General features: G+C 29.6%; 222 protein-coding genes, 2 tRNA genes and 6 pseudogenes (1 of these 230 running past the window's edge). 140 read left to right on the top strand and 90 right to left on the bottom strand.

The window, feature by feature from the left end; all coding sequences use genetic code 11:
- The first annotated feature begins 93 nt into the window (after positions 1–93).
- On the top strand, positions 94–564 hold the full coding sequence (locus IPK18_06820; GenBank protein QQR99210.1) for a hypothetical protein: 471 nt from the start codon (positions 94–96) through the stop codon (positions 562–564).
- A 33-nt stretch (positions 565–597) separates the two neighbouring features.
- Positions 598–2,895, top strand: a complete 2,298-nt coding sequence (locus IPK18_06825; protein QQR99211.1) for a hypothetical protein — start codon at positions 598–600, stop codon at positions 2,893–2,895.
- Between the two features lie 9 nt (positions 2,896–2,904).
- Here the strand turns inward: IPK18_06825 and cdd are convergent, their stop codons facing one another.
- Genes cdd through IPK18_06855 form a run of 6 tightly spaced genes read right to left on the bottom strand, consistent with a single transcriptional unit; the run spans position 2,905 to position 8,205 of the window.
- Positions 2,905–3,387, bottom strand: coding sequence for a cytidine deaminase (gene cdd, locus IPK18_06830; GenBank protein QQR99212.1), 483 nt, complete (start codon positions 3,385–3,387; stop codon positions 2,905–2,907).
- 1 nt (position 3,388) lies between these two features.
- Entirely contained in the window at positions 3,389–3,955 is a 567-nt protein-coding gene (locus IPK18_06835) for an NUDIX hydrolase (protein ID QQR99213.1), read from the bottom strand.
- Positions 3,956–3,998: 43 nt separating this feature from the next.
- The gene (locus IPK18_06840; GenBank protein ID QQR99214.1) at positions 3,999–5,141 is read right to left on the bottom strand and encodes an acyloxyacyl hydrolase; all 1,143 of its coding nucleotides are present in this window, start codon (positions 5,139–5,141) and stop codon (positions 3,999–4,001) included.
- An 11-nt stretch (positions 5,142–5,152) separates the two neighbouring features.
- Positions 5,153–6,391: a SpoIIE family protein phosphatase gene (locus tag IPK18_06845; GenBank protein QQR99215.1), complete on the bottom strand. Its 1,239-nt coding sequence runs from the start codon at positions 6,389–6,391 to the stop codon at positions 5,153–5,155.
- A gap of 37 nt (positions 6,392–6,428) precedes the next feature.
- Positions 6,429–7,589, bottom strand: coding sequence for a hypothetical protein (locus IPK18_06850; GenBank protein QQR99216.1), 1,161 nt, complete (start codon positions 7,587–7,589; stop codon positions 6,429–6,431).
- On the bottom strand, positions 7,546–8,205 hold the full coding sequence (locus IPK18_06855) for a response regulator transcription factor (protein QQR99217.1): 660 nt from the start codon (positions 8,203–8,205) through the stop codon (positions 7,546–7,548). The genes IPK18_06850 and IPK18_06855 overlap by 44 nt, the downstream gene beginning before the upstream one ends.
- 196 nt (positions 8,206–8,401) lie before the next feature.
- Here IPK18_06855 and IPK18_06860 point away from each other — a divergent pair, with 196 nt between their 5' ends.
- Genes IPK18_06860 through rnc form a run of 3 tightly spaced genes read left to right on the top strand, consistent with a single transcriptional unit; the run spans position 8,402 to position 10,658 of the window.
- Entirely contained in the window at positions 8,402–8,635 is a 234-nt protein-coding gene (locus tag IPK18_06860; protein QQR99218.1) for an acyl carrier protein, read from the top strand.
- Between the two features lie 51 nt (positions 8,636–8,686).
- On the top strand, positions 8,687–9,937 hold the full coding sequence (gene fabF, locus IPK18_06865) for a beta-ketoacyl-ACP synthase II (protein ID QQR99219.1): 1,251 nt from the start codon (positions 8,687–8,689) through the stop codon (positions 9,935–9,937).
- Positions 9,930–10,658: a ribonuclease III gene (gene rnc / locus IPK18_06870; GenBank protein QQR99220.1), complete on the top strand. Its 729-nt coding sequence runs from the start codon at positions 9,930–9,932 to the stop codon at positions 10,656–10,658. Before fabF ends, rnc begins: the two co-directional genes overlap by 8 nt.
- Here rnc and IPK18_06875 read toward each other — a convergent pair.
- Both IPK18_06875 and IPK18_06880 read right to left on the bottom strand, forming a co-directional pair.
- On the bottom strand, positions 10,655–11,701 hold the full coding sequence (locus tag IPK18_06875; GenBank protein QQR99221.1) for a sensor histidine kinase: 1,047 nt from the start codon (positions 11,699–11,701) through the stop codon (positions 10,655–10,657). The genes rnc and IPK18_06875 overlap by 4 nt on opposite strands.
- Positions 11,698–12,390, bottom strand: a complete 693-nt coding sequence (locus IPK18_06880) for a response regulator transcription factor (protein QQR99222.1) — start codon at positions 12,388–12,390, stop codon at positions 11,698–11,700. The genes IPK18_06875 and IPK18_06880 overlap by 4 nt, the downstream gene beginning before the upstream one ends.
- 131 nt (positions 12,391–12,521) lie before the next feature.
- On the opposite strand from IPK18_06880, the gene rfbA reads away from it, so the two are divergent.
- The 7 genes and pseudogenes from rfbA to IPK18_06915 all read left to right on the top strand — a co-directional run bounded on the left by rfbA (position 12,522) and on the right by IPK18_06915 (position 19,524).
- Positions 12,522–13,382: a glucose-1-phosphate thymidylyltransferase RfbA gene (gene rfbA / locus IPK18_06885; protein ID QQR99223.1), complete on the top strand. Its 861-nt coding sequence runs from the start codon at positions 12,522–12,524 to the stop codon at positions 13,380–13,382.
- Positions 13,383–13,393: 11 nt separating this feature from the next.
- Positions 13,394–14,414: pseudogene (gene galE / locus IPK18_06890) on the top strand (UDP-glucose 4-epimerase GalE).
- A 1-nt stretch (position 14,415) separates the two neighbouring features.
- Entirely contained in the window at positions 14,416–15,606 is a 1,191-nt protein-coding gene (locus IPK18_06895; protein QQR99224.1) for an aminotransferase class I/II-fold pyridoxal phosphate-dependent enzyme, read from the top strand.
- A 150-nt stretch (positions 15,607–15,756) separates the two neighbouring features.
- Positions 15,757–17,087, top strand: a pseudogene (locus IPK18_06900) (porin).
- 70 nt (positions 17,088–17,157) lie between these two features.
- On the top strand, positions 17,158–17,802 hold the full coding sequence (locus tag IPK18_06905; GenBank protein ID QQR99225.1) for a DUF47 domain-containing protein: 645 nt from the start codon (positions 17,158–17,160) through the stop codon (positions 17,800–17,802).
- Positions 17,803–17,852: 50 nt separating this feature from the next.
- A complete protein-coding gene (locus IPK18_06910; GenBank protein QQR99226.1) occupies positions 17,853–18,659 on the top strand; it encodes a SoxR reducing system RseC family protein in 807 nt (268 codons plus the stop codon).
- A 127-nt stretch (positions 18,660–18,786) separates the two neighbouring features.
- On the top strand, positions 18,787–19,524 hold the full coding sequence (locus tag IPK18_06915; GenBank protein QQR99307.1) for an inorganic phosphate transporter: 738 nt from the start codon (positions 18,787–18,789) through the stop codon (positions 19,522–19,524).
- A gap of 13 nt (positions 19,525–19,537) precedes the next feature.
- Here the strand turns inward: IPK18_06915 and IPK18_06920 are convergent, their stop codons facing one another.
- From IPK18_06920 to IPK18_06955, 8 genes are all read right to left on the bottom strand, one after another.
- Positions 19,538–20,062: a hypothetical protein gene (locus IPK18_06920; GenBank protein QQR99227.1), complete on the bottom strand. Its 525-nt coding sequence runs from the start codon at positions 20,060–20,062 to the stop codon at positions 19,538–19,540.
- Between the two features lie 313 nt (positions 20,063–20,375).
- Positions 20,376–20,570: a hypothetical protein gene (locus tag IPK18_06925; protein QQR99228.1), complete on the bottom strand. Its 195-nt coding sequence runs from the start codon at positions 20,568–20,570 to the stop codon at positions 20,376–20,378.
- A gap of 30 nt (positions 20,571–20,600) precedes the next feature.
- Entirely contained in the window at positions 20,601–20,777 is a 177-nt protein-coding gene (locus IPK18_06930; GenBank protein ID QQR99229.1) for a hypothetical protein, read from the bottom strand.
- Positions 20,778–20,821: 44 nt separating this feature from the next.
- Positions 20,822–21,844, bottom strand: a complete 1,023-nt coding sequence (locus tag IPK18_06935) for a cellulase family glycosylhydrolase (protein ID QQR99230.1) — start codon at positions 21,842–21,844, stop codon at positions 20,822–20,824.
- A 20-nt stretch (positions 21,845–21,864) separates the two neighbouring features.
- Positions 21,865–22,737, bottom strand: a complete 873-nt coding sequence (locus tag IPK18_06940; GenBank protein QQR99231.1) for a hypothetical protein — start codon at positions 22,735–22,737, stop codon at positions 21,865–21,867.
- A 20-nt stretch (positions 22,738–22,757) separates the two neighbouring features.
- A complete protein-coding gene (locus IPK18_06945) occupies positions 22,758–23,213 on the bottom strand; it encodes a hypothetical protein (GenBank protein QQR99232.1) in 456 nt (151 codons plus the stop codon).
- 33 nt (positions 23,214–23,246) lie between these two features.
- Complete coding sequence (locus tag IPK18_06950; GenBank protein ID QQR99233.1) at positions 23,247–23,822, bottom strand: hypothetical protein; 576 nt, start codon at positions 23,820–23,822, stop codon at positions 23,247–23,249.
- 12 nt (positions 23,823–23,834) lie between these two features.
- A complete protein-coding gene (locus tag IPK18_06955; protein QQR99234.1) occupies positions 23,835–24,359 on the bottom strand; it encodes a hypothetical protein in 525 nt (174 codons plus the stop codon).
- A 207-nt stretch (positions 24,360–24,566) separates the two neighbouring features.
- On the opposite strand from IPK18_06955, the gene IPK18_06960 reads away from it, so the two are divergent.
- Together IPK18_06960 and nadC are read left to right on the top strand one after the other, a co-directional pair.
- On the top strand, positions 24,567–26,015 hold the full coding sequence (locus IPK18_06960) for a hypothetical protein (GenBank protein ID QQR99235.1): 1,449 nt from the start codon (positions 24,567–24,569) through the stop codon (positions 26,013–26,015).
- Between the two features lie 16 nt (positions 26,016–26,031).
- A complete protein-coding gene (gene nadC, locus IPK18_06965; GenBank protein ID QQR99236.1) occupies positions 26,032–26,883 on the top strand; it encodes a carboxylating nicotinate-nucleotide diphosphorylase in 852 nt (283 codons plus the stop codon).
- A 72-nt stretch (positions 26,884–26,955) separates the two neighbouring features.
- On the opposite strand, the gene IPK18_06970 is transcribed toward nadC, so the two are convergent.
- Positions 26,956–27,468 carry a peptidylprolyl isomerase gene (locus tag IPK18_06970; GenBank protein ID QQR99237.1) on the bottom strand — a complete coding sequence of 171 codons (513 nt, stop codon included), beginning with the start codon at positions 27,466–27,468 and terminating at the stop codon, positions 26,956–26,958.
- Positions 27,469–27,555: 87 nt separating this feature from the next.
- On the opposite strand from IPK18_06970, the gene tsaE reads away from it, so the two are divergent.
- Genes tsaE through IPK18_06985 form a run of 3 tightly spaced genes read left to right on the top strand, consistent with a single transcriptional unit; the run spans position 27,556 to position 30,164 of the window.
- A complete protein-coding gene (gene tsaE, locus IPK18_06975) occupies positions 27,556–27,972 on the top strand; it encodes a tRNA (adenosine(37)-N6)-threonylcarbamoyltransferase complex ATPase subunit type 1 TsaE (GenBank protein ID QQR99238.1) in 417 nt (138 codons plus the stop codon).
- 7 nt (positions 27,973–27,979) lie between these two features.
- On the top strand, positions 27,980–29,191 hold the full coding sequence (locus IPK18_06980) for an alanine dehydrogenase (protein ID QQR99239.1): 1,212 nt from the start codon (positions 27,980–27,982) through the stop codon (positions 29,189–29,191).
- A gap of 4 nt (positions 29,192–29,195) precedes the next feature.
- Complete coding sequence (locus IPK18_06985; protein ID QQR99240.1) at positions 29,196–30,164, top strand: phytanoyl-CoA dioxygenase family protein; 969 nt, start codon at positions 29,196–29,198, stop codon at positions 30,162–30,164.
- 10 nt (positions 30,165–30,174) lie between these two features.
- Here the strand turns inward: IPK18_06985 and IPK18_06990 are convergent, their stop codons facing one another.
- From IPK18_06990 to IPK18_07000, 3 genes are read right to left on the bottom strand one after another with little or no spacing between them, the layout of a single operon-like run.
- Positions 30,175–30,714, bottom strand: a complete 540-nt coding sequence (locus IPK18_06990; protein QQR99241.1) for a sterol desaturase family protein — start codon at positions 30,712–30,714, stop codon at positions 30,175–30,177.
- A gap of 36 nt (positions 30,715–30,750) precedes the next feature.
- Positions 30,751–31,920 (bottom strand): DUF4407 domain-containing protein, encoded by a 1,170-nt coding sequence (locus tag IPK18_06995; GenBank protein QQR99242.1) that lies wholly within the window; start codon positions 31,918–31,920, stop codon positions 30,751–30,753.
- Positions 31,907–32,626 carry a hypothetical protein gene (locus tag IPK18_07000; protein QQR99243.1) on the bottom strand — a complete coding sequence of 240 codons (720 nt, stop codon included), beginning with the start codon at positions 32,624–32,626 and terminating at the stop codon, positions 31,907–31,909. Before IPK18_07000 ends, IPK18_06995 begins: the two co-directional genes overlap by 14 nt.
- 172 nt (positions 32,627–32,798) lie before the next feature.
- Between IPK18_07000 and miaB the strand changes: the two genes are divergently transcribed.
- Genes miaB through IPK18_07025 form a run of 5 tightly spaced genes read left to right on the top strand, consistent with a single transcriptional unit; the run spans position 32,799 to position 36,165 of the window.
- Positions 32,799–34,244, top strand: a complete 1,446-nt coding sequence (miaB, locus tag IPK18_07005) for a tRNA (N6-isopentenyl adenosine(37)-C2)-methylthiotransferase MiaB (GenBank protein QQR99244.1) — start codon at positions 32,799–32,801, stop codon at positions 34,242–34,244.
- Between the two features lie 56 nt (positions 34,245–34,300).
- The gene (locus IPK18_07010; GenBank protein QQR99245.1) at positions 34,301–34,552 is read left to right on the top strand and encodes a nucleotidyltransferase domain-containing protein; all 252 of its coding nucleotides are present in this window, start codon (positions 34,301–34,303) and stop codon (positions 34,550–34,552) included.
- Entirely contained in the window at positions 34,549–34,881 is a 333-nt protein-coding gene (locus tag IPK18_07015; protein ID QQR99246.1) for a DUF86 domain-containing protein, read from the top strand. The genes IPK18_07010 and IPK18_07015 overlap by 4 nt, the downstream gene beginning before the upstream one ends.
- A gap of 9 nt (positions 34,882–34,890) precedes the next feature.
- A complete protein-coding gene (locus IPK18_07020; protein ID QQR99308.1) occupies positions 34,891–35,589 on the top strand; it encodes an SAM-dependent methyltransferase in 699 nt (232 codons plus the stop codon).
- Positions 35,590–35,595: 6 nt separating this feature from the next.
- The gene (locus IPK18_07025) at positions 35,596–36,165 is read left to right on the top strand and encodes a DUF3109 family protein (protein ID QQR99247.1); all 570 of its coding nucleotides are present in this window, start codon (positions 35,596–35,598) and stop codon (positions 36,163–36,165) included.
- A 1-nt stretch (position 36,166) separates the two neighbouring features.
- On the opposite strand, the gene IPK18_07030 is transcribed toward IPK18_07025, so the two are convergent.
- The 6 genes from IPK18_07030 to IPK18_07055 all read right to left on the bottom strand — a co-directional run bounded on the left by IPK18_07030 (position 36,167) and on the right by IPK18_07055 (position 40,969).
- Positions 36,167–36,544 carry a VOC family protein gene (locus tag IPK18_07030; GenBank protein ID QQR99248.1) on the bottom strand — a complete coding sequence of 126 codons (378 nt, stop codon included), beginning with the start codon at positions 36,542–36,544 and terminating at the stop codon, positions 36,167–36,169.
- Positions 36,545–36,573: 29 nt separating this feature from the next.
- Positions 36,574–37,506 carry a DUF3365 domain-containing protein gene (locus tag IPK18_07035; protein ID QQR99249.1) on the bottom strand — a complete coding sequence of 311 codons (933 nt, stop codon included), beginning with the start codon at positions 37,504–37,506 and terminating at the stop codon, positions 36,574–36,576.
- The gene (locus tag IPK18_07040; GenBank protein ID QQR99250.1) at positions 37,503–38,189 is read right to left on the bottom strand and encodes a dienelactone hydrolase family protein; all 687 of its coding nucleotides are present in this window, start codon (positions 38,187–38,189) and stop codon (positions 37,503–37,505) included. Before IPK18_07040 ends, IPK18_07035 begins: the two co-directional genes overlap by 4 nt.
- A 304-nt stretch (positions 38,190–38,493) precedes the next feature.
- Positions 38,494–38,955: a hypothetical protein gene (locus IPK18_07045; GenBank protein QQR99251.1), complete on the bottom strand. Its 462-nt coding sequence runs from the start codon at positions 38,953–38,955 to the stop codon at positions 38,494–38,496.
- 46 nt (positions 38,956–39,001) lie between these two features.
- Positions 39,002–39,877 (bottom strand): alpha/beta hydrolase, encoded by an 876-nt coding sequence (locus IPK18_07050; protein QQR99252.1) that lies wholly within the window; start codon positions 39,875–39,877, stop codon positions 39,002–39,004.
- Positions 39,878–39,943: 66 nt separating this feature from the next.
- Entirely contained in the window at positions 39,944–40,969 is a 1,026-nt protein-coding gene (locus IPK18_07055; protein ID QQR99253.1) for a glutamine synthetase beta-grasp domain-containing protein, read from the bottom strand.
- Between the two features lie 306 nt (positions 40,970–41,275).
- Here IPK18_07055 and IPK18_07060 point away from each other — a divergent pair, with 306 nt between their 5' ends.
- Positions 41,276–41,539, top strand: coding sequence for a hypothetical protein (locus IPK18_07060; GenBank protein QQR99254.1), 264 nt, complete (start codon positions 41,276–41,278; stop codon positions 41,537–41,539).
- Positions 41,540–41,584: 45 nt separating this feature from the next.
- Here the strand turns inward: IPK18_07060 and mfd are convergent, their stop codons facing one another.
- From mfd to IPK18_07085, 5 genes are all read right to left on the bottom strand, one after another.
- Positions 41,585–44,971 carry a transcription-repair coupling factor gene (gene mfd, locus IPK18_07065; GenBank protein ID QQR99255.1) on the bottom strand — a complete coding sequence of 1,129 codons (3,387 nt, stop codon included), beginning with the start codon at positions 44,969–44,971 and terminating at the stop codon, positions 41,585–41,587.
- Between the two features lie 733 nt (positions 44,972–45,704).
- Positions 45,705–46,052 (bottom strand): hypothetical protein, encoded by a 348-nt coding sequence (locus IPK18_07070; protein QQR99256.1) that lies wholly within the window; start codon positions 46,050–46,052, stop codon positions 45,705–45,707.
- Positions 46,053–46,982, bottom strand: coding sequence for an IS1595 family transposase (locus IPK18_07075; protein ID QQR99257.1), 930 nt, complete (start codon positions 46,980–46,982; stop codon positions 46,053–46,055).
- 598 nt (positions 46,983–47,580) lie between these two features.
- Positions 47,581–47,979, bottom strand: coding sequence for a DUF2628 domain-containing protein (locus tag IPK18_07080; protein QQR99309.1), 399 nt, complete (start codon positions 47,977–47,979; stop codon positions 47,581–47,583).
- Positions 47,980–47,988: 9 nt separating this feature from the next.
- Entirely contained in the window at positions 47,989–48,408 is a 420-nt protein-coding gene (locus tag IPK18_07085) for a hypothetical protein (protein QQR99258.1), read from the bottom strand.
- A gap of 96 nt (positions 48,409–48,504) precedes the next feature.
- Between IPK18_07085 and IPK18_07090 the strand changes: the two genes are divergently transcribed.
- Positions 48,505–48,840 (top strand): helix-turn-helix transcriptional regulator, encoded by a 336-nt coding sequence (locus tag IPK18_07090; GenBank protein QQR99259.1) that lies wholly within the window; start codon positions 48,505–48,507, stop codon positions 48,838–48,840.
- Positions 48,841–49,017: 177 nt separating this feature from the next.
- Here the strand turns inward: IPK18_07090 and IPK18_07095 are convergent, their stop codons facing one another.
- Positions 49,018–49,182, bottom strand: coding sequence for a hypothetical protein (locus IPK18_07095; GenBank protein QQR99260.1), 165 nt, complete (start codon positions 49,180–49,182; stop codon positions 49,018–49,020).
- A gap of 105 nt (positions 49,183–49,287) precedes the next feature.
- Between IPK18_07095 and IPK18_07100 the strand changes: the two genes are divergently transcribed.
- Entirely contained in the window at positions 49,288–49,950 is a 663-nt protein-coding gene (locus IPK18_07100; GenBank protein QQR99261.1) for a zinc metallopeptidase, read from the top strand.
- Positions 49,951–50,118: 168 nt separating this feature from the next.
- Here the strand turns inward: IPK18_07100 and IPK18_07105 are convergent.
- From IPK18_07105 to IPK18_07115, 3 genes are all read right to left on the bottom strand, one after another.
- Positions 50,119–50,191 (bottom strand) — tRNA-Lys (locus IPK18_07105).
- 86 nt (positions 50,192–50,277) lie between these two features.
- A complete protein-coding gene (locus IPK18_07110; protein QQR99262.1) occupies positions 50,278–50,667 on the bottom strand; it encodes a DUF4920 domain-containing protein in 390 nt (129 codons plus the stop codon).
- A gap of 6 nt (positions 50,668–50,673) precedes the next feature.
- Complete coding sequence (locus IPK18_07115; GenBank protein ID QQR99263.1) at positions 50,674–51,297, bottom strand: hypothetical protein; 624 nt, start codon at positions 51,295–51,297, stop codon at positions 50,674–50,676.
- A 70-nt stretch (positions 51,298–51,367) separates the two neighbouring features.
- Between IPK18_07115 and IPK18_07120 the strand changes: the two genes are divergently transcribed.
- Both IPK18_07120 and IPK18_07125 read left to right on the top strand, forming a co-directional pair.
- Positions 51,368–52,183, top strand: a complete 816-nt coding sequence (locus IPK18_07120; GenBank protein QQR99264.1) for a 2,3,4,5-tetrahydropyridine-2,6-dicarboxylate N-succinyltransferase — start codon at positions 51,368–51,370, stop codon at positions 52,181–52,183.
- Between the two features lie 125 nt (positions 52,184–52,308).
- Complete coding sequence (locus tag IPK18_07125; GenBank protein QQR96694.1) at positions 52,309–53,415, top strand: glycosyltransferase family 4 protein; 1,107 nt, start codon at positions 52,309–52,311, stop codon at positions 53,413–53,415.
- Positions 53,416–53,453: 38 nt separating this feature from the next.
- Here the strand turns inward: IPK18_07125 and cobA are convergent, their stop codons facing one another.
- Together cobA and IPK18_07135 are read right to left on the bottom strand one after the other, a co-directional pair.
- Positions 53,454–54,158, bottom strand: coding sequence for a uroporphyrinogen-III C-methyltransferase (gene cobA / locus IPK18_07130; protein ID QQR96695.1), 705 nt, complete (start codon positions 54,156–54,158; stop codon positions 53,454–53,456).
- A gap of 21 nt (positions 54,159–54,179) precedes the next feature.
- A complete protein-coding gene (locus IPK18_07135) occupies positions 54,180–57,641 on the bottom strand; it encodes a PKD domain-containing protein (GenBank protein ID QQR96696.1) in 3,462 nt (1,153 codons plus the stop codon).
- 84 nt (positions 57,642–57,725) lie between these two features.
- On the opposite strand from IPK18_07135, the gene IPK18_07140 reads away from it, so the two are divergent.
- The 32 genes and pseudogenes from IPK18_07140 (at position 57,726) to IPK18_07295 (ending at position 87,453) form a co-directional block, all read left to right on the top strand.
- Positions 57,726–58,586 carry an ABC transporter permease gene (locus IPK18_07140; protein QQR96697.1) on the top strand — a complete coding sequence of 287 codons (861 nt, stop codon included), beginning with the start codon at positions 57,726–57,728 and terminating at the stop codon, positions 58,584–58,586.
- 20 nt (positions 58,587–58,606) lie between these two features.
- On the top strand, positions 58,607–59,737 hold the full coding sequence (locus IPK18_07145) for an ABC transporter ATP-binding protein (GenBank protein QQR96698.1): 1,131 nt from the start codon (positions 58,607–58,609) through the stop codon (positions 59,735–59,737).
- Positions 59,738–59,867: 130 nt separating this feature from the next.
- Complete coding sequence (locus tag IPK18_07150) at positions 59,868–60,389, top strand: acyltransferase (GenBank protein ID QQR96699.1); 522 nt, start codon at positions 59,868–59,870, stop codon at positions 60,387–60,389.
- Between the two features lie 5 nt (positions 60,390–60,394).
- Positions 60,395–60,991, top strand: a complete 597-nt coding sequence (locus tag IPK18_07155; GenBank protein ID QQR96700.1) for a class I SAM-dependent methyltransferase — start codon at positions 60,395–60,397, stop codon at positions 60,989–60,991.
- Positions 60,979–61,989 carry a glycosyltransferase gene (locus tag IPK18_07160; protein ID QQR96701.1) on the top strand — a complete coding sequence of 337 codons (1,011 nt, stop codon included), beginning with the start codon at positions 60,979–60,981 and terminating at the stop codon, positions 61,987–61,989. The genes IPK18_07155 and IPK18_07160 overlap by 13 nt, the downstream gene beginning before the upstream one ends.
- A gap of 9 nt (positions 61,990–61,998) precedes the next feature.
- Positions 61,999–62,958, top strand: coding sequence for a GDP-mannose 4,6-dehydratase (locus IPK18_07165; protein QQR99310.1), 960 nt, complete (start codon positions 61,999–62,001; stop codon positions 62,956–62,958).
- Positions 62,936–63,364, top strand: a complete 429-nt coding sequence (locus tag IPK18_07170; protein ID QQR96702.1) for a hypothetical protein — start codon at positions 62,936–62,938, stop codon at positions 63,362–63,364. Before IPK18_07165 ends, IPK18_07170 begins: the two co-directional genes overlap by 23 nt.
- Entirely contained in the window at positions 63,365–64,120 is a 756-nt protein-coding gene (locus IPK18_07175) for a class I SAM-dependent methyltransferase (GenBank protein ID QQR96703.1), read from the top strand. It abuts the gene before it with no gap.
- On the top strand, positions 64,117–65,214 hold the full coding sequence (locus IPK18_07180; GenBank protein ID QQR96704.1) for a DegT/DnrJ/EryC1/StrS family aminotransferase: 1,098 nt from the start codon (positions 64,117–64,119) through the stop codon (positions 65,212–65,214). The genes IPK18_07175 and IPK18_07180 overlap by 4 nt, the downstream gene beginning before the upstream one ends.
- A 1-nt stretch (position 65,215) precedes the next feature.
- Complete coding sequence (locus tag IPK18_07185; protein ID QQR96705.1) at positions 65,216–66,442, top strand: glycosyltransferase family 4 protein; 1,227 nt, start codon at positions 65,216–65,218, stop codon at positions 66,440–66,442.
- Positions 66,443–66,451: 9 nt separating this feature from the next.
- A complete protein-coding gene (locus IPK18_07190) occupies positions 66,452–67,420 on the top strand; it encodes a hypothetical protein (GenBank protein QQR96706.1) in 969 nt (322 codons plus the stop codon).
- A gap of 7 nt (positions 67,421–67,427) precedes the next feature.
- Positions 67,428–68,126 (top strand): methyltransferase domain-containing protein, encoded by a 699-nt coding sequence (locus IPK18_07195; GenBank protein ID QQR96707.1) that lies wholly within the window; start codon positions 67,428–67,430, stop codon positions 68,124–68,126.
- A 2-nt stretch (positions 68,127–68,128) separates the two neighbouring features.
- Positions 68,129–69,061, top strand: coding sequence for a glycosyltransferase family 2 protein (locus IPK18_07200; protein ID QQR96708.1), 933 nt, complete (start codon positions 68,129–68,131; stop codon positions 69,059–69,061).
- A gap of 88 nt (positions 69,062–69,149) precedes the next feature.
- Positions 69,150–69,839 (top strand): hypothetical protein, encoded by a 690-nt coding sequence (locus IPK18_07205; protein QQR96709.1) that lies wholly within the window; start codon positions 69,150–69,152, stop codon positions 69,837–69,839.
- The gene (locus tag IPK18_07210; GenBank protein ID QQR96710.1) at positions 69,832–70,419 is read left to right on the top strand and encodes a class I SAM-dependent methyltransferase; all 588 of its coding nucleotides are present in this window, start codon (positions 69,832–69,834) and stop codon (positions 70,417–70,419) included. The genes IPK18_07205 and IPK18_07210 overlap by 8 nt, the downstream gene beginning before the upstream one ends.
- Positions 70,420–70,423: 4 nt before the next feature.
- On the top strand, positions 70,424–71,329 hold the full coding sequence (locus IPK18_07215; protein ID QQR96711.1) for a hypothetical protein: 906 nt from the start codon (positions 70,424–70,426) through the stop codon (positions 71,327–71,329).
- Positions 71,330–72,139, top strand: a complete 810-nt coding sequence (locus IPK18_07220; protein QQR96712.1) for a glycosyltransferase family 2 protein — start codon at positions 71,330–71,332, stop codon at positions 72,137–72,139.
- A complete protein-coding gene (locus tag IPK18_07225) occupies positions 72,124–73,038 on the top strand; it encodes a glycosyltransferase family 2 protein (protein QQR96713.1) in 915 nt (304 codons plus the stop codon). The genes IPK18_07220 and IPK18_07225 overlap by 16 nt, the downstream gene beginning before the upstream one ends.
- Positions 73,039–73,160: 122 nt before the next feature.
- Positions 73,161–74,315 (top strand): dTDP-4-amino-4,6-dideoxygalactose transaminase, encoded by a 1,155-nt coding sequence (gene rffA, locus IPK18_07230; protein ID QQR96714.1) that lies wholly within the window; start codon positions 73,161–73,163, stop codon positions 74,313–74,315.
- 67 nt (positions 74,316–74,382) lie between these two features.
- Positions 74,383–76,227 carry a hypothetical protein gene (locus IPK18_07235; protein QQR96715.1) on the top strand — a complete coding sequence of 615 codons (1,845 nt, stop codon included), beginning with the start codon at positions 74,383–74,385 and terminating at the stop codon, positions 76,225–76,227.
- 106 nt (positions 76,228–76,333) lie between these two features.
- Entirely contained in the window at positions 76,334–77,164 is an 831-nt protein-coding gene (locus tag IPK18_07240; GenBank protein QQR96716.1) for an NAD(P)-dependent oxidoreductase, read from the top strand.
- The gene (locus IPK18_07245) at positions 77,152–78,123 is read left to right on the top strand and encodes an ATP-grasp domain-containing protein (protein ID QQR96717.1); all 972 of its coding nucleotides are present in this window, start codon (positions 77,152–77,154) and stop codon (positions 78,121–78,123) included. Before IPK18_07240 ends, IPK18_07245 begins: the two co-directional genes overlap by 13 nt.
- A 1-nt stretch (position 78,124) precedes the next feature.
- Complete coding sequence (locus tag IPK18_07250; protein QQR96718.1) at positions 78,125–78,760, top strand: HAD family hydrolase; 636 nt, start codon at positions 78,125–78,127, stop codon at positions 78,758–78,760.
- A complete protein-coding gene (locus tag IPK18_07255) occupies positions 78,757–79,686 on the top strand; it encodes a glycosyltransferase family 2 protein (GenBank protein QQR96719.1) in 930 nt (309 codons plus the stop codon). The genes IPK18_07250 and IPK18_07255 overlap by 4 nt, the downstream gene beginning before the upstream one ends.
- A complete protein-coding gene (locus IPK18_07260; GenBank protein ID QQR96720.1) occupies positions 79,683–80,312 on the top strand; it encodes an acetyltransferase in 630 nt (209 codons plus the stop codon). The genes IPK18_07255 and IPK18_07260 overlap by 4 nt, the downstream gene beginning before the upstream one ends.
- Positions 80,309–81,400 carry an acyltransferase gene (locus IPK18_07265; GenBank protein ID QQR96721.1) on the top strand — a complete coding sequence of 364 codons (1,092 nt, stop codon included), beginning with the start codon at positions 80,309–80,311 and terminating at the stop codon, positions 81,398–81,400. The genes IPK18_07260 and IPK18_07265 overlap by 4 nt, the downstream gene beginning before the upstream one ends.
- Positions 81,397–82,509, top strand: coding sequence for a glycosyltransferase family 4 protein (locus IPK18_07270; GenBank protein QQR96722.1), 1,113 nt, complete (start codon positions 81,397–81,399; stop codon positions 82,507–82,509). The genes IPK18_07265 and IPK18_07270 overlap by 4 nt, the downstream gene beginning before the upstream one ends.
- Positions 82,510–82,527: 18 nt before the next feature.
- On the top strand, positions 82,528–82,764 hold the full coding sequence (locus IPK18_07275; GenBank protein QQR96723.1) for a glycosyltransferase family 2 protein: 237 nt from the start codon (positions 82,528–82,530) through the stop codon (positions 82,762–82,764).
- Positions 82,704–83,423 (top strand): annotated as a pseudogene (locus IPK18_07280) (glycosyltransferase). Before IPK18_07275 ends, IPK18_07280 begins: the two are co-directional and overlap by 61 nt.
- Positions 83,417–84,344, top strand: a pseudogene (locus tag IPK18_07285) (NAD-dependent epimerase/dehydratase family protein). Before IPK18_07280 ends, IPK18_07285 begins: the two co-directional pseudogenes overlap by 7 nt.
- Before the next feature lie 26 nt (positions 84,345–84,370).
- Positions 84,371–86,230 (top strand): asparagine synthase (glutamine-hydrolyzing), encoded by a 1,860-nt coding sequence (gene asnB, locus IPK18_07290; protein ID QQR96724.1) that lies wholly within the window; start codon positions 84,371–84,373, stop codon positions 86,228–86,230.
- Positions 86,227–87,453, top strand: coding sequence for a glycosyltransferase (locus IPK18_07295; GenBank protein ID QQR96725.1), 1,227 nt, complete (start codon positions 86,227–86,229; stop codon positions 87,451–87,453). Before asnB ends, IPK18_07295 begins: the two co-directional genes overlap by 4 nt.
- Positions 87,454–87,489: 36 nt before the next feature.
- Here the strand turns inward: IPK18_07295 and IPK18_07300 are convergent, their stop codons facing one another.
- Positions 87,490–88,887, bottom strand: a complete 1,398-nt coding sequence (locus IPK18_07300; GenBank protein ID QQR96726.1) for a hypothetical protein — start codon at positions 88,885–88,887, stop codon at positions 87,490–87,492.
- A gap of 204 nt (positions 88,888–89,091) precedes the next feature.
- Here IPK18_07300 and IPK18_07305 point away from each other — a divergent pair, with 204 nt between their 5' ends.
- The 14 genes from IPK18_07305 (at position 89,092) to IPK18_07370 (ending at position 101,086) form a co-directional block, all read left to right on the top strand.
- Entirely contained in the window at positions 89,092–89,706 is a 615-nt protein-coding gene (locus tag IPK18_07305) for a hypothetical protein (GenBank protein ID QQR96727.1), read from the top strand.
- Positions 89,707–89,713: 7 nt separating this feature from the next.
- Complete coding sequence (locus tag IPK18_07310; protein QQR96728.1) at positions 89,714–90,301, top strand: hypothetical protein; 588 nt, start codon at positions 89,714–89,716, stop codon at positions 90,299–90,301.
- A 24-nt stretch (positions 90,302–90,325) separates the two neighbouring features.
- On the top strand, positions 90,326–90,799 hold the full coding sequence (locus IPK18_07315; protein QQR96729.1) for a hypothetical protein: 474 nt from the start codon (positions 90,326–90,328) through the stop codon (positions 90,797–90,799).
- Entirely contained in the window at positions 90,796–91,233 is a 438-nt protein-coding gene (locus IPK18_07320; GenBank protein QQR96730.1) for a hypothetical protein, read from the top strand. Before IPK18_07315 ends, IPK18_07320 begins: the two co-directional genes overlap by 4 nt.
- Positions 91,234–91,246: 13 nt before the next feature.
- Positions 91,247–91,831 (top strand): hypothetical protein, encoded by a 585-nt coding sequence (locus IPK18_07325; protein QQR96731.1) that lies wholly within the window; start codon positions 91,247–91,249, stop codon positions 91,829–91,831.
- A gap of 30 nt (positions 91,832–91,861) precedes the next feature.
- Positions 91,862–92,377, top strand: a complete 516-nt coding sequence (locus IPK18_07330) for a hypothetical protein (GenBank protein QQR96732.1) — start codon at positions 91,862–91,864, stop codon at positions 92,375–92,377.
- 34 nt (positions 92,378–92,411) lie between these two features.
- Positions 92,412–92,999 (top strand): hypothetical protein, encoded by a 588-nt coding sequence (locus IPK18_07335; protein QQR96733.1) that lies wholly within the window; start codon positions 92,412–92,414, stop codon positions 92,997–92,999.
- Between the two features lie 26 nt (positions 93,000–93,025).
- Positions 93,026–93,433, top strand: a complete 408-nt coding sequence (locus IPK18_07340) for a lipocalin family protein (protein ID QQR96734.1) — start codon at positions 93,026–93,028, stop codon at positions 93,431–93,433.
- Positions 93,434–93,454: 21 nt separating this feature from the next.
- Entirely contained in the window at positions 93,455–94,471 is a 1,017-nt protein-coding gene (locus IPK18_07345; protein QQR96735.1) for a cellulase family glycosylhydrolase, read from the top strand.
- 49 nt (positions 94,472–94,520) lie between these two features.
- Positions 94,521–95,543 (top strand): cellulase family glycosylhydrolase, encoded by a 1,023-nt coding sequence (locus IPK18_07350; GenBank protein ID QQR96736.1) that lies wholly within the window; start codon positions 94,521–94,523, stop codon positions 95,541–95,543.
- 35 nt (positions 95,544–95,578) lie between these two features.
- Positions 95,579–96,670, top strand: a complete 1,092-nt coding sequence (locus IPK18_07355; protein ID QQR96737.1) for a chromosome condensation regulator — start codon at positions 95,579–95,581, stop codon at positions 96,668–96,670.
- A gap of 63 nt (positions 96,671–96,733) precedes the next feature.
- Positions 96,734–97,834: a hypothetical protein gene (locus IPK18_07360; GenBank protein ID QQR96738.1), complete on the top strand. Its 1,101-nt coding sequence runs from the start codon at positions 96,734–96,736 to the stop codon at positions 97,832–97,834.
- A gap of 63 nt (positions 97,835–97,897) precedes the next feature.
- Complete coding sequence (locus tag IPK18_07365) at positions 97,898–98,992, top strand: chromosome condensation regulator (GenBank protein ID QQR96739.1); 1,095 nt, start codon at positions 97,898–97,900, stop codon at positions 98,990–98,992.
- 297 nt (positions 98,993–99,289) lie between these two features.
- A complete protein-coding gene (locus IPK18_07370; protein QQR96740.1) occupies positions 99,290–101,086 on the top strand; it encodes an acyl-CoA dehydrogenase family protein in 1,797 nt (598 codons plus the stop codon).
- 103 nt (positions 101,087–101,189) lie between these two features.
- Here IPK18_07370 and IPK18_07375 read toward each other — a convergent pair whose 3' ends face one another.
- The 5 genes from IPK18_07375 to IPK18_07395 all read right to left on the bottom strand — a co-directional run bounded on the left by IPK18_07375 (position 101,190) and on the right by IPK18_07395 (position 107,231).
- A complete protein-coding gene (locus IPK18_07375) occupies positions 101,190–102,383 on the bottom strand; it encodes a glycosyltransferase (GenBank protein ID QQR96741.1) in 1,194 nt (397 codons plus the stop codon).
- Positions 102,383–104,209 (bottom strand): hypothetical protein, encoded by a 1,827-nt coding sequence (locus IPK18_07380; protein QQR96742.1) that lies wholly within the window; start codon positions 104,207–104,209, stop codon positions 102,383–102,385. The genes IPK18_07375 and IPK18_07380 overlap by 1 nt, the downstream gene beginning before the upstream one ends.
- A gap of 83 nt (positions 104,210–104,292) precedes the next feature.
- Positions 104,293–105,327: a tetraacyldisaccharide 4'-kinase gene (lpxK, locus tag IPK18_07385; GenBank protein ID QQR96743.1), complete on the bottom strand. Its 1,035-nt coding sequence runs from the start codon at positions 105,325–105,327 to the stop codon at positions 104,293–104,295.
- 38 nt (positions 105,328–105,365) lie between these two features.
- Positions 105,366–106,133: a hypothetical protein gene (locus IPK18_07390; protein QQR96744.1), complete on the bottom strand. Its 768-nt coding sequence runs from the start codon at positions 106,131–106,133 to the stop codon at positions 105,366–105,368.
- A 3-nt stretch (positions 106,134–106,136) separates the two neighbouring features.
- Positions 106,137–107,231 (bottom strand): Nif3-like dinuclear metal center hexameric protein, encoded by a 1,095-nt coding sequence (locus tag IPK18_07395; GenBank protein ID QQR96745.1) that lies wholly within the window; start codon positions 107,229–107,231, stop codon positions 106,137–106,139.
- Between the two features lie 98 nt (positions 107,232–107,329).
- Here IPK18_07395 and IPK18_07400 point away from each other — a divergent pair.
- The 4 genes and pseudogenes from IPK18_07400 to IPK18_07415 all read left to right on the top strand — a co-directional run bounded on the left by IPK18_07400 (position 107,330) and on the right by IPK18_07415 (position 110,425).
- Positions 107,330–108,150 (top strand): annotated as a pseudogene (locus tag IPK18_07400) (SDR family NAD(P)-dependent oxidoreductase).
- A gap of 86 nt (positions 108,151–108,236) precedes the next feature.
- Complete coding sequence (locus IPK18_07405; GenBank protein QQR96746.1) at positions 108,237–109,295, top strand: hypothetical protein; 1,059 nt, start codon at positions 108,237–108,239, stop codon at positions 109,293–109,295.
- A 1-nt stretch (position 109,296) separates the two neighbouring features.
- Positions 109,297–110,247 (top strand): glycosyltransferase, encoded by a 951-nt coding sequence (locus IPK18_07410; GenBank protein ID QQR96747.1) that lies wholly within the window; start codon positions 109,297–109,299, stop codon positions 110,245–110,247.
- Positions 110,222–110,425 (top strand): hypothetical protein, encoded by a 204-nt coding sequence (locus tag IPK18_07415; GenBank protein QQR96748.1) that lies wholly within the window; start codon positions 110,222–110,224, stop codon positions 110,423–110,425. The genes IPK18_07410 and IPK18_07415 overlap by 26 nt, the downstream gene beginning before the upstream one ends.
- Here the strand turns inward: IPK18_07415 and IPK18_07420 are convergent.
- The 6 genes from IPK18_07420 to IPK18_07445 all read right to left on the bottom strand — a co-directional run bounded on the left by IPK18_07420 (position 110,422) and on the right by IPK18_07445 (position 115,198).
- The gene (locus IPK18_07420; protein QQR96749.1) at positions 110,422–112,446 is read right to left on the bottom strand and encodes an NADPH-dependent 2,4-dienoyl-CoA reductase; all 2,025 of its coding nucleotides are present in this window, start codon (positions 112,444–112,446) and stop codon (positions 110,422–110,424) included. The genes IPK18_07415 and IPK18_07420 overlap by 4 nt on opposite strands.
- A 157-nt stretch (positions 112,447–112,603) precedes the next feature.
- Positions 112,604–113,326, bottom strand: coding sequence for an iron-sulfur cluster repair di-iron protein (gene ric / locus IPK18_07425; GenBank protein QQR96750.1), 723 nt, complete (start codon positions 113,324–113,326; stop codon positions 112,604–112,606).
- Complete coding sequence (locus IPK18_07430; protein ID QQR96751.1) at positions 113,323–113,775, bottom strand: hypothetical protein; 453 nt, start codon at positions 113,773–113,775, stop codon at positions 113,323–113,325. Before IPK18_07430 ends, ric begins: the two co-directional genes overlap by 4 nt.
- Entirely contained in the window at positions 113,772–114,176 is a 405-nt protein-coding gene (locus IPK18_07435; GenBank protein ID QQR96752.1) for a group III truncated hemoglobin, read from the bottom strand. Before IPK18_07435 ends, IPK18_07430 begins: the two co-directional genes overlap by 4 nt.
- 22 nt (positions 114,177–114,198) lie before the next feature.
- Positions 114,199–114,633, bottom strand: a complete 435-nt coding sequence (locus tag IPK18_07440) for an Rrf2 family transcriptional regulator (protein QQR96753.1) — start codon at positions 114,631–114,633, stop codon at positions 114,199–114,201.
- 100 nt (positions 114,634–114,733) lie between these two features.
- Positions 114,734–115,198, bottom strand: a complete 465-nt coding sequence (locus IPK18_07445) for an SRPBCC family protein (GenBank protein ID QQR96754.1) — start codon at positions 115,196–115,198, stop codon at positions 114,734–114,736.
- Between the two features lie 113 nt (positions 115,199–115,311).
- Here IPK18_07445 and IPK18_07450 point away from each other — a divergent pair, with 113 nt between their 5' ends.
- The 5 genes from IPK18_07450 (at position 115,312) to IPK18_07470 (ending at position 120,978) form a co-directional block, all read left to right on the top strand.
- Positions 115,312–116,121 carry an SDR family NAD(P)-dependent oxidoreductase gene (locus IPK18_07450; protein ID QQR96755.1) on the top strand — a complete coding sequence of 270 codons (810 nt, stop codon included), beginning with the start codon at positions 115,312–115,314 and terminating at the stop codon, positions 116,119–116,121.
- The gene (locus tag IPK18_07455) at positions 116,122–116,889 is read left to right on the top strand and encodes a triose-phosphate isomerase (protein ID QQR96756.1); all 768 of its coding nucleotides are present in this window, start codon (positions 116,122–116,124) and stop codon (positions 116,887–116,889) included.
- Positions 116,890–116,965: 76 nt separating this feature from the next.
- On the top strand, positions 116,966–119,248 hold the full coding sequence (locus tag IPK18_07460) for a DUF4175 family protein (GenBank protein QQR96757.1): 2,283 nt from the start codon (positions 116,966–116,968) through the stop codon (positions 119,246–119,248).
- Entirely contained in the window at positions 119,245–120,264 is a 1,020-nt protein-coding gene (locus IPK18_07465) for a hypothetical protein (protein ID QQR96758.1), read from the top strand. The genes IPK18_07460 and IPK18_07465 overlap by 4 nt, the downstream gene beginning before the upstream one ends.
- Positions 120,265–120,273: 9 nt before the next feature.
- Positions 120,274–120,978: a hypothetical protein gene (locus IPK18_07470; GenBank protein ID QQR96759.1), complete on the top strand. Its 705-nt coding sequence runs from the start codon at positions 120,274–120,276 to the stop codon at positions 120,976–120,978.
- 1 nt (position 120,979) lies between these two features.
- Here the strand turns inward: IPK18_07470 and hisA are convergent, their stop codons facing one another.
- Positions 120,980–121,699 carry a 1-(5-phosphoribosyl)-5-[(5-phosphoribosylamino)methylideneamino]imidazole-4-carboxamide isomerase gene (hisA, locus tag IPK18_07475; GenBank protein QQR96760.1) on the bottom strand — a complete coding sequence of 240 codons (720 nt, stop codon included), beginning with the start codon at positions 121,697–121,699 and terminating at the stop codon, positions 120,980–120,982.
- A gap of 86 nt (positions 121,700–121,785) precedes the next feature.
- Between hisA and IPK18_07480 the strand changes: the two genes are divergently transcribed.
- The 4 genes from IPK18_07480 to IPK18_07495 are packed head-to-tail and all read left to right on the top strand — an operon-like array spanning position 121,786 to position 124,248.
- The gene (locus IPK18_07480; GenBank protein QQR96761.1) at positions 121,786–122,205 is read left to right on the top strand and encodes a hypothetical protein; all 420 of its coding nucleotides are present in this window, start codon (positions 121,786–121,788) and stop codon (positions 122,203–122,205) included.
- Positions 122,206–122,208: 3 nt separating this feature from the next.
- Positions 122,209–122,688: a CPBP family intramembrane metalloprotease gene (locus IPK18_07485; GenBank protein ID QQR96762.1), complete on the top strand. Its 480-nt coding sequence runs from the start codon at positions 122,209–122,211 to the stop codon at positions 122,686–122,688.
- 13 nt (positions 122,689–122,701) lie between these two features.
- Positions 122,702–123,550: a phosphatidate cytidylyltransferase gene (locus tag IPK18_07490; protein QQR96763.1), complete on the top strand. Its 849-nt coding sequence runs from the start codon at positions 122,702–122,704 to the stop codon at positions 123,548–123,550.
- 35 nt (positions 123,551–123,585) lie between these two features.
- On the top strand, positions 123,586–124,248 hold the full coding sequence (locus tag IPK18_07495; GenBank protein QQR96764.1) for a phosphatidylserine decarboxylase family protein: 663 nt from the start codon (positions 123,586–123,588) through the stop codon (positions 124,246–124,248).
- A gap of 17 nt (positions 124,249–124,265) precedes the next feature.
- Here the strand turns inward: IPK18_07495 and IPK18_07500 are convergent, their stop codons facing one another.
- The 4 genes from IPK18_07500 to scpB all read right to left on the bottom strand — a co-directional run bounded on the left by IPK18_07500 (position 124,266) and on the right by scpB (position 127,506).
- Positions 124,266–125,390 (bottom strand): Fic family protein, encoded by a 1,125-nt coding sequence (locus IPK18_07500; protein QQR96765.1) that lies wholly within the window; start codon positions 125,388–125,390, stop codon positions 124,266–124,268.
- Positions 125,391–125,521: 131 nt separating this feature from the next.
- The gene (gene hpt / locus IPK18_07505) at positions 125,522–126,052 is read right to left on the bottom strand and encodes a hypoxanthine phosphoribosyltransferase (GenBank protein QQR96766.1); all 531 of its coding nucleotides are present in this window, start codon (positions 126,050–126,052) and stop codon (positions 125,522–125,524) included.
- A gap of 25 nt (positions 126,053–126,077) precedes the next feature.
- Positions 126,078–126,986 (bottom strand): rRNA pseudouridine synthase, encoded by a 909-nt coding sequence (locus IPK18_07510; GenBank protein ID QQR96767.1) that lies wholly within the window; start codon positions 126,984–126,986, stop codon positions 126,078–126,080.
- Complete coding sequence (scpB, locus tag IPK18_07515) at positions 126,922–127,506, bottom strand: SMC-Scp complex subunit ScpB (GenBank protein ID QQR96768.1); 585 nt, start codon at positions 127,504–127,506, stop codon at positions 126,922–126,924. Before scpB ends, IPK18_07510 begins: the two co-directional genes overlap by 65 nt.
- A 60-nt stretch (positions 127,507–127,566) precedes the next feature.
- Here scpB and IPK18_07520 point away from each other — a divergent pair, with 60 nt between their 5' ends.
- Entirely contained in the window at positions 127,567–128,100 is a 534-nt protein-coding gene (locus tag IPK18_07520; protein ID QQR96769.1) for a DinB family protein, read from the top strand.
- On the opposite strand, the gene IPK18_07525 is transcribed toward IPK18_07520, so the two are convergent.
- Positions 128,087–128,752, bottom strand: coding sequence for an MBL fold metallo-hydrolase (locus IPK18_07525; protein ID QQR96770.1), 666 nt, complete (start codon positions 128,750–128,752; stop codon positions 128,087–128,089). The two genes, IPK18_07520 and IPK18_07525, sit on opposite strands and share 14 nt — an antisense overlap.
- Positions 128,753–128,786: 34 nt before the next feature.
- Here IPK18_07525 and IPK18_07530 point away from each other — a divergent pair, with 34 nt between their 5' ends.
- Both IPK18_07530 and IPK18_07535 read left to right on the top strand, forming a co-directional pair.
- Entirely contained in the window at positions 128,787–132,128 is a 3,342-nt protein-coding gene (locus IPK18_07530) for a hypothetical protein (protein QQR96771.1), read from the top strand.
- A 20-nt stretch (positions 132,129–132,148) separates the two neighbouring features.
- On the top strand, positions 132,149–133,012 hold the full coding sequence (locus tag IPK18_07535; GenBank protein QQR96772.1) for a YicC family protein: 864 nt from the start codon (positions 132,149–132,151) through the stop codon (positions 133,010–133,012).
- Positions 133,013–133,014: 2 nt separating this feature from the next.
- On the opposite strand, the gene IPK18_07540 is transcribed toward IPK18_07535, so the two are convergent.
- The 4 genes from IPK18_07540 to IPK18_07555 all read right to left on the bottom strand — a co-directional run bounded on the left by IPK18_07540 (position 133,015) and on the right by IPK18_07555 (position 137,636).
- Positions 133,015–135,111 carry a VWA domain-containing protein gene (locus tag IPK18_07540; GenBank protein ID QQR96773.1) on the bottom strand — a complete coding sequence of 699 codons (2,097 nt, stop codon included), beginning with the start codon at positions 135,109–135,111 and terminating at the stop codon, positions 133,015–133,017.
- A gap of 113 nt (positions 135,112–135,224) precedes the next feature.
- Complete coding sequence (sucD, locus tag IPK18_07545; GenBank protein ID QQR96774.1) at positions 135,225–136,094, bottom strand: succinate--CoA ligase subunit alpha; 870 nt, start codon at positions 136,092–136,094, stop codon at positions 135,225–135,227.
- On the bottom strand, positions 136,091–136,870 hold the full coding sequence (locus IPK18_07550) for an ATP-binding cassette domain-containing protein (GenBank protein QQR96775.1): 780 nt from the start codon (positions 136,868–136,870) through the stop codon (positions 136,091–136,093). The genes sucD and IPK18_07550 overlap by 4 nt, the downstream gene beginning before the upstream one ends.
- Positions 136,871–136,874: 4 nt before the next feature.
- A complete protein-coding gene (locus tag IPK18_07555) occupies positions 136,875–137,636 on the bottom strand; it encodes an ABC transporter permease (GenBank protein ID QQR96776.1) in 762 nt (253 codons plus the stop codon).
- A 151-nt stretch (positions 137,637–137,787) separates the two neighbouring features.
- Between IPK18_07555 and IPK18_07560 the strand changes: the two genes are divergently transcribed.
- Complete coding sequence (locus tag IPK18_07560; protein QQR96777.1) at positions 137,788–138,402, top strand: SDR family oxidoreductase; 615 nt, start codon at positions 137,788–137,790, stop codon at positions 138,400–138,402.
- 59 nt (positions 138,403–138,461) lie between these two features.
- Here IPK18_07560 and IPK18_07565 read toward each other — a convergent pair whose 3' ends face one another.
- The 4 genes from IPK18_07565 to IPK18_07580 form a co-directional block, all read right to left on the bottom strand.
- Entirely contained in the window at positions 138,462–139,145 is a 684-nt protein-coding gene (locus IPK18_07565; GenBank protein QQR96778.1) for a PorT family protein, read from the bottom strand.
- 97 nt (positions 139,146–139,242) lie between these two features.
- Positions 139,243–143,925: an alpha-2-macroglobulin gene (locus tag IPK18_07570; protein ID QQR96779.1), complete on the bottom strand. Its 4,683-nt coding sequence runs from the start codon at positions 143,923–143,925 to the stop codon at positions 139,243–139,245.
- Between the two features lie 125 nt (positions 143,926–144,050).
- The gene (locus IPK18_07575) at positions 144,051–145,346 is read right to left on the bottom strand and encodes a hypothetical protein (GenBank protein QQR96780.1); all 1,296 of its coding nucleotides are present in this window, start codon (positions 145,344–145,346) and stop codon (positions 144,051–144,053) included.
- 5 nt (positions 145,347–145,351) lie between these two features.
- On the bottom strand, positions 145,352–146,326 hold the full coding sequence (locus IPK18_07580; protein QQR96781.1) for a DUF3089 domain-containing protein: 975 nt from the start codon (positions 146,324–146,326) through the stop codon (positions 145,352–145,354).
- 158 nt (positions 146,327–146,484) lie between these two features.
- On the opposite strand from IPK18_07580, the gene IPK18_07585 reads away from it, so the two are divergent.
- Positions 146,485–147,288 carry a mechanosensitive ion channel gene (locus IPK18_07585; protein QQR96782.1) on the top strand — a complete coding sequence of 268 codons (804 nt, stop codon included), beginning with the start codon at positions 146,485–146,487 and terminating at the stop codon, positions 147,286–147,288.
- Between the two features lie 10 nt (positions 147,289–147,298).
- Here the strand turns inward: IPK18_07585 and IPK18_07590 are convergent, their stop codons facing one another.
- The 4 genes from IPK18_07590 to IPK18_07605 all read right to left on the bottom strand — a co-directional run bounded on the left by IPK18_07590 (position 147,299) and on the right by IPK18_07605 (position 150,685).
- Entirely contained in the window at positions 147,299–147,901 is a 603-nt protein-coding gene (locus IPK18_07590; GenBank protein QQR96783.1) for a lipoprotein signal peptidase, read from the bottom strand.
- 15 nt (positions 147,902–147,916) lie between these two features.
- Positions 147,917–149,452 carry an Rne/Rng family ribonuclease gene (locus IPK18_07595; protein QQR96784.1) on the bottom strand — a complete coding sequence of 512 codons (1,536 nt, stop codon included), beginning with the start codon at positions 149,450–149,452 and terminating at the stop codon, positions 147,917–147,919.
- Between the two features lie 121 nt (positions 149,453–149,573).
- Positions 149,574–150,386 carry a tetratricopeptide repeat protein gene (locus tag IPK18_07600; protein ID QQR96785.1) on the bottom strand — a complete coding sequence of 271 codons (813 nt, stop codon included), beginning with the start codon at positions 150,384–150,386 and terminating at the stop codon, positions 149,574–149,576.
- 5 nt (positions 150,387–150,391) lie between these two features.
- Positions 150,392–150,685: an integration host factor subunit beta gene (locus tag IPK18_07605; protein ID QQR96786.1), complete on the bottom strand. Its 294-nt coding sequence runs from the start codon at positions 150,683–150,685 to the stop codon at positions 150,392–150,394.
- Between the two features lie 90 nt (positions 150,686–150,775).
- Here IPK18_07605 and mutY point away from each other — a divergent pair, with 90 nt between their 5' ends.
- Genes mutY through gldE form a run of 3 tightly spaced genes read left to right on the top strand, consistent with a single transcriptional unit; the run spans position 150,776 to position 153,636 of the window.
- The gene (gene mutY / locus IPK18_07610) at positions 150,776–151,798 is read left to right on the top strand and encodes an A/G-specific adenine glycosylase (GenBank protein QQR96787.1); all 1,023 of its coding nucleotides are present in this window, start codon (positions 150,776–150,778) and stop codon (positions 151,796–151,798) included.
- A gap of 49 nt (positions 151,799–151,847) precedes the next feature.
- On the top strand, positions 151,848–152,273 hold the full coding sequence (ssb, locus tag IPK18_07615; protein ID QQR96788.1) for a single-stranded DNA-binding protein: 426 nt from the start codon (positions 151,848–151,850) through the stop codon (positions 152,271–152,273).
- Positions 152,274–152,292: 19 nt separating this feature from the next.
- Positions 152,293–153,636, top strand: coding sequence for a gliding motility-associated protein GldE (gene gldE, locus IPK18_07620; protein ID QQR96789.1), 1,344 nt, complete (start codon positions 152,293–152,295; stop codon positions 153,634–153,636).
- Here gldE and IPK18_07625 read toward each other — a convergent pair.
- Complete coding sequence (locus IPK18_07625; protein ID QQR96790.1) at positions 153,633–154,895, bottom strand: T9SS type A sorting domain-containing protein; 1,263 nt, start codon at positions 154,893–154,895, stop codon at positions 153,633–153,635. The two genes, gldE and IPK18_07625, sit on opposite strands and share 4 nt — an antisense overlap.
- Before the next feature lie 197 nt (positions 154,896–155,092).
- Here IPK18_07625 and IPK18_07630 point away from each other — a divergent pair, with 197 nt between their 5' ends.
- The 11 genes from IPK18_07630 (at position 155,093) to IPK18_07680 (ending at position 170,874) form a co-directional block, all read left to right on the top strand.
- Complete coding sequence (locus IPK18_07630) at positions 155,093–156,580, top strand: glutamate synthase subunit beta (GenBank protein ID QQR96791.1); 1,488 nt, start codon at positions 155,093–155,095, stop codon at positions 156,578–156,580.
- A 1,301-nt stretch (positions 156,581–157,881) separates the two neighbouring features.
- Complete coding sequence (locus tag IPK18_07635) at positions 157,882–158,238, top strand: hypothetical protein (protein QQR96792.1); 357 nt, start codon at positions 157,882–157,884, stop codon at positions 158,236–158,238.
- Positions 158,239–158,502: 264 nt separating this feature from the next.
- Complete coding sequence (locus IPK18_07640; protein ID QQR96793.1) at positions 158,503–158,961, top strand: hypothetical protein; 459 nt, start codon at positions 158,503–158,505, stop codon at positions 158,959–158,961.
- 480 nt (positions 158,962–159,441) lie between these two features.
- Positions 159,442–160,395 (top strand): Fic family protein, encoded by a 954-nt coding sequence (locus IPK18_07645; GenBank protein ID QQR96794.1) that lies wholly within the window; start codon positions 159,442–159,444, stop codon positions 160,393–160,395.
- A 193-nt stretch (positions 160,396–160,588) separates the two neighbouring features.
- A complete protein-coding gene (locus IPK18_07650; protein ID QQR96795.1) occupies positions 160,589–163,981 on the top strand; it encodes a methylmalonyl-CoA mutase family protein in 3,393 nt (1,130 codons plus the stop codon).
- A gap of 57 nt (positions 163,982–164,038) precedes the next feature.
- The gene (locus IPK18_07655; protein QQR96796.1) at positions 164,039–164,452 is read left to right on the top strand and encodes an SRPBCC family protein; all 414 of its coding nucleotides are present in this window, start codon (positions 164,039–164,041) and stop codon (positions 164,450–164,452) included.
- Positions 164,453–164,826: 374 nt separating this feature from the next.
- Positions 164,827–166,266 (top strand): circularly permuted type 2 ATP-grasp protein, encoded by a 1,440-nt coding sequence (locus IPK18_07660; GenBank protein QQR96797.1) that lies wholly within the window; start codon positions 164,827–164,829, stop codon positions 166,264–166,266.
- 21 nt (positions 166,267–166,287) lie between these two features.
- Positions 166,288–167,226, top strand: a complete 939-nt coding sequence (locus IPK18_07665; protein QQR96798.1) for an alpha-E domain-containing protein — start codon at positions 166,288–166,290, stop codon at positions 167,224–167,226.
- A 14-nt stretch (positions 167,227–167,240) separates the two neighbouring features.
- Positions 167,241–167,588 (top strand): hypothetical protein, encoded by a 348-nt coding sequence (locus IPK18_07670; protein QQR96799.1) that lies wholly within the window; start codon positions 167,241–167,243, stop codon positions 167,586–167,588.
- The gene (locus tag IPK18_07675; GenBank protein QQR99311.1) at positions 167,566–168,186 is read left to right on the top strand and encodes a transglutaminase family protein; all 621 of its coding nucleotides are present in this window, start codon (positions 167,566–167,568) and stop codon (positions 168,184–168,186) included. The genes IPK18_07670 and IPK18_07675 overlap by 23 nt, the downstream gene beginning before the upstream one ends.
- 156 nt (positions 168,187–168,342) lie before the next feature.
- Positions 168,343–170,874, top strand: coding sequence for a phosphoenolpyruvate carboxylase (locus IPK18_07680; protein ID QQR96800.1), 2,532 nt, complete (start codon positions 168,343–168,345; stop codon positions 170,872–170,874).
- 1,069 nt (positions 170,875–171,943) lie between these two features.
- On the opposite strand, the gene IPK18_07685 is transcribed toward IPK18_07680, so the two are convergent.
- Positions 171,944–172,016, bottom strand: a tRNA-Arg gene (locus tag IPK18_07685).
- A gap of 69 nt (positions 172,017–172,085) precedes the next feature.
- Here IPK18_07685 and ung point away from each other — a divergent pair.
- The 4 genes from ung (at position 172,086) to IPK18_07705 (ending at position 176,479) form a co-directional block, all read left to right on the top strand.
- Complete coding sequence (gene ung / locus IPK18_07690; GenBank protein QQR96801.1) at positions 172,086–172,793, top strand: uracil-DNA glycosylase; 708 nt, start codon at positions 172,086–172,088, stop codon at positions 172,791–172,793.
- Between the two features lie 73 nt (positions 172,794–172,866).
- On the top strand, positions 172,867–173,259 hold the full coding sequence (locus IPK18_07695; GenBank protein ID QQR96802.1) for a DUF423 domain-containing protein: 393 nt from the start codon (positions 172,867–172,869) through the stop codon (positions 173,257–173,259).
- 45 nt (positions 173,260–173,304) lie between these two features.
- On the top strand, positions 173,305–175,755 hold the full coding sequence (locus IPK18_07700; GenBank protein QQR96803.1) for a TonB-dependent receptor: 2,451 nt from the start codon (positions 173,305–173,307) through the stop codon (positions 175,753–175,755).
- A 259-nt stretch (positions 175,756–176,014) separates the two neighbouring features.
- Complete coding sequence (locus tag IPK18_07705) at positions 176,015–176,479, top strand: hypothetical protein (GenBank protein QQR96804.1); 465 nt, start codon at positions 176,015–176,017, stop codon at positions 176,477–176,479.
- A gap of 55 nt (positions 176,480–176,534) precedes the next feature.
- Here the strand turns inward: IPK18_07705 and IPK18_07710 are convergent, their stop codons facing one another.
- From IPK18_07710 to IPK18_07720, 3 genes are read right to left on the bottom strand one after another with little or no spacing between them, the layout of a single operon-like run.
- The gene (locus tag IPK18_07710) at positions 176,535–176,828 is read right to left on the bottom strand and encodes an antibiotic biosynthesis monooxygenase (protein QQR96805.1); all 294 of its coding nucleotides are present in this window, start codon (positions 176,826–176,828) and stop codon (positions 176,535–176,537) included.
- 28 nt (positions 176,829–176,856) lie between these two features.
- The gene (locus IPK18_07715) at positions 176,857–177,390 is read right to left on the bottom strand and encodes an SAM-dependent chlorinase/fluorinase (protein QQR99312.1); all 534 of its coding nucleotides are present in this window, start codon (positions 177,388–177,390) and stop codon (positions 176,857–176,859) included.
- Positions 177,330–177,626 (bottom strand): SAM-dependent chlorinase/fluorinase, encoded by a 297-nt coding sequence (locus tag IPK18_07720; GenBank protein ID QQR96806.1) that lies wholly within the window; start codon positions 177,624–177,626, stop codon positions 177,330–177,332. The genes IPK18_07715 and IPK18_07720 overlap by 61 nt, the downstream gene beginning before the upstream one ends.
- A gap of 41 nt (positions 177,627–177,667) precedes the next feature.
- On the opposite strand from IPK18_07720, the gene IPK18_07725 reads away from it, so the two are divergent.
- Positions 177,668–178,651 carry a PhoH family protein gene (locus IPK18_07725; protein QQR96807.1) on the top strand — a complete coding sequence of 328 codons (984 nt, stop codon included), beginning with the start codon at positions 177,668–177,670 and terminating at the stop codon, positions 178,649–178,651.
- Between the two features lie 64 nt (positions 178,652–178,715).
- On the opposite strand, the gene IPK18_07730 is transcribed toward IPK18_07725, so the two are convergent.
- Both IPK18_07730 and IPK18_07735 read right to left on the bottom strand, forming a co-directional pair.
- The gene (locus IPK18_07730) at positions 178,716–179,504 is read right to left on the bottom strand and encodes a class I SAM-dependent methyltransferase (GenBank protein QQR96808.1); all 789 of its coding nucleotides are present in this window, start codon (positions 179,502–179,504) and stop codon (positions 178,716–178,718) included.
- Between the two features lie 139 nt (positions 179,505–179,643).
- Positions 179,644–180,093, bottom strand: coding sequence for a hypothetical protein (locus IPK18_07735; GenBank protein QQR96809.1), 450 nt, complete (start codon positions 180,091–180,093; stop codon positions 179,644–179,646).
- A gap of 642 nt (positions 180,094–180,735) precedes the next feature.
- On the opposite strand from IPK18_07735, the gene IPK18_07740 reads away from it, so the two are divergent.
- A complete protein-coding gene (locus IPK18_07740) occupies positions 180,736–181,446 on the top strand; it encodes a hypothetical protein (protein QQR96810.1) in 711 nt (236 codons plus the stop codon).
- A 200-nt stretch (positions 181,447–181,646) separates the two neighbouring features.
- On the opposite strand, the gene IPK18_07745 is transcribed toward IPK18_07740, so the two are convergent.
- The 7 genes and pseudogenes from IPK18_07745 to IPK18_07775 all read right to left on the bottom strand — a co-directional run bounded on the left by IPK18_07745 (position 181,647) and on the right by IPK18_07775 (position 188,891).
- Positions 181,647–182,567: an alpha/beta hydrolase gene (locus IPK18_07745; GenBank protein ID QQR96811.1), complete on the bottom strand. Its 921-nt coding sequence runs from the start codon at positions 182,565–182,567 to the stop codon at positions 181,647–181,649.
- 68 nt (positions 182,568–182,635) lie between these two features.
- A pseudogene (gene scpA, locus IPK18_07750) lies at positions 182,636–184,686 on the bottom strand (methylmalonyl-CoA mutase).
- A 69-nt stretch (positions 184,687–184,755) separates the two neighbouring features.
- Positions 184,756–186,147, bottom strand: coding sequence for an alkaline phosphatase D family protein (locus IPK18_07755; protein ID QQR96812.1), 1,392 nt, complete (start codon positions 186,145–186,147; stop codon positions 184,756–184,758).
- A 71-nt stretch (positions 186,148–186,218) separates the two neighbouring features.
- A complete protein-coding gene (locus tag IPK18_07760; protein ID QQR96813.1) occupies positions 186,219–186,578 on the bottom strand; it encodes a hypothetical protein in 360 nt (119 codons plus the stop codon).
- Between the two features lie 37 nt (positions 186,579–186,615).
- Complete coding sequence (locus tag IPK18_07765) at positions 186,616–187,347, bottom strand: sulfite exporter TauE/SafE family protein (GenBank protein QQR96814.1); 732 nt, start codon at positions 187,345–187,347, stop codon at positions 186,616–186,618.
- Positions 187,348–187,419: 72 nt separating this feature from the next.
- A complete protein-coding gene (locus IPK18_07770; GenBank protein ID QQR96815.1) occupies positions 187,420–187,644 on the bottom strand; it encodes a ferredoxin in 225 nt (74 codons plus the stop codon).
- Positions 187,641–188,891, bottom strand: a complete 1,251-nt coding sequence (locus IPK18_07775) for a U32 family peptidase (protein QQR99313.1) — start codon at positions 188,889–188,891, stop codon at positions 187,641–187,643. Before IPK18_07775 ends, IPK18_07770 begins: the two co-directional genes overlap by 4 nt.
- 199 nt (positions 188,892–189,090) lie before the next feature.
- Here IPK18_07775 and IPK18_07780 point away from each other — a divergent pair, with 199 nt between their 5' ends.
- Positions 189,091–189,516: a DUF5606 domain-containing protein gene (locus IPK18_07780; protein ID QQR96816.1), complete on the top strand. Its 426-nt coding sequence runs from the start codon at positions 189,091–189,093 to the stop codon at positions 189,514–189,516.
- A 15-nt stretch (positions 189,517–189,531) separates the two neighbouring features.
- Positions 189,532–191,244 carry a M3 family oligoendopeptidase gene (locus IPK18_07785; GenBank protein ID QQR96817.1) on the top strand — a complete coding sequence of 571 codons (1,713 nt, stop codon included), beginning with the start codon at positions 189,532–189,534 and terminating at the stop codon, positions 191,242–191,244.
- A 35-nt stretch (positions 191,245–191,279) separates the two neighbouring features.
- On the opposite strand, the gene IPK18_07790 is transcribed toward IPK18_07785, so the two are convergent.
- Complete coding sequence (locus tag IPK18_07790; GenBank protein QQR96818.1) at positions 191,280–192,275, bottom strand: aspartate-semialdehyde dehydrogenase; 996 nt, start codon at positions 192,273–192,275, stop codon at positions 191,280–191,282.
- A 148-nt stretch (positions 192,276–192,423) separates the two neighbouring features.
- Between IPK18_07790 and IPK18_07795 the strand changes: the two genes are divergently transcribed.
- The 6 genes from IPK18_07795 (at position 192,424) to IPK18_07820 (ending at position 200,628) form a co-directional block, all read left to right on the top strand.
- Positions 192,424–193,269, top strand: coding sequence for a hypothetical protein (locus IPK18_07795; protein ID QQR96819.1), 846 nt, complete (start codon positions 192,424–192,426; stop codon positions 193,267–193,269).
- Positions 193,270–193,307: 38 nt separating this feature from the next.
- Complete coding sequence (locus IPK18_07800) at positions 193,308–194,183, top strand: lamin tail domain-containing protein (protein ID QQR96820.1); 876 nt, start codon at positions 193,308–193,310, stop codon at positions 194,181–194,183.
- A gap of 112 nt (positions 194,184–194,295) precedes the next feature.
- Positions 194,296–196,020, top strand: coding sequence for a L,D-transpeptidase family protein (locus IPK18_07805; protein ID QQR96821.1), 1,725 nt, complete (start codon positions 194,296–194,298; stop codon positions 196,018–196,020).
- 247 nt (positions 196,021–196,267) lie between these two features.
- Entirely contained in the window at positions 196,268–197,431 is a 1,164-nt protein-coding gene (locus IPK18_07810; GenBank protein ID QQR96822.1) for an ABC transporter permease, read from the top strand.
- Entirely contained in the window at positions 197,424–199,022 is a 1,599-nt protein-coding gene (locus IPK18_07815; protein ID QQR96823.1) for a hypothetical protein, read from the top strand. The genes IPK18_07810 and IPK18_07815 overlap by 8 nt, the downstream gene beginning before the upstream one ends.
- Positions 199,012–200,628, top strand: a complete 1,617-nt coding sequence (locus IPK18_07820) for a hypothetical protein (protein ID QQR96824.1) — start codon at positions 199,012–199,014, stop codon at positions 200,626–200,628. Before IPK18_07815 ends, IPK18_07820 begins: the two co-directional genes overlap by 11 nt.
- On the opposite strand, the gene IPK18_07825 is transcribed toward IPK18_07820, so the two are convergent.
- Together IPK18_07825 and IPK18_07830 are read right to left on the bottom strand one after the other, a co-directional pair.
- Entirely contained in the window at positions 200,625–201,374 is a 750-nt protein-coding gene (locus IPK18_07825) for an SIMPL domain-containing protein (GenBank protein ID QQR96825.1), read from the bottom strand. The genes IPK18_07820 and IPK18_07825 overlap by 4 nt on opposite strands.
- A gap of 26 nt (positions 201,375–201,400) precedes the next feature.
- Complete coding sequence (locus IPK18_07830) at positions 201,401–201,568, bottom strand: hypothetical protein (GenBank protein QQR96826.1); 168 nt, start codon at positions 201,566–201,568, stop codon at positions 201,401–201,403.
- 44 nt (positions 201,569–201,612) lie between these two features.
- On the opposite strand from IPK18_07830, the gene rlmN reads away from it, so the two are divergent.
- The 5 genes from rlmN (at position 201,613) to IPK18_07855 (ending at position 204,923) form a co-directional block, all read left to right on the top strand.
- A complete protein-coding gene (gene rlmN, locus IPK18_07835) occupies positions 201,613–202,659 on the top strand; it encodes a 23S rRNA (adenine(2503)-C(2))-methyltransferase RlmN (GenBank protein QQR96827.1) in 1,047 nt (348 codons plus the stop codon).
- 180 nt (positions 202,660–202,839) lie between these two features.
- On the top strand, positions 202,840–203,442 hold the full coding sequence (locus IPK18_07840; protein ID QQR96828.1) for a hypothetical protein: 603 nt from the start codon (positions 202,840–202,842) through the stop codon (positions 203,440–203,442).
- 6 nt (positions 203,443–203,448) lie between these two features.
- On the top strand, positions 203,449–203,952 hold the full coding sequence (locus IPK18_07845) for a hypothetical protein (GenBank protein ID QQR96829.1): 504 nt from the start codon (positions 203,449–203,451) through the stop codon (positions 203,950–203,952).
- A gap of 11 nt (positions 203,953–203,963) precedes the next feature.
- Complete coding sequence (locus tag IPK18_07850) at positions 203,964–204,431, top strand: hypothetical protein (protein QQR96830.1); 468 nt, start codon at positions 203,964–203,966, stop codon at positions 204,429–204,431.
- Between the two features lie 30 nt (positions 204,432–204,461).
- Complete coding sequence (locus IPK18_07855) at positions 204,462–204,923, top strand: hypothetical protein (GenBank protein QQR96831.1); 462 nt, start codon at positions 204,462–204,464, stop codon at positions 204,921–204,923.
- 49 nt (positions 204,924–204,972) lie between these two features.
- On the opposite strand, the gene recA is transcribed toward IPK18_07855, so the two are convergent.
- The gene (recA, locus tag IPK18_07860; protein QQR96832.1) at positions 204,973–205,980 is read right to left on the bottom strand and encodes a recombinase RecA; all 1,008 of its coding nucleotides are present in this window, start codon (positions 205,978–205,980) and stop codon (positions 204,973–204,975) included.
- Between the two features lie 199 nt (positions 205,981–206,179).
- On the opposite strand from recA, the gene IPK18_07865 reads away from it, so the two are divergent.
- From IPK18_07865 to IPK18_07885, 5 genes are all read left to right on the top strand, one after another.
- Positions 206,180–207,601: an undecaprenyl-phosphate glucose phosphotransferase gene (locus IPK18_07865; protein QQR96833.1), complete on the top strand. Its 1,422-nt coding sequence runs from the start codon at positions 206,180–206,182 to the stop codon at positions 207,599–207,601.
- Entirely contained in the window at positions 207,591–207,839 is a 249-nt protein-coding gene (locus tag IPK18_07870; GenBank protein QQR96834.1) for a hypothetical protein, read from the top strand. The genes IPK18_07865 and IPK18_07870 overlap by 11 nt, the downstream gene beginning before the upstream one ends.
- Before the next feature lie 4 nt (positions 207,840–207,843).
- Positions 207,844–209,310: a hypothetical protein gene (locus tag IPK18_07875; GenBank protein ID QQR96835.1), complete on the top strand. Its 1,467-nt coding sequence runs from the start codon at positions 207,844–207,846 to the stop codon at positions 209,308–209,310.
- Positions 209,311–209,384: 74 nt separating this feature from the next.
- Positions 209,385–210,152 (top strand): outer membrane beta-barrel protein, encoded by a 768-nt coding sequence (locus IPK18_07880; GenBank protein ID QQR96836.1) that lies wholly within the window; start codon positions 209,385–209,387, stop codon positions 210,150–210,152.
- Positions 210,153–210,279: 127 nt separating this feature from the next.
- Positions 210,280–211,773 (top strand): 2-isopropylmalate synthase, encoded by a 1,494-nt coding sequence (locus IPK18_07885; GenBank protein QQR96837.1) that lies wholly within the window; start codon positions 210,280–210,282, stop codon positions 211,771–211,773.
- Here IPK18_07885 and IPK18_07890 read toward each other — a convergent pair whose 3' ends face one another.
- The 4 genes from IPK18_07890 to IPK18_07905 form a co-directional block, all read right to left on the bottom strand.
- Complete coding sequence (locus tag IPK18_07890; GenBank protein ID QQR96838.1) at positions 211,774–213,279, bottom strand: hypothetical protein; 1,506 nt, start codon at positions 213,277–213,279, stop codon at positions 211,774–211,776.
- Complete coding sequence (locus tag IPK18_07895; protein ID QQR96839.1) at positions 213,260–214,594, bottom strand: hypothetical protein; 1,335 nt, start codon at positions 214,592–214,594, stop codon at positions 213,260–213,262. The genes IPK18_07890 and IPK18_07895 overlap by 20 nt, the downstream gene beginning before the upstream one ends.
- Entirely contained in the window at positions 214,595–216,205 is a 1,611-nt protein-coding gene (locus tag IPK18_07900; protein QQR96840.1) for a hypothetical protein, read from the bottom strand.
- 173 nt (positions 216,206–216,378) lie between these two features.
- The gene (locus tag IPK18_07905) at positions 216,379–217,815 is read right to left on the bottom strand and encodes a hypothetical protein (GenBank protein QQR96841.1); all 1,437 of its coding nucleotides are present in this window, start codon (positions 217,813–217,815) and stop codon (positions 216,379–216,381) included.
- Positions 217,816–217,876: 61 nt separating this feature from the next.
- On the opposite strand from IPK18_07905, the gene IPK18_07910 reads away from it, so the two are divergent.
- Both IPK18_07910 and IPK18_07915 read left to right on the top strand, forming a co-directional pair.
- The gene (locus IPK18_07910; GenBank protein ID QQR96842.1) at positions 217,877–218,533 is read left to right on the top strand and encodes a peptidase M10; all 657 of its coding nucleotides are present in this window, start codon (positions 217,877–217,879) and stop codon (positions 218,531–218,533) included.
- 8 nt (positions 218,534–218,541) lie between these two features.
- Complete coding sequence (locus tag IPK18_07915; protein ID QQR96843.1) at positions 218,542–219,921, top strand: glycosyltransferase family 39 protein; 1,380 nt, start codon at positions 218,542–218,544, stop codon at positions 219,919–219,921.
- Here IPK18_07915 and IPK18_07920 read toward each other — a convergent pair.
- A complete protein-coding gene (locus IPK18_07920; protein QQR96844.1) occupies positions 219,893–220,828 on the bottom strand; it encodes a phosphoribosylaminoimidazolesuccinocarboxamide synthase in 936 nt (311 codons plus the stop codon). The two genes, IPK18_07915 and IPK18_07920, sit on opposite strands and share 29 nt — an antisense overlap.
- A gap of 451 nt (positions 220,829–221,279) precedes the next feature.
- On the opposite strand from IPK18_07920, the gene mraZ reads away from it, so the two are divergent.
- The 9 genes in view from mraZ to murG are tightly spaced (at most 33 nt apart) and all read left to right on the top strand, a layout consistent with a single transcriptional unit that may run on beyond the window.
- On the top strand, positions 221,280–221,738 hold the full coding sequence (mraZ, locus tag IPK18_07925; GenBank protein QQR96845.1) for a division/cell wall cluster transcriptional repressor MraZ: 459 nt from the start codon (positions 221,280–221,282) through the stop codon (positions 221,736–221,738).
- 11 nt (positions 221,739–221,749) lie between these two features.
- The gene (gene rsmH / locus IPK18_07930; GenBank protein ID QQR96846.1) at positions 221,750–222,646 is read left to right on the top strand and encodes a 16S rRNA (cytosine(1402)-N(4))-methyltransferase RsmH; all 897 of its coding nucleotides are present in this window, start codon (positions 221,750–221,752) and stop codon (positions 222,644–222,646) included.
- Entirely contained in the window at positions 222,643–223,026 is a 384-nt protein-coding gene (locus IPK18_07935; protein QQR96847.1) for a hypothetical protein, read from the top strand. The genes rsmH and IPK18_07935 overlap by 4 nt, the downstream gene beginning before the upstream one ends.
- Positions 223,023–225,128 (top strand): transpeptidase family protein, encoded by a 2,106-nt coding sequence (locus tag IPK18_07940; GenBank protein ID QQR96848.1) that lies wholly within the window; start codon positions 223,023–223,025, stop codon positions 225,126–225,128. Before IPK18_07935 ends, IPK18_07940 begins: the two co-directional genes overlap by 4 nt.
- Positions 225,125–226,582, top strand: coding sequence for a UDP-N-acetylmuramoyl-L-alanyl-D-glutamate--2,6-diaminopimelate ligase (locus IPK18_07945; GenBank protein QQR96849.1), 1,458 nt, complete (start codon positions 225,125–225,127; stop codon positions 226,580–226,582). Before IPK18_07940 ends, IPK18_07945 begins: the two co-directional genes overlap by 4 nt.
- Before the next feature lie 6 nt (positions 226,583–226,588).
- Positions 226,589–227,887, top strand: coding sequence for a phospho-N-acetylmuramoyl-pentapeptide-transferase (locus IPK18_07950; protein ID QQR96850.1), 1,299 nt, complete (start codon positions 226,589–226,591; stop codon positions 227,885–227,887).
- A 16-nt stretch (positions 227,888–227,903) separates the two neighbouring features.
- Positions 227,904–229,241, top strand: a complete 1,338-nt coding sequence (murD, locus tag IPK18_07955; protein ID QQR96851.1) for a UDP-N-acetylmuramoyl-L-alanine--D-glutamate ligase — start codon at positions 227,904–227,906, stop codon at positions 229,239–229,241.
- 33 nt (positions 229,242–229,274) lie between these two features.
- Complete coding sequence (locus tag IPK18_07960; protein ID QQR96852.1) at positions 229,275–230,483, top strand: FtsW/RodA/SpoVE family cell cycle protein; 1,209 nt, start codon at positions 229,275–229,277, stop codon at positions 230,481–230,483.
- 24 nt (positions 230,484–230,507) lie between these two features.
- Positions 230,508–230,686 carry the 5' portion of an undecaprenyldiphospho-muramoylpentapeptide beta-N-acetylglucosaminyltransferase gene (murG, locus tag IPK18_07965; protein ID QQR96853.1) on the top strand. The gene runs 928 nt beyond the window's last position, so the window shows 179 of its 1,107 coding nt (coding positions 1–179); its start codon is at positions 230,508–230,510; the stop codon falls past the right edge of the window.

Genomic DNA, 230,686 nt, shown 5'->3' on the forward strand with positions numbered 1-230,686 from the left:
AATATAAAAAGATGAATTGTAAAAAAATAAATAGTTAATTACTTGCATTATTAAAAAATATTATATAATTTTGAAATGCTAAAACTAAAGATTATGAAAAAAACAATTGATCTAACGCAAGTTAGTACACAAAGAATCATTGAAGGCACTATTAGAAATCTTACTCTAAACAAAATTGTAAAAATTAAAAAAGATTGTAACCTTAATATTAAGCTACCAAAAATAGAACTTACAGATGAACAGCTTGTTAAGATTAGAGTAGAATATACACAAGACAATAAATCTATATCTATAAAGCGAAATGAGAAAATACTATTAGATGATTTAAATAATAAAAATACATTTGAGGTAATATATAATAAAGCAGACATCGAAAACAATAATTTGTCTTTTGATATTAAAATTAATGGTGCTACAATTAATATTAATAATATTAATTTTAAGATATTAAATCAAAAAGACAATCAAAATATAACAGTAGCTGATAATATTGTTGCGTGTTGTTGCGGGTTTTCTCATGAGTTGCCACTTTGTAATTGTGCTAATCTAACAGCGACAGCATAATAACCATATTATTCATTGAAAAATAAAAACTTTATGAAAAAAAATATAACGGCTATTTTTCTGTTTATGTGTTTCCTCATAAACATAGCACAAGATGTAAAAACGATTAAAACATATACATATTCTAAGAAAGATGTTGGTTATATCTTAGAATATATTGATAGCAAAGAAGATGATATTATAGAATTCAAATTGAGAATTTCTGATAATTATAGTGAATTTAGAGATCTAATTTATAAATCTAAAGTAGAAAAAAGAGATGTCCCAAACAATATTCCAGATACAATCAGAACAGAGACCACAGGAGATACTTTGGATATAAGAGATACAATATACACAATTAAAACCTCAAATAAATTATATAAAAAAGATACAATAGAAAAAGTGGATACTCTTACTCTGATTGATACAATAGTTACAAAAGATACAACGTCTAAAGTTGAAATTAAAGACAATACATTTACTATAAACACAGAAATTGTAATAGATACAGTTGTTTCAGTTGTTGATTCAATAATTAAGAAGGAACAAATAGTAGAAAAATATGATTTTAAGCTATACAATTCAAAAGATATTAATGCATTTATTTCAGAGATGAATAACGGTGCAAAGAAGCTACATGTAGATAATAATGATAGTTTCGATCCAAAAATGTTAAATGAATTGTTTTTTAATGTGCATATTCAGCTTAGTAAATCTAGTCAAGACTCACAACCAACAGCAGGGATATTAAATATTGAAGAAAACGGTGTGAAAGTCGAATATATGCCATCAATGAATAAGATAGAAAATGTATACTTACATGATATTGGAAGCTGCTTAAAAAACATAGGTCTTGCGCTAAATAAAAAAGATAAAATTGACACATGCTATGAATCGCACACAAAGAATATAGATGGTTTCTACATTGATACAATTTCAATTTCTTGCCTTAATAATAGTGCAAAAAAACTAAGGAGTATTAGCGATAATTACACAAATGGGAAATATAGCCTAGATAAGATAATTGAGGAAACGGATAAGATATTAAAGAATAAGAAAAGTTCCGAAATAAAAAGCCATGAAATAGACAACTTGGCAGATATTTGCAATAATACATTGCAAAAGATAGGAGGCAATAAAGTACAACTAAAAATATCTGATCAAAGTCAATCGCAATTGGTATTTGAGGAAGGGACACTAGCTAATGCTAAAATTATTCTAAAAAATGATAGCTCTAATAATTTAAGACCATATAAAAAAGGAGACGAAATAATATTCTTTAGCAATATACCTATCGGTTTTACTTCTAAGAGAAACTATCTAGATCTAAAAAGGTACTATCTATATGATGCAAAGTATGGTATGTATAGAATTAGACTTTCAGATGTAATAAGTAATTATTTCCCAGAACTTAGTTTATATACTAGAGACCATAGTCCTGCTGATACATCAGTTTCTTTTAATGCAAAAACAGAAAACCTTAACCTTAGACTAATGAAAGCTAAGAATAAAAATTTCTTTGACATTCAACTATATTCAGACTTTAATGGTATTAATAAAGATAAACCTAATGGCTTAATACAAACGGAAATAAGCTATAGAATAAATATTAATTCATTCTTTAAACAAATTGGACAAAAAAAATCAAGTGCAGTAAATATTGTTGATAAAAATAACAAACATTCATGGTCTGGCTTTTCATATATTACTAGTATAACACCATATGCGGCTGTGACCAAAATAGAAGAAAATGGTAGAAACCTAGTATTAGCACCAACTAATGATTCAACTAACAATAAAATTGCAGGGGCACCTCAAAAGCTTAAACTATTAGAATACAATACATTTAAAGTAGGATTTTCAAGCAATTTATTTAAATTTCATTTCCCAAAACTAAATTGGCAGATGTGGAATGTTGGGTTTGAGTTTGGTAGAGTAAAATTCTCAGATACTGCAAAAATAGTACTTGATACAACAACTAATGAAAATGAATATATAATGGATGAGTTTAGAGCTTCAACAATTATGGCAACACCATTCTCAACAGAATTAAATTTCCTTCCAGAAGAAAGATTTAGATTTGATATAAAATACAGCCTAGGCTTAATGTTTTTGCTAAGTGATAAAGTGAATTTTGTAAATAACTTTACTGATAATACTGCGGATTCTAAATTTAGAAATAACATATTACATACAATAGAGTTACGAGCAAGATATAAATTAGACAGAGTTGGTTTCTTGTTTGCTCGTTATAGATTAAACTTCCAGAATAATATAAAAGAATCTAATTTTCATCAAGCACAAGTAGGAATTAGCTTAAGCATATATGATATTTTAGGCAGAAAGTAGTCAGCTTTTTTATAAATATTCTGCATCGAAATGAAGAGGCAATAAATCTTTAATTGATTTAAAGACAAATGTACTGCCATCATTGCCATGTAGAAGAATCTGTATATCTGATTTTTGTTTGCTCTCAGTTTCTAACAATACTTGTCTGCAAATACCACATGGTGCAACAGGAAATTTTACTTCTGTAGTTTGACTGTTGGCAACAATAGCAATGGCATTAATCTTTTCATTTGGATACAATGCCACACAAGCACTAATTGCAGTACGCTCTGCACACAAACCAATAGGATATGATGCATTTTCTTGATTACTTCCTTGTACAGTTTTATTATTATCTAAAAGTAATGCAGCACCTACATTAAACTTAGAATATGGTGCATAGCTATTTTGTTGCGCTGCTCTTGCTTCTTGAATAAGCATTTGCATTTGACTAGGCAAATCTGAAATATTATCAAAATTTTGATATTGTATTGTAATGTTTTTTTCTTGCATACTAAATTTCAAAGGTCTTGTTGTCTATCAATATTTTTAATTTTAATAATCCAATTATAGCAATAGCATCTTTTATTTTCCCATTCATTGCCCATTCTATTGCTTCTGTGATGTGCATTTTCTTTATTTGCAATTCTTCAGTATCATCAGGCGAAATTGTTGTTTTTTCTAAGCCTTGAGCTACAAATATAATGCCTACTTCATCAGTTACAGAGTTTGAGGTATTCAATTCGGCAATTTTAGTCCATTTATTGGCAAAAAATCCAACTTCTTCTTGCAATTCTTTTTTGGCAGAAAGTAAGATGTCATTTTGTAATGGACCACCACCTTCTGGTATTTCCCAGCTATAAGCATCTAATGCATATCTATATTGTCCTACTAAATAGGTGTTGCCTTCTTCATCTATTGGAATGATGCCTATGGCATAATTTTTAAAATGAACTGTACCATAAATACCTGTTGTATTTTTTGGAGTAATGATGTCTGCGATGTTTACACTAATCCAATTATTATCATACACAACCTCTTCTCTTGTCTTCTTAAATGGATTTACATTTTCATCTATCATAATTTAAAGATATAAAATCAAGCGAATAAATAATTGATTTTTGTTAGAATTTAAAATTAGAACCTAAGCCAATTTCTGCATATTGTGCTGTGCCACCATGCGCTTTTACGCCAATATTTAAGTATGGTCTGTTTTTCTTTTCTAATGCCAAGAAATTAATGTTTGTTCCAATTTTGAAATAGATAGGCAAAAACATTTTGTATGGTGTGTGTAAATATGCGCCTAATGCATAAAAAATTGAGGTGCGTCCGAAAGAAATTTCATTACCAACATATAGACTAAGTCTTGTTGCAGCTTTTTGTATTATTTTATCTTGTACTTTTGGTTTATTGACATCATAGTGTGGGTAGCCAAAATCAAACTCTAGCAATGCACCACAATAAAGTTTATTTACAATATTAAAATGTCTTGCATACTGCACAGAAGTACCATAGTTGAGCCAACTTCTATCTTTAATAAATTTAGTTACATCTTGCAAACCAGCATTCAACAAAAATCCTATTTCATTTTTATAATTAACTTTTGGAATAGTATCAAAGTTTAGATTTAATTTTTGTTTTGTAGGTAAATATCTAATGCCCAACATAGCTGTTGGTGTATTAATTCCTAAATTAGGTAGTTTCATAGCACCACTTGAGTAATGAGAAAATGCAATTCCTGTAACAAGTTGTACATTTTCATGAATTTTAAAATGCAATCCAAGTCTTGCTTCAACAAAGATATTGATTGGCATTGCCATGGCATTATTCACTGGATTTTCAATAGCATCGTAGGTTTTGGTTGTATAGGCTAAGCCACCACTAAAACGAAAAATAAGATCTACAATTCTGCTTCTAACAATTGGATAACTAAAGTATGCAAATGCTGCATATCCATTTCCAATGGTATCTCTGTTGTGATGAATTAATGCTGAGAAACCGCCACCAATTTCTGGATATTTTAGTTTCCTTTGCCATGCTTTTGCGCCATCTGTTTGTTTGAATGCTGTAAACTGTATTACATTGGAAACGCCATTAATTGTTGGTTGAAAACCATCAGTATGTCTAAAAACTTTTCCAAGTTGATAATTGGCTTCAAATCCTAATTTATGTTTATAATCAATTATATCTTTACTTTTTGAAATGATATTAGGTGTAAATAAAACATTGAAAATAATTACAAACAAGAATCGTAGAAGTATTTGCATTTCAAAATAAATTAAAAGAATTTCCCAGTAAGGATGCTTACATCATCATTAAACAATACATTTCTTTTGAATTTGGATAGATAATCATACAATACTTTATTGAATAATGATGGTGGATAGTTTTTATTTTTTTGTATAAAATCTATAATTCCAGCTTCTTCAAATTGTTCATTCTCTTCATTTTCTAATTCAGTCAATCCATCAGTAAAACATATGATTGTAGAATCTTTTTCTAATTGGATATTTTGTATTTTTAGTTTAGGCAAATTTTCAAAAGCACCTAACATAGTTGTGCCTTCATCTAGTTTTATTAGTTGATGTTGGTTGAACAGAATTGGTGGTACATGTCCACAATTTACATAAGTAAGCATTCTGCTCATAATATTATATTTTGCAAGAAATAGTGTAACGTATTTGTCGCCATTGGTAATTGAGTATATTTTTTTGTTGAGTTTTAAGATTAGCTCTTGTGTACTCATTTGCATATCAAGCGTAGCATTAAGGTATGCTTGTATATTTGCCATTACTAATGCAGCAGAAATTCCTTTGCCAGAAATGTCTGCTATACAAAAAACAAACTCATCTTTATTTATGTGTATTACATCGTAATAGTCGCCACCAATTCCTTTGTGCGGAAGATAAATGCCATCAAATTCATACAAATTATTTTTTGGTAGTTTTTTTGGAATGAGCATTCCTTGAATATTCGATGCAAGTTCAAGCTCTTTGTCGTATTCTTTTTTTTCTACTTCGCGCTTAAATAGTCTTTTATTTTCAACAGCTACCGCAATAATATTTGTAATAATCTGAGCAAATTCTAGTAGTTCATCTTCTTTAAAATAATGTTCTAATTTTATATCACCAAGCAAGACAAATGCAATTGCATTTTCTTTATGAAATACTGGAATAATATATTTGAATCCAAAAAATAATTTTTGTTCTTCTTTTGTAAGTATTTTTAGTTCTGAGTATTGTTCAATGTGTTTGGCAATTGGAATAAAAACATCTTGGTCATCATCTTTTAACCATATTTTTCTTTTCCAAATATCGTTGAAGATAAAAAATGCCATTTCTTCAACACCTAATTGTTCTTGTATAATTTTTTGATATAGTAAAACTAAATTATCAGTAGAATAATTGTGATTTATAGCTTCTGTAACTTGCAATAAAGAATGCAAATGCTGATGTTTTATGTATAGCTTTGCTTGCACAGCATTAACAGCATCTTGTATCGATAAACTTTTTTGCATTACTACAAAATACAAAAAAAATATAATTTTAATTGAATTATTTTTTATTCTTACTTAGTTGATAACCATCTGTCAAAGTATTTAAAAAAGCAATAATATCTTTGATGTCGTTGTCAGAAAGTTTTAAATCTCCTAAATCTTCTGTATTCATAGTTGCTTTGTATTCTGCCACAAATTTGCTATTAATATCTCTTGTATTATAAAATTCTAAAACTTCATCTAATGTATTGAAAATACCATTGTGCATGTATGGTTTAGTTAGTGCTACATTGCGTAGACTTGGTGTTTTGAATCTTCCAATTTCTAATGGATTTTTTACAAATTCTGATGCTGCAAATCCTGAATCTAATGGTAGATTTTTTTGACTTGGATGTTTTGGAATGCCAATGTTTTCGTATGAATAATCTGTAAATACAATCGTATTTGTAAATTCATTTGGCATGGCTAAATGACAAAGTGAGCATTTACTTTTTATAGTATCTTGAAATAAATTCCAACCACGTAATTCTTGTTCATTTAGCTTTACTTTTCCTTTCAGAAAATAATCAAATTTTGAGGAATATGTATTGACTTGTTTCGATTTTTGAAAACTAATTAATGCTTGCGTGGTACATAATAACAATACTTGGTCGTCTTGTAAGCCTTCTTTGCCAAATATTTTTTCTAATTGATTGTAGTACTTTGCGTTTCTTATCTTTTCTGCAACCTGATGAAAGCTTTTGTTATTCATCTCATGTGGATTGAGCAATGGCGAAAATGCTTGTTGCTCTAGAAACTTTGCTCTTCCATCCCAAAAATGTCCACCAACAGATTCTTCAATGCCTCGTAAAATTGTTGATTGGTTGTTTGGTGCTAATATATTATAAGCTATAGCAATCGTATTTCTAGCTGTATGTGCATCAGGATTTACACCAATGGAAAAAGCTGATTGTCTGGCATCAGAAAATCCGAAAGATGGCGAATGGCAAGAAGCACAACTTATGCCTTTTGGTTCAGACAATTGTTTGTCGAAGAAGATAAACTTTCCAAGCTTTGCAGTGTCCGAAAGAAATTTATCATTAGCAATAAATTCTTCATCATTAGAGAAATAAAAAGACGCAGAATTATCTTTACATGATTGTAGAAAAATAATACCCAAAATTGGTAATGCAATTTTAAACCAATTCTTGCTCATCAACCAAGTTGTTTTGTATAGCATATACAATAATTTCGGAAGTAGATTTTAGTTTCAACTTCTTCATGATATTTTTTTTGTGCGTATATACAGTGTGTGTACTCAAAAACAAATGGTCTGCAATTGTTTTAGCATTCCAACCTTTTGATGTAAGTCTAATGATTTCAGATTCTCTTGATGATATATTTAATGCTGTACAATTGTCATCTTCTTTGTGAAGATGTTTGTCTATAATAATGTCAATTACTTTGTGACATAAGAATTTTTCATGATTTGCAGTTGCTTCAATAGCATTGATAATTTCCTCATCATCGCATTCTTTAGTCAAAAATCCTTTAACACCATCGTTAATTGATTTTAAGATAGTTTCTTTATTATTGTCTGTTGATATAACTAGAAATTCAGTATTTGGATGTTTTTTCTTAATTGTCTGAATAATATCTACATTAAAATGATTGGGTTGAGCATAATCAATAATAATAATATCAGCCTTATTTTTCTCTAAACTACAAAGCAACTTTTCTGCATTTTCTGCTTCATCAATACATTCAATATGGTTGACTTCTGAAATTATTTTATTCAAGCCAATTCTTATTAGCATCTGAGCATCAGCAATAATTACTCTAATCTTGCTCTTCATAATTTATAAAGAATGTTTTTTATGTAGAATAAATCTACTTAAAGATTTTTGTTTTACCAACAGAATGCAATATTAATTAACTTTAGATACACAAACATAACAGTACAAGAAAATATACCTTTGGTAATTTTTTTTTCTAAAGTGGTGTTTTTTGTAAAATAAAGTTTAATTTAGCACCCTAAATTTACATGTAATTATGTCTGACATAGCAGCACGCGTAAAAAAAATAATCATAGAAAAGTTGGGTGTAGAAGAAACAGAAATTACTCCAGAGGCTAACTTCGAGATGGATTTAAAAGCAGACTCACTAGAAACAGTTGAATTGATAATGGAATTTGAGAAAGAATTCAATATCGTAATTCCAGATGAGCAAGCAGATAAAATAAAAACTGTAGGCGAAGCTATTGCATTTTTGGAAGCTAATGTATAATTAGCACGTTTTGGATATTGCCAACAACATCATATATAAAATACTTAATTTATGAATAATGTAGTTGTGACAGGCTATGGTGCAATTACGCCAATTGGAAATAGTATTTTAGAGTTTAGTAAAAATCTATATAATGGTGCATCTGGTGCATCTACAATTTCACGATTTGATACAACAAAATTCGCAACAAAATTTGCTTGTGAAGTAAAGAATTATACACCAACTGATTTTTTTGAACAAAAAGAAGTAAGGAAATATGACTTATTTACACAATATGCTTTAGTAGCAACAAAAGAAGCCATAGAATTTGCTGGGTTAAATGATATTAGTAAAATAGATAAACATAGAATAGGTGTTATTGCAGCTTCTGGAGTTGGTGGCATAGCTACATTCCAAGAAGAAATGTATCAATACTGGCAACACCAACAGCCACGTTATTTCAGTCCATACTTTGTTACAAAGATGATAGTAAACAACATTGCAGGACATATTTCAATGATATATGGATTTAATGGATTAAATTTTGCTGTTGCATCAGCATGTTCTTCTTCCGCACATGGAATAATTAGTGCTGTGCAGAATATTCAATTAAACAAAGCAGATGTAATCATTGTAACTGGCTCTGAAGCACCAATACACGAAGCAGGAATAGGCAGTTTTAGTGCAATGCGTGCATTGTCTACCAACAACCAAGAACCAACTTTAGCATCAAGACCATTTGATACGCAAAGAGATGGTTTTGTACTTGGAGAAGGTGCCGCTTGTTTAATATTAGAATCAGAAGCACATGCACTCAAAAGAAATGCAAAAATATTAGCAAAAATTGATGGTTATGCCATGAATGCAGATGCTTACCATATTGCAAAACCAATGCCTAATGGCGAAATGATTGCATACAATATTGCAAAATGTTTGGATGATGCAAACGTACAAATTAGTGAAATTGATTGCGTGAATGCGCATGCAACATCTACACCACAAGGCGATTTGGCAGAAATAAGTGCTTTAAATACTGTTTTTGGTGATACACTAAAAAATATAAATATTACAGCCACAAAATCTATGACTGGACATTTGCTAGGTGCAGCAGGAATTATGGAAAGTGTGGCTAGCATACTAACAATAGAAAAGCAGGAAGTACCACCAACTATAAATCTAAAAAATAGAGACGAAGCAATTGCAAAAGAAATTAATTTAACGGAAAACATAGCACAGAAAAGAGATGTAAACTATGTACTGAATAATAATTTTGGTTTTGGTGGCCACAATGTTTCCATACTTTTTAAGAAATATAATGTTTGATTTTCTTAAAAATATAATCTTCAGAAGTGCAAAGAAAGATATACAACAGAAGTCTGTAGCATATAAACATGGTGCATTGTATCAGCGTGTTGGCTATTTTCCAAAAGAAGAATTAATTTATATTAAAGCATTGACGCATTCATCGTATAATAAAAAAACATACGAAAAAAATGAAAGACTAGAATTTTTAGGTGATGCCGTTTTGAATTTTGTGATAGCTGAAATATTATATGAGAAATTTGAATATAAAAACGAAGGACAATTAACTAGGTTAAGATCTAATATTGTAAGTAGAAAATATTTGAATGAAATTGGATTCAACTTAGACTTGCATGTATATCTTAAGCATAAATTACATCCACAGTTTTATAAAACATCACCAGATATTGTTGGCAATACATTTGAAGCATTGATTGGTGCCTATTATGTAGATTTAGGTATTGCCACAGTAAAAGAGATAATATACAAATTATTGATAGAACATATAAACTTTGATGAGTTAATAGCTCAAGCAAAAGACAAAAAAAGTTATTTGTTTGAGTGGTCGCAAGTAGAGAAAAAAACAATAAGATTTGAGCATACATCAGCAGACAATGTGCCTCATGCATTCCATGTTAAAATATATATTAATGATGATTATATTGCTGATGGATATGGGAAAACTAAAAAAGAAGCAGAGCTAGAAGCTTGTACCAATGCCTGTTCTATTCTTGATGTTTAGTCTTCTATAAATTTGTGAAGTGTAAAGCTGAAAGTAGTTCCTTTGCCTAAGCTACTACTTACATTGATGGTTTCTTCGTGTGCTTCAATAATATTCTTTACAATAGAAAGTCCTAATCCTGTTCCACCTACTTTTCTACTTCTACTTTTGTCTGCTCTATAAAAACGTTCAAAAATTCTTGGAAGCTTTTCTTCTTCTATGCCTGTTCCACTGTCAGATATTTCAACAATATATTGTTCGTCAATATCGTATAGTCTAATATCTACTTTTCCACCATCTATATTATATTTTATTCCGTTTGATATTAAATTTTCTAATACTTGTAAAATTCTATTTTCATCAGCAAATACAAAATATTCGTTCTCATTTGCATGAATTTTTACATGTACATTATATTCTTGTGCCATAATTTGATAATGATACATTACTCTCTTGAGTAATTTTACAATATCAAAAGCAGTTTTTTCAAGTTGTATTCTTCCTGTTTCAAATTTCGATATTTCTAACAGATCACTTACAATCGTTTCTAATCTGTCAATGTTTGATGCAGCCTTTTCTAGGTATGATTTAATAAATGTAGCATCATCAAGATCTGAATCTAAAAGTGTTTCAATATAGCCTTGTGCATTAAAAATTGGTGTTTTTAGCTCATGTGATACGTTGCCTACAAATTCTTTTCTATACTGTTCAAGTTTTCGTAGTTCTCTTATCTGTTTATTTTTATTGATAGCCCATTCTGCAACATCACGTTCTACTGTTCTTAAGATATTATCTTTTGATGCTTTTAATTCTTTTTCAAACTTTAATGGTTTACCAATTGTTTTATATATTATTCCAATCTTATTATATATAAATCTTTTTAATACATATCGTATTAAAATAAAACTTGCAAAAAGTATGGCAACAAAAAATGAGATAATAATTTCAAAAGGCGTGTTGAGTAAGAAAATGAAATGTATAATTATAAAAAAGGCAGTAGATAAAATTGCTACTGCCAAGCTTGTAATAAATGCTATAAAACTTAAGGAAGGACTTTTCCTCATATTTCTTCAAATTTATATCCTATACCTTTTACTGTTTTGATTAAATCTTCTCCTAACTTTTCTCTTAATTTTCTGATATGAACATCAATTGTTCTATCACCAACTATGATATCTCTTCCCCAAATTTCATTCAAAATTTCATCACGTTTAAATACTTTTCCTGGTTTAGATGCAAGTAAATAAAGTAATTCAAATTCTTTTCTTGGAACAGCCATTTCTTCACCATTGAAAGTAATTAGGTAACGTTCTCTATCTATTTTAAGATTTCCAACTTCTAATGTAGAAGCTTTTGCTTCTTTACTTTCATATCTTCTAAGCAATGCTCTTAGCCTGCTTATTAATACACGTGGTTTAATTGGTTTGCTAATATAGTCATCAGCACCAGTTTCAAATCCAGCTATTTGAGAATAATCTTCAGTTCTTGCTGTTAAAAATGCAATAATTGTATTTTCAAATTGTGGTAATTCTCTTAGTGTTCTACATGCTTCAATACCATCCATATCAGGCATCATCACGTCCAATAGAATAATATCTGGTTCTTCTTTCTTTGCTATTTCAACAGCTTGCCTACCATTTTCTGCTGTTAACACTTCAAATCCGTCTTTCTCTAAGTTATAGCTTAGAAACTCTAAAATGTCTTGCTCGTCATCAACTACCAACACTTTAAATTCTTTTTCATTTGTACTCATATTCTATTTATCTTAACGCTAATTTAATGCTTATTTTTGTAAAAAAAAATAATTACTACACAAACATAAAAAAAATTATCATTCATTCAATATATTAGCAGATATTTTTAAACAATTATAGTAGAATACTTATGAAAGGAATAATTTTAGCAGGTGGCTCAGGCACAAGATTGTATCCAATTACTTATGCAATCAGCAAACAAATCATGCCTATTTACGATAAACCAATGATTTATTACCCACTTTCTGTACTAATGCAAGCCAATATCAATGAAATTTTAATTATATCTACACCACATGATATGCCAAATTTCCAAAGATTGTTGGGCAACGGAGAAATTTATGGTTGCAAGTTTAGCTATGCAATACAAGAAGTGCCTAATGGACTTGCACAAGCATTTGTGATTGGAAAAGAATTTATTGGTAATGATAAGGTAGCTTTAATTTTGGGTGATAATATTTTCTATGGCTCAGGATTAGAAGACTTATTAATGAAAAATAATGATCCTGATGGTGGCGTTATTTATGCTTATCATGTTTCAGATCCAGAAAGATATGGTGTTGTAGAATTTGATAATACATTTAATGCCGTGTCTATTGAAGAAAAACCATTGCAACCTAAGTCAAACTACGCTGTCCCTGGTTTGTATTTTTATGATAATTCTGTAATTGAAATTGCAGAAAACTTACAACCATCACCACGTGGCGAATACGAAATTACTGACGTAAATAAAGAATATTTAAAACAAGGCAAACTAAAAGTTGGAATTTTAGATAGAGGCACAGCTTGGTTAGACACAGGCACTTTTGATTCATTGATGCAGGCATCACAGTTTGTGCAAGTAATAGAACAAAGACAAGGCTTAAAAGTAGGTTGTATAGAAGAAATTGCATTCAGAAAAGGATTTATAGATAAAGCACAATTGCAGAAAATAGCAGAACCATTATTAAAAAGTGGATATGGACAATATCTAATTGAACTGCTAAAATAAATTATAACTAAATGAAAATAATAGTAACAGGCGGAACTGGTTATATTGGTTCGCACACCATTGTAGATTTATTACAAAATAATTTTAAAGTAATATGTATAGATAATCTTGCACGTTCAACAACTTATCCAATCAATGCAATTAAAGAAATTACAGGTAAGGATTTTGAGTTTGAACAAATAGATTTATGCAATAAGCAAGATACTTTCAGAATTATTGAAAAGCACAAAGATGCAGTTGGAATTATACATTTTGCTGCCTACAAAACTGTACCAGAATCTGTTGCCAATCCACTACTATATTATCATAACAATTTAGATTCATTATTAAATTTATTAGAAGCAATAGAAATTTACGGTATTCCAAATTTTGTATTCTCATCTTCATGTTCAGTATATGGCAATGCAAAAGAACTACCAGTAACCGAAGATACACCATTTCAAGAAGCTGAAAGCTCATACGCACATACTAAACAGATTGGCGAACAGATGATACAGCATTTTGCTAAAGTACATTCTAATCAATTTATATTGTTGAGATATTTTAATCCAATTGGCGCTCATCCAAGTGGTTTGATAGGTGAAATGCTAAAAAACAGACCAGATAACTTGGTGCCATATATTACACAAACAGCAATTGGAAAATTAGAGCAACTTACAGTCTTTGGTGGCGATTATCCAACAAGAGATGGCTCTTGTATCAGAGATTATATACATGTATGTGATATTGCACATGCACACATTGGCAGTACAATATTTAATTGATAATAAGAATAATTCTAATTGTGAGATATTTAATTTAGGTACAGGAAATGGTGTTTCTGTGTTAGAAGCTATTCAATCTTTTGAGAAAGTAGCACAACAAAAACTAAATTATGTAGTAGGCAACAGAAGAGCTGGCGATGTTGAATCTATTTATGCCAATAACGGAAAAGCAAATTCAACACTAAATTGGGAATGTAAATTTTCACTTGATGATGCAATGCTTTCTGCATGGAAATGGGAACAGAAAATGAAAGAATTAAATTTATAATATGCACCAAAGTTTTGAGACGATATGTATTAAAGATGAGCCAATAGAAAACCATGCATCACATGCATTGCCTATCTACGCTACATCTACATTTGTGTACGATGATATTGATAGTGCATTAGATTATTTTAAAGGAAAATCGGACAAACATGCTTACTCAAGATTGAGTAATCCTACTACAGAAACTGTAGCCAAAAAGATAGCTAGATTAGAAGGTTTTGATGAGAAAAATCCAATAGAAACATATGGTGTATTATTTGGCTCAGGTATGGCTGCAATTAGTACAGCAGTACTAGCTGTAGTAAAGTCTGGCGATACCATAATTACAACAAATAATATATATGGCACAAGTAATGAGCTGCTAACAAGTTTATGCCAAGAATATCAAATTCAGACAGTATATATAGACTTAAATAATACAGTAGCGTTAGAAGATTTTATTAAAAACAATAACAATGTAAGTGCTATCTATATTGAAACACCAACAAATCCAACATTAGATTGTTATGATTTAGAAAATATTGCTTCAATTGCTCAAAAGTATAATGTAAAGACAATTGTAGATAACACATTTGCCACACCATATATTCAACGACCAATTCATTTAGGAATTGATATTGTTATACATTCAGGCACAAAGTTTTTAAATGGTCATGGTACAGGCATTTCAGGTGCCGCAGTTACAGCATCTAATGAAATATATCAAAAAATAAATAGATACAAAAAAATATTAGGTGGAATATGCTCACCATTTGAAGCATATTTATTAAACAATGGCATAAAAACATTACCAATAAGAATGCAGAAACATCAAGAGAATGCAATGGCACTAGCTCAATTTTTAAATACACAAAGCAGAATTAAAAAGACGAACTACTTAGGATTAGAATCACACAAAAGTCATGCTATTGCAAAAAAGCAAATGCTAGGATTTGGTGGAATGTTGAGCTTTGAAATTGATGGAAATTTTGATGATGCAATTCAATTTATGAAGAAAATTAAATATTGCACAATTACAGCAACATTAGGCACAGCAGACACGTTAATCACACATCCAGCGAGTACAAGCCACAGCAATATGCCAATAGAACAAAGAATAGCTGCAGGCATTACTGATGGTTTAATTCGAGTTTCTGTAGGATTAGAACATATAAATGATGTAAAAATTGATATCGAAAATGCTTTAAAATAAACTATTCTACACAAATCGTTCACATAAAATACACAAACTCGTTCATAAAAGACACCAATTCTACGAAATAAACACAAAAATTACACTACAATATAAAATGCAATATAGAATGGTTGCGTAGCTTTGCAATACACACACAACACACACAGTATGATTTTTTTTGAACAAAAACTCAATAGAGTTATAGTAGTTCTTTGTTTTATTGTTGGTATTCATCATACGTATGCTCAAAAAAATGACACTATTTTGGCTAATTTAGAAGTAGTAGATTCTGTTCACACAAAGACAAAGAAAAAGGCTATAATTGGTTTTCAAACTTGGTATAATAATCAGAAAACAGAAGGATTATCTATCAACCAAAAGACAGAAAAAAAATGGTATGAAAATTTTGCTATTCGTGGCTACGCACAATTTAGATACAATAGGTTGCTAGAAACAAACAAAGACCTAAAGTGCGAACAATGTGACAAAAATATTGGCAATGGTGGAGGATTTTCATTCAGAAGAATTAGGCTAGTATTTTATGGACAAATAGGCAAGCATGTTTATTTCTACATTCAGCCAGATTTTGCGAGTTCTGCATCATCAACACAACAACATTTTGTGCAACTTAGAGATGCATACATGGATTTAGGTATAGGCAAAAGCAATGAGTTTCGATTTCGATTAGGACAAAGCAAGGTGCCTTTCGGATTTGAGAATATGCAATCTTCACAAAATAGATTACCACTTGACAGAAATGATGCACTGAATAGTGCCGTTGCAAATGAACGAGATATTGGTGTTTTTTTCTATTGGGCACCAAAAAAAATGCGTCAACATTTTTCTGATATGGTGAAAGAAGGATTTAAAGGTTCAGGAGATTATGGTATTGTAGGATTTGGTGTATATAATGGACAAACATCTAATAAACCAGAACTAAATAGAACACCACATGTTGCATTTAGAGCATGTTATCCTATAAAAGTAAAAAATCAGATTATAGAACCAGCTATTCAAGCATATTCTGGGAAATACACGCTTTCTTCGGAATTAATATCTACTGATACAAAGGTGAAAGCAGATAAGAACTATATAGATCAAAGAATTGCAGGAAGTTTTATCTTATATCCAAAACCATTTGGTATTCAAGCAGAATATAATTTTGGAAGAGGGCCAGAGTTTAATAAAAAAACAGACTCAATAGAAGTAAAAAATCTACATGGAGGTTACATTACATTATCTTATTTCTTACCTATCAAAAACAAATTATTTATCCTTACTTTAGAGCTCAATATTATAAAGGTGGCAAAAAACATGAGTTAGATGCACGAAGCTATGAAGTTAAAGAGTTTGAATTAGGATTAGAATATCAACCAGTAAAACAGTTTGAGTTTGTAGTAGCTTATGTATATGCACAACGCAGGTTCGAAGACTTTAAACTACAAGACAATTATCAAAAAGGACATATTATTAGATTACAAGCACAAGTTAATTTCTAGAAAATATTAAACATAACAACAATCAATTAAAAGATAAAAAACACAATTATTAAAATTAAACATTAAAAATATGGCATTATCATTTTTAAAATTTTTCCAACCAAAAGACAAAGTATTTTTCAATTTGTTTGAACAAGCAGTTGATATCATGGCAAAAACCAGCGAAGTATTCATCGAAGCAATGAAGGCTACAGATGCTAAAAGATTTGAATTATTGGCGCAAACAAGCGGTTTAGAACATCAAGCAGACAATGTAACACACAATATCTATGTAGAATTAAACAAAAATTTTATCACACCATTTGATAGAGAAGATATACATGAGCTAGCATCAGCATTTGATGATGTTGTTGATTACATAGATGAGATTGGACACAAAATGAAAAACTACGAATTCGGAGAATTTAATGACTTTGTGTACAGAATGGCAGAACTTAACCACGAATCAATAAAAGAATTAAAAAATGCAATTTATGGTTTAAGAGACATCAAAAATCTAAAATCAGTAAATGATTCTTGCTTAAAAGTACATAGCTACGAATCAAAAGTAGATTTATTGTATAGCGAAGCAATGGGCGATTTAATTAGAAATAATAAAGACAATCCAGTGAGAATTATCGTGATGAAGGACTTATATGAAGATTTAGAACTAATATCAGATAAATGTCAAGATGTATCAAACGTTGTTGAGTCTATTGTAATAAAATATTCATAAGAGACAGAAAATAATTATTTAAAAAAGTATTTAATCCAAAATATAAATTCATGGAATTTGTAATAATCGTCATAGCTTTAGCACTCATTTTTGATTATATCAATGGTTTTCACGATGCAGCAAACTCAATAGCTACAATAGTTTCTACAAAAGTGTTAACACCATTTCAAGCAGTGTTGTGGGCAGCATTTTTCAACTTTGTAGCCTTTTTAATTTTCAAAGACCATGCAGTTGCCAATACAATAGGCAAAACAGTAAACGAAAGTTTTATAACACTTCCTGTAATTTTTTCTGGGCTAGTAGCTGCAATTATTTGGAACTTGTTGACTTGGTGGTATGGCATTCCATCATCATCATCACATACACTTATTGGTGGCTTTGCTGGTGCAGCTATTGCACACGCATTTTTAGTAAACGGAATGATGCCTGTGGCAGATATTATTGATAGTGAAAAAGTATTGAAAACAGTTGCTTTTATCTTTTTAGCACCACTAATAGGTATGATCATTTCTATGTTTTTTACGCTAATAATGATGAACAACAATACATGGATAAAATGCGCAGTACTGTCACTTACAGCAGTTGCAATTTGGTTTATGTTTATCAGATTTCAAGAAAAAAAGATTGATGCAAATATTGATAAATTCTTTAGAATTGAAAAATATCAAAAAGACCTAAAAGACCCATCTAAAAAAGATGAATATCCAAAAATAGAAGAAAAACTAGCTAAAGCAAAAGAGAACGCAACAACATCATATCCATTCATTTCACAGTACGAAAGTAAAGGTGGAGAAAAAATTGCAGCAGAAATAGCCAGCAAACATAGATTTGAATGCGGTAACCACATCAAGAATTGAAGACAAACTAAAACTCTTTTTTGAGGTAAAAAAACTAGAGAACTTAGCAAAAAAAGATGCTAAAAAATATGAAGTAGCTTATGCTGATGCCAAAAGAGCAGTAGACTCATTAAAACCTATTGCAAAAATGCATCAAGAACTAGGCATGCACGAAATGGCAGAGAAAATGTATGCTTCAGGTTTAATTCAACCTAATAAACATGATGATTTTGTAAAAACAGTTGAGATAGATATACAAAAAGACTTAGCAAAAGAAATGGATAAATCAAACAATAGAATTATTCGTTTTGGATTAATTGCTATGTTAGCTTTAATCATTATATCATTTATTTATAATGAAAAAATTAAAGAACCAAGTGCGGCACGTACAGCCAACAATTTTAAACAACTACAATTGTTGTCTTCAGCAGCATTTAGTATTGGGCATGGTGGTAATGATGCACAAAAAGTAATGGGTATTATTGCAGCAGCACTTATAGCCAATGGCAACATTGCTGATATAAAAAATATGCCAGATTGGGTACCATTGTCTTGTTATTTAGCAATTGGCTTAGGTACATTGAGTGGTGGTTGGAAAATTGTAAAAACAATGGGTTCAAAGATTACGAAAGTTACACCATTAGAAGGCGTTTGCGCAGAAACTGCTGGCGCAACAACATTGTTCTTAACAGAGCAAATGGGAATTCCAGTTTCTACAACACATACAATTACTGGTGCAATTATTGGTGTTGGTGCAACAAAAAGATTAAGTGCAGTACGTTGGGGCGTTACCATCAATTTACTTTGGGCATGGATACTAACCATTCCAGTTAGTGCAACTCTAGCAGCATTTACGTATTGGGTAGTACAATTTTTTATAAAATAGGCAATTCTAAATATTAATTAAAGGAACCTAGAATGTCTATTGACTTTTGAGCTTGTTCTAATTTTGTTAAAATAGCTGGCTTTTCGCCTTGTGCCATACCAAGTACATAGATATCAAACTCATACTCATCATTTTGATTGGTAAGAAATGTTGTAAGACCTTGTTCATCTGAATAGCCATGTTCTCTATATGTAATTTTTGGACTAAAACGTGTGCGTATAATTTGCTGGATAGGTATTTCTACAAATACATTTTTATCTATAAAAATAGAAATAAAGGCATCACCAATAAATGGAATAACACCTAGCCAAGCAAAACGATATTTAAAAAACACCAATCGTTTGTTGGTTAAATATAATATTCCACTATTGTATGATTTTGTGTCATTCTTTCTTAGAAATTTGACTTCCTCATTTACTTCTATTATATTTTCATTTGGAGTTTTATCAAAAGTAAAATTTTTGCGAGCCTTGTTACCAAGAGATACAAATACAAAAGAAAGTATCACTACAATAACAAATAATACAATTACAATCATGTTTTAAGATTTTAATTTTATGGTTGTTTTCTTAACTAAGATGTTATCTAAGATAAAAAAACAAGATATTCCAAAATAGCTATACACATTTATGAAGAATTATTTATATAAAGTTATTAAAAATAAATTAATGCAATTTGATTTTAATAAAAGAATAATAAATCAACACTAAAGGTATTTTTTATTAAATAAAAAGCCTAAAACATAAATAAATATATTTTGAGCCAAAACTATGAAAAAGAGAAAATGTTTGTGTCTATTACTCTACCTGTAATCGTACAAAACATCTTCTTTGTTGTCTTATTCTAGAAAACTACCAAGGTATATACATTGGTGTTAGCGTATATTTATCTGTGGTTGTTCTATCTCCTAATTGACCGACACTATTATCACCACAAGCCCAAAGTGTATGATCATTCTTTAACACTAAGCTATGATATCCTCCAGCACTCATTGTGCTTACATTATTAGCTATTTTTACTAAAGTGTGTCTAAATTTAGAACTCATTGCTTTTACATTTTCTGTAATTTTTAAAAGTTAATTTTTATCAGTATTAGTACTATCTCCAAGCTGTCCATTATTATTATAGCCACAAGCCCAAAGTGTATTATCTGCTCTTAGTATTAAAGAGTATTCATCTCCAGCATCAATTGCTGCAATTTTAGTTGTGTTTTTTTCTTTTCTGCATGCTGTGGCTAGTATTATGCATAGCATTAGCGTTATTAATTTTAAGTTTTACATTTTTTATTAAAAATAAATTACCAGCATTTTGGTTTTTTGGCAAACTTTATTCCTGTATTAGCTGTATTTACTATTGTATTTCCGTATGCTGTAAGCGTATTGTAATTACCATTGGTGGTCATTTGTCTTGCACCACAATTGTCTTGTATCCAAATCCAAGCTAAGTATCCAATGCCATTAGTATGTGCTGCTTGCATAGTTGTTACTATATCTAAGTTTAAAGTACAGTTGCCTGCATTGTCATCTTGTCTATTGGAAATTTCACCTAACAAAATGGGAATATTCCAAGTAGCAGCATCGTTTAAAAGTGTAGTGATTGCAGATGCCGTTGGTGCATATGCAGACCAATAAGTATGTGCTGAAAATATTAGGTTGTGTTTTGGGTCTGTATTCTGCAAACTTGCACCAATACTTTTCCACAAATTGATATGTTGTCCGCAATCAGAAGCATCTAACACTAATGGCATATCTAAACCAGCATTACGAAGATTATTAATGATGGTTTCATACATTGTTTTAAATCTATTTTCATCGTTGTTATACCATTTCACATAGCCAGCTTCGTTCACAGGATTTATCATTAACCACTTTTTGTGTTTTAATAAAATTGCTTTTACGTTAGCTTGTGTAAACCAATTGCAAGTAGTAATAATAGACTCTACACTATTAGAACAAGTTTGGTCGTGTAGTTCTAAGATAGGTATCATTTTATTTTGGATACAACGAGACAATGCAGAATCTAATAAGGCTAGATTGCTATATATAGGTGCATTGTTATTGGCATACCATACAATGCGTACTGTATTGGCACCAGACTTTGCTATTTCGGGAAATAGATTTTCTGAAGCATTCCAGCCCCAACCGTAAACGGCATAGTTAACTCCTTTTGGAATAATTGTATCTCCACAAGGTGCAATAATGTGTTTACCTTTTACTGTAATTGTTGGATTATTTACAATAGGTGTTGGTGTACCACCGCCAGTAGGAATGCAAGAACAAAGACCTACCATTAAGATTAAATAATAAAATAGATTTTTCATAATGTATATAATAATATTTATTACTTTTTCCAATCTTCAGGCCAATTTAATAATCTATCTAAGCTTTTGTATGTACCATATTCTATAGCATGTTGTCCTCCTGCTGTGCCTGGCACACTGGTTTTAAATTCTTTTATTCTAAAATAACGCCAATTTTTATAATCTATAAAATAATGCTGTGTAGTACCAGAGGCTCCAAACACTTGAAAATAGTTATCAATATTTTGCCAATCATAAGATGCGCCTATTATGCTAGAGATGTCTTCTACGCTATGATCGTAGTTAGTTGTGGATGAACTTGAAGTATTTTTTTGATATACAATACATTTGCTTTGTTTGAAGAAAAAGTGAATACCATAACCAATGTAACCACCTGAGCCGGTTGGAATTTTAATAAAGTTGAGTGTGCTGCCTTCAATTTGTTTACCTTTAGCAAATGATTTAACAAAAATTGACTCATAAGCATTCCAATTTGTCTGTGTAAAGTTTCTCTTTCCATTGGCATTAGATCCAATTTGACGCACACGTATACTATCTGCAAAAACAAAGTCTGTAAGATATAAACCTGAATTTGCTGATTTAATATAATTAGGGAATGTACTTACATCAATTAAACTATCTAAAGTATATGGACCTTCTGTAATTTCCATAGAATCTTTAACAACATCTATCATTTTAGCTTTAAAGTATTTTTTCTGAGCTGAATTATCTGCACCTAAGAGCATAAAACAATAATCATCGTCGCCTCCATCAAATGGATTATTTACATCGTATAATACCGTTTTTGATGAATTATTGGTTGGAGATGGTTGAGGCGATGGTGTATTGTTGTTGGAACAACTATAGATAAGAAATACAACAACAAATTTTAAGATTTTAATAAATGTACTCATTATAAATAATTTTTATTTTCTTAAGGTATTAAAGTAAGCTCATCTTCCCATATATTTCCAGGTGGCATATCTATTTTATTTACAATTCTTTTTAAATTTAGTTTGTTGCCACTCAAAGAAACTATACTAAAAGAATCTATTTCATCAGGAATGCCAGGTTGGTAATTAATGACTAATGTTTTTTCATCATTTATGATGTTATATTTATACTTTTTAATTCTTCCTACTACATTCCCAAAACAAGCATTCTCGTTGTCGCCTTCTGTAATATATACATCTCCATTTTCATAAAAATTATATACACTATTTTTCCAACACCATTTTGAATAGGTATCTCCATCTTCTTTAAATGCAGTAGATTTCCATTTATTGTTTATCAATTTAGATTGAAATGATGGTAGTGTTTCTTTTTTACATGCTATGTTTAGAACTATTGTAACAAAGAGTACGATTGTTGATACTTTTTTTATATTCATGATTAATTATTTTATAATTTTAAATTAAAAATGTCATTTTTCTCCAGCTCGTATTTCTACATTTGGTCTAATGTCATAGGCTACTTCTTTTACAGTTACAGATTTATAATCTGCAGAAGCATTGATTTTCATCCAACCATAATGTCGTTCAGTACCAATCATAAAACGTACACCTACTAAAACATCACCTTTTCCTGCAAATCCATAATTATCATCTGGATATCCTGGAGATTTTTCAAGTTCAAAAAAATTACAGTAGCTTTCCCAAGTGGAAGAGCCACCACTAATCAGATCATTGTTATTTAGTGGTTTTACATAATCATCTGAATTGATTTCTTGCGTAAGATATTCATTGCCTGTTTGTGAATAATCTAACCATAACTCATAATCAAGATCGTTGTCAGCATCTTTGTATAAATCTAATTCAATTTCAAAATCTAGCATACCATCATCGTTTATATCAATACTCATATCTGATTCGGCATTATACGAACTTACTTTCATTTCTAAATTTACAACACGATGGTTGATGTTTGGATTATCTGTTTCTTTTTTACATGCCCATATTAATAAGCTTATACAAATAATAATTAAAATGTTTGTTCTCATAATTTTTTGGTTTTATTCGTGATAAGAAAATTTACCTTCTGAAATGGATAAAATATTGCCTTCTACGCATTGCATTGTTCCGCTAAAAGTAGCTTCAACAATTTGTGGATCTTTTGATACTTTTATAATATTAATAGTTAGTTGACTACCTTGCATTGTGCCACCACACAAATAATTACTTGCTGTTAAATTCGCAAATTGTGCTATATTTTGATTGACACCTGCATTGCTGCTATTAGGTATATTTACCGTGTATGTTCCTTCTATTTCTGTATTATATAAATTAATATTAAAAGCTTGCTGTGTGGCACCACTACCTTTTGCTCCAGCTATATTGATTAATTTTGGTCCCAATGCCTCAGAAAAATGATAACTGCCAAAAATTTCACTGGCATCAGATTCCCAATAAATCCCATCAATTTTAAAACTAAGATGATTTTTACTTGTAGATGTGTTGTTTTCTTTAGAGCATGATGCACATGAACTAAATAACATTAATGCTATTATTGTACCTAGGATGTTAATCTTTCTTTTCATTTTTAATCTTTTTAGTTATTTTGTAAAATTGATTATACCAACCATAGATTACAAATCAATTTTATGTATCTTGTAATAAACATTATATCGAAATGAATTTATTTTTAATCAATAAAAGGTTGAAAATCATATACTTAAATCATTATTTTTGTAATAATTTTTTAAACGAACTAAGTATTCTAAATCAATGATTTTTAACTATAAATTATGAAAGAATTACTTACTGTACGCGTTATTTTAGCATTAGAAGATGAGTTTTTAAACTACCTTTTAACACATTTAAAGAATGAAAAAAGGCAATCTTTGCTAGTTTTATTAAAAAATATTCTACTGGTTAAAGATGATGAACAAATTAATAAACAAATTATTTTTAAAAAAGTATTTGGTAAAAAATGGAACAAAGAGAATGATTATCTTTTAAGGAACGAATTAAAATTATTGAAAGATAAAATTGAAAAAAAATATATCATCTATCAAACTCCAAAATATATTCAAACATTAGAGAATAAGATTAAATTAGATTTTTATAGAAATATTAAAATATCAGATGAGTATTATAGTTTATACAAAATTTATCAAAAAGAAAATCAAATAAAGCTAGATTTTGGTGATGCCATAGAAAGAAATATTGAGTATGCTGACTATGCAAGAATAAATACTGCAAATTACCAAGAACGAGGAGAATTGTTGAAAAAAAATCTATTAGAAATAGAACACAATCTAAATCAATTTTATATAACACATAAGTATAAAATAGATACGATAAGGTCTCATTTATTATTACAAAAAAAACAAATCACTAATCAAAATAATAATATTTTTTTTGAGTACATAGACATAAATATTCCCGCAAATAGTCAAAAAAATGCTTTCAATGATTATTGTATTGCTTATGCTAACGCTTATTCTAATTTTGATGCGTCTACTATAGAACAATGGGAAAATGTGTATAATCTTTTGAATAAAATACCTAATCAATTTAAAAATTATGATAAAGAATTATATCAAACATTAAGTACATTGGCTACAGTTTGCTCTATACGTTTAGATTTTGTAAAATCTGATTATTATTTTAATATTTTGTTCAATTCCTTACCAGAGAATTTATTAAAACAAAATATGAATGCATATTTAAATTATATTACTAATTTGAATAAATTAAAAAAATTTAAAGTTAGCAAACAGCAATTAATTAGTGCAGCAAAATTATTTGGAAAAAACATCACTCAAACTCCACAATATAGAACTCAGGAATTAGTTACTGCAATTTATTTGAATGACAAATTAGAGCTTAAAAAATTAATGGCAATAGATTTTGATATGCTACAACCATTTGAAAGAATTTTTTATCGTTTTTTTTATTGTATTTATTTTTTGCAAGAAAAAGAATATGAAATGGCATTTACAGAAATACAAAATTTACAGCGCTCCAAATTAATGACAGAAATTGATTCTTATTTTGGTTTAATTGCAGATTATTTTTATTTATGTATCAAAACATTAAACAACTTTCATCATGTAAATAAATTTCCTCAAAAATCAATCAATGAAATTATTCAACTACAGCAAAAGATTATAGATTCAAATTTACCCATGCTCATAAACTATTCTCCTTATCTTTGGATGCAAGAAAGAATAAATAAATACATCAATTAAAAATCAATATTCAGAAATGATAGATACACAAGAACTAGACCAATTTATAACATTAGCATTGCATGAAGACATTAGAACAGGAGATTATTCTTCATTAGCATCTATAGATACAAATGCAACAGGAAAAGCAAAGTTATTAGTAAAAGACGAAGGAATATTGTGTGGTATAGATGTTGCAAAAGCAATTATACAAAAAGTAGATAGTAATCTAGAAATGGAACAACTTCTCAATGAAGGTGACACAATTAAACATGGTGATATTGCCTTTTATTTACATGGAAATGCCATTGCAATACTATCAGCAGAACGACTAATACTAAACTGCATGCAACGCATGAGTGGCATTGCTACACAAACTAAAAAATATGCAGATGCTATTAAACATACAACATGTAAAGTAATAGACACAAGAAAAACAACACCTAATATGCGTTTTTTAGAAAAGTATGCAGTAACAGTTGGTGGTGGCGCAAACCATAGATTTGGATTGTATGATATGGTAATGCTTAAAGACAATCACATAGATTTTTGTGGCGGAATTACTAAAGCAATACAAAAAACAAAAGATTATTTAGCAGCAAATAATCTGAATCTAAAAATTGAAGTAGAAACACGCAACCTAAAAGATGTAGAAGAAGTATTGCAATGTGGCGGAATCAATAGAATTATGTTAGATAACTATACACCACAACTTTGTATAGAAGCAGTAAAACTAATCAACAATCAATATGAAACAGAAGCAAGTGGTGGCATTACACTAGAAACAATAGCATCATATGCAGAAACTGGCGTAAATTTTATCTCAGTAGGTGCACTTACTCATTCTGTACGCAGCTTAGATTTGAGTTTGAAGGCAACTATAAAATAAAAAAGCATTACCAATATTTGAAATTAGTAATGCTCGAAAGTTTATTATTAAGTAAGATAACTATCTAAATTATTAATGATGATGTCCACCATCACCATGCACATGACCATGTGCTAATTCTTCAGCAGTTGCTGGTCTTACATCAACTACAGAAACTGTAAAGTTTAAATCTTTTCCAGCTAATGGATGATTAAAATCCATGATAACATGCTCATCATTTACATCGCAAACAATACCTTGAAATTGATTGCCTTCATTGTCCATCATTGGTAAAATATTTCCAACTTTAATAGTATTTGTATCTATATTGCCTTGCTCATCTTTAAATGAATCTATAGGAATATTTACTATGTTCTTTTCATCAAACAAACCATAACCATTGGCTGCGCCAATTACAAAAGACACACTATCACCTACTGTTTTGCCCAATAAATTTTGTTCAAACTCTGGCAATAACATTCCTGCACCATGTAAAAACACAAGTGGCTTATCCTGAGATTTGTCAGCAACATTCATTTGTCCATCATGCTCCACTTGAAGCTCGTAGTGCACACTCACTACCATGTCTTTTTGTACTAATAACATAAAATAATTTTTGCAAAGGTAAGAATTTTTACAAATAAAGTATGTGGCACCTAAAAGAAGTATTTTTTTCTTATGTTTGTTTAACAAATGATGCAGTTTAATATCCAATCTATTGAGCATCTAGATGCAGTATCAAATTATATTGTATCTAATATGAAAAATTATAAAACTTTTTGTTTTTTTGGAAACTTAGGTGCTGGGAAAACAACATTGATAAATAATATTTGTCAAAAACTACAAATTACTGATGAAGTATCTTCACCTACATTTTCAATAATTCAAGAATACAAATATGGAAAAGATATTGTTTGTCATATAGATTTGTATAGAGTAAATGCTATAGAAGAAGCAATAGATATTGGCATCGAAGATTATTTATACCATCATATTTGTTTTGTAGAATGGGCAGATAATTTTATAGAATTAATGCCATTACCTTATGTGAATATTCAGATAACACAAATAGATGATAAAAGAATAATTGACATAAATGTTGTAAATTAGTGCTGATATGGAAGCAATTATAGATAAACCTAAAATTGATTATGCTTTATATCCAAAAGAAGTTTTAGCATTATTGAATAATAATCAAAAAAAACTACACCTTGGAATTCCAAAAGATATAACCTACCAAGAAAAAAGAATAAGCCTAACGCCAAATTCTGTTGCAGCCTTAGTGAGCTTAGGTTGTAAAATTTCTATTGAAGCAGACGCAGGCGTAGATTCTTATTTTTCTAACGAAGAATATATAAATGCTGGAGCTGATATATGTTATGACAGAGAAGAAGTGTACAAAGCAAATACTATTATAAAAACTACACCTATTGATGCTACTGAATTAAATCTTTTACAACGCAAACAAACTATAATTTCGCCAATATTTATTCCGTCATTATCAAAAATGATGTTAAAAACATTGATGGAAAAAAATATAACTGCATTAGCATTTGAATATATAAAAAGCGAACAAAACACCTATCCAATAGTGCGTTCTATGGCAGAAATTGCTGGAAACTATGTGATGGTTATTGCAGCAAACTATTTAAGCATTCAGCATGGAAAAGGCGTATTGCTAGGTGGAATTGCAGGACAACCACCAACAAGAATTTTAGTGTTAGGTGCAGGAAAAGTAGCAGAATCTGTTGCTAGATATGCACTTGCACTTGGAGCTACCATTCAAGTATTTGATGATGATATTAATAAATTATCTAGACTACAATATAGCATTGGCTCAAAAATATATACATCAATTATAGATCCAATCAATTTAGCAAAAAACTTAAGCAGAGCAGATGTTGTTATTGGAGCACTACGACCAATAAATGGAAAAACGCCACAAGTTGTGAGCGAAGACATGGTTAAGAATATGAAAAAATCTGCTGTAATTATTGATGTTGCAATAGATAGTGGTGGATGCTTTGAAACTTCTGTCTTGTGCGACCATAACGAACCACATTATGTAAAACATGGCGTAATACATTATGCAGTGCCAAATATTGCAGCAAATGTACCAAGAACAGCAAGTTTTGCACTTAGCAATGTCCTTACACCAATACTTAAAGAAACAGCACAATATTCAAGCATTGAACAACAAATAAAATTTAATGCTGGACTAAGACATGGTGCTTATCTATACAAAGGTGCGTTGTGTAAAGATTTTATTGCTCAAAAATTCGATTTAAAATACACAAACTTAGAGTTTCTCTTAAGTGCAGATTTTTAATAGCATGAAGTGGATAAGCACTTATACTGGATTTTTTAGAAACATTAGATTGTTTCATTTTATATATAATTATATTAATAGAAATAAATTACAACATAATAAACCATTATATAGTAAGAATAATATAAATCAAACAGTATATCATTCAATTTCATCTAAATTATTTAAAGATAGAACTACAAAACTACCTTGGTTAGATTATCCCAATAAAGAAAATGAAATTATAAATCACCCAAAATTTTCTTCATTTTCTAAAGAAATACAAAAAGGCATACTCAATTGGTATAGAAATGGATATATTATTTTAGATAGATATGTTGGAGACGAACTAGTTGCAGAAATCAATCAAGATGTGGAATATTTATTGGAAACTGAAGTGCTGCAATTTAATTATACAAAAAGGAAAATATTTGATGCTTTTAAGTATGCACCAAGCATCAAACAATTAGTACACGACAAAAGTATTACAGATATCTTGTCTTTTATATTAGATAAAGAAGTTTTCCCATTTCAAACAATCAACTTTACAAAAGGTAGCGAGCAAAAACCACATAGTGATTGGCTACACATGAGCACCTTTCCACGTGGATATTTAGTTGGTGTGTGGGTTGCACTTGAAGATATTACCATAGATGCTGGACCAATTGCATATTATCCAAATTCGCATCATCTACCATATTTATCTAACAGTGATATTGGCGCAAAAAATAATATTTTGTTTTTGGATAAAGATGCAAATAACAAATTTGAACATAAAATAGCTCAAGAAATTGTAGCGCATCAACTACAAGCCAAAGTTTTTGAAGCCAAAAAAGGTGATGTGTTGATATGGCATGCAAATTTGATACATGAAGGTATGCCAATTATCAATAATGCATTAAGCAGAAAAAGTATGGTAATACATTATTTTGCCAAAGGTGTTATTTGTTATCATGAAATAAGCGAAAGACCAGCTTTGATTGATGCGAAATAACAAATAGCATTTATTTTACCATAAAATGATTCGCATATTTTTGCTTAAAATTTTGTTTAGTGTCAAACAACCAACGCATAGCCATATTTTTAGGTACAGCAAGTGTATCTACGGTTTGGTAGGTACCAAAAACTCTATCCCAAAAAGCTGTAGTTACACCATGGTTTAATTTTGGATTTCCAAAATGATGGTAGAAATGATGTTTTCTCATTTTTAAACCATAGCCAATTATTGGTTCTTTGGCATGGAAAAGTTTGTGTGCAGACTCATAAATTAAATACATTCCAGCTAAGCCAATAGAAAAAAACAAGGCATTAGAAAATGTAAAAAACACACTCATAATTAACGTTGAAATGCCAAGAAATACAGCTGCTAATACTAGTTTTTTGTGCATAGGCACAAAGTAATCCCATTCAGCATGATGCCTTTTGTGTTCTTGTCTTATAATGTGTTTTGCCTTATTTTGATGTCCTAAAAAACGATGTATAATATATTCTAGAAATGTCCAGAACAATATGCCACATGCGAGAAAAATTATCTTTAGTATCATAAAAATATTTTATCAAATTTAAACATATTTTTATCATTAAGCATTTTTATGTTTCAATTTTTCTTTCTCAGTTTTTAGCCAATCTTCTACAATTTCTTTAGTCAATTCAAGTTGTGCTTCAGATATTATTTTCATAGATTCTTGGTTGTTAGCAATTTCTTGTTCCGTTTTTGCTTTGTCGATATTGGTGTACAACAATAATTTCTGATTTAATTCATGGTTTCTTTGGTTGATGTTTTCTATAGATTTTAGTTGTATATCGTGTTCTATATTTCTAAGCATATCATCATATGGTCCTTTGTTTGAAAATAATTTTGTAAAAATTGGAGCAGTTTCAATACAAATAAATAATAGCGTAATAAACAAACTTGGAAGTTGTGGCAATTGCTGTTGTGCATCAAGTCTTGCCATCAATCCATCATAGTTTTCTATTGTAGGTTGCGTTTTGCTATAAGCATCATCTCTTTTAGATTTTAGTGCAAGAATTTGTTGCTCACGTTCATCAATCAATGGTTGAAACTCAGCTTTTGCAGCATACAGTTCTTTCTCAATTTTATCATATTGCTCTTTTTTCTCTTTATACACTGGACCTTTTCCTAATTTATAAGTACCACTTGTGCCTTCTGCTTCTCCAATAAATGCTTTGTATAAAGTATCTCTTTGTGCTTGTATTTTTTGTAATTCAGCTTTGTAAGCATCTATTTCTTTGCGCAAGCTATCTTGCAATGGCGAATATTGTTCTGTTAATTTCTTTTGTGCATCAATTGCAAATAGTCTTTGTTTTTCTTGTATTTTTTGAGCAATTTCTTTTTCAAATATTTTTAATTCTAATGGTTTTGCAATAACTATAGCAAGAATAAGTGCTAATACAATCCTAGGAATAACCAACTTTATTTCATTCCAAAATTTATCTTCTTTTCTAATCGTTGAAACAATAAATCTATCAATATTAAAGATAACTAAGCCCCAAATTATTCCAAAAACAATAGCGGCATCAGCTCTGTTAAACACAGTGTATAAAGCATAGCCACCAGATATTGAAGCTAGCAATCCAGTAAAGAAAACTGTTGCGCCAATACCTACATATTTATTCTGTTCGGAGTGCGGACATTGCTTTAATATATCTACATTTGCTCCAGAACAAAACCAAAAAAATCTTGTAAAAAGGCTATAATTTTTAGTTTGTTCAATATTATTCTCTTTCATTGCTGTATTTGTTTTTAATATCTTTAATATATTTATTTAATTGTGTGTTGTCTTTGTATTTAATTTCAAGATTATCCAATACTTTATTTTTTGTAGAAATAAAATCAATTTTATTTTCTATAATTTTAATTGGTTCTATTAGATTTGGTTTTGAGTCAGAAATATCTACAACACATTTGCTGATTTCTGGCGTATCTATTTTTGGTATTGTAAGTGGAATATAAAAATTTGGCAGAGCATACGCAGTTTCCATTTCTGGCAATTGAATTTTTGGTGTTGGCACATATATTTTTTCCAAAATAGGCGTAGGAAAAACATGAATATCTATTTTTTGCTCAATAGTATGAATGCCATTATACAATGTTAATACTATTGAGAAGTTTTCTGAATTAAAGAACTTGTGCTTGCCTACACTATTTACAATGCCTAAGCCATCAATCTCAATTCTTTTAGCATTAATGGCTTGCCAACTAAATTCTATACTTTGTCCTTTTACTATTCCAAATTGATGTGGAAAATCTTTGATGGCATGTAGCTCTATTTTTCTCTGATGTGCGACATCTATTGCATAAATTGTATAATCTAAATAAGGCAAATCTTCATCAGCAGCATTATTCAAGTCAGCAGAATGTTCTGTTTTGTTTGATTTTTGATAATACCAAAAGCCAAAAACAATTAGTGCTATTATGATAAAAATTAAATTCAATATTTACTTTCTAAAATCATTACTCAAATGTATAATAGATATTACAAAGCAGATGCCATTATTATTAGAATTTAAGATATTTTAAGTAAAAATTAGGCTTTGATAACATTGTTTATGCTATTGCAATTTTATTTATCTTTGTAAGTAATAAAAAGACTATTAGTAAATAAAAATGAATGAACTTCTAGATTATATTGAGAATAAACAACATGACGAAAAACGCCAAGGCGAAGCATTAAACTTAGATTTGAATCAATCAGAACTAAAGAATAACAAATTTTTCTATATAGAAAGTTATGGTTGCCAAATGAATTTCTCTGATAGCGAAATCGTTGCTTCAATTTTAGCACAACAAGGTTATGGAATTACCACCAATATATTTGATGCAGATTTGGTATTACTAAATACATGCTCTATTCGAGAAAAGGCAGAGCAAACTGTTCGCAATCGCTTAAATTCTATCAATGAAATAAAAGAACAAAAACCAGGCTTGTTAGTTGGTGTTTTAGGTTGTATGGCAGAACGACTAAAGTCTAAATTCTTAGAAGAAGAAAAATTAGTAGATATTGTAGTTGGTCCAGATGCTTACCGTACATTGCCTGAGTTATTAGCAGAAGCAGAAGGTGGACAAAAAGCAGTGAATGTATTATTAAGTAGAGAAGAAACTTACGCAGACATTTCGCCAGTACGTTTAGATAAAAATGGTGTTACTGCATTTATTTCTATCATGCGTGGGTGCGATAATATGTGTTCATTCTGCGTGGTACCTTTTACACGTGGCAGAGAACGAAGTAGAAATCCAGAATCTATTATAGCAGAAGCACACGATTTATTTCAAAAAGGATATAGAGAAGTAACTTTGCTTGGACAAAATGTAGACTCATACAAATGGAAAGGAGAAGATAAAAACGATGACAAAGAAGCTGAAGTGTTACTCAATTTTGCGCAACTTTTAGAGAAAGTGGCATTAGTACATCCAGATTTGCGTGTACGTTTCTCTACATCACATCCAAAAGATATTACAGACGAAGTGTTATATACAATGGCAAAATATGAAAATATATGTAAGTATATACATTTGCCAGTACAAAGTGGAAGTTCATCTTGCTTAGAAAGAATGAACAGAACTTATGACAGAGCATGGTATATCAATAGAGTTGATGCCATCAAACGTATCATTCCAGATTGTGGTATTTCTTCAGATATCATTGCTGGATTTTGTGGTGAAACAGAAGAAGAACATCAAGATACACTTTCAATGATTGATTATGTACAGTATGATATGAGTTATATGTTTTTCTATAGCGAAAGACCAGGTACCTTAGCAGCACGCAAATACAAAGACGATGTAGATTTAGAAACTAAAAAACGTAGACTAAATGAAATCATCACTTTACAAAATCAGCATTCACTACAAAACAATCTAAAAGATTTAGGCAAGACATTTAGAGTATTGATAGAAAAGACATCAAAAAAGAGTGATGATGAGTTATGTGGAAGAAATTCACAAAATAAGATGGTTGTTTTTCCTAGAGAAAATTATCAAATAGGCGAATATGTAAATGTATTGATAGAAAAAAATACTGGCGCTACTTTAATTGGAAAAGTAGTTAGATAAATATGATGAATATTCTGATTAAAAATAATATCGAACAAATTAAATCTATTCTACTGGTGAATAAAGTAGAAAGTGCATATTTATTTGGTAGTATGACTAATGCAAAAATAAAAAACCCAAATGACATAGATTTGTTAATTAGGTTCAACGATAAAATAAATTTTATTGAATACAGTGATAATTATTTTAGAATTATAAATAGTTTACAAGAATTATTAAAAAAAGACGTTGATATTGTTGCAGAAGAAACAATATCAAATAAATATCTGAAACAATCTATTGACGCAGAAAAAATTCAGATTTTATGAATATCAAAGAACTAAAATTACTCGAAGATATTAAAACTTCTATTTCTTCTATTGATGAACATCTCCAACACAAAAGAGATTTTAATTTATATATATCAAACAAGACAATTCGTCGTGCTGTAGAAAGAGAATTAGAAATCATTGGAGAAGCAATTGGAATTCTTTTAAAGTTAAATCCAAATATAAATATTTCATATGCAAGACAAATTGTTGATTTAAGAAATAAAGTCATTCATGCATACGATAATGTAAATAACACAATTATTTGGAAAGTAATAGTTGTAGATTTACCAGTTTTGAAAATTGAAGTTAATAACTTACTACCATAAATATTACCTATTACCTTGAATACACTTTACCTTATTCCTACAACAATTGCTGAAAATAGTACACAGACTATTCCAACATACATTGCAGATGCAATTACAATATGTGAGATATTTGTCGTAGAAAATCTAAAAACTGCAAGAAGATTTATCAAATCAATTGTAAAAGCAAAAAATATAGATAAGTGTATTTTTATTGAGTTAGATAAACATCAGAACTACAAATTTGACGAGCAATTTTTTTATACATTAAAAAATAAAAATATAGGATTGATGAGCGAAGCAGGCACGCCGTGCATCGCAGATCCAGGAAATAAATTTGTGCAACTTGCACACGAATTAAGATGGAAAATTAAACCATTAGTTGGTCCAAGTTCAATTTTATTAGCATTAATGTCAAGTGGATTCAATGGACAGCAATTCTCATTCAATGGTTATTTGCCTATTGATGCAAAAGAAAGAAGAAGTAAAATTTTAGAGTTAGAACGATATGCCAATAAAAATCAAACACAAATTTTTATGGACACACCATATCGAAATCAAAAGATGCTAGAAGAACTCTTGAGCAATTGCAATGTCAATACAAAATTATGCATAGCATGCAATCTTGCAGCCAATGATGAATGGATAAAAACACTAACTATTGCTGAATGGAAGAAGCAAAAAGTAGATGTACAAAAAAAACCATGTATTTTTATTTTAGGAAAATAAGCACATATGATAATTATAGATGATGTATTGATAAGCGATGATGTGTTGGAAAAACAATTTGTTTGTAACATAAGCAAATGCAAAGGTGCATGTTGCATAGAAGGCGATAGTGGTGCGCCAGTAGAAAAAGAAGAAAGAAAAATTTTAAAAAAGATATTTCCAAAAATAAAAAAGTACCTAACGCAAGAAGGCATTGAAGCAATAGAAAAACAAGGTACTTCTGTAGATGAAGAAGATGATGAATATGCATCTTTTGCAACACCTTTAATTAATGGTGGAGCATGTGCTTACATTAACTATGATGAAAATGGAACAGTAGTTTGTGGTATAGAACAAGCATATAGAGATGGTGTAATTGACTATCAAAAGCCAATCAGTTGCCATCTGTATCCAATTCGTTTAAAAAGAATGGACACCATGCTTGCCATGAATTACGACTATTGGGAAATATGTAAAGATGCTTGTACACTTGGAAAAAAATTAAAAGTTCCAGTATATCAATTTCTAAAAGAGCCAATAATTAGAAAGTTTGGCGAAGAATTTTATGAAATCTTAGAGCAAGCTTCTAAAAAATAGTTTATTGCATAGAATGAAAACCAATCGTATTGCCTTCAGTATCTGAAACTAAGCCAATAAAACCATATGCACCAATAGATGTTTTATTGTCTATGATTTTGCCACCAGCTTGTTCTACTCTACTCAATTCTACAGCACAATCTTCTGAGCCAAAATAAACTATTGTGCCCATGCCACTTGGTTTATAACATTCCATTTTTACTAATGCACCAGAAGCACCACCACCATTTTGGTCTGAAGGAAAAGCATACATTTCACCATCAAAACCTTCTGGCGCTGGCATTGCTTCCAATTTTTTTGCTAATACAGTTTCGTAGAAACTTACGGCTCTATTCATGTCATTTACATAAATCTCGAACCAAACTACAGGATTCATCATATTGGTTGTTTTTATAAATAAAAATAATTTTATTTTTTCATTTCTACAATAAATAATCCTCTTATTTGCTTAGAAGTATATCCAGTTGCCTTGTCGTTCGGATAGTATTGATTGATTTTTGATAAAGTATTTTCTTGTATATCTTTTCCTTTAGTACCATGACATTGTAAACACATTTCATTTGTTTCAATACCATAGAATGCAATTACCTTATTTTTCTTTTCTATTACTTTTGGTACAAGCTTTTCATTATTTGCCAACTTTTGTTTTAGTTCTTGTATAAATTCTAATTCTTCTTTATTGGCTTTGTTTTTAGGATTTCTTTCTAAATCTGATACTCTTTTTATACTTGCATTTAATACATTAGACATACTATCTGTAATTGGTAGTGCCTTTATATTACAGAATTCTAATGCACCTGCTGTGCCTTTTGTTTGTATTGCTTGCATTAAATTTTTACCCAATTCTTGTTTTGTTTTCATGGCAAATTCCAATCCCTTTTCTTCCCAGCTTTTTTCAGAAGTGTTATTTGTATTGTCAGCATTCCAATCAAAATTTTTTAAATCTGTCTCAATTAAAAAATCAGCTATTTGTTCAATATCTTCTTCTTTGAAAGTGAGTTTAGGCATCAAACCGTATTTTTTTACGGCTTCTGATAGTTTTGCATTGTCTTTGCTTGGCGCATTCAAAAATGTTTTAATGCTCATCACAAATTCTTCTTTGCTTACACCATCTAAAGTATATGCTTCTTTTATTTCTTCAAATGATGGAGCTATTTTCGCATCATTAGTATGGCAAGATGTACAGTATGTAATGGTTAAATTTTTCCCAGCATGAATCATTGTACTATCAACTACAATATCTTCTATTCGGTAATGTTCAACTGAGTTGCCTTTCTGTTTGCATTGATATGCAACAATCATCAATAATATAAGTATTGATATTGTTTTTATTTTTCTCATTTTAATTGTGTTTTGAAGAAAGACATCATTCTTTCAAATGCTATTTTTCCTTGGCTATTTTTAAAAAATAAATGTGGAATGCCATGTGGTAAAACATACATGTGAGATTCTAATTTTTCGCCAAGTTCTTTCTTCAGTTCTTTTATTCTACTTGCAGGACAAAAAGCATCTAAATACACAAAATGACCTTGTACTTTATTTTGTATTAATGCAGAACATGATTTAGGTATTCCACTTCCAGCTCTTCCAAACGAATGATGAAAGACTACTGGTGCTTTCACTTCTGGTCGAATGGCAGCATGCAGCACAAAGCCACCAGTAAGGCATTGTCCAATTACGCCGATTTCATGTTCATTTACCAAATCATATTCTTTAAAATGATCAAGAATTTCAAAAAACTCATTTAGTGGTGCATTGTCTTTCGCATGGTTATTTCTTATCATTTCATTCATAAAAAATTGCACACAGTACTTTTGCATTGTAGTACCACCACTGTACAAATCTGGAATCAATACATTATAATTACCTTCATTTGATAATATTTCAGCAGACTTTAGATTTACTTTTTGTACGCCAGTTAAATCAGGTAAAAAAATAATGCCAGGTCTTTTTTTGTTCCCAGATGCTTTAAAATAGTAAGCATCTAAGGTTCTGTCCATCAATTTAAATTGTACTTTTTCCATTGTTTGAATAAAACACTAAGATACTTTTTATTTTTTGAATTTTTATTTGAGTATTAATATTCGAGTTGAAAATCTTTGCTTGTTTCGAATTTATAAAACAAACTATCTATTCTTGATGATAAATATACAATATTTTTGTAGCTATGGTTAGTAAATCCTTGCATACAAATATTTGTAATATTATCTTTTTCAAATCTTAAAATATAACTTGGCAATCTATATTTTAAATGAATAGATGTATCTAATTTTTCTTTACATGTTTTTGTGCTTTCATATTTTAATAATTTATCAAAAGTGTTTGCAATTATACCTTTTTAATATTTTTAATAATAGTAGGATTTTCAAAGTCATAAACATATTTATAATATGTGCTATTAGAATCATGTTCTGTTTCAATATAATATTCTGTTCTTTGCATTTCACAACAACTACAATTGAATTCTGAAATATATACCTTATTAATTTTTTCTGATTTAATTAAGGGTTTAATAAAATTGATAACATCGTTTTTTATAAAATTACTTGTATCCTTTAAGTATTTTAATTCATTTAATAAATGTTTTTTTATATTATTTGTATTGGTGTCATCTTTATACATTTCAATAAAATGGTTATAATGAATTTCTTTTGATAAAATTGTTTTATAATAAATAGAATTATCACTTTCTTCATAACTTACCTTAATACTATTATTAATTACCTTATAAAATAAATTGTTACAATCCTTTCTTTCTTTACAAGAATAAATTAACAAAATAAAGAGCATGAGGCAATAATTGTTCATATTATATATATACGAAAATAAGGTAATTTTATGTAATAGATTTTATAAAATCTATTACTGCATTTGCCCATATTTCTGGCTTTTCTAACATTGGATAATGGCCACATTCATCAATTTTTGTATATGTTGAGTTTGGTGTGGCATCGTGCAAAGTTTCTGCAATAGCTTTTACAGCAATTGGGTCTTGTTGTGCCCACAAAAAATGAACAGGGAAATCTACTTCTTTAAAAATTGGAATCCATCTGTTCCAAAATTTCTTTCTTTCATTATTGTATGTTGATACACGATGCAAAACTTCAGTACAAGAATCATGCATCAAAAAATCATATAATAACTCAATTTCTTGTTGCTTAAATTTGTTTTTATCAAACCAAATAGCACGCATATTTTTTACATACATGCTTTTATTCATCATAGCTGCAATATATTTTCCAACTATTTCATGCTTTAATAATTTTTGTATAATTCGTAGTTTTGCCAATTGTATATTCATACTTCCATTGCAAAATGTAAAAGATTGAATCTTTAGCTGGTTGTAGCCTTGTAATTTTCTTACCATGATTTCATTAGCTACAGTAGTGCTATAATCATGTGCAACAATGTGTATGTTTTTTAATTCTAAATGATTCCATAATGCCAATGCAATATCAGCTTGTTCCATTAATGAATAAGCATAATTTTTTGGCTTTTCGGACAGTCCAAAACCAAGATGGTCGTGAAGCACAATATTAAATTTATTTTCAAAAAATGGCAGAACATGAACAAAATCATAACTACACGATGGATAGCCATGCATGATACATATAGTTGGTGCTTGTTCATCAACTATATGCTGAATATAAAAGACATTAAAGTGATTAATCTTAATGTTTTTTCCTTTTGCTCTCCATTCTTCTATTTGCATTAGAATAAAAATAAAAAAAAGCTGCCAATAAATTGACAGCTTAGATAAATAAGATTAGTACTTTTATTAAACTTTGGCAGTTTTTACTGTTTTGATAATTCTTGCAGCAACTTTATATGGATCTGCAGCAGAATTAGGTCTTCTGTCTTCTAACCAGCCTTTCCAGCCTTTCTCTACTGTTCCAATTGGAATGCGAATAGAAGCACCTCTGTCTGAAACACCAAAACTAAATTGGTCTATAGATTGAGTTTCGTGTTTTCCTGTTAATCTCATATCATTATCTGCACCATAAACTTCAATATGTTCTTTTACATAAGGTGCAAATGCATTACAGATTGTTTCATAAGTTTCTTTGCTGCCACAAGTTCTCAATGTTTCGTTAGAGAAGTTAGCATGCATACCTGAACCATTCCAGTCTGCATCAGTACCCAATGGTTTGCAGTGCCAGTTGATTGAATAATCATATTGTTCTGCTGTTCTTTCTAATAAGTAACGAGCAATCCATACTTGGTCACCAGCTTGTTTTGCACCTTTTGCAAATACTTGGAATTCCCATTGTCCTATTGCAACTTCTGCATTGATACCTTCAATGTTTAAGCCTGCATCTATACAATAGTCTAAATGTTCTTCTACGATATCTCTACCTACAGCTTTTCCTGCACCTACAGAACAATAGTATATTCCTTGTGGTTCTGGCGTTCCAGTTGGTGTATATTCGCCCCAGCCAATTGGTTTGTTTGTTTTAGGATTCCAAATAAAATATTCTTGCTCAAAGCCAAACCAAAAATCATTATCATCATCTTCGATAGTTGCTCTTCCGTTGGTTGCGTGTGCTGTTCCATCCGGATTTAATACTTCGCACATTACTAAGTATGCGTTTCTTCTTGCAGGATCTGGACAGATAAATACTGGTTTTAATAAACAGTCTGAAGAACCACCAGGTGCTTGCTCTGTTGAAGAGCCATCAAAACACCAAACTGGACAATCTTCTAATTTTCCAGTAAAATCTCTTTCGACTCTAGTTTTACTTCTTAGGCTTTGAGTTGGTTTGTAGCCGTCTAACCAGATGTACTCTAATTTGAATGCTGTCATATTTTATTTTTTTTAAATGTGAATAATATTTACAATATTTATTAAAACAAAGATAAATACTATCATATTTATAAAAAATAGTTCAACTTTAAGATATAATTAAGTTTGTTTTTTTACATTTTGGTGTAAAATTATTGACTTTTTTATTAAAATATTCTAATTTGTTGTTTGTATATGATAATGTGTATTGTTTTTCTTTAATTCAGTTTCTTAGATTTGGTAATTATTGTGCTTGTTCTAAGATTCTGATAAATAAATTATTGTATGATAGAAAAAATAGTTACATTAGTATAAAATTTAATATCTATGATAATCGTTGTAAATCACAGCATTAATAACCCAGAAAAATTTTGGGCATCTGCGCAAGCAAGTCTTCCACAATTGCCCGAAGGTGGCGTGAAAAGAGTAATACAAGTATTACCCAATAATGACATGACTATATCAACTTGTTTGTGGGAAGCTGATAGTATTGAATTGCTAGACGCTTACTTGAGAGAAAAAGTATTAGATTGGAGCTCAGAAACATATTTTGAGCTTAAAACTGATGCTGCAATGGGTGTTAGCTTGTAGTTGGTTATTTTAATCAATGATATACATAGAACATTTGCTATGTACTCAAATGTTTTGTACCGTGTTTTGAACAATGTCTTCTAGTAGTTTTTCTGCTTGGTGCATTGTATTTATGTTCTCATACACCAATATAAGTATACTGCCATTTTGTTTGAGTGTGCATTTGCGTTTGCCATTTTGAATGTATTGCATAATTTTGCCAAAGCTTTCGCCTTCGTAAAATGCAGATTTTTCATTACTAATGAAATAGCATCTTAGCTTGCCTCCTTTTAAGATTATTTTTTCAAAACCTAATTTTTTAGCCAACCATCGCAATCTTAAACCATCAAATAATTCATTTACTTCTTTAGGTATTTTTCCAAATCTATCTTGCAATTCTTGTGTAAATGTTTTTAGTTCGTGTTCATCTTTTAATTCATCTAACTGTGCGTAGATACGTAGTCTTTCTTCAGTATTTTGAATGTATTCGTTTGGAATCAACATTTCTAAATCTGTGTCTATGCTACAATCGCGAACAAACTCGGTTTGTTGCTCTATTTGTTCTTTAAAAACTTCTTTAAATTCTGTGTGTTTTAATTCATTAATTGCTTCATCTAGTATTTTATGATACATCTCAAAACCAATGTCTGTAATAAATCCACTTTGCTCTCCGCCCAATAAATTTCCTGCACCACGAATATCCATGTCTCTTAATGCAATTTGAAAACCAGAACCTAAATCAGAAAATTCTTCCAATGTTTGTAATCTCTTTTTTGCTTCTGGTGTTAAGGTAGATTTTGGCGCAGAAAGTAAGTAACAAAAAGCTTTTTTATTTCCACGTCCTACTCTTCCACGTAGTTGGTGCAAATCACTCAGTCCAAAATGGTGTGCATTGTTGATGATGATGGTATTAGCATTTGGAATATCTAATCCAGATTCTACAATATTGGTACTTAAGAGCACATCAAAATCACCATTGATAAACTCAAGCATAATATCTTCTAGTTGGTCGCCTTCCAATTGTCCGTGTGCTGATTTTATATTTATATTTGGTAGTAATCTGCGTAATAAGATTTCCATTTCATGCAGATCTTTTACTCTATTGTGTACAAAGAAAACTTGTCCGCCTCTAAAAACTTCGTATTCTATGGCTTCTTTGATAAACTCAACATTGAATGTATGAACTTCTGTTGTAATAGGAATTCTATTTGGTGGTGGCGTCATTATGTTTGACAAATCTCGAGCGCCCATCAAAGAAAATTTTAGTGTACGTGGTATTGGTGTTGCTGTAAGTGTGAGTGTATCTATGTTGCTAGAAAGTTGTCTAAGTTTTTCTTTGGCAGACACGCCAAATTTTTGTTCTTCATCTATAATTAATAATCCTAATTCTTTGAAGTTTATTTTTTTATTGAGTAATGCATGTGTGCCAATTAAGATATCTACTTTGCCTTCTTCAACATTTTTATAAGTTTGTGTTTTTTCTTTTTGTGTTTTAAAGCGATTAATAAAATCAACCGTTACTGGAAAATCTTCTAATCGTTTTGAAAATGTTTTATAATGTTGCCATGCTAAAATTGTAGTAGGTACCAAAATAGCTACTTGCTTGTTGTCGCACACAGCTTTGAATGCTGCACGAACTGCTATCTCAGTTTTCCCAAAACCAACATCACCACATATTAGTCTATCCATTGGATGTGGTTTTTCCATGTCTTGTTTTATATCTAATGTAGCTTTTAGTTGGTCTGGCGTATCTTCATAAATAAAACTTGCTTCCAATTCATCTTGTAAGTAAGTGTCTGGTTTATATGCAAATCCTTCTTGTACCTTTCTTTTAGCATACAATGCTATTAATTCTTTTGCAATGTCTTTTACTTTCGCTTTGGTCTTTTGTTTTATGGTGTTCCACACATTAGTACCTAGCTTGTGTATTTTTGGTATTGCACCTTCTTTGCCTGTATATTTGGTTATTTTATGTAATGAGTTGATATTGACATACAACAAGTCATTGTCTTTGTATATAATACGAACCATTTCTTGCTCTACACCATTTGTATTGATGATTTGCAAGCCAGAGAATTTTCCAATTCCATGGTCTACGTGTACTACATAATCACCTGGATTCAAATCTTTCAACTGTCTAATATTGATAGCTTTATTTTTTGAGTAGCCTTGTTTTGTTTTGTATTTATGGTATCGTTCAAAAATTTGGTGATCTGTATAGCAAACAATTTTTAGTGCTCTATCTACAAATCCATTGCTGAGTGAAATATTAATTGGATTAAAATGTATGGTTGCATTTTTATCATTAAAAATATGCTCAAAACGTTCTAACTGTTTGGCATTGTCTGCAAAAATATAGTTCTGAATAGATTCTTCTTGGTTGAGTTGTAGATCTTTGATTAATAAATCAAAATTTCTATTGAATGATGGTTGTGGTAGTTGGTTGTAATCTATTGTGTGCCATTCGTTGTTGCTCTTATTAAGAAAGTGTTGTTGTTCTGCATATAAGGCAATAACTTGTTTGCTTTGTATATAATCAAACAAATCATTTGGTTGTATAAAAAGTTGTTGCAGTGTTTTATCTTTGAATAAGTGCTCCTTTATTTTATTATTTTCTTTAATTTTAAGGTATTCATCTAATACTCTATCAAAATATTTTTGTGTTGCATCAGAAAAATAAGCAGTGTCATTAATCCAAACAATTGTATTTTCTGGTAGGTATTCAAAGATACTTGCATGTTGTTCTTCAACAAAATGTGTTTGTACATTAGGAATAATCGTAAGTTCTGAAATCTTTCTAATAGAAATCTGAGTCTCAACATCAAAAATACGCATACTTTCTACTTCATCATCAAAGAGCTCTATTCTATATGGTTGTTCGTTGCCAAAAGAAAATACATCTATAATGCCACCACGAATAGAAAACTCTCCTGGTTCGTATACAAAATCTGTACGCTCGAAACCGTATTCTAGCAATACATCTAAAATAAAATCTACATTTACTTTTTCACCAACTTTAATAAATAAAGTATTTTCTTGTAGTTTTTTAGCATGTACAATTTTTTCTAAAATTGCTTCTGGGTAGGTAATTATTATTTCACCTTGATTCTTATGTAATAATAATGCATTGAGCGTTTGAGCACGTAGTAAAATATTGTTGTTGTGTAATTCTTCAAAAGAATTTATTTTTTTATAAGATGAAGGAAGAAATAAAATCTGCTTTTTATCTAAAATTTGTTGTATATCATTTTGTAGATACAATGCATCTTCATTGGTATTAGCAATAAAAACATGTGTAAAATCTTTCTTTTGGAACAAAGCACTTATAACGAAAGCTGGCGCCGAGCCAATACATCGTTTCAACAAAATAGGTTTTTGTCCAGTTATATTTTCTATGATATCAGCCGTTCGTTCATCATCTCGATACAGCTGCAGAAGTGTCTGCAAATTCATGCACTGCGAAGATAATAATTATCATCTTTACTAAAGAAACTAAATAAGACAGTTACAATTTTTTAATTTCTCTGTCATTTTGTCCTTATTTAACAATAGTTTAGTTAATTGTACTATTGGCATTTATTTTGTATATTTGATAGTAAAAATTAAAACATGTCAGGATTATATTTATAGTAACTATATATCAAATTACACAAAACATTTAAAAAATATCTTTTCGTCTATTTTTCAAGTTGAGTAATTTGATTATATTCTTCTATTTCTTTGTTATTAATATATAGTTGTGCAATGTATTGCTCATTAAATTTCTGTATATTTATTTAATTTTACTTGCAGATTATAAATTGTACCTACCGTGTCAATATATTTATCTTTTGGCTCAATAAAATATAAATTATCAGTTGCTAATGCTCCTGAAATAATATATAATTCTTTTATGTGTTTTCTGATAAGTTTTTAGATAGATTTTTTTTAGGTAAGTGTTGTAAATACTTTTAATATGAAATGATAATCACCATACATAAATTCAAATGTATTAAATGTTCTTTTTATAGTATTTAATTCTTTTCTATAACCAAATTGATTAAATTCAGTTTTTGTAAAACCTTTTTCAAAAGAATCTAATAATTTATTAATTTCATTTTTTTATGATTTCAAGTCCATACATTTACTCTTTTCTCTAAGGTAAGAATTTACAATATGATTTCTTTTTTTCTTGTATTTTTTTTGTTTATACATTATTTTTAGGTAGTTTTGTATTTAATAATCCAACCAAAATATTATTAAAATTCTTTGAGTTTGGCAGTTTTCTTTTTTTCACTTTTCTTTCAAATTCAGTTACATTTTTAGATTTAAGCATTTTTTTAACGATGTTTAAAGTCTTATTATACAAGATTGTATGTTGATTTAATAATTGCAAATTATAAGCAGGAAAACCTTTATTAAATATTTTAATAGCACCTTCTGAATCTTTAATTTGACTATAAATATAATCTATAACAATACTTTGCAGATTAGAATTTGGATAAAGCCTATAGGTTTCTTTTAAAAATGTGTTATATAATTCTTCAATCTCCATTTACTTATTAATTAGTGTTTTGTATGTTAAACGTTTGTTATTAGTTGTCTGTAAAAATATATTAAAGTTTTCATCTATTGTATTTTCTCTGTGATTGTATCTAAAACTAAATTCGTCTACATATTTTTGTAAGTGTGTTCTACTTGTAAAATGATATATGCCTATAATACCTCGTTTAAATAAAGACCAAAAACCCTCAATTGTATTTGTGTAGCAATCTTCTTTAACAAATTCTTTATTACTATGATTAACTATTTTATGCTTATAAAATTTATTTAATCCATTATAAGCCCACCATTCATCACTCATTATTGTTGAACCTTGTTCTACATTATTTAGTATCACAGGTTGTATTGTTTTAGCTTTTGTATCTTCTACAACAAAACATTTAATACATCTATTATCTCTGTTTAAAATACCTAATACGGGTGTTTTATCAATAAATGCTCTACCTTGACTATTAACTACTTTTTTATGAGGGTGTCTGTTTTTATTTTTGCCACCAACAAAAGTCTCATCTACTTCAACAGTACCATTAATAAAATTTATGAAATTATTTTGATTCATTGCATATCGTAATCTATGTAAAACAAACCAACTAGCTTTTTGAGTGATGTCTAAATCTTTTGATAATTGTATTGACGAAATACCTTTTTTATGAGATGTAAAAATATAGATTGCCAAGAACCATTGTTGCAAACTGATTTTCGTTCCTTCAAAAATCGTATTTGTTCTAACATTAAAATACTTGTTTGTATTTCTGCATTTATAGCGATTGTTTTTACATTTATAAACTGATGAATTGGAGTCAAATGGCGAAACAACTTTGCTATTCCATCTAATTGTTTCTAAGTGTGTAATACAATCTTGTTCTGTGGGAAATGTTTTTATTAAATCTACAATACTTTTAAACGATTTTAGCTCTAACATTCTGTTCATTATCTAATTTATTTCTTTAAGTTAATTTATATTCTTTAATTAATTATAAATAAAATGTTATATATAAATTAACTTTTCCGTTTATAATCTTTCAGATTATAAATAGGTATGTTTTGAAAAAATATGCAGATATTTGTAAAAAATAATACAATGGCATTAAGTAGAGAAAATAAAGCTGTGTTTTTAGATATGAGTAAAGATTTAATTCTCAACCTAACTGAAAAAATTAAATAATAGATTCGGAGATTTGCAAATAGATTCTTCTAAATTAGAGCGAGATAATATACTTGCAGAATGTGATGAAATAATTCAACAATTAAGTAAAAGAATAGCACAGCATAAGAATAAAAAATCATCTACCTAAAATATCTTTAATCAAATTATTTTTTGATAGTTTAGATTGATGCTGTAATCGCTTTAATATAATTTCAACAAAGTCTATTATTGCATTATAAGAATGCCCTTCAAACCTTATCGCAATAAAATCATCTGCTAAATCTTCAAACATTTTAATTTCTTTTCTATTTAATTTTTTTTTTAGAATAATTCATACTTTTAAATAGTATGAATTATTTTTAAAAACAAACTGTTACAAAGGTATTTGTTTATTTTTTACAACATAGTTATAGTAGATGTAATTGCCACGAAATCCAAAAATAAACCAATATATAATAAATCCTAAACCGCCTGTAAAAATACCTATACCTAAAGAAACAATAGCTGATAACCAAAGCCCTTTTATCAAGCTCCAAAATGAGCCAAAAAAGAATGCTGTCCAATTAAATTTACCTTTATATTGTTCATTAGATTCATGTATTTTTTTAAATTCTTCAATATAATAATCAGACAATCCTAAAAATTTATCTTCAATATTACTAGATAAATTTGGTTGATTAGATGTTATATTAGATACTTGCTGATTAACACCACAGCTTGGGCAAAATGTAGAACTATCTACTATTTCTTTACCACAGTTTTTGCAATACATATTATTTATTTATTTAGCAAAAGTATTTATAGTTGTTTCATTGTAGAAATCATATTTATTATTTCCTATGTAAGTGTATATATAATCTCCAACATACTCTGAATTAGTATATGTAAACTGACTTAAATTAACTCCGTTACCTCTAACAATATGGTCAAGTGAAACATATATAACATTTCCTATTACATTATATTTATAAACAACTTCAGTAGGTGTATTACTAAATGTCATTATGCCTGTTGAGTCATTTTCTTGTGGTTCAAATTTTATGTATGAACGAAATCTAGATTCAATATTTGTAAATGTTTGATTTTTAATTTTAGTGCTAACTGTTGTAGGCTCATTATTTTGTTCCTCATTTGTTGTGTTATTATTTTTGCATCCTGAGATTAGTATTACAATGCTTAATAAGTAGATTAATTTTTTCATTTTTATTTAATTTTTTACAAAGTTTTAAAAATATTATTACATGACGATGCTTTTTTATAACAAATTTTGTAGTTTAGTAACAAATATAGTAACCAAATGAAAATAGGAAATAAAATAAAAAAGATTCGAGAACTTAAAAATTATACCCAAGAATACATGGCTAACGAACTCTCTATGTCTATAAGCAATTATTCTAAAATTGAACGTGATGAGATCTCTATAACATTAGATAGGTTAGATGAAATTGCACAAATACTCAAAATGAAATTTCAAGATATACTTGCTTTCGATGAAAAAAATGTTTTTAATTTTATTAATAGCCCTAATTCACAAGGTTATATCAATAACTTGTATGCAAACAATAACAATGTTGATAATATTTTAAATGAAATTTTTACAAGATTAAATAATATAGAAAAGAAACTAAAATAAATAAAATGAAAGATTATTTTAATGTAAGAGACGAAAGTGATAAATTAAATGTAATTTTTAAAAAATACATTGTTAGTATCGAATATGTTAATGAAAGTAATTGCATTATTTATCTTAGTAATGATATTAAACCCAAGATATATGTAAAAGGTTATGATTTAGAAAAAATTATGAATCTTATTGAACATGACAAATTGCTTTAGTATCACAATATTTCTTTAATGTTTCAAGTATTATTTTAACTTCATAAACAGTTGCACCATCTAACATTGCCCAAATTTCATCAACTATTTTTGTTGGCGAAATTTCATTACCATTTGAATCTAATTTTATGTATTTCATTTACTATTTTACATTTTAAATAGTATTTTTAAAACTTATTTAATATCAATTACTTATTCTATATTAGATTTTGTGTAATTTAGTATATAGTTACTATATTTATTAATGTTAGTGCTTTTTGGCGTAAGCTGGTTAGTAAGTTATATGCTAAAAAGCAGATTTCAAAAATATTCTCAGATGAGAATAAATCTTACTGGAAAAGAAGTAGCTGAACAAATGCTACATCAATATGGAATTAATGATGTAAAAGTTGTGTCTGTGCCTGGTGCATTGACTGACCATTACAATCCAGCAGATAAAACGGTAAACTTAAGTGATTGGGTATATGCACAACCAACGGTTGCAGCAGCAGCAGTAGCAGCACACGAGTGTGGACACGCAGTGCAACATGCAACAGCTTACAATTGGCTAACAATGCGTTCTAAACTTGTGCCAATTGTTAGTGTATCATCACGATACATGCAATGGGTAATTTTAGCTGGCTTAGGTATATTAGCTGCTACAAATAATCCATACGTACTAATGGGTGGAATTGCATTGTTTTCATTAACTACATTGTTTTCATTCATTACACTGCCAGTAGAGTTTGATGCTTCTGCAAGAGCTTTGCAGTGGATAGACCAAGCAAATATCATGCAACCTAACCAATTAGATAGTGCAAAAGATGCATTAAAATGGGCAGCAATGACCTATGTAGTTGCAGCATTAAGTTCACTAGTTACCTTGTTATATTATATTTCTTTACTTACAGGAAGAAGTAGAGATTAATAATTTAAAAAATAAAAGTGTTATTAGCCATCTCGTATTGAGGTGGCTATTTTATTTATGTTGGGAATAAAATTTGGAGTTAAAGAAGAATTGTTTTACTTATGTTGTACCTAAAAATAAAAATGCCCAGCAACTAACGAGTTAACTGGGCGGAGGTTTTGGCACCTGTGATCCCGCTGGGATTCGAACCCAGGACCCATACATTAAAAGTGTATTGCTCTACCAGCTGAGCTACGGAATCCTAACAATTATTTTACTAATTGTCAAAAGTGAACGCAAAGATAAGAAATTTATTTTAATCTTACAAACAAAAATATTTGCTAATATTTATTTAAACTTAATCCCTTTTACTTCTATTGCGTACCATTCATCAGATGTATGTGTAGTGTCTGATAATGTTGCATCTACAAGTACAACTACTTTCTTTTCTGCGCTTGTATTAGGCATTCTAAATTGCTTGTCTTTTATTCTTAGAATAATTTCATTCTTACTTTTGTCTTGAATCATAAACCAACAACCTTCGCTTAAGCAAGTTTTGTATATTGTTCCTGCTATTTGTGCATCCTTTATTTCGTGATTAGTTTGCAAATTTGCTATTAAATCATCTATTGAAATAATATTTTTTTCTTCAAAATTTTCGCCTAATTGACTTGGAGTGAGTTGACATGATGCTATCAAAGTCATCAAGCCAAATAATATAAATAATTTTTGTGCCATGTAATTTTATTGAATTGAGTCTTTACGAATCATTTTTCCTTGCTCAAATATAAATGTATATAAGTGTTTTCCTGTGATTGAGTCATAATTTTTAATAGCACCATCAAATACATCCAACCCATCTAAGATTTCTATTTTATTACCATCAATAATTATTTTTCCATTGCGAGCGTATTCCTTATAATTTCCATCTATTCTACCTTCTGTTGTTGTAAAAGACTCTTTTACTTGATTTTTAGGTTCTTCAAAATAGTTTTTCCAGACACCAACTACCTTATTGTCTTTGTACTGTCCAGTTTGTTTTTTGCCACTATTTTCAAAAAATGATTCATACAATCCATCCATAATATCTTCATGATAATTTTCTACAATCATTATTTGTCCGTTCTCAAAAAACAAAGTTCTTTTCCCATCTAATTTTCCATTAACATAGGTAGATGTTTCAAGCAGTTTTCCATTGTCATAAAATGCCTCATATTTTCCATGCTTAATTTGCATAGCTTTTTTTAATACAGAATATTTTTTTAAGATATTACCATTTATATCTTTTTCAGTTACAATTTTTGTCTTGCATGATGTGAATACAAGCACAACAAGCACAAAAAAGTATACATATACATTAGATTTCATAAGCATTTAATTTATAATACCTAAAACGTTTAGATAATTATTTTATTTTTGTACAAATTTCGGAAATAATATGGAACAATTACAACAAATTATTAAAAATGCTTGGAATGATAGAAGTCTACTACAAGATAATACAACTTTGGAAGCTATACGTGAAGTAATCGAATTGTTAGACAAAGGAACAGTACGTGTTGCAGAGCCAGTGGCAGATGGTTGGAAAGTAAACGACTGGATTAAGAAAGCAGTAATATTATATTTTCCTACTCAAAAAATGGAAACGATAGAAGTTGGTCCTTTCGAATTTTATGATAAAATTCCTTTGAAAAGAAATTACGAGCAATTAGGCGTAAGAGTAGTACCACATGCCATTGCAAGAAAAGGCGCATTTATACAAAGAGGTGTGGTGATGATGCCAAGTTATGTAAATATTGGTGCTTATGTAGATAGTGGAACAATGGTAGATACTTGGGCAACTGTTGGTAGTTGTGCTCAAATTGGCAAGAATGTACATTTAAGTGGAGGCGTTGGTATTGGTGGTGTATTAGAGCCAGTGCAAGCAGCACCAGTTATTATCGAAGATGATTGTTTCGTTGGTTCTAGATGTATAGTAGTTGAAGGTGTACACTTAGAAAAAGAAGTTGTATTGGGTGCAAATGTTGTACTTACTATGAGTACAAAAATTATTGATGTATCAGGTGCTGAGCCAAAAGAATACAGAGGCATTGTACCAGCACGTAGTGTAGTAATACCAGGAAGTATTCCAAAAGAGTTTCCAGCTGGAACATATCAAGTGCCTTGTGCATTAATTATTGGAAAGAGAAAAGAAAGTACAGATACTAAAACATCATTAAATGATGCATTGAGAGATTTTAGCGTTTCGGTGTAATTTTTACAATTTTTCAGATAAAAGCAAAATGGATAAAGCTAACCAAATATCCAATGCAACAAAAAAATAATACAATTAATAATTAATATAGACACAAAGCTACCTATATTTGGTAGCTTTTTTTTATGAAGATAGGATATGATGCAAAACGACTATATGCTAACTCAACTGGATTGGGAACATATAGCCGTACATTAATTAATAGATTAATGCAATACTATCCAAAAGATGAGTATACATTATTTGTGCATCAGAAACATTATCAATCAACATTATACAAATACGCTGAATATACAGAAAAAACAATTGTTTCAGATTACTTTAATGATAAAATTTGGAGAAGAAAAGCAATTGCTGAAGATGTTGTCAATCAATCAATAGACATATTTCATGGATTGAGTAATGAGTTGCCAGAGTTGCCCAATAATATTAAAAAAATTGTTACGGTACACGATGTAATTTATAAAAAACTACCAAAGACTTTTTCTTATTTTGATAGAAAATTATATCATTATAAAACAAAAAAAGCACTCGAACAGGCTGATGCTATTGTTGCTGTAAGCCAGCAAACAAAAGCTGATATAATAGAATCATACAATACAGCAGAAGATAAAACACATGTTATATATCCAACTTGGAATAAAGAATATGAGCATGAGTGTGGACATGCACTAAAAGAAGAATTTTTAGAGAAATGTAGACTGCCAAGAGATTTTATGCTATTTGTTGGAAGCATCAGCAAACGCAAAAATTTTATACATACGCTAAAAGCATTTTTGTTGCCAGAAAATATAGACAAAAATTTAGTTGTAATTACACAAGGTGGCGATGAATATAAGAAAGCACAATCTTTTATCTACGAAAATGGGTTGGAGAATAGAATTTATTTTCTAAAAAATATACTCTGGTACGAGCTTCCAATTATCTATCACTTATCACAAGGATTGATATATGTAAGTTTGTACGAAGGTTTTGGATTACCAATTTTAGAAGCATTAGTATGTGGCAAACCAGTAATTTCTAGTAAAATTTCTTCTATGCCAGAAGTGGGTGGTGATGCATGTATATTTGTAGATCCAACAAATGTAGAAGAACTTGGAGCCATAAATTTTATTTATTATAATATTACATTAGCAGAAGAAATAAAATTTAAAACAGTGCAACAGATTCAAAAATTTAATCCAGAAATCAGTAGCAAGCAATTACACGATTTATACAAAAGTTTGATATAATAAATTTTCAACTTACACAGTTCGTGAAATACTACCATCTATTTTCTGATAATAATTACAGCAGGCGATTTTATATCATTTTCCAAAACCAATTCTTCAATGTTTCCAAGTGTACCAACCACAGATTTTTCTTCTGGCAAACTTCCATTTTGTATAATAGAAATCCAAGTATCATTGCTTCTGTGCTGTTTGAAGATAGAGACAATATTACTCAGTTGGTTCATGCCCATCAAAACAATAACAGTAGCACTTGTTTGTGCAGCAATATGTATATCATCAGATAGCGCACATTTTGCCTTGGTTCCAGTTACTATCCAAATACTTTCATTTTCTGCTCTTTGAGTTAATGGTATTTGATGTAAAGTAGGAATACCAATAGCAGAAGAAATGCCAGGCACTACTTGAATATTTGTATTTGGCATATGTTGTTGAACAAACTCAATTTCCTCTTGTGCTCTTCCAAAAATAAAAGGATCACCACCTTTTAATCGAACAATAGTATTGTATTTTTTTAAACTATCTACTATTAATTGATTTATTTCATCTTGCGATGCATAGTGTTTGCCAGCACGTTTGCCAACATATATTTTCTCTGCATTTTTTGCATGTTCCAATGTTTCCACATTAACTAATGCATCATATAATACAACATCAGCAATTTCTAATATTTTTATTGCTTTTAGAGTAATCAATTCTGGGTCGCCTGGTCCAGCTCCTACTAAGATAAATTGCTTCTGATGCATTGATACAAAAGTATGAGAAATTTACTTCTTCTGAACTGTTTTTCTTGCTACTTTATCATTATATCTTGCTTCAATAATATATTGTGCAACATGCAACATGGATAAATCTAATGGAATTAAATTATAACCTTGAATTGCATTGTAATCAAGATTTACAAGTTCTTGTCCAAGATAGTTGTACACTTTAATTTGTAATGCATTTGCCTCAGGCATCATCACACCAAGATTAGCTTGTCCAGAAGTTGGATTTGGATATAAAGCTAAAATATCAAAATCACCAATAGTAAAGTCTTCACAAGATGAGTTGTTAGAAATATTGTTTTCTGTTGCATTAAAATTCACAGATTCTATATTTGCACAAATTACAGGAATATTTGATGTGCCGTTATATCTCAATTCACTAACGAATGTATAGTTTAATGTTTGATTTGGTAGTAATACACCATTCCATATTTCACGTATTAGTGTACCATTGCCTAGTCTAATAGTTAATTCTAAATTATAGATTGGAATATTACTATTATTTTTTATACCTAATAAAGCTCTGTAATAGTCTTCATCTTGTGTAATTGCAAGATTAAGCAGTTCAACATCGATATTTGCAACATCAACTAAAATATATTTTGTAACTGTATTAGTACAACCAAGAAAATTGGTTGCAGACAATTGTATTGGATAATTTCCAACTGAATTATAATTATGAATTGGTGGATAAGGACCATTAAAAATGGCACTTCCGTCGCCAAAGTTCCAAGAGAATGTAGAGCCAGATGGAGATATATTATTAAAACTTACATCAAGTGGCGGTAGTCCATTCGTAGGCGAAAAGTTAAAATCTACAACAGGTGGCTCTGTTACAGTTACACTTTTTACTTTTATTGCAGAGCAACCTTTGTTTGTTGATGCATTTAACTGTACAGTATAGTTTCCTTGTTCAGTAAATGTAAAAGAAGGATTCTGTTGATTAGATGTGCCGATTCCACCAAACAACCATGTCCAATTGCTCATATAAGTATTGCCAGAAACAGTAGACACATCTGTAAATTGTATGGCTTGTCCAATACATTTATTATTTGATATGTCAAAATCCACAACAGGTTGCTTATAAATATTAATTTTTTTAGCTATTGTATCAACACATTGGTTATTTGCACGAACAGCTAGACGCACAGTATAATTTCCATTTGTTGTATAGGTGTGACTTGTATTGTTTAAGAAATTATCTTGGGCACCATCACCAAAAAACCAATTGAAAGCAGTAATTGATAATGGAAAAGGAGCAGAAGAAGTATTGTTGAATGTGATGATAGAATTTGTACATGCAATACTATCTGATGTGAAGCTTGCGGTAGGTGATATATTTACACCTAAAGGTTTAGTTAAAGTATCAAAACACCCATTCGTATTTGTTGCCTTAAGATGCACATAATATAGATTTGCAGACGGAAATTCAAAAAGTGGATTTTTTTGAGTTGATGTACCCATGTTATTAAAGTTCCAATTCCAAAGTTGTATAGAGTCTGAGTTTGGAATAGAAAAATCTCTAAATTGAGTTGGATTACCAGCACAAGCCAAAAGGTTGTCAAATAAAGCACGAGGTTTTCTGTTGAGTGTAATAGTCTTAGTAACTTTGTCAAAACATCCTACATTAGTTGTTGCTTTTAGCGTAATTGATTTTGCACCACTGCTTTGAAATGTTTTTTCAGGGTTTTGTTCAGTAGATCCTGTTGTATCACTAAAATTCCATTCCCAAGTAGAAATAGAATTTCCAAATGGAGGGAAAGATGCATCATATAATTGTACGTTCTGTTTTTCACACAATATATCACCAATCTCAAAATCTACAATAGGCTTCTCACCAACAATGTTAATGTTGAATGTGTCTCTGTATTCACAACCAACATAAGATTTAGCATACACACTAACTTCTTCATTTTGTGTAATTGTATATGAATTAGTAGTAGAATTATTAGACCAAAGTATAGATTCAATGCCTGTATTATTTACTACATTTATTTCTTCAAGACGACAGCCATTTAGTGTGTTATTTGAAGGGATATTGCTAAGTAATAATTTATCAAAAAGCACAGTAATTGTATCTTTTACTACCTTATTATTGATGTCTGTTAGTGATACAACATATGTTCCTTCACTATTAATTACAATTGAGTCAGAAGTTGAGCCATTTGACCATAGTTTATTTAAAATACTATTTGAATTAAGATGAATTGTGATTGAATTTCCATCACAAATATATAGTGTATCATTATTTAATCTATTGTATGGATAAACTTGGATTTCATCAGTGCTAGTTCGTCCAAACACATCTGTTGTAGTAACAGAATAAGTACCACAATTTTGAACATTAATTGTTTGAGTAGTATCGCCAGTAGACCAAAGATATTTTATAAATCTATTTGATGCATCAATAGTATAATTGTTAGAGAAAGTAGAACCAAAAATAATATCAGATCCTAAATTTACTGGTGGAGCATATTTGGTATATAGGTAATTGTGAAATAATGTAATTTCATTTTCAGACAGTTCTTTATTAAAGACTATGATTTCTGCTACTTTCCCTTGAAAAGATGTTACATCAGAGAAGTCTACCCTTGAACCAATATTTGAATATCTGAAGGTATCAGTAATGCTTCCATTGATAGGTTTGTTTTTATTATTAATTAATATTCTATTTTTAGATATTGTATTTATTGAAAAAATAGTGTCGATATATAGCTTATCACAATATTCAAATTCTGGAGAGTTTGAATTATTCATAGATAGAACGCCCAGTCCGCGTAATGGACTATCGTATTCAACAAAGAAACCATTTGAGTTCTCACCTAATAGTACTTGACTTTGTGAACTATTATTGTTTAAGAATTGATATAATGCAATTATAGTGAAGTTATTTAGCGCAACCCTTTTATTCAATATTAAATTACTTCTTGTGGTCTGTGGTCTAAAATATACAGTGCTGTTATTATTTATGAATCTCTCATTACTAGAGACAATAGGTCTATTATTTACAGTATTCTGTATTCCAAATTTATTAATATTGTTTAGATAGTCTCCCCATCTAGATACTCTTCCTGCGTTTATGGTAATGTTGCTGTCTGAGGCAAACCAATTCTCAATAAAAATGTTATAAGAAAACTTATCTAATGCTAACAAGGTAGAAGTTATCCAAGTCTTACTACAAATAGGCTTTACTCTTATAAAATATAAACCATACTCTGGTAGCTGAATAACTGCATTATTGTTATCAACTTTACTCTGATAAATAAATTCATTAAAATCTTGTTCTAAAGAAACTTCGATATTATAATCATCGCAAATGTTATACTTTGGCCAACTAATATTAACTGTCTTGTCAATTGTCGTATAGCTATTATTATATAATAAATGAAGATCAAAATTATTTGATTTTACCAATAAATAACATAAGGCTGAAAAAAAGAATAGCAATAAAGGTCTGTTCATATCTCCATTTTGTTTTTTTGTTACCTCTAATTTAGTCTTTTTTAAAATCAATTGCAAAAAAAAACCTATATTTGTGTTAATAAGATGTCAAAAGAAATAAGCAGTAACACTTGGGAAATTATTATTTCATCCAAGAGAGGATTATTTGAAATTAATTTCACACAACTATTTCAGTATAGTGATTTGTTAAAAATGTTTCTAATAAGAGATATAGCTGTTAATTATAAACAAACAGTACTTGGTCCTCTGTGGTTTATTGCCCAACCAATAATGACAACAATCATTTATGTTTTTGTATTTGGCAATATAGCTAATCTTTCTACTGATGGAATCCCTAAGCCTCTATTCTATTTATGTGGAATAATTATTTGGAATTACTTCTCAGATTGTTTTATTAGAACATCAGATACCTTTTCTCAGAATGCTGATATATATGGAAAGGTATATTTCCCTAGATTAATATCTCCTATATCTGTAGTAATATCAAATACACTTAAATTTTTCATTCAGTTATTATTATTTATAACAATATACATGTATTTAATATTATCTAATGATTATAATCTACAAATACAAGTTTCTATTGTGTTTTTACCACTACTAATTTTTCTTATGTCATTGTTAGGGTTAGGATTCGGACTAATTTTTAGTTCATTAACAACTAAATATAAAGATTTAAAATTTTTAATACAATTTGGAGTTCAACTATTAATGTATGCTACTCCAGTAATCTATCCTTTGAGTAGTATACCTGATAAGTATAAATTCTATTTTAAACTAAATCCTATTACATATATCATAGAAGCTTTTAAATATAGTTTCTTTGGTACAGGACAAACTAATGTTGGAGGGTTGATATATAGTAGTGTAATAATTATATTTATTTTATTTCTTGGTATACTAATATTTAACAAAACAGAGAAAAGTTTTATGGATACAATTTAGTATCTTTGAAAGTAATTAATATGGGTGAGATAGTATTGAAAGTAGAAAATATAAGTAAATTGTACCGATTGGGTGAGGTAGGGACAGGTACAATATCACATGATTTAAATAGATGGTGGGCAAAGGTTAGAGGTAAAGAGGATCCATATGCAATTGTAGGACAAACTAATGACAGAAGTACAAAAGCAGAATCAGACTATGTTTGGTCCTTGAAAGATATTAACTTTGAAGTTGAAAGAGGAGAAGTATTAGGTATAATTGGAAAAAATGGAGCGGGTAAATCTACATTATTAAAAATAATTTCTCAAATTACATCACCAACAACAGGATATATAAAAGCAAAAGGTAGAATAGCATCACTATTAGAAGTAGGAACAGGCATGCATCCAGAAATGACAGCACGAGAGAATATATATCTGAATGGGGCAATTCTTGGAATGAGAAAAAGAGAAATTAATGCAAAATTTGATGAGATAGTTGATTTTTCAGGGTGTGCAATGTATGTGGATACACCTGTAAAAAGATTTAGTTCAGGAATGCGAGTAAGATTGGGATTCGCAGTAGCTGCATATTTAGAGCCTGAGATATTAATAGTAGACGAAGTATTAGCTGTAGGAGATGTTGAATTCCAAAAGAAAGCAATTGGGAAAATACAAGATATATCAAAAGGAGATGGTAGAACGGTGCTTTTTGTAAGTCATAATATGGCTGCAGTACAAAATTTATGTAAAAAAGGCATTTTATTAGAAAATGGAAGAATAAATTCAATTGGTGATATAACAACAATCGTCAATAAATATCTTAAATTAAATATAAGTGAAACAAACGAAGATATTGTTGATTTAGGGAATGCTAAAAGGAGTAATGGTAAAGGAAAAATAATTAAAAAGATATGGATTGAAAATAGTCATGGAGAAACTACAAAGAATATTTTTATGGGTGAAAAATTTTCGATTAAATTTAATTTTGAATCTAAAGAGCCTATAATGAATGCACTTTTTGGTTTTGGTATTGAAAATAGTCAAGGAGATAGAATAACCTCATTGAATAATGAAATATCTGGTGATTTAATACCTACACAGATAGAGTCAGGTACTGCAATATTAACAATAAAAGACCCAACTTTTTTAGAAGGAACGCACTATGTCTGAATATCAATAGTTGCAAATCAAGTAGAATGGATTGATTATATTGAACAAGCAATTTCTTTTGAAATTATATCAAAGGATGTTTATAACTCTGGAAAATTAATAAATAGTAACCAAGGAAAAATTTTCATACATGGAAATATTGAGATTCTTTCAAAATCTATTTAGAAGAAATAGAGCAGATATTAAAATTGGAATAAATACTAAGATTTCTAAGAAGTCAAAGATTGAAACATTATTTGGAGGAAAAATTACTATTGGTAATAATTGTCAGATAGAAGATTTTAGTATGTTGTTAACTTATGGTGGAAATATTGAGATTGGAGATGAGTGTTCTGTTAATCCTTTCTGTGTTCTTTATGGTCACGGAGGTCTAAAGGTTGGAAATAAAGTTCGAATTGCTACACACACAGTTATAATTCCCGCAAATCACGTTTTTGATAATATTACAATTCCTATAATGAATCAACCAGAAACAAGAAAAGGAATAGTAATAGGTAATGATGTTTGGATTGGGAATGGTGCAAGAATTTTAGATGGTGTAGTATTGGGAAGTGGTGTAGTTGTAGGTGCAGGAAGTGTAGTTACCCAAAGTTTTCCTGATAATGTAGTTATTGCTGGTGTTCCAGCAAAAATAATAAAACACAGAAAATAATATTTATGACAACAACTCAAGCTCCTATTCCTACATTTAATATTATTCAAAAAATAAGATTATTAAGTTTAGGGATTAATAAATGGCAAATACCTACATATACAACTAATTATGAATTATTCAAGCTATATGAGCTAGCTAAATCATTACCCAAAGAAGCAATAGCATTAGAAGTTGGATCATATATTGGGGCAAGTTCATTAATGATTGCTAAAGGACTAAAAGATAAATCAAAATTATTTTGTGTAGATACATGGAATAATGATGCTATGACTGAAGGGAATTGGGATTCATATCAAGAATTTTCAAAGAATATCAAAACAGTTGAGGATAAAATAATTACAATAAGAAATACAAGTGAACAAGCAGGAATTGATTTTAATAAAAATATTGATTTCATATTTATAGATGGAGATCATTCATATGAAGGAGTAAAAAAAGATATTGATATTTGGTTTCCAAAGTTAAAATCAAAAGGAATAATAATAATGCATGATATAGGATGGGCAGAAGGTGTTAATAAAGTAATAAATGAAAACATTCACCCGAATTTATCAAAATTTGAAAAATTACCAAATATGTATTGGGGATGGAAAAAATAATTAAATTATCTGTAATTATTCCAACAAAAAACAGGTGTTATCTTTTAAAAGAAACACTTGATTCAATAGTAGCACAAACATTTAATAAAGATAATTTTGAAGTAATTATTGTAGACAATGGATCCACAGACAAAACTAAAACAATATCTTTTGAATACACCAATAAATTACAAATAAATTATATATATGAACCAAGACCTGGCCTGCACGAAGGAAGACATGCCGGATTGAGAGCATCACTATCAGATATATTAGTATATGCAGATGATGATATTGTTGCCTTTCCTGAATGGCTTGAAACTATCTATAATCTTTTTCAAAAAGACGAAAATATAGTACTTGTAGGAGGAAAAAATTTACCAAAGTTTGAGAGTAATCCACCATTTTGGATATTAGAAAATTGGAATTCCATAACCAAACATGGACAAGTTTTAGGTGATTTAAGCATCATAGATTTAGGTGAATTTGAAAAAGAAGTTTCACCTTTTTATATTTTTGGTTGTAATTTTAGTGTAAGAAAAAATATAGTACTAGATGCTGGTGGTTTTAATCCAGATGGAATGCCTTTCGAATTAATTAGATTTAGAGGTAATGGAGAAACTCATATTTCAAAATATGTTGAAGATAAATGTCTTAAAGCATATTATCATCCATTAGCATCTGTATATCATTGGGTATCAAACGATAGGATGACGGAAGAATATTTCTACAAAAGAAGATATATGCAAGGTATTTCTGATGCATATAGTATTTTAAGATACAATGTAACAAAAGAGTCAAAAAAGAATAAATATTTGCATAAATTTAAACTATACTTGAAAATACTTTTAGGATTAGAACAAATAAAAATACTAAATGAAATTAATAACAATTTAAAGACAACAGATTTTGACAAAAATTTAGTAAAATATTATAATAAAGGGTATAACTATCTTATAAACTGTTATGCATCTAATCAAGAAATCAGAAATTGGATTAATAAAAAGAAATATATTTAATATAAGAATATTTTAGTCACAGGTGGAGCAGGTTTTATAGGTAGTTCATTAATAGACTCGTTGCTATTAGATAAAGAAAATTATATTTTATCAATTGATAATTATGATGATTTTTATGATATTGCTATTAAAAAAAGTAACCAAAAAAATCACTTTGAAAATCCTAATTTTAGGTTTATTCAAACAGATATAAGAAAAATTAATGATATAAAATTAGATAAAGAGATTGATTGTATTATTCACTTAGCAGCCAAAGCAGGAGTAAGACCAAGCATTGAGGATGCACATGAATATTTTGATACTAATATCAATGGAACGCTGGCAATGTTAGAATTTGCAAAAAAAAATAAAATCCAACAATTCATCTTTGCCTCATCAAGCAGTGTGTATGGAATTAATCAAAATATTCCATGGTCAGAAAATGAGACAGATATGCTTCCAATTAGTCCATATGCTTCTTCTAAATTAGCAGCAGAAAAGATAGGATTTACATATAGTTACTTATATAATATCCGTTTTATTGCGCTACGTTTTTTTACTGTTTATGGACCAAAACAAAGACCAGATTTAGCAATTCAAAAATTCTTTAATAAAATATTAAATAATCAACCTATAGAGATGTATGGTAGTGGAAATACTTTTAGAGATTATACTTATATTGATGATATAATACAAGGAATTATTGGTGCAATAAATTATAATAGAACAATGTACGAAGTCATTAATCTAGGTAATAATACTACTATAAACTTAGAAGAATTAATTTATCAAATTGGAAAGGTAACTCAATTATCTCCAAAGATAATTCAAGCAGAATATCAGGTAGGAGATGTACCTAAAACTTATGCAAATATAGAAAAAGGGAAAAAAATACTAAATTACAATCCTAAAATTGAGATACATGAAGGACTAATGAAACAATATGAATGGATAAAAAAAATAAAAGATGTTACAAAAGATAATTCATAATAATACACAATTAGCCATTATAATAAAATCTAACTATCACAATGAAAGTATAGAATTTTTTACTAATGATAATGATTCCCAACAATTGGGCTATATGAATAGGCCAAAAGATTATGTAATCCCTCCTCACAGACACAATATTGTTTCGAGAGAGGTACACTTAACTCAAGAAGTACTATTTATTAAAAATGGAAAAGTACGTATAGATTTTTATGACAACGAACAAAATTACGTAATTAGTACAATTTTAGATAAAGGAGATGTAATATTATTGGCAGATGGTGGCCACGGATTCAAGATGATAGAACAGTCTGAAATTATTGAAGTTAAACAAGGACCATATTGTGGTGAAAATGATAAAATAAGATTTTCCTCAATAAAAGATTATGAAGTTAAGTATAAATAAATGACTAATTTTAACAATTACAGCAAATATTATGATCTGTTATATAAAGATAAAGACTATAAAACAGAGGTAGATTACATAATAAAAAAGGTAGACAAATTTCGACCTAATTCAAAAAACATTCTTGAATTAGGTTGTGGAAGTGGTTCACATGCTAAGTATCTTTGTGAGAGCAATTTTTCAGTTTTTGGAATTGAAAGGAGCTTAGAAATGGTAACCTTAGCTAAACAAAAAAAAATACCAAATTTTAACCCAAATCATGGCGATATCACAAATTTCAAATCGGATCAAGTATTTGATGTAGCTATATCCCTATTTCATGTTATTTCTTACCTAACACAGAATAATGATATAATTAAATGCATGAAAAATGTATTCAATCATCTTCAATCTAATGGTATTTTTATCTTTGATGTATGGTATGCACCAGCAGTCTACAATCAAAAACCTGAAACACGTGTAAAGCGTATTGAAAATGAAGAAATAAAGATTATTAGGATTGCAGAATCTATCCATGAAACAGAAAATAACTTAGTTGAGGTCAACTTTGAAGTTAATATAATAGATAAATCAACAAATATTACTAATACAATATTTGAGAAACATCCAATGCGATATTACTCAATTCCAGAAATTAAAATGATTTCAGAACTAATAGGATTTGAAGTAGTACTGACAGAAGAATATCTAACAGAGAATAAACCATCAGAAAATACATGGGGAGTTTGTTTTATTCTTAAAAAAAGACAATTATGATACCTGTAAATACTCCACTCTTAAACGGAAATGAATTAAAATACGTAACTGAATGTATTGAAACAGGCTGGATATCATCTGAAGGCCCTTTTATTACAAAATTCGAAGCAGAAATGGCTTTATATGTAGATAGAAATTATGGGATCGCTGTATCTAATGGTTCGGCTGCGCTTGATATTGCAATTAAGGCACTTGGGTTAGGGAAAGATGATGAAGTTATAATGCCTACATTTACAATTATATCTCCAGCTCAATCTGTTGTTTCTGCAGGTGCTATTCCTGTATTAATTGACAGCTGTGAAGACACCTGGAACATGGATGTTACTCAAATAGAACAGAAAATAACACATAAGACTAAAGCTATCATAGTTGTACATATTTATGGATTGCCAGTAGATATGGATCCAGTTATTGATTTATGTAAGAAATATAATCTCTATTTAATTGAAGACGCTGCAGAAATGCACGGACAAACATATAAAGGGAAAAAATGCGGTTGTTTTGGAGATATTAGTATTTTTAGTTTCTATCCAAACAAACATATTACTACCGGCGAAGGAGGAATGTTAGTTACGAATAATAAAGAATTAGCAGATAAATGTAAGTACTATAGAAACTTATGTTTTGAAATAAATGGTAGACGATTTGTTCACCACGAAATTGGATGGAATTATAGAATGACCAACTTGCAAGCAGCATTAGGTTTAGCACAACTAGAAAAAATAAATTATCATATTATTAGAAAAAGAGAAATCGGAAATAAATATCTCGAAGGATTGAAAGAATTAAAAGGATTCCAATTGCCACTGTCCAATACAACCTATGCTGATAATATCTTTTGGGTATTTGGATTGGTTGCAGATTCCGAAGAAATGAAAAACCAGATTGTAAAAAAACTCAATGATGCAGGAATTGGAACAAGACCCTTCTTTTGGTGTATGCATGAGCAACCAGTATTTTTAAAGATGGGTCTTTTGAAAAATGAGTGTTACCCAGTTGCTGAGAAATTAGCACGAAATGGATTTTATTTACCAAGTGGATTAGGCTTACAAAATACTGAAATAGATTTTGTGACAAAAATTATAAATACTTAGAATGAACATTGGCATTTTCATAAAAAGTAACAATAATAAATTAACTGGTGGTGGTTATTCTTATGAAAATAAGTTAGTTGAACTGATTGATAAATATAAATTCAATGACTGTGTTAATATTTATTTTATCATAGATAAAAACTCATTAGCTAACAAATTTCAAAAAAAGTGTATTGGAATTGACTATCATAAAATATATAATTCTTATTGGACAATCAAAAAGAGAATTATTAGAAGAATTTTTTCGTTAGATATTTTTAATAAAATTGGCATCAATAATTTTGCAATTACTGAGTATGATAATTATTATAAAAATGAAATTAATAAAATTTTACTTAATAATGATATAAATACAATTTATTTTATTACACCTGGATCGGAAGACTATGGTGTTCCATATATATCAACTCATTGGGATTTAGGACATGTGTCGATGTATGCATTTCCAGAAGTAACAGCAAATAATAAATTTGAAAATAGAGAAAGATACCATAGGGTTAATTTAAGAAAATCACTTGCTATAATTACAGAAAGTAAAAAAAGTATTGATGAACTTATAAGATATGAAAACATAAATCCAGAAAGAATTTGGGAAATGCCCATGTTTCCAAGCAATGTTGTAGAATTGAAAATTGATAATAGATTAATTAATGATGTTTTAAATAATTATAATCTTATCAAAGATAGATTCTTTTTTTACCCTGCACAATTTTGGGCTCACAAAAATCACTATACATTAATTGTTGCATTTAGTGAATTCCTAAAAGATAAAAATAATGCTGATTTCAAATTGATTCTATCTGGTTCCGATGCTGGAGGAAATCTTTCATATATAAAGGATGTTGTAAGTAATCTTGGTCTAAATAATAGAGTTATTTTTACAGGATTTGTAGATGATATATCAATCTATGCATTTTATAAATCGGCGGCAGCATTAATAATGCCAACATTACTTGGGCCAACGAATATGCCTTTATTAGAAGCATATTACATTGGATGTCCTGTAATTTGTTCAGATTTAGAAGGTCATCGAGAAATATTAGAAAATAATGCATTGTATTTTAATCCATTATCTTGGCAAGAAATTCTTAAAAAGATGAAGACAATTTTAGTTGAAAGCGAAAGATATAAATATAATGAACAATCGCATGAAAAATTTAACAATACTATGAAGTTGCTGGATAATATTTTATATGAGATACAAAAAGTTAGAAGATTATTTAAATAATAACATTAAATGGTTGTTAAACTAACATTTCCAACATCTTGGCACAAAACAGACTTGTGGAGTAACTTCTTAGCTCAAAGTCTAAATTCTTCTGGAGTATGGGGAAATATGAAATACGAGATTAATAATGAAACTGATAACTGCGATTTTTGGATAGTAATCGGAAATCTAAATAAAAAAGAAAGTGCATTCGTAAGGTATGAAACGATTTTCATTCCAAGTGAAGAAAGAGAAAGCATTCCAAACTATTCTAATAAATTTTTATCTCAATTTAATAAAATTGCAACCTCAAGAGAAGATATGTTATCAAAATTTAGTAATACTTATAAAATACAATATATTTGTCCTTGGCAGTTACAAAAAACTTATGATGAATTAATCATTACACCTCCAATCCAAAAACAAAAAACTATCTCAGCTATCATTTCAAATCTTTACATATCAGAACTTCATAAAAAAAGATTTATATTACTAAATAAGTTACAAGGACATTTTAAAGATAAACTAGATTGGTATGGAAGAGGAAATATTTATATAAAAGATAAAACGGAAGGACTTTATCCATATAAATATTCAATTGCAATTGAAAATTCTATATATAATGATTATTGGACTGAGAAAATAGCAGATTGTTTTCTTTCATACACAATGCCAATTTATTTTGGGTGTCCAAATATCACTGATTACTTTGATCATAAATCTATGATTCTGTTAAATGATATTGATGATTATAAAGAAATAATTCATACAATAGAAAGTGCAATTGATAATAAATATTATGAACATAATATTCAGTACATTATCGATTCAAGAGAAAAAGTATTGCACCAATATCAGCTGTTTCCAGTATTAAATAAACTTATTCAAAATATCCAATATCAATTAAATAAAAAAGTCACGATTTTACCAATTCAAGAATTTACAAATGAAAAATTGATTATTAGTACACTTAAAAAAATATATCAAAGAATTAAATAACCCAACAATGGCATTAATATATAGAATAAAAAAATTACTAGGTTTCGATATTAATCAGCTTGATGTAGAAATTCATAAAAAGCAAAGTGAAAAAGTTATAACAGATTATTTGAATAATAACTCAGAAAAGAAACTACAAATTGGAGCACAAGGTTCACCAATGCAAGGTTGGCTAAATGTTGATATCTTACCCAAAACGAAAGATACTGCATACATGGATGCAACAAAGAAGTTTCCTATTCAGGATAATACTTTTGATTTCATCTTTGCAGAGCATATGATTGAACATATTACTTTTGATGAAGCAAAATTAATGTTGAATGAATGTTTTAGAACACTCAAACCGAATGGCGTTATTAGATTAGCAACACCTAATCTTGATAATCTCGCGTTATTATTATCAGATCCAACAAAAAAAGAACATCTAGAATATATACAATTTTATGTTGAGAAGTTTTATGGCAAAGAATATCCAAATATACCTGCATTACAAATAAATAAAATATTTTATGCATTTCATCATCGCTTTATTCACAATTTTGAATCTTTAGAATATCTCTTAATGTCTGCAAAATTTAATAAAATAAAAAAGTGTCAAGTATATAAGAGCGAAAATGAAGCATTAAAGAATATAGAAAAACACGCTAATATGATGGGCGAAACAAATAATTTGATTGAAACTTTTGTAGTAGAAGCAACTAAATAATTATGCCAGAAGTATCTATCATTATTCCAGTCTATAATACTGAAAAATATATTGGTAAAGCAATCGAATCTGTGCTTATTCAAAAATTTACAGACTTTGAATTAATATTAGTAGATGATGCATCAACAGACAATACTTATTCAATATGTAAAGAGTATGCTATAAAAGATAAAAGAATCCAGTTATATAAAAATGAGAAAAACCTAGGAATGATGCCTAATTGGAATCAAGCATTAAAATATATTACTGGCAAATATTGGGCAAAACTAGATGCAGATGATTGGTGGGAAGAAAATTTTATTCAAGACTGTTATAATATTATATCTAATCAGGATAATATAGGAATGGTTTGTGGAAGATACATTTATATTGATGAAAATGATAATATTATTCCAAATACAGAATATCAGTTACCAAATGAATTTAAAAATAAAAGCACAGATTTTATTTGGAGAGTAAAGCAAGGCAATGGTTTATTTAATCCTGCACTTGCACAACAAGGCAATGGGTTAATCAGAACAGAAATAATTCAAAAATTTGGAACATATACATTATTACCAGCAGGTGATACAGAGTTTTATTTTAGAATTGGTGCGCATTACAATATCTATTTTTTAGATAAATTGTATCATTATCATAGAATATGGAGTCAAAATTTTACTAGAACTCAAGTCATATTTTCAGGTAAAGCAGAAAAAAATCTATATGATGTTAAACAAGCAATATTCGACTATTACTACAAAAATAAGAAGATAAACATGGAAGAATATTCTTTATTTATAAAGGAAAATAATTATGAATACAATAAAACAAAAATTGCAATATTTAGAAAAGAAATGAACTACAAACAATTTTTAAAAAGCTTATCTGAAAATTTCATACAATTTCCATTTAAGACAATTATTTTCTATCTTAGTAGAATATTTAATAAATGATAGTGACGGAATTTTTACCTTGCAGAGATAATGAGTATAAACTAAATATTGAAAAATAACCTTTTGTTGTTTATAATTGTACGTGTATATGAAGACTATACTATTTTATAATCTATATTGTGTCAATAATTGGCTATACATAACAAAAGATATCTTTCAGTATATTCCTCAAGATGATGTAGTAGTAAATATTAATTTTGATATAAAAACATTTTATCGCGCCATCTTTGCCTATATGTTTTTTTTAAAACAGAAAAAAGTAAAAAAGATTCTCATTACAGTAAATAGTAGAACTTTGGGAGAAGTTAAAGGATTACAAAAATTTAGAAAACAATTTAATTTGGATAAATATAATATACTAACATACGCTCATGCAAAAGGTGTAACAAAACCTAATCACAAAGGTGTTGCTGATTGGAGAGAAGTAATGAGATACTTTATATTTGATAGATTTGAAGATACTATAGGTGCATTCAAAGACGGGTATTATTTATATGGAGCTATGTTGTCACAAAATAAAGTTAATGGGGAAATTGTAAATCAAGAAAAACTAGGCGTTTCGCATTGGTATAGAGGAACTTTTGTTAGTGTAAACTTATCCTATTTAAGAAATGAGTTTAAAAATAAACCAATACAGCAAAATTATTTAGGTAGTGAAGCCTTTTTTGGTTCGCTATGTAATTTTGAAAAATGTTATAATGCACATTCCATAGAAATGTCATTATATCAAAATGAATATCCAGAAAATTTATATAAAAAAAATAAAAATTATGTATAAAAGAATTAGAAATTATTTAAGAAATAGAACAATTATTGATTATGTACCTGAAATAATTGAAGAGCCAGAGTTTAAATTATTAGAAATCTCGTCTGCATGGAAAGGACATGATTTAATAATAAGAGATTTAATTACTAGATTTAACCTTAAAACAGAAAATTGCTTAGAGTTTGGTGTTGAGTTTGGATTTTCAACGGTAGCTTTATCAAGTTATTTTGATAAAGTTATTGGCGTAGATTTATTTACTGGAGACATACATACTAGCAATAAGAAGTATCATTATGAAGATACAGTAAACCGATTGGCTCCTTTTAAAAATATTAATCTAATTAGAGCAGATTATAAAGAATATATAAAAAATGATACTCAACATTATAATCTTATTCATGTTGATATTGTACACACATACAAAGATACTTACGACTGTGGATTATGGAGTGCTGAGCATAGTGATTGCACTATTTTTCATGATACCGAATCATTCTCAGATGTTAGAGATGCAGTATATGATATTGCAAAAAAAACAGGAAAGAAATTCTATAATTATAAAAAACACTATGGTCTAGGTATAATTGTTTAATAATATGATAAAAGTAGGATTTTGTGTAGCATATGATTGGGAGTTTCTAAAACATTCTTTACCACGTGTATATAAAGAGGCAGATATTATTTGTCTAGCCATTGACAAAGACAGACATTCATGGAAGTGCAATCCATATGAAATTGACAATGATGCTTTTTATAAATTTGTAAAAGATGTTGATACACAAAATAAAATTGATATTTATGAAGATGATTTCTCATTGCCAGAATTAAATTCAAGAGAAAACTGCAATAGGCATAGAACTATGATTGCAGAAAGAATGGGTCAAGGTGGCTGGCATATACAAATAGATAGCGATGAATATTTTCTAGATTTTCCGAAGTTTGTAGAGGATTTGAAAAGAATATACGAAAACCCAATTGGGAATGAGCACCCAATAAATGTTTCTTGCCCTTTCATACCACTCTTTAAAAGAACAAAGAATGGATATTTGCTTATAGATTTTGAAGAAAAATTGCCAGAAATAATACCAATGGCAACAAATAAACCAAACTATTTACGTGCAAGACAGAATGATTACTTTAACCATTATACTACAAACTACGTAATTCATGATACTTGGTCCAGATCTGATGAAGAAATGAAATATAAAGTGGATAATTGGGGTCATTCATCTGAAGAACTTGAGAAGAATGAAATGCGATTAAGTTATTTTTTATTATGGAGATCAATAAATGAATATAATTTTAAATATATAAAAAATTTTCATCCAGCAAAACCAGAAGTTTGGCCAACACTAAAATATATTAAATCCAAAGATATAAATGAATTAATAAATATTATAGAGGAACCTATTTTCCCGCTAACACCATTTCAGCTTACTCTAAAAAACTCAATTACTTATTCTAGAATTTCTAAGCTATTTCCTTTTCTACAAATAAAATAAATGGATATTTCAATAGTCATTATCAACTATAATACTTTTGATTTAACTACAAAGTGCATTGAAAGTTTGTATCAATATAATAATGGATTTGAGTATGAAATTATTTTAGTAGATAACGCTTCTATTGAATGCGATGCAAATTTGTTCAAAGAGAAATTCCCAAATATTAAATTGATTAAATCTAAAGAAAATTTAGGATTTGCAGGTGGAAATAATCTGGGCATTTCTCATGCAATTGGAGAATATATTTTGTTATTAAATAGTGATACAGAATTAATTGAGAATAGCATTAAAACAAGTTTGGATTTTTATAAATCTCAAAATAATATTGGAGCACTATCATGTAAGTTAATTTTCCCAGATGGTAAATATCAATCTGTTGCACAAAGATTCCCTTCGATAAAGTATAAATTAATTGAATTATTTAGAATTCAAAAATTTATGTCCAAACAAAAAGCAGGCAAACTATTGTTGGGTTCATTCTTTGATCACAATGAGACTGTAGAAGTAGATTGGGTTTGGGGTGCATTTTTTATGTTTAAGAAAAGCCTTTTAAATGAATTGCCCAGTAATAAATTGAATGATGAGTATTTTATGTATTGGGAAGATGTACAATGGTGTTACAATTTTGTACAATTAGGATATAAAAATTACTATCTTGCAACAACAAAAATAGTACATAAAATGGGAGGCAGTGCAGGAAAGAAAAATATTCTGATGGAGAAGAATGAACAAAACTTTTATCAAAAAAATTTCAATAATTTTAAAATAATGATGATTAATAAATTAGATGAATGGCTGAAGATATAAATCTAAGTATAATAATTCCAACAAAAAATCGTCCTGAGATACTAAAACAAACTTTAGAGCAGATTCTTATTGCTATTGAAAATACAAACATTACTGTATTTGTAATTAATGATGGAAATTCACTTACTAATAAAATTATATCTACACAAATTGAATATCATAAAAATCCAAAAAATGGTGTTTCTGTAGCAAGAAATTATGGAGCTTCATTGGCAAAAACAGAATGGCTTCTATTCTTAGACGATGATATGTGGATTACTGAACAAACTATAGATGCATTTAATATCGTAATGAATCAAGATGACAATAACTCAGTTTATTGTCTAAATTGGGAATATCCAAAGCAACTTAATATACAACTTAAAAAGAGCAAAATAGGCAGATATATATTAAATGCAGATTATAATACAATGAAAGGTAGAATTTCAAAGAAATTGATTTGGAATAATACATTTGAAAAGATTAGTGGTATTGGTAGTGGTTCTCTACTAATAAGTAAATCAATATTTAATAAAATAAATGGATACAACGAATCTATTATATTTCAAGGAGAGGATATTGATTTATCTAATAAGCTAAAAAAATGTAATATTGAATTAAAAGCATATACACCAGTTACTTGCTTTCATAATCAACAAGATAGGGTTGATATTAATGGTTATTTAGATAGAGAGTACAGAGGGTATATAAGTCAGAAATATGCTGAAAAAGAAGGAATTATTGAAATTTCTAAGGCAAAATCTACAGCTAAAGATATAATATATAACTCTTTCGTTCCTTTCGAAAAAATATTAATATTATTATATAAGTTGCTTCCAAATATTACTTCCATAGATTTTATCACATTTCGTTTAATTGGTATTTTGTCTTCAATTCAAAAAATTAAAGCATATAAGTAAACCTGTACGGTTTTTATATTTATGAAATGGTAAAATATTAGTATCTTTATGACTGTACTTATTAAAATTAACATATAATCATATAGAACACATTGTAAATACTCAATCATTATAGTTGTCAGATGATTCCATTTAATAAACCATATTTTACAGGTAAAGAAACTAAATATATTGAAGAAGCAGTTGCAAAAGGTAAAATTTCAGGAGATGGTTTTTTTACAAAAAAATGTCATGAATATTTTGAAAACAAATACGGATTTAAGAAATGCTTACTTACCACATCATGTACGGATGCATTAGAAATGGCTGCAATACTATTGAATATTAAAGATGGCGATGAAGTGATAGCACCATCTTATACCTTCGTTAGTACTGTAAATGCATTTGTACTTAGAGGAGCAAAAATTATATTCGCAGATTCACATTCAGATAATCCAAATATAGATGAAGATCAGATTGAACAACTGATTTCGCCTAAAACCAAAGCAATAATTGTAGTACACTATGCAGGAATTGCTTGCAATATGGACAAGATAATGGACATTGCCAAGAAAAATAATTTATTTATTGTAGAAGATGCTGCTCAAGCCATAGATAGTTTTTATACAAACAAATTAGGTAAAAAAATACCATTAGGTAGCATAGGACATTTAGGTACATTTTCTTTTCATGAAACAAAAAATATTATTTCAGGAGAAGGTGGAATGCTTGTAATAAATGATGAACAATTTATTGAGAGAGCAGAAATTATTAGAGAGAAAGGAACAAATCGAACAAAATTCTTTAGAGGTGAAGTAGATAAATATAGTTGGGTCGATATGGGAAGTTCATTTCTTCCTTCAGAAATTATAGCAGCATTTTTATATGCACAATTAGAAAACTTAGATGATATACAAAATAGAAGAAAAGAAATTTGGAATTATTATTATGGGATATTAAAACCATTAGAAGAAAAAGGAATTATACAATTACCAATTATTCCTGACTTTGCAACGAACAATGCACATATGTTTTATTTTATATGCAAGAATTTAGAAGAAAGAACAGCATTAATTAATTATTTAAAAGAAAATAATATTTGGGCAGTATTTCATTATCTATCCTTACATGAATCAGAGTTTTATAAGAAAGAGTGTCAAGGTAGCGCACTTCCCAATGCAAATAAATACACAGATTGCTTAATAAGATTGCCATTTTTCTACGAATTAAAAAATGAACAAATAGATTATATTACAAGGAAAATTTTTGATTTTTATGGAATTGATTTTATTTTCTAAATATTATATAAATATAATTATAGCACTATTCTTATTTTACTTAATAGGAACTATTGTATTTAAAATATTGAGAATAAATTCTAAATATGATATTGAAGATACTTTCTTTAAGACTATCATAGGGATAATTATTATAATATTTTTAGTTGCAACAATAAAGACAAAAGGTAAAACAATAATGATTTTTCTAATTATTCCAGTTTGCGTGCTATTAAATGACCTAAAATCTAATAGTATACAACAAAATAAAGATTTGATTGTAAAGAAAAATATTTTCTCACAAGTATTGCTTATATTATTAGGCTCATTGTTTATTTTGTCTGTATTCTTTTATAAATACTACAATACACCTTATTATGTTTTACCACATATAGATTATATACAATATTCAAAATTATCTGCTTTTATTTGGAATACAACAATTGAGAATTTTAACATAGACTATATTAACACTAAGACAGCTGGAGTAGCACCATATCATTATTTTGAAATATGGTTGAATGCAATCTTAGCAAAAATATTTAATCAAGCAGAGCTTACACAATTAATTTTTGGAACATATCCACTTGGTATAGTTTTAGTATATATGGGAATATTAGTTATCGCAAGTCGCATTCTCAATCCTAAGTTTATAATAAATCTGTCACTTTTGTTGCTTTTATTCATCTCAGGCATATACTTATCTTTGTACGATAGGATTGATTTTCTAAAAGCATCAAGTACATTTTGTTTATATATCTTTAGCAATACCAAGGTTTTTACAATCTATTTATTTATTATTTTTATAATAATAGGATTCTTAAAAGATAATAACAATAAAATTATTTTATCTGGAGTACTCTTTCTATCTATTTGTTATAGCACAACCTTACCAATAATTTATGCAACTACTTTTATCTTCTATTCACTTATTTTCTTTTTTAATGAAAAAAACAATAAATATATTTATATAAATTTAATATTAATTATAAACACAATTCTAATTTATATTTTCTATCATTTCCTTTCAGATAAAAATATTAGTCAATTAAGTGTCCTTGACACTAATATATTTGACACTAAATATATTAGAACACTAATAAATATAATAATAGGTGGTATTATTCAAACAGCTGTTGTCTTTTTACCGTTACTAATAATAAATACAATAGGATTAAGGACATTATTCAAACGTTATAATAAGTTAGTTTTATTTAGTCTATTACTTCTTGCTATCAGTGTTTTATCTTGGGCAGTTTTGCATAAAATGGATAATTCTGTACAATTATATTCAAATATAATATTGCCATTGATAATTGCTATAGTTATTATTTTCTATCTGACAATACTTAAAGATGGGATACCATTGCAAAAATATATTTATACATTAGTTCTGCTCATAATTATAATATTTAATTTTTCACAAACTATAACTGGAAAAAATGAAAATAATTATCAAGCTAATTATATAAAAAGTACTATTGAATCAATTATAGATAAAAATACTAATGGAGTATTCCTTTATTCAAAACAGAACTATAATAGCTATTTTAAAAAAATATCTAACTATTATACTCCAGGATTATACTTAGCATATTTGAGTAGTAAATATCAACCAATTTCTTTATCTGTTTTTGATATTCCTTTAGATAAAAATAACGTTCTATATGATGCAGAGAAAAACTTAGTTGAAACGAGTATATTCTATAGATATGTTTTAACTCAAAAACAAAATAATAAATTTGTAAATATTGAGCAATCACAAATAGACTTTATTAATGAATACAATATTCAATATCTAATTACAACTAAAGATGTAGTATTAAGTAATCAATTAAATCAACTTATAAATAAAAAATTTGTAGATTCAAAATCAGGCGAACGATTCTATATTCTAAAATTAAACAATGAAAAAAATAAATCAATTTTATAATAAAATATATAATTTACATTTGTTTTGTAATGCTTAAAATTTTCAACTATAGAATGGAAGAATAAAGAATTTATTAATAATATTAAAGATATCGAAAAAATATAATTTGAAAATATTAATCACAGGCATATCAGGCTTCTTAGGTAGATATCTTATAAAAAAACTATCAAAATATGAATTGGTAGGTATCGATATTAATGATGAAATTATAGATAATGTCATAGTGCATTCCTCAGAGAGAATTAATGATATAGACTTTAATCCTGATTTTATTATTATGGTACACGCCGCTGTTGCTTCAGGAAATTATTCACCAACAACAGATATACTATTTAATGTTAATGTACAATTAACCAAAGTAATCATAGAAAAATTTAAAGATGCTAAAATTATTTATGTATCAACAGCATCTATTTATAAATTAGATGGAAATATTATCACAGAGAACTCACCAATTAAGCCAATATCAGAATATGCCATTTCTAAGTTGTGGGCAGAAAGTATAGTACTTCAAACCAAACAGGCTTGTATCTTAAGATTATCATCTATGTATGGTATTGGCATGAAAGAAAATACACTAATTCCAAACTATATTAATCAAGCAATTAATGATAGAAAAATAACTATTTGGGGCGATGGATCGAGGCAACAAAACTATATTTCTGTTGATGATGTTGCAACTTATATTACTAAAATCATTGATAATTTTGTTCATTGTACAAATAAAATATTATTAGCAGTATCTTTACATTCTTATTCAAATAAAGATATTGCAACAATAATTTCAATGATGGTTCCAACAGATATAATTTATGAACAAGAAGATAAATCTACGTCAATATATTATAACAATGAAAAAACAACAACTATATTGAATTGGAAACCAAGTAGTAATCTAAACGAAAAAATAGCTGAATATATAAAATGGAAACAATAATCGTTACAGGAATTGGTGGTAATGTTGGGCAAGGTGTACTTAGAAATATTAGAGATTCCTTTCCAGATATAAATATTATTGGAATAGATATTGCAACATTTACACCAGGAAACTATCTGTGTAATAAAACCTATAAAGTTCCATATGCTTATGATTTAAACTATGTTACAACAATTCAACAAATAGTTGAGACAGAAAAAGTAAATTTAATTATACCCACAACAGATTATGAAATTTATTATATTTCATTAAACCAACAAAAAATAAACTGTAAAGTAGCAGTAAGCAATGCAGATATTGCAAAGATATATTTAGATAAGTACGAAACTTACAAACATCATTTCTCTAATAATATTCCATTTGCAACAACATGGAGTATTCATGATTATAATAACCAAGCATCATCAATTATTGCAAAACCCAGAGAAGGTCGCGGCTCAAGAGGTGTTCTGAAAAACCCAAATAATTTAGAAGGATTAAGTGATGATTATATCATTCAACCATTAATTGAAGGTGTTGAGATTACAACAGCAGTTTATATTACTCAACAAAATAAAATACATGGTATTTTTACAATGGAAAGAGAATTGACAAACGGCACAACTTCGAAATCTAAAGTAACTACAATATATGATGAAGAACTGTTAAAGATTGTAAAGAAGATGGTTGCATTCAACAAATTAAGAGGTAGTTTTAATATACAAAGTATTGTTACAAACGATGGAGACATTATCCCATTTGAAATTAATTGCAGAATTTCTGGAACAAACTCAATAAGACATAAATTAGGATTTCAGGATGTAAAGTATACAATACAAGAATATTTATATAATGAAGAACCAGAGAAGCCAAATCCTATACAAGGAGTTGCAACACGAATCTTATTAGACATAATTTACCCAGATGCTACAAACGAAGAAAAACTAAATAACTCATCTTCAAAACATATAATATATTAATATGATAGAATATATATTATTTGATGTGGCTGGCACATTGTTGTATAAGCCAAAATTGTACAAGAATATACAAGATACCTTATCACAATTTGGTTATCAAGTTACTCTAGAAGAAATTAAATTTAAACATAAATTACTATCAGAAATAATCCATTTTCCTGATAGAACTTCAAAAGATTTTTATTTAAATTTTAATACAACATTATTAGAATTATTTGGAATTATACCAACAAACGAAATTGTAGATGCAGTTTTTAGTAATTGCACATATTTAGATTGGGAAAAATTTGATGATACAGAGATACTAAAATCACTAAATGTACCATTAGGAATTGCTTCAAATTTTAATACTACACTTAATGAAAAACTACAGAATAATTTTGGAAATATTTTTTCTGATATTATTGTTTCAGAAGATGTGGGTAGTGCAAAGCCATCAACAGAATTTTACCAAGCAGTGCTTAAAAAAATAGATATTGACCCAAAAAAAATATTATATATTGGAGATTCACTTAAGCTTGATATTCAACCAACAATTAAACTAAATTTTAATAGTTTATTGATAGATAGAGATAATTTCTATCCAGCTTCAAAATATAAAATTGCTAACTTACAACAAATTGTCGATTTCTTATGAAAGGGAAAATATCATTAGCAGTTCCAGTTTATTTTGAAGAGGAAGTAATACTACAGTTTCTAAAAGAGACGAAAGAAGTATTAGACAAAACAACTTATGACTATGAATATGTTTTTGTTGATGATGGAAGCAAAGATAAAACTGTAGAAATTCTTAAAGAACAAGCCAAAGCAAACAATAAAATCAAACTTATTGTATTGTCTTACAATCAAGGTAAAGCAGTTGCTGTTTCAACAGCAATAGCACATGCCACTGGAAATTATATTTTATATATGGATCCAGACTTACAGGACCCACCAAAAGAAATACCAAGATTTATTGAAAAGATAGAAGAAGGATATGATTTAGTTTGGGGCATCAGAAATGAAAAAAAGGATTCTTTTGTAAATACAATATTTTCTAAAGTTTTTTGGGGCACCTTAAACAAATTTACAGGACTAAATATTCCAAAAGGAATAGCTGTGATGAGGATGTTTAATAGAGATTTTGCAGATGAATTCATACAATACAAAGAATCTAATAGATTTATAGAAGGTATTTTTATTAATATTTCTAAACATTGGACAACCATAAATATCGACCAAAGAGAAAGATTCGCAGGCACATCAAAATTTAATTTTAAACGAAAAATGAATCTTGCTTTTGATGCAATTTTTGATTATTCAGAACTACCATTAAAAATAACTGTACGCGTTGGAGCAGTAATTTCACTATTAAGTATAATGAGTCTATTTATTATACTAATTCTGAAATTATTTTTTATTGACTTTCAATCTGGTTGGCCATCTATCATAGCAAGTATAATCTTAGGAATAGGCTTACAACTCTTTTTTCTAGGTATAGTTTCTTTATATGTTGGGAAAATATATAAAGAAGTAAAGCAAAGACCATTAGCTTCTATCAAATCAAAAATTAATATAGAATGAAAACCTTAGCTATAATTGGGTCTGGCGATTTAGGTCAGCAAATAGCATACTATGCCATTGCAGATAAACATTATAGCAATATTGTTTTCTTCGATGATTTTGAAACTAAAGAAGAAATAAAAGGATATAAAATATTAGGCAATACAGAAGATATAGAATCGTGCTACCAACAAAAATTATTTGATGAACTAATAATAGGTATAGGATATAAACATCTACAAAAAAGAAAAGAATTGTATGATAGGTTTGATAAAAGAATACCATTTGGAAAAATAATACATTCTACCGTTTGGCAAGACCCAAGTGCAATAATAAAACAAGGATGTGTTATTTACCCATCATGTTCTATAGATGCAAATGTAAATATATTAGAGAATACAATTTTAAATATAGGTTGTACTATCGCTCATGATACAAAAATTGGGAAGCATTGCTTCTTATCACCAAGAGTTGCTTTAGCTGGTTTCATTAACATAGAAGAACAATGTATAATAGGCATAAATGCAACTGTAATTGATAATTTAACAGTGATAAGAAATACACAAATAGGAGGCGGAACTGTGGTGATTAATAATATAGAAAAACCAGGTTTATATGTTGGTAATCCATATAGATTTATACGATGATGCAAGGTAAGAAGATACATTTCAATGGATTAAATGAGCCTAGAGCGATAGCTGCTTTATGTGTCGTATTTCATCACTTAGAACAATATAATTCACAAATTGATGTTATAAACTTATTTGGTGTAAATGGAGTTAGTTATTTTATTATTAATCTTGGTAAAAATGCAGTATATCTTTTTTTTGTATTAAGCGGTTTCTTAATTACATATTTGTTGCTTTTAGAAAAAGAAACAAAAAATAAAATAAATATTAGAAACTTCTATCTAAGAAGGATTTTTAGAATTTGGCCTTTGTATTACATTATCTTAATAATTTCATTCCTCTTTATTCCATTTATAGTTAATGTTACAAATTTTTTTAATACAGAAACATATTATATTAAATTAATAAACTCATCAGAGCCATATAGTTTTAGGAGTATTATTGTGTATTTTCTTTTGTTATCAAATTTAGGAATTCCTGTTGTTGGAGCTGCACAAACATGGTCAATTAGTGTAGAGGAACAGTTTTATTTGATTTGGCCAAATATTGTTAATTTTACCAAAACAGAAACCCTCATACCCACCCCACTCCTTCTTCCAACATTATTAACATTATATAAAGCATATAATCTGCCTTTTACAAAATACCTTATTTATTTTCCTATAGAAATTATGAGCGTTGGCGGTTTCTTTGCATATATAAAATATTATTTTAATGATAGGATAATAATAATATTTAAGAATAATTATTTATTTCTACTGTCAATTTTTTTAGTGTTATTAATCGTATTCTTCAAATGCAATCCACCACTAAGAGCAATGGTTTTCAGTATACTTATACCACCCACAATCGAAGATAGAAGAGCAAATCTAAGAAGTAAATTATTAAGTAGACTTGGGTTGATATCCTACGGAACCTATATGCATCACCCATTGCGTACGTTCTTGCCACCTGCAATAAACAATCATTTATTTAGATCAAATGTTGCACCATATAAGATTGGATTTTACACCCTGACACTCATCCCCACATTGGTAATTAGTTACCCTTCATACAAGCATATTGAATTAAAGTTATTAAAAATAAAAGACAAAAGATTTTCTTGACACACATCACTTATATTATATCACACATAGATAAAGCACTCGAATTTGAATGGCTAATTGAAAGAATTGATAATAAACAATTTCAGCTTTCTTTCATTTCTATTAATGATACTTCAGATACAGCATTACATCGTTTCTGTGAGCAACATCAAATTCCATTCTATCACATTCCTTATTATAGTAAAAAAGATGTGCTTTCTGCCATCAAAAATGTATATCAAATTCTAAAAAAGACAAAGCCAAATATTGTTCATGCACATCTTTTTGAAGGTGGATTAATTGGAATCACGGCTGCTTGGTTAGCAAGAACTAAACATAGAATCTATACCAGACATTATTCTAATTATCATCATAAATATGCACCAAGTGGCGTTAAATTCGATAAATGGGTAAATAATAAATCAACACATATTATTGCCATTACACAAATGGTAAAAGATATCTTAGTGCAACAAGAAAATGTATCTGAACAAAAAATTACTATTATTCATCATGGTTATCCAATAGATAGTTTTTTGTCATGTTCTGAAGAAAGAATAGCTAATGTAAAATCAAACCATCAAATTCCAACTAATAAAAGAATAATTGGCGTTATTTCTAGATTTACATTTTGGAAAGGTGTACAAAATATTATTCCAGCATTTCAAAAGTTATATGAAAATGATAAAAACATACACTTAGTTCTCGCAAATGCAAATGGAGATTATAAAAATGAAATACATGAACTATTGCAAAAACTACCAAAAGAAGCATACACAGAAATCTCTTTCGAACAAGATAATGTAGCACTGTTTCATAGTTTTGATATTTTCGTACATTGCCCAATTGATGAGTATTCTGAAGCATTTGGACAAATTTATATCGAAGCATTACTCTGCCAAGTACCATCTATCTTTACAAAATCAGGTATTGGATCTGAAATTGCAAAAGATAAAGAAACATGTTTAGTTGTACCATATCAAAATAGCGAAGCAATCACTGAAGCAATACAAGCACTTCTAACTGACGAGAAATTGTGCAATCATTTAAAAATAAATGGCTTAGAAATTGCTAAAAATTTCACTATCGAAAACAAAGTTAAAGCAATAGAGAAGATTTATTCCATATAATTTTACTATTTTCGTCCTATGGATGAGACATTCATAAGCATAGTAGTTCCAACATATAACAGAGCTCATTTAATTGCAGAGACTATTCAATCTTTAGCAGAAATAAATTATAAAAATTACGAGATTATTATTGTTGATGATGGAAGTACAGATAATACTGAAGAAGTAATCAGTCAATTTTTAAATGAGAAAGTTACCTACCACAAAAAAATAATGCAGAAAGAGCAGCAGCAAGAAATTACGGAGCAAATTTAGCAAAAGGAGAATATATAAACTTTTTTGATAGTGATGATATTGCAATAGACAATCATCTATTAGTTGCCAATAAGCTAATAAATCAATACAACCATCCGGAATGGTTTCATCTTGCATATGCATGGGCAGAAACAGACAAAAGCATCAGAAATAAAGTAAATAATTTTAAAGGAGAAACGCTTAATGATATCATTTGCGATGGTAATCCGTTGAGTTGTAATGGCGTTTTTATTAGAAAAGATATTATTCAATTTTTGCCATTCAACGAAACAAGAATTTTATCTGCTTCTGAAGATTATGATTTATGGTTAAAGCTAGCAGCTAGATATCCACTGTACTATTCTAATGACGTAACTTCTTTGATAATTGACCATGATGCTAGAAGCGTAAGGTCTATGGATGCTCAAAAAATTATTGATAGATTGGATGCATTCACAAAATCTGTTTTTAAAGATGAAATTGTAAAACAGAAATTTTCAAAACAGTTAAATACAATTCAAATGTACGCTGATTTATATATTGCTGTACATTTGGCAACAACACCAAAATACAAGCTAAAAAGTATAAAATATCTATGTAAAACAATTTTTACAGATATTAGCGTATTAAAAACAAAAGCATTTTATGCTACAATAAAAAACATATTAATAAAATGGTAAAAATTCTTATAACAGGTGGAGCTGGATTTATTCCCAGTTCTTTAGCAGATAAACTATTGCAAAATGATGATCATTTTGTAGTATTAGTAGATAATTTATTAACAGGAAATATTAATAATATTCCAAAAAATAAAAACTGTAAGTTTATAAAATGTGATGCTAATAATTATAATGAACTTGCTGCAATAATGACTGCATACCATTTTGATTATGTTTTTCATTACGCAGCAGTAGTTGGTGTACAAAGAACATTACAGAACCCAATTATGGTTTTAGATGATATCAAAGGAATAGAAAATATATTACAACTTTCAAAAAAATACAGGCGTTAAAAAAATATATTATTCTTCATCATCTGAAGTGTATGGAGAACCAGTGTCTTTACCACAAAATGAATATACAACACCACTAAACTCAAGACTTCCTTATGCTGTTGTAAAAAACATCGGTGAAGCATATTGTAGATCTTATCATCAAGAATATGGATTAGAATATGTTATTTTTAGATTCTTTAATACATACGGACCAAAACAAAGCCAAGATTTTGTAATGTCTAAGTTCTTAAATGCAGCACTAAACAATGAAGATATTACTGTATATGGTGATGGATTGCAAACAAGAACATTCTGTTACATTGATGATAATTTAGATGCATGTTTAACAACATTATATCAAGATAAATATAACAATGAAGTTTATAATATAGGCAATGATGTTGTAATTACAATAAAAGAGTTAGCAGAAACAATTATAGAGTTGACCAATTCATCTTCCAAAATTATCCACCTTCCACCACTAAAAGAAGGAGATATGACTAAAAGACAGCCAGATATATCTAAAATGAAAGAACTTTTATCTAGAGATTTATTATCATATAGAGATGGTATTAAAAAAATATTAGAATCATGGAACATTAATTAAAAGTTCTAATATTTAGTATAATATTTATGTGTGGCATTGTAGGTTATATTAGCAAAACTCAAGTTGACAAAGATTCTTTTGTAAGTGCTGCAAATACTATTCTTCATCGTGGTCCAAATGCTACTGGATTTTACTATAACCAAAACAATACAATTGCCTTTGCTCATCAACGTTTGTCTATTTTAGACTTAAATGAGGTTGCCAACCAACCAATGTATTCAGCATGTAAAAGATATATAATCATTTACAATGGAGAAGTCTACAATTTTAATGATATTAAAAATAAATATCAGATTACTACCACAACAACTTCTGATACTGAAATTATCTTAGAAGCATATATAAAAATAGGAACATCAATTTTTGAAGAACTCAATGGTATGTTTGCCTTTGCAATTTATGATACTGTTGAAAATAAAATTGTCTTAGCAAGAGATAGATTAGGCATTAAACCACTTTTTTATTACCATGATGATAATACATTTGCTTTTGCTTCAGAATTAAAAGCGATTAAAAAATTATATAATAATCTAGAAATCAATAAAAGTGTAATTCCATATTTTCTACAATTAGGATTTATTCCACAACCACATACCATTTACAAAAATGTATATAAATTTCCAACAGGTAGTTTTACAGAAATAGATTTAAGTAATATTGGTGCATTAAAATTTAATTCTTATTGGACTATAGAGCAAGAATTAAAGCAAACAAATATAACAGACTTCAATACAGCAAAATCAAAATTAAAAGAAACTTTATTTGAGAGTGTTGAACAACAATTGGTAGCTGATGTTCCATTGGGTACTTTTTTGAGTGGAGGCATCGATTCGAGTTTAGTAACAGCCATAGCATCAAAAATAAAAAAGGATAAAATAAACACTTTTAGTATTGGTTTTGATTACAATAAATTCGACGAAAGTCAGTATGCGCTAGAAGTTGCCACACATTTGCAAACACAACATCATCCATTCCAAGTAAAAGAAAAAGATGCTTTAGAGCAGCTACACAATATTATTGATGTGTACGATGAACCTTACGCTGATTCATCTTGTTTTCCTTCTTTGTTGGTTTCGCAATTAGCAAAAAAATACGTTACAGTAGCATTGTCTGGCGATGGTGGCGACGAATTATTTTACGGTTATGGTGCATACATTTGGGCAAAAAGGTTACACAAATTTCCATTCAATATTTTGCATCAGCCAATATATAAACTTACACAACTAAGTAATGACAATAGAATAAAAAGAGCAGGAAACCTATTTAACTACAAAAATAGACGTCACCTAAATAGCCATGTTTTTTCTCAAGAGCAATATTTCTTTTCAGAAAATGAATTAAATAATTTATTAGTTCATTCAGATTATAATAATGATACAATTAATTTAGGAAAAACACTTTTAGACAATAATTCACTTTCTGCTACAGAACAACAAGCTGTTTGGGACTTGCAGTTTTATTTGAAAGATGATTTATTAGTGAAAATGGACAGAGCAAGTATGCAACATGCATTAGAAGTTAGAGTACCATTGTTAGATAATAGAATGATCAATATTGCATATCAAATGCCTGAAGAGTTTAAAATTAATAATGGAATTCAAAAATATATTTTGAAAGAAGTTTTATATGATTTTGTGCCAAAACAAATTTTTGATAGACCAAAACAAGGATTTGCGATTCCATTAATTAAATGGTTGAAAAATGAATGGCATTTTTTAATTGAAAAATACCTAAATAATACAATAATTGAAAAGTATAATCTAGTACAAACTTCTTCAGTTAGTCAATTAATCAATAGATTTAATAAAGGCGAAGATTATTTGTACAATAGACTTTGGGTTTTAATTTTACTACATTGGTGGTTAGAAAAAAATAACGCATCATGAGTAAAATAAACACACTCTTTCTTTCTTACGACGGCATGACTGATGCATTAGGACAATCACAAGTATTACCATACTTAGTTGGATTGAGTAAGCAATATAATATTACACTCATTAGTTTCGAGAAAAAAGAAAATTTTGAGAAAAATAAAAATACCATCCAAAAAATAGTAGATGATAACAACATCACATGGTTGCCATTAAATTATACAAAAAAACCACCAGTACTTTCTACACTTTATGATGTATATAGATTAAAAAAAATAGTATATAAATTAATTGAAGGAAAAAATATTAAAATCATACACTGTAGAAGCTATATTACAGCATTAATTGGACTAAGTGCAAAACAAAAATTTGGTACTAAATTTATTTTTGATATGCGCGGATTTTGGGCAGATGAGCGTGTAGATGGGAAACTTTGGAATATAGAAAATCCAATATTCAAAAGAATTTATCAATATTTTAAAAAGAAAGAAATTCAGTTTTTGCAAAATGCAGATTATACAATCAGTTTAACACAGAATGCCAAAGACGAAATTCTATCTTGGAAAGAATTTAAAAACAATACAATTCCTATTCAAGTTATTCCATGTTGTGTCGATACTAACTTATTTGACATAAATAAAATTTCAAAAGAAAATATACACAACTGGAAAAATAAATTAGGCATACAAGAAAATGATTTTGTATTAAGTTATTTAGGCTCAGTAGGCACTTGGTACATGCTAGATGAGATGATGCAATTCTTTGTACAACTAAAAAATATATTGCCACAAGCTAAATTTTTATTTATTAATAAAGATGAACAACAGCGCATTACTGAAGCAGCAACAAAGCTAAACATTCAAGACAGTATAATAATACAAGCAGGCAATAGAAACGAAGTGCCAGAATTATTAAGCCTAAGCAAACTATCAATATTTTTTATACTACCAAGTTATTCCAAAAAAGCATCTTCGCCAACCAAACAAGGAGAACTAATGGCAATGCAAATACCAATTGTGTGCAATGCAGGCGTTGGCGATACAGATTTTATTGTAAAAAAATACCACTCAGGTTTTGTAATAGAAAATTTTATGTTTGATGATACCATCCAAAAAATCACAAACAACAATCTAGAAAATATATTTAATCTATCAGAAATTAGACAAGGCTCAATAGCCTATTTTTCTCTCAAAAAAGGAATTGATAAGTACTTAGAAGCATATAAATATGTATTATAAAAAACCATAAAATTCTTGATCTTACTAAGATTGATTTTAATCAAAATATTTATTTACTTTTTCTTGCATCCAAAGATATGGAGAATAATTTATGAGCATAGGAATTTTAGAGTCAATTATTTTCTGATTACTCAACATAATTTCATTTCTTATTTTTTGAGAGATTTTCTTATCCAACGGCTTGTTGTTTAAATATTTAATACATACATAAAAATAATCTGCGATGAGCTCAAAATGTCTATCTGTTTCATTTATTAATTTTGAACGTTGTAAATTTTGTATTTCTACAAATGCCATTTCGAATTGTTCTTCTTGAATAAAATATATGCAATAAAATAATCTATAAAAAATTCTTTCAAATGGTTGTAGCGTTTCAAAATCTATCGTCATTAGTTTTTTGAGTTTTGCTATGTCGTTTAGATATACTGCTGCTACTAATTCTTGCGTTCTAAATTGTGCTGTTTTCCTAATTAATTTGCCAAATATTTTCTCTGCTATTTTCAACTGTTCTGTAGCCTCAGCGTACATTTTTAGTTTGTTGAAATTGGTAATATAGTTTAAATATATTGCCATGTTTTTCTTAGTTATATTTCCTGGTATTTGCTCAAATAATAATTTAAAATATACTTCAGATTTTTTATATTGATTTCGAATAGAACATATTGTAGCCAAGTTGCTTAGTGTAAGGCATTTTTCTTCATCATATCTTGTATAATGGTCATCAATTTTCTGAAATAATGTATATACTTCTTCCCATTGTTCAATTGTTGATGTATCAAAATTGACGTATGCATTGGCGTATGCTAAGCAATAATCATTAAATGCACTTTCTTGTGATTTTGCAGGAACTTGAATGTCATGATATTCAAAGTGTATGGTATTTTTTTGGTTGCTTAATTGTTTTTTTTGAAATAATAAATGTGCTTGTAGTGTATATACCTTTGCTTGCTGTATAGAAAAATATTTCATTAGATTTTCTTCGATGGCATTCATGTTTTCTTCCATCAATTTTGCACGTTCTTCGTAGTTTGATGTATTGATTCTAATATAATCTGCGTATTCAAAACTATTTTCTATTGCATTATGCAAGTTTAATTGCTGCAATTGTTTATTTTGATAATTCTTATAAACTTGTAAATATTCATCTGAAATTTTAATTTGTTTATAGAAGTCTAATCTTATTTTATCTTCAATATTTTTTATATATTTTGAAGTAGAAAATTTGATATAAATTTCTTCTATTTTATCTTTTAATAATTTTAATTCATTCCTAAGTAAATAGTCATTTTCTTTCGTCCATTTCTTTTTAAATATTTTATTAGATACTGTTGCTCTATCAATATCATCATCATCTCTTTTTGATAATAATAACTTTAGTAATTGCAATAATGTTTGCCTTTTGTCTTGTTTTAATTCTGTAATTAAATAATTCAAAAAGTCACTTTCCAGTGCAAATATTATACGTACAGTTAGCAAATCTTTCATTACAGAAAATATTACACAATATATTAATTATCAATAAAATACAAACAAAAAAACAATATTTTTTACCCCAAAAAACATTACAAGATACTAATAATTGATTTGTAATACAAGATGAATAGTTGAAACTTTGTCTTAGAGAAAAATTATAAAACTATGAGAATAGCAACAACACTAACAACCATCTTAGCAATAGTAATCCTTGCTATAAGTTGTACAAAAGAAAAAGAGAATGGAATTTTAACTGATAATATACCTGTTCAAAGTTCTTCTTCTATCACATTGGGCAATCAATCAACTAGCAACTTTAATTGTTTCTTTTCATTCGATTCAATGAAAGTGTACAAATTCGCAGACGCAGTAAATAATCAGTCTGTGATAGACTTAATTTTCTTTCATAATAATCCTGATGACTTGGCAATTTTTGCTTCTCCAGCATCAATTGCTAGTATTGCAACATTTAAACCTTTTATTATTGATGGTGCAGGAAATGGTGTTAATTTCTGGACTACTAAAAATTCTATTAAAATAGGTGTTACAGAAATTTCTGTCAACGATTTTAACAATGTTACCACAAATGGACAATTAAATGCTGCTTATGAAAACGATTATCATGTAACTGTAGATTGGGAAATTGATATCTCACCCAATAAAGTGTACAAATTTACATCTAATAGAACAGGTAAAAGAGGTTTGATAAAAGTTAATTCTGTGAACGGAAATCACAACACTTCTGGTCAAATTAATTTTGATATTAAAATGATAAAATAATAAAACTATGAAAAAGATAATATTAGTAAGCATCTTAGCAATAGTAATATTTGCTACGAGCTGTAAGAAAGAAACCGAAACGGATAATCCGAACATCATCCATCGTACTACTAACTTAGAAGTAAGAGTCAGTTCTTATAATGCATACTCAAGCATGTCAATAGATATAGATAAGGATAGTACGATAGATTTTGGACTGTATTTACAACTCAATAAAGATAATAATGATAAATATAACTACTTACTAGCGATTGCAGGTGAAGTATTACACAATGAAATGAAATTTATTAGTATTAATGGAGACGATTATATCAAAACCTTAAGTAAGAATGATTCAATTAATGTTGGTTCTGTTCTTGATTGGTCCTTTGATTGTAATATTTTTGAAATTGAAAAAACTATAGGCAACACAGAAGAAAAATATGGATTTTATGGTAAAGAAAATATTTTAGTAGGTATTCGATTTCTAATAGGAACAGAATTACATTATGGTTGGATAAAATTAGATGTTGCTTCAGATTATAAATCTGCAATTGTAAAAGAAATAGCCTATAACATTAGACCAAATATTGGTATAAAAGCAGGCGAAAAATAATTAATAACAATTAAAAATAAAATCATGAAGAAAACAATTATCACATTTTCACTCTTTTTGTCTGTGCTTTTTATCAGCAGTTGCGGCGGAGGTAAATTCTTTAATACCGAAGCCCTAATTCCAGTACAAGGTGTTTGGTCTGGTACAGATAGCCTAAATAGGCATGTTACATTTCTATTTAACAAAGATAGCTCTGTAGCTGTAGAGATAAAACAAAACGCAAACTCAACGATGATTTTAAACAGGTATGTTGGTACATATAAGGTGTATAGTTTTACAAGTGGTTTGGCAGGTGAGCAAAATTATAATAGTATAACGGGCACTATTGTAGTAAATAGAATTAGTAAAGAATTTTCGTTTATTTCTTATTCAGTATTTGTAAAAGATATAGAAAAGAATTTAAATACTGCTCAAATGCAAGGAAATTACAATACCAATATAAGCATTCCAGTTACTTTAAAAAACATTTATCCATATTATTTAAATACAGAAATATGAAATATATAATATTATCAATAATTATTTTATGCATTAGTTGCACAGAAGAAACAGAAATAGATGAAATAAAACCAAAATATCCTAAAGAAGGACTTTGGTACTCAGCCAAAAAAGGTGGCTCAGGTATAAATGGCTTAAATTACCATTTTTACGTCAAGGAAAACAATTTTCTAACTGTAGAAATTGACAATGGTATTACAAAAAATTTTTATTATGGAAAATGGAAATTCGAGAAAGATACTGTAAGAATGGGTTGGAATTTTGATGAAAAACAATCTATTGATAGTGCATTTTTTAATTATGATATTACAAAAGCACAAAATAGCCAAAATCCAAGTCCTGCAAATGGATATATAATAGCCAACGATCCATTTAATATAAATATACCCAAAGCAAAATCTGTTACAAGAACATTTGTAAGATATTATCAATAAAAATAATAAAACTATGAAAAGAATAATATTAGCAAGCATCTTAGCAATAGTAATATTTGTTGCGAGTTGTAAGAAAGAAAAAAAATCGGATAATCCGAACATCAACCATCGTACTGTTAATTTAGAAATGAAAGTCAGTTCTTATAATGGAGATTCAGAAATGTTATTTGACATTAATGAGGATGGTATGTTAGATTTTGGGCTGTATTTAGAATTATACAAAAACAGTAATGATGACTATGATTACGAATTATATTTATATGGAGAAGAATCAGGAAATGAAATTCTTACAAGTAAAATCAATTTAAATGATTATATAAAACCACTAAACAAAAACGACTTAATTAATAGTGGCTCTTCTACTTGGTATAATGATAGTAATATTTTTGAAGTTGAAAAATCACCAAGTTATCCTGAAGAAAAATATGGTTTTTCTGGCAAAGATGATATGTTAATTGGTATTCGATTTTTAATAGGAACAGAATTACATTATGGCTGGATAAAAATAGATGTTGCAGCAGATTATAAATCTGTAACTGTAAAAGAAGTAGCCTATGATATTAGACCAAATGTAGAAATACGAGCTGGAGAAAAATAATTACAAACACAATTAATAATAAATAAAAACATGAAAAAATTAACATTACTACTTTTTGTAGCAATAAGTATGATTGCTTGCTCAAAGAAAAACGAATCAAATTCAACTGTAAATGAAAAAAATCATCTTAGTTTTAAAATAGATGGTGTGTATTGGGAAGCTGATAAAGCAAGTGTATTTGGAAGTTATCATTTAACCGAAGAATTGGGTCCAAAAATTATTAATATATCTGGCGATAAAGGAAGTGGTGCTACTCAACAATCATTTATCATTAATTTGTACAACACAGATAAAGAAGGCACCTACACAGTAAATGTTCCAAACAATGGTACAGCTACGACAAATCAGAATATAGCTCAGTTTGCAAACCTCACAGAATCTAATTATTTATGTGGAGGCATGTTACAAGGCAATCAACTTACAATCAATATTTCCAAAGTATCTCAAAAACCTCAAATTGTAGAAGCTACCTTTAGTGGAACGATGCAGTGCGTTGAGGGAAATACAATAGCTATTACAGAAGGGAAAATAATTTATTACGAATAATAATATACTATTAATAATCTTTAAATTTTAAACTATGAAAAAATTACAGGCAATCATTTTAGGAGCAATCATTATTACATTAATCAGTTGTTCAAAAGAGACAACCAACAACAACACAACAACAGATAATCCTAATATCAATCATCGTGTTATAAATAAAACACTGAGTACTGCATTAGATAGTACTCGAGAAATGTTAGAAATTGATATAGACGATAATGATACATCAGATTATGCAATACAAATGGAACTTCGTAGCCAATATAAATCTGTATCAATTGTCTGTATTCCACTTGGCAATTATACATTATCAACTGTTACTGATGGTGAATCACAAAATATAGTAACTAAGCTTACTAATAATACTTTAATAAATGCAAGTGCTACTAATTGGAATCAACTTTCAGCATATGCATTTTATAGAACTGATATTACACCAACTGTAAATCTTGGACATGCTGGTGCTGGCGATATATTGACAGGCGTTCAATTTGCAATAAATGGAAAGATGCATTTTGGTTGGATACTCGTAAATGTCTCAGCAAATATGAAAACAGTAACTGTAAAAGAAGTTGCTTATGACATAAGACCAAATACAACTATAAAAGCAGGCGAAAAATAATTCATTCAATACAAAAAGTAAAACACATGAAATCAATTCTCATTATTACAATGACATTGCTCATTGGATTAAATTGCTACGCACAAAATCCAGTTGGCAAATGGAAAAAAATATCAGTTGTTTCTTCTTATAAAGGTGAAACTTTCGATTCTCACAAAGCATTGCTTACACAACGACCTTGTGCTGCAAAAATTATCTATAAAATTAATGCCGATGGCACTTACAGATTAGATGCATCAGGCAGTGGTTGCGATGATAGCTACAAGAAAATACAAGAAAAACTTTGGAGTGAAACCAAATGGAAATTGGATGGCAATAAGATGAATATTTATGTTATTGACCCAAGCTTAGGCGATATTTATACTGTTACTTTTTCTGGAAATAAAATGATATGGAAAAATGAATACGATGTCATTACTTATCAAAAATTATAAAAAAAAATAAAACCATAAATCATGAAAAATCTATTTTATTTATTCTTAATCATTGGCGTTTATGCTTGTGACAAAGATTTAAACTTACCAAAAATTATAGACAATCCAACAATTACAGTAAATGGCAAATACATTATTGCGCCTTGTGGAGACACAATTATACCAAAAGGAGTAAACTATGCTGTCTATAATTGGGGATGGGATACTTTGGAAAATCTTTTCCCAGAAATTGCAAAAACAGGAGCAAATACAGTGCGAATTGTATGGTATGCGAATAGTGATGGTATAGCGTATAATAATTTAGCATTTTTAGATTCTGCTTTATCTCGATGTATCCAACATAAAATGATTCCCATATTAGAATTACACGACCAAACATGTTTAGATAATAAAGATGCAATTATTGAAACATGTAATTGGTTCACACGAAGTGATGTAAAACCTATTTTAATTAAGCATAAAAAGTGGTTAATGTTAAATCCAGTAAATGAAGCTGGCAAAGTATTGTGGAACAACAACGATGAAATTAGATTTAGAACTATGTATGAAACCATCATTAATAATCTACGTTATGCTGGCTTAGATATGCCATTAGTTTTAGATGCGTCAGATTGTGGACAGCATTTGTATATATGGAGAAATATCGGAGAAGAACTTCTAGGCAAGGATCCAAAAAACAACCTTATTTTTTCAGCGCATACTTATTGGTCATCTTATGCGCAAATATATGGTGGAAATGTTATTTCAATTCTAAATGATGCTGCCAACTGGAACATTCCTATACTCTTAGGAGAAATTGCCAATAAGCAAGATGACAATGAAGGTAACTGTACATTAAACTTAGATATACTTGTAACAATGCAAGTAGCAAATATTAATAATATTGGATACTTAGCATGGATTTGGACACATGACAATTGTTATGAAAGACAGATGACCACCAATGGCAACTTTAATACACTTACTGATTACGGAAATACAATAGTAAATACACCTAGTATGGGAATAAAATTTGCCAAAAAACCAAGTTGTTGGTAGATATGATACAATCTCTAAATAAAATATCTATAAATCAAAAACAGAAGCCATGAAAAATCTATTTTATTATTTAATCCTAATGGTAGGTCTTTATTCTTGCATTCCTACTGGCGGTGGTACACCAACACCTATCATAAACAATCCAACAATTACAGTAAAAGGTAAACACATTATTGCACCTTGTGGTGATACAATTATTCCAAAAGGAGTTAACTATGCCGTTTACGGTTGGGGCTGGAATGCTTCAGAAAATCTATTTCCTGAAATAGCAAAGTCTGGTGCCAATACAGTGCGCATTGTATGGTATGCCAATAACAATGCACCTATATATAGCAATCTAGCCTTATTAGATTCTGCATTGTCTCGTTGTATCCAAAATAAAATGATACCTATCTTAGAACTACACGACCAAACTTGTTCTAATAATACAGCAGCTATTATTACTACTTGCAATTGGTTCACACAAGCTAACGTAAAAGCAATTTTATTAAAACACAAAAAGTGGTTAATGATAAATCCTGTGAACGAAGCGGGCTATGTGAAATGGTATAACAACGATGAAAATAGATTTAAAACAATGTATGAAACCATCATTAATAATCTTCGTAATGCTGGTTTAGATATGCCATTAGTGTTAGATGCTTCAGATTGCGGACAACATATCAGTTTATGGAAAAATATTGGTGCAAGTTTACAGAATACAGACCCAAAACACAACCTAATATTTTCAGCACATACTTATTGGTCTGCCTATGCACCAACGGCATCTGCTATTACTACACTTTTAAACGATGCTGCTACTTGGAATATTCCTATTATGTTAGGTGAAATTTCCAATAGACAAGATGACAATGCAGGCAGCTGTACTTTAAACTTAGATATAGCAACAACTATGCAAGCTGCACATACGAATGGTATTGGATACTTAGCTTGGATTTGGATACAAGACAATTGTGGAGCAAGACAAATGACCACCAATGGCAATTATAATACGCTTACAGCATACGGAAATACAATAGTAAATACGGCTAATACAGGAATAAAGTTTGCCAAAAAACCAAAATGCTGGTAATTTATTTTTAATAAAAAATGTAAAACTATAAAACTATGAAAAACTTAAAATTAATAACGCTAATGCTATGCATAATAATAGCTACAGCATGCAAAAAAGAAAAAGATTCAGCAACAGATTATAGTATTGAAGCAGGAGGGGGAGGAAGTTACATTTTAAGGCAGGACCATACACTTTGGGCTTGTGGTTACAACCGTGAAGGACAATTAGGAGATGGAACCTATACTAATAAAAATAAACTTATAAAGATTACAGGTAATGTGAAAGCTATAAGTAGCTCAACCCAAATACTTGTATTAAAAACAGACAATACACTCTGGGCTTGTGGTAATAATACTTATGGACAACTCGGCGATGGCACAAATATTAATAGCAATCAACTTATAAAAATTACTGATAATGTGAAAGCAATAGATGCAGGTTTAAACCACTCTTTAATATTAAAAACAGACAATACACTCTGGGCTTGTGGTAATAATACTTATGGACAACTCGGCGATAGTACAAACACCAATAGTAAACAACTCATAAAAATTACAGAGAATGTAAAAGCAATGTGTAGTAGAGGTGAACACACTTTAGTATTAAAAATAGACAATACACTCTGGGCTTGTGGTAATAATGCTTATGGACAACTCGGCGATGGAACAAACACTAATAGCAATCAACTTATAAAAATTACTGATAATGTGAAAGCAATAGATGCAGGTTTAAACCACTCTTTATTATTAAAAACAGACAATACACTTTGGGCTTGCGGTGAAAATAAATTTGGACAATTAGGCGATGGAACAAACACTAATAGCAACCAACTCATAAAAATTATAGAAAATGTAAAAGCGATGAATGCTGGTATATACCACACTTTAGTATTAAAAACAGACAATACACTTTGGGCTTGCGGTTATAATGCTGAAGGAGAACTCGGCGATGAGACAAACATCAATAGGAATCAACTCACAAAAATTACAGAGGATGCAAAAACAATGAGTGCTGGATTTGATTTTACTTTAGTATTAAAAAATGATAATACACTTTGGAGTTGTGGTAATAATGCTTATGGACAACTCGGCGACGGAACATTAACAAATAGAAATACACTAACACCAATGCATATACCTTGGTAATTTTTTTAGGAAAAGTAAAAACAAGATTTAATAAAAACATCTATTAACAAAAACTATAAAACTATGAAAAACTTAAAATTAATAACGCTAATGCTATGCATAATAATAGCTACAGCATGCAAAAAAGAAAAAAATATTGCAAGCTCAGATTACAGCATAGATGCAACAGCAAGTAATACCTATATCTTAAGACCAGACCATACACTTTGGGGTTGTGGCAGAGGTAGCTATGGTATATTAGGTGATAGCACTATTTCGAAAAGCACAACCTTAGTAAAAATTATGGAAAACGTAATAGCCACCAGTTGTTTTGGAGGACATATATTAGTTATTAAATCAGACAATACACTTTGGACTTGCGGTTATAATACTAATGGACAACTCGGTGATGGCAGTATCACGAATAGAAATATTTTCAAAAAAATAGCTGATAATGTGAAAGCCATTAGTGCTGGTGGAAATCACTCTTTAGTATTAAAAACAGATAATACACTTTGGGCTTGTGGTAATAATAACTATGGACAACTCGGTGACAATACAAATAATGACAGATACGAACTTATAAAAATAGCAGAGAATGTAAAAGCAATGAACGCTGGTTTTGAAAATACTTTTGTACTTAAGACAGACAATACGCTTTGGGCATGTGGCAGAAATAATTATGGGCAATACGGCAATGGCACTGATATAGATAGTAATCAATTAGTAAAAATTGCAGATAATATAAAAACAATGAGTGCAGGAACACATCATACTTTAGTGCTGAAAAATGACAATTCTCTCTGGGCTTGTGGTAATAACAGTTCTGGTCAACTTGGCGATAGCACAAAAATAGAAAAAACTCGATTAATTGAAATTGCAACAAATGTAAAATCTGCAAGTGCAGGCGGCTTCTATTCATTAGTAATAAAAAATGATAATACCTTATGGGGATGTGGTAGTAATTTTATTGGTGAACTTGGCGATGGTACTGGAATTGATAAGATAGTTTTGACAAAAATTACAGATAATGTTAAGTTGGTAAGTGCTAAATGGCAACATAGTGTAATACTAAAAACAGATAATACAATTTTAGCATCTGGAGTAAATGCACTTTTCGGGCAACTTGGCGATGGTACTACTATAGATAAAAAAACCTTTACACCAATGTATATACCTTGGTAATTTTTTTAGGAAAAGTAAAAACAAGATTTATTAAAAACATCTATTAACAAAAACTATAAAACTATGAAAAACTTAAAATTAATAACACTAATGCTATGCATAATACTAGCTACAGCATGCAAAAAAGAAAAAAACACAACTAAAATTGTAGCAATTGCAACTGGGTTTGAATACTCTTTAGTACTAAGAGCAGATAATACACTTTGGGCTTGTGGCAATAATTCTGCAGGACAACTGGGTGATGGTACTAATACTCATAAAAATCAACTTATAAAAATTACAGACAATGTAAAAGCAATAAGCGCTAAATCTAGTCACACCTTACTACTAAAAAAGGATAATACGCTTTGGGCTTGTGGTTCTAATGCTTATGGACAATTAGGTGATAGCACTACAACCAATAGAAATACCTTAGTAAAAATAGCCGATAATGTAAGTGCAATCAATGCCGGAATATTTCATAGTTTAGTCTTAAAAACAGATAATACACTTTGGGCTTGTGGAGATAATGATTATGGACAATTGGGTGATGGCTCCAATACAGATAGAAATCAACTCAAAAAAATTACAGACAATGTAAAAGAAATAAGTGCAGGAGGATATTATAGCTTAGTATTAAAAATGGACAATACACTTTGGGCTTGTGGTTCTAATGCTGGTGGTGAATTAGGCGATGGCACTATTACAGATAAAAATACTTTGGTAAAAATAGCCGATAATGTAAGCACAATGAGCGCTGGAACATCTCATACTTTAGTACTGAAAAATGACCATACACTTTGGGCTTGTGGTTCTAATTTTTTTGGTCAACTAGGAAATGGGTCCTATGCAGATACAAATAGACTTACAAAAATTACTGAAAATGTAAAAGCAATGAATGCTGGCTATGATTATACTTTAGTTTTAAAAAACGACAATTCACTTTGGGTTTGTGGTTATAATAGTAGTGGACAATTAGGCGATGGTACTACTATAGAAAAAGTTATTTTAGTAAAAATTGCTAATAATGTAAGTACAATGAGTGCTGTAGGATTACACTGCTTAGTATTAAAAAATGACAATTCACTTTTTGCTTCTGGTAATAATTATTATGGACAATTAGGAGATAGAACAACCACAGATAAATATACACTTACACCAATGTATATACCTTGGTAATTTTTATAGGAAAAGACATCAACAACAATAAAGAAGATGTTTTTGTACAATTACAGGTACAGTAATAAACACAAACAACTTCATTTTTTCATAGTTTTGGCTCAAAACATATTTATTTATGTTTTGAGCTTTTTTAGTTTATTAATAGATATTTCTAAGAATTGATAAATATATAGAAGTATATACATCAATACATAAAGCGTAATACTAAAATAATCAAACAAACGTTTGGATATTCAATGCATGCATTGTATTTTTGTCTTATCTAAAGTATATTAATCTAAAAAACAAATTAAAATGAGCGCAGGAGCAACAACAAAAAACTTACTAAAAGGTGGAGAGTTTCTAGTAAAAGAAACAGACTTCAATGATGTGTTTACACCTCAAGATGTTTCTGAAGAGCAACAAGCAATCAGACAAGCAGCTGTAGATTTTCTAGATGCTGAAGTTTTAAAACATCCACATTTAGCCAATGAAGTAGATTTAGAATTAACTAAAACACTACTAGAAAAAATTGGAGAATTAGGACTTTTAGGCTTAGCTATTCCAGAAGAATATGGTGGCATGGGTCAAGATTATAATACAAATTCTATAGTAGTAGAAGCTATGGCAAAAGCACGTTCATTTACACTTTCATGGGGTGCGCATGTTGGTATTGGTTCATTGCCAATCGTATATTTCGGAAACGAAGAACAAAAACAAAAATATCTACCAAAATTAGCATCAGGAGAATTAAAAGCATGTTATTGTTTAACTGAGCCAGGAAGTGGTTCTGATGCATTAGGTGCAAAAACACGTGCAGACTTAAATGCAGAAGGCACTCATTATATACTTAATGGACAAAAAATGTGGATCACAAATTCTGGTTTCGCAGATGTTTTCATCGTATTTGCACAAATAGATGGCGATAAATTCACAGGATTTATTGTAGAAAAAGATATGCCAGGCTTATCATTAGGTGCCGAAGAAAAGAAAATGGGTATCAAAGGTTCTTCAACAAGATTAGTATTCTTAGAGAATGTAAAGGTTCCCAAAGAAAACTTATTAGGAGAAATAGGCAAAGGACATTTAATAGCATTCAATATCTTAAATATTGGACGTCATAAATTAGGAATTGGCTCAGTAGGTGGCGCAAAAGAAGTATTGGGACACGCAGCAAGATATGCAATGGAACGTCAACAATTTAAAACACCAATTGGAAAGTTTGGAGCTATTCAATATAAAATTGCAGAAATGGCAATCCAAATATATGCATCAGAAAGTGCTTGTTATAGAGCAGGAGACTCGATTGATAATATGGAAAAAGAACTAATCAATCAAGGAAAACCATTTCAAGAAGCAATACTTGGTGCAGCAGATGAGTATTCAATCGAATGTGCTTTCTTAAAAGTACATGGCTCAGAAGTATTAGATTATTGCGTAGACGAGGCAGTACAAGTACATGGTGGAATGGGCTTCTCAGAAGAAACTGATGTTTGTGGCGCATATAGAGATGCACGTATCAATAGAATATTTGAAGGTACTAACGAAATCAATAGACTATTAACTGTTGATATGCTGATAAGAAGAGCAATGGGCGGAAAAATTGACTTAATGACACCAGCAATGGCAATACAAAAAGAGTTGATGAGTGTTCCAGATTTCTCTTCAGATGATGATGAAAATATTTTATCAAATGAAATTAAAGCTGTAAAAAATGCTAAAAAAGCAGTATTACTAACAGCAGGTGCAGCAGTTCAGAAATTAATGCAAAAATTAAAACATGAACAAGAAATTTTAATGAATATTGCAGATATGATTTTAGAAGTATATGCAATGGAATCATCGTTATTACGTCTACAAAAATCAATTGCAAAAAATGGCGAAGCAGCATGCGAATTAGAAATTGCTATTGTAAAAACATACATTAGTGATGCTATGGAGAAAATAAACATACATGGCAAACACGCATTGCAATCTTTTGCAGATGGTGATGAATTGAGAATTATGTTGATGGGATTAAAAAGATATACAAAATCTGATATCTACAATACAAAAGTAGCAAGAAGAAAAATTGCAGATAAGGTATTAGAAGAAGGAAGATATTGTTTCTAAAAAAGAATAAGTTTACTTTTATTTTAAAGGCTACCAACTCAGGTAGCCTTTATATTTATATGCTAATTTAACCCGAATTATTCATTTGGGAGAAGAAAATAGATTAATAAGTAGCTATCAAATTATCTATTATTTCAAAAACTGAACTCCAACTATATTCTTGAATTGCTATTTTTCTACTTTCTATTGCTAATGTATTCCATACTTGTTCGTCATTCATCAATGTAATAATATCCTCAGCAAAGATTGTTGCATCATCTGCAATAAAAATATGTTTTTTGTTTTCTGCTTTTAAGCCTTCGGTACCTATTGATGTTGTAACACATGGAATGCCACGATACATAGCTGAAATAACTTTTACTTTTATGCCACTTCCGAAACGTAATGGGACAATAAAACATTTTGCTTGCTTGAAGTATGGCTCAACATCATCTACAAAACCTAGTAATTTTACTTCTTTAATATTTTTTACTTTTTCTACAATTCGTTTATCTGGATTTTTGCCAATAATATTGAAAGTAATTTGTGGTATTTGTGCTTTTAGTTTATCCCAAATTTCATCGAAAAACCAAAGCAAGCCATCAATATTTGCTTCCCAAGTTAGTGTGCCAATATACAACAACTGAAAATTATTTTTATCGAAATGCAATGCTGGCTCATCTATCAAGTTATCGTCGCCAAGATGGTATGTGGTATGAAAATTATTATTTTGAACGCCATTATTCTTTAGCTCAAGTTCATCATTTGGCGAAGCTAAAATGGCTTTTGTTTCATTACAATATTGTATTTCTAATCTTTGTAATAATGTAGCTTGTATTTGTAGAATAAGTTTCTTGATTAGATTTTTCTCGACTGCTGCTGCACGCTTCCACATCTTAAATTCTGCATTGTGCTGATGAATAATTGTTTTTGAAAAATATTGCTTTGGAATGTATTGAAACATATCTACATGATCTACAAAAATGACATCATATTTCTGCCAAACATTATCTAATATTTTTTGCAATTCTTTACTGTAATTTCTGTAAAATGAAATTGGCTTCAATTTGCTATTTGCTATTACAATATTTTTTGCTGTTCTTGGAATATCTGCCTTAGCATAAAATATTTCTTGATATGGTATTTCGTGCTTTATTTGTTCTAAATAAATTTCATTATTGTCTTTTAGTAAACATGCTATATCTACATGGTGTTTTTGTGATAAGTGCAATGCTGTTCTATATGATTTGATGATGCCTCCACTGTGTGGCGGAAATGGAAGTTGCGTGGTTAGAAATAGAATATTCTTCTTCATCATTAATCAAAAAATTGCCAATTTACACCAACTCTAAATGTTCTATCTAAGTAACCATAATTTGGTGCTGTGTAGATTCCTTTTTGTTTAAACATACCTTGATTAGCATGCTCTAATCGCATAAAAATTCCTGTTCTTCTTACATACAAATTAAAAAATATATCTAAAATTGGATAAAACTTTAACTTAGTATTTTGCTGTAAATAAAATTCTGCCAAGGCTGGTTGGTATGCATTACCATAAAAATTTGTATTGTATCTTAAATCAAATCCTACGTGTGCTTTTAGCTTTCCGCTTATCCAACCACCTTTGTAATAAAGTGTAGTTTGCATAGCAAATACTGGCATTTTTATGACATTTCTGTTTGAAATATATTGTACCCAAAATTGATTTCCAAAGTATAGAAATTTAAAATCAAAATCTTTTTGAACATAAAACTGCAACACATTAATTGATTTTTGATGTTGCCTTACAATTGATGAGGTGTCATAATATATGTAGTTTTTTACAAGATAATTATCTAGTCTTGCAAACAACATTTGCTTTTGCCAATTAAATTGTACGCTTGTTCTATTATTCAAAATTTTATTAAAATTATTATTCCAAATAAAATGATTGGATAATAATTCGTTTTCTTTTTGTGTTGGAGAACTTATTTGAAAAAGATTACCAATACTCAAATTTATTTCTCTATTGATAGCATACGATAAATTTGCATTCAATTGCAAATTGCCAATGTATTTTGGAGAAAGATTAATTATAGTCTGGACGAAATATTTCAACTTTGCACTATCGTTTTTAGAAGCAATTCCACCAACTAAATTTAAATCAAAAATATTTTTATCAATACTATATTGCTTGTATTTTATTGCATCAAATGACAATCCTATTTTATATAAAAATGGTAACCTATTGTTACTATCATTATAGTTTCTAAATGCTATTGTATTATTTATTGTCCATGATTTTGTAAAATCGTGTGTGGAGTCTGCATTCAAATAATGATTTGTAAAAAATGTAGAATCTGCATCATAAATTTTGAATAAGTATTTTTCATTTTTGTAAGAAAAGTGATGTTCTAATGCATATTTTGGATGTATGTGTTTTTGAGTTACTGTATCATTCAGTGTGTCTATTGTTTTTTTACCAAGATTGAATGTTTGTATAAAGAAAACTTCTTTCTCTACATATTTATTGGTTGCTGTAGTTAAATTCACGTCGGCAAACTCTTTATTTTTTTTGCCTTTGTAAATCTCATTGGTGTACACGTCAGCAATTGCCCAGCCACCATTTTCTTGATTTTTTACATTATTAAATAAGAATGCAAATTTTATATCATATCTATTACTTTTGCTTCTAAACCATTGTTCTAATCCTAAATTATTATATATACTTTCTTGTCTTTGAGCCTGACCTTTGAAACTATTTCTTCTGTAATACAAACCTATGTTTGCTTGTTTATTTATATTTATTGAAAAATCTGCGCCGCCAATAATTTCCTCTTTTGCGCCAAAAATAAAATCTAAGTTGGTGTACGGTGTTTTGGTATCAAAGAATTTTAATTTATTTTTTTGTAATTGGTATAGTTTAAAACTATTATAGCCTGTTGCAAAACCTATATTTCTGTTGTATTGAAACATTAATGGATAATATGCTGTACCAAAATTTCCAATATTATAATATGGTACATCTTGTTTTTCTGTGGCATTGTATCTGTGTAAGTTTTGCGTTATACTATCTATCTTTCTGAGTTCTGGATTTTCAAGTGTAAGATATTTAGTATCATATTGCAATACTGGATTTGGTGTGGTAATGCGTGTTTGTGCCATCAGCATCGAATAGCTACAACATACTATCAGAAAAATAAAAAGTCTACACACAAGACAAAAATACAATTTTATGCCTGCACGTATTAATATTTATTTGTAAAATAATAATCTAAATAAGCTTTGATAGTTTGCTCAAATGTTTGACTATTTCTAGATTTTATTTTTATTTGAATAGGTTGCACCCAAATATTAATTTGTTTTGCCTCGAACCAAGCTTTGTGTGGCAAAAACTTGACAGCATCTTTTTCTGTGGTAATCCAATTTTTAGATTTTTCTTCTGCCAATATTTCTTCAAAATCATTTATAGTATAATGATGATGGTCGTTGTATTCGTAATGTTGAATATTGTGAATTGAGTTTAGATGACTATATATACTAGCTGAGTTGGCAATGCCTGTGATTAATATCAGTTGCTCGTCTGGAATTGAATGATTGTGAAAAAGCGCATAAATGGTATTGTACTGTATGTACGAAAAGAATACTTTTTGATGTGGTGTTGGATTTATTTTTTGTTCTAGCTGCAACATTTCATCATTTGCAATTGTTGGCTTACAATTACTTACAATAATAATGTCTGCTCTATCTTTTGCCTGAATTGGCTCACGCAAAGAGCCAAGTGGTAAAATCTTATCATTCCAAAATGGATTTTGGTATGTTGTTAGTAGAATATTTAACTGTGCTTTTACACTCAAATGTTGGAAACCATCATCCATAATAATTGTTTGTACATCTGGTGCAAATGAAAGTAATTGTGGTATAGCATATATTCTTTGCTCGCCTACAGTTACTTCTGTGTATGGATATTTTAATTTTAGTAAAAGTGGCTCATCGCCTACATCTTCTGATTGGTGTGTTGTTTTTACTTTTACAAAACCTGAAGTTTTCCTTTTGTATCCTCTGCTAATGACACCAATTTTGTATTCTTGTTGTAGTAATTCAATTAGGTAAGCTACCATTGGTGTTTTGCCTGTGCCACCTACACTCAAGTTTCCTATACAAATAACAGGCAAACTAAAGTGTGTGCTTCCTAAAAAAGAAGATTTATACAACCAATATCTAATGTAGATGATTAGTAAATATATTCTGGAAATGATATATTTTATGCTATTTACAATCATGTTTTTGTAACAGCATAGCGTAAGAATTTTGAGATTTATTAAGCAATTTCTTCGTCAGAAAGCTCAATAGTTTCTTTAACATCAAATAATATTCTGCCACAATGCTCACATACTATAAGTCTTTTTTTAGAACGAATTTCTGCTTGTGTTTGTGCTGGTATAAATCCAAAACAACCACCACATGCATTTCTATCTACATTTACAACTGCTAAACCGTTTTTGTAAGAATTTCTAATTCTAGTATATGCATTTAATAATCTGTCTTCAATATTTTTAGACATTTCTGCTGCATGACCTTTTAGTTCTTCTTCTTCTTTTTCAGTTTCTTCAATGATGTGACTAAGTTCTTTTTTCTTTGCAGCAAGGTCTTTTACTTTTTGTTCGTGTTTTGTTTCTGCAAGTTCTAAGCTAGATGACAAATTATCTAAAGAGAAAGTTGCGTCTTTAATTTTTTTCTCAGCTAATTGAATTTCTAATTTTTGTAATTCAATTTCTTTATTTAAAGCATCGTACTCTCTATTGTTTTTTACGTTAGTAAGTTGTTTGTCGTATTTTGTTATCAAGTTGTTTGCATCCTTGATACTTTGCTTTCTTGTTCCAATACTATCGTTGGTATCTTTCAGTTCTGTACTAAGTTTTTCTATTCTTTTCTCCAATCCAGAAATCTCATCTTCCAAATCAGCAACTTCGATTGGTAGTTCACCTTTTAATATTTTGATTTGATCTATTTTAGAATGAATAGCTTGTAACTCAGCTAATTGTTCTAATTTTTCTGCCACACCTGTTAAATCTTTCTTTTTTGCCATCTTCTATATATAATTTATTGGATTTGTATTATTTTCAGTAATTTGAACCGCAAAATTAGGAAATTTTTTTGTTATAATTTCTAAAAATATTTCTGAAGTAAACTGTTCACTCTCAAAATGTCCAACATCAGCTATAAGTATTTGATTATCAGCATCAAAAAATTTATGGTAGGTAAAATCTCCAGTAATAAAAATATCTGCACCTTGACGAATTGCCTCATTTAACAAGAAACTTCCAGAACCACCACACCAAGCAACTTTTTGTATTGGTTTACCTAAAAGTGTTGTATGTCTAATCATTTTTGCATTAAATTGTTGCTTTAGAAAATGTAAAAATACTGTTTCGTCTATTGGATGCTCTAAATTACCAATCATTCCAGAGCCTATTGTTTGGTTTGTATTCTCAAATTGTATGATTTCATATGCAACTTCCTCGTACGAATGACTACTAATGAGTGCATTCAATACTTTTTGTTCTACATAATTAGGAAAAATAACTTCTATCTTTTGTTCTTCAACTTTGTTTCTTATTTGCTTGTCACCAACTTTGGGTTGTGCTAATTCATTTGGAAAGAAAGTGCCCAATCCATTTGTACTAAAACTACATTCTGAATAATTTCCAATGCTACCTGCGCCTACATCAAACAATGCTTTTAGTACTTGCTCACATGCATCTGATGGCACATAAGTGTATAGTTTTTTTAGCGTACCTTTTTTAGGTAATAATATTTTTGGCTGGTGTATATTTAATTTCTCTCCAATTTTATAATTTACGCCTAACTGTACATTATCCAAATTTGTATGCGCTGCATAGATGGCAATATTATTTTGAATAGCATTTATAATAATTCTTTCTATATAATTTTTTCCAGTTATCTGTTTTATTCCACTAAAAACAATTGGATGATGCGCAATTATTAAATTACAATTCTTTGCAATAGCTTCTTCTAGTATACATTCAATACTATCTAAGCATATTATAACTCCTGTACATTCATTGTTTTTTTGTCCAACAATTAATCCAGCATTATCATATTGTTCTTGATAATTTGTTGGTGCAAATTTTTCTATTTCTGATATAATGTCTGCAATCTTCATGATGTAAAAATACTAAATGTCTACCTAGTTTTTATCTATTGTTAAACAGTATTGTACTATATATTTTCTAACTTGTGCTTAGTGAATAATAATATCATATGAAATCATTTAATAATAAAATAGTTGTAATTACTGGTGCTGGCTCAGGAATTGGTAGAGCTTTATCGATTGCTTTTGCTAAAAACGGTGCTCGCTTAGCATTATCAGACATAAATAAAGATGCCTTGACTGAAACTGTGCGTCTTTGCAAAGCAACAGATATTTATACAGAAACATTTAACGTTTCGGACAAAAAACAATTTCAACAATTTGCAAAAAACACTATAAAACACTTTTCTACAGTAGATATTGTTATTAATAATGCAGGCGTGGCATTAGGCAAATCTAAATTGATAGATTTGACTTACGAAGAATTTGAATGGCTAATGGGCATCAATTTTTGGGGCGTTGTGTATGGTACAAAAGAATTTTTACCTTATTTGATTGCTAAAAAGAAGTCGCTATTGTCAATATTTCTAGTTTGTTTGGGTTGGCTGGCATTGCAGAGCAAGTGCCATATTGTGCATCAAAATTTGCAGTAAGAGGCTTATCTGAGTCATTGAGAATGGAATTGATGGATACGAATGTAAAAGTACATTCTGTACATCCTGGTGGTATTAAAACAAATATTGCCAACAATGCACGTGTTACTTCAAATGCAAACCAAGAAGAAGCAAAAAGTATGTTGGAGAAGTTTAACGAAACAGCATTAATACATACACCAGAAAAGGCTGCACAAGTCATTATGAATGGAATAAAAAATAAGCAAGAAAAGATTATGATAGGTTTTGAAACATATATTGCAGATTCATTGATTAGAGCATTGCCTGAAAAGTACACCACTGTACTTGGAAAACTAATTAAACAACAAATGGGTTGATAAAATAAAAACAGAGAAAGTAATTATTCAATAAATAAGATTTAATATCTTTGAAGAGCTACTATTTAGTAGCTCTTTTTTTATTTATGCAACAGATTAGAAACATACCTCAGAAGTATTTGAATATTATTTTCGTATTTGCATCATTATTGGTTTACAATAGTATTATATTATATAAATACAAAAACTATGGTCTACTAACAAGAAACTACATATTAGCACAGTTTTCATTTACATATCAAAAAGTTGGATTTATATCACGTGGACTTGTGCCAAGTATTTTAGAGTTATTTGATATGAATAGCAAAATATATATTTTAATATGTTTTAACATATTTATTATATTATATACATACGCGATTTTAAAGATATTAAATCTATATAGTGCTAGTAAAACAAGATTATCTGTAATAGCATTTTTATTTCTATTTTTTGGTGTTCCGCATTTTGCACAAGATGCATTTAGAATGGATTTAGTAATTCAAACTATTTGTCTATTTATATTTATATCATTAAAAAGACACCAAATCATAGCTGTATTAATATTGTCAATAATTTCTATGTTTGTGCACGAAGCATCTATATTTTTAATAATACCTATTTTATTTATTTCCAAACTAAGTACATACAAAAAAATTTCAACAACAATATTTCTGTCATTATTGTTTATTCTAATTTCAATTTATTCTACAAAAATTAATGAACATTATGCAATTAAACTAGTACAAAATTATTTACATATTTATTCTATTCCAAAAGAAATTTATTTATTGCATATACAAAAAATTGATACTACTTTTACAAATATATTTTCAACATATAATTTGTCAATTTTAATTTTAGTTGGATTTATATATATAGTTATCTTGATATTTTCATTCCCAAAACTATTTAAAGCAAATACTTATAAGTTTTCATTTCTTGTTTTTTTTCCTTTATTATTATGTCTTATTGCTGTTGATTATTATAGATGGTATTGCTTTATGTTTTTTCTTGCAATGATTATGTATTATAATTATGGTTATATATTTACAAGGAAGTCGTTTTATATTCTATTAGGAACGACTATTTTATTAGGAATTCCAGATTCTATTAATCTTAGATTTGGTGTCTTACCATTATTACTACAAATTATAGGGAAATAGTATGGAAATTGAAGAAATCAATGTTTTTACAAATGGTGATGCTCGCAAATTGAGTACATGGTCTAATTTCCCTTATTTTTTTACTGAAAGTTTAAAATCTAAAGGAATCAAGGTAAATTATATCAATACACAGCCAAATAAGATTCTAAAAAATATTTACAAATTTTCCATTTGGCAAATTTTAAAAGGAACTCCCAAATACGACAGCTATGATTATTATAGAACAAAATTTAATAGATTTTTTGTTAATAAAATTATTAAAAATGCTGTTAGAAAATACCCAAATGCGGATGTCAATTTATTTTTAAATTTTAGTTTCTCAGCAAAACCGTTTTCAGCAAAGCCAACAATACTATTTGGTGATTGGACATATGAGTTATATTTTAAACAATTTAAAAACAGGAAGCCTTCTAATTTGGAGCAATCTTTTATTGATGCAGAAAATAATTGCATAGAAACTGCTAATGCTGTTTTTGTGATGTTTCCAAGAATGGCAAAATTAATTCAAGCTCGATATAAAAATCCAAATATCTATAACTTGAGTGGCTATTTCATCAACTCTACTCAGAATACAAATGCCGATGATATAATACAACAGAAGTTACATTCTTATAAATTATTATTTATTGGTACTATAAAATATATTGAAGGTGCAAATATTTTAATTGATGCAGTAAGCAAGCTATTACCAAAGTATCCAAAATTAGAAGTACATATTATTGGCATGAAATCATCTGATTTTAATAAACTTCCAGATTTTGTACATTGTTATGGTTATTTAGATAAAGCAAAAAATGATGATAGAAATATCTATAACAACTTAATGGAAAGTGCAAAAATGATTGTAAATACAACACCAAAATGGAGTGGTTTCTCTTCAGTAATTGAAGCTATGTATTTTTACAATCCAGTAATAACTACTGCCTATGATGACTTTTTTAGAAACTTTTGATACTCCAATAAATTTTGGCATTATCAATAAAAGTAATAACACACTTGCCGAAGAAATTAGTAATATTATTGAAGATATCAATTACACACAACTTTGCATGAACGCACACAATGCTGTAAAAGATTTTACTTGGGAAAATTATATTAATAAGTTCATTAAAGTACTTAAATCACTCTAAACTTCTGCTGCTAATCTTGCGGCTTGGTTGATGGCTCTTTTGGCATCTAGCTCGCCTGCTTCGAAAGCACCACCTATTACATGTACTTTTTTGCCCATTTCCACCAATGGTTGCTCCAAACTACGTTGTGATACTTGTCCTGCACAGATTACAACATTATCACATGGATAAACTTGTGCTTGTTTATCTTTATCTAAGTAATGTAAGCCTTTGTCATCTATTTTTAAGTATTCTACACCAGCTATCATCTTCACTTTTTTCATCTTCAATGTTGTACGATGTATCCAGCCTGTTGTTTTGCCTAATTTTGCACCTACTTTTCCTGCTGTGCGCTGAAACATGACTACCTTTCTTGCTGGTGCTTCTATTTCTTGTTGTATGCCAGCTACACCACCACGTACTTCATTTGTTCTATCTACGCCCCATTCTTTCAGCCATGCTTCTTTATTTAATGTGGTGCTTTCGCCTTCGTGCGTCAAAAATTCCGCCACATCAAAGCCAATGCCACCTGCGCCAATTACTGCAACTGTATCACCTACTTTTGCATTGTTTTTTAATACATCAATATAGCCTAATACTTTTGGATGATCTGTTCCTTCAAAACGCACATCACGTGGCGTAATTCCTGTTGCAATGACTACTTCATCATAATTTGCTAAATCTTTTGCGTCTACTCTTTTATTCAATTGTACATCTACTTTATGTTTTTTCAATTGTACATCAAAATATCTTAAGGTTTCGTAAAATTCTTCTTTACCAGGAATTCTTTTTGCCATATTAAACTGTCCACCAATTTTATCATCTGCATCAAATAATGTAACTTGATGTCCACGCTCTGCAGCAATAGAAGAAAATGCCATGCCTGCTGGACCAGCACCGACAACCGCAATCTTTTTTGATGTTGATGTTGGCAAATATGCTATTTCTGTTTCATGACATGCTCTTGGATTTACCAAACATGATGATAATTTATTTGAGAATGTATGATCTAAGCATGCTTGATTGCAAGCAATACAAGTATTAATTTCTTCTTCCTTACCTTGTTTTGCTTTCTTTACCCAATTTTCGTCTGCCAAAAATGGTCGAGCCATACTCACCATATCTGCGCAACCATCTGCCAAAACTTGCTCAGCCACACTTGGCATGTTTATTCTATTTGAAGTACATAATGGAACTGATACTTCTGGTTTTAATTTTTGTGTTACCCAAGAGAATCCTGCTCTTGGTACAGATGTTGCAATGGTTGGTATTCTTGCTTCGTGCCATCCAATTCCTGTGTTTATTATTGTTGCACCAGCTTTCTCTACATTTTTTGCTAATTGAACAATTTCTTCCCAAGTACTACCATCTTCTATCAAATCTAACATAGACAAACGATAAATGATGATAAAATCTTTACCTACTTTTTGTCTTGCTTTTTCTATAATTTCTATTGGGAATCGCATTCTATTTTCATAGCTTCCACCATATTCATCAGTTCTTTGGTTAGTATGTTTTACTAGAAATTGATTAATTAAATAACCTTCGCTTCCCATAATTTCCACGCCATCGTATCCTGCTTCTCTGGCAAGTGCAGCACAATCTGCAAAATCACTGATGGTGCGTTTTACGCCTCTTGTTGTTAGTGCTCTTGGTTTGAATGGATTGATTGGTGCTTGTATTCTACTAGGTGCCACACTTAATGGATGATATGCATACCTACCTGCGTGCAATATTTGCATGGCAATTTTTCCGCCTTCGCTGTGTACTGCATCAGTTACAATTTTATGTCTACGCACATGTGCGCTATTGGTCATTCTTTCTGCAAATGGTTTTAACCAACCTTCCCAATTTGGTGCCATGCCTCCTGTTACTATTAGACCTACATCGCCTTTTGCTCTTTCTGCGTAAAATGCAGCTAATTTATTAAAACCATCTTTGTCTTCTTCTAAATTGGTGTGCATGGAGCCCATCAATACTCTGTTTTTTAATTTAGTAAAACCTAAATCTAATTCTGACAGTAATATTGGGTATTTATTCATCTTATATAATTTCTAGTTAAAAATAAATTCTTTAACTCTAAGGTAATAAAAAAATGAAATTCAATGCGTGCATTGGAAATATTTTATTCAAAAATTATTTTCACTTCAACATAGAATACTGAAAAGATTTTGATACAAAATAAACTAAAACAATAGTTTAGTTTAATTCTGCTTCCATTCTAATTGCCTTTGGAAATAATATATTGTTTTCTAGATGTATGTGTAAGTGTAAATCTTGTTCAAATTCGTTGAGTAATGCATAGGTTACTTTATAAGTATTGCAAGCATCTTCTGGTGGTGTGTATTGGTTGCTTAATGCCTCAATTCTTCTAAATCTTTCGCCTTCAGTATTATGCTCTTCCATCATCATGTGAATTGGATTTTGTACTGTGCCAAATTGTGGTGCATCAAGTTGTTTGTGTTCTTGTTTTGTTCTTAGCATTTTTCTAATGAATGGAAAAAGTATTAATTCTTCCTTTTTCATGTGCACGGTAAGTTCTGCAGCTGACGCATCAAATTGTTCTTTAATTTCTAATAATTCTGGATGATATGGTCCATGAACTTTGCAAACTTTATTTAGATAAGGTGTGATTTCTTGTATTTTTTCTTCTACATAACGATGATGTCTTTTCTCTATATAGTCTACTAATAAATCTAATGGCCATGATTGATAATCAGTTTGTGTATCAGATTTGGCATGTAATGCTTCATCTAAATCTTGGATTACTGCTTTCGAATCAATGTTCTTTAATTCGCATGCTTCTTTAATTGTTCTATTGCCTTGACAACAGAAATCAATATTGTATTTTTTAAATACTGTTGCTGTGCGGTAGTTTTGTGCTACCATTTCTCCGATAATGGTGTTTTCTTGTGCGTTCATATTTTTGTTTTTTTTATGAATAATATTCCGAATATTGATAAGGAAATAACTTTTATCATTTCTAAGATGATATAGTAAAAATGTATGTTTGATGGTAAAACAATCTTGTTTTGAATATGCAATTCTGCTCTAGCATCAAGCGCAGGCAATAGCCAAAATGTTTGAATTAGTAGAATGAAAAATGCAATAGAAAAGTATACATTATTCCAAGTAATTTTCTTTTCATTAGAAAAAAATAAATTTAAAATTATGATGATAGAAAATATCCACTCCATTTTATTTAGTGCATCAAACACGATTCTTCCAATACCTAATCCTAATGGTAGTGTTATGTCTGGTGCGCGAAATTTAAGCCATGCTTCCATAAAACTTATAGCGCAAACAAATCCTATCCAGATATATGTTGAGATTAATGCTATTGGCTGATTTATGGTTTTTACAGTGTTCATAGTAATGGTGTACTTGTATTTTTTCTATAGTGCTCAATTTTGTATTGAAACATTTCTGCCATTCTATTTCCTTGCCATTTTGCACGTTCTGCTTTTTCGCCAACAAATAAATCATCGATTGTTGTATTGAATATTTCTATCCATCTTTCAAAATGAATTTTATCTACTGGCAATTTTGCATGTGGTACAAATGGGCTTCCAAAATATGTATGTTCATCTAGCAATACAGTTTGCCAAAAGCAATACATTTTTTCTAAGTGTTGCTGCCATTTATCATTAATCTTATTATTAAAAATAACTGCGAGCAAATCGTCTTGTCTAATCTTATCATAGAATGTATCTACAAAAAATTTTATATCATCTAATGTTTGTATGTCTTTTTTATAATACTGGATATTCATATCTACTATTTTTGCAAATTTTTTACCTTTTTAAATAAACCAAACCCAACTCTAAGTTTGATGTTAATGATTTTATAGATGTGGTTTCCAGCATTTGTTTAATATCATCTCTTATTTTTTTAAATTGATGATGAACAGGACATGGCATTTTTTCATTGCATTTTTTCAAACCCAAACCACAACTTTTGTATATACTATTTCCATCAATTGCTGATACGATATCACATAGATTTAGTTTTTCAATTTTCTTGAGTTCCATAGAAAAACCACCTGTTGGTCCTTTGCTAGTCATTATTATTTCTTTTCTAGAAAGCTCTTGCAATATTTTAGATGTATATGCTTCTGGTGATTCAATTGCTTTGGCTACATCTTTTAGACTTACCTTTTTATTGTCTAGTGAGTTACCAGCAATATAGATCGTTGCTTTTATACCATATTCACAAGTTTTAGAAAACATGTAATGAATTTTATCAAAGATAAACATTAATTATAATAGTGGATAAAAATGTCCGTTATTATATTGTGAAATAAAATTAAATTTTAGAGCAACGAAAAAGTCAATGTTTATTTAATTCACTTGGAAATTTATCTTCTATTAGATTTAGATTGATATTATGTTCTAAATATGCTTTTAAGCCATCTAAAACTGTAGTAAAACCACCAGTTTTATCTATTATAGATTGAATTAGATTTGGGTCATCTACATCAAAACCATAATTTTTTATGGTTACATAAGTCTTATGTTCTGAAAGTTCTAGAAACTCAAATACAATTGTTGTTGTAGGATTTTCCCATTCTATGACAATTTTTTTATTTGCAATAATTTCTTTTACAAATACTTTAGTAGAAAAATTATACATTTTCCAAGTCCACTCAATTGTTTCATTTTCTTCCAATCGTCCACTAGATTTGCTAAACCAAAAGTTTGTAGTAATATTTGGGTTAATAAATGCATCGAAAACTTCTACAATTGGCTTTCTAATCATCATTTGCGTTTCAATAATTATATTTTGTTCTTCCATTTTGTAGATTATATTGCTTATCAAAAGTAAAATTATACGTTTAATAAAACAAAAGAAAAAGAAATTACATGCATTTCAATTATTATAACTTGAATATTTTGTAATTTTATACTATGAATAAATCATTTTTAAATAAATATGGTAGTTGGGCAATAATTACTGGAGCATCAAGTGGTATTGGTGTTGAGTTTGCCAAGCAAATTGCAGCATTAGGTTTAAATACGGTATTGGTGGCGCGTAGAAAGGCAAGATTGGAAGCATTAGCAAAAGAATTAGAATCACAATACAAAATAAAGACACTTTGCGTAGAATGCGATGTCGCAGAAGATGGATTTCAAAACATCATATTAGATGCAACGAAAGATTTAGAAGTTGGTTTAATGGTCAATAATGCTGGCATCAATTGTGAAGGACAATTTTTTAGAGGCGATTTGAATAGAAATATGCAAATGATACAAGTAAATATGAAGGCACCTTTTGTATTGGCTTACGAATATGGCAAAAAGTTTGTTGAGCAAAAAAGAGGTGGAATTATTTTCACATCATCTATCAGTGCTTTTAATGCGCATCCATATCTTTCGCATTATGCTGCTACAAAAGCATACATACTTTCCTTAGCAGAAAGCATGAACTACGAATTTAAAGACAAAAATGTAGATGTGATTGCGCTTTGTCCTGGAATGACTAAATCTGAAATGACAAAAGGCATGAAAGACAGCATGTTGCTGATGGAAGCGAAACCAGTAGTAGAAAGTGCCTTGCAAGAACTCGGAAAATCTGCAGTTATCATTCCAGGCATAGTCAATAAAGTACAATCGTTTATCAATAGTAGAATGTTGGGTAGAATTTCTGCAAGAAATTTTTCTGCCAAAGTTTTAGAAAATGTATTGCCTGGCGTAAAGCAAAAAAAATCAAAAAAATAAATGAGAAAGAAAATAGTTGCTGGCAACTGGAAAATGAATCTTGGAAAAGATGATGCCATTAAATTGGTACAGCAAATTACTAATCAATATGATGAATTAAGTTTGTCTGAAACAAAACAAATGATACTTGCACCAAGTTTTGTGCTTTTAGATATCATAAATGAAGCAATTAAAGGATATTCATTTATCAATATTGCTGCACAAAATTGTAGTGAACATAATGTTGGTGCATACACTGGAGAAGTTGCTGCATCTATGTTAGAAAGTATCGGAATTAATTATTGTATCATTGGTCACTCAGAAAGAAGACAATATTATTATGAAGACAATGATATTCTAATAAAAAAAGTACAACAAGCATTACAATATAATATAAAGCCAATTTTTTGTTGTGGCGAGCCAATTGAGATTAGAACAGCTGAAACATATTTTGAATACATTGAACAACAAATCAAAGCAGTAATTTTTCAATTGAGTGATATAGATTTTAAAAATATTATAATTGCCTACGAACCAATTTGGGCAATTGGAACTGGAAGAACAGCATCTGCTGCACAAGCACAAGAAGTGCATAGATTTATAAGAGATTTAATAGCACAGCAATATAATAAGGAAACTGCAAACCAAACAACCATACTTTATGGTGGAAGTGTGAATGCGCAAAATGCCGCAGATTTATTTTCGTGTGATGATATTGATGGTGCTTTAGTTGGTGGCGCATCATTAAAAAGCAATGAGTTTATTGAAATTACAAAAGCATTAAAATAAATAGTATCTGAAATACAAAAAAATAACATTTTTTGTCATCATAGTGTCTTAGCTTTTCTTAAATTTATAGCACAAGATGAGTAATTACGAGCAATTAATTTTAAAGCTAGATACTTTTATCAAAAAGTATTACCTCAATCAAATTATTAGAGGTTTGCTTATTGCATTCTCATCTATATTGGCCTGTTATTTGGTTGTCAGTCTATTAGAATACAATCTATATTTCTCAACTTCTATTAGAAAAATCATATTAGTATCTTTTCTTGGCTTAACTGCATTTTTTATAGTTAAGTATATTGCAATTCCATTGTTTCAATATCTAAGAATTGGACAATCAATTACACACGAAGATGCTGCAACTATTATTGGCAAACACTTTAGCAATGTAAAAGACAAGCTATTAAATATCTTACAACTCAACCAACAAAGTCAAAATACTTACAACAAAGATTTGATAGAAGCGAGCATCAACCAAAAAATTGATGGGATAAAATTGGTGCCATTTACAAATGCAATCAATATTGCTGAGAATAAAAAATACCTAAAATATCTATTGCCAATTTTGCTTTCAATAGTATCTATTTTGCTTATTGCACCACATATTTTTAAAGAAAGTAACCAAAGACTTATTGCGCCAAATACCACTTTTGCCAAAAAAGCACCATTTGATTTTGTATTAATAAATAAAAGTCTGAAAGCTATTCAGTATGAAAACATAGACATACAATTAAAAATAAATGGGAAAACATTACCTAAAGATGTATTCATTATTTATAATAATGAGAAAATAAAAATGGAGAAAGATGATAATGATAAGTTTCATTATACATTCAACAATATTCAAAATGATATGCGTTTTAATTTTGAAGCCGCGTCTTTTACATCTGATGAATATAAAATACAACTTCTTAAAAAACCTATCATTGCAAATTATTCAGCACAAATAAATTATCCATCATATACAAACAAAAAATCTGAGAAAATAGAAAATGCTGGAGACTTGGTTGTGCCTGTTGGTACAACAGTTACTTGGAATATAAATACAGAAAACACTGATAATATTACAATAAAAAACAACCATCAGAATGTTGCGGCAACAAAAACGAATAAAACAGCATTTCAATTTCAGAAAAGAATTATGCAAGATGACAAGTATGTTGTATATATTTCAAACAAAGATTTGCCTAATGCAGATTCTATGCAATTTAATATTGTATCCATTCCAGATAATTATCCGAACGTACAGTGCAACACAATTATAGATAGTAGCGCACCACAAATTGTTTTGTTGAGTGGCGCAGTTTCCGACGATTATGGAATAAGCAAATTAGAATTTGTGTATAGAATTTTTGATGATAAAGGAAAAATGTTGCTCGGAAAAAGAAGAGCATTAAACATCAATGGAAAATCTATTGCAGATTTTAATTATACATTTAATATTAATGAAATAAATTTACAAGCAGGACAAAGTGTTGAATATTTTATAGAAGCATTTGACAATGATGCTGTGCATGGACCAAAATCTAGTAAATCATCTTCTTATCAATTTAAGAAACAAAGCATTCAGGAATTAGAAAAACAAGAATACAACAACAACGAAGACATTAAAGATGAATTGGCAAATGCACAAAGCAAAGCAACACAACTTGCCAATCAGATAAAAGAGATGAAGCAGAAATTACTTTCTAAAAACAACTTGAATTGGGAAGATAAAAAAGCAATTGAATCATTAAAAAAACAACAACAAGACTTACTACAAGAAATGAAGTCGATTGAAGAAAAGTATGCTGAGAATTTAAAAAATCAAGATGAAATAAAAAAAGTAGATGATGAAATTCTAAAAAAACAAGAAAAAATTCAGGAACTCATGAAAGATTTGATGAATGATGAACTGAAAGACTTGATGAAACAAATTGAAGAAATGTTGCAAAAAATGCAACAAAAAAATGCATTTGAAAATTTAGACAAAATGCAAATGAGCAATCAGAATTTGAATAAAGAATTGGAGAAAATGCAAGAATTATTCAAACAATTACAACTAGAACAAAAGGCGCAAGAAACCATACAAAAACTAAATGACTTAGCTGAAGAACAAAAAAAATTAGCTGAGCAAAATAATTTATCTAACAATGAACTAAAAGACAAACAAGATAAACTGAATGATAAATTTGAAAATGTAAAAGAAAACCTAAAACAATTAGACCAAATCAATAAAGAAAACAACAACAAATTAGACATTAAACAAGAGCAACAACAAGCAAAAGAAGTAGAACAAAATATGGATGAAAGTGCTGAGCAATTGGAGCAAAACCAAAAACAAAAGGCACAACAAAAACAAAAAAGGCAGCCGACGAAATGAAAGAAATAGCAGATAATTTACAAAACAAATTAGACCAATCGCAAGCTGACCAAAATGCGGAAGACATACAACTCATCAGACAATTGTTAGAAAACTTACTGAAACTATCTTTTGAACAAGAACAATTGATGAAAGATGTGAAAAAAGCTGAGCCACAATCACCAAAATATGTGCAACTAATGCAAAGACAAGCTGAGCTTAAAGAAGATGCAGATATGATTGCTGACAGCTTACAAACATTGGGCAAAAGACAATTTCAAATACAAAATTTTATTGCTGATGAATTGTATAAACTCAATAGAGAAATGAAAAAATCATTAGAGTTTATGCAAGAAAGATACGTGCCACAAGCTACTACAGCACAACAATTTGTGATGACGCATACCAACAATTTGGCATTGATGCTCAGCGAATCATTAGATAACTTGCAACAGCAACAAAACCAAATGAAACAAAAAATGAGTGGCGATGGTAGTTGCAATAAACCAAATTCTGGAAAAGGAAATAAACCAAGTCTAAAGCAATTGCAAGACCAATTGGGCAACCAACTCAAGGACATGCAGCAAAAAATGAAAGAAGGTAAACAAGGCAAACAAATGAGTAAAGAATTTGCCGAAGCTGCAGAAAAACAAGCTATGATACGTGAAGCATTAAGACAAATGAAAGAAAAATTGAGCCAAGAAGAAAAAAACAAACTAGGCATAGATGATTTGATGAATAAAGCAGAAGAAAATGAAAAAGATTTAATCACAAAAAATCTTACACAAAAAACTATCAATAGACAAAAAGAAATAGAAACACGATTGTTGGAATTTGATAAAGCCAAACGCGAGCAAGGTGAAGATGAGAAAAAACAATCTACATCTGGAAAAGAATTGCCAAACAAACTGCCACCAGCTTTGGAACAATATCTACAACAAAGAAAATCTACAACAGAAATGTATAAAAGTGTACCACCAAGCCTACAACCATTTTATAAATCTTTGGTAGATAAATATTTTAAAAGCATACAATAGATTAATGCCATGCAAAAATACATTGCAGTTATTATATTACTACTTGTTAGCTATTGTTTGTTTATTACTCAAAATGATTCTATAGCAAAAACAAATTTCATATATAGAAAGCACTACAATATTTCTAAAAATGATAATGCTGAAGTTGCAGAAATGTGCGATACAATGGCTTATAATCTTTGGTTTGGAAACGATTCTGACACACTAACAAATGGTGATATTCTATATTATAAATATGACTGTAACGATTTCTTTTTAATAAAAAAAAGTCCAAAATCTGTAGATACTTTATTCTTTATGAGTTCAGGATTGCATCCAAGATTAGCATACATCTTTATAAAAGAATTAAAAAAACATTTATTATTTAGAGCAGGTTGCTCAGGAAATGGACCATGCTATTATATTTTAATGGATAAAATTACTTTAAAAGAGAAAAAGGTATTTGAAGAATTGATATATACTGGCGAAACTGATAGCAATACTTGCATTATGTATTTCAATAAAAACATAGATAAGATTATCGTACACAATTTAAACAACAATAAAAAGAAGAAAATAGATATAATAGAATCAAGATTCACCGATGTCATTCCTGAATATCAATTCTATGAAAAGACATTTTACAACGACATCATCACACTTAAATATTTTTATATGATAAATGAAAAATCATACGATGATAGTTTAAGTATAAACATTAAATCTATACAATAGTTTAATTAAAAATAGTCCTAATTTCTTTTAGTGTAATTTTTTCTTCGTAGATGGCTTTGCCAACAATTGCTGCATAGCAACCAATTTCTTTAAGCTTTATCAAATCTTCCATGCAAGAAACACCACCAGATGCTATCAACTTAATGTCATCGTAGTTTTCTATAATCTCTGAATATAATTCATTAGCAGCACCTTGCAACATGCCATCTTTAGACACATCAGTACACAATACATAATCGATGCCTTCTTCAAAATAAAAATCTAAAAACGATAAAATATCTTGGTTAGAATTTTCTTGCCAGCCTTGCACTGCAATCATTCTATCTTTTACATCTGCACCTAAAATCAAATTTTCTTCGCCAAATTCCCAAATCCAATCTACAAACTCTTTAGGATTTTTGGCTGCCAAACTTCCAATCGTAATTTGCTTTGCACCAAAATCATAAGCTTGTTGTGCTTGCTCTTTGGTTTTTATACCACCAGAAAAATCTATATGTAGTTTTGTATGTTTTGCTATATCTTCCAATACTTTCCAGTTTTGCACTTTGCCTTGTTTGGCACCATCCAAATCTACCAAATGCAAATGTGTAAAACCAGCATCTTCAAAAATTTTAGCTTGCTCAGTTGGATTTTCATTGTATGTTTTTTGAGTATTGTAATCACCTTTTGTGAGTCGCACACACTTTGAATCAATAATATCAATTGCTGGAATAATAATCATATTCTACAAAGATAATTAGATTGCATGAATTATAGATTGGAATCTTTTAGTCTAAGATATTACATAATAATGTACATTTGCAGTAGATGGAAGACAATATTTCACAGCAAACATTTGGCAAGAAAGTGTGGACTTTAATTTCATTAATTATTGCTTTCATGTTGCTTGGTCAATTTCTCTCAGCAGGATTGATGTTTGCCTATTATGGAAATGATGCTTTTAACTTTGAAAAAATATTAAGCAATAAGAATGATAGTTTTAATATTATCAGAATTGTACAAATTGTAGCATCTATAATATCATTTGCATTGCCAGCTATAATTTTTAGCAAAATATATCATAAAAATGCATGTTCTTACAGTTTTGAGCAACATAAGCCTAATGTTTTATTGTGGCTTATTGTTCCATTTTTAATCATTACTATCTATTCATTTCTAAATCTTACTTACGTTTTAAATAAAGAAAGTTTTTTAGGTACATTAATGCCAGAACAGCAAGAACAATAGAAAATGTTCATCGAAGCATTGATAAACAAATCTTCAATTGCTTATTTTATATTTAATTTTTTGATGATTGCATTGATGCCAGCATTTGTTGAAGAATGGATTTTTAGAGGCACATTACAAAAATTATTAAGCGAAAAATTAAATGCGCATGTTGCCATCATTATTTCTTCTATCATTTTTAGCTTAATTCACTTTGAGTTTTCTGGATTTTTGCCACGTATATTTTTAGGCATGCTATTAGGTTATGTATTTTATTTATCTAAAGATATTTGGCTTTGCATCTGGATGCACTTGTTCAACAATGGAATGGAAGTAACCTTGATGTATTTTAAAGTATTAGAAAACAAGCAACAAGAGTTATTCCAAGAACCCACAATGCCAAAAACTTATGAATTAATTGGCTATAGCTTATTATTTATTTTACTTATGGTAGTATTTTACAGAATCTCTAAAAGAAATAAAAAAGCTATATTTGCAGATTAATTTAGCACACAGAATGAAAGATATCAAAACTAGAATTGCTACAGGTATTATTTTTCTAATTGTAATGATAGGTAGTGTAGTGCTTAGCGAAATTTCGTTTCTTATTGTATTTTCTTTGGTTACCATGTTGTGTATAAATGAATACCATCAAATTACAGCAAGTGTGGTACAATCTGAAGATAGATTATTATACAAATACAAAAACATAAATACAATCTTTGCCGCAGCAATATTTATGATTGTATATTTAGTAGCATCAGGTAGTGTAAAAGTTATCTCTTTGTCTTTAATAGGTGGCTTTACCTTATTTTGGTTTTTTATAGAAATGTTTTCTAACTCAAAATCACCATTTTTAAATTTAGCTATCAATTCATTTGGCTTGTTTTATATTGCCATTCCATTATCAGGTGCAAGTTTAATAGCATTTTATTTTGGAGAATATAATTGGAATCTATTATTGGCTGTTATGATTTTTGCATGGGCAAATGATTCTTTTGCTTATTTATTTGGTTCATTATTTGGAAAAACAAAATTATTTGAACGTATTTCACCAAAGAAAAGTTGGGAAGGTTTTATTGGTGGAATTTTAGGCACCATAGTATTTAGCTATATTGTTTATTTATTATTTCCAAAATGGAGCCATCAAGAAGTTGCCTATATACATTATTTTATATTAGCAATTATCACATCAGTTATTTCTACTTTTGGAGATTTATCAGAAAGTTTAATAAAAAGAAGTTTAAAAGTAAAAGACACAGGAAATATATTGCCAGGTCATGGTGGATTTTTAGATAGATTTGATGGACTTATCTTTTCATTTCCAGCAGCTGCATTATATCTTACATTTATTTCAAAAATATAATTTTACAGAAATAAGACATTATATTTGTACACAATATGAAAAGAACATATATACATAAAGGAGGATGGACAATATTAACAGTCATGTTTCTTATTTTACTTTCAATCAATGTAATTTCTATTTATGTATTTAAGTTTGATAGTATTGTAAGAAATATTATTCTAGGTTTCACATCATTCATATTTTTATTTTCAGTCTACTTTTTTAGAAATCCAAAAAGAAGAATTTTAATTGATGTAAATAAAATTATTTCGCCAGCTGATGGGAAAGTAGTGGTAATGGAAGAAGTATATGAGCCAGAATATTTTAATGACAAGCGATTACAGATATCCATTTTTATGTCGCCAAGCAATGTGCATGTAAATAGGGTACCAATTGCAGGTGCAGTAAAATATGCCAAATACCATGACGGAAAATATTTAGTAGCATGGCATCCAAAATCATCTACAGAAAATGAGCGCACATCTATTGTTATAGAAAACAATAGTATAGATGTACTTTTACGACAAATTGCTGGCAAAGTAGCACGCAGAATAATATATTATGTAAAAGAAGGTGATAAGGTAGAACAAGGAAATGACTTAGGCTTTATTAAATTTGGCTCCCGTGTAGATTTATTTTTGCCTATTGATACTAAAATAAACGTACAACTTGGACAGAAAGTAAAAGGTGGCATTACCGTAATTGGCGAAATATAAAACTTACTCAACTAATTTTAGTAAAATAATTTTATATATTCTGAAAAAGAGTATAGCTTACCTCTTTTTGAACCAGTAATTTCTTTAACTATCTCTAATTTTTCTAATTCATCAAGTAATTTATATACAGAAGGCATAGAAAGTTGTGTAATTTCTTTTGCTTTTTGGGCATCTACCAATGGATGTTGGTATAAATAGTTTAGTAAAACTGTAGCATTATTTGACCTACTGCCTAATCTTTGAATTTTTAAATCTACTTCTTTTTGTAATTTTAAAATACTATCAAATGTAGCAATACCTTTCAAAGCAGTTTCATTTATTCCTACAAGAAAGAATTTGTACCATTGTAGAATATCATCTTTTTCTCTTACTCTTGTTAGATTATCATAATACAAATTTCTATTTCTCTCAAAGAAATCTGACAAATATAGAATTGGTTTTTTCAAAATACCTTTCTCTACCAAATACAACGTTATCATCAACCTACCTACTCTTCCATTGCCATCTAAGAAAGGATGTATTGTCTCAAATTGATAATGTATTAATGCAATCTTTAATAACTCAGGAAAAAAGGAATCATCATTATGAACAAATTTTTCTAAATCATTCATAAGTTCATTAATTGATGTATGTACTGGAGGAATAAATATTGCATCATTTATACTTGCACCACCTATCCAATTTTGGCTAGTTCTAAATTCTCCAGGAGATTTATGCTTACCACGCACACCTTGTAATAATATTTTATGTGTTTCTTTTATTAATCTTGACGAAAATGGAATTTTCTCTAGACTTTCAATTGCTGAATTTAATGCTGCAATGTAATTCTGTACTTCTTGCCAATCATCTCTTTTTTCTATTAGAATATCCTCCTTTTCTAATAAAGCTTCTTCAATATTTGTTTTTGTGCCTTCAATTTTGCTTGATTGAGTTGCTTCTTTTAATACGTGCATGCTAATAAACATACTAATATTGGGAATGTATTCAGAATACATGTCTAATCTACCAAGCTGACGATCTGCCTGACTTAATAATTGCAATAATTCCATATTATCAATGGACCATTTTCTGTTTATTTTTTCTGGTTGAAAACTCTTATATGTACCTTGTTTGATATAATAGCCAGCTTTGAACGATTTCATATGCTAATAAAGTTTAAACAAAAATACACTTATTTAATAAATTTGCAAAAAAATTAAATAAGAAAGTGTGTTAGTTAAATATTTTGCAAAAAACTTATTTTAGAGTTGTGCTATGTAAAATATCATTAATATTATTCAACTATCTGATAGATAGCATCTAAGTTTCTGCCATGTTCATTATAATCTAAGCCATAACCAACAACAAATAAATTTGGAATCTCAAATCCACAATAATCTATCTTTATTGGAATTTTTGTATTTTCTGGCTTTGATAACAAACTTACTATTGTTGTACTTTGTACATTTTTTGTTTGTAAATATTGTAAGAAAAATTCCATCGTTAAACCAGAGTCAACGATATCTTCGACGATAATTACGTTTGTGTTTAGAAGATTAACTTTAGACTCTGAATCTAAGTTGAGTTTGCCAGAAGTTTGCAAACCATCATAGGATGATAATTTTACAAAATCTATTTCGCAAGGTATATCTATTTTTTTTAAAATATCTGCGGCAAACATAAAAGCACCACGCAATACAATAATAAATATTGGATTCTTTTCTTTAAAATCTACATTTATTTGTTGTGCTATTTCAGTTACTCTTTGTTGGATAGTGTTGTTATCTAACAGTATGGTAAAACTTTTGTCGTGTACTTTTATCACTGAAGACCTTTTTTATTAAGTGAAATCACTTCTTATTATTTCCAGTAAAATATTTTAGAAATATAACTTCTTTTTCTGATAGGTAACGCCATTTGCCTCGCGGTACATTTTTCTTGGTCAAGCCTGCGTACAAAACTCTGTCTAATCGCATTACTTCGTAGCCAAGTTGTTCAAAAATTCTACGCACAATTCTGTTTTTACCTATATGTAATTCTATGCCTACGTGTTTATCGTCGCCACGTGGCAATGTATATTCTATTTCATCTACTTGTGCCAAACCATCTTCTAGTTCTATGCCAGCTTTTATAGCTAATCTATCTTTTTCTGATAATGGTTTATCTAATTCTACTTGATATACTTTTGTTACTTGCGAACTTGGATGTGATAATTTTTGGGCTAACTCTCCATCATTTGTCAATAAAAGAATGCCAGTTGTGTTTCTATCTAATCTTCCAATAGGATAAATTCTTTCTTTGCTTGCACCTTGTACCAAATCTAATACTGTCTTTCTATTGAGTTCATCATCAGTAGTAGTTAATACACTTTTAGGTTTGTTTAGAAGTATGTAAGAAAATTTTATAGGTTCAATTTTTTTGCCTTTAAATTTTACAACATCATTGCGTTGTACTTTGTAGCCCATTTCCATTACTACATTTCCATTTACAGTTACAAAGCCTTGTTGTATAAATTCGTCTGCTTTTCTTCTAGCACATATTCCAGAATTAGATACAAATTTGTTTAATCTAATTCCTTCAGTAGCAGAAGTTCTATCTTTAGATTGGCTAGGAGCTTTAAAATTTTTTACAGTTTGCTCAATTTTCTGTGCAAACGGATCTATTTTTGATTTAGCATCTTCAACTCTGCTTCTGCTAATTTTGTTGGGCGATGTTCTCGATATTTTCTTTTTCACCAATCTGATTTTGTATGTCTTCAAATTCTTTTAGCTTAGGCAACTCATCTATGCTATTAACACCAAAATAGTCTAAAAACTGTTGTGTTGTTTTGTATAACAATGGTTTGCCTGGCTCTTCACTACGTCCTGAAATTTCTATTAATTCTTTTTCCATTAGTTTTTGTACTGTATAGTCAGCATTCACACCTCTTATTACTTCAATTAAATTTTTAGTAATAGGTTGCTTGTATGCAATGATAGCTAGTACTTCTAATGCAGCTTGTGTTAATCTTTTTACTGTATTTCTATTTAGATATGCAGAAACTATTTCATGATAAGCTGGCTTGGTCAGAAACTGATAACCACCACCAACTTCTCCTATTTGGAAAGGAAACATCTCATTTTGATATTTCTCTTGAATTAATTGTATCGTATCTATTATTTGTGCTTCATCAATTGGTTCTGGATTGTCTTTATTGATATGTTTTAAGAGTTCATCTAAACGAACTGGACTTTCTGCAGCAAATAAAATGGCTTCAATATTGATTTGTAACGATTCCATGTAATGCAAAGTTAATATATTATTGCTTAAATTTGTGTAGATATTTATTAAATCTATATCATGACAAAAAGCGAAATACTAAACAGTTTGCATAAGCATCTTACAGAGACTAATTCTTTTCTAAATACTACAGACAATTCTATCTTTTTTAGAAGTATTGATAACAAATGGAGCATTGCTGAACAAATAGAACATTTAGGTTTGTCTTTCTTTGCTACAAACTTGGTGTTTAGTATGCCAAAATCTATTTTAGGTACAATAATTGGTAAAAACAAGAGAAGTAACTTAAGTAGCGAAGCAATAATTAATCAATATTTAGCCAAATTAAGTAGTGGAAGTAAAGCAAGTTTCCCATATCAACCTAAGCTAAGCATACTGAAAAACAGAACTCTAATCTTAAATTTTTGGAACAAAACACAAAAAAAGATGATTTCATTAATTGAAAAAACCAAAGAAGAAGATTTAGATATTTATTTAATTCCACATCCAATAATTGGAAAAATTACCTTGCGTGAGTTTCTATATTTTACTATATATCACATAGAACATCATTTGAATAGCATGAGAAATATAGTTGCTACTACGAAACTCTAACAAAAGGATTGTATCTTTTTTCTTGCGCTATGCTTGTGTGCAAGCCATGTCCATTGTATATTTCTGTTTCTTCAGCTAATGTATACAATTGCTCTTGAATGCTTTTTATTAATGTGTCATAGTCGCCGTATGGCAAATCTGTTCTGCCAATACTTCTATGAAAAAGCACATCGCCAACTATGCAATATTTATCTTCTTCATTATAAAATGAAACACTACCTGGAGAATGTCCTGGTGTGAACAAAACTTTGAATGGCACATCATCTAAATTCAGAAATTCGTCCTCTTTTAGAAAATAAGATGGCTCTAATTTAGCTGGAACAGGTACACCAAATATTTTGGCAGACATTCCAGCTGCTTGCAATATTTTTTCTTCTTCTTGATGAATGCCTAATTCTAGTTGATATTTATCTGCAACTGCTTTATTTCCATACACATGGTCTAAATGGCAATGTGTGTTTATTAGCCTAATTGGTTTTAATTGCATTTCTTCTATAAAATCAAATAATTTCTTTTCTTCACTGTCACTCATACAGCCTGGATCAATTATCCAACAATTCTTTGTTTGATTGTTCCAAATCACATAGGTATTCTCTTGAAAGAAATTAAAACAAAAAATCTTAATACTTGTTTTATTTTTTGAGATGTGCATAATTTTAATTATTTTGAACTACATTTTATACAATTTGAAAAAAGTATTTTTATATATATTTATAAGTTTTATATTTATATTATCCACTTATTCTCAAACTACACAAGTACAGTTTGGAAAAAACAGAGTGCAATATAAAAAAATAAAATGGCAGACCATAGAAACGCCTTATTATGATTTATATTTCTATGAAGAAGGTAAAGAAGTATCAAACTTTGTGCAATCTATAGTAGAACCAGAAATTGAACGCCTGATAGAAGAATTATCTTATTCTTACAGAAAGAATATAGACATCATGGTTTTTAATAACCTAACTGATTTTGCTCAGAATAATATTGGATTAAACAATGAATCTTTTAATACTGGTGGTACAAAAAAAATATACGACAACAAAGTATTTGTATATTTTGATGGAAATCATCAGCATTTGCAACAAGACTTGACATTTTCTATTGCAGAAGTATTATTAAACCAAATGATGAAAGGCGATGGCTTTGGACAAAGATTTCTAAGCCTATTGCTATTGAGATTGCCACCATGGTACAAAACTGGTGTTGCAAATTATGTAGCCTATGATTGGAATACCAATGACGATGATGAGCTAAGACAAATATTTTTATCTAATAGAAACACATCGTTCAATAAATTATCTAACCAAAGATTGGTGCTTGCTGGAAAATCTTTTTGGAATATGATTGCTGAAGAATATGGAAATAGTGCCATTGGAAATGTACTATATCTTACACGAATTAATCATAGTATAAATACTGGTTTTAAGATTGCAACTGGAAAAAAACTTGAAACATTAGTAAAAGATTGGCATCAATTTTACAGTAAAAGATATGAAGCTGATGCACAAAATAGAGATGATTTTGAAGCAAGTGATATTATTCTAAAATCTAAAAAAAATATAGTAAGTCAGTACATTACTAACAATGTAGGCGACAAGCAAGCATATGTATTGAATAATACAAAAAATGCATATAAAGTTTTATTAGCTCAAAACAATCACGTTAAAAAAATTGCTATTAATAGAATTAAATCCGATCCAAGTACGCCTGATAATATTAACAATTATCCAATTATTGCATGGAGCAAAGATGGAAATAGTTTGGCAGTAATTGAAAACAAACCGAAAAAGACAATTATTACTATTCATGATTTAGTATCTAAAAAGAAAACTAAAAAAACAATAGTTGGTGTCGAAAGTGTGCATGGTGCAGATTTTACTTTCAACAACCAAGCATTAGTATTGTCTGCACAAAACAGTGGACAAACTGATTTATTTTTATATAATTTTACTAGCAATAGTGTACAACCCATTACACAATCTATTTTTGATGATTTGCATCCTAATGTTTTAAAACTAAATGGAAAAGAATATATTTTGTATTCATCTAATGATGCATTAAATGAAATTGGTGATATCCAAAATTATCAATTTGAAAATTTAGACTTATTCTTGACAAATTTAAATGGTACTCAGACAACTAGACTTACTGAAACCGCAGATTGTAATGAGATTGCAATAGGAAGTTACTCAGCTGACAGTTATACTTTTTTAAGTGATGAGAATGGAATCTTCAATCAATACACTGGCTATTTGTCAAATTTATTTACACACAATGATACTATTATCATTAACAATGACACTATTATCAACGAACAGTATAAACAAAAAGGTATCTATAATCCAATTACAAATTTCAAGTATAATATAAAACACCTTGCAGTTAGCAATCAAGATAATTATTATGTATTTGAAGATCAACATAAGAGAAAAAAAATCTATCGCATTCAAAAAACGAATAAAACAGCAAGCAAACCATCTATTTCTTTACAAGCAACATCAAGAATTACTTCAATTACTGCATCTGATATTCCAAATATTGAACCTAAAAATGAAGTGATAGAAACAAAAACAAATACTATATCTGAAAGCATTGATAGTTTATATATTGGCAACTTCCCATATACTTTTCAAACTAAATATAAAAACAACATTACTTCTAAAAAGGAAGACGATCCAATTGTGGTTAATTTTACTGATGACAAGAACGACAAATATACTATCAATAATAACCAAACAAACACATCAAAGAAATTTATCAACTATACAAATCTAAAGAAGAAAGACTCTCAATTCTACAAGTCAAAATTCTCTTCAGATTTCTATACATTTAAAATAATAGACAATACTTTGATGCAAACTTACCAAAGTGTTGCTCAAAATTTATCAACCTATCGTTTCCCAAAAATTGGAATGCTATTTAATGTTGGCATTAGTGATGTTATGGACAATCATAAACTAGTAGCATCTGTTCGTATTCCTTTTTCTTTAGATAGAACAGAAGTAAGCATTAGATATGATAACTTAAAAAACAGAGTAGATTATTTTGCATCAATTTACAGACGCTCAAATAGATTTGACTTTGCACCAGATGACTCATTAGGCAACGATATAACTACATACTATATTGCAAAAACTATTACATATGTAGCTGAAGCTGGAATAAGCATTCCAATTGATTATTCTAAATCAATAAAAATATCTGGAAATTACAGAAACGAGAAATTTGTTCCACTATATACTGATATAGAAACTCTGACATTCTCTAATAGTAAAGAAAATTGGCTTTCTGCTAAAGCAGAATTTGTGTATGACAATACTACAGAAATTCAATTAAACATTCCGAAAGGATTGAAATTTAAAGTATTTGCTGAGTATTTTAATAATATCAATCAAAATAAATCTAATATTTATAACGTAGGTTTTGACCTTAGATACTATCAAAAAATACATAAGAATTTTATTTGGGCAAATAGAATTGCTTTTGCATCATCCTTTGGTAGTCAGAAAATATTGTATTTTTTAGGTGGCGTAGATGCTTGGCTAAATCAACAATACAATACCTCAATTTCTGTAGATGGCAATACTTCTTATGGTTTGCAAGCACCAGTGAATAATATGCGTGGTTTGCAACAAAATATTAGAAATGGCAACAATTACTTACTTTGGAATACAGAATTTAGACTTCCATTATTTTCTTATTTAGCAAAAAGACCTATACAATCTGATTTTATTAGAGATTTCCAAATCATTGGATTCTTAGATGCTGGAATGACGTATAGCAAAGCAAATCCATTTGACAAAGAAAATGCATATATCTATCAATATGTAAATAATCCTAATAAAGACATTCCACTTGTTGTAAATGCAAAGTACTATAGAAATCCATTTGTATTTGGTTTTGGTGCTGGTTTGCGTACAAGTATTCTTGGTTACTTTTTTAGAATTGATGCTGGATTTGGACACGATGGAAACAAGTTAAGCAACAAACCAATTTGGCATTTATCATTTAGCAAAGATTTCTAATTTAATACACTACAATTCCTATGTTATATTCAATGACTGGCTACTGCAAATCATCATGTAGTATAAACAACCAAAACTATACACTTGAAATAAAAACATTAAACAGCAAGCAACTAGACATCTATCTAAAAAATGCTACTGTACTAAAAGATATTGAAATTGAACTTAGGAAAATTCTTACTCAACAAATTATCAGAGGAAAAGTTGAAATATTTTTAAATCTTGCAAAACATGAAAACAATAGTCAACTTGATTTTAATGCCATAAAAAGTTTATACAATGATGTAGTGCAATTTGCCAATGACAACCAAATACAAGTTGGCGATCTACTTCCTACAGTTATTAAATTATCAGAAAATCTAAAATCAGAATTTGATGACATTTCAGAAGAAGATAAAAATACACTTCTACAAAGTATAGAAAATATGCTATCTGAACTTACTGCATTTAGAGCAAAAGAAGGACAAGCATTAGAAATAGATATTCTATCAAGAATTAATTTAATAAGACAATTACTCCAAGAAATCGAACCATTTGAGCAAAATAGAATTCAAAAAGTTAGAGAAAAACTCACCTACGAACTTCAGCAAATAAACATAAATGTAGATATCAATAGATTAGAGCAAGAGCTTATTTTTTATATTGAAAAATTAGATATAACTGAAGAAAAAACAAGATTGCAGACACATTGTAATTATTTTACTGAAATTGTAAAAGACAATAGTATTGAAAAAGGAAAAAAACTTGGGTTTATTGCTCAAGAAATTGGTAGAGAAATAAATACCATTGGCTCAAAAGCAAATGATGCATCTATGCAGAAAATAGTAATCTTAATGAAAGATGAACTAGAGAAAATAAAAGAACAACTTAATAATATTTTATAATATTAGACAATACCATTATACTTTCTAATAAACCATTCTGCAGCTAATAGAAGCACAATAACACCAAAAAATAATTTCCAATCAATTAATGGTTTTGTTGATGTATGTTCTTCCAATATGGTTTTAATTTGATGATTTTCTTCAATATCTTTTGCCATTTTTTCTATATCTCTTGGTAGATAGAATTTGCCTCCACTTTGCATCGACAAATTATTTAATAAAGAAAAATCAGCTTGTGTTTGTGTGTATTCTAATGCTACTGCACGCACTGAAAATCTGATTGTATTTTCGTAATTTTTGCCTTTGTAGTTTGTTTTTGCAATTGCGTTGTAATTTCCTACTGGCAGTGCACCAACATTTAGTGCGTATGCATTTAATGTTTTATCCATCGAAAAATTATAGACTTTATTTTGATCATCTACAATTTTCACATTCACCTCAGATTCATTTACCAAAACAAAACTCTCGTTGTACAATTGTGCATCCAAAAGTATATTATCATTATTATTATATATATTTTTATCTGATGATAATTTGAATCTTCGCTTATCAGATTTTACAGTTAGATATTGTACAGTTTTATTTATTAGGTTATCAGTTGCATTTGTGTTTTTATTCATGGCATATTCATTCAACTTCCAACGCCACAATCCTTCTGCTGCCAATATTCCAGTTTTCTTGCCTTGCTCTTCTACAAATAAAAACAATGGGTTTTGTGTGTTTACATTACCAATTCGTTGCAAAAACAAATTATCTGCATTCGACTTAAGATTATATTTTCCGAATGGTGCCAACAATGGTGGCAATTGTTGCAATACTTTTAAATCTTGTTCATCTAAAATAAATTTTGAAAATGTAGGTTGATATATAACTTGCACATCATTTCCATTTGTTGCAGAACCATTGATTTGTAAGTTATTTTGAATAGAATTGAATACTTGCAAATTACTTTGTGCAGAAAGTATGTACCAAATAGATTTCTGGCTAGTTGCCAATGTTTGCAATGTAGATGACGAAATAAAATTCTGTGTAGATGGCACACCGTGTAAAATCACCAAATCATAATCATTAAATTGTTGATTAAAACTATTTGACTGAACAACATCAATTTGGTAGTTTTTATTTTGTTCTATGGTTTGTCTAATTGCTTTTACATCTGGATGTGGCACATCATATAATAATAAAATTTTCTGTCTTCCATCAATTACTTCTACATATGCTACATCATAGTTATTTTCTTTAATAATTTCTCCACTCAATAATTTGAGTCTAACTTTATAAGCTAAAATGCCTGGTTTATTTGCGCTTCCAACCACATTGGCACTATAAACAAAATTATCGTCTTGTATATTTATATTTTGTTGAAGCACAACTTTATTATTGTTATCTAAAACTTCAAGCGTTGTATTTTGTCCTTTTAATTTCTGAGCTGAAATATCTATTTGTAGACTAAAATTATCATTTAGGTAAACAAATTCAGGATAAGATAAGTTTTTAATAGCTGCATCTTTTTGGATGGTTGTATCGCCTAATCCAATTGTGTAAATAGGTTTATTCATTGCCAATGGATGATACACTGGATTAATGCCTGCATTATAAATACCATCAGTTGCCAACACAATTGCAGCAATATGCTGATGTTCGTGCATAGCAAATGCTTGGTCTATTGCTTGCTCTATATTTGTTTGATTCTCGTTTAAGTTGAGTTGTGAGAAAGCTTGAATGTCATCACCAAATGTGTACACTTTTACATTATGTTTATTTTGCAATTGCTCTACCAATTTCTCAATTCTATCTTGGTAGTTTGATAGATTGTTTTTATTAAAAGTATGCTTTAATGATGCTGAGTTATCTTGCAACACAACAATTGTTGGTATAATTTCTTTGGTAGATTTTGTTTTTATTAATGGAGAAAGTAATAAAAAAGCAATTAGTGATGTTGATAAAAACCTTAGAAAGAATAATATTTTTTTGAGTAAAGGATTTTCTTGTTCGTGAAAGATGAATTTTTTTCGTGCATATAATATTGAAGCGAAAAGCAATCCTATAAGTATACAAAATAAAATAAACCAATATGGATATTCAAAAATTAATGACATCTCTAATTAGTATAAAAGTAGGAATATATTCTTAGAATATATAGTAAATATATACAAAGTGCTAGGTGCTATATTTTTATTCTCTAAAATAGAAAAGAGAAAATATACTTCAATTATTTAAAAACATCTGCTAATGTTTTGCCCATAAAAGCTGGAGAATCTACCACATGAATGCCACATTCTTTCATAATAGCCATTTTTGCAGCTGCAGTATCATTTTTTCCGCCAATAATTGCGCCTGCATGTCCCATTCTTCTACCTTTTGGTGCTGTTTGTCCTGCAATAAAGCCAACAACTGGTTTTTTACAATTTTCTTTTATCCAATATGCAGCATCTACTTCCATAGTTCCGCCAATTTCACCAATCATCACAATAGCTTCTGTTTCTGCATCATTATTAAAAAGTTCTACTGCATCTTTCATGGTAGTTCCAATAATTGGATCGCCACCGATGCCTATTGCTGTAGAAATGCCAAAGCCAGCTTTTACAACTTGATCTGCTGCTTCATAAGTTAGTGTTCCAGATTTTGATACAATACCTACTTTCCCTTTTTTAAATACGAAACCTGGCATAATTCCTACTTTACACTCATCAGATGTAATTATGCCTGGACAGTTTGGCCCAATCATTCTTACATTCTTCTGTTTTACATAGGCTTTAGCTTTTATCATATCCTGCGCAGGTATTCCTTCGGTAATAGTTACTATAAGTTCAATACCTGCATCTGCTGCTTCCATAATTGCATCTGCAGCAAATGCTGGTGGCACAAATATGATAGATACATTTGCATTTGTTTGTTTTACAGCATTTTCTACAGTATTAAAAACTGGTCTGTCTAGGTGTTGTGTGCCTTCTTTTCCTGGAGTTACGCCACCAACTACATTTGTTCCATATTGAATCATTTGTTCAGCATGGAAAGTTCCTTCTTTGCCTGTAAAACCTTGTACTATTACTCTTGAATCTTTGTTTACTAAAATACTCATATCTTATTATTTTTTAATTTTTGTAATCTAATTTCTCTTGCTTCTTTTAAGAAATCTGAGGCAAATATAAAATCAATTAATTCTTTATTATCTGACTCAAACAATGATACTTTGTCGCCTTCCCAATGTTTATTGCCTTTATATAAGAAAATAATTTTTTCGCCATGTGTAACTACAGAATTCATATCATGTGTATTGATTACTGTAGTAATATTATATTCTTCTGTAATTTCTTTAATAAGTTCATCAACAACAATAGATGTTTGTGGATCTAAACCTGAATTTGGTTCATCGCAGAACAAATATTTTGGATTCATAACTATTGCTCTTGCTATACCTGTTCTTTTTTGCATTCCACCAGAAATTTGTGATGGAAATTTATGGTTGGCATTTACAAGATTTACTCTCTTTAATACTTCATTTACTCTATCTAGTTTTTCAGATGGTGATAGTTTTGTGAACATATCCAAAGGAAATCTAACATTTTCTTCTACAGTTAATGAATCGAACAATGCACCACCTTGAAAAAGCATTCCAAGTTCTCTTCTAATTTCATTCTTCTGCTCAATATCCATTTTTACATAGTCTTTGCCATCAAAAAAAATATGACCTTCTGTTGGATTTAACAAGCCAACAGTACATTTTAACAATACTGTTTTTCCTGAACCAGATTGACCAATAATTAGATTTGTTTTCCCTGGCAAAAATGTTGTAGTAATACCTTTTAGTACTTGCTGCTCACCGAATGATTTATATACGTCCTTAATTTCTATCATATTATTATAACAACAACCAAGCTAAAATTAAATCTGCAAATAAAACCATAATACAGCTTAGTACAACTGCTCTTGTACTTGCTTTTCCTATTTCTAATGCGCTACCATATGCATAAAATCCTTGGTAGCAAGATATTGAAGTTAATAAAAAACCGAATACTGCTGATTTTATCAACATAACAAATATATTTTTTGGTATAAAGCTCATTAGGACGCCTTGCATATAATCTGTTGCAGATACATAGCCTGATAAATCTCCCGAAAGCATACCACCCCAAATTCCTGTAATTGCTGAAATGATTACTAATATCGGTACCATTGTAATGGCTGCCATTATCTTTGGTCCTATTAAATAAGAGAATGTATTTACGCCCATTATTTCTAACGCATCTATTTGTTCTGTAAGTCGCATTGTGCCTAGCTCAGAAGCTAGATTCGAGCCTACTTTTCCTGCAAGTATTAGGCAAGAAACTGTTGGAGCTAACTCTAATATCATTGCTTCTTTTACAACATAGCCTACATAATACATTGGCACCATAGAATTTGATAAATTGTATGCAAATTGAAATGAGAATACTGCCCCAATGAAAAATGAGATTAACAAAATAATGATTAATGATCCCACACCTATATTAGACATTTGGCGTAGTGTTTCTTTCCAATACATTGAAGCTCTTTCTGGACTAACGAAGCACCGCTTTATCATTAAGATATATCTGCCTATGTGAAATAGTGGTCCTCCGCTTTCGTGAACGTATTCTGCCATTTGTATTTAGATAATCATTATTTTAATGCATAAAAATAGTTTAATTTTGTGAGATAAAAAATTTTATGAATATTGTTATTTCGGGTATTGGGCGTGGTATTGGCAAAGCTATTGCTTTAAAATATATTGAGTTTGGACATACTGTAATTGGTTGTACAAAAAGTATAGAAAGCAAAAAAATGTTATTGATGAAATCATTAATTTAGATTTTTCTGGTGATCTAAAGATAATTGATGCTGATATTTCAAAAGCTGATGGTGTTGAGTCATTTTACTCATTCATTAAGGAAAATATAGATTCAGTTGATGTTTTAATCAATAATACTGGTGTGTTTTTAGGTGGCAATATGCTTAATGAATCTGAAAATGAACTGATGGAGATGCTCAATACAAATTTGTTATCTGCATATAGATTAAGTAAAAAAGTCATTCCATCGATGATTGAGAATGGTAGTGGACAAATTATAAATATTTGCTCTGTTGTTGCATTGCAAGGCTATCCAAGTGGTGGTAGTTATGCTATAAGTAAGCATGCATTATTAGGCTTTACAAGAAGTTTAAGAGAAGAATTAAAAGATAAAAATATTAAAGTTACTGCTGTACATCCTGGTGCTACACTTACTGACTCTTGGAATGGTGTAGATTTGCCAGCTGAAAGATTTATTCCTGTGGAAGATATTGCTGATTTGGTTTATAGCATTAGTGTATTATCTAAGTATAGTGTGGTAGAAGATATTGTTATTCGTCCGCAGTTGGGTGATATTTAAAATAAAAATGTCGTTCAAAATTGAACGACATTTTTACTGCTATATTTTTAAAAATCGTATTAGAATTTGAAAATCATATATAATTGTGCACCTGTGTGCAATGCATATTTTTTATCATTTAATGCGCCACCAAATTTATTATTTGTAGCATCAATTAGACCTTGATTCAATTTAAAACCAGCACCAATTCCTTTTCTTGATATAAATTCTGCACCAAAATTGATACCAGCATCAAATGGTTTGAACATTTTATTTCCACTTCCATCTTCTGGATTTTTTTCTTTTTTGTTTACATCTGCAGTATATTTAAAATCTTCTTTAGTTTCTAATTGAATTAAATATGAATACGATGCATAGCCACCAAAATTTATATTGAATATTTTTTTCTTACCTATGTATAATTTTGCTATCAATGGCACATCTAGAGAATAAAAATTAAGTGATGAATTTCCTCCATTAGAAATTATATTTGATTGAATTTTATTTCTACCACCTTTATTTAAGAAATTTACACCTGTTTCTAAGGCAAATGTTTTACCAAACTTATGCTCGAATGTAAGTCCAATCATCCCACCAACCTTGGTTAAATTTTTTGTTTGTTGTTCTGTTTGTCCTTCAAATTTTACACTGTTTGCACTAAATCCAAGATTAAAACCAATACGATTTGACTTGTCTGAGATGTCTTTTTTTGCAAAAGTATTCATACTTAATGCAACGAGTAATAAGAATGCTATTTTTTTCATATTGTACTTTTTAGTTAACTCAACAAATATAATACCACATAGTTATATATTCTACTAACAGTCAAACAAATACATGAAAACAATGAATTTATTATCCTTATTTATCATGAATTGATTGACGTTGTCCATTGCTATGTGCTTTAAACTCTGGTGCATACATACATTCTATTTGCGTTATTCCTGATGAGAAATTTCCTGAAAGTGATGCTCTAAGTGTATATTCAAATACATATGTACCTTTGTTTAACCAATCGATAAAGAAATGTGTAGCTACATCTTTTGTGGTTTCGTAGTAGCCAAATCCATCTTGCCATTTGTATTGTGATAATACATTTGTAGGTTCTGTACCTGCAGAACGCATATCTTTTAGATGTACATATTCTAAGTTTCTGTCAGTAGTTAATTCTATTCTCACTGTTATCAAATCGCCTACTTTTATTGGTGTTTTCTCAGTGATTTCCTTTAATACTGCACCTTTTTCTGTTTGTGCTTTTACAAAATATTTTTTCTGCAATTTTAAATTGGTATTTGCGCTTGTAATTTTATCTATGTCTTCAAAATATTGCCAATACATTGCACCATAAGCTGGTCCTTTATCTTTTTTCTTGATGCTAATATTTGCCATGCTTGGTTTTATCTCATTGGCTTCCCATTTTGTTTTATAATAACCTGTGCCTTCTTCTACTTGTGTTGGCGATACTTTTTTGTTATCTACAGTTACTTCTACAATTTGGTTGCTTTCAATCCAATTGCTTCCACTTAATAATAATGCGTAGCATGCTTCTGCTGTTGCTTTTGTTGTTTTCCAACTTGTAGTTTGTTTTTGTTTTAGCAACCAAAGCTTCATGGCATCAATTGATTTTTCGTCTTTTGTTATCTCTGAGAATGCTTCTATTAATAATGATTGCGTTTCTACTGGTGCTTCGTACCAATACCATGCGCCATTTTCTAATGCTTTCCAATACATGCCTAATTCTTCGCTGTTGATTGCATTTTGTCTGAATGATTCTATTATTGTATTGGCTACTTTAGCTTCATTATTTCTATTCATAATCATGCTTATCATCGCTTTGTTATACATATTATAATCATTCCAATATTGTTTTGATTGCGACAAGAAATAGTTGTATGCTTCTTGATTTTGTGTTGCAATTTTTTTATTAGAATAAAACGAACGCATGTATAAATAATGGATTTGGAAATAACTTGTATGGTTGTTTTTTATATAGTTATTATCGTATTTTCTTATATCATCAAAATCTTCTTTCATTCTATCGTCTAAGTATTTTAATGCTTTGTCTACCATTGATGCTATTCTATCATCTGTCTGTACATTGATAATTTTTAGTTGATTTAGATGTCCAATTCCTTCAATAATGTATTGTGTGATAAATCTATTTTCTGGCATTCCTGCAAACCACATAAATCCACCATTTGGTGCTTGCAATAGTACTAATTTGTCTAATGCAGCTTTTTGTTCATTTGCCATTTTGTTCAAATCAAACAACAATGCTATTCTTTTTTTCTGTTCTGTTTCGTTTTGTGCATCTCTTACCCAAGGTGATTCTTCCAATATTACATTTTTTAATTCTTGGTTTTTTTCTAGATTGCTCAGCAATGCATCACTTTTTGCATTGCTCCATTTTTCAAATACTTTTTTAATTTTTGGATTTGAGTTTGCAATATGCGACGCTAAAGTATTGGCATAATATCTTGAGAATAATTGTTCTGCACATTCGTAAGGATATTCCATCATGTATGGTAATGCTTGTACTGCATACCATGCTGGATTGCTTGACATTTCTAAGGTTAATGATTGGTGTTGTAGTGTTTTAGAATTATTATTTAATAGTTTTTTGAATACATATTTCTTATTGTCTTTGCCTGAAACCCAAAGTGGCAATGATTCTGTAACCAGCATTCTATTAGATAATACTGGAATTGTATTTTGCTCGCCATCGCTAAAGTTGTCTGCTTGTGCAATTATTTCATAAGTTACAGCATCAACACCTTTTGGTACAATTATTTTCCAAAATGCTGCTGTGTTTTGTCCTTTTTGTACTATAAAGCTTTGTGTAGGTGTATTTATTCTAAATGCATCGTTCACTTGCTTTCCTGTAATAGCATCTATTAAATTTAATGTAATTTTCCCATTCAGAATTTTATCAGATAAATTTGTAATTTTTGATGACAATTGAATGGTATCGCCTTCTCTCATGAATCTTGGTGTATTTGGTACAACCATTAATTCTTTTTGTGTGATGACACTTTTTTCGAATTGTGCTGTTTGTAAATCTTGTGTGTGTGCCAAGCCTAACATTTTCCATTTAGTTAATGTTTCTGGCATTGTAAATTCTATAACAACATTGCCTTCTTCGTCTGTTTTAAGTTGTGGAAAAAAGAATGCTAATTCACTTAAATTGGTACGTGGCACTATTTTCTTTGGTTCTTCCTTTTCTTCTATAACTGTGTCTAATTCTACATTTTTTAATTTTTTTGCTTCATCAAATTGTGCTGTTGGTGCTGGTGCTTCTTTTGCTTCTTCTGCGCTATAATCTAATACTGCACTTTCAACAGACATAGAACTTTTAAGCATCATTCCTTTACCATTTCTAATATTATAGTAGTATGGCGTACCTAGGAATAATCCAAACAGATTTAATCTATCGTAATTTTGATTTGTAGTATTGCCGTAATCATGCCATTTTTTTGAATAAAAAATGTTTGGATGACTAATGCCGAATCCATCATTTGCAGTAAATGAACTTAGATTGTTTGTAATTGGTTTGCCTTGTAAATAGAAACCTAATGAATGTGGTAAGAATGCATCTAAAGAAGCATCGTACATTGTTGTTAATAATTCAGATGATACTTTCTCTTTATTATTCCCTAGTATTTTTAGCTTCCATGTTTCTTTTTGTCCTGGCAATAATTTATCTCTGAATGTTTGAAATTCTATTTTTAAATCTTTTGTTGGGTATGGTACATTTACAAACTGTGCTTGACTGTGGAATCTATTTTCTAATATAGTGTATGCTTTTACTTGAATGCCACCTCTGTGTTCTTCTTTTATTGGAATTGAGATGGTTTGTATTGTATTATTTAAGTTTATTAATTTTCTTTCTATCCAACTGTTTTGGTGTTTAACTTCTAAGATGGCGTATACATTTTTTAATGATGAATTGATTTTTACTATTAATGTATCATTTGGCAACAATGTACTTTTATTCACTTTTAGGTTTAAGAAAGATTTTACATTTTCTGTTGTGCTATTAAATGAAGTAGCATTGAATGTATTAGAAAATTGTATTAGATTATTGTTCTTGTCTTTGCAAGCAAATTCTACAAGATAAGTTCCAGTTGCTAATTCATTTGGTTTGAAAATAATATTTTTTTGATTGTTTGTATTAAACTTAAATGTATATAATAATTTATTTTTCTCCCAATTAATTGGATTGTTTTCATTATTGTACACATCGTAAGGAAAAAGATTTTGATGTGCAATTTCTGAGATTAAATACTCATCGGTTGCTTCCCAAAGTTTTGCTTTGTATGGATTTTCAGGTACCGACAAACTGTATATTTTTACTTCTACATCAGTTGGTTCGTGCTGTCCATTTAAGTTATTTGTTATAATGCTTATTTTTTCTTCTTTTTGTACATCTATATTTTCTGGAATTTGCATTTGTACATCTATGGCTAAGTATCCAACTTTTACTTGCGTTTCGTTGCTTTGCGTTTCTCCATTGATGTCTGTAACGTCTACATTTATGTTGTAAGTAAAGTATGGTTTTAAGCTTTTATCTAAACTTAAATCTGGTATTGCATCAAAATTTATGGTGTACTTTCCGTTGATGTCTGTTGTGGTGCTACCAACCGAAATTATTTTTGGTGCTGTTGGTGGCATGTATGGTTTTCTCCAGTTCCACCAACACCAAATAGGAAAATGAGGTACACGTGTTACTGTATATTTTACTGTTGCGTTGTCTAAAACTGCTCCTGCATAACTTATTGCAGTTCCTGAAATTTTTACTGTATCATTTAAGTTGTATGCAGTTTTTACTGTATCAAATAGTACTTCAAATTTTGGTCTTTTGTATTCTTCTACTTGTATGTTTTTAGAGCCATAGCTAGTTTCTAATGTCATGCTGCCAAGCAAACCTGTAGCTGGTGCAATAAATGTGCCTGTAAATGAGCCAAAATTATTTGTTGTTAATTCTTGTCTACTTATTTCTTGATAGTTGGCGTCTCTGAAAATTACATTTACCTTTTGTTCTTTAAGTACTTTATTTTCTCCTTTAAAAGATTCGATGAAGATACCTTTGAAATAGATAGTTTGTGTTGGTCTATATATTGATCTATCTGTAAAAAGTTGAATGTTTTTTTGTGGTGTTGGTTCGCCTTCTTGATAATAGTATGTATAGTGTGTTTGTTCGCCAGCTAAGACTTCTGTGTTGTATTTTATTTCTACTTGAAAATAATTGTTGTAATTATATGTTTTATCAATATCTATTTTTTTACTTGCAAAACCTGCTTCATTCGTGGTTAGTTTTTCAACCAATATATATTTATTTTTTCTGGTGTTATAGTCGTACTCTCTTTTTAGTAAATTGACTGTTGCGTTTTTTATTGGTGTACTATTTTTTCTATCTAGTACATAAATTTCAAACACATTATCTTGTTGTTTTGTAGTGTAACTTAAGTTTGTTACAAATAGTGGATTTACAACAACTGCGCTTTTATCTTCTTTTACAGAAAATTGTGGATTTGTAGATGTCATTAACACATAAAATCCTGTTGAAAGTTCTGGCAGTATAATTTCGCTTTGATGTTGATTATAATCTAGCTTATTACTTAATTCTTGTGTCCAGCTTTTTTGTACTTTTCTATCGTTTAGTCTTTTAATTACATCTTCTTGAGTTTCTTTTCTTTAGTTTCAAATATTTTATCCTTGTCTTCGTAATTAATTCTCACAAATTTTAGATATATTTTCTGAACATTTTTATATGATACTAATGCTAAGTTCTTTTGATTTGGTATTAATGCTTTTTCTGTAGTGATAAAAATATGTTTTTGTTGTAGTGTTTTACTTATTGCAATACAGTTTTGCGCACCATTGCTATTTGGATAATATGCAACACATTCGTTACAAATTTTCATTACATTTTTTGCAGTAAATGTTTCTTTATTGTCTATCTTATTTTTTAGATAATCATTATTCAAATTTTGGTTTATAAATTGTGCTAGCAAAAAATACATATCATCTCCGTATGATGTTTTGGTATATTCTATTTTTGCATCATTTAATGCTAAAAAATATAAATACAATGCCTCATCTTTATCAAAATAATGTTCTCTAACGTATTGCAATCTTTTCACATCAGCATCAGCAAGTGCTTCCATATTCGATTTGTCTGCCAATCTAAATTTCAGTAAGTCTTGGTATATCTTTAAAACTCTAAAACTATTAGAACTTGTATCTTGTGTGGTGATAGATAAATTTACAAAGTCATTTACATCATCAAAATATTTTTTATTGTCGATGCTGAATGCATTTGCTGGCTCAGCAAAATTTGCAAAATCTATATTAAAAAAATCTATTGCTCTATGTGCTAAAAAATCATATAGTGTTGGTCTAAATATTTTAGAGTTTTTTTCACTAACGATAATGTCATTAATCTTATCTAATTTTATGCTTTGTAATATTTCTTTTTGGCTTAATGATGCAAGATAATGTTGACTAATATTTTCTGCTAATGTTTGCAAATCCCAAGTTCTAAAATCATCAGATTGTATTTCCTCAGTTTTTGTTCTGTCATCAAATTTCCAAGAATTGCTATTGTAATATTGGTGTAATAATTCTGCCAAAATACTATGTAATAATGCTTTTTCTGCACCATTTGATGTTGCAATATTTTTGTTGATTTCTTGTACTATTTTAAGCTCACTTTCTTCTTCTAAAACCATTTTGTATTTATACTTATACAAATTTGATTTCATCATTGCATTCATATCATTATTCTTTTTGGCTATTTCCAAAAATTGTTCAACCAATGCTAATGCATCTTTTGTTTTGCTTTCATTTTCTAGCTTTTGGACTTTATTCCAATCAATTTCTTTGTTTTCCATGCTCTGCGAATATATTTTTGATGAAGTCAATATTAGCAACACAATCATCGAATATTTTAGTACTACATTCATATCATTTAATTGTTTTTATTTAAAAAAAGATTCACTCTATGTTCTACATTTTCTCTAATATTCATATAGAATAAACTATAATCATGAATATGATAGTTGTTTTTTAATAATGGTACATACCCTGAAATATTTGGTTTCTGTATTTCAAGAATTCCGTTGCCACATTTTGCGCCAAGTAGTTTCGGGAAAATTTCATTTTTATTTTTTTTTATTCCACCTAAATTTTTCGATGCATCTACAAATTCATTTGTTGTATTCCAACTCAATGGATTAACTACCATTGCGCCTTTGTATGCATCAGAAAAAGATCCATCTGTGCCTAATAAAAATGCATTGTAAGAAATAATTGCACCTAAGCTGTCTGCATGTTCTGCAACTTTTAAATATTGAAATTGATTTGGGAATGTTGGATAGCCTATTAAATATGCTGCAACTAATTGTTTGTGCAAATCCTTACCATCAAAAAAATCTTTCAACAATCTTGCTGCATGCATGCTACCTTGTGAGTGTCCTGCAATTACAATTGGTCTACCTTGATTATAATTCTTTAGGTAATACTCAAACGCTGCTTTTATATCTTGATATGCTGTATTGAATGCTTCTTTAGATTTGTCTGAGTTTCTTGCAAAGAAATTATGCAAAACTGCTTGTTGGTATCTTGGTGCATATACTTTGCAAGCTGCATTAAAAACACTTGCTTGATATTGTATGCATAATTCATCAGTTTGTTTGTTCACTCTATCATTATCTAAGCTTGTATTGCCAGAAATCTTTAAGCCATAAATATCTGTTGTTGGATGAATATAGAAAACATCTGCTTTTGCTATGGATTGATTGTTTTTTATAGACGTGTTTGGCGTCCAATTTGAGTTGTTTGAAACTTGTGGTAATGCTGCCCAATTTTGCGTTTGTGCATAGTCTGTAACTTGTGCAAAAGCAACTTTTTGTAAAAGAAATAATAGAAATAACAATCTACCCATTTGACGTATTCAAATTTATTTTCATATAAAATTAATTCCAATTTTTATATTTGTATGTTAAGTATTGTTATCAGTAATAAATATGACACAAGATTTGAATTATTAATGAAAAACTCTTGTATTTTAGTACTCATAAATAAGTATAAGAATTAGATTGTATGAATACGATTCAAACGTTTTTATTAGAAAATAAATCAATAGTAAATATTGTTGTAGTTGCAATAATTTTTACTTTTACTTTAGCTGCTGGAAAATTTATAAAATATACAGTATCAAACTTAATTATTAAAAAAACTGGTGATGAAATAACAGGTAACTTTGTTGGCCGTATTTTTAGTATAATTGTTTTTGCAACTGGTATTTTGCTTTGCTTAGAAAAATTAGGCTTAAAATCTTTTTCTAATAAAATATTAGCTGGTGCTGGATTGACAACATTTATTATTGGTTTTGCACTTAAAGATATTGGCGAAAACTTTTTAGCAGGAATTGTATTGGCGCTCAATAAGCCATTTCGTGTTGGTGATATTATACAAGTAGATAGTATAATTGGCGAGGTGGCGTCTGTTACATTAAGAGAAACAACCATAAAAACGAATGATGGCAAAGATATCTATATTCCTAATTCTAAGTTGATTACTAGTCCATTGACAAATTATACAGTTGATGGTTTCCAAAGATTTGAATTAAAAATAGAAATTGAAGGCTATACATCAGATACAAATATACTCATGCAAAACATCAAAGATGTTATCAACGAACATAAGAGTGTAATTGAAAAAAAAGAAAAAGTTACAGATGTACATTTAGTTCAAATTAAGCAACAAAACATGAGTTTCTTGTTATACTATTGGTTGTATGATTTTCATTTCAATATGAATGAAGAGCAAATAAAAACAACTATTATGTTGCAACTAAAAGATTATTTTAATCAGAATAATATAAAGTTAGTTTCTATTGCTTAGTTGCTGTTTTTTATTTTAATATCTTATTCTGGAATAGTAATAAGATAGCTACACCTACTGTAATGTAAGCATCTGCAACATTGAAAATGTATGGAAAAAACTCTGTGTATCTGCCACCAACAAATGGAATCCATTCTGGTAAATTGTCATTATACAATGGGAAATAAAACATATCTACAACTCTACCTTTGAACCATGTTCCATATGATTCTGCAGGAAATAGTGTTGCAATTTCACTAGGTGTGCTTTCGCTAAATATTTTACCATAAAATACACTATCTATAATATTTCCTACTGCGCCTGCAAAAATTAAGGACATACATACTACAAATAGATAATTTGCGTGCTTGGTTTGTATTTGTTTGCGAATATAATAAGCAATAAATATGACAACAATTATTCTAAAAAATGTCAATAATAATTTGCCTATGCCTCCACCAAAGCTAAGTCCGAATGCCATGCCTTCATTTTCTACAAAACTGATGCTTGCCCAATCTCCTAAATAATAATTATGCTCACCAAGATACATATTGAGCTTTACATATATTTTAGTAATTTGGTCTATTATAATTAGTATAAATATAAATAAAATCGCAAATCGTTGTTTGTTCATGGTACAAATATATAATTATATTTCTTTTCCATCAAGCGTTTGTATCTGATAATCTGTCAATTTCAGGCTACTATCTTGAATTAATTTTATCCATTTATTTGTTTTTGCATACCATTTCATTCTAAAAGAAAGTGTGCCTTTTTTTAGAAATGCATAAATGAAAGGATGCACAAAAAGTATAAAACTCTTTTCTTTGTTGTTGCTCAATCTTTCCAAATCATTATAAATATGCTCTACAATTTGCAATGGTTCTTCTATTTTAGCTTTGCTATTTACAATATCTTCAGAAACATCAATAGATACTTGTTCTTTCACTCTTTGGCGTGTTATTTCCATCAACCCAAATTTGCTTATTGGTAACAAGACATGTTTTGCTTTATCTGTTTTCATGGCTTCTTGCATTATCTCCAATAGTTTACTTTTATTGGATTGAGATTTCATATCAATAAAATCTATTACTATGATACCACCAAGGTTTCTTAATCTCAATTGTCTTGCAATTTCTACAGCTGCGTCTGAGTTTATGTTGAAAGCATTTGTTTCTTGGTCTATATCTTTTTTAATCTTCGGGCCACTGTTCACATCCACAACGTGCAATGCTTCTGTGTGTTCGATGATTAGATAAGCACCAGATTTTAATGTTACTATTTTCCCAAATGCTGTTTTCACTTGTTTGCTGATATCATATTCTTCAAAAATTGGTGTATGTGATTGATGTTTTTGCAACAACTGTGATTTATCTGGGATATATTCTTCAAGATATCTTTTTAAATCACTTTGTATGGCATCATCATCAGTTACTATACGTTCAAATGTATCATTCAGCAAATCTCTAATTATTGTAAAAGATTTAGAAACCTCACGATATACACAGACTTCCTTTTGTTGAAGATATAGCTTTTTTGTAATACTTATCCATTTCTGATAAAGTATTTGAATGTCTTTTTGTAGTTCTGCTTCTGAGATATTTGCGGCATTGGTACGAACAACTACGCCAAAGCATTTAGGTTTTATTTGTTGGCAAATTTGATGTAGTCTATTTCGCTCATCTTCATTTACTATTTTTTTGCTAATGCCTATAGATTCATTAAATGGTGTAAGCACAACATATCTACCAGGAATTGAGATTTCGCAAGTAAGTCTTGCGCCTTTTGTAGACATTGCCTCTTTTGATACTTGAAATAGCAACAACTGTCCTTTTTCAAGAACTTGTTCTATATTACCATCTTTTTCGATTAATGGTTCTAGGCTAAACGACTCCAAAGATGTTATGTCTTGCGTTGTACGTGCTGCATCAGTGTATGCTTTTAAGCACTTAACGTATGGACTTAAATCTGAATAATGAATAAAAGCATCTTTATCTTGCCCTATATCAACGAATGCTGCATTAAGGGCAGGATTTAGTTTTTTTACTCTTCCTAAATACATATTACTTGCAACACAATCGTTGCTTTCATATGCATCTAAGTGGTATTCGACTAATTTTTTATTTTCTAGAAGCGCAATTTCAACACCTTTGGAATTAGCATGTAATACTAATTCTCTTATCATATTTGGGTTTGTTTAGTTGAAAATTACTTTTTCTTTTTATGTCTATTTTTTCTTAGTCTCTTTTTTCTTTTGTGCGTAGCAATCTTATGTCTTTTTCTTTTTTTTCCAGAAGGCATAATTGTTATTTTTTTAATTCGTTAATAAATTGTTCTATTTCTTTGTCAAATTCTGGATTGTTTACCAGCGTTTTGCATAATTCCATCAATTGTATTGCTTTTTGTTTGTTCCCTAATTCTGCCTCAGTAAATGCTAAAAAATAAATAGCTTCTGTGTTTTGAGGATCAAGCTGCAATACTTTCTCTAATCTTTCTTTTGCCTTGTCATATTGTCCAGATTGTAGTGATAATCTTCCCAAAGTTGTTAATGCAACTAAATTTTCTGGATTTTTTTCTACAATGCCTTTCAATATTTCAATTCCTTTCATTGGTTCTTGTCCATCCTGCACATAAATTTCTGCCATTTGTATTTTAGCATCAACGTTATCTGGCTCAAAATCAAGAACTTTTTTGAAAGATTGGAGTGCAAATGTAATGATATTATTTGATATATTACTATCTCTGTTAATTTTATATGCACTCATCAATGCATAGCCTGCATTTTCATATGCAGCAGGTGTATTTTTGATTTGTGCTTGTTTGTATTGATAGTAGGCATATAGGTTTGCTTGCTTTGCATCTTTACATGCATGAATGATGCGTTCAATAAGCTGTGTGTCTTTCTCTTGTTGTTTAGCTAAGTTGATTAAAGTAACTAAAGAATCTGGAAGTTGATTATTCTTGATGATGGTTTGCTCGTAGGTTTCAAAATCAATAACATTAGAAACGCTTGCTTTTGCTTCTTCTTCTGATTTCTTTTTGGTAGTTTTCCCAAAGAAAAAAAGCAATCCAACCAACACAATGGCAACACCCAACAATATCCACTGCTTATTTTGCAAATGTATTATGATTTTACTACTTTAGATTCTTTGATTTGCAGTAAGAATTGTTTTGACGGCTTAAAAGATGGAATATCATGCTCTGGAATTTCTATTGATGTACCTTTTTTTATGTTTCTTCCAATTTTTGCTTTTCTTGTTTTTCTTATAAAAGAACCAAATCCTCTAACATAAATATTTTCTCCTTCCGCCAAAGAATCTTTTACTTCTTTAAAAAATGCTTCTACAGTAACAATAACATCTACTTTTGGCACACCTGTTTTCTCTGAAATAATCGAAATGATATCTGCTTTTCTCATGTAATTTAAATTATAGGGCAAAGTTGCAAAAATTGTTGTTATTTTAAAAATATAAATCTTTATTTATAGTTTTGTTCATATTAAGTATCTATGAATAACTTTAGCAAAATGCTTATAGAATGGTATAATTTGAACAAAAGAACATTGCCATGGAAAAAATCTTTTGATGTATATCAAATATGGTTGTCTGAAATTATCTTACAACAAACTAGAATTGAACAAGGAACGCCTTATTATCTAAAATTTATTGATAAATATCCTACAATTGTAGATTTTGCTAACGAAGACATTGGAAATATTTTGAAACTTTGGGAAGGTTTGGGCTATTATAGTAGAGCTAGAAATATGCATCATACAGCAAAACATATTCGTGATACATACAATGGCATTTTCCCAAATAACTACGAAGACATTAGAAAACTAAAAGGAATTGGTGATTATACTGCTGCTGCTATTGCGTCGTTTAGCTATCAGTTGCCATATGCTGTTGTAGATGGCAATGTGTACAGAGTTTTGTCTAGAATTTTTGGCATTGATATTCCTATTGACACTACTGCTGGCAAAAAATATTTTCAGCATAAAGCACAAGAGTTGCTAAATAAAAAAAATCCTGCGGAATACAACCAAGCCATTATGGATTTTGGCTCACTAGTTTGTTCGCCAAAAAACCCACAATGTACATCTTGTCCATTTAGTTCCAATTGTATTGCTTACCAACAAGATAAGATTAGCACTTTGCCAGTAAAATCAAAGAAATTAATTAAAAAGAAAAGGTTCTTTCATTATTTTGTATTTAACAACCAACAAGAAATTATACTACACCATAGAAACAACCAAGATATATGGAAACTCTTGTATGATTTTCCTTGTATAGAAACGGATTCTGAAAAAATATTGGACAATGACTTAAAGAAATATAAAATAAAGAAACTACCCAATCCAATCCAATTGAATCAAGTTTTGACTCATCAAAATATTGATGCTTACTTCTATGATATGGATTATTTGCCTAAGCAAATTCCAGATGCATGTATTGTTGTAAAAGTAAAAGATATACAACAATATACATTTCCAAAAATTATCAGAAATTATTTGAAATGTAAAAATTTATAATTATCTTAGTTCTATTAATACTATCTCTATAACAAATAAATAATTGGCTATGAGTGTAAATAAGGTAATTTTGATTGGAAGATTAGGAAAAGATCCAGAAGTAAGAAAAATAAATGAAACAACTACCGTATGTAATTTTCCTTTAGCAACTAGAGAAGTTTATAAAAACAATGATGGTACTTATAATGAACAGACTGAATGGCATAATATAGTAATGTGGCGTGGTGTGGCAGAACGTGCAGAACGCATTCTAAAAAAAGGTTTTAACGTTTTTATTGAAGGAAAAATTAAAACAAGAAGTTGGGATGATAAAGAAGGTCACAAAAGATATACTACAGAAATTGTTGTTGAAAATTTTCAGCTATTAGAAAAAAAAGTAGCAACAGATACTAGTAATACTCAACAAGAAAACATATCTTCACACACAAATACAGATGACATAGAGCAAAACTATGATGATGATTTGCCATTTTAAAGCATAAAATAGAAAAAACTTGGACGACGGTATTCCCATACATGTTTTAAATATTCTTCTAACACCTAATATCTTCAATCCTATAAATCAAATTGTTGTTTATGGTTTGGTTGTTGTCCTCATTTTATTATTTCTTTCTGCAATACTCAGCTCTGCTGAAGTTGCCATATTCTCGTTGGACAACAAACAACTGAATAAAATGGAAGAAAACGGCGATAGTACAGACAAAGCCATCTTGGATAGAATAAAAAATCCTAAAGAATTGCTTGCAACATTAGTACTAAGCATTACATTGTTTAATCTTGGTGTTGTTATTGTATTTGAATCTGTTTTTGAAAATCTATTCAATCCAGTGTACATGCATGAGCATAAAACACTAGAATTTATAGTAAAAATAGTTTTTGAAACATTGGTCATTGTTCTTTTTGCAGAAGTGATTCCCAAAGTTTATGCAACACAAAACAATTACAACATCAGTAGAACATTAATCAGACCTATTATTTTTTTAAGTAAAATATTTTCCATATTCACAAATGGATTAATTGTAATTTCAACATTCTTAGAAAAAAGGCTACAAACCAACGAACAAAATCTTACAGCACAAGATATTGATGAAGCAATAGACATTACATCAATAGATGAAGACATAAAAAATGATTCTAAAATTCTGAAAGGTTTGGTAAAATTCGGAAATATTACTGTTACTCAGATTATGAGATCAAGAGTAGATGTAATTGCCATAGATACTGATTCAAATTTCAAAGAATTATTAGATACAGTAAAAGAATCTGGCTATTCTAGAATACCAACATACAAAGATGATATAGATAAAATTACAGGAATTGTGTATGCCAAGGATTTATTGCCACATTTGGATAAAAGCGAAGATTTTCAATGGCAAACTATTATTCGACCTGCATTTTTTATTCCAGAAAATAAAAAAATAGATGACCTTTTAGAAGATTTTAGAACTAAAAGAGTGCATATGGCAATTATTGTTGATGAATATGGTGGCACATCAGGCATCATTACTCTCGAAGATATTTTGGAAGAAGTAATTGGCGAAATAAAAGATGAGTTTGATGATGTAACAGAAATAGATTACAAAAAACTAGATGCCAACAATTATATATTTGAAGCAAGAACAAATATCAATGATTTTTGCAAAGTATTGGAAATAAAAAATGACTCATTTGATGCTGTTATTGGTGACGCAGATTCTTTGGCTGGGTTAATGCTTGAGCTGTATTCTGATTTACCAAAAGAAGGCGATGAGCTAAACTACAATCAATATAAATTTACTATTCTAGAAGCAAACGAAACGAGAATAATTAGAATAAAAGTTACCATCAATAATGATTAGTTTGTAACCATCAGTTTTGAAATATAAATAGTATTTTCTGCACTATTTACAATTCGTACAGTATACATACCTTTTTCTAAGTTAATATTTATTGGCTCAGCACTTCGTGCAATCATCTTTCTTTCAAGCACCTTTTCGCCAACAATATTTATTATTTGTAATTCAATTTCTTTCTGTTCAATATTATTATCATAATCTACAAAAAACTGATTGCTTGTAGGATTTGGATATACATTAAATGTTTGATAATTATTCTTTTTAATTGGTGTTGTTCTATCATTACAAACAACATTATTATGCAGAAAAGTTGCAGTTGTAGCAAGTAAAAAAGCTCTATCTTCTGCGTTTGCAGTTTTATCAGCAGGATGGTCAATTTTATCAAATGTATAAAATTCGTAAGTTGCACCTAAAGTTTTTTGTCTTTGAGCTATTTGCTTACTACCATAAAACTGATTTAAATGACAAGCTACAGTTACAAAACAGCCTTTGTCGTATGGTACTGTCAAGTCTATACCATGATGAAACGCAATAAATTTTATATCTTTATTATTGTTCAAATAATTTAAATTATCAATAGCACCACTACAACTTACTATAGCTTTCACACTATTTCTTGAAGTATATCCAGCGTTTCCACTATTTCCTTCTAAGCCACCTAATGCTGTAAAGTTTCTTCGAAAATCTACAGATGCTTCATCCAAATCATCAATATATGTAGCATGTAAACAAGCAATTGCTCCAGCAGAAGAACCATATAATATTATTTGTGAAGTATCAATTCTATAAATATTGCCATTCTCAGCTACATCTTTTTTAAAAAATCGTATAGTAGCATTTATGTCATGTACAACACGTATCATAGCTTTGTACCAATTGTTTTTATCTGCAAAATTTAAAATAGGTGTTAATAAATTTGTTTGCTCTACTCTATACTCAATATTTGCTGTCACATAGCCTTTTCTTGCAAAATATTTGGCATTCTCATCAATAGATTGGTCTGTTCTGCTACCACCAATAAACGAACCACCATGTACAAATATCATCAATGGCCTTAAGCTCAAAGTATCATTTTCTGGTTCATAAACATCTAGTAGCAAATCAGTTGAAACATCTTTGCTATCAAGGTTGTTACCATACTTTATGTCTTTATGGGTAATTAATGTACTACTTATATCTTCTAGATATCTATCGCCACATTGAGCAAATATTATATGTTGTGATAGCAATACAACAAAACAAAATAAAATGTTATTTTTCATTATACACAAGTCTAGTTATGGTTATAAAGTTAATGAATCATACTTATATATTCAATAATTATTAAAGATTATACTGTGTACGCCCAATCTCAATATTAAAAAATTGACGTTTTGGTAATTACGACTTAAACAAATCTTGACAAAAAATACTTAATTTAGTTGGTTCAATTATTTTTTATTATAAAGTAAAACATTGTATGGGAAAAAATACTGGATTTTTAGAGTTCAAGAGAGAATTGCCAAGCTACAGAAAGCCAGCAGATAGAGTAAAAGATTATAAGGAATTTTATGAGCCATTTTCAGATGAAAAAACAAATCATCAAGCTGCAAGATGCATGGATTGTGGTGTTCCATTCTGTCATAATGGATGCCCACTAGGAAATATTATTCCAGAGTTCAATGATGCTGTTTATCAAAACGATTGGAAGCTAGCTTACGATATTCTTACTTCTACAAATAATTTTCCAGAATTTACAGGTAGAATTTGTCCTGCACCATGCGAATCTTCATGTGTATTAGGAATCAACCAACCACCAATTGCTATTGAGCACATTGAAAAATCAATAATAGAAAAAGCATTTGAATTAAACTTTGTAAAACCACAAGTACCAAAACAAAGAACAAATAAAAAAATCGCAGTTATTGGCTCTGGTCCATCAGGACTTGCAACTGCACATCAACTAAATAAAGCTGGACACTCAGTTACTGTATTCGAAAGAGCTGACAATATTGGTGGATTACTTCGATATGGTATCCCAGATTTCAAACTAGAGAAAAAAGTAGTTGAAAGAAGAGTAGAATTAATGGAAAAAGAAGGCATTGAGTTTAAAACAAATGCCAATGTTGGTAGTAATGTAAGTACAGAAGAAGTGCTTAAAAACTTTGATGCAATTGTATTGACTGGTGGCTCCACAATACCAAGAGATTTGCCAATTCCAGGTAGAAATTTAAAAGGAATTTATCCAGCAATGGAATTCCTTTCTCAACAAAACAAAAGAGTATCAAATATTGAAACAACAGTAGACCATCAAGGAAATCCATATCAAAATGGTGATTTATTTGCAACAGACAAACATGTTGTAGTTATTGGTGGTGGCGACACAGGCTCTGACTGTGTTGGTACTTCTAATAGACATGGTGCTGCATCTATTACCCAAATGGAATTATTATCTAAGCCACCATTGGAAAGAGCAGAATCTACACCATGGCCAATGTACCCATTGGTATTAAGAACATCATCATCACACGATGAAGGTTGCCAACGTGAATGGTCTATCTTAACAAAAGAATTTATTGGCGACGAGAATGGAAACTTATCTGGAATAAAGATTGCAGAAATTGAATGGAAAACAATTGATGGAAGAGCGCAATTTGTAGAAACACCAGAAACCGAAAGAGTTATTCCTTGTCAACTTGCATTATTAGCTATGGGCTTCTTACATCCACAACACGATGGATTGCTAGCACAGTTGGGCGTTGAAATAGATGAAAGAGGCAATGTAAAATCTGACAATTACCAAACAAATATTCCAAAAGTTTTTGCTGCTGGAGATATGCGTCGTGGACAAAGCTTAGTTGTTTGGGCAATTAGCGAAGGAAGAGAATGTGCTTATGAAGTAGATAAATTTTTAATGGGCGAAAGCTTATTAGAAAGAAAAAGTACATCTATGCTTGCTTTAGATTAATTGACAACGCACTTCCTAAAAAAGCTTACAATTATTGAATACCTCGTCTAAAACAGATGTTATCACCTGTTTACCTGTCAGAAGTAAAGAGTTCAGTGTTTTTTTTTAATAAAAAGACATTATAAATAAAGTATAAAAAAGTTGCGTCATTGCGAACGAAGTGAAGCAATCTAAAACAACAAATTATAAAACGTTCAAGCATCAACCCACGGCTGACTGTCGACTGCCGACTATCATGGCATTAGAAAAATAGCGTTAAGAAAATAAGCGTCGAGCGTAAAAAAAGTTTTGCTGTTTGAAGTTCTGCTTTGTAGAAGCAGAACAAGTTTAAAACTTTTAGCGAAGACGAATATTTTTAGCGTAATTTTTCGTAAGCCTTGATTGTTCTTTGTTACTTTCTTTGTATCAAGACAAAGAAAGTAAATGCACTGTTTTATCAAGAAAAAATAGCTTTACTGTCATTACCACGAAAGTGGTAATCTCATTATTACTTAGATTTAGAAGATTGCCTTTTTCAAGGCAATGACATTAAGCAATTTCAAGAATAAATTTATAAAACATTCAAGCGTTAGCACGCGGCGAAGAAAAATCAAAATATCTAAAATCATATTCTGATATAAGAAATAAAAAACGGCATTAGAAAAATAGCGTTAAGAAAATAAGCGTCGAGCGTAAAGAAAGTTTTGCTGTTTGAAGTTCTGCTTTGTAGAAGCAGAACAAGTTTAAAAACTTTTAGCGAAGACGAATATTTTTAGCGTAATTTTTCGTAAGCCTTGATTTTTCTTTGTTACTTTCTTTGTATCAAGACAAAGAAAGTAAATGCACTATTTTATCAAGAAAAAAAGTAAGTATTACACTCTTGTATCAAGACAAAGAAAGTAAATGCACTGTTTTATCAAGAAAAAAATAGCCTTACTGTCATTACCACGAAATTGGTAATCTCATTAGCACTTAGAAATATGAGATTGCCTTTTTCAAGGCAATGACACTAATTAAAACCTCGTCGCTATCTAATATTTTTTTCTATCCAGTTATTTTTATTAGACCGCTTGGGTATTTAATTAGACTAGATGGTAATAAAATTAGACTATTTATAAATTTAATTAGACAGAATATGAATAAAATTAGACAGTTTAGTAATTTATTTAGACTATTTATGAATTAAATTAGACTGCTTGGTAATTTTATTAGACAGAATGGGTAATTATTTAGACAATTTATGAATAAAATTAGACAGTTTAGTAATAAAATTAGACACTAGTTTAATAAACTTAATTTTTTCATTTTTAAAATGACAGCATATGAAATCAAAATATTTAGAAAACATAGGCAGTTTCCACTTTGGGCAACTGCTTAAAACTTATATTGATAAGCAGAAAGTAGCAAAATCTGCATTGGCGAGAAAAATAAAACGCAAAGATAGCACCATCATTCATTACCAAAACAGTGCATCTATACAGTTAGCCATTGTACACGAACTTAGCTATGCACTAAAACACAATTTCTTTGCCGACATAGCAGCACAATTGCCCAGCACCTATACCAGCAATGTTAGCATAGACAACAGCAAAGACTTACGTATTGCACAACTAGAAAACGAATTAGCAATAAGCAAAGCAAAATACGAAGCCCTAGCAGAAGTAATGAAAGGGAAATAAAACCTCGTTTGCGACACATACAAGAATTATTAGTACATAGCAGTAGCAAACCGACAGAAATATATACGCATGTAAGCACACACAATATTCAAAATATTATATCACCATTTGATACATTATAAATAAAATACTTTATATTTACATAAATAAACGCTACGCAGTAGCGCATATAAACAAGTTATGGGCAACCTTAAAAGACGACATTAACCAAACAGAAAGACAACTTTGAAACAAATTGTAAAACATCTACTGACCATTTTTAGCTTGACAGTTTTAGTGACTTCTTGTAATAAGACAACACCTGCTGGTTTCTGGACAGACTTTCACAAGGAATTAATATTGACAAAAAATAGCGACCAAGGACCTTGGGGCGGACAAAGGGAAATAAACTGGAAAAGTGAAACGGACAATACTTTTACCGACAAAGAATTAGTTGAATTTGCAGATAAAAATGACTGGAAACTTGTAGACAGCATTTCATTTTCAGCAGACACTTTAACCAAAAGCACTTTCTCTAAACTTAAAAGTGACGACTATTCACTTAACATTTTAAATGAAAGTATTCTACCAAAAATTAAATCAAAGGACAGTAAAATATTTATATTTAAAACGACTTGGTTGAATGTTGAACCAGGAAATACTCGTGAGACTTTTGAAAATGGTTTCGCAGTTTTAAATTCAGACAGAACAGAATTGAAAGTTTATCACTTGTGGGGCGAATAATATGCAGACATTTACAAACAGACAGAAAAGAAAGGCTGCCCATAACATCGGTAGCTGTTGCACAACTCGGTTTTTTGGAAGATTAAATTTTCATATCTACAATATCATATTTAATATTAAATAACCTGTATTTTATGGTTTGTATTTCTGCTGTGGTAGTTGGTGGTGGTTTTCATAAAATAAAAAAGTAAAAACAGACTTTTTATCGTGTTTATTTCCATTTTTTGTGCTATCTGCATCGCATTTTCCTTTATTTTATTAGGTTTGGAAAGAAAGCGCATCAGCTTGTGTAGGTTGTAAAAGATTTGGTAATTAAAGTTTTGTGTAATAAATTACATTTGTAAATAAATAATAGCTGGTGCTAAACACGCACAACCAGCGCCAATTTTCAACCGTTATTGGCAATTTTATTCCAACTTCACTTCAAATTCAAAATAAATATTTTACTTTTGTGATAATATCAAATGATAGTATCATAATATGAAGCCACCTTACGAAATAACTTCAGAAATATTAAAATACATTACTTCAATTTCAGAGAAAATTGGCGAGGTAAATGCTAAATACCTCATAAAATCTAACCCTACATTAAGAAAGCAAAATCAAATTAAAACCATTCATTCGTCGCTAAGCATTGAAGGAAACACGCTTACAGAAGAACAAATTACTGCAATTTTAGAAAACAAAAGAGTAATAGGACCAAAAAAAGATATTACAGAAGTAATGAATGCCTTGGAAGTATATAAAAATATAAATAGCCTAAAACCTCATAAAGAAAAAGACTTCTTGAATGCGCATAAATTACTATTACAAAAGTTAATAAAACAACCAGGAAAATATCGAAATCAAAGCGTAGGAATTGTAAAAGGCGCTAAAGTGGAACATATTGCACCGCCTCACGAAAATGTTTCATTTTTGATGAAAAGTTTATTTGAGTATGTAAAGGATAAATCAGAAATAGCACTTATCAAAAGTTGTGTTTTTCACTACGAAATGGAATTTATTCATCCATTTTTAGATGGAAACGGTAGAATGGGAAGATTATGGCAAACGTTGATTCTAATGCAAGATTATCCTGTATTTGAATTTCTTCCTTTCGAAACATTAATTTCTAAAAATCAGGAAGCATATTATAAAGTATTATCTAACGCTGACAAAGAAGGTAAATCAACAAAATTCATTGAATATATGTTGCAAATGATTGACCATTCTTTGGACGAGTTACTTCAAAATTCATCGAAAAAACTATCTGAAAATGATAGAATGCTTTTATTTTTAGAGAACATAGAAAATGATTTCACCCGAAAAAATTACATCGCTTATTTCAAAGATATTTCATCGGCAACAGCAAGTCGTGATTTAAAAAATGCAGTCGAAAAATCATTAATAGAAAAATATGGAGATAAAAATACTTCAACATATCGAAAAAAATAATACTGCTTACAACATGGGTAGCTGTTGCACAACGTGAGTTTTTGAGTGGTAATTTTACATAACTTATATATCATATATTATTGAAAAGGCATAATATTTCAATTAGAAAATAATACAAATTTTAATTGCAACAGATACTAATATTCTTGTCTTTTGGCGTAAATGTTTAACTTTACAATAATTAGTTTATTGTATGCAAGAAGTTCAACCTTACCAACTCAAAAATAAAATAAGAATAGTTACAGCTGCCTCATTATTTGATGGCCATGATGCTGCTATCAATATTATGCGACGCATTATTCAGGCATCTGGTGCAGAAGTAATCCATCTTGGTCATAATCGTTCTGTACAAGAAATTGTAGAGTGTGCCATTGAAGAAGATGCTAATGCAATTGCATTTACATCTTACCAAGGTGGTCATGTTGAATTTTTGAAATACATGTATGATTTATTGAGAGAGAAAGGTTGTGGACATATTAAAATTGTTGGTGGTGGTGGCGGCACTATTTTGCCATCAGAAATTGAAGAATTACATGCTTATGGAATAGATAGAATTTATTCGCCTGATGATGGCAGAGCATTAGGTTTACAAGGCATGATAAATGATTTATTGCAAATTTGTGATTTTCCTACAGGAAAGAATATTGCATTAAATGAAACTTTATTAAAAGAAAAAAATACCCATCAAATTGCGCAGTTAATTTCTGCTGCTGAAAATTTCCCAGAAGAATATGACAAAATTGAATCTCAAATTTTACATCTCACATCTCACATCTCAACACCTATTCTTGGAATAACAGGAACAGGAGGTGCAGGAAAATCTTCATTGACAGATGAATTAGTTCGTAGATTTTTATTGGATTTTCCAAATAAATCTATTGCTATTATTTCTGTTGACCCAAGTAGAAGAAAAACTGGTGGCGCATTATTAGGCGATAGAATACGCATGAATTCTATCAATAATGCTCATGTGTATATGCGCTCTATGGCAACACGACAAACCAATGCATCTATCTCTAAAAATATCACAGATGCATTAGCTATTTTAAAAGCAGCCAACTATGATTTAATAATTATAGAAACTTCTGGAATTGGACAAAGTGGAACAGAAATAGTTGATATTGCAAATACGTTCTTATATGTGATGACGCCAGAATTTGGTGCAGCTTCTCAGCTTGAAAAAATTGATATGTTGGATTTTGCTGATGTAGTAGCAATCAATAAATTTGATAAACGTGGTGCACAAGATGCATTGCGTGATGTAAAAAAACAATATCAACGCAATAGAAATTTATGGAATATTGATCCAGAACAAATGCCTGTGTATGGTAGCATTGCTTCGCAATTCAATGATCCAGGTACAAATGAATTATATAAAGCAGTAATTCAGAAAGTAATAGAAAAATCTAATTTAGATTGGCAATCAACTATAAATTTACGCACAGGTAATTCTGAAAAAATTTATATCATTCCACCAAATCGTGTTCGTTATTTATCTGATATTACCAAAACAAATAGAGATTACGATACTTGGGTAAAAGAACAAGCAGAAGTTGCGCAAGATTTATATGCGTTGGAAAGAGTAAAGTCAATGGTCAACGGTCAAGAGTCAACTAAATCTAAAGAATCGGTGGACAATGGTTTGTCAACTGTGGACTCGATTATTGAAAACAAGCGATTAAAATTGCATCCAGAATGTCAACAAATATTAGATACTTGGAACGAGAAGAAAGCAAATTACAACAATGAATTTTACGTATTTAAAGTACGTGATAAGGAAATCAAAATCAAAACACACACAACTTCTTTATCGCATTTACAAATACCAAAAGTTTGTTTACCTAACTACACTGCGTATGGCGATATTTTAAAATGGACTTTGCAAGAAAATGTTCCAGGTGAATTTCCATATACAGCTGGTGTTTTCCCATTTAAAAGAGAAGGTGAAGATCCAACACGTATGTTTGCTGGCGAAGGTGGACCAGAAAGAACCAACAAACGTTTCCATTACGTATCATTAGGTTTGCCAGCAAAAAGACTTTCTACAGCCTTTGATAGTGTAACATTATATGGAGAAGATCCAGCGATTCGTCCAGATATATATGGTAAGATAGGCAATTCAGGTGTTTCTATTTGCACTTTAGATGATGCAAAAAAATTGTATTCTGGTTTTGATTTGTGTTCGCCAAATACATCTGTTTCTATGACTATTAATGGACCAGCTGCAACTATTTGCGCTTTCTTTATGAATGCAGCCATCGACCAAGAGTGTGAAAAATATATCAAACAAAATAATTTAGTAGATGAAGTCAATAAAAAAATTGATGCCATTTATAAAAGCAAAAATGCGAAAAGACCAAGCTACAATGGTGCTTTGCCAGAAGGTAATGATGGTTTAGGCTTATTGTTATTAGGTGTTACTGGCGACCAAGTATTAGACAAAGAAGTGTACGAAAAGATTAAAACGTATGCATTATCGCAAGTGCGAGGCACCGTACAAGCTGATATTTTAAAAGAAGACCAAGCTCAAAATACTTGTATTTTCTCTACAGAGTTTTCTTTAAAAATAATGGGCGATGTACAAGAATATTTTGTGCAACATAATGTACGCAATTTTTATTCTGTTTCTATAAGTGGTTATCATATTGCAGAAGCTGGAGCCAATCCTATTTCCCAATTAGCATTTACTTTATCTAATGGTTTCTCTTTTGTAGAATACTATTTATCACGTGGAATGCACATTGATGATTTTGCACCAAACTTATCTTTTTTCTTTAGCAATGGTATCGACCCAGAATATGCAGTAATTGGCCGTGTTGCCAGAAAAATATGGGCAAAAGCGATGAAGTATTTATACAAAGGAAATGATAGAAGTCAGAAATTAAAATACCATATTCAAACATCAGGAAGAAGTTTGCATGCACAAGAAATTGATTTCAACGACATCAGAACAACTTTACAAGCATTGTATGCAATTTATGATAATTGTAATTCGCTACATACTAATGCGTATGATGAAGCAATCACAACACCAACAGAAGAAAGTGTGCGTAGAGCGATGGCTATTCAATTAATTATTAATAAAGAATTAGGTTTAGCAAAAAATGAAAATCCTTTGCAAGGCGCTTTTATTATTGAAGAATTGACCGATTTAGTAGAAGAAGCTGTGTATGCAGAATTTGATAGAATTACAGAACGTGGTGGTGTTTTAGGTGCCATGGAAACCATGTATCAACGTAGTAAAATACAAGAAGAAAGTATGTATTATGAAATGAAAAAACATACTGGCGAATTGCCATTAATTGGTGTCAATACTTTCTTGTCATCAAAAGGTTCGCCTACTATTTTGCCCATGGAAGTAATACGCAGTACCACCGAAGAGAAAGATTTGCAAATTGCAAACTTACAAGCTTTGCAAGAAAGAAATAAAACTGAAGCAGAACACTATATACAACTACTACAAAACGCTGCTTTAGAAAACAAAAATCTATTTGATGTATTGATGGAAACCGTTAAGTTTTGCAGCTTAGGACAAATTACCAACGCACTATTTAAAGTTGGCGGACAGTATAGAAGAAATATGTAATAGTTTTGAAATTGGTATTTATATTTGCATATAAAATAAAAATATATTCTAACAATTATGGAAAAAATTACCATTCAAGCAACAATAGCTGCAGATATACAAAAAGTTTGGAACTATTATACAGAACCAGCACATATTACACAGTGGAATTTTGCTACTGATGATTGGCAATGTCCGAGCGCAAGTAATGATATGAAAGTTGGCGGAAAATACATTGCAAGAATGGAAGCCAAAGATGGAAGCTTTGGATTTGACTTTGAAGCAACGTACAATGCAATTGTAGAGAAAGAATACTTTTCGTATACAATGCCAGATAGCAGAACTGTTGCAGTAACATTCAATGCACTACCAAATAATACCACATCTATTGATATTATTTTTGATGCAGAAACAAGCAACCCAATAGAAATACAACGCGATGGTTGGCTAGCGATTCTCAATAATTTCAAAAATTATACTGAACATAATTAGCAATTATACTATTCTCATTCTTAATAATTATCATTAATCAGATTTATTAATATGCTATGGTATTTATTCAATAGCTGATGCAATGCATCTTCTTGAGAAATATTAGACTGAATTAAAAATACAGGCAATACTAATTGTATTTTATTTATTCATATTGTATATTATAGGCAAATTATAATTATTACTTATAATAGTTTAAAAATTTAATTAGTTTTATAGTATTTTGCTATAATTATTTAAAAATAATCAAACTATTTTTTTAGATTTTAAATATTTAATCATGTTATTGCAAAAATAATTTAATTTTAATTCTACATTATTAGTTTTCAAAAACATATATTTATTAAAAAAAAGCAGTAAGTTGAGCAATAATTATGTTATTCGAGAATTATAAAATAAAAACAAATTTTTGGGATGAGATGTCTATGTCTGATGGCAATGTTCGTGAACATTACCAAAGCTTACTGAATAAGCTAAACAGCATCGATACAAATGAGCTGAACAAAAAAGAGGAAATTGCTAAACTTCTGTTTATGAACAGAGGCATTACCTTTACTGTTTACTCAGGTAATGAGGAAGGTATTGAGCGCATTTTCCCTTTTGACATTATTCCAAGAATAATTACTTCTACTGAATGGGATTATATTTCAAAAGGTGTAGAACAAAGAATGAGAGCGCTCAACTTATTTCTCCACGATATTTATCATGAGCAAAATTGCTTAAGAGATGGCCTTATTCCTGCAGAACTCATTGCATCATGTCCACATTACAACAGAGAAGTTTTTGGCATTAATGTACCACATAATATTTATGTACATATTGCAGGTATTGATTTAGTTAGAGATGCTGATGGCACATACTATGTATTAGAAGATAATTTACGCACACCATCTGGCGTTTCTTACATGATGGAAAACCGAGATGTAACAAAGGCAATTTTTCCTGAGTTAATGAATAAATACAAAGTACGTCATGTTAGCAATTATCCTTTAGAATTACAAAAGATATTAGTTTCATTATCGCCAAATCAAACACAAAATCCTTGTATCGTTATTTTAACACCAGGTATCTTTAATTCTGCCTATTACGAACATACATTTTTAGCAAGATACATGGGCGTAGATTTGGTTGAAGGCAGAGACCTTGTTGTAGAAAACCATAAAGTATACATGAAAACTACTCATGGATTAAAAAGAGTAGATGTTATATATCGTAGAGTAGATGATGAGTTTTTAGATCCATTAGCATTCCGACCAGATAGTATTTTGGGAGTGCCTGGCTTGTTGTCTGCCTACAGAAATGGCAATGTATCTATTGTTAATGCATTGGGCAACGGCGTAGCTGATGATAAAGCAGTATATGCTTATGTGCCAAAAATGATACAATATTATTTGAATGAAGAACCAATTTTAAAAAATGTTCCAACTTATATGATGGAAGATACAGAACAACGTAACTTTGTATTTGAGAACATGAATAAAATGGTGATTAAAAAAACAAATGACAGTGGTGGATATGGTATGCTAATGGGAACAACTGCATCTGATGAAGAGATAGCAAAATTTAAGATAGCCATTAATGCAGACCCAAGATCATTCATTGCACAGCCAACATTAAATTTATCTACTGTACCTTGTTATATTAATGGCGAACTTACGCCACGACATGTCGATTTGCGACCATATGCATTATTTGGACCAGATGGATTCAAATTAGTACCTGGAGGTTTAACTAGAGTTGCGCTAAAAGAAGGCTCACTTGTTGTCAATTCATCACAAGGTGGTGGAAGTAAAGACACATGGATAGTAGATTAATATAATATAAAATAGAATTATATGTTAAGTAGAATTGCGGATTCTTTATTTTGGATGAATCGTTATATGGAACGAGCTGAAGGTATGTTACGTATCCTAAAAATAAATTATGCTACATCCCTAGATAGTAATGCAGATGAAGTATATGATTGGTATCCTGTTTTGAATATATTTTCGATGTTGGAAGAAGAACAAATGAATGCAATAAGATACCAAACACAAGATGTATTGCAATATGTAATAGCTGATAAAAACAACCAAAATTCAATTAGGACAATTATTACAAAAGCAAGAGAAAATGCACGTGGCTTACAAGACCAAATTACCAAAGAACTTTGGGAAAGTATAAACGAATATTATCTAAAATTTAGTTCTAATAAAATAGATAATCTCTTAGCTACAAACAGACAATCTTATGCCATTAGCTCACTTATAGACCAAAGCTTATTTTATTATGGTGTGGCTGAAGTTACAATGCCACGTGGCGAAGGATGGAACTTCATGGGTATTGGAAAAAATATAGAACGTGCTATGCAGACAGCAGACATAGTTGATATGAGCTTTCATGACATTAATTATGATTTAAACAATCCGATGGATATATCATATTGGAAGAATTTATCGATGTCATTATCTGGATATGAGTTTTATTTAAAAACCTACCCAACTGGCTTGCAAACACAAAATGTAATAGACCTAATTCTGATGAATACTAATTTCCCACGCTCAATATTCTATTCTGTAAAGAAAATTAGTTATATTATGGAAAAACTAGCTCAACAGAATGTGAAAGAAGAAAAAGCATTATTACATAAAATTGGACGACTAAAAAGTCATATTGAATACACAGACCTAAATTCTATACAAAGAATAGGATTAAATAATTTTTTAGAAGAAATTAGAGGAGAGATATACGAGTTTAATTATAACTTTAGTAAATATTATTTTGCTTATCGCTAAACTAACTACCAACTATGTCTATTTATAAAATACATCACATCACTAAATATTTGTACGACAGCGAAGTATTTGAAAGTGCTAACCAAATAAAGATCTTTCCTTTTCCAAAAGAAGGGCAAGATATTATGAGTCAAGAAATAAAAATTACAGGTGACCCTATCTTGAATAAATTCTTTGACTATTGGGGAAATGGTACTGCATTCTTTACATTAAATCCAGCGCATAAGGAATTAGTTATAGATAGTAGATTAATTGTAAGTGCAATTGGTAAAGAAATAGATGAATCTGTTTCTACTCTTGATGATTGGCAAGAATTGCCTAATTTAATTCAAAAAAGACATTTTGTTATTAGATTATTCTAGTTGTGAAAAAATAGAACATCAAGAGATTGTAGATGATTTAATCAATGAACTTGAACTAAGGAAATTAACACCAATTCAAGCAGCAAACAAAGCCAATCAATACATTTATGAAAATTATAAGTATGTAAAAGGCATTACAACTATAGAAACCACAGTAGATGAAATTATACAACTAAAATCTGGTGTATGTCAAGATTTTGCACATTTGCTATTGCACATATTGCGTTCGCTAGGCTTGCCTGCACGCTATGTAAGTGGATACATTTGCCCAAATAGAAGTGGTATGCGTGGCGAAGGTGCAACTCATGCTTGGGTAGATGTTTATATACCAAATTTAGGTTGGATAGGAATTGACCCAACCAATAATTGTTATGCCAATATCAATCATATTCAATTGGCAGTTGGTAGAGATTTTACGGATTGCACACCAATAAAAGGTGTTTTTAAAGGCTCTGCAAAACAAAATTTATTGGTATACGTTTCTGTAGGCTACGAAGATGGACATATATTTGAAGAAACCAATACTGTACAAATGCAAAAAGAACAAACAATTGTAGCAGCAAATATTATACTAGAACAACACCAACAACAGCAATAGATAAATAATTAAAAATAAAAATGCCATTATACTTTTGTGTTTATTAAAAAACTCTTTAGTATAAAACACTAAACTATACAATATTTTTATTGTTATAAATATAATTAAGCAACAAGTATTACCTAATTTGTAGTTGCAAATCAAAACAAATAAGTTATGATCAATAAAAAAGAAATATTCGACAGTTTAGTAGTTAATCAATATAATATTTACAATAATTTATTTACCAACTTGCCATACGAAAAGATGCAAAACATTGGCATGCTTATTCCAATCTTGTATAATAATAGTCAGCAAGGTTTTACAAATCAACTAACACCACTACAAATTGTAGAAGATTTTTTTAATAGATATACAGACATACACAACGAAGAAGAACAAATAACATTTCTATTTAAAATAATACAATATATAGAAAGACAAGTAGTACTTTTTGATAGCATTGAAGATGCACATTTTAATGAGCTTGTACAACTATACAACAACTCCACATTTCAGGAAATTCTTGCATTCAGCAAAAGCCAACATACAACAGATGAGCTATACCAAAAACTAGCAACATTTAGCGTACGATTAGTATTAACAGCACATCCAACTCAATTTTATCCACCATATGTATTGCACATTATACAAAGTCTGCGAACTGCTGTAACCAACAATCAATTTTCTGCAATAGATGATTTATTGAAACAACTAGGCAAAACATCATTCTTTAATAAAGTAAAACCTACGCCACTGAGCGAAGCTAAAAGCATAATCTACTATTTAGAAAATGTATACTATCATGCAATCATTAACATGAATAATTACATTTATCAAAATCATACAGAAAAAATAAATTACCAATTATTACAACTAGGATTTTGGCCAGGCGGAGACAGAGATGGCAATCCATTTGTTACTGCAAATGTTACCGCAGATGTAACTGAAGAACTAAGAAAAGCCATCAGAAAATGCTACTACAAACATTTAAAAAAACTAAGCGCAAAACTCACATTCTATTTAGTTGATAATATCTTACTAAACCTAAGTAATCAACTATACAAAAGTATGTTCTCTAATGATTATCTATTAACCTACGATGAAATACTACAACCATTGCAAGAAGCAAAAAAAGTATTACTAGACATTCATAATGGATTATTTTTAGATGACTTAGAAGCATTAATCACTGCAGTACACATATTCCAAACACATTTTGCTACATTAGACATAAGGCAAGACAGTAGCATACATAACCAATTGATAGATTTGATTGCAGAAAAATATCAATTATCAACGCAAACATATACAAACTTAGATGACAAACAGAAATACAAACTATTGTTTGATAATGAAATTATTTTAGATGAAAATTTATTTGAAGATGAGGTAATAAAAGATGTCGTTATTAATATCAAACAACTTAAAAATATACAAACAACCAATGGCGAGTTGGCATGCAATAGATATATCATTAGCAACTCCACATCAGCATTAGATGTATTACAAGTATATTCATTTTTTAGATGGTGTAATTATAATATAGATGAAATAAATTTTGACATCATTCCATTGTTTGAAACAATTGAAGGCATGACCAATGCTGCTCCAATTCTTGAAAATTTATTCAAACATAAAATATATAGAAAACACCTACTAAGAAGAAACAACACACAAACCATAATGCTTGGATTCTCTGATGGCACAAAAGACGCAGGTTATCTTAGAGCAAATTGGGATATTTTTAAAACCAAAGAAACACTTACCGCAATAGCCAGAAAATATGATATAAAAATTATATTTTTTGATGGAAGAGGTGGTCCACCAGCACGTGGCGGCGGAAAAACACATCGCTTTTATGCAGCGCAAGGAAAAGACATTGCCAACGATGCCATACAACTAACCATACAAGGACAAACCATTTCTAGTATGTATGGACATGAACAGCAATTTAATTACAACTGCGAACAATTGATAACAGCAGGATTGCACAACGAATTGTTTAATGATGTAAGTCCGAATAAACAACAAAAAAAATTAATGGATGAGTTGGCAACAATGAGTTATAACAAATATGTTGACTTAAAAAATCATCCTAAATTTTTACCTTATCTTGAAAAAATGAGTGCTTTAAAATATTATAACTTAACTAATATTGGAAGCAGACCAGGAAAAAGAGGCAAAACAAAAAAACTTATTTTCTCAGATTTAAGAGCCATAGCTTTTGTAAGCGCATGGAGTTTATTAAAACAAAATGTTCCTGGATATTTTGGTATAGGCACAGCAATTAATACTTTTTATGAAGCTGGACAATTGCACAAGCTACAGTTATTATTCAATCATTTTCCATTTTTCAAAACACTTATATTAAATAGTATGATGTCATTATCAAAATCAAATTTTGAACTTACAGCATATATGAAATCAGACAAAGAATTTGGAGCATTTTGGAAAATATTATATAAAGAATATGAACTGAGCAAACGAATGGTTTTATTAGTAAGTGGCTACTCAGAGCTTATGCAAGAAGAACCAATAAGTAGACTATCAATAGCACAAAGAGAAAAAATTGTATTGCCATTAATTACCATACAGCAATACGCATTACAAAAAATACATGCCAATAGCAAGCACCAATCAGAATATGAAAAGATGGTAATGCGTTCATTGTTTGGCAATATCAACGCCAGCAGAAACTCTGCCTAGAATTTTTAATAAAATTTCTGCGTATTTACTTTTTTTCTTGATAAAAAAAGTAACAAAGAAAAATCAAGGCTTACGAAAAATTACGCTAAAAATATTCGTCTTCGCTAAAAGTTTTTAAACTTGTTCTGTTTCTTCAAAGCAGAACTTCAAACAGCAAAACTTTTTTACGCTCGATGTTACTTTTCTAATACCGTGATAGTCGACAGTCAGTCATGGATTGACGCTTGAACGTTTTATTGCTTTTTTTGATGAAATCGTTTGATGTCATTGCCTTGAAAAAGGCAATCTCATATTTCTAAGTATTTAGGAGATTACCACTTTCATGGTAATGACAGTAAGACTATTTTTTTCTTGATGAAAAAGTGCATTTACTTTCTTTGTCTTGATACAAGAGTGTTACATTTACTTTTTTTCTTGATAAAATAGTGCATTTACTTTCTTTGTCTTGATACAAGAGTGTAATACTTACTTTTTTTCTAGATAAAAAAAGTAACAAAAAAATCAAGGCTTACGAAAAATGACGCTAAAAATATTCGTCTTCGCTAAAAGTTTTTAAACTTGTTCTGCTTCTCTAAAGCAGAACTTCAAACAGCAAAACTTTCTTTACGCTCGACGCTTATTTTCTTAACGCTATTTTTCTAATGCCAATTTCTTTTCTTATCAGAATATGATTTTAGTCGTTTCGATTTTTCTTCGCCACGTGCTGACGCTTGAACGCATGGCGGTCGGCGGTCAGCGGTCGACAGTCAGCTGTGGATTGACGCTTGAATGTTCTTTATGCAAAACTTTCTTTATGCTCGACGCTTATTTTCTTAACGCTATTTTTCTAATGCCGTTTTTTATTTCTCTTTAGATTATGATTTCAGCTGTTTCGATTTTTCTTCGCCGCGTGCTGGCGCATGAACGTTCTTTATGCAAAACTTTCCTTACGCTCGACGCTTATTTTCTTTACGCTATTTTTCTAATGCCGTAATCGTCGACTGTCAGCTGTGGACTAATAATTTGCCATTGTAGAATACCTTAAAATGAAAAAGAGCTGGACATATATCCAACTCTTTTCTTTGTTTTGTGATCGCGGCACGATTCGAACGTGCGACCAACTGCTTAGAAGGCAGTTGCTCTATCCCCTGAGCTACGCGACCATCACCCAATTAGGTCGGCAAATATATTGCGTTTTTTATAAATTTCCTATTTTTGTTTATTAAAAAATTATGTTGAATCAAGAAATACAAATAGAAGATACATGGAAACAAGTTTTAGCAGATGAATTTGAAAAGTCTTATTTTCAAGAACTGAAGCAATTTTTGTTGACAGAAAGTGCGGCACAGAAGACTATCTTTCCTAAAGGTAATCTTATCTTTAATGCTTATAACACTACACCTTTCGACAAAGTAAAGGTGGTTATTATTGGTCAAGATCCGTACCATGGCATCGGGCAAGCACATGGTTTGTGTTTCTCGGTACAGTATGGTGTGGCAGTGCCTCCAAGTCTGAAAAATATATACAAAGAAATTAAAAATAATTATCCTGATTTCGAGGTTCCAACGCATGGTTGTTTGCAAGAATGGGCTGCACAAGGTGTTTTTTTATTAAATTCCATACTTACTGTAGAAGCTAATAAGCCTGCATCGCACCAAAAACGTGGATGGGAAAACTTTACTGATGCAAGTATCGAAGCATTATCAAAAAATAAAACTGGTCTTGTTTTTTTGCTCTGGGGAAATTTTGCTCAGCAGAAAGCATCGTTAATTGATGAACAAAAGCATTATATTTTAAAAGCTGCGCATCCTTCTCCTTTCTCTGCATATAATGGTTTTTTTTGGTGTCAACATTTTATTAAAACAAATGAATTGTTGCTAAAACAACAGTTGGAGCCAATAAATTGGCAACTACAAGCATATGAACAAAGATTATTTTAACAACAATTATCTAGATAAGAATAGATATAAGTAGTCTTATGCTTAAATTTGCAACTCAAAAAAGTAAATTAGTATGTACAGTATCTTTGGTCTTATTGCAAGTATTTATGGTATGCTTGCTGTAGCATTTGGTGCTTTTGGTGCACATGCACTAAAAACGAAACTAGATGTGTACCAACATCAAATTTATGATAAAGCTGTACACTATCAGTTTTTTCACATAGCAGCATTGTTATGTGTTTTTATCTTATCAAAATTCTTTCCTTCAAGAGCTTTGTATTTATCTGGTTGGTTTTTTGTGGCAGGCATATTTTTGTTTAGTGGCTCTTTGTATGTGCTTGCTACTCGACAGCTTCTAGGTATAGAACAAATTTCAAAGATTGTTGGTCCACTTACACCACTAGGTGGTTTATCATTCATCATTGGTTGGATATTTTTATTTATATCAATTTCTAAAGTAAAATAATTTATGTACAAGATTTACATTACTGTAATAAGCATCTTGTTTATTATGGCATTACAAGCGCAACCTGCAAATTTTAATGTAGCTAACGCGCCAGCAATTGGCAAAATAAGCGGAAAGGTGGTAGATGCTAAAACGAATGAGCCTTTGGCATATTCATCATTATACATAGAAAGTTTAATGGACTCTACACTAAACTATGCAACATTGATAGATGATGCTGGTAACTTTGAGCTTACTCAAATAAAAATTGGTGCGTACAAATTAGTTATCAGTTTTTTAGGTTATAAAGATTATGTAATTGAAAAGCTACTTATTATTCCTCCTGATAAAATAGATCAAAAATTAGGTACGCTAAAAGTAGAAGAAGATTCTAAAGTATTGGAAGAAGTAAAAATTGTAGCTGAAAAATCTGTGATGCAATTGCAAGCAGACAAAAAGGTATTTAATGTAGATAAAAGTGCTTTGAGTGCTGGTGGTACTGCCACAGATGCGTTGAAACAAATACCTACTGTAGATGTAGACTATCAAGGAAATGTATCGTTGCGTGGCTCTAGCAATATGCAGATATTTATTAATGGCAAGCCAAGTGGCATAACTGGCGCAAACAAACAAGCTGTATTAGATGCAATTCCTGCAAATGCAATTGAGAGCATTGAAATCCTAAACAATCCAAATGCAAAATTTGATGCAGAAGGCGAAGCTGGCATCATTAATATAGTATTGAAAAAAAACTACCAAAGTGGCTTGAATGGTAATGTTACGGTTGGCTATGGTACTAAATATAAAACTAATTTTGGTGTGCTACTAAACTTTAAAAAGAATAAAATAAATTTTACTGTTGCATATAATTTTAGATTTAATGAAACTTATTGGAGTGGATATAATTTGAGAAAAAATATTTATAATGACACTTCAGCTTACTATTTGAATACAAATGATAACGGAAGACAAAAGCATGGCTATAATAATACTGCAAATATTAATGTGGATTATGATATTAGTGACAATAATTCTATAAGCTTTGGCGTTTTATTTGGAAGCAATATTAGAAAAAACAATAGCACAACGTATTATAATTTCTTAGATAATAGTGGTGAACTGTATAATTACTTTGAACGCTATGAAAATGGCAAAGAAAATGATTGGAATACAGATGCTAATATTTATTATACCAAGAAATTTAAGACTAAAAACCAGAACTTAGTAGTATCTAGCAATTATTCGTATGCTAATCAATCTGACAAACCTCAATATCAACAACAAAGTTTTTTTACTGATAAATCTATCAATCCATTAATACCAAGAATAATTGAAAATAATATTCAAAAAGGATTAACACATATTTTTCAATTTCAGACAGACTATACACATCCATTTGAAAAAAGCAAAACCCAGTTAGAAGTTGGTGCTAAAACAACGTATAGAAACATTACTAATGATTTCTATGCAGATAGCTTAAATAGAATTACAAACATTTATGAAAAGAACCAAGGCTTAATCAATAATTTTAATTTTGTAGAAAATATAAATGCTGCTTATGGTGTATTTAGTGGCGCTTACAAAAAGTTTTCTTACAAAACTGGATTAAGAATGGAGCAAAGCAATATTTATGGGAAGCAACAAGTTGGTGATTTAAATTTCGAGAGACATTATGTAGATTTTTTCCCATCTGTTTTCTTAGCTCAAGAGTTTAAGAAAAATCATAAATTGCAATTACAATACAGAAGAAGTATTAATAGACCAAATACTGAAGCACTTAATCCATTTGGTAGCCAATCAGATCCATACAATATCAGAATTGGAAATCCTGCTATACAGCCAGTTTATACTAATGCTTTAGAACTAAGCTATGTAAAAAATTTTAAAAACATATTTCTTACAACTACAGTTTATTATCGCCAATCAAAAAATCCTTACACAAGATATAGAAACGTAGATAGCAATGGCGTATCTATACTCTATTTTGGTAATTTAGACATAGGTAGAAATATTGGTACTGAAATTATTTTAAGAGCGCAAATTACAAAATGGTGGAGCGTAATGGCTAATCCAAATCTATTCTACAATGCATTAATTGGTACTATACCAAATGGCGAAGTAGACCAGAATGCAAATAACTTTACTTGGAATATACGTGTAATGAATAGCTTTAAAGTATGGAAAAATGCAGACATACAATTGATGTGGTTCTATCGTGGAAAAGTTAAATTCTTACAAGGAGAATTGCAGCCATTTACTTTTGTCAATCTTGGCTTTAAGAAAGATTTCCTTAAGGATAATAAAGCAAGTATTGCTATTAATATTTCAGATATTTTTCATATTCAAAACTTCAGAGTAACCAGCAGTGGAAGCAATTTTGATGGCAGTGTAAAAAGAATGTGGGAAAGTACCATTGCAAATATTGTGTTTACTTACAAATTTGGTAAAGATGTAAAACCAAGTACTACCAAAAAGAAAGAAGATAACGCAAGTGGTGTAGATGGTGGTGGTTTTTAAAAAACATATCATTGTTTTTGGTTAATTGTTTTTTTATTGTTAACTTCGGTTAAAATAATCAATAAATGAAAAAAGTATTCTCTAAAATTTCAATAGTATTGTTGAGTGCAATGCTATTCTTTTCGTGTAGCAAAACTGATGTTACGAGCGACGAAACACTAGAAGAAAAATCTCTAACGATGCTTCTTTAAGAAAAGCAATTGACAAAGCTGTAGATTTCTACACAGGTGTTTCTAGAACTTACATCAATAATCCTAATTTGAATAATGAATTAGAAACATTAGCTACAAAAATTAATAACAAAACAGCAACTGCTGCAGATTATGATAAAGTAGAACAAATTGTTGGTGTACCTTATGATGAGTTTATTGTAAAAGTTAGAGATTTTGCTTTAGCACTTAATGATTTGAACAAAGCTTATCCAGAATTATCAAAAATGAAACAAGCTGATGTACAAGCTACATTAACTAAGGCTATTGAATTAAATCCAGAATTAAAAAATAGCTTAGGCAACAGTCTAGTAATTAATGGTAGAACAGAAGCATGTCCACTTAGAGATATTTGCAACTTAGCTGTTACACTTACAAAATTATTTGCTGGTGATGCAATTTGTTTAGCAATAAATGTAACAACAGTTCCAGTTGTTGGTGGATTATTATGTTCATTGGTATTAAATATTGGCGCAGGATTGCTTACTGCAATTTGCAATGCATTACCTTGCTAATAAATATTATTCTTATTTCATAAAAAAAAGTCAATGCATACGCATTGGCTTTTTTTTATATATCCATCAATACATCAAAGCTCCAAACCTCTGCTTTTGCAGCAAACCAAGGTTTTACTGTTTTCCAGAAAACACCAAAAAAAGCTGAATCTCTGTAGTTATTCAAATCTGTTTCGGCATCCCAAATACTATAAGTAAAAAATATATTTGGTTGATGGATATCTTGCCACACTTGTAGTTTATGGCATCCTGGCTGGTTTCTAATTGTATTGCAAACCGTATCAAAATACGTTTTAAATGTATCCACTTGTTCTGGTTGCATCGTTAGTTTTACAATTCTAGTTATCATACTCAATGTAGTAGTTCGTAGTTATAATTTATTTTATCCAAATTTTTAGTGCATCGTGCAATCCTAGTCCTAGCAACTGTGAGGCATTACCACAATGTATACTTATTTCCAACAATCCTATGGAATTAAATCTTCCAATTGCATAGCCTTGAGGAACATCAGCATAGTTCTTTACTATTTTTTTAATGAATTCATTTTTTCTATACTCAACAACAATATTATCTATGTTTATATTGTACCTATTTATATCATCATTGCTAATATTGGTAATAATGTTCCCAAAATTATCTATATGAATTATTCTTCCATTGATGCTATCTGGCTCTAGCACTGGCAATATATTTCGTTTCTCTACATAGTTATTAGTAACCACACCAATACTTCCAATATTTTGATTAAATATAATTTCTTTAACTACTCTACAGTAATAATCTTCTAAGTTTTTTAAATTCGCTTGTTTAATATCTACTTCAACAATCAAATCTGGTTTAGAATCTAATGCTAATGATAATACACCATTATCTGGTGCAATGAAAAATAATTTTGGTATTTGGCAGCTAATATTTTTTGGTTTTCAATACCTTGTTCATATACTCTTACTATATGTATTGTGTTTTTTGGAAAATGTTGGTACACATTCTTTAGAAAGAATGCAGCCGTATTTATATCATATGGTGGAATACTGTGCGATATATCTACAATATTAGCAGATGGGCAGGCAGTTAGTAAATCTCCTTTAAATATACTAACATAATAATCTTTATCGCCAAAATCTGTTAATAATGTAATTACCGCCATTAAGAAAAATAAATTATTTTCAAGTACTAAATTATGAATATTTGAGCGAATTAACAATTAAATTAGAAAGTATCGATCCGATAGAATTCTTGGGATTTAATAATGCAAAATTTAAGGTACTAAAAAAAGCATTTAACAAATTAAATATTGTTGCACGAGGCAATAAAATTATTGCTATTGGCAATCAAGAAGATCTTGATGAATTTAATGATAAAATAAAATTATTAATTCAATATGTAGAAAAGTTTGGTAAAATATCTGAGCAACATATTGAAGAAATTCTTCAAGGCGAAAATCCATATGAAACTTATTTTCCTGAGTTTAAAGACAATGTATTAGTGCATGGCAATAATGGATTGCTAGTAAAAGCTAGAACCAAGAATCAGCAAGAGTTAGTTAACCTATCTACAGATAATGATATTGTGTTTGCTGTTGGTCCTGCTGGAACAGGAAAAACATACACAGCAGTGGCATTGGCTGTGCGTGCATTAAAAAACAAAACAGTAAAGAAAATTATTTTAACAAGACCAGCAGTAGAAGCTGGAGAAAATCTTGGTTTCTTGCCTGGAGATTTGAAAGAAAAAATAGATCCATATTTGCGTCCATTATATGATGCTCTTGATGATATGATTCCGCCTGATAAGCTAGCATATTATATGCAAAATAGAATTATCGAAGTGGCACCATTAGCATATATGCGTGGCAGAACATTAGACCATGCTTTTATGATTTTGGATGAGGCACAAAATGCAACTTTATTACAACTAAAGATGTTTCTTACTAGAATTGGTCCTTCTGCAAAATGTATTATTACTGGCGATTTGAGTCAGATAGATTTGCCACGAAACCAACAGTCTGGATTGAAAAATACAATGCGTATTGTGAACAACATTAACGGAATTGGAATTATACACTTGAATGAGGAAGATGTTGTAAGACATAGATTAGTGAAAGCTATCATTAAAGCATTTGACAAAGAAAAAGAAAGACAAGAAGCTGAGAAGAATGCCGAAAATCAGAAATAAATACACTTTATGAGTGACTGCATCTAGAAATTATAAAAGATGGAGTATTTTGATTAATTCAACGTTACTTACTACTTACAATATATACATGCACAATAGCTAGTTCTTCTTTGGTATAGTTGGAGAATTTCTGATTTAGTTTAAGACCATTGAGCAATGTTGCATCATAATCCCAAATTTTTGTATCTATAATAGAAATATTATTCTGATGGTACATTTTTAAATATTCTTTGTATCTCAATCTACTTTGTGGTAATATTTCATTGTCTATAGCATGCCAAAACTTATCGCTAAATTTTAAGAAATTATATACATTGATATTTTTATCAAAATGTGCGAAATGGTCAGTCATATCAATAAAGTGTGACATGATTCCTTTTGGTTTCAATATTCGTTGAAACTCTACCAATATTGGCTCTAAAATTTCTGGATAGATATGTTCAAATGTATTGTTTGATGTAATGAAATCAAATGTATCATTGGCATATTGTGTTTTTCTTGCATCAGCAATATATATTTGTGTTTTAAATGCTTGCAATGCATCTGCTGTAGATGAAAAATGATTAATTTTTTCTTTAATATCCAACAAATGCTGCCATCTACTTTCATCTATGTGAAGAAATTTTTCTGGATATTTATTTCTATGTTGAATAAAAAAATCTAAGCATTCAGCTATTCTATCCAATGTCATAAAATTTACAACATCAATGGATACAATATCGTTGGCACCATGCAAAAAATAGAATATTGGAACAATAGGAAATTGACCTGTGCCCAATTCCATTATTTTTATTTCAGAAAGTTGTTTGTCATTATGTTTTTTGAAATATTGTAAGTGATCTGTGGCATGCAAAATTTTATTGCTAAATTTTTCATCATTGAGTTTGTCTTTTCCTGTAATGTATTTTGAAAAACTCTATTGATTTTTTCAGGATTTTTAGACATAGAAAAACTACGTTGCAATAATGCTTTAACCAACCATTTTCCCATATTTATTTTTTATAGACGATTAACAATGATGCATCTGTGCTACATTTTGTTTGATACATACCTTTGAATAAGTATTGTTTTAAGGATTTGCTTCTATATATTCCACCTTGAAAAATACCTAGGCACCATTTCATTTTTTCAGGTAATATATCTTGATATATGTATGATTCTGCTACAATATTGATACTATATGTCTTATTATCATAGCTACCTGTTACATTTGATTTGCTTGTGTATGTTTTACCATTCTGATGTGTAAATCTTATTTCAATTGTTCCTGCTAGTTTATTATCTGTGGCTGAACTTATATTAATAGTACATGGTAGATAAGTTGCATTATCTGGCTGTGCATAATTTTGAACAATATAACCATTCCAATCTCCAATTAAAATAGGATTTGCAAGGATTAATTTACTAAGAAAAAGTAATGTAAATAGAAATACAATTCTCACTCTATAAAAATAAGCAGATAAAATGTAATAAAAAACACAAATGCTTATATAAAATTGTGTTCTCTTAACAATATTTATAATTTTCTTTGACTATATCTCTAACAAATAGATATGAAATATTTTGAATTCTATTTAATATACCATATAGTTTCAAAATATTAATACACAACTTCTGATGTTGGAAAGTATTAATTATGATTTTAAAATACTTAATTCTTTTTTTAATCTTTCATTCTCTATTTCTATCAATTTAATATATTTTTCTTTATAGTCATCTGGATGTATATGCAAATTTTCAGTGTTCTTATGACAGTTATTTTGTACTAAATTATTATTGTTAAAGTTAAATATTTGTGATACATCAAACTGTAGAATCTGAGAAATATCAATTTCTAATATTTGTGCTATCTCATTAATTCTTGTGATTGTTAAATCAATCTCTCCTCTCTCTATCTTTGAATAATTACTAAGATCATTTTAAGTTTAGATGACATATATTCTCTTGTAATATCTTTCAGTTCTCTAAACTTCTTGATTGTGTTTCCAATTTCTTGTATTGTCATAATACATGCTTTTTTGTCATAAAAGCAGTAACATAGTTTTATTTATGCAAATAAAGTTACAAATAGAAATACAATCAATGTGATTAATTTCTATTTTTACAAAAAATATATACACGAAAAAAATTATTATACCAGTTGTTATTTAATCCAATTCTTTGGAGGATGTAAAAAAGAAAATAAAATTGATTCAATTAATCAGATTGCTAAAGACTATAAATTAATATTTCACAATGTAGAGTCATTAGATGAGAAAAATTATATCAGATTCAAAGATGCAGAAGAACTAAGAAACTTTCTAGAAATTATTTCCTCAACAGAAGAAATAGCATCGAATAATGTTAAAATAAAAGAATCCAATATCTCTGCGCAAAATGGTAATATTAGAATTAATGACGATCCTTGCCATACTAATGGTTCTTTTTTAGTAAATATTTCCACTACCTTTTATAACAACATGCCTGTTATTCCACTTATACACCCTACCTTAAATGTTTACTTTCAATATAATTATTCAAATGGGAGCTCTAATGTTATTAACAACTCTGTCAATAGTACAGTTACTGGAGGGTTATTTAACTATACAACTTGGGAACAAGGAACTGTTGCTTCAAGCAGCGGTGTAAATGGGAATAATATAAACATTATTATCCAAGGCACTCAGAATTATAATCTTTTCTTAGATGGTCTTGGTACAATATATACTGGAGATGCACTTATCAATATCAATTACAATCCATGTACAGGTGGTTCGAATGTTAGAGTTTATAGACAACATACAAGTGTTGATTAATAATAAAATATATCTTATATTCACAATAAAATCATCGCAATTATGTATATTTTTATTACAAAAGCAAGTATTCTTGATATTTTTGGATTTATTTTTCCATTTTTTTATCTAATCCTAATTCTTGTGTTCATCTTTTTTGCAGTAAAACTATTTATTAGATTATATAAGTATCTTGGAACAAGAATTAGACAATGAATAAATCATATATTCTTTAAGAATGCTTGAATATCTTTAAAACATTGCATGCCTTGTTCGTCAACTTTTGGTGTATTAAAGAATGCATGTATCAATCCTTTGTAATCTTTGTATAATACTACATTGCCTGCTTGTTGTAATTTATCTGCATATGCTTTGCCTTCATCTTTCAATGGATCATACTCTGCTGTAATTACAAATGCTGGTGGCAAGTTCTTAAAATCTTCATTATATATTGGCGAGCATTCTGGCTTCAGTCTATCTTCTGGATTTGGCACATATTTTTTCTGAAACCAAAGAATTGCTTCTTTCGTCAATAGATAACCTTCTTTATATTTTTCTATTGATGCTGATTTAACTTTCCCATCTACCCAAGGATAGACTAATACTTGTGCTGCTAATTTAATTGTTGGATGTGTTTTAAAGTGATGTGCTACACAAGCAGAAATTGTTGCGCCAGCACTATCGCCAGAAACAATTATCTTATTTGGGTCAATGCCTAATTTTTCTGCATGTTGGTGTACATATTCTACAATTTTATAACCATCTTCTTGTGCAGAAGGAAATGTATGCTCTGGTGCCAATCTATAATCAACAGAAATAACAGTACAATTATTCATACCACACAATCTTCTGGTTACATAGTCATGTGAATCTATATTGTAAAAAACATAACCACCACCATGAAAATAAATAATTACTTTCAGATTTTTTTGCTCTGTGTTTTTGTATATCCGAACAGGAATGCCATCAAAAATTGTATTCTCAATATATTTGATTGGTGTTTTGCTATCGTATAGAAAACTTCCGAGCTTAGATAGGTTGATATTTTTCTTTCTTTCTTTGTTAATATCCAAGCCATCAACTTCTCTCATTGGTTGTACATTATTGACAAACCAAAGCATTAATTTTAATTTCCAATTCATTATATTAAAACTAATTAAAAAATCTAATGATTTAGCACATAGTTATTAATAATTAACGAATGATAATTTTATATTTTCAGTAAAATATCAATTGCAGCCTTTGCAATTACAGTGCCTGGCCCAAATACGCCAATTACACCAGCGTTGTATAGATAGTCGTAATCTTGTTTAGGTATTACGCCACCACAAACTACTTTTATATCACTTCTATTTATTTTTTTTAATGCTTCTATTAATTGTGGAATTAAAGTTTTGTGTCCTGCTGCTAATGACGATACACCAACTAAATGCACATCATTGTCTGCTGCTTGTTGTGCTACTTCTTCTGGTGTTTGGAATAATGGAGAAATATCTACATCAAACCCAATATCTGCAAATGCTGTGGCAATAACTTTTGCGCCACGGTCATGTCCATCTTGTCCAATTTTTGCAATTAAAATTCGTGGTCTTCTGCCTTCTTTTTTTGCAAAACTATCGCAAGCACTAATTGCCTGTTCAAAATCTTTATTTTGTTTAGATTGATTTGCGTACACGCCACTTATTGTTTTTATGGTTGCATTATATCTACCAAATACTTTTTCTAATGCTAAAGATATTTCGCCTAATGTTGCTCTTTGTCTTGCTGCATCTACAGCTAAAGTTAATAAATTTTCAGTTCCATTTTTGCTGCAGCTGTAATTTTATCTAATGCTACTTGCACTGCATCATTATTTCTGCTTTGTTTTATGCTATTTAGTTTTTCTATCTGTTGATTTCTAACTTGCGTATTGTCAATCTCTAAAATTTCAAAATCTGTAGTATCATCCGTTTGAAAAATATTTACACCAACTATATATTCTTGCTCTGTATCTATATTTGCTTGTTTTTTAGCTGCGGCTTCTTCTATTCTCATTTTCGGAATGCCCAATTCAATTGCTTTTGTCATGCCACCATAACTTTCAATTTCTTGAATCAACTGCCAAGCATTTTCTGCAATCTCTTTAGTTTTTTGCTCTATTAAAGTACTACCAGCAAATGGATCAACAGTATCGCAAATATGTGTTTCTTTTTGTAAATATAGTTGCGTGTTACGTGCAATTTTTGCTGAAAAATCTGTAGGTAATGCTATTGCTTCATCAAAAGAATTGGTATGTAAAGATTGTGTCCCGCCAAGTGTTGCTGCCATTGCTTCTATGCATGTACGCACAATATTATTGTATGGATCTTGTTCTGTTAAACTCCACCCTGATGTTTGACAATGTGTTCTTAGTGCTAATGATTTCTCTTTCTTTGGTTGGAATGATGCTACAATATTTGACCACAATAAACGTGCTGCTCTCATCTTTGCAATTTCATTGATAAAATCCATGCCTATTGCCCAAAAAAATGATAAGCGTGGTGCAAAATCATCAATAGACAATCCTGTTTCTACGCCAGTTCTTATATATTCTATTCCATTTGCTAATGTGTATGCTAATTCTATTTCAGATGTTGCACCTGCTTCTTGCATATGATAACCTGAGATAGAAATAGAATTGAACTTAGGCATATTTTGGCTTGTGTACTTAAATATATCTGCAATAATTCTGATAGAATCTTGTGGTGGATAAATGTAAGTATTGCGCACCATAAATTCTTTTAGAATATCATTTTGTATAGTGCCACTTAGTAAGTTTTGTGCTACGCCTTGTTCTTCTGCTGCTACAATATAAAATGCCAAAATTGGTAATACTGCGCCATTCATCGTCATTGATACTGAAATTTTATCTAATGGAATTTCATGAAACAAGAGTTTCATATCTTCTACAGTATCAATAGCTACGCCTGCTTTGCCTACATCGCCTACTACACGAGCATGGTCTGAATCGTAACCACGATGTGTGGCTAAATCAAAAGCTACAGAAAGTCCTTTTTGACCTTGTGCTAAATTTCTTTTGTAGAATTGATTTGATGCTTCAGCAGTTGAAAACCCAGCATATTGTCTGATTGTCCATGGTTGAGAAACGTACATGGAAGAATATGGGCCACGCAAAAATGGTGCAATGCCTGCAACATATTTTTGGTGTGAAAATATATTTTGTGCAACTTTATTCTGTTGCTGTATTATTTTATCGAATGGAATGTTTTTATTTAGACTCATAGTAACAATCGTTCTGCAATTTAAGCAAAAAGTTGTTTGAATTTTAGAAATATCATCTTAGAAGATAAATTATTGTATCACAAATTTTTTGGTGTGCTGTTGGTTATCTATGCTAAGTTGTAAAAAATATGTGCCAAAAGCAAAGTCTAATAAATCTATTTCAATATGTTTTTGTAATTGGTTTTCGATATTTTTTGTTTCTATCGTTTTTCCATTAATATCAATAATTGAATAAGAAATATTCTTTGAATTTTTTGGCAAGTTGAGTGCAACTTTTATTTTGTCTTTTGCTGGATTTGGGTATATCATCGTCATTACATCATCTAAAAAAGAATTGTAACCTGATATGCTTGTGATGGTGCTATCTGCACTTGTTTTTTGATATTTTAATGTGATGCATCCTAATGTTTGTAGAAATTCATCGTGTACGCACATTTTTAATGAATCTTTGTAAAATACTTCGACTGTGCCATAGGTATCGCTATAGTTTTTGTTTGCCACACCATTTCCGCCACCATTCCACAAAAAGTCTTTAGTTGTAAATGGTAGATTGACTAATTGTAGTAATGAATCTATTGCACCATGTAAATATCCTTCGTCGTTTGCTGACCAGCCACTTGAACTCAACTCTGGTAATCCAGCATTTCTTCCATCATCAATCATTGAGCTATGTGTATCACCAGAAATTACGATAGTATTTTTAATATTATTTTGTTTTATATGATTTAATAAATCATTCTGGTCTTTTGGATAACCTGGCCACATATATGCAATTGTGGTGGCGTATTCTACTAAACTTCTATCTATCAATTGTCCTATTAATACAATATCCATTAGGTTTCCAAATGTTTTGTTGAACACAACTGAGCTGCCTATAATTTTCCAAGCTGCGTCAGAATTTTTTAATGCATCTAAAAGCCAATCTTTTTGTGTTTGTCCTAATGTACTATGATTTGCTGGTACTTTGTAATCGTAGGTATTTAATAATTGATTGTACTTAAATGGTGCGTGTATTGCATCTTTTGAGTTTCTTGTATCTGTTATAAAAAATTCTAAATGTCCTAATTTGAATTGATGGTGAATTCCTGTTTGGTCTATTTGTGGGTAGCTTGGAAAAAATTTGAAATAATTTTTTATCGCAGAATCTCTTAAGCCAATTGGTAATGGTGCATCTGCTAAAACATATTTTGTGTCGCCATTTGGTAATGTTTGTGGTGTGATGGTTGGAAATGTCCAGCCAGCAGTTCCGTTTTGTGAGAAATCATCATCATAGATATAATCAATTGGGAAATTTGGCATTAGGTAAGTTGCCATATTATAGTCTTTATATCTTAGTGCAAAAGACTCTGCTGCTAAGTTTTCTTGTAGTAAATGATATGCGCCAAATGCAGTTGGTGGATAGTTCCAATCGCCAAGATGAATAACAATGTTTAAGTCATAATCTACCATGTGTTGAAACATAGCATCGTTTTTATAATTTATATTATAACCTTGTCCTCCACCAAATTCGTTACTGTAATTGCAAGAACCTACTACGATTTTGTAATGCCCAACTTCTCCATTTTTGGAAATGTTCTAAATCTATATATTTCATTATTGTCAATATTATTGATGATTACTTTGTAATAATATCTTGTGAGTGCTGTAAGGTTATAGAGTTCTGCCATCTGAAAATTATAGCTTTCTGTTGTCGTGCTAAATTGTTTTTCCATTGCATTGCTAAACAGTGAATCTGTGCTGTATTTTAGAATAACATTTGCTGATGCTGTGGTTCTAATAAATATTTTTGCGCTGTTTTCTGTAACGCCACCAACTATTGGCTTATTAAACAACTGTTGTGCATTAGAATAAAAAACAACAAATAATAAAAATAAACAGTTAAAATATTTCATAAATAATTGAATTCCTTAAAGATAAGGAATAAAACTATTATCTAAATAGAATATTGTATAATGTAATTATTCCTGTGAGAAAAATAAATATTAATACTGCATTTTTGAATTGTAGTTCGGACATTTTACTTAAAATTATTTTGCCAATATAACTACCTAATATGCTTATCAATAAAAGTATAGGTATTAAATATAGGTATTTTATATTTACATATCCATTATAATAATACACAACTGCTCTTGATGCATCTATTGCTAAATCTATTACTGCTGATGTAGCTATGAATACTTGCATTTTCATGTTGTATGATGATAGAACTGCGCCGCGAATAGCACCTCCAGTTCCTAATAAACCTGCGAACAAACCAGATAGTGCTCCACCAAACATGGTGTTCCATTTTGTAGTTTTTATTGTTTTATTTCTGAAAATAAATAATAGTATACTAATTCCAATTAAAAATATTGATAGTGCAATTTTGAGATAGATAGGTTGTATAAATTTGCTACAATATGAACCAAGAATTACAAATAACACAGATGGAATTCCAAGATAGATGATTACTTTTTTATCGAAGCCATGCCTGAATAATGCTATTTTACTAAGATTACTCATTACATGAAAAACTGCTGTAATGCCTAATACTGTTTGAAAGTCTAAAAAATACGAAGCAATTGGAACAAAAAATAATGATGAGCCAAAACCACCTATTGTTCCTAAAATTTCTGCTATTAGTGCTAAAAATATAAACAACCACAAATCATCTATCATACAACATATTGTCCAATAAAGTTAATATCTAAAACTTAGATAATTATCAATAAGTGAAAATTCTTTATTTGATTATTCTATTACCTGAATAATATTTACTGGACATGCTTTGGCTGCTAATTGGTTGCTTTCTAGTTCGTCTTCACGTACTTTTATGCTCCAAAATCCTTTTTTGTCTTTAGCTTCCAACAAAACACTTTTGCCATCTTTTTTGCTCATGCGCCAACGTTGTGGTGCCAACTCAACACAATAATTGCAACCAATACATTTTGCTCTTTGCTGAATTATTGTAATCATACTAAAGCTGCATCCACAATTTTATATAATTTATCACTAGTTCTTATTGGAGTTTCTAGTTTAAATGCACAGGCATCTCCTTTTTTTACTGTTTCTGTTTTTCCAATTTGGTTGTGTAGTTCAGTAATGGTAGTTTCTACTGCGCCTGTAGTTGGTCCAGTAATTAATACTTTATCACCAACGTTCAACTCGTATGCTTCCATTTTAAATTCTGCTACTTGTATTTTATCAAAATAATGAACACCTTTTCCTAAGTATATTTTTTTTGTTGTAGCTTTTGAACCAGCACCATCATTCCATTCACCTAATTTTTGTCCTAAATAATATCCGCTCCAAAATCCACGATTGTACACACTTTTAAGACGTTCCATCCAATCTGCAACTTTTGCTTTATTGTATGTGCCATTTTGATAACTATCAATAGCTTCTCTATAACATTCTACTGTTGTCTTTACATAATCTGCACCTTTTCCTCTGCCTTCAATTTTTAATACTTTTACGCCTGCATCTAATACTTGATCTAAAAAATCTATTGTACATAAATCTTGTGCAGACATAATATACTCATTGTCGATTGCTAATTCATGTCCATCTTCATTATCAATTACTGTATAGGTTCTTCTACAATTTTGCACACATGCGCCTCTATTTGCTGATGCATTTGCTGTATGTAGACTTAAATAACATTTGCCTGAAACAGCCATACACAAAGCACCATGTCCAAATATTTCTATTTCTATTAATCTTCCACTTGGTCCTTTTACTTGTTCTTTTTCAATTAAATCCGTAATCTTTTTTACTTGCAATAGACTTAATTCTCTAGAAAGAACAACTGTATCTGCAAATAATGCATAAAACTTTACGGTATCAATATTTGTGATATTTACCTGCGTAGAAATATGTACTTCAAAGTTTATACTTCTTGCATATGCTATTACTGCTTGGTCTGCAGCAATTACTGCTGTAATTCCTGCATTTTTTGCTGCATCTAACACTGTGCGAATTGCAGATAAGTCGTGGTCATAAACAATTGTATTTAGCGTCAGGTAGCTTCGTACCTTGTTTTCACTACATATTTGAGCAATTTTTGGAAGGTCTTCTAGTGTAAAGTTCATGGTAGCTCGTGCTCGCATATTAAATTGCTCAACACCAAAGTACACAGAATCGCATTTTGCATGGATGGCAGCCATCAATGCCTCATAGCTTCCAGCTGGAGCCATTAGTTCAATTTTCTTTCCCATATTTATAAACGCAGTCTTCAACACTGCCTTGCAAAATTAATCATTTTGATAAAACAATGCATGTTAATATTTAATTGATTATATATTAAGTGAATTCTGCTTACATGTATTTTCACTTTTTTTATGACTTATTGTTAATGTAATATTTGATTATTAACTAAGTCAATTATATATTTTTGCTATTTTTGCAAAAAAATATCTCACAATGGAATTGAAAGAAGTAATTTCCGTGACTGGCGTGTCAGGATTAAAAAAATTGGTAGCAAACAGAAATGATGGTCTTATTTTATCTGATTTAGATGGTGCAAATAAGAAATTCTTTTCTTCTAGAGTATATATGTTCTCTCCTTTAGATAACATATCAATATACACTGATGAAGACATGGTAAGTGTAGCAGAAGTGCTTTGGAAAATGAAAGTTGCTAATGATACAACACCAATCATAGATGCAAATGCAAGCAATCAAGAATTGAGCACATACTTTTCTAGTGTTTTACCAAACTATGATAAGGAGAAAGTAAAAATAAGCGACATCAAGAAGTTAATTAGATGGTTTGGTATATTGATTACGTTTGATATTATCAAAAATCCTGAGCAGGAAGCACAACAAGAAACAAAAGAAGAAGCATAATACTGAAAACATTACATGGCACAGATTGTAGAAAGAAATAAGAGAAAATACTATCCAGAAGATTTCATATTTACTGATTGGAATTCTATTGAAAGTTATTATAGTGAATTAGAACGAACAGAAATTAGTTCTTTAGATACACTTATGAAATTTATTGAGCAAAGAAGCGAAATTGATAAGATTGTAGAAGAAGAATATAGATGGAGATATGTACGCATGACTTGCGATACGGAAAACGAAAGCTATAAAGAACAATATGAAGCATTCATCAATGATGTAATGCCACAGTTAATGCCTGTTTCTAATCGCTTGAATTTATTAGTATATCAATCTCCATTTTTTAATGATTTAGATAGCGAAAGATTTTTTATCTATAAAAGAAGTTTGAAAAATGCTATTGAACTTTATAAAGAAGAAAATGTAGCATTGATACAACAAGAACAACTTCTTGCGCACGAATTTGGTAGCATATCTGGGCAAATGACGATTGTTCATAATGATGAAGAATTTACATTACCACAAGCTGGCTTATTCTTACAAGAAAAAGATAGAGCTATTAGAAAAGAAGTTTATGAAAAAATAAACAATAGACGATTAGAAGATGAAGAAAAACTAAATCAATTATTTTCTGATTTAGTAAAAGTTAGGCACCAAATAGCTGTTAATGCTGGGTTTCAAAATTACAGAGATTACAAACTTGCAGAACTAGGTAGATTTGACTATGGTGTACAAGAATGTGAGGCATTTCATCTATCAATACAAGATATTATAATACCTATTGTAAATAAAATCTATACTTCAAAAAAAGGAAATTTAGGTGTAGAAACATTAAAACCTTATGATTTAGAAGTTGAAGAAACAGACCATACACCATTAAAACCATATCAATCTGAAAGAGAGTTTATAGATAAATCTATCCAATGTTTGAACAGTGTGGATGCCTATTTTGCAAACTGCATTGGTACAATGGATAAAATGGAATATTTAGATTTAAGTAGTAGAAAAGGAAAAGCACCTGGTGGTTATAATATGACAATGCCAGAGATAGGTATTCCATTTATATTTATGAATGGTGCTGGCACACACCGTGATGTAGAAGTAATGGTGCACGAAGCAGGACATGCCGTACACTCATTTTTAATGAGAGATTTGCCATATAATTTTGATGGTGATATTACTTCTGAAACTGCAGAATTAGCATCTATGAGTATGGAGTTTTTTACTTATGATGGATTGCAAGCTTTTTATTCTGAAGAAGAAAAAGCCAGAGCAATACAATCGCATTTAAAAGGAACAATTTCTATGCTTCCTTGGATTGCCTTAATTGATAAATTCCAGCATTGGATATACACACATCCAGAACACACTGTTGAGGAAAGAACACAAACATGGAATGCAATGCACCAACAATTATCTAGTGATGTGATTGATTGGAGCGCTTATCAAAATTATAGAAACGCAATTTGGCAAAAGCAACTACATTTATTTGAAGTTCCTTTCTATTATATTGAATATGGTATTGCGCAACTAGGTGCAATTGCCATGTACAAAAATTATTGTGAAAACAAGCATAAAACTATTGCTGAATATAAATCTGCATTGAGTTTAGGTTATACAAAAACGATACCTGATGTATACAAAGCAGCTGGAATTTCTTTTAATTTCTCTAGTACATATGTATCAGAATTAGCTTCTTTTATCTTGTCTAAAATAGAAATGCCTAGCTAAATTGCTAGGCATTAAAAAATAAATTTTACAAGATATTATCCTATTAAGTTATTATTTAAAAGATATTCTCCAATTTGTACAGCATTTGTTGCAGCACCTTTTCTTAAATTGTCTGCTACAATCCAAAGGTTTAATGTTTTTGCTTGAGTTTCATCTCTTCTAATTCTACCAACAAATACTTCGTCTTTACCATGAGCATTCATAGGCATTGGATAGATTTGGTTTGCATCATCATTTTCTACAATAACACCTGTAGAGTTTTCTAATATCTGACGAACTTCTGCTAAATCAAATTCATTTTCAAACTCAATATTTACACTTTCGCTATGTCCGCCCATTACAGGAATTCTTACAGTAGTTGCTGTTACTTTGATATTATCATCTCGCATAATTTTGCAAGTTTCTTTTATCATCTTCATTTCTTCCTTAGTGTAGCCATTGTCTTGAAAAACATCAATCTGTGGAATTACGTTTAAGTCAATTTTATATTTATACGCCATTTCTTCAGAACTTCCATTTGCTCTTTCGTTCATCAATTGGTCTACTGCTTTTTTCCCAGTTCCTGTTACACTTTGGTAAGTTGAAACAACTACTCTTTTAATTTTATATTTTAAATGTAATGGATTCAAAACTACTACCATTTGAATAGTAGAACAGTTTGGATTTGCAATAATTTTATCTTCTTTAGTAAGTGCGTCTGCATTAATTTCTGGAACAACTAATTTTTTAGTTGGATCCATACGCCACGCTGATGAATTATCTATTACTGTAATGCCAGCTTCAGCAAATATAGGTGCCCATTCTTGTGATGTAGTACCACCAGCAGAGAAAAGCGCAACATCAGGTTTCATCTCTACACACTTTTGTAATGTTACAACAGTCCATTCCTTACCTTGAAATGAAATTTTCCTTCCAGCAGATTTTTCTGATGCAACTGGAATCAATTCTGTAACTGGGAAATTTCTCTCAGCTAATACGCTTAACATTTCGCCACCAACTAAACCTGTGGAGCCAACTACTGCAACTTTCATTTTATTAAATTTTGGATAGCTAAAATAGAAGATTTTTAGGAATTTATTCTTATCTTAATGTTATCAAACAACCTTTTTAAGAAAGTTTGCTACTATATTTATATAATTTTAAAAGAAAGTGTATCTATTCATTAGATTAATATCGTTTTTGAGCATTGTATTTATTACATTAAATGTAAGTGCGCAATTTGTAGAGCAATTCTCAGATGGTGGATTTAATTCAAATCCAAATTGGAATGGCACTGAAGACCAATTTTCTGTAAACACTGAAAATACATTAGTATTGGCTGGTGATGTAGATGCAGGAACTGCGTATTTATCTACAGCTTCTACATTGACTGAGAATGTTTCTTATGAGTTTTATCTAAAACTTAACTTCCAACCTAGTACTCAAGATTTTGTAAGAATATATCTAATGAGTAATAATGAGGATTTATCATCAAATAATCAAGCATATTTGTTACAAATTAATGAACAAAATAGTCTTCAATTTGTTAGACAAAATGGTAATAGCTTTAATGTATTACAAACATTATTAAGCAATCAACTAAGCACAGGATTTAATGGATATATTAAAGTAACTAAGACTGGTGCGTGCAAATGGGTTTTTGCCTACAAATCTGTTTCAAGTGAAAATTATACAATATTAGATAGCATAATTGAGAATACAAATAATTTTGACAATCATTTTTTTGGCATTTATGGTAGTTACACAATAAATAGTAAATCTCAATTCTTTTTTGATGATTTTAGTGTAGAAGCAATTGATGGTGTTAAATCTGATGCTGACACTTTCCGTATCAATAAAATTGTAGCTGATGTTAATCAAGTTAGACTTTCATTAACAAGTAAAATTAAAAACTCAACAGAACTAAGTGCTAGTAACTTTTTAATTAATAATATTGAGGCTTTTGCATCTGTAGAAAAAATTGATGATTCTACTTTAAGCTTAATACCAACTATTGCACTTGAAAAAATAAAATTTATACACTAACCATTAAACACTCAGATTTGTGTTCTTTTGATGCTAATTTGAATGACTCATTGGAATTTGCAATTACAGATGTGCCTCAAAAAGATGATCTAGTAATCAATGAAGTGATGTTTAATACTGACAAAGTAGAATTTGTGGAATTCTACAATACGACAAACAAAATGTTTCAGCTTAGAGATATTGTTTGGAAAAAATACAGTCCAATTTCTCAAATAGAAACAGAAGAAATTGAATTTTTAAATGAGAATTATTTTATTCAACCTAATAGTTATTTCGTTTTTACAAATGATGCAACTAAATTGGTACAAGACTTTAGTAATGTTGATGCTAATAATGTAATTGAAGTTTCATTTACACCTTTAGAAGATGATGAAGATATTATTGCATTGGATAATATAGAAAAAGAAGAACTTGACAGATTAAAATACAATACAAATTTCCATTCAGGATATTTGAACGCTACAAAAAATATTTCTTTAGAAAGAATAAATCCAACAACTAAAACACAAGATAAAAACAATTGGTATTCTGCAAATAAGAATGCAGACCATGCAACACCAACAAAAGAAAACTCAGTATTGAATGAATTAAAATTAGACAATATTGGCATACAACCTGAAGTTTTTTCTCCAGACCAAGATGGATATAATGATGTATTAAACATTACTTATGCTTTTGACTCACCTTCTACTTTTGCAAACTTATCAATCTACAATGTAGAAGGAAGAAAAGTAAAAACAATACTACGCAATGAGTTATTACCATCAAATGGATTTATAGTTTGGGATGGCATTGATGACAATGGTAGCAAAGCAAGTGTTGGTATTTATTTTATCATTTTTGAAACAGTAGAAACAAACGGCAGGAAATCTGTATTCAAAGAGAAATGCGTACTTGCTACACAACTTAATTAATAATAATTCGCTAAACGTACATCTTATTATTGTTTTATACCTTTGTATATACCTACTATGATAACTCACATTTTATTCCATTTTTTTAAGCATACACAAAAGATATTCATCTATGCTTTGTTACTTTCTTTTATTTGTAGCATGCAAAAACAAAGGTAGCGAAACTATTGTAGAAGCAACAACTGTAAGCGATAATGAATTTAATAATACCATTAAAGAGTTAATAGCAACAGATATCAGAAAATTAGATGCCATTGTTATTGATAGTATAAAGTATAGCAATTGGCAAGATGCAGCACAAGCAATCTACAAACAAGCAGATTATAAGCCAATTTGGGTTGATAAAGAGGTACTAAACACAAATGGACAACAATTGTATAATTTTCTTAATAGTGCAGAATATTATGCATTACTGAAAGATAAATACAATTTTAGTAGTATAAAAAACATCTATGATTCTTTACAACACAACAAGTCAACAATAAACTATGAGCTACTCAAACAACTAGAACAACAGCTTACACAAGCATATTTGAATATTGCATTGCACCTAGACCATGGAATGTATAATGCTGGTAAAAAAGAAATTAATTCAAATTTTTGGGAATCAAAAGAACAATATATTCTTCTATTAAACAATATAATAAAAGAAAAAAATCTACTTGCTCAATTAGAAAAATTAGAGCCACAACATCCTATATATAAACGTTACAAAGAAGCATTATATCAATTTGTCTCTAAAAACAATATTCTTCCAAATGCTATAAAAGTTAGAGATTATAAATTGGATTCAGTAGGTGCAATTTCGGATGCACGTATTGCCTTAAAATATCACCATTACTTACATGATACTTTAGTTAATAATGATTCTGCTTATATAGATGCATTAAAAAGATTTCAGAAAGATAATGGATACAAAGCAGATGCTGTATTGGGTAGCATGACAGCAAGAGCATTAGAAAGAGACAATGCACAAAAGTTTAAGTTACTTGTCATAAACGCAGATCGTTGGAGAGCAAACAAAGAAAATTATAAAGACGATAGTAAATATGTTTGGGTTAATTTGCCATCGTACAAACTACGTGTAGTACACCAAGATACCATTGTAAAAGAAAAAAATGTAGTAATTGGCAAAGCAAATGGAAAGAATTCAACACCAGAAATCATTAGTGCGATAGATAAAATTGTATTATGGCCAACATGGAGCGTACCACAATCTATCATTAAGCATGAGATGAAAAGCTTTAAAGGATATAAGGTTATAAAAAATGGCAGCTACACACAAGTTATTCAACCACCAGGATATAGAAATGCTTTAGGTACTGTAAAAATATTATTTCCGAACAAACATTCTGTGTACATACACGATACGCCTACCAAATATTTATTTAATTCTGATTATCGTTCGCATAGCCATGGTTGCGTAAGATGCCAAGATCCATTGGAAGTTGCTTCTGCATTAATGCAATTAGATACATTTAAGTTTGACTATGATTCTTTGATAAGATTGAGAGATAAAAAAATTGCAACAAAACAATTTACACTCAAAAACCCAATTTCTGTATATTTACAATACTATACAGCAGAAGCAGATTGGAGTGGCAATCTAAAGTTTTTTCCTGATGTCTATAAAAAAGATGAAGAGATAATTAATGTATTATTTAATAATGCAATATATAACAAACCAGCAATAAAGCAAGAACCAAAAAAAGACAGCACGCAAAGTGTAACTCTAAATGCTAAAAAAGAAATAAAAAAAGATACACTAGTAAAAAATAAAAACAATGATAGTGTAACCCAACCAGAAACTATCCAAAACGATAGCACAGAATTATAAATGAATAAAGACAGACAAATTAATAATTGACTTTTTGCAATTTTTTTCATCAAGGGAAAAAGTTGAATAATAATATCAAACAATAAATTACAATTAAAATAAAATGGATAATTATTTGCTAAGTAAATGTTGTAACTAAAATAACAACTTGATTGTTAATTAGTATATATAACATTAATAAAATCATGCATTCTAATTCTATTTTTTATATTAAATAATGTATCTTGTAACTAAATTATAAATTTGAATGTCTAATAATAAGTTAGAAGCTCCAATGCATAAAACTTGGCTGAGACTGAAGAAAAACAAGCCAGCCATTTTTAGTTTATATACAATTATTATTGCTATTATATTGGCAATCATTGCACCACTTATATCATCAGATAGCACACCAAATGCTGACGATCAAGTATTGGAATTGAACAATCAATCGCCAGGTTTTTCTATACAAATGTTGTTAATTCCAAAAAACAACGAAATAGAAAAATCTAATATTTTTAAAACAATAGTGAGTGGCAAAGAAAATCCTTACAAAATGGTGCCTATCCAAAGTTATAAATTTGAAGGCAAAACAATTGTAGCACAGATTTATGTTGGAGCAGATAGAACACCAGAAACAAAAATATTTAATCTTGGAGAAATAATTCCTGATAAAAGCAAGCTATCAACATTATCTCAAGACCAATTAGAAAAATTAATTAAAGACAAGTACATTATCAAAAAGAAATACATACTTGGTACAGATGCTTACGGTAGAGATATTTTGAGTAGATTACTTTTAGGTATCAGAGTATCACTCACTGTTGGTTTAGTTGCAGTATTAATTTCATTAACCATTGGAATCTTCTTAGGTTCAATTGCAGGTTATTATAGAGGTTGGTTAGATAATGTAATTATGTGGTTGATAAATGTTATTTGGTCTATACCTACCATATTATTAGCCATGGCAATACGTTTTGCTATTGGCGATAAAATCAATCCATTTTTGGCAATATTTATTGCCGTTGGCTTATCGATGTGGGTAGAAGTAGCACGTATGGTGCGCGGACAAGTACTCAGCGTAAGAGAAATGGAATACATACAAGCCTCAAAAAGCTTAGGATACAACGACTTCAGAACAATATTGAGACATATACTTCCAAATATTATTGGACCAATTTTGGTAGTTGCTGCCGCAGATTTTGCATCAGCTATCTTAATAGAAGCTGGTTTAAGTTTTATAGGATTAGGTGTTAAACCACCTACGCCAAGTTGGGGCTCTATGCTTAACGAACATAGAGTATATCTCACGTCAAACAAAGCATTCTTAGCATTAGCACCAGGTGTTTGCATTATGATATTAGTACTTGCATTCAACTTATTAGGCAGTGGACTACGAGACGCATTTGATGTAAAAGGACAAAATGTTTAAGGTAAAAGATAGATACATTTTTCTGTTTTTTTGGATAATAATATTTGTGATTTATTATCCAGCAAAAGATGCAAAATTTATTAATGATTCATTTTATTACTTTGCAAAAATACAACAAGAAGGGTTTGCAGGAATATGGGATTCATATAATATAATTTTCAATTTTCAATTACCATGTTTTTTATACTATGTATTCTACAAGATTTTTGGATTACATTATTTAGGTTGGCATATTCTATTTTCCTTATTGCATGTAGCCAATGCATATCTATGGTATCATTTTATATTAAAATCATTTAATGGAATAAAGAAATATCAAATAATTATTGCGTCATATTTATTTCTAATAGCACCATTCCAAACAGAAGTTGTAGCTTGGGGCGCAACATTACATTATCTTCTAATCGTTTTTTTCTTAATCTCATGTTTATTATTGTTAAAAAAATATTCTGATGCTGAGAAGACAAAATACCTTATCTTATTTCATCTGTCATTTTTTTGTTCGCTGTTTTGTTTTGAGCAAGCATTCTTATTTCCAATACTATTTTCGATATACTATTTTGTTACATTAGAGAATAAGGATCATAAAGGATTTGCATTAAAAATATTATTGCCAAATATTTTAATGATAGCATTTTATATTTCGCTTACAAAAATGATATATGGTGTATATATTGCTCATTATGGCAAAGATGTACATACAAATTTAGACATATATAAAATCTACAATACATTTGTTTTGTATTTATATAAATATATACTATTATTTAGATATTTGCCAGAACAAATTAAAATACTTTTAGAACAAGAATGGTGTAAAATATTTTTTCTAATAATTATAGTCATCATACTGTTCTTATCGCTAAGAAACAAAACATACAGAAAGCTATTATCATTCTTAATACTTTCTTATGGTTTAATGATAGTGCCAGTATTAAACTTAGATACAAGTTTTAAATTTGAAATACAAAGCGATAGGTATGGGTACCTACCATCAATATTTGCATATAGCCTATTAATATTCATGGTATTTTCTGTAATAAAAGAAAAATTTGCAATTGTATTATTTGTAATTATGATTACAATAAATATGTTTTTTCTCATTCCTACAATTGATAAATGGAATAAGGCAGGAAAATATGCAATAGAATTACTAAAAAATTACCCATTATCAAAAAATCAGAAAGCATATATTCTAAATTTGCCTGATAATTATCAAGGTGCGTATATGTTTAGAAATAGTTTAGATTATGGTTTGCATCTATATAAAGATGAAGGTTATAATTTTGAAAAAATAAGAAAATTAGCACAGATAAATATTTTTAGTAATAAAAATGAAACAGAAACAATAAAAATGGCTGACAGAACCTACCAAGTAACAAATATTGGAGTTGGAAAATGGTATTATAGGAATGGCGCTGGAGCTACAAACGTAGATAATGATAACTATTCTATGGTTTTTGATGAATGGTTAAATAGATATAAACTTACAATAAAAGAAAAAACAAAAGACACTATTTTTGTATTGCAATGCGCTGGCACACAATGGAAAATTATTGATACAATACCAAATAATATAAGTGAAGAATAAAAATGTTTTTTTACTATTATGGATAATTGCATTCTTTGCATTTATCAAAGGGTACAATGCTGGATGGTGTTATGATGCTATAACATTTTCATATACAATAAATGAAAAACCATTAAGTTATTTATTTAATTTAAACGCAGATTACATTATTCGTTTTGTATATTTTACAATAGAATATGTTGCCTATTATTTATTTGGAGAACAAGGTTGGGATTGGTATATCCTAAAAATTACAATACACAGCATTAATGCATTTTTACTTTTTATAATAGCTAAAATGTTATTACAAAAACTAAAGATTAAAAACACATATTTAAGTTTATGTATTTCTATACTATTCCTTATTTCGCCATATACAACAGAAGTTGTTTTATATCAAGCAACGTTGCAATATGCCTTAGTTACATTGTTTATACAACTATGTATATTTTGTTTGTTTAAATATATTGAAACAGATAAAATCAAGTATATATATCTATACATTACAATCAATACTATTTCAATCTTTACATCAGAAATTACTTTTGTATTTCCATTGATAATATTTGTAATCATATTTATTTATGCTGATCTCAACGAAATAAAAATAAGACACCTTACGTTTCCACTTATTTCATTAATAATTCTAATAATCTATTTAAGTATCACATTCCTTTTATTAGGAAAAATAGTTGGACATTACGGACCAGAAATTCACTTAGAACCAAATATAAGTAGAAGCTTACCTAATTTTCTAAAATTCTTCTTAGATATTATTGCATTTACACAATATTGGAATTTTGATAAAATGTATAATACGTACGTATTTATTGAATCATATTATGTTGTATTTTATTTGATTCTGTTTGTTGCGTTTCTATTGTTATATTATTTTGTAAAAGATAAAAAAAGATTATTAAAAAAAACACTTGTTCTATTGCTGTGTGTTATAAGTCTGTTGCCAGTTATAAATTTATTTTTCTTATACGTTACACCAATTGAAGGTGATAGATATTATTATTTTTCATTAATTTTTGTGTACCTATTTGTTCTTCTTATTACATATAATATAGATAAAGTATTTGCACAAACATTATTCTGCTTTCTATTTGTTTTAAATTTTATTCTATTACAAAAAAATGTTATTGAATGGCAAAAAGCACAAAAAATTATAGACAATTCATTACAAACTTTTAACCTAGAAAAAAATAAGAAATATATGTTTCTAGCAGTTGCTGATAGAATTGGTGGCGCACTCATTTTTGCCAGTGATGAATCTAAAGAAAAACCATTCGGCCTATCTGATTTTGCAATGGCAATTTGCATCAGAAAAGACATGCAAGTAGAAGGAAAAATAGGTCAAGTTTTAAACTACAATGTAACTTCTGAAACTATTTGCCCAATCATAGAAATTGTAAACGATACAACATTAAAATATACTTTACCATGTTGTGGTCAATGGTGGTGGAAACGTAGACATGGTGCCACAGATTTTGAAAATGATTATTATCGTGTAAAAATGATTGGTGGTTGGCAACAAGAAGTTTTAGTAACTCTTAAGCAAAAACCAAAAGATATGATATACATATATCAATGTGGCGAAGAATTTGTAGAACTCAAATTCTAATTTCCAATAGCAAATCTTACTACCAAAGATTTTGAGATAGTAACACTAGTAGATTTTGTTGCACCATTAAGCATGTTGCCAAGCATGCCAAACAATGCGCCAAAGCCACCCATACTTTCTGGATTATTAAACATAGAAGTGTATACATTTTCCATGCTTTGGTTACTTACATTCAAAGGATTGCCAAGCGTTGTGCCCATTTGTTTTGCAATTACTTGTGCTTCTTTCTTTGCTTTATTCATCAATTTTTCAAGAAGAATAATTTCATGGCTATGTTTGTCTTTCACATTTACTTGTGTGGTGGTAACACCAACACCTTCAATTGCCAATAATTCGTTGCTCAATTTTTCGTATTGTGAAACATTATCCAATTTTACCTCATAAGCATTTTCATAGATTGAAAAATCTTTTGAAAATGGATTTTTATTTTTTTCTTCCTCATGAAATTTAAAACTACTCACATTATATTTATTAAGAATCGCTTCAATTTTTGCTTTTGTAGCTTTTTGTTTATTCTGTGCGTCACGTTTCTGTTTTTCAATTTCTTTTTCATCTAAATCATAATCATCATAGTCATAATCATCATTTTCTTCTTCAATTTGTACCATCAATGTCATTAAATCGGCTTGCACCATCAAAGTATCACTTACTTTTACTTCAATATATTTTTCATTGCTACCAAAACTTTGCGCATTAATAAGTATTGTTGTTGCTATTAAGCTTAATAATAAAAATATGTTTTTCATATATGTATTTTTTATTTGTGTAATAATTATCCACCACATCCAATCAAACGATTAGGATTTTTTTCTACTAATTTTTCTAATTCTGGCATCAAAGGTTCTATGCCAATATCGTTATTGTCTTCAGGTACTACAACATTCTCTTGTTGTATTTTTTTGTCTTTCTGCACTTCTTTTTTGATGTTTTCTTCTTCCATCTACACAAATATAAAAAACATTCTAAATATGATTACATTTGCAAATGATTAATGTTGAGAAAATAGACATTAGAAAACTAAATCTTGATGAGCTTATGCTCAAAATAAAATCATTGGGCGAGCCAGCATTCAGAGCAAAACAAATCAATGAATGGATATGGAAAAAATCGGCTACTAGTTTTGATGTAATGACAAATTTGTCCATCCAACTAAGAGAAAAATTAAATTTGCATTTTAAATTTAACCCAATTCAAATTCACACAGAACAAATTTCTAATGACGGAACAATCAAAACAGCATTCAAATTACACGATGGACATTTTATAGAAGGTGTATTAATTCCAAGTGATAACAGAGCCACAGCATGTGTATCATCTCAAGTTGGGTGTAGTCTTACATGCAAATTTTGTGCAACAGGATATTTAAAACGAGAAAGAAATTTAGATGCAGCAGAAATTTACGACCAAGTAGTTTTGATTAATCAACAAGCAATAAAACATCTTGGGCGACCACTCACAAATATTGTATTTATGGGCATGGGAGAGCCACTGCTCAACTATAATAATGTAATGGAAAGTATTCATAAAATCACATCTGAAGATGGATTGAATATGGCATCCAAGCGTATTACTGTTTCAACAGCAGGCATTGCCAAAATGATTAAAAAATTAGCTGATGACCATGCAAAGTTCAACCTTGCACTTTCATTACATGCAGCAGATGATGAAAAGAGAGATACAATAATGCCTATCAACGAACAAAATAATATAGAAGCATTAGTTGAAGCACTCAATTATTTTGACGAACATACAAAGAGCGAAATTACCTTCGAATATATTTTGCTAGATAATGTAAATGATACAATAGAAGATGCAAAAAAATTGGCAACATTAGCACGAAGAGTAAACGGCGTAAAAGTAAACATCATTGAGTACAATACTATTGAAAATGTAGACTATGTAAAGACTGCAATAGAAAAAAGAGAGCAGTTTATCCAATACCTAACAAAACAAAAAGTTATTGCAAATGTAAGAAGAAGCAGAGGCAAAGATATAGACGCAGCTTGCGGTCAATTAGCTAATAAAATGTAATTTTTGCAACTACCTCTGAAAAATATAATATCAAAAGTTTAGTCTTTATCAAGATTAAAGTAACAGAAGAGATTGTTTAACGAAAAAAAAATGTCGTTCGTCGATTGTTTCATGTCGTTCGTCGATTTCTGGTTGTAATATAATTACTAAATATACACTTTTACATTAAAATTAATAAATATGAAAATACATATCTTAAATATGATATTAATGATATTCCTCATTGTATCATGTAAAAAAGAAGAGAACAACGCAACATCTAAAAAGTTAGTAGAAAGTTATAATGTAACAATGGGCAACCAAACAACACCAACATCAGGGTGGAATTGTTTTTTTTCATTTGATTCTGCTAAAGTATATAGATTATCTGAAGCATTTAATAATCAATCTAAAATAGATTTGATTTTTTTACATAATGATCCAGATGATGTTGCTATGTTTGTTTCTCCATTCTCAATGGCAGATGCTATTGCAAACAAACCATATATGTATGCAACTTCAAACTATGGTGTTGAAGATTGGACTACAAAGAACACATTACAAATAAATGTGACAGATATTACGGTGTCAGACTTTAATAACATCACAACAGTAGAGCAATTAAATACAGCTTACGAAAATGACAAGAATATTACTAATGCTTGGGAAGTAGATATATCAGCTAATAAAGTATATAGGTTTATGACAAACAGCAATAGAATTGGTCTTATAAAGGTAAATTCTATAAGTGGAAACCATAATACAAAAGGAGAAATCAATTTTGATGTTAAAATTATAAAATAAATTAATATGAAAAAAATTACAGTAATATTGATAGCTATAGCAGTCATCATAGGATTGAATAGGTGTGCCACCAACTCAACTTACTCCAAATTAATGCCAATACCAGGAATATGGCAAGGGAAAGATAGTATTGGTAGATATGTTACTTTCTTATTTAGTACAGATAGTCTGGTTAGTATAGAAATAAAACCAGATAAAACTGCAAACAATAGCATACAAGTACTTAGAGGATATTATAAAGTAAATGCATATATAGATAAGTTTTGGGAAGGAGAACATGCTAGCCATGATTCAAGTGTAATAACTGGATATATATTAAATAATAGGCAAAAGGTGTCTTTTTCATTTGTACACTACGCACTACAAGCCAGTAATATGCATAATAGTACCTATAATCCAAATAATGGAACTGATAACTTAGCTAAAATGACAGGTTTCTATGGCGTATCTGCTGGTGCATCAAGAATTCCTGTTCAACTAATAAATTTTAAATCTTATCACTTATATTAATAATCTAAATTATGAAAAAACTAAATATATATAAAGTTATGTTGTATTTATTTTTAATTACAATATTTTTATCATCATGTGATACATTTGAGGTAACAGTAATTCCAAGATACCCAGTAGAAGGTTTGTGGTATTCAAAAAAACAAGGCAGTAATGGGATTAGTAGTCTTAACTATAGTTTTTTCCTAAAAGAGAATAACCAACTTACCGTAAATATAGACAATGGCACAACCGAAGTCTATGCTTATTATGGCACATGGCGATTAATAAATGATACTGTAAGAATGGGTTGGTACTATGATGCTCGTAGTACTACAGATAGTTCATTCTTCTACTATAAAGTGAAATATCAACCAAATAGTACAAATCCACCAGATAATCCAAGTCCAACAAATGGTTCTGTCCATGCATACAATCCATACTATCAAAATGCACTTAAAGTTTGGTCAAAATCGAGAGAATTCGTTAGACAATATTAAAATATAATTTTTTATAGAAAAACTTCATATATGAAAAGTATTACCATAAGTACAATAACAGCAATAGTACTTTTTACAATAAGTTGTAAAAAAGAAGGAAGTACAGCAAATAATAATACTTCAGTTCAATCTAGGTTAGTAAATAAAAACTGGAGATCAGCAAAAATGAAATCAAACGGCGTTTCGTTAAACAAATGGTGTTGGATGGGAAGTTTTTATAATTTCTATGAAGATGGAAACGTATTTATTACAGAAGGAAATAATTATGGTTTGTGCGAAGGAAATGTACCAGGTAAAATCAGTAAATATAAATATACAATATCAGATGATGAGAAATGGTTGGTAATAAATGTCAAAACACCAGTAGAAGATTTAGATTCATTTATGATAGTTCTATCAACTGAAAATAAATTAAACTTAAAAAGAGAGATAAATAAAGGCAGTGTTTTGTATCCTATGGAAACTTGGGAAGATGAATTGAGTGTACAATAACAAACAAAATCATAGAAATAATTTGTACAGAAATAAAAAATAAAATAAATTATTTTACGCTTAATTTATCTTTTATTTTCTGTTCAATTTCAGCAGACATCTCAGGATTATCAGCAAATAATTGTTTTACTTGGTCTCTACCTTGTCCAATTTTTTGACCTTCGTAGCTATACCAAGCACCACTTTTTTGTATAATACCCAAGTCTGCTCCCAAATCTATAATTTCCCCATCTTTAGAAATTCCTTTACCAAAGAAAATATCAAATTCAGCAGTTCTAAATGGAGGCGCCAATTTATTTTTCACCACTTTAATTCTGGTTTCGTTGCCAATCACATTGCCTTCCTTATCTTTTATTTGTCCAATTCTTCTAATATCTAAACGTATTGAAGCATAGAATTTTAAGGCATTTCCACCAGTTGTTGTTTCAGGACTACCAAACATCACACCTATTTTGTCTCTCAATTGGTTAATGAAAATACATGAACAATGTGTTTTGTTAATAGCACCAGTTAGTTTTCTCATTGCTTGACTCATCAAACGTGCATGTAAACCCATTTTACTATCGCCCATGTCACCTTCAATTTCACTACGTGGTACTAATGCAGCTACAGAGTCTACTACTACCAAATCAATTGCAGCAGAACGTATCAATTGCTCTGCAATATCCAATGCTTGTTCTCCATCATCTGGTTGAGTGATGTAAAGATTGTCAGTATCCACACCTAATGCTTCTGCATATTTTTTATCAAATGCATGCTCTGCATCTATGATAGCACAGATTCCACCTCTTTTTTGAGTTTCTGCAATAGCATGTATAGCGATTGTCGTTTTTCCAGAACTTTCAGGACCATATATTTCTATGATTCTTCCACGTGGAAAACCATTAATACCTAATGCTAAATCTAAGCCCAAAGAGCCAGTTGGAATTACTTCTGCATCAACGATAGAGTTATCACCTAACTTCATCACTGTGCCTTTCCCATATTGTTTGTCTAACTTATCTAAGGTAAGTTGTAGTGCTTTTAGCTTATTGTCATCTTTATTTTTTTCGCTCATATTATATAGACGTATTTTTATTGAATTTCCACAAAATAAGCATATTTTTTTAAATAAAACAAAAACCAATTATTTAATATTTGAGATGGCTGTTTTTATTATTAACGCTATTTTAACTCAATATTTTTTAGTTATTTTGCAACTTTATTAACAATAATTTCTTCTATAGATATAGAATATTTAATCTGAGCTGATTTCTATGAAAAAAAGAGTGACCAATTTATTTATCTTAGCTCATTCTATTGGAGATTTGGTTATCCTAAATGCTGCTTACCTTATTGGCCACTTTTGGGCATTTTGGGGTAAGCCTATTCAATTGTTTTCAGAGATGTATTTGCAACTTTGGATTTATTTGAATCTTCTATATTTCGTATCTGCTCAGATTTCTGGCACATTTGACATGTATCGAAATACAAGATTTTTTACTTTATTATCATCATTGGTAAGATTGTTTTTCTTCCAAGTTGTTTTAGCATTTTCATATATAGTTGTATTTAAAGATTTGAATAATACATTCAAAATTTCAAGAGAATTATTATTAGTTACTTATGCTACATCTTTTATTCTTACAATTATATGGCGTTTTGGATTTATAAAAACAGTAAGATTTTATAGATCTAAAGGTTTTAATAATAGAACTGTACTTATTGTTGGTGCTGGGCATTCTGCACAAGAATTTAAAAAAATGCTTGAGCATAGAATGGAATATGGATATAAGTTTTTAGGTTTTTTTGAGGATCATCCAGAAAAATTTAGCGTTGAGGTAAGAAAACACATATTAGGAAATATCGAAGATGCAAAACTATATGCATTGAGAAATGAAATTGATGAAATATTTTGTGCATTACAACATAATGAAGAATCAAAAATTAAAGATTTAATACAGTTTGGAGATGAAAATTTAGTAAGAGTAAAAATTGTTCCAGACATGTCAAGATTTTTATCACATCATTTAAATAAAATAGAAATTGACTATTACGGACAAATTCCTGTAATGACCTTGAGACCAGAGCCATTAGAAAGTTTTGTTAATCGATTCATAAAAAGAGCATTTGATATTCTATTCTCATTTTTCATTATTACATTTGTGCTTTCATGGTTGATTCCTATTATTGCAATCATTATTAAAATGACATCAAAAGGTCCAATATTTTTTATACAAAAACGCTCGGGTTTAATGCGAAATACATTCGATGTGATAAAATTTAGAACCATGTATGTCAATGATAAAGCACATGAATTACAAGCAACTAGAGATGATGTCCGCATTACGCCAATAGGAAGATTTCTAAGAAAATATAACTTAGATGAACTACCTCAGTTTATAAATGTATTCTTCGGACATATGTCTGTTATTGGACCAAGACCACATATGTTAAAACATACACATGAATATTCAAAAATTATTGATAAATTTATGGTCAGACATTTGATAAAACCTGGCATAACAGGTTGGGCTCAAGTGAATGGATTTAGAGGCGAAACTCGAAACCACGAAAGTATTGTAGATAGAGTGAAAGCAGACGTATGGTACATAGAGAATTGGAGTTTTGCACTAGATGTAAAAATTATTATTATGACAATTATCAATATGATTAGAGGAGAAGAAAATGCATTTTAAAAATATTCTATTAATAGCACTATTTACACTAGTAAATATATTGCCCAATTATGCTCAACAAGAAAATCTTTATTTAAATAGAGAAATGAGTATCATTTATGAGAAGGACTTGAATAAAATGGACAAACCAATTTTTCATTCTTCAATAAAACCATATAATGCAGGAGAAGTGTACGAGCATGTTTATCCTGATACAATTATAAGACTAAATAGGTTGAAAAAAAACAGACTGGTTTAGCAAAATGATAAATGTTGTTGGCTTTGAGAATTTTTTAGAGTTTGATGAAAAAGGATATGTAAAACATAGAAATGATGTGGTTGCAAATCCATATGAGCCAACTTATAATGACATAACTTTTGATACAGGATATGTAGATAGAAAGTTTTATGTAGCCATAAATCCATTATTAAACTTTGGAATGGGTATAGATTTTTATACAGGAAATTTAATATCTCAAAGAACTATCGGATTTGAGTTAAAAGCAAATATTGGCAAAAAAGTATCATTGTATACATCAATAACAAACAATGTTGCCAAATTTCCTACACATGTAGCACTCTACTCATTTGCAACAGTTGCAGTTCCAGGCGAAGGAAGATCTAGACCAACAACCAATAATACTTATGATTTTTCTTCAGCAGTTGCATATATATCATACAGTCCAGTTAAACAATTTAATATGCAAATTGGAAATGGAAAACATTTTATTGGTGATGGTGTTCGCTCTTTATTTTTATCAGACAATGCATTTAATTATCCATACTTACAACTTACAGCCAATGTATGGCGAATCAAATACACATCAATCTATACAGAATTATTAAATAATATTAGAAGAGGTACAGATTTTACACTTGGCTATCAACGCAAGTTAGCCACATTCAACTACCTAAGTATCGACGCAGCTAAATGGTTACAAATTGGTGTGTTTGAAGGCATCACTTGGAGAAGAACAACAGAAAGAGGAAATACTTTTTTCGATTATAATTTTATTAATCCAATTTTGGGTGTGCGTGCATTTCAGAAAAAATTGGCACCAAACACAACTAAAATATATGGAATGAATATAAAAGTACCATTGCCAAAAAATTTAGTAGCATATGGTCAGTTTGCCTTCCAAAGTTGGGGAAGCAAATCATCAGATCAAAGAAAAGTGGCATTCCAAGCAGGAATGAAATATTATGATGTTGCTAATGTGCCAAATCTAAATTTACAAGTAGAATACAATCAAGTAAGACCATTTATGTATCAAGGTTCAGATAGTGTATTATCTTACAGTCATTACAATCAGTCAATTACGCATAGCATGGGCGCAAACTTTAGAGAATATTTGGCTATTGTTAATTATCAATGGAAACGTTTATATGCATCATATAAATTTAATTTCACTCAAGCAGGTTACGATTTCGTTGGAGACTTTACAACAAACGAAAACTATGGAAACAACATATTAAAAGCAAGCAAACAAACAGCAAATGATGGTAGTGTGAGCATGCTTAATGGTACAGCATATAATATTTTAAATAATGAATTTAGAGTAGGATACATATTAAATCCGAAAATAAATTTAGTAGCAGAACTAAGGTTGCAATTAAGAAATTATACAAGTAATAGTTTTAATTTCTCAGAATTCAACAGTCATAATTTTGGATTTAGCATATATACTAATATATTTAATAGATACTACGACTTGCCAGTTTTATATTAAAAAAACTAAAAATCAAGCACATATACGCAGAGATGAGATTTTATTCTTATTTTTGTAAAATGAAAGTGAGAAATATGCACAAAATACTTATCAGCCTTGGACTTTGTCTACTTATATCTACATTAAACGCACAAGATAATGGCAATACTACTGTAAGTACAGAAGCTACAAAAACAGAAACGAAAGGCGTATCGCCAGAAGTAAAAGCAAAAGTAAATAAAGCAAAAGATAGAATACTAATAGAATTCGGATTAAATCAAATGCTAAACAGACCAAATGATTTAAAAATGAGTGCATTTTCAAGAAGTCTTAATGCCTATTTTACTTATGATGTAGTTTTAGGGAAATCAAGATTTAGTGTTGCACCAGGAATTGGAATAGGAACAGATAATTATTATCATAAAAAAAATGGCATAGCATGGCCAAATAATACCAACTTACAAGATACTATCACATCATTTCCATTACTTGGAGATTCTGTTACTGCAAAAAAATCTAAGCTAGGATTAGTTTACGCAGAGATTCCTTTGGAATTTAGATTTCGCTCAAAACCAAATAAAAAACAAACATCTTGGAAACTAGCAGCAGGTTTCAAACTTGGATTCTTGTTAGCAAGCAAATGGAAATACAAAGGCGAAGATATAGAAACTGGCACAGGAGAAGTAAAATTCAAAGAATTTAAAGTAGCCAATGTAAACAAATTAAGATATGGCGTATATGTGCGTGGTGGATATGGAATTTTCAATCTATATGTTAATTATCAAATATCATCTGTATTCCAGAAAAACAAAGGACCACAAATGTATCCATTGCAATTTGGTATAGCCATTTGCGGTTTGTAATATTTTAAAACATTCTTAAACTAAACAATACATACACTATCAGTTATTTTTAATTAACTTAGTGAGTGTAAATCTAATCCGATTTTTTAAATCGGATTTTTTTATCAATACAATAGAAAAATAAATTATGGATAATAAAGTATATATATTTGATACAACACTTAGAGATGGTGAACAAGTGCCAGGTTGCCAGTTAAATACAGTCGAGAAAATTGAAGTAGCGATAGCATTAGAGAAATTAGGCGTTGATGTTTTAGAAGCAGGATTTCCAATTTCATCACCTGGAGATTTTAATTCAGTTGTAGAAATTTCAAAAAATATTACCAATCCAACTATTTGTGCATTAACAAGAGCTGTGGCACAAGATATAGAATGCGCAGCAGAGGCACTAAAATTTGCAAAAAGAGGTAGAATACACACTGGAATTGGAAGCTCAGATATTCATATCCAAAATAAACTAAGAACGACAAGAGAAAATATATTAGAAAAAGCAGCGTGGGCAGCAAAATATGCACGTAACTTTGTTGATGATGTAGAATTTTTCTGCGAAGATGCTGGTCGTGCAGATTTAGAATTTTTAGCAAAAATGGTAGAAACAGTAATTGCTAATGGTGCCACAGTAGTAAATATTCCAGATACAACAGGCTATTGCACGCCAGACCAATATGGTGCAAAAATTGCCTATTTGATGAATAATGTTCCAAATATTGATAAAGCAATTTTATCTGTTCATTGTCATAATGACTTAGGTTTGGCAACTGCAAATTCAATTGCTGGTTTAAAAAATGGTGCAAGACAAGTTGAGGTAACTATGAATGGAATTGGCGAACGTGCAGGAAATACTTCATTAGAAGAAATTGCAATGATTCTAAAATCACACAAAGAGAGTATAAATCTTTACACAGATATTAATGTAAAAAATATTTATCCAACTTCAAGATTAATCACAAGATTGATGCGTATGCCAGTACAAGCAAATAAAGCAATTGTTGGTAGAAATGCATTCTCACACTCATCAGGAATTCATCAAGATGGCGTATTAAAGAATAGAGAAAATTATGAAATAATCAATCCACAAGATGTAGGTGTGCCAGAGTCATTAATATTATTGACAGCAAGAAGTGGACGCGCCGCGCTTAAACATAGATTAGAATTAATTGGATATAATTTAAGTACTGAAGAATTAGATACAGCATACCAACAATTTTTGAAAGTTGCTGATGCAAAAAAAGAAATTAATGATCAAGATTTATTAGAAATGATGGGTGAAAACACATCTGGGAAAATGTATCAGATTGTTGATTTATCAGTGAATTGTGGTAGTAAACACCATGCAGAAGCAAGTGTAGAATTAACCAAAAACGACCAACACCTAAAAGCAACAGCAGAAGGCAATGGTCCAGTAGATGCTACACTCAAAGCAATAGATAAAATAATAAATAGACCAAATAAATTAGAAGAATATTTAGTACAAGCAATTACTGGTGGCAGTAATGATGTAGGTAAAGTTCATATCCAAATTTCTAGAGATGGTGTATTTTATTATGGTTTTGGAGCAGACACAGATATCGTATTTGCATCAGCAATGGCATATATTGATGCATTAAATAAAACAGTATAACTAGTATTGGATTACACCTAAACTGTAAGGTTTTATCGAAATAGTATTGTTCTGAATAGTTTCTTTCTTAAGCTCAATGAATTCGTTTTTTGTTGGATTATCTTTTATAAAATGAGCTTCGCCAGTGTGTGCGTATAGCTTATTTGCAACTATATAATTGTAGTTTATTGATTTAACTACAGCATCAATTTTTAGATTTATCTGATGCCCACTAGAATTTGAGAAATAAAGATATTGTTGATTTGTCTTTGTACTATAATATGCATATAGCTTAAACTGTTTGATTTGTTGGCTCAACTCAATAGCTACAATCTGAGCCTCATCTTTGATAACAATATCAGTAAGGAATTTATAAGAGAAATAAGTTGCACTAGCAAATCTTGTGTTTTCTTTATAAGTATATTGTATGTTGTTTTTTGCACCAGCTATTAATCCACCAATATCATGCATGCATGTAACATCAAAGACATAATTTGAATCTTGAGCAATAATTTGATTTAAAAATGTGCCTACAAAATCTGCTTGCAAAAATGTATTAAAAGCATAAGCATTCCAAATATTCCATTCAGTAAGCCATAATTTTTTTGCTTTGTTTTTTTGTATAGATTTAAAGTATTGTATTGTATTAGGAACAAATTCAGAAGTCGCAGAATCTATTAAATTAGAACTTTTAAGATAAATATTGTCAAATACTTTTTGTCTATCATCAAACGGAAAATAATGGTGAATAATATATGCATCAAAATCTTCTTGGCTAATAGCCAGATTCCATTTATGCATAAATTGGCTTCTTTTATCAGTTAATTGATTTAGATTTAATGGCTCTGCAATTAAACCAATAGGAATATCTGGATGATATTTTCTCAGAGCATGTATATATCTTTTAATTGTATCAGTATATACTTTTGCATTTGGGAAAATATGTCTATAATTTCCTAAATTAAATTCGTTGCCCAATTCTACGCCAACAACTTCTATATTCTGTTCTTTCAATTTCTTAATTACATACAACATTTTTTCAGGACTACCATTTAATACATTGGCGCAATAAATTGCTTTAGCATTAGATTGATGACAAAGCGAGATAAAATTTTCAATGATATTGTATTTTCTATCTTTTGTCTGGTTGTATAGCATAATCAAAGGTTTGGCTATTGGTCTCTTCAATGGATTGTAGCCATATCCAGGTTCATCAGGTTGATAATCGTTGGCAACGCCACCACCAGGAAATCTTAATATTTGGTTGTTACTAGATTTTAATAAATGGACAAAATTTGAATCTTTATCAATTTCTGTATTCCAAACAAATCCTGTATTCATGCCAAATATATTTCTGTTAATTTGTTTAGGAAAGCTCTTGTCAATGTGAATTGAAATATCAAACGTTTGATTATCTAGTACTATTTCTTGATTATCTTTCTTAATATTCTTCTTCTTTTGGAATTGCTTTACAATAACAAGCAATAGAAAACAGATTAGCACATATTTAAGAATTTTCTTTTTCATTTTGTGCTGCTAATTTTTGTTCTTTCCAATAAATTTTTTCTTTTACTCTGTAATATTCGATAAAGGAAAAGAAATAAAACAAGCCAAAAGCACTAATGGCGAAATCGCCACTAAACATACCACGTGCAAAGGTAATTGCACAGCCTAAAATTCCCATATTAAAGAAAATATCTTTTCTATAATGTTTTACTTTTATTAAAACATATAAAGGATATAAAAACATAGATAATTGGAAAATAGTACCAATAATACCATGAGCTACTAATATACCTACAATGCCACAATCAACAAATATAAACTTACCCATATTAATAAATAAGAGTTCTGGTTTAGGGTAACCAATACCAAAGAAAATCTGATTGGGATGTCGTTCAAAATAATTATAAGCATTAGTAAACTGAATAATTCTTGAGTCAGCTGAGGCTTCCCCTGTTTCCATACCCAACATAAATTTAAAGAAATTGATAAACATATCTGCTGTAAATTGCAGAAGCAACGGGTTTATATACCAAATTACACCAGCAATAATTGCAACTAATATGATTATTTGGAAGAGCCTGTTAACTGTTTGATACCACCTAACTCTAACAAACATATAAAAAAATAAAGGAATTAATACTGATAGTATTTCTGTTCTTTGTTTATCAAAGAAGAATAAATAAGCAGTAAACATTAAAAATCCAATAAGATGAAAAAACTTATTTTTTACTACGAAAACGACAAAATGATATGATAGTGCAAATACAATATATACACTTGATAAACGCCAAATATAGCCACCTTTTGATTCATTATATCCAACTAAGCCTTCGTCTTCTTTATATCCTTGTGGATCCATATAAATATTGATTAGAACATACATTATCAAATTAAACCAACCAACTAATACTCCCGCTAAGCAATATTGTTTTACAGTTATCTTCTCATATCTAATTAGATAATATAATAGACTTGCAGAAAATACAATATATTTAGATAAACTTGGGAATATTGCTTTTAATATCTTTACATCAAGTGTAAAGTGCGTAGCTAATGCATTGTATATTGGTACAAACGCCCATGCAATAACAAATAAATCAATGACAGTGAATCTTTTATAGATAAATACTGCTGTGTAATAATATACTCCAGTAAAAATCAATACTAAAGGTATTAATATGATAACAAATATACCTGCAAATGATGATGTAGCCGAAAATTGTGAAAATGTACTGCTATTGCAAAATAAAGTATATATAAAGAGAAAAATCAATTTTCCTTCATAGCCTTCTTGGTCTCTTGTGTACAATACAGTATCTAGAAATTTCTTTGCCAATTATTGTGTTGCTTTGTGTTCAAATAAGTAAACGCCAAAAATACTCGTTTTTTGTCGAAAATAATTATAGTTCTCTGGTTTTAACAGCATTTTTTGAAACACAGTATCAGATTTAATTTTCTTTAATCTAAGTAATATTGGTGTAACATAGATAATATCTGGTTGTTCTTTGCTTATTACGTCAGAAAAATGAATGCTGGAATCTTGAAAAATCTGATTTGGATTTATAGATGTAAAATTTTGAGTCATCATGGTACTCAATCCACCTTCAACATCTAAAATTTTAATGGAATCATTTTTATACTTTTTTTCTAGGTATTGAATGGTTTTTTGGTTCATCCGTCCTTTGTTTGAGCCAAACATATCAAAATATTTAAAATCTTTAGACTTTGCAGCAAATACCGCAAATAAGCAAAAAATAATTAAAATAAAATAAGCATCATTTTTTAGCTCAATTTTATCAAACAACATAGCAATGATAAATAGACTTGTTGGAAACAACATGACCATATAATGCATCCTTGGATAGGCATAAATACTAGATAGAACAACAGGAATAATGCCAATTAATAAAAAGAATACTAGTAGATGATGTTGAATGAATCTATTCTTTATATTATTAAATTTGCTTTTGTAAATAATAAAAACTAAGGCAAGAACTGATGTGATGAAAAATATTTTTTTGCTACACACAAATTCAATCGGCAACAAAATAGAAGCAAATATTGTAACAATATTTTTCCCAAGTTCAGACAAATTAAAGAAAACATGTTTCCAAAAGTAGCTTTCAGTATTTAATATAATGTTTTTTAAATTATATGGTGGAGGAAAGCATTTTTGTAGAATTTCTGGCCATTCGTACCAGAACACGAAATGTTCTTTTGTCCAAATGGCATAATTGTGCGCAAAGTGCTGTACAAATGCAAATGAGCCACGACTCGTGTCGCCACTTGTGAATGGTGTTTTGTATAAAAAATAGATTACACAGAATAATAAGATAAATGCCAAAATTGGATAAGCATTGCCTTTGCTGATTTTTATTTTGTATGTATAGATATAGATTATTGAAAATATTACAAATAACACAAATGCAACATATAATTCTGGTCTTGCAAATGATGCTAATAATAGAGCAGCACTGAACACAAGTAATTGATCGACTTTTGAAGAGATATAATTTACAGCAATTGTAGCTATGAAAAATAAGATAATTGCAAAATGTGAAACTTTTGGCCAAACAGGTAGGTTATATGCACTATACAACCACATAGATGCAAAAAAGAATGCAATTGATTTTGGTGTACGGTATACAATTAAAAACAAATAAGCTAATACAGCAGTTGTAATGCTTAATACCTTGAAATTGAGATAATATAACTCTACTCTATTGTCATTGAATAAGGATAGTATTTTATACCAAACAGAATACAATGGACTACTGTTTTTTGGATAAGCATGCCATAACCATAAACCTCTGTCAAGATATCTTGCTTCATCCCAAAGTAAGACATCCATATAATTTTCTAAATTATAGGTAATAATTATGCCTAATACAATAATTAGAATGATTGCAATTAGATTTATAGTCTTACTATTTTTTATTCTTTCCAATTTTATTCTTTTACTAATAAATAAGCATTATTCACGCCATCAATATTTTCTCTTTTATATTGATAATTGTCTGGTTTTGAAATTATATTATTAAATAAAGTGTCATTCTTTAGCTTTGTCCATTTCATCATTGTAGGACTAACAAAAAATAATATCTGGTTGCTTTTGTTGCATTAAATCTGAAAAATATATTTTTCATCAGCAATTAATGATTTAAAATCGTATATCGTATAGTTTTTTTGCATTAGAGTTGGCAACATTCCATCAGCATCAAAAATACAAATTGTATCTGATTTGTATTTCTCTTGTATATAGTTGATGGTTTTCACATTTGTCATGTCTTGGTGTGTGCCAAACATATCAAAATATATATAGTCTTTTGCTTTTGGTGCAAATGCTATAAATAATAAAAATAAAAGTACACAATGTTTAATGTTTAAGGTTGAATTGTTGATGAATATTGCAACAAGAAACCACAATAATGGAATTAACATAATAAGATAATGTGTTCTCGGATATGCATAAATACTCGATGATATTGATGGCAAGCATGCAATCACAAATAATAATAAAATGTATCTATATTTTTTAATAGTAATGTTTTTTGTTATTCTATTGCTATAAAAAATAAGTAAGAATGTAAATGGTACTATTATTGTAAAAATCAATTTCTTACTAAAAAATGAATATGGCACAATAATAGATATTATAATATCAGATATAGAAATGATAAGCATTTTTATATTATATAGAATATGTTTTAAAAATATTCCATCACTATTAAGCACAATATCTTTTAACCTGAATGGTTCATCTACGTATTGACGAATAATGCTTTTCCATTCATACCACCACAGCAAATCTTGCTGATTCCATGTTGTAATATTGTAGGCAAGATGTTGTATTAATACACCAACACTTCGTTGGCTATCATTATTATTAAAAGGTGTTTTATATAGTTTGTATGTAAGCAAGGTAAGTACAACTAACACTACAAGACTAACTATTTTAGATAGATTTATTGACTTCTTTTCTTTAATTAGAAAATAGATAACCATACATAAACTTATTAGAAAAGACAAGTATAACTCAGGACGTGCATAACCACAAAAAAGAAATGCTATACTAAAAATTATGGTTTTAATTAGATAAGAAGTGCAATAGCTAGCCAATATTGCAGCAAATAAAACAAGCTGGATAGAAAAATGAGAAATTTTTGGCCATGCTGGAAGATTATAACTATGATGTAACCATATTATACTCAGAAGAAATGCGATAAAAATATTAATAGAATATCTACGCAACATGAAATACAATAAGCATGCACTAGAAATAGTCTGAAGCTTAAAATTCAAATAATATAAATTTATTTTATCAATTTCTATATATGATAATAACTTATACCAAACAGAATATATTGGTCCCCAAGTATTCGGAATTATTTTCCAAAGCAAAAATCCTCTATCTAGATATATTGCTTCATCCCAGAGCAACACATCCATGTATTGCGCAAGCTGGTAGGTAAGTACAATGCCAGAAATACATAATAAGAATACCATTAATAAGTCTTTACTATCTAACTTGTTCTTATTTATATCATTATTTTGCATTACAAAAATGTACTAAGATAGCATAAAATATGTTTATCTTACAGTACAATTATTTATATCAATGAGCGTTATTCAATTAGATAAGGTAAATAAAATTATATATGTAGATAGTGTATTCAATATATATGGAACATTTGCAAACGAACATTATGCACAAATTATTCAGCAGGAAATTGAACAAAAATGGAATGCTGCTGATGGTAAAGTATTGTTATTTGAGCAAATTTTTAAAGTAATTTTTAGAGTAAAAATTGTAATCTATAATTTAATACTTCCAGATACAATTTTGCAAAACGAAGATTATATCAATAATTATATAAGAATTGAAACTGCATCGAAGATGCATGTATCTTTTGTTGATGGAATATTGTCAAATTCAGGATATTTTATAACATCAAATTTAGAACAAGGCTCAACAGTAGCACATGAATTTGGACACATGTTGGGTTTGAAACATCCTGATGTTTTGGATATTAGAGGAAAAGGTCAACCAAGTATTATGTACCCACGTGGTACTTTGGTTGATCCTGCTTTTCAATATGATGCACAAGCAATTGCTGGACAACCAGGCGGCACTATCAATCCAACAGTTAGAATTGTAACACAAACTGATATTGATAATTTAAAAATTGCACAGCAAATAGATGCAAACCAGTTTTTCTTAGGAAAACTAACAAATAAACACCACGAAATTTTTATTGCACCAGAAAATAGCTAATAAAATAAATGAAAGCATTATTACAAAAGCATAAAACATTAATTTTTCTCTTATTGATTACATTTCTATTGAGATTTATATTGTTTCTAATTTTTATGCCTTGGAAACCAGAAATGGAAAATAATGTTGTATTGTTGTATGATGCAGTTGGCTACCAAAAATTAGCATTATCTATTTTGCATTTCTTTCACATCAAAACGGAAGTATTGCGCACACCAATTTATCCTGCGTTTGTAGCTGGAATATACGCAATCTTTGGCATCAAACCATACATCGTAATCTTTTTTCAAATTCTATTAAGCACTTGTACTGCCTATTTTTTTTATAAAATTGTTGAGCAATTATGCAGTCAAAAAGTGGCAAATATAGCATTGCTAATATTTGCAATAGAACCAACACTCATATTATACACTACATTTTTGTATTCAGAAATATTATTCATGTTCTTTACCATACTTAGTTTGTGGATGCTTTTATTAGGTTTGAAAAATCAACAAATAAAATATTTTATTTTATCATCTATAGCATTAGGTTTGGCAACACTTACAAGACCAGCAGGACAATATTTAATTCTAGTACATATAATAATTATATTGATTTACAATAGGAACTACATTCAAAATATCAAATATGCAACAGTTATTTTCTTAATATATATTGTTAGTATTTCTCCTTGGGCAATTAGAAATTATGTATTTCATGGTAGATTAAAAATATCAAGTACTATGGAACATAATGCATTGATATTATCAAGCTTTTATACAGCATTTAAAAGTTCGCCATTACCAAAAGATACAATTATAAATCAGTTTTTAGTACAAGTAAAATTAATGGCACCTGATAGTTTAAAAGACAAAATGCCCACAAATGCTGTAGAGCTAAATAAATCGCAAAGCTTTGAAAATACTGAAGTATTTGCTAAAGTAGCAAAGCAATATCTAATGTCGCACAAAAAAGAATTTATCTTAGCACAAATTAAAGGTGCTATTAATTTACATATTAATATGGGCACAGAACAGTACATGCTTAGGTTGCATCAAGAAACCAAACGTTGGAATATTAGAGATAAAGTTTCATTAGGCTTATTTGGTGCTGCAAAGAAATTTTTTGCTACGAAAACACCAACAGAAATATTTCTAGGGTTATCTATCTTATTGGTATTGGGCATAATATATTTTTCAACTATAATTGGAATCTTTTACCTAATAAAACAAAAAAAGTATTTTGTTTTATTGTTTTGTATATTAAATATTGGCTACTACGTAGCATTGTCAAGTATATATCCAACACCACGTTTTCGAAATCCATTTATGCCTTTTTATATTTTTTTAGCAAGTGTTGGCATCAATTATTTAATGACTAAGAAGCATGTCCTAGAAAATCAATAATACTTTTTTCCATGTCTACTTCATCAGATTTTGGAATAAATTTTTTGCCTAAAATATTTTCATACAATTCAATATATCTATCAGAAATAAGTTGAACAACTTCATCTGTCATTTTAGGAACTATTTGTCCTTCTTTTCCCATAAAATCATTTTCTATCAACCAAGTTCTTACAAACTCTTTCGATAATTGTTTCTGTGGCTCATTGTTCTGCAATCTTTCTTCATAGCCATCAGCATAAAAATATCTCGAAGAATCAGGCGTGTGTATCTCATCCATCAAATAAATTTGATTTCCAATTTTTCCAAATTCATATTTTGTATCAACCAAAATCAAATTTCTTTCCATTGCCAATTCAGTACCTCGCTCAAAAATGGCATGTGTATATTTTTCTAATTGTTCATAATCTTCTTTTGAAACAATATTTTGTGCTATAATTTCTTCTTTCGATATTTCTTCATCATGCCCAATACTAGCTTTCGTGGTTGGTGTAATAATTGCTTGACTAAGTTTCTGATTTTCTTTCAATCCATCTTCTAATGTCACACCACAAATTGTTCTAACACCAGCTTTATAAGCTCTCCACGCAGAACCAGCCAGATACCCACGAACTACCATTTCTATTTTAAATGGCTCACACATTTTGCCTATTGTTACATTAGGATGTGGAGTTGCCATTACCCAATTAGGCAAAATATCTTTTGTTTTTTCTAAATGATAATTTGCAATTTCATTTAATATTTGACCTTTGTAAGGAATTGGCTTTGGCAAAACTACATCAAAAGCAGAAATTCTATCTGTAACTATCATCACCAAAATATCAGGAGAAATGGTGTACACATCACGTACTTTTCCTTTGTAATAATGTGTTTGCTTGGGCAAGGTAAAATGCGTTTGTGTAATGCTCATAGTGCTTTTTTAAAATCTAAATTTAGATACAAATATAGCACCATATTTCTCACTTTCAATCAAGTTTTTTTATACTTAATTTATAGGAAATTTAAAAACATTATAAATTATAATCAAATAAATTATGTAAATAATAATTATTATTAAAATTTATAAACAAATACTTTTCTTATCAAATTCTGAACTTTTAATGCTCCAAATTGGGTAATTTCTAGGATTTTTTTGCAAGTCACTTATTATTTTATCCATATTTTTTGTTATTGTTCATAAGCTCATGTTAATATTTAAGTCAATAAAAATAGGCATCTTAAACTATTATCAACATTGTATGCACAAAAATTTTTATTTTATCCACAATGATTATAGATATTAACACTGTTTAAAGTGTATTTTTTGTGCAGAAAGTGGGATAAAATGGCAAATTTCGCCTAATTTTGTATGAAAGAATTTCATGCTAGCATTCACAGGACATTATGAAGTAAAAATTGACGCCAAAGGAAGACTAAAACTTCCAGTCGATTTATTACGTCAAATTCCTGATGAAACAAAAAATACTTACGTACTCAATAAAGGATTAGACAACTGCTTGAGATTGTATCCAATACAATTGTGGAATCAAGTAACCAAAGAACTAAGTAGACTAAGTACTTTTAGAACTAACGAAAGACAGTTCTTGAGATTTTTTTATCAGGACGCAACAAATATTGAGCTGGATTCGAGTGATAGAATTTTGATTCCAAAACGACTACAAGAAAAAGTTGATATTCAATCAGATATTGTAATTCTTGCATATCATGACACAATTGAGATTTGGAGCAAAGCTGTGTACGATAGCACAATTAAAGAACCTGAAAACTACGCAGATATGGCAGATAATATTTTGAGTAGTTTAAATCAAAACAACCATTAAACTAATAATACATGTATCATATTCCAGTCATGTTGAAAGAATGCATACAAGGTTTAAATATTAAGCCTAATGGAATCTATGTAGATGTAACATTTGGTGGTGGTGGACATTCAAAAGAAATTTTAAATCATCTTAATGAAGAGGGAAAATTATTTGCCTTCGATATTGATGATGATGCTCAGAAAAATGAGATTAATGACAATCGTTTTGTACTTATTCAAGCAAACTTCAGACATATAAAAAAATTCTTAAGACTACATCAAATAACAAAGGTTGATGGCATTTTAGCAGACTTCGGTATTTCATCACACCAAATTGATGCTGCAGATAGAGGTTTTTCTATACGTTACAATGCAGACTTAGATATGCGTATGCAACAAAACCAAACAATTACTGCAAAAACAATTGTAAATACTTACGATGCTCTTCAGTTGCAAAATATTTTAGGTTACTATGGCGAAGTACCCAATGCAAGAACATTAGTAGCAGCAATTGTTAACCATCGAGAAGTAGAGCCAATCAATACAACAAAACAATTAGTAAAGATTTGCCTACACTACGTAAGAGGAAAAGAACATAAATATCTAGCTCAGGTGTTTCAAGCAATTAGAATTGAAGTGAATGATGAGTTGAACGCAATTAAAGATTTTTTACAACAAGCATTCGAATTACTAGACAATCAAGGAAGATTAGTAACACTAACCTATCATTCATTAGAAGATAGATTAGTAAAAAATTTTATCAAAACAGGAAATATTGATGGAAACATTGAGAAAGATTTTTATGGTAAAATACATAGACCATTTTCATTAATTAATAAAAAACCAATATTAGCAACACCAGAAGAGATAGAACAAAATTCAAGAGCAAGAAGTGCAAAATTAAGAGTAGTAGAAAAAATAGCATGACAGAGAATATTGAAAATATAACAACTGATACATCAGCAACTACTCAGAAAAATAAATTTCAGAGAGTAGTTGAAGGCATGCTACGTGTGCTTGGAATTGATGAGTTTGTTACATATGTACAAGTACTAAAAAATTTCTTTGTTGTACTAACAATTGTCTGTATTGGAATCATCGAAATATTTAATACGCATTTAGCAGAGCGTATGACGAGAAGAATAAATAACAAAAAACAAGAGATAAAAGAATTGAGATGGGAATACATGTCTGTGAATGCTGAGAAAAACGAAAAAACAAAACAATCTGAGATTCAAAAATTAGTACTTCCATTAGGCTTAAATCCATTGCAAGAACCACCTAAAAAAATTGAAATTGAAAAATGACTGTAAAGACTAACATATTATTGCGTATATACCTTATTGGCATCATTTGTTTGCTATTTGGTGTTGCTGTGTTAGGGAAAGTCTATCATATTCAAAACTATAATCACAAATATTGGAAAAACTTAGCAGATAGTTTATCTACAAAAATATTTGATGTAGAAGCAGAACGAGGAAATATATATTCAGCAGATGGCGAATTATTAGCTACAACAGTACCATATTTCGATGTATATGTAGATTTCGGTTCAAATGCTATGACAGATGAATTATTTAAAGCTAATATAGATTCATTAGCATATTATTTTTCAAAAACAAAAAAAGATAAGTCTGAACAACAATATAAAAAAGAACTAACGAATGCTAGAAAATTAGGCAAAAGATATTACCCAATATTTAAGAATATAGATTTTGTTCAACTAAATAAAGTAAAAACATGGCCATTATTTAGAGAAGGGAAATACAAAGGTGGACTAATTATAGAAACCAACCAACCACGATACAAACCATTCGGATTTTTAGCAGACAGAACTATTGGCTATGTAAAAAAAGATGGGAAAAGAGTTGGAATTGAAGCAAAATACAACAAAGAACTTTCTGGAGAAAATGGAAAAATGCTAAAACAAAAAATTGCAGGTGGAACATGGATGCCAATTAGAAAAACAGGATATATAGAACCAAAAAATGGAAAAAACATTCACACTACAATAGATATTAAAATCCAAGATATTGCATCATCTACATTGTTAGAAGCACTTCAAACATACAATGCAGAATTTGGCTGTGCCGTTGTAATGGAAGTAAAAACTGGTGCAATAAAAGCTATTGCAAATTTAGGGAAAAACAAATCTAACCAATTTATTGAGAGATACAATTATGCAGTAGGAGATAGATTTGAGCCAGGTTCTGTATTCAAACTTGCAGGCTACCTAGCATTATTTGATGATGAATATATCACTCTAAAAGATTCTATCAATACAAATTATGCAGTAGCAAATTTTGGTGTGTTGAGGCTAACAGATGATAACCATAACACACAATATAAATATCTAACACCAGAAAAAGCAATGGCAGTTTCTTCCAATGTTGCAATTGCAAAATGGGTAACAAAATTCTACAACGATGATAGAAAAAAATATTACTCAAAACTTGCTCAATTTGGTCTAACAACTAAAACCAATATCGAAATTCAAGGTGAACAAGAACCATTAATCAAACTACCAGAAAATTGGAGTTATTATTCATTACCATGGATGGCGCATGGCTACGAAGTAAAACTTTCTGCATTGCAAATTCTTGCATTTTATAATGCTGTTGCAAATGATGGATATAGAATTCAACCATACTTGGTAGAAAAAATTACACAAAACGGAAAGTCAGAATATATAAATAACAAACATGAAAAAGTAAAAATATGTTCTAAGCAAGCAGCAGAATCTGCCACAGAAATTTTAAAGGCAGTAATTAATGACGTAAATGGAACAGGACATAGAATTTATACACCACATTTTGAAATTGCAGGAAAATCAGGTACAGCAAAAATGAGTTTTGGTACAAAAGGATATACAGATAAAAACCTATCAACTTTTGTAGGTTTTTTCCCAGCAAACAATCCATTGTATTCATGTATCGTAATGATTGGTGAGCCAAAAGGTGAGATTACATCTGGTGGCTATATTTCTGCTCCAGTTTTTAGAATAATTGCAGATAAAATCATTACATCAAATATTAAAAATAACCAAGCAATTAATAAAGATACATTGCTAGTCAAACAAAATCCACCAAAGTTTATCACAGCAACCAATACAATAGACGATATTCTAAAAATCTACGATATAAAATATAAAAACAACAGCCAACTTAATTACGATTACGCTTATGTCAATATTGATAATATAAATAAGAAAGTAAACATTCAGCACATCAATGCAAATACAAAGAAAGTACCAAATGTAAAAAATATGTTGTTGGATGATGCAATCTACATTTTAGAAAACGCAGGCCTGAAAGTAGGATTTTCTGGAAAAGGAAAAGTAAAAACACAAAGCATACAAGAAGGAACAGACATTATTAAAGGCACATACATACATCTTAATTTATTTTGAAAAACTTAAATAAAATATTATCACAAGTAGCATATTCCAAAATGATTGGAAGCGAGGATGTAATTATCAATAACATAAAAATTGATTCAAAAAGCATTCAACAAAATGATTTATTTATTGCAATCAAAGGTACAACAATAGATAGCCATCAATTTATTGATGATGCAATTGCCAAAGGCGCAACAGCAATTGTATGTGAAGTTATTCCAGCACAACTAAATTTAGATATCACATATGTTTTAGTAGAAAACACTAGAAAGTCAGTAGCACAATTAGCAAATACATTTTATGGACAACCTTCATCAAAATTAAAATTAGTTGGCGTTACAGGCACCAATGGTAAAACAACAACAGCTACCTTACTTTTCCAATTGTATAAAAACTTAGGCTACAAAGTAGGTTTGTTATCTACCATAGAAAACAAAATTAACGATGCAATTATACCATCAACACACACTACGCCAAATGCAATAGAACTAAATAGATTATTGTCTGAGATGGTAGAACATGGTTGTGAGTATGTTTTTATGGAAGTAAGTTCACATGCTATTCATCAAGATAGAATAGAAGGCTTAGTATTTGCTGGAGCTATTTTCACAAACATCACACACGATCATTTAGATTACCACGAAACTTTCGATGAATACATCAAAGCAAAAAAGAAATTTTTTGACAATCTTCAACCAACAGCATTTGCATTAACCAACATAGATGATAGAAGAGGCACAGTAATGTTGCAAAATACTAAAGCAAAAACATATACTTATGCCATAAAATCAATTGCTGATTTTAATCTAAAAATAATTGAGAATACTTTCACAGGTTTAGTATTACAATACCAACAATTTGAAGTACATACACAACTTACAGGAAGATTCAATGCATATAATTTATTAGCAGTATTGTCGTGCAGTATTTTATTAGGCAATGATGTTCAAGAAACATTAAAACAAATTTCATTACTAAAAACAGCAGAAGGTAGATTTGAAATAGTAAAATCAAAAAATAATATCGTTGGAATTGTAGACTATGCACACACACCAGATGCGCTAAAAAATGTTTTAGACACCATTAATGCAATTCGCACAGGCAATGAAAGTTTAATAACAATAATTGGTTGTGGAGGAAATAGAGACAAAACAAAACGACCAGAGATGGCACACATTGCATCAGAACTAAGTAGCAAGACAATACTTACTTCTGATAATCCAAGAAATGAAGATCCAAATATTATTCTTGATGAAATGCGAGTAGGTGTGCCACCACACAATTTCAATAAAGTAAGTATTGTAGTAGATAGAGAAGAAGCAATAGTTAAAGCGTTCAATACGGCACAACCTAATGATATTATTCTATTAGCAGGTAAAGGACATGAAAAATATCAAGAAATAAAGGGCATAAAGCACCCATTTGATGATAAAGAGATTTTAAATAAAATACTGAACAATAATTAATGTACTATGTTATACCACTTTTTTAAATATTTAGAAGATAATTATGATTTTTTTGGAGCAGGTTTGTTTCAATATATTTCATTCAGAGCTTCTATGTCTATCATCCTATCATTAATTATATCAATGATTATTGGCAGAAGCATTATAAAGAGATTGCAAATTATGCAAATTGGCGAAAGTGTTAGAGATTTAGGATTAGAAGGTCAGATACAAAAGAAAGGCACACCAACAATGGGTGGCGTTATCATTATTGCATCAATTATAATTCCTACATTACTTTTTGCACGTTTAGATAATATCTATGTTATTCTTCTCATACTAGCTACACTTTGGATGGGCGCAATTGGATTTATAGATGATTATATCAAAGTATTCAAAAGAGATAAAGAAGGATTAAGAGGGAAATTCAAAATTCTAGCGCAAGTCGTATTAGGTTTGATAGTAGGATGTGTTTTGTATTTCCACCAAGGCGTAAAAGTTAGAGATTACAACAATGTTTTTGTTTACGATTACAATAATGGAAATATAGAATGGAATAACCCAAAACAAACAATACCAACAGCAGATGTAATGTATGAAAATATCGGAACTAGAGTAGGAGATGATTTTTTATCACACGAAACAAAAGCATTAAAAACAAATGTTCCATTTCTAAAAGATAATTTATTAGACTATGCAGTTATTCTAAAACCATTTACAGATGATTATCAAAAATGGGCTTGGCTAATTTTTATTCCAATTGTAATTTTTATTATCACAGCAGTATCAAACGCAGCCAATCTTACAGATGGAATAGATGGTTTAGCATCAGGTGTTTCAGCTATAGTATTAGTTACCTTAGCCATATTTGCCTATGTTTCTGGTAATATAAAATTCGCAGATTATTTAAATGTATTATACATACCAAATTCAGGAGAAATTGTAATAGTTAGTGCAGCACTAATTGGTGCATGCATAGGTTTTCTATGGTACAATGCATATCCAGCTCAAGTTTTTATGGGCGATACAGGTTCATTAATGCTAGGTGGCGTTATTGCAACAATTGCAATCATTGTTAGAAAAGAATTATTAATACCAATTCTTTGTGGAGTATTCTTAGCAGAAAATCTATCAGTGATGATACAAGTAGCATACTTTAAATACACTAAAAAAAGATTTGGCGAAGGTAGAAGAATATTTAAAATGTCGCCATTGCACCATCATTATCAAAAATTAGGATACCATGAGTCTAAAATTGTAATGCGATTTTTTATTGTAAGTATTCTATTAGCAGTTGTAACATTTGTAACATTAAAATTAAGATAAAACTAAATATAAATAATTGAAATACGATATTGTCATATTAGGAAGTGGAGAAAGTGGAGTAGGTGCAGCCATCTTAGCACAATATAAAGGCATGCAGCCATTCATCTCAGATTTTGGTACTATCAAAGAAAAGTACAAAGAGGAATTAATTGCTCTAAATATTGCATTCGAAGAAAATCAACATACCGAAGAAATTATTCTAAATGCAAATCTGATTATAAAAAGTCCAGGCATACCAAACAAAGCACCAATCATAAAGAAGATAAAAGAGAAAAATATTCCAATTATCTCAGAAATAGAATTTGGATTTCAACATACAAACGCTACAATAATTGCAATTACTGGAGCAAATGGAAAAACCACCACCACAAGTTTATGCTACCATATTCTAAAAAATGCAGGTATTGATGTTGGCTTAGGCGGAAATATTGGTGAGAGTTTTGCAAAACAAGTTGCGCTGAATGATAAACCATATTATGTGTTAGAAGTTTCTTCATTTCAATTAGATGACTGTGTAACATTCAAACCACATATTGCAATACTAACCAACATTACAGAAGACCATTTAGATAGATACGATTATAAGTTCGAGAATTACATTGACTCAAAATTCTCAATTGCAAAAAACCAAACAACCGAAGACTTTTTTATCTATTGTTTGGATGATGAAGTATCAAATAAATACCTAGATAAATATAATATACAAGCTACCAAAATTCCTTTTTCATACAATGAAGAATTAGAATTCGGTGGATATCAAAAAGAAAATCAAATAATTATTCAAATAAATAAAAACGAATTTACCATGCCAATTAACGAAATCGCAATTCAAGGTATACACAATACCTACAACTCATTAGCTGCAGGAATTGCTGCTAAATTAGTAAATGTTAGAAACGAAAAAATTAGAGAAAGTCTACACGATTTTAAAAACCTAGAACATCGCTTAGAATTTGTGGCTACAAAAAATGGCGTAGATTTTATCAATGATTCAAAAGCAACAAATGTAAATTCTACGTGGTATGCATTAGAATCTATGCTAAAACCAACTATTCTTATTCTTGGTGGTGTAGACAAAGGAAATGATTATACATTAATCAAAGATTTAGTCAAAAACAAAGTAAAAGCAATCATTTGCCTTGGTGTAGATAATGAAAAATTGCATCATGCTTTTTCTAATGATGTAGGCTATATAGTAGATTCTAGAAGTATGGAAGAAGCAGTACTATTAGCAAACAACATTGCAGAAAAAGACGAAGTTGTCCTATTGTCACCATCATGTGCAAGTTTCGATTTATTTAGAGATTATGAAGATAGAGGAAGACAATTTAAAAGAGCAGTACACAATTTATAATTAAGAACTTATACAACATTCAATAGAAGATTCGTGTTAAACAATATTGCAAAAAATATAAGAGGAGACAAATACATTTGGTATATCATTACCATACTGAGTTTTATTTCTCTTTTATTAGTATATAGTTCTACACGAACACTGGCTTATAAAAGTAGTCATGGAATTACAGAATATTTTCTATTACGACATGGTTTTTTCTTAGCTGTTGGCATGTGGCTAATTTATATCATTCATCGTATAGATCATGTCTATTTTTCTAGATTGGCACAGTTATTATTACTTATTTCCATACCATTGCTTATTTATACTATGCTCTTCGGAGAAGAAAGAAATGAAGCATCAAGATGGGTAAGAGTACCAATAATTGGACTTACTTTCCAATCTTCAGATTTTGCAAAACTAGCATTGATAATGTACACATCAAGAACATTGTCAAAGAAGCAAGGTGTAATCAAAGATTTCAAAGAAGTAACATTATATATCATGATTCCAATTGTTGGAATTTGTGGATTAATTATGTTAGATAATTTTTCTACAGCAGCAATTCTTTTTGCTACATCTGTAGTTATTTTATTTATAGGAAGAGTTTCTACAAAATACATACTAAGTATTGTTGTAGCTGGAATAACAGCAGCATCATTGCTATTTGCATTTTCATGGTTTTTTATAGAAGGACATGGTAGAGCTGACATGTGGCTGAATAGAGTCGAATCTTGGATGAATCCAGATTATGATGCTGATGATTTCTATCAACAGAAACAAGCATTTATTGCAATGGCAAAAGGTGGATTGATTAGAATTGCACCAGGGAAAAGCACTCAATGCAATTTCTTGCCAGATGCATATTCAGATTTTATCTTTTCTACTTTAATAGAAGAATACGGACTTTTTGGAGCAGTAATTACATTGATGCTGTATCTCTTTTTTCTGTATAGAATTATTGTAATTGTAAGAAAAAGTAATAGAGCTTTTGGTGCATTAATGGCAGTTGGTCTTGGTGTTAGTATCACACTTCAAGCAGTATTGCACATGGGTGTTAATGTACATTTATTACCAAATACAGGTATCACATTACCATTTATAAGTTGGGGCGGAACAAGTATATTATTTAATGCAGTTGCAATTGGAATTATTTTAAGCATAAGCAATTATGTAGAAGAGAAGAGTACATCAGAGCAAGAAAATAAAGCACCAACAAAAAAATCAAAAAAGAAAATAGTAGACGAAATACATGGTTAGTCTAATGAATGAAAAATAATAAAGATGAATAGTAATAAACAGACATATATAATTGCAGGTGGCGGAACTGGCGGACATATTTTTCCAGCTATTGCCATTGCTGATGCTATTAAGCAACAGCAACCAGATGCACATATTTTGTTTGTTGGTGCAAAAGGTAGAATGGAAATGGAAAAAGTGCCGCAAGCAGGTTATCCTATTGT

Source organism: Sphingobacteriales bacterium (assembly GCA_016699615.1).
Classification (GTDB): domain Bacteria; phylum Bacteroidota; class Bacteroidia; order Chitinophagales; family JADIYW01; genus JADJSS01.

Excerpts from the sequence above, each read along its gene's own strand:
- IPK18_06820 (QQR99210.1), top strand. The coding sequence starts at position 94 with ATGAAAAAAACAATTGATCTAACGCAAGTTAGTACACAAAGAATCATT.
- IPK18_06825 (QQR99211.1), top strand. The coding sequence starts at position 598 with ATGAAAAAAAATATAACGGCTATTTTTCTGTTTATGTGTTTCCTCATA.
- cdd (QQR99212.1), bottom strand. The coding sequence starts at position 3,387 with ATGCAAGAAAAAAACATTACAATACAATATCAAAATTTTGATAATATT.
- IPK18_06835 (QQR99213.1), bottom strand. The coding sequence starts at position 3,955 with ATGATAGATGAAAATGTAAATCCATTTAAGAAGACAAGAGAAGAGGTT.
- IPK18_06840 (QQR99214.1), bottom strand. The coding sequence starts at position 5,141 with ATGCAAATACTTCTACGATTCTTGTTTGTAATTATTTTCAATGTTTTA.
- IPK18_06845 (QQR99215.1), bottom strand. The coding sequence starts at position 6,391 with ATGCAAAAAAGTTTATCGATACAAGATGCTGTTAATGCTGTGCAAGCA.
- IPK18_06850 (QQR99216.1), bottom strand. The coding sequence starts at position 7,589 with ATGCTATACAAAACAACTTGGTTGATGAGCAAGAATTGGTTTAAAATT.
- IPK18_06855 (QQR99217.1), bottom strand. The coding sequence starts at position 8,205 with ATGAAGAGCAAGATTAGAGTAATTATTGCTGATGCTCAGATGCTAATA.
- IPK18_06860 (QQR99218.1), top strand. The coding sequence starts at position 8,402 with ATGTCTGACATAGCAGCACGCGTAAAAAAAATAATCATAGAAAAGTTG.
- fabF (QQR99219.1), top strand. The coding sequence starts at position 8,687 with ATGAATAATGTAGTTGTGACAGGCTATGGTGCAATTACGCCAATTGGA.
- rnc (QQR99220.1), top strand. The coding sequence starts at position 9,930 with ATGTTTGATTTTCTTAAAAATATAATCTTCAGAAGTGCAAAGAAAGAT.
- IPK18_06875 (QQR99221.1), bottom strand. The coding sequence starts at position 11,701 with ATGAGGAAAAGTCCTTCCTTAAGTTTTATAGCATTTATTACAAGCTTG.
- IPK18_06880 (QQR99222.1), bottom strand. The coding sequence starts at position 12,390 with ATGAGTACAAATGAAAAAGAATTTAAAGTGTTGGTAGTTGATGACGAG.
- rfbA (QQR99223.1), top strand. The coding sequence starts at position 12,522 with ATGAAAGGAATAATTTTAGCAGGTGGCTCAGGCACAAGATTGTATCCA.
- IPK18_06895 (QQR99224.1), top strand. The coding sequence starts at position 14,416 with ATGCACCAAAGTTTTGAGACGATATGTATTAAAGATGAGCCAATAGAA.
- IPK18_06905 (QQR99225.1), top strand. The coding sequence starts at position 17,158 with ATGGCATTATCATTTTTAAAATTTTTCCAACCAAAAGACAAAGTATTT.
- IPK18_06910 (QQR99226.1), top strand. The coding sequence starts at position 17,853 with ATGGAATTTGTAATAATCGTCATAGCTTTAGCACTCATTTTTGATTAT.
- IPK18_06915 (QQR99307.1), top strand. The coding sequence starts at position 18,787 with ATGCATCAAGAACTAGGCATGCACGAAATGGCAGAGAAAATGTATGCT.
- IPK18_06920 (QQR99227.1), bottom strand. The coding sequence starts at position 20,062 with ATGATTGTAATTGTATTATTTGTTATTGTAGTGATACTTTCTTTTGTA.
- IPK18_06925 (QQR99228.1), bottom strand. The coding sequence starts at position 20,570 with ATGAGTTCTAAATTTAGACACACTTTAGTAAAAATAGCTAATAATGTA.
- IPK18_06930 (QQR99229.1), bottom strand. The coding sequence starts at position 20,777 with ATGCTATGCATAATACTAGCCACAGCATGCAGAAAAGAAAAAAACACA.
- IPK18_06935 (QQR99230.1), bottom strand. The coding sequence starts at position 21,844 with ATGAAAAATCTATTTTATTATTTAATCTTAATGGTAGGTCTTTGTTCT.
- IPK18_06940 (QQR99231.1), bottom strand. The coding sequence starts at position 22,737 with ATGAGTACATTTATTAAAATCTTAAAATTTGTTGTTGTATTTCTTATC.
- IPK18_06945 (QQR99232.1), bottom strand. The coding sequence starts at position 23,213 with ATGAATATAAAAAAAGTATCAACAATCGTACTCTTTGTTACAATAGTT.
- IPK18_06950 (QQR99233.1), bottom strand. The coding sequence starts at position 23,822 with ATGAGAACAAACATTTTAATTATTATTTGTATAAGCTTATTAATATGG.
- IPK18_06955 (QQR99234.1), bottom strand. The coding sequence starts at position 24,359 with ATGAAAAGAAAGATTAACATCCTAGGTACAATAATAGCATTAATGTTA.
- IPK18_06960 (QQR99235.1), top strand. The coding sequence starts at position 24,567 with ATGAAAGAATTACTTACTGTACGCGTTATTTTAGCATTAGAAGATGAG.
- nadC (QQR99236.1), top strand. The coding sequence starts at position 26,032 with ATGATAGATACACAAGAACTAGACCAATTTATAACATTAGCATTGCAT.
- IPK18_06970 (QQR99237.1), bottom strand. The coding sequence starts at position 27,468 with ATGTTATTAGTACAAAAAGACATGGTAGTGAGTGTGCACTACGAGCTT.
- tsaE (QQR99238.1), top strand. The coding sequence starts at position 27,556 with ATGATGCAGTTTAATATCCAATCTATTGAGCATCTAGATGCAGTATCA.
- IPK18_06980 (QQR99239.1), top strand. The coding sequence starts at position 27,980 with ATGGAAGCAATTATAGATAAACCTAAAATTGATTATGCTTTATATCCA.
- IPK18_06985 (QQR99240.1), top strand. The coding sequence starts at position 29,196 with ATGAAGTGGATAAGCACTTATACTGGATTTTTTAGAAACATTAGATTG.
- IPK18_06990 (QQR99241.1), bottom strand. The coding sequence starts at position 30,714 with ATGATACTAAAGATAATTTTTCTCGCATGTGGCATATTGTTCTGGACA.
- IPK18_06995 (QQR99242.1), bottom strand. The coding sequence starts at position 31,920 with ATGAAAGAGAATAATATTGAACAAACTAAAAATTATAGCCTTTTTACA.
- miaB (QQR99244.1), top strand. The coding sequence starts at position 32,799 with ATGAATGAACTTCTAGATTATATTGAGAATAAACAACATGACGAAAAA.
- IPK18_07015 (QQR99246.1), top strand. The coding sequence starts at position 34,549 with ATGAATATCAAAGAACTAAAATTACTCGAAGATATTAAAACTTCTATT.
- IPK18_07025 (QQR99247.1), top strand. The coding sequence starts at position 35,596 with ATGATAATTATAGATGATGTATTGATAAGCGATGATGTGTTGGAAAAA.
- IPK18_07030 (QQR99248.1), bottom strand. The coding sequence starts at position 36,544 with ATGATGAATCCTGTAGTTTGGTTCGAGATTTATGTAAATGACATGAAT.
- IPK18_07035 (QQR99249.1), bottom strand. The coding sequence starts at position 37,506 with ATGAGAAAAATAAAAACAATATCAATACTTATATTATTGATGATTGTT.
- IPK18_07040 (QQR99250.1), bottom strand. The coding sequence starts at position 38,189 with ATGGAAAAAGTACAATTTAAATTGATGGACAGAACCTTAGATGCTTAC.
- IPK18_07045 (QQR99251.1), bottom strand. The coding sequence starts at position 38,955 with ATGCTCTTTATTTTGTTAATTTATTCTTGTAAAGAAAGAAAGGATTGT.
- IPK18_07050 (QQR99252.1), bottom strand. The coding sequence starts at position 39,877 with ATGCAAATAGAAGAATGGAGAGCAAAAGGAAAAAACATTAAGATTAAT.
- IPK18_07055 (QQR99253.1), bottom strand. The coding sequence starts at position 40,969 with ATGACAGCATTCAAATTAGAGTACATCTGGTTAGACGGCTACAAACCA.
- IPK18_07060 (QQR99254.1), top strand. The coding sequence starts at position 41,276 with ATGATAATCGTTGTAAATCACAGCATTAATAACCCAGAAAAATTTTGG.
- mfd (QQR99255.1), bottom strand. The coding sequence starts at position 44,971 with ATGAATTTGCAGACACTTCTGCAGCTGTATCGAGATGATGAACGAACG.
- IPK18_07070 (QQR99256.1), bottom strand. The coding sequence starts at position 46,052 with ATGGAGATTGAAGAATTATATAACACATTTTTAAAAGAAACCTATAGG.
- IPK18_07075 (QQR99257.1), bottom strand. The coding sequence starts at position 46,982 with ATGTTAGAGCTAAAATCGTTTAAAAGTATTGTAGATTTAATAAAAACA.
- IPK18_07080 (QQR99309.1), bottom strand. The coding sequence starts at position 47,979 with ATGTATTGCAAAAACTGTGGTAAAGAAATAGTAGATAGTTCTACATTT.
- IPK18_07085 (QQR99258.1), bottom strand. The coding sequence starts at position 48,408 with ATGAAAAAATTAATCTACTTATTAAGCATTGTAATACTAATCTCAGGA.
- IPK18_07090 (QQR99259.1), top strand. The coding sequence starts at position 48,505 with ATGAAAATAGGAAATAAAATAAAAAAGATTCGAGAACTTAAAAATTAT.
- IPK18_07095 (QQR99260.1), bottom strand. The coding sequence starts at position 49,182 with ATGAAATACATAAAATTAGATTCAAATGGTAATGAAATTTCGCCAACA.
- IPK18_07100 (QQR99261.1), top strand. The coding sequence starts at position 49,288 with ATGTTAGTGCTTTTTGGCGTAAGCTGGTTAGTAAGTTATATGCTAAAA.
- IPK18_07110 (QQR99262.1), bottom strand. The coding sequence starts at position 50,667 with ATGGCACAAAAATTATTTATATTATTTGGCTTGATGACTTTGATAGCA.
- IPK18_07115 (QQR99263.1), bottom strand. The coding sequence starts at position 51,297 with ATGAAATCTAATGTATATGTATACTTTTTTGTGCTTGTTGTGCTTGTA.
- IPK18_07120 (QQR99264.1), top strand. The coding sequence starts at position 51,368 with ATGGAACAATTACAACAAATTATTAAAAATGCTTGGAATGATAGAAGT.
- IPK18_07125 (QQR96694.1), top strand. The coding sequence starts at position 52,309 with ATGAAGATAGGATATGATGCAAAACGACTATATGCTAACTCAACTGGA.
- cobA (QQR96695.1), bottom strand. The coding sequence starts at position 54,158 with ATGCATCAGAAGCAATTTATCTTAGTAGGAGCTGGACCAGGCGACCCA.
- IPK18_07135 (QQR96696.1), bottom strand. The coding sequence starts at position 57,641 with ATGAACAGACCTTTATTGCTATTCTTTTTTTCAGCCTTATGTTATTTA.
- IPK18_07140 (QQR96697.1), top strand. The coding sequence starts at position 57,726 with ATGTCAAAAGAAATAAGCAGTAACACTTGGGAAATTATTATTTCATCC.
- IPK18_07145 (QQR96698.1), top strand. The coding sequence starts at position 58,607 with ATGGGTGAGATAGTATTGAAAGTAGAAAATATAAGTAAATTGTACCGA.
- IPK18_07150 (QQR96699.1), top strand. The coding sequence starts at position 59,868 with ATGGAAATATTGAGATTCTTTCAAAATCTATTTAGAAGAAATAGAGCA.
- IPK18_07155 (QQR96700.1), top strand. The coding sequence starts at position 60,395 with ATGACAACAACTCAAGCTCCTATTCCTACATTTAATATTATTCAAAAA.
- IPK18_07160 (QQR96701.1), top strand. The coding sequence starts at position 60,979 with ATGGAAAAAATAATTAAATTATCTGTAATTATTCCAACAAAAAACAGG.
- IPK18_07170 (QQR96702.1), top strand. The coding sequence starts at position 62,936 with ATGTTACAAAAGATAATTCATAATAATACACAATTAGCCATTATAATA.
- IPK18_07175 (QQR96703.1), top strand. The coding sequence starts at position 63,365 with ATGACTAATTTTAACAATTACAGCAAATATTATGATCTGTTATATAAA.
- IPK18_07180 (QQR96704.1), top strand. The coding sequence starts at position 64,117 with ATGATACCTGTAAATACTCCACTCTTAAACGGAAATGAATTAAAATAC.
- IPK18_07185 (QQR96705.1), top strand. The coding sequence starts at position 65,216 with ATGAACATTGGCATTTTCATAAAAAGTAACAATAATAAATTAACTGGT.
- IPK18_07190 (QQR96706.1), top strand. The coding sequence starts at position 66,452 with ATGGTTGTTAAACTAACATTTCCAACATCTTGGCACAAAACAGACTTG.
- IPK18_07195 (QQR96707.1), top strand. The coding sequence starts at position 67,428 with ATGGCATTAATATATAGAATAAAAAAATTACTAGGTTTCGATATTAAT.
- IPK18_07200 (QQR96708.1), top strand. The coding sequence starts at position 68,129 with ATGCCAGAAGTATCTATCATTATTCCAGTCTATAATACTGAAAAATAT.
- IPK18_07205 (QQR96709.1), top strand. The coding sequence starts at position 69,150 with ATGAAGACTATACTATTTTATAATCTATATTGTGTCAATAATTGGCTA.
- IPK18_07210 (QQR96710.1), top strand. The coding sequence starts at position 69,832 with ATGTATAAAAGAATTAGAAATTATTTAAGAAATAGAACAATTATTGAT.
- IPK18_07215 (QQR96711.1), top strand. The coding sequence starts at position 70,424 with ATGATAAAAGTAGGATTTTGTGTAGCATATGATTGGGAGTTTCTAAAA.
- IPK18_07220 (QQR96712.1), top strand. The coding sequence starts at position 71,330 with ATGGATATTTCAATAGTCATTATCAACTATAATACTTTTGATTTAACT.
- IPK18_07225 (QQR96713.1), top strand. The coding sequence starts at position 72,124 with ATGGCTGAAGATATAAATCTAAGTATAATAATTCCAACAAAAAATCGT.
- rffA (QQR96714.1), top strand. The coding sequence starts at position 73,161 with ATGATTCCATTTAATAAACCATATTTTACAGGTAAAGAAACTAAATAT.
- IPK18_07245 (QQR96717.1), top strand. The coding sequence starts at position 77,152 with ATGGAAACAATAATCGTTACAGGAATTGGTGGTAATGTTGGGCAAGGT.
- IPK18_07250 (QQR96718.1), top strand. The coding sequence starts at position 78,125 with ATGATAGAATATATATTATTTGATGTGGCTGGCACATTGTTGTATAAG.
- IPK18_07255 (QQR96719.1), top strand. The coding sequence starts at position 78,757 with ATGAAAGGGAAAATATCATTAGCAGTTCCAGTTTATTTTGAAGAGGAA.
- IPK18_07260 (QQR96720.1), top strand. The coding sequence starts at position 79,683 with ATGAAAACCTTAGCTATAATTGGGTCTGGCGATTTAGGTCAGCAAATA.
- IPK18_07265 (QQR96721.1), top strand. The coding sequence starts at position 80,309 with ATGATGCAAGGTAAGAAGATACATTTCAATGGATTAAATGAGCCTAGA.
- IPK18_07275 (QQR96723.1), top strand. The coding sequence starts at position 82,528 with ATGGATGAGACATTCATAAGCATAGTAGTTCCAACATATAACAGAGCT.
- asnB (QQR96724.1), top strand. The coding sequence starts at position 84,371 with ATGTGTGGCATTGTAGGTTATATTAGCAAAACTCAAGTTGACAAAGAT.
- IPK18_07295 (QQR96725.1), top strand. The coding sequence starts at position 86,227 with ATGAGTAAAATAAACACACTCTTTCTTTCTTACGACGGCATGACTGAT.
- IPK18_07305 (QQR96727.1), top strand. The coding sequence starts at position 89,092 with ATGAGAATAGCAACAACACTAACAACCATCTTAGCAATAGTAATCCTT.
- IPK18_07310 (QQR96728.1), top strand. The coding sequence starts at position 89,714 with ATGAAAAAGATAATATTAGTAAGCATCTTAGCAATAGTAATATTTGCT.
- IPK18_07315 (QQR96729.1), top strand. The coding sequence starts at position 90,326 with ATGAAGAAAACAATTATCACATTTTCACTCTTTTTGTCTGTGCTTTTT.
- IPK18_07320 (QQR96730.1), top strand. The coding sequence starts at position 90,796 with ATGAAATATATAATATTATCAATAATTATTTTATGCATTAGTTGCACA.
- IPK18_07325 (QQR96731.1), top strand. The coding sequence starts at position 91,247 with ATGAAAAGAATAATATTAGCAAGCATCTTAGCAATAGTAATATTTGTT.
- IPK18_07330 (QQR96732.1), top strand. The coding sequence starts at position 91,862 with ATGAAAAAATTAACATTACTACTTTTTGTAGCAATAAGTATGATTGCT.
- IPK18_07335 (QQR96733.1), top strand. The coding sequence starts at position 92,412 with ATGAAAAAATTACAGGCAATCATTTTAGGAGCAATCATTATTACATTA.
- IPK18_07340 (QQR96734.1), top strand. The coding sequence starts at position 93,026 with ATGAAATCAATTCTCATTATTACAATGACATTGCTCATTGGATTAAAT.
- IPK18_07345 (QQR96735.1), top strand. The coding sequence starts at position 93,455 with ATGAAAAATCTATTTTATTTATTCTTAATCATTGGCGTTTATGCTTGT.
- IPK18_07350 (QQR96736.1), top strand. The coding sequence starts at position 94,521 with ATGAAAAATCTATTTTATTATTTAATCCTAATGGTAGGTCTTTATTCT.
- IPK18_07355 (QQR96737.1), top strand. The coding sequence starts at position 95,579 with ATGAAAAACTTAAAATTAATAACGCTAATGCTATGCATAATAATAGCT.
- IPK18_07360 (QQR96738.1), top strand. The coding sequence starts at position 96,734 with ATGAAAAACTTAAAATTAATAACGCTAATGCTATGCATAATAATAGCT.
- IPK18_07365 (QQR96739.1), top strand. The coding sequence starts at position 97,898 with ATGAAAAACTTAAAATTAATAACACTAATGCTATGCATAATACTAGCT.
- IPK18_07370 (QQR96740.1), top strand. The coding sequence starts at position 99,290 with ATGAGCGCAGGAGCAACAACAAAAAACTTACTAAAAGGTGGAGAGTTT.
- IPK18_07375 (QQR96741.1), bottom strand. The coding sequence starts at position 102,383 with ATGATGAAGAAGAATATTCTATTTCTAACCACGCAACTTCCATTTCCG.
- IPK18_07380 (QQR96742.1), bottom strand. The coding sequence starts at position 104,209 with ATGGCACAAACACGCATTACCACACCAAATCCAGTATTGCAATATGAT.
- lpxK (QQR96743.1), bottom strand. The coding sequence starts at position 105,327 with ATGATTGTAAATAGCATAAAATATATCATTTCCAGAATATATTTACTA.
- IPK18_07390 (QQR96744.1), bottom strand. The coding sequence starts at position 106,133 with ATGGCAAAAAAGAAAGATTTAACAGGTGTGGCAGAAAAATTAGAACAA.
- IPK18_07395 (QQR96745.1), bottom strand. The coding sequence starts at position 107,231 with ATGAAGATTGCAGACATTATATCAGAAATAGAAAAATTTGCACCAACA.
- IPK18_07405 (QQR96746.1), top strand. The coding sequence starts at position 108,237 with ATGCAACAGATTAGAAACATACCTCAGAAGTATTTGAATATTATTTTC.
- IPK18_07410 (QQR96747.1), top strand. The coding sequence starts at position 109,297 with ATGGAAATTGAAGAAATCAATGTTTTTACAAATGGTGATGCTCGCAAA.
- IPK18_07415 (QQR96748.1), top strand. The coding sequence starts at position 110,222 with ATGATGACTTTTTTAGAAACTTTTGATACTCCAATAAATTTTGGCATT.
- IPK18_07420 (QQR96749.1), bottom strand. The coding sequence starts at position 112,446 with ATGAATAAATACCCAATATTACTGTCAGAATTAGATTTAGGTTTTACT.
- ric (QQR96750.1), bottom strand. The coding sequence starts at position 113,326 with ATGAACGCACAAGAAAACACCATTATCGGAGAAATGGTAGCACAAAAC.
- IPK18_07430 (QQR96751.1), bottom strand. The coding sequence starts at position 113,775 with ATGAACACTGTAAAAACCATAAATCAGCCAATAGCATTAATCTCAACA.
- IPK18_07435 (QQR96752.1), bottom strand. The coding sequence starts at position 114,176 with ATGAATATCCAGTATTATAAAAAAGACATACAAACATTAGATGATATA.
- IPK18_07440 (QQR96753.1), bottom strand. The coding sequence starts at position 114,633 with ATGTTTTCTAAAACTTGTGAATATGGTATAAAAGCAACGATCTATATT.
- IPK18_07445 (QQR96754.1), bottom strand. The coding sequence starts at position 115,198 with ATGGAAGAACAAAATATAATTATTGAAACGCAAATGATGATTAGAAAG.
- IPK18_07450 (QQR96755.1), top strand. The coding sequence starts at position 115,312 with ATGAATAAATCATTTTTAAATAAATATGGTAGTTGGGCAATAATTACT.
- IPK18_07455 (QQR96756.1), top strand. The coding sequence starts at position 116,122 with ATGAGAAAGAAAATAGTTGCTGGCAACTGGAAAATGAATCTTGGAAAA.
- IPK18_07460 (QQR96757.1), top strand. The coding sequence starts at position 116,966 with ATGAGTAATTACGAGCAATTAATTTTAAAGCTAGATACTTTTATCAAA.
- IPK18_07465 (QQR96758.1), top strand. The coding sequence starts at position 119,245 with ATGAAAGAAATAGCAGATAATTTACAAAACAAATTAGACCAATCGCAA.
- IPK18_07470 (QQR96759.1), top strand. The coding sequence starts at position 120,274 with ATGCAAAAATACATTGCAGTTATTATATTACTACTTGTTAGCTATTGT.
- hisA (QQR96760.1), bottom strand. The coding sequence starts at position 121,699 with ATGATTATTATTCCAGCAATTGATATTATTGATTCAAAGTGTGTGCGA.
- IPK18_07480 (QQR96761.1), top strand. The coding sequence starts at position 121,786 with ATGGAAGACAATATTTCACAGCAAACATTTGGCAAGAAAGTGTGGACT.
- IPK18_07485 (QQR96762.1), top strand. The coding sequence starts at position 122,209 with ATGTTCATCGAAGCATTGATAAACAAATCTTCAATTGCTTATTTTATA.
- IPK18_07490 (QQR96763.1), top strand. The coding sequence starts at position 122,702 with ATGAAAGATATCAAAACTAGAATTGCTACAGGTATTATTTTTCTAATT.
- IPK18_07495 (QQR96764.1), top strand. The coding sequence starts at position 123,586 with ATGAAAAGAACATATATACATAAAGGAGGATGGACAATATTAACAGTC.
- IPK18_07500 (QQR96765.1), bottom strand. The coding sequence starts at position 125,390 with ATGAAATCGTTCAAAGCTGGCTATTATATCAAACAAGGTACATATAAG.
- scpB (QQR96768.1), bottom strand. The coding sequence starts at position 127,506 with ATGGAATCGTTACAAATCAATATTGAAGCCATTTTATTTGCTGCAGAA.
- IPK18_07520 (QQR96769.1), top strand. The coding sequence starts at position 127,567 with ATGACAAAAAGCGAAATACTAAACAGTTTGCATAAGCATCTTACAGAG.
- IPK18_07525 (QQR96770.1), bottom strand. The coding sequence starts at position 128,752 with ATGCACATCTCAAAAAATAAAACAAGTATTAAGATTTTTTGTTTTAAT.
- IPK18_07535 (QQR96772.1), top strand. The coding sequence starts at position 132,149 with ATGTTATATTCAATGACTGGCTACTGCAAATCATCATGTAGTATAAAC.
- IPK18_07540 (QQR96773.1), bottom strand. The coding sequence starts at position 135,111 with ATGTCATTAATTTTTGAATATCCATATTGGTTTATTTTATTTTGTATA.
- sucD (QQR96774.1), bottom strand. The coding sequence starts at position 136,094 with ATGAGTATTTTAGTAAACAAAGATTCAAGAGTAATAGTACAAGGTTTT.
- IPK18_07550 (QQR96775.1), bottom strand. The coding sequence starts at position 136,870 with ATGATAGAAATTAAGGACGTATATAAATCATTCGGTGAGCAGCAAGTA.
- IPK18_07555 (QQR96776.1), bottom strand. The coding sequence starts at position 137,636 with ATGGCAGAATACGTTCACGAAAGCGGAGGACCACTATTTCACATAGGC.
- IPK18_07565 (QQR96778.1), bottom strand. The coding sequence starts at position 139,145 with ATGAAAAAAATAGCATTCTTATTACTCGTTGCATTAAGTATGAATACT.
- IPK18_07570 (QQR96779.1), bottom strand. The coding sequence starts at position 143,925 with ATGACATCTACAAATCCACAATTTTCTGTAAAAGAAGATAAAAGCGCA.
- IPK18_07575 (QQR96780.1), bottom strand. The coding sequence starts at position 145,346 with ATGAATGTAGTACTAAAATATTCGATGATTGTGTTGCTAATATTGACT.
- IPK18_07580 (QQR96781.1), bottom strand. The coding sequence starts at position 146,326 with ATGGGTAGATTGTTATTTCTATTATTTCTTTTACAAAAAGTTGCTTTT.
- IPK18_07585 (QQR96782.1), top strand. The coding sequence starts at position 146,485 with ATGAATACGATTCAAACGTTTTTATTAGAAAATAAATCAATAGTAAAT.
- IPK18_07590 (QQR96783.1), bottom strand. The coding sequence starts at position 147,901 with ATGAACAAACAACGATTTGCGATTTTATTTATATTTATACTAATTATA.
- IPK18_07595 (QQR96784.1), bottom strand. The coding sequence starts at position 149,452 with ATGATAAGAGAATTAGTATTACATGCTAATTCCAAAGGTGTTGAAATT.
- IPK18_07605 (QQR96786.1), bottom strand. The coding sequence starts at position 150,685 with ATGAGAAAAGCAGATATCATTTCGATTATTTCAGAGAAAACAGGTGTG.
- mutY (QQR96787.1), top strand. The coding sequence starts at position 150,776 with ATGAATAACTTTAGCAAAATGCTTATAGAATGGTATAATTTGAACAAA.
- ssb (QQR96788.1), top strand. The coding sequence starts at position 151,848 with ATGAGTGTAAATAAGGTAATTTTGATTGGAAGATTAGGAAAAGATCCA.
- IPK18_07625 (QQR96790.1), bottom strand. The coding sequence starts at position 154,895 with ATGAAAAATAACATTTTATTTTGTTTTGTTGTATTGCTATCACAACAT.
- IPK18_07630 (QQR96791.1), top strand. The coding sequence starts at position 155,093 with ATGGGAAAAAATACTGGATTTTTAGAGTTCAAGAGAGAATTGCCAAGC.
- IPK18_07635 (QQR96792.1), top strand. The coding sequence starts at position 157,882 with ATGAAATCAAAATATTTAGAAAACATAGGCAGTTTCCACTTTGGGCAA.
- IPK18_07645 (QQR96794.1), top strand. The coding sequence starts at position 159,442 with ATGAAGCCACCTTACGAAATAACTTCAGAAATATTAAAATACATTACT.
- IPK18_07650 (QQR96795.1), top strand. The coding sequence starts at position 160,589 with ATGCAAGAAGTTCAACCTTACCAACTCAAAAATAAAATAAGAATAGTT.
- IPK18_07655 (QQR96796.1), top strand. The coding sequence starts at position 164,039 with ATGGAAAAAATTACCATTCAAGCAACAATAGCTGCAGATATACAAAAA.
- IPK18_07660 (QQR96797.1), top strand. The coding sequence starts at position 164,827 with ATGTTATTCGAGAATTATAAAATAAAAACAAATTTTTGGGATGAGATG.
- IPK18_07665 (QQR96798.1), top strand. The coding sequence starts at position 166,288 with ATGTTAAGTAGAATTGCGGATTCTTTATTTTGGATGAATCGTTATATG.
- IPK18_07670 (QQR96799.1), top strand. The coding sequence starts at position 167,241 with ATGTCTATTTATAAAATACATCACATCACTAAATATTTGTACGACAGC.
- IPK18_07680 (QQR96800.1), top strand. The coding sequence starts at position 168,343 with ATGATCAATAAAAAAGAAATATTCGACAGTTTAGTAGTTAATCAATAT.
- ung (QQR96801.1), top strand. The coding sequence starts at position 172,086 with ATGTTGAATCAAGAAATACAAATAGAAGATACATGGAAACAAGTTTTA.
- IPK18_07695 (QQR96802.1), top strand. The coding sequence starts at position 172,867 with ATGTACAGTATCTTTGGTCTTATTGCAAGTATTTATGGTATGCTTGCT.
- IPK18_07700 (QQR96803.1), top strand. The coding sequence starts at position 173,305 with ATGGCATTACAAGCGCAACCTGCAAATTTTAATGTAGCTAACGCGCCA.
- IPK18_07710 (QQR96805.1), bottom strand. The coding sequence starts at position 176,828 with ATGATAACTAGAATTGTAAAACTAACGATGCAACCAGAACAAGTGGAT.
- IPK18_07720 (QQR96806.1), bottom strand. The coding sequence starts at position 177,626 with ATGGCGGTAATTACATTATTAACAGATTTTGGCGATAAAGATTATTAT.
- IPK18_07745 (QQR96811.1), bottom strand. The coding sequence starts at position 182,567 with ATGAATTGGAAATTAAAATTAATGCTTTGGTTTGTCAATAATGTACAA.
- IPK18_07755 (QQR96812.1), bottom strand. The coding sequence starts at position 186,147 with ATGTTTCAACACATGGTAGATTATGACTTAAACATTGTTATTCATCTT.
- IPK18_07760 (QQR96813.1), bottom strand. The coding sequence starts at position 186,578 with ATGAAATATTTTAACTGTTTATTTTTATTATTTGTTGTTTTTTATTCT.
- IPK18_07765 (QQR96814.1), bottom strand. The coding sequence starts at position 187,347 with ATGATAGATGATTTGTGGTTGTTTATATTTTTAGCACTAATAGCAGAA.
- IPK18_07770 (QQR96815.1), bottom strand. The coding sequence starts at position 187,644 with ATGATTACAATAATTCAGCAAAGAGCAAAATGTATTGGTTGCAATTAT.
- IPK18_07780 (QQR96816.1), top strand. The coding sequence starts at position 189,091 with ATGGAATTGAAAGAAGTAATTTCCGTGACTGGCGTGTCAGGATTAAAA.
- IPK18_07785 (QQR96817.1), top strand. The coding sequence starts at position 189,532 with ATGGCACAGATTGTAGAAAGAAATAAGAGAAAATACTATCCAGAAGAT.
- IPK18_07790 (QQR96818.1), bottom strand. The coding sequence starts at position 192,275 with ATGAAAGTTGCAGTAGTTGGCTCCACAGGTTTAGTTGGTGGCGAAATG.
- IPK18_07805 (QQR96821.1), top strand. The coding sequence starts at position 194,296 with ATGCTTTGTTACTTTCTTTTATTTGTAGCATGCAAAAACAAAGGTAGC.
- IPK18_07810 (QQR96822.1), top strand. The coding sequence starts at position 196,268 with ATGTCTAATAATAAGTTAGAAGCTCCAATGCATAAAACTTGGCTGAGA.
- IPK18_07815 (QQR96823.1), top strand. The coding sequence starts at position 197,424 with ATGTTTAAGGTAAAAGATAGATACATTTTTCTGTTTTTTTGGATAATA.
- IPK18_07825 (QQR96825.1), bottom strand. The coding sequence starts at position 201,374 with ATGAAAAACATATTTTTATTATTAAGCTTAATAGCAACAACAATACTT.
- IPK18_07830 (QQR96826.1), bottom strand. The coding sequence starts at position 201,568 with ATGGAAGAAGAAAACATCAAAAAAGAAGTGCAGAAAGACAAAAAAATA.
- rlmN (QQR96827.1), top strand. The coding sequence starts at position 201,613 with ATGATTAATGTTGAGAAAATAGACATTAGAAAACTAAATCTTGATGAG.
- IPK18_07840 (QQR96828.1), top strand. The coding sequence starts at position 202,840 with ATGAAAATACATATCTTAAATATGATATTAATGATATTCCTCATTGTA.
- IPK18_07845 (QQR96829.1), top strand. The coding sequence starts at position 203,449 with ATGAAAAAAATTACAGTAATATTGATAGCTATAGCAGTCATCATAGGA.
- IPK18_07850 (QQR96830.1), top strand. The coding sequence starts at position 203,964 with ATGAAAAAACTAAATATATATAAAGTTATGTTGTATTTATTTTTAATT.
- IPK18_07855 (QQR96831.1), top strand. The coding sequence starts at position 204,462 with ATGAAAAGTATTACCATAAGTACAATAACAGCAATAGTACTTTTTACA.
- recA (QQR96832.1), bottom strand. The coding sequence starts at position 205,980 with ATGAGCGAAAAAAATAAAGATGACAATAAGCTAAAAGCACTACAACTT.
- IPK18_07865 (QQR96833.1), top strand. The coding sequence starts at position 206,180 with ATGAAAAAAAGAGTGACCAATTTATTTATCTTAGCTCATTCTATTGGA.
- IPK18_07870 (QQR96834.1), top strand. The coding sequence starts at position 207,591 with ATGCATTTTAAAAATATTCTATTAATAGCACTATTTACACTAGTAAAT.
- IPK18_07875 (QQR96835.1), top strand. The coding sequence starts at position 207,844 with ATGATAAATGTTGTTGGCTTTGAGAATTTTTTAGAGTTTGATGAAAAA.
- IPK18_07880 (QQR96836.1), top strand. The coding sequence starts at position 209,385 with ATGCACAAAATACTTATCAGCCTTGGACTTTGTCTACTTATATCTACA.
- IPK18_07885 (QQR96837.1), top strand. The coding sequence starts at position 210,280 with ATGGATAATAAAGTATATATATTTGATACAACACTTAGAGATGGTGAA.
- IPK18_07890 (QQR96838.1), bottom strand. The coding sequence starts at position 213,279 with ATGAAAAAGAAAATTCTTAAATATGTGCTAATCTGTTTTCTATTGCTT.
- IPK18_07905 (QQR96841.1), bottom strand. The coding sequence starts at position 217,815 with ATGCAAAATAATGATATAAATAAGAACAAGTTAGATAGTAAAGACTTA.
- IPK18_07910 (QQR96842.1), top strand. The coding sequence starts at position 217,877 with ATGAGCGTTATTCAATTAGATAAGGTAAATAAAATTATATATGTAGAT.
- IPK18_07915 (QQR96843.1), top strand. The coding sequence starts at position 218,542 with ATGAAAGCATTATTACAAAAGCATAAAACATTAATTTTTCTCTTATTG.
- IPK18_07920 (QQR96844.1), bottom strand. The coding sequence starts at position 220,828 with ATGAGCATTACACAAACGCATTTTACCTTGCCCAAGCAAACACATTAT.
- mraZ (QQR96845.1), top strand. The coding sequence starts at position 221,280 with ATGCTAGCATTCACAGGACATTATGAAGTAAAAATTGACGCCAAAGGA.
- rsmH (QQR96846.1), top strand. The coding sequence starts at position 221,750 with ATGTATCATATTCCAGTCATGTTGAAAGAATGCATACAAGGTTTAAAT.
- IPK18_07935 (QQR96847.1), top strand. The coding sequence starts at position 222,643 with ATGACAGAGAATATTGAAAATATAACAACTGATACATCAGCAACTACT.
- IPK18_07940 (QQR96848.1), top strand. The coding sequence starts at position 223,023 with ATGACTGTAAAGACTAACATATTATTGCGTATATACCTTATTGGCATC.
- IPK18_07950 (QQR96850.1), top strand. The coding sequence starts at position 226,589 with ATGTTATACCACTTTTTTAAATATTTAGAAGATAATTATGATTTTTTT.